This window comes from Acidovorax sp. Leaf191 (genome assembly GCF_001424425.1).
In the GTDB taxonomy this organism is placed as follows: Bacteria; Pseudomonadota; Gammaproteobacteria; order Burkholderiales; family Burkholderiaceae_C; genus Acidovorax.
Window position 1 is genome coordinate 768,550 of the sequence record NZ_LMPT01000019.1, and the last position, 225,535, is coordinate 994,084.

214 protein-coding genes, 2 tRNA genes and 6 pseudogenes (2 of these 222 running past the window's edge) are annotated in these 225,535 nt (G+C 65.7%); 99 read left to right on the plus strand and 123 right to left on the minus strand.

Annotated elements, in window-relative coordinates:
• The 10 genes from ASG27_RS26855 to tolA all read left to right on the plus strand — a co-directional run.
• Positions 1–3,377 carry the 3' portion of a hypothetical protein gene (locus ASG27_RS26855; RefSeq protein ID WP_156371531.1) on the plus strand. 133 nt of this gene lie to the left of the window's left edge, so 3,377 of the gene's 3,510 nt are visible here — the last part of the coding sequence; the start codon falls outside the window, past its left edge; it ends in the stop codon at positions 3,375–3,377.
• Positions 3,374–3,820, plus strand: a complete 447-nt coding sequence (locus tag ASG27_RS26030; protein WP_082493214.1) for a response regulator — start codon at positions 3,374–3,376, stop codon at positions 3,818–3,820. The genes ASG27_RS26855 and ASG27_RS26030 overlap by 4 nt, the downstream gene beginning before the upstream one ends.
• On the plus strand, positions 3,817–5,058 hold the full coding sequence (locus ASG27_RS26035; RefSeq protein ID WP_082493217.1) for a phosphorylase family protein: 1,242 nt from the start codon (positions 3,817–3,819) through the stop codon (positions 5,056–5,058). The genes ASG27_RS26030 and ASG27_RS26035 overlap by 4 nt, the downstream gene beginning before the upstream one ends.
• Positions 5,059–6,385: 1,327 nt before the next feature.
• The gene (locus ASG27_RS26860; protein ID WP_156371532.1) at positions 6,386–7,297 is read left to right on the plus strand and encodes a hypothetical protein; all 912 of its coding nucleotides are present in this window, start codon (positions 6,386–6,388) and stop codon (positions 7,295–7,297) included.
• Positions 7,298–7,364: 67 nt separating this feature from the next.
• Positions 7,365–9,398, plus strand: a complete 2,034-nt coding sequence (locus ASG27_RS26865) for a hypothetical protein (RefSeq protein ID WP_156371533.1) — start codon at positions 7,365–7,367, stop codon at positions 9,396–9,398.
• Entirely contained in the window at positions 9,376–9,855 is a 480-nt protein-coding gene (locus ASG27_RS26040) for a hypothetical protein (RefSeq protein WP_082493228.1), read from the plus strand. Before ASG27_RS26865 ends, ASG27_RS26040 begins: the two co-directional genes overlap by 23 nt.
• A 20-nt stretch (positions 9,856–9,875) precedes the next feature.
• Positions 9,876–10,337 carry a YbgC/FadM family acyl-CoA thioesterase gene (locus ASG27_RS17545; protein ID WP_235504071.1) on the plus strand — a complete coding sequence of 154 codons (462 nt, stop codon included), beginning with the start codon at positions 9,876–9,878 and terminating at the stop codon, positions 10,335–10,337.
• Positions 10,334–11,050 (plus strand): protein TolQ, encoded by a 717-nt coding sequence (tolQ, locus tag ASG27_RS17550; protein WP_056170148.1) that lies wholly within the window; start codon positions 10,334–10,336, stop codon positions 11,048–11,050. Before ASG27_RS17545 ends, tolQ begins: the two co-directional genes overlap by 4 nt.
• 4 nt (positions 11,051–11,054) lie before the next feature.
• Positions 11,055–11,483: an ExbD/TolR family protein gene (locus tag ASG27_RS17555; RefSeq protein ID WP_056418982.1), complete on the plus strand. Its 429-nt coding sequence runs from the start codon at positions 11,055–11,057 to the stop codon at positions 11,481–11,483.
• Between the two features lie 34 nt (positions 11,484–11,517).
• Positions 11,518–12,501 (plus strand): cell envelope integrity protein TolA, encoded by a 984-nt coding sequence (tolA, locus tag ASG27_RS17560; protein WP_056418985.1) that lies wholly within the window; start codon positions 11,518–11,520, stop codon positions 12,499–12,501.
• A 250-nt stretch (positions 12,502–12,751) separates the two neighbouring features.
• Here the strand turns inward: tolA and ASG27_RS17565 are convergent, their stop codons facing one another.
• Positions 12,752–14,092 (minus strand): MFS transporter, encoded by a 1,341-nt coding sequence (locus tag ASG27_RS17565; RefSeq protein ID WP_056418988.1) that lies wholly within the window; start codon positions 14,090–14,092, stop codon positions 12,752–12,754.
• Positions 14,093–14,342: 250 nt separating this feature from the next.
• Between ASG27_RS17565 and cyoA the strand changes: the two genes are divergently transcribed.
• The 7 genes from cyoA (at position 14,343) to ASG27_RS17600 (ending at position 21,541) form a co-directional block, all read left to right on the plus strand.
• Entirely contained in the window at positions 14,343–15,407 is a 1,065-nt protein-coding gene (gene cyoA / locus ASG27_RS17570; protein WP_056418991.1) for a ubiquinol oxidase subunit II, read from the plus strand.
• A 93-nt stretch (positions 15,408–15,500) separates the two neighbouring features.
• Positions 15,501–17,441, plus strand: a complete 1,941-nt coding sequence (gene cyoB / locus ASG27_RS17575) for a cytochrome o ubiquinol oxidase subunit I (protein WP_056418994.1) — start codon at positions 15,501–15,503, stop codon at positions 17,439–17,441.
• A complete protein-coding gene (cyoC, locus tag ASG27_RS17580; protein ID WP_056418999.1) occupies positions 17,434–18,078 on the plus strand; it encodes a cytochrome o ubiquinol oxidase subunit III in 645 nt (214 codons plus the stop codon). Before cyoB ends, cyoC begins: the two co-directional genes overlap by 8 nt.
• The gene (gene cyoD / locus ASG27_RS17585) at positions 18,079–18,525 is read left to right on the plus strand and encodes a cytochrome o ubiquinol oxidase subunit IV (protein ID WP_056419000.1); all 447 of its coding nucleotides are present in this window, start codon (positions 18,079–18,081) and stop codon (positions 18,523–18,525) included.
• On the plus strand, positions 18,522–19,406 hold the full coding sequence (locus ASG27_RS17590) for an SURF1 family protein (protein ID WP_442854096.1): 885 nt from the start codon (positions 18,522–18,524) through the stop codon (positions 19,404–19,406). The genes cyoD and ASG27_RS17590 overlap by 4 nt, the downstream gene beginning before the upstream one ends.
• Before the next feature lie 12 nt (positions 19,407–19,418).
• Complete coding sequence (locus ASG27_RS17595) at positions 19,419–20,768, plus strand: ATP-binding protein (protein ID WP_056419001.1); 1,350 nt, start codon at positions 19,419–19,421, stop codon at positions 20,766–20,768.
• Between the two features lie 170 nt (positions 20,769–20,938).
• Positions 20,939–21,541, plus strand: a complete 603-nt coding sequence (locus tag ASG27_RS17600; RefSeq protein WP_235504072.1) for a response regulator transcription factor — start codon at positions 20,939–20,941, stop codon at positions 21,539–21,541.
• A 115-nt stretch (positions 21,542–21,656) separates the two neighbouring features.
• Here the strand turns inward: ASG27_RS17600 and ASG27_RS17605 are convergent, their stop codons facing one another.
• Positions 21,657–22,733: a purine-nucleoside phosphorylase gene (locus ASG27_RS17605; protein ID WP_056419225.1), complete on the minus strand. Its 1,077-nt coding sequence runs from the start codon at positions 22,731–22,733 to the stop codon at positions 21,657–21,659.
• Between the two features lie 162 nt (positions 22,734–22,895).
• Positions 22,896–23,339, minus strand: a complete 444-nt coding sequence (locus ASG27_RS17610; protein WP_162240452.1) for an ankyrin repeat domain-containing protein — start codon at positions 23,337–23,339, stop codon at positions 22,896–22,898.
• A gap of 93 nt (positions 23,340–23,432) precedes the next feature.
• Here ASG27_RS17610 and ASG27_RS17615 point away from each other — a divergent pair, with 93 nt between their 5' ends.
• From ASG27_RS17615 to ASG27_RS17630, 4 genes are all read left to right on the plus strand, one after another.
• Positions 23,433–24,113: a TetR family transcriptional regulator gene (locus ASG27_RS17615; RefSeq protein ID WP_056419004.1), complete on the plus strand. Its 681-nt coding sequence runs from the start codon at positions 23,433–23,435 to the stop codon at positions 24,111–24,113.
• 206 nt (positions 24,114–24,319) lie between these two features.
• On the plus strand, positions 24,320–26,209 hold the full coding sequence (locus ASG27_RS17620) for a hypothetical protein (RefSeq protein WP_056419005.1): 1,890 nt from the start codon (positions 24,320–24,322) through the stop codon (positions 26,207–26,209).
• Entirely contained in the window at positions 26,209–27,576 is a 1,368-nt protein-coding gene (locus ASG27_RS17625; RefSeq protein WP_056419006.1) for an alpha/beta hydrolase, read from the plus strand. Before ASG27_RS17620 ends, ASG27_RS17625 begins: the two co-directional genes overlap by 1 nt.
• A gap of 91 nt (positions 27,577–27,667) precedes the next feature.
• Positions 27,668–29,797 (plus strand): UvrD-helicase domain-containing protein, encoded by a 2,130-nt coding sequence (locus ASG27_RS17630; protein WP_056419009.1) that lies wholly within the window; start codon positions 27,668–27,670, stop codon positions 29,795–29,797.
• A 177-nt stretch (positions 29,798–29,974) separates the two neighbouring features.
• Here the strand turns inward: ASG27_RS17630 and ASG27_RS17635 are convergent, their stop codons facing one another.
• Positions 29,975–30,760: a sulfite exporter TauE/SafE family protein gene (locus tag ASG27_RS17635; protein ID WP_056419011.1), complete on the minus strand. Its 786-nt coding sequence runs from the start codon at positions 30,758–30,760 to the stop codon at positions 29,975–29,977.
• Positions 30,761–30,979: 219 nt separating this feature from the next.
• Between ASG27_RS17635 and ASG27_RS17645 the strand changes: the two genes are divergently transcribed.
• A complete protein-coding gene (locus tag ASG27_RS17645) occupies positions 30,980–31,885 on the plus strand; it encodes a LysR family transcriptional regulator (RefSeq protein WP_056419016.1) in 906 nt (301 codons plus the stop codon).
• A 157-nt stretch (positions 31,886–32,042) separates the two neighbouring features.
• Here ASG27_RS17645 and sbmA read toward each other — a convergent pair whose 3' ends face one another.
• The 6 genes from sbmA to ASG27_RS17675 all read right to left on the minus strand — a co-directional run bounded on the left by sbmA (position 32,043) and on the right by ASG27_RS17675 (position 41,451).
• Entirely contained in the window at positions 32,043–33,038 is a 996-nt protein-coding gene (gene sbmA / locus ASG27_RS17650) for a peptide antibiotic transporter SbmA (protein ID WP_056419018.1), read from the minus strand.
• 191 nt (positions 33,039–33,229) lie between these two features.
• Positions 33,230–35,764 (minus strand): ankyrin repeat domain-containing protein, encoded by a 2,535-nt coding sequence (locus tag ASG27_RS17655; protein WP_056419019.1) that lies wholly within the window; start codon positions 35,762–35,764, stop codon positions 33,230–33,232.
• Positions 35,765–35,951: 187 nt separating this feature from the next.
• Positions 35,952–38,561 carry a bifunctional aconitate hydratase 2/2-methylisocitrate dehydratase gene (gene acnB, locus ASG27_RS17660; RefSeq protein ID WP_056419228.1) on the minus strand — a complete coding sequence of 870 codons (2,610 nt, stop codon included), beginning with the start codon at positions 38,559–38,561 and terminating at the stop codon, positions 35,952–35,954.
• A 158-nt stretch (positions 38,562–38,719) separates the two neighbouring features.
• Positions 38,720–39,349 (minus strand): hypothetical protein, encoded by a 630-nt coding sequence (locus tag ASG27_RS17665; protein ID WP_056170200.1) that lies wholly within the window; start codon positions 39,347–39,349, stop codon positions 38,720–38,722.
• A 39-nt stretch (positions 39,350–39,388) separates the two neighbouring features.
• Positions 39,389–40,450: an HpcH/HpaI aldolase/citrate lyase family protein gene (locus ASG27_RS17670; protein ID WP_082486034.1), complete on the minus strand. Its 1,062-nt coding sequence runs from the start codon at positions 40,448–40,450 to the stop codon at positions 39,389–39,391.
• 14 nt (positions 40,451–40,464) lie between these two features.
• Positions 40,465–41,451, minus strand: a complete 987-nt coding sequence (locus ASG27_RS17675; protein WP_056419023.1) for a malate dehydrogenase — start codon at positions 41,449–41,451, stop codon at positions 40,465–40,467.
• A gap of 215 nt (positions 41,452–41,666) precedes the next feature.
• Between ASG27_RS17675 and ASG27_RS17680 the strand changes: the two genes are divergently transcribed.
• The 8 genes from ASG27_RS17680 to ASG27_RS17715 all read left to right on the plus strand — a co-directional run bounded on the left by ASG27_RS17680 (position 41,667) and on the right by ASG27_RS17715 (position 48,348).
• Entirely contained in the window at positions 41,667–42,455 is a 789-nt protein-coding gene (locus tag ASG27_RS17680; RefSeq protein WP_056419024.1) for a GntR family transcriptional regulator, read from the plus strand.
• Positions 42,456–42,589: 134 nt separating this feature from the next.
• The gene (gene sdhC / locus ASG27_RS17685; protein ID WP_056170211.1) at positions 42,590–43,024 is read left to right on the plus strand and encodes a succinate dehydrogenase, cytochrome b556 subunit; all 435 of its coding nucleotides are present in this window, start codon (positions 42,590–42,592) and stop codon (positions 43,022–43,024) included.
• A gap of 80 nt (positions 43,025–43,104) precedes the next feature.
• A complete protein-coding gene (sdhD, locus tag ASG27_RS17690) occupies positions 43,105–43,470 on the plus strand; it encodes a succinate dehydrogenase, hydrophobic membrane anchor protein (protein WP_056170214.1) in 366 nt (121 codons plus the stop codon).
• Between the two features lie 32 nt (positions 43,471–43,502).
• Complete coding sequence (sdhA, locus tag ASG27_RS17695) at positions 43,503–45,308, plus strand: succinate dehydrogenase flavoprotein subunit (protein ID WP_056419025.1); 1,806 nt, start codon at positions 43,503–43,505, stop codon at positions 45,306–45,308.
• Positions 45,309–45,336: 28 nt separating this feature from the next.
• Complete coding sequence (locus tag ASG27_RS17700) at positions 45,337–46,038, plus strand: succinate dehydrogenase iron-sulfur subunit (protein ID WP_056170220.1); 702 nt, start codon at positions 45,337–45,339, stop codon at positions 46,036–46,038.
• Positions 46,039–46,060: 22 nt separating this feature from the next.
• A complete protein-coding gene (locus tag ASG27_RS17705; RefSeq protein ID WP_056419026.1) occupies positions 46,061–46,381 on the plus strand; it encodes an FAD assembly factor SdhE in 321 nt (106 codons plus the stop codon).
• Positions 46,382–46,447: 66 nt separating this feature from the next.
• On the plus strand, positions 46,448–47,758 hold the full coding sequence (locus ASG27_RS17710; protein ID WP_056419029.1) for a citrate synthase: 1,311 nt from the start codon (positions 46,448–46,450) through the stop codon (positions 47,756–47,758).
• Between the two features lie 188 nt (positions 47,759–47,946).
• Positions 47,947–48,348, plus strand: a complete 402-nt coding sequence (locus tag ASG27_RS17715) for a hypothetical protein (protein WP_056419030.1) — start codon at positions 47,947–47,949, stop codon at positions 48,346–48,348.
• Positions 48,349–48,369: 21 nt separating this feature from the next.
• On the opposite strand, the gene ASG27_RS17720 is transcribed toward ASG27_RS17715, so the two are convergent.
• Positions 48,370–49,413 (minus strand): GlxA family transcriptional regulator, encoded by a 1,044-nt coding sequence (locus ASG27_RS17720; RefSeq protein WP_056419033.1) that lies wholly within the window; start codon positions 49,411–49,413, stop codon positions 48,370–48,372.
• A 219-nt stretch (positions 49,414–49,632) separates the two neighbouring features.
• On the opposite strand from ASG27_RS17720, the gene ASG27_RS17725 reads away from it, so the two are divergent.
• The 3 genes from ASG27_RS17725 (at position 49,633) to ASG27_RS17735 (ending at position 53,736) form a co-directional block, all read left to right on the plus strand.
• Positions 49,633–50,748 (plus strand): S-(hydroxymethyl)glutathione dehydrogenase/class III alcohol dehydrogenase, encoded by a 1,116-nt coding sequence (locus ASG27_RS17725; protein ID WP_056419230.1) that lies wholly within the window; start codon positions 49,633–49,635, stop codon positions 50,746–50,748.
• 329 nt (positions 50,749–51,077) lie between these two features.
• Positions 51,078–51,944 carry an S-formylglutathione hydrolase gene (gene fghA, locus ASG27_RS17730; RefSeq protein ID WP_056419038.1) on the plus strand — a complete coding sequence of 289 codons (867 nt, stop codon included), beginning with the start codon at positions 51,078–51,080 and terminating at the stop codon, positions 51,942–51,944.
• Between the two features lie 34 nt (positions 51,945–51,978).
• Positions 51,979–53,736, plus strand: coding sequence for a phosphoethanolamine transferase (locus ASG27_RS17735; protein WP_056419041.1), 1,758 nt, complete (start codon positions 51,979–51,981; stop codon positions 53,734–53,736).
• 472 nt (positions 53,737–54,208) lie between these two features.
• Here the strand turns inward: ASG27_RS17735 and ASG27_RS17740 are convergent, their stop codons facing one another.
• The 7 genes from ASG27_RS17740 to ASG27_RS17770 form a co-directional block, all read right to left on the minus strand.
• A complete protein-coding gene (locus ASG27_RS17740; RefSeq protein WP_056419043.1) occupies positions 54,209–55,843 on the minus strand; it encodes an ABC transporter ATP-binding protein in 1,635 nt (544 codons plus the stop codon).
• A gap of 1 nt (position 55,844) precedes the next feature.
• Complete coding sequence (locus ASG27_RS17745; protein ID WP_056419045.1) at positions 55,845–56,732, minus strand: ABC transporter permease; 888 nt, start codon at positions 56,730–56,732, stop codon at positions 55,845–55,847.
• 24 nt (positions 56,733–56,756) lie between these two features.
• Complete coding sequence (locus ASG27_RS17750) at positions 56,757–57,713, minus strand: ABC transporter permease (RefSeq protein ID WP_056419047.1); 957 nt, start codon at positions 57,711–57,713, stop codon at positions 56,757–56,759.
• Between the two features lie 36 nt (positions 57,714–57,749).
• Entirely contained in the window at positions 57,750–59,369 is a 1,620-nt protein-coding gene (locus ASG27_RS17755) for an ABC transporter substrate-binding protein (RefSeq protein ID WP_056419049.1), read from the minus strand.
• A 77-nt stretch (positions 59,370–59,446) separates the two neighbouring features.
• Entirely contained in the window at positions 59,447–60,739 is a 1,293-nt protein-coding gene (locus ASG27_RS17760; RefSeq protein ID WP_056419052.1) for an NAD(P)/FAD-dependent oxidoreductase, read from the minus strand.
• Between the two features lie 55 nt (positions 60,740–60,794).
• Entirely contained in the window at positions 60,795–61,460 is a 666-nt protein-coding gene (locus tag ASG27_RS17765) for a haloacid dehalogenase type II (RefSeq protein ID WP_056419054.1), read from the minus strand.
• Positions 61,461–61,701: 241 nt separating this feature from the next.
• The gene (locus ASG27_RS17770; RefSeq protein ID WP_056419056.1) at positions 61,702–63,183 is read right to left on the minus strand and encodes an aldehyde dehydrogenase family protein; all 1,482 of its coding nucleotides are present in this window, start codon (positions 63,181–63,183) and stop codon (positions 61,702–61,704) included.
• Between the two features lie 230 nt (positions 63,184–63,413).
• On the opposite strand from ASG27_RS17770, the gene ASG27_RS17775 reads away from it, so the two are divergent.
• The 8 genes and pseudogenes from ASG27_RS17775 (at position 63,414) to ASG27_RS17805 (ending at position 71,257) form a co-directional block, all read left to right on the plus strand.
• Positions 63,414–64,310: a GNAT family N-acetyltransferase gene (locus ASG27_RS17775; protein ID WP_056419059.1), complete on the plus strand. Its 897-nt coding sequence runs from the start codon at positions 63,414–63,416 to the stop codon at positions 64,308–64,310.
• 71 nt (positions 64,311–64,381) lie between these two features.
• Entirely contained in the window at positions 64,382–65,335 is a 954-nt protein-coding gene (locus ASG27_RS17780; protein WP_056419233.1) for a 2-hydroxyacid dehydrogenase, read from the plus strand.
• Between the two features lie 215 nt (positions 65,336–65,550).
• Complete coding sequence (locus ASG27_RS17785) at positions 65,551–66,954, plus strand: aminotransferase class III-fold pyridoxal phosphate-dependent enzyme (RefSeq protein WP_056419061.1); 1,404 nt, start codon at positions 65,551–65,553, stop codon at positions 66,952–66,954.
• Positions 66,955–67,012: 58 nt separating this feature from the next.
• Complete coding sequence (locus tag ASG27_RS17790; protein ID WP_056419236.1) at positions 67,013–67,507, plus strand: Lrp/AsnC family transcriptional regulator; 495 nt, start codon at positions 67,013–67,015, stop codon at positions 67,505–67,507.
• A gap of 27 nt (positions 67,508–67,534) precedes the next feature.
• Positions 67,535–67,888, plus strand: a pseudogene (locus ASG27_RS26050) ((2Fe-2S)-binding protein); the annotation flags it as partial.
• 116 nt (positions 67,889–68,004) lie between these two features.
• Positions 68,005–69,453, plus strand: coding sequence for an FAD/NAD(P)-dependent oxidoreductase (locus ASG27_RS17795; RefSeq protein ID WP_082486035.1), 1,449 nt, complete (start codon positions 68,005–68,007; stop codon positions 69,451–69,453).
• Positions 69,450–70,616 carry an NAD(P)/FAD-dependent oxidoreductase gene (locus ASG27_RS17800; protein WP_056419064.1) on the plus strand — a complete coding sequence of 389 codons (1,167 nt, stop codon included), beginning with the start codon at positions 69,450–69,452 and terminating at the stop codon, positions 70,614–70,616. Before ASG27_RS17795 ends, ASG27_RS17800 begins: the two co-directional genes overlap by 4 nt.
• A gap of 287 nt (positions 70,617–70,903) precedes the next feature.
• Positions 70,904–71,257 (plus strand): cupin domain-containing protein, encoded by a 354-nt coding sequence (locus tag ASG27_RS17805; protein WP_056419067.1) that lies wholly within the window; start codon positions 70,904–70,906, stop codon positions 71,255–71,257.
• Between the two features lie 254 nt (positions 71,258–71,511).
• On the opposite strand, the gene ASG27_RS17810 is transcribed toward ASG27_RS17805, so the two are convergent.
• A complete protein-coding gene (locus tag ASG27_RS17810) occupies positions 71,512–72,687 on the minus strand; it encodes a PA0069 family radical SAM protein (protein WP_056419070.1) in 1,176 nt (391 codons plus the stop codon).
• Between the two features lie 101 nt (positions 72,688–72,788).
• Positions 72,789–73,688, minus strand: coding sequence for a LysR family transcriptional regulator (locus ASG27_RS17815; RefSeq protein ID WP_200912445.1), 900 nt, complete (start codon positions 73,686–73,688; stop codon positions 72,789–72,791).
• Positions 73,689–73,754: 66 nt separating this feature from the next.
• On the opposite strand from ASG27_RS17815, the gene mdlC reads away from it, so the two are divergent.
• The 4 genes from mdlC to ASG27_RS17835 all read left to right on the plus strand — a co-directional run bounded on the left by mdlC (position 73,755) and on the right by ASG27_RS17835 (position 77,483).
• Positions 73,755–75,350, plus strand: a complete 1,596-nt coding sequence (gene mdlC, locus ASG27_RS17820) for a benzoylformate decarboxylase (RefSeq protein WP_156370816.1) — start codon at positions 73,755–73,757, stop codon at positions 75,348–75,350.
• Positions 75,351–75,440: 90 nt separating this feature from the next.
• The gene (locus tag ASG27_RS17825; RefSeq protein WP_056419078.1) at positions 75,441–76,439 is read left to right on the plus strand and encodes a Bug family tripartite tricarboxylate transporter substrate binding protein; all 999 of its coding nucleotides are present in this window, start codon (positions 75,441–75,443) and stop codon (positions 76,437–76,439) included.
• A gap of 106 nt (positions 76,440–76,545) precedes the next feature.
• The gene (gene rnk / locus ASG27_RS17830; protein ID WP_056419082.1) at positions 76,546–76,959 is read left to right on the plus strand and encodes a nucleoside diphosphate kinase regulator; all 414 of its coding nucleotides are present in this window, start codon (positions 76,546–76,548) and stop codon (positions 76,957–76,959) included.
• A 95-nt stretch (positions 76,960–77,054) separates the two neighbouring features.
• The gene (locus ASG27_RS17835; RefSeq protein WP_056419241.1) at positions 77,055–77,483 is read left to right on the plus strand and encodes a hypothetical protein; all 429 of its coding nucleotides are present in this window, start codon (positions 77,055–77,057) and stop codon (positions 77,481–77,483) included.
• Between the two features lie 16 nt (positions 77,484–77,499).
• Here ASG27_RS17835 and ASG27_RS17840 read toward each other — a convergent pair whose 3' ends face one another.
• On the minus strand, positions 77,500–78,618 hold the full coding sequence (locus tag ASG27_RS17840) for an acyltransferase family protein (protein WP_056419085.1): 1,119 nt from the start codon (positions 78,616–78,618) through the stop codon (positions 77,500–77,502).
• Between the two features lie 234 nt (positions 78,619–78,852).
• On the opposite strand from ASG27_RS17840, the gene ASG27_RS17845 reads away from it, so the two are divergent.
• Genes ASG27_RS17845 through ASG27_RS17855 form a run of 3 tightly spaced genes read left to right on the plus strand, consistent with a single transcriptional unit; the run spans position 78,853 to position 81,839 of the window.
• A complete protein-coding gene (locus tag ASG27_RS17845; RefSeq protein WP_056419244.1) occupies positions 78,853–79,437 on the plus strand; it encodes a GbsR/MarR family transcriptional regulator in 585 nt (194 codons plus the stop codon).
• 4 nt (positions 79,438–79,441) lie between these two features.
• Positions 79,442–80,821, plus strand: coding sequence for a cytochrome ubiquinol oxidase subunit I (locus ASG27_RS17850; RefSeq protein ID WP_056419088.1), 1,380 nt, complete (start codon positions 79,442–79,444; stop codon positions 80,819–80,821).
• Between the two features lie 16 nt (positions 80,822–80,837).
• Positions 80,838–81,839: a cytochrome d ubiquinol oxidase subunit II gene (locus ASG27_RS17855; protein WP_396504135.1), complete on the plus strand. Its 1,002-nt coding sequence runs from the start codon at positions 80,838–80,840 to the stop codon at positions 81,837–81,839.
• Positions 81,840–82,009: 170 nt separating this feature from the next.
• On the opposite strand, the gene ASG27_RS17860 is transcribed toward ASG27_RS17855, so the two are convergent.
• The 15 genes and pseudogenes from ASG27_RS17860 to ASG27_RS17905 all read right to left on the minus strand — a co-directional run bounded on the left by ASG27_RS17860 (position 82,010) and on the right by ASG27_RS17905 (position 93,125).
• Positions 82,010–83,146 (minus strand): ABC transporter substrate-binding protein, encoded by a 1,137-nt coding sequence (locus ASG27_RS17860; protein WP_056419094.1) that lies wholly within the window; start codon positions 83,144–83,146, stop codon positions 82,010–82,012.
• Between the two features lie 244 nt (positions 83,147–83,390).
• Positions 83,391–84,344 carry an NAD(P)H-dependent flavin oxidoreductase gene (locus ASG27_RS17865; protein ID WP_056419097.1) on the minus strand — a complete coding sequence of 318 codons (954 nt, stop codon included), beginning with the start codon at positions 84,342–84,344 and terminating at the stop codon, positions 83,391–83,393.
• 158 nt (positions 84,345–84,502) lie between these two features.
• Positions 84,503–86,293 carry an acyl-CoA dehydrogenase gene (locus tag ASG27_RS17870; protein WP_056419100.1) on the minus strand — a complete coding sequence of 597 codons (1,791 nt, stop codon included), beginning with the start codon at positions 86,291–86,293 and terminating at the stop codon, positions 84,503–84,505.
• A gap of 210 nt (positions 86,294–86,503) precedes the next feature.
• A pseudogene (locus ASG27_RS27665) lies at positions 86,504–87,013 on the minus strand (electron transfer flavoprotein subunit alpha/FixB family protein); the annotation flags it as partial.
• 1 nt (position 87,014) lies between these two features.
• Positions 87,015–87,544, minus strand: a pseudogene (locus tag ASG27_RS27670) (electron transfer flavoprotein subunit alpha/FixB family protein); the annotation flags it as partial.
• On the minus strand, positions 87,537–87,710 hold the full coding sequence (locus ASG27_RS26055; protein WP_082508993.1) for a hypothetical protein: 174 nt from the start codon (positions 87,708–87,710) through the stop codon (positions 87,537–87,539). The pseudogene ASG27_RS27670 and the gene ASG27_RS26055, both read right to left, overlap by 8 nt.
• A gap of 12 nt (positions 87,711–87,722) precedes the next feature.
• Positions 87,723–87,899: a hypothetical protein gene (locus ASG27_RS26060; RefSeq protein ID WP_442854369.1), complete on the minus strand. Its 177-nt coding sequence runs from the start codon at positions 87,897–87,899 to the stop codon at positions 87,723–87,725.
• Positions 87,900–87,922: 23 nt separating this feature from the next.
• Positions 87,923–88,033: pseudogene (locus tag ASG27_RS26870) on the minus strand (electron transfer flavoprotein subunit alpha/FixB family protein); the annotation flags it as partial.
• Positions 88,034–88,185: 152 nt separating this feature from the next.
• A partial coding sequence (locus ASG27_RS17880) for an electron transfer flavoprotein subunit beta/FixA family protein (RefSeq protein WP_235508469.1) occupies positions 88,186–88,821 on the minus strand: 636 nt, incomplete at its 5' end.
• Between the two features lies 1 nt (position 88,822).
• Positions 88,823–88,997 (minus strand): annotated as a pseudogene (locus tag ASG27_RS28010) (electron transfer flavoprotein subunit beta/FixA family protein); the annotation flags it as partial.
• A pseudogene (locus ASG27_RS28015) lies at positions 88,998–89,093 on the minus strand (electron transfer flavoprotein subunit beta/FixA family protein); the annotation flags it as partial. It lies immediately after the preceding pseudogene.
• 145 nt (positions 89,094–89,238) lie between these two features.
• Positions 89,239–90,345, minus strand: a complete 1,107-nt coding sequence (locus tag ASG27_RS17890) for a porin (protein WP_056413842.1) — start codon at positions 90,343–90,345, stop codon at positions 89,239–89,241.
• 134 nt (positions 90,346–90,479) lie between these two features.
• Positions 90,480–91,583: an amidohydrolase family protein gene (locus ASG27_RS17895; protein WP_082485823.1), complete on the minus strand. Its 1,104-nt coding sequence runs from the start codon at positions 91,581–91,583 to the stop codon at positions 90,480–90,482.
• Positions 91,570–92,328 carry an SDR family NAD(P)-dependent oxidoreductase gene (locus ASG27_RS17900; protein WP_056413839.1) on the minus strand — a complete coding sequence of 253 codons (759 nt, stop codon included), beginning with the start codon at positions 92,326–92,328 and terminating at the stop codon, positions 91,570–91,572. Before ASG27_RS17900 ends, ASG27_RS17895 begins: the two co-directional genes overlap by 14 nt.
• A gap of 71 nt (positions 92,329–92,399) precedes the next feature.
• Entirely contained in the window at positions 92,400–93,125 is a 726-nt protein-coding gene (locus ASG27_RS17905; protein ID WP_056413835.1) for a TetR/AcrR family transcriptional regulator, read from the minus strand.
• A 222-nt stretch (positions 93,126–93,347) separates the two neighbouring features.
• On the opposite strand from ASG27_RS17905, the gene ASG27_RS17910 reads away from it, so the two are divergent.
• The 8 genes from ASG27_RS17910 to ASG27_RS17945 are packed head-to-tail and all read left to right on the plus strand — an operon-like array spanning position 93,348 to position 101,625.
• The gene (locus ASG27_RS17910) at positions 93,348–94,532 is read left to right on the plus strand and encodes an acyl-CoA dehydrogenase family protein (RefSeq protein ID WP_056413832.1); all 1,185 of its coding nucleotides are present in this window, start codon (positions 93,348–93,350) and stop codon (positions 94,530–94,532) included.
• 3 nt (positions 94,533–94,535) lie between these two features.
• Positions 94,536–95,726 (plus strand): acyl-CoA dehydrogenase family protein, encoded by a 1,191-nt coding sequence (locus ASG27_RS17915; RefSeq protein WP_082485821.1) that lies wholly within the window; start codon positions 94,536–94,538, stop codon positions 95,724–95,726.
• The gene (locus ASG27_RS17920; RefSeq protein WP_056413829.1) at positions 95,723–97,345 is read left to right on the plus strand and encodes an AMP-binding protein; all 1,623 of its coding nucleotides are present in this window, start codon (positions 95,723–95,725) and stop codon (positions 97,343–97,345) included. The genes ASG27_RS17915 and ASG27_RS17920 overlap by 4 nt, the downstream gene beginning before the upstream one ends.
• Positions 97,342–98,334 carry a Bug family tripartite tricarboxylate transporter substrate binding protein gene (locus ASG27_RS17925; RefSeq protein WP_082485820.1) on the plus strand — a complete coding sequence of 331 codons (993 nt, stop codon included), beginning with the start codon at positions 97,342–97,344 and terminating at the stop codon, positions 98,332–98,334. The genes ASG27_RS17920 and ASG27_RS17925 overlap by 4 nt, the downstream gene beginning before the upstream one ends.
• A gap of 54 nt (positions 98,335–98,388) precedes the next feature.
• Entirely contained in the window at positions 98,389–99,390 is a 1,002-nt protein-coding gene (locus ASG27_RS17930; protein ID WP_082485819.1) for a Bug family tripartite tricarboxylate transporter substrate binding protein, read from the plus strand.
• Between the two features lie 2 nt (positions 99,391–99,392).
• Complete coding sequence (locus ASG27_RS17935; protein ID WP_056413881.1) at positions 99,393–100,148, plus strand: SDR family NAD(P)-dependent oxidoreductase; 756 nt, start codon at positions 99,393–99,395, stop codon at positions 100,146–100,148.
• 29 nt (positions 100,149–100,177) lie between these two features.
• The gene (locus ASG27_RS17940; RefSeq protein ID WP_056413819.1) at positions 100,178–100,825 is read left to right on the plus strand and encodes an SDR family NAD(P)-dependent oxidoreductase; all 648 of its coding nucleotides are present in this window, start codon (positions 100,178–100,180) and stop codon (positions 100,823–100,825) included.
• 32 nt (positions 100,826–100,857) lie between these two features.
• Positions 100,858–101,625, plus strand: coding sequence for an enoyl-CoA hydratase/isomerase family protein (locus ASG27_RS17945; RefSeq protein ID WP_056413818.1), 768 nt, complete (start codon positions 100,858–100,860; stop codon positions 101,623–101,625).
• 112 nt (positions 101,626–101,737) lie between these two features.
• On the opposite strand, the gene ASG27_RS17950 is transcribed toward ASG27_RS17945, so the two are convergent.
• The 16 genes from ASG27_RS17950 to ASG27_RS18025 all read right to left on the minus strand — a co-directional run bounded on the left by ASG27_RS17950 (position 101,738) and on the right by ASG27_RS18025 (position 119,826).
• Positions 101,738–102,511: an SDR family NAD(P)-dependent oxidoreductase gene (locus tag ASG27_RS17950; RefSeq protein ID WP_056413813.1), complete on the minus strand. Its 774-nt coding sequence runs from the start codon at positions 102,509–102,511 to the stop codon at positions 101,738–101,740.
• 13 nt (positions 102,512–102,524) lie between these two features.
• Positions 102,525–103,493: a branched-chain amino acid ABC transporter permease gene (locus tag ASG27_RS17955; RefSeq protein WP_200912396.1), complete on the minus strand. Its 969-nt coding sequence runs from the start codon at positions 103,491–103,493 to the stop codon at positions 102,525–102,527.
• Between the two features lie 17 nt (positions 103,494–103,510).
• On the minus strand, positions 103,511–104,395 hold the full coding sequence (locus tag ASG27_RS17960; protein WP_056413806.1) for a branched-chain amino acid ABC transporter permease: 885 nt from the start codon (positions 104,393–104,395) through the stop codon (positions 103,511–103,513).
• Positions 104,396–104,441: 46 nt separating this feature from the next.
• Positions 104,442–105,158: an ABC transporter ATP-binding protein gene (locus tag ASG27_RS17965; RefSeq protein WP_056413801.1), complete on the minus strand. Its 717-nt coding sequence runs from the start codon at positions 105,156–105,158 to the stop codon at positions 104,442–104,444.
• Positions 105,151–105,861 carry an ABC transporter ATP-binding protein gene (locus ASG27_RS17970; protein ID WP_082485826.1) on the minus strand — a complete coding sequence of 237 codons (711 nt, stop codon included), beginning with the start codon at positions 105,859–105,861 and terminating at the stop codon, positions 105,151–105,153. Before ASG27_RS17970 ends, ASG27_RS17965 begins: the two co-directional genes overlap by 8 nt.
• Positions 105,862–105,932: 71 nt before the next feature.
• Positions 105,933–106,823, minus strand: coding sequence for an SMP-30/gluconolactonase/LRE family protein (locus ASG27_RS17975; RefSeq protein WP_056413797.1), 891 nt, complete (start codon positions 106,821–106,823; stop codon positions 105,933–105,935).
• A complete protein-coding gene (locus ASG27_RS17980) occupies positions 106,820–107,971 on the minus strand; it encodes an NADH:flavin oxidoreductase/NADH oxidase (protein WP_056413796.1) in 1,152 nt (383 codons plus the stop codon). The genes ASG27_RS17975 and ASG27_RS17980 overlap by 4 nt, the downstream gene beginning before the upstream one ends.
• Before the next feature lie 18 nt (positions 107,972–107,989).
• The gene (locus ASG27_RS17985; protein WP_056413793.1) at positions 107,990–109,228 is read right to left on the minus strand and encodes an ABC transporter substrate-binding protein; all 1,239 of its coding nucleotides are present in this window, start codon (positions 109,226–109,228) and stop codon (positions 107,990–107,992) included.
• 32 nt (positions 109,229–109,260) lie between these two features.
• A complete protein-coding gene (locus ASG27_RS17990; protein ID WP_056413791.1) occupies positions 109,261–110,496 on the minus strand; it encodes an ABC transporter substrate-binding protein in 1,236 nt (411 codons plus the stop codon).
• Positions 110,497–110,557: 61 nt separating this feature from the next.
• On the minus strand, positions 110,558–112,897 hold the full coding sequence (locus tag ASG27_RS17995; RefSeq protein WP_056413789.1) for an acyl-CoA dehydrogenase: 2,340 nt from the start codon (positions 112,895–112,897) through the stop codon (positions 110,558–110,560).
• 36 nt (positions 112,898–112,933) lie between these two features.
• Entirely contained in the window at positions 112,934–114,580 is a 1,647-nt protein-coding gene (locus ASG27_RS18000) for a 3-(methylthio)propionyl-CoA ligase (protein WP_056413786.1), read from the minus strand.
• A gap of 43 nt (positions 114,581–114,623) precedes the next feature.
• Complete coding sequence (locus tag ASG27_RS18005) at positions 114,624–115,406, minus strand: SDR family NAD(P)-dependent oxidoreductase (RefSeq protein WP_056413783.1); 783 nt, start codon at positions 115,404–115,406, stop codon at positions 114,624–114,626.
• Between the two features lie 85 nt (positions 115,407–115,491).
• A complete protein-coding gene (locus ASG27_RS18010; protein WP_056434622.1) occupies positions 115,492–116,124 on the minus strand; it encodes a TetR/AcrR family transcriptional regulator in 633 nt (210 codons plus the stop codon).
• A 24-nt stretch (positions 116,125–116,148) separates the two neighbouring features.
• Positions 116,149–116,922 (minus strand): enoyl-CoA hydratase/isomerase family protein, encoded by a 774-nt coding sequence (locus tag ASG27_RS18015; protein ID WP_056413778.1) that lies wholly within the window; start codon positions 116,920–116,922, stop codon positions 116,149–116,151.
• A 20-nt stretch (positions 116,923–116,942) separates the two neighbouring features.
• Positions 116,943–119,030 carry an acetate--CoA ligase family protein gene (locus ASG27_RS18020; RefSeq protein WP_056413775.1) on the minus strand — a complete coding sequence of 696 codons (2,088 nt, stop codon included), beginning with the start codon at positions 119,028–119,030 and terminating at the stop codon, positions 116,943–116,945.
• 37 nt (positions 119,031–119,067) lie between these two features.
• Positions 119,068–119,826 carry an SDR family NAD(P)-dependent oxidoreductase gene (locus ASG27_RS18025; protein ID WP_056413772.1) on the minus strand — a complete coding sequence of 253 codons (759 nt, stop codon included), beginning with the start codon at positions 119,824–119,826 and terminating at the stop codon, positions 119,068–119,070.
• 80 nt (positions 119,827–119,906) lie between these two features.
• On the opposite strand from ASG27_RS18025, the gene ASG27_RS18030 reads away from it, so the two are divergent.
• Both ASG27_RS18030 and ASG27_RS18035 read left to right on the plus strand, forming a co-directional pair.
• On the plus strand, positions 119,907–120,452 hold the full coding sequence (locus tag ASG27_RS18030; protein ID WP_056413770.1) for a nuclear transport factor 2 family protein: 546 nt from the start codon (positions 119,907–119,909) through the stop codon (positions 120,450–120,452).
• A 17-nt stretch (positions 120,453–120,469) separates the two neighbouring features.
• Complete coding sequence (locus ASG27_RS18035; RefSeq protein WP_056413767.1) at positions 120,470–121,240, plus strand: IclR family transcriptional regulator; 771 nt, start codon at positions 120,470–120,472, stop codon at positions 121,238–121,240.
• A gap of 65 nt (positions 121,241–121,305) precedes the next feature.
• Here ASG27_RS18035 and ASG27_RS18040 read toward each other — a convergent pair whose 3' ends face one another.
• Together ASG27_RS18040 and ASG27_RS18045 are read right to left on the minus strand one after the other, a co-directional pair.
• A complete protein-coding gene (locus ASG27_RS18040; RefSeq protein ID WP_056413766.1) occupies positions 121,306–122,985 on the minus strand; it encodes a flavin-containing monooxygenase in 1,680 nt (559 codons plus the stop codon).
• 349 nt (positions 122,986–123,334) lie between these two features.
• Positions 123,335–124,060 carry an AraC family transcriptional regulator gene (locus ASG27_RS18045; RefSeq protein WP_162240423.1) on the minus strand — a complete coding sequence of 242 codons (726 nt, stop codon included), beginning with the start codon at positions 124,058–124,060 and terminating at the stop codon, positions 123,335–123,337.
• Between the two features lie 411 nt (positions 124,061–124,471).
• Between ASG27_RS18045 and ASG27_RS18050 the strand changes: the two genes are divergently transcribed.
• Positions 124,472–125,137, plus strand: a complete 666-nt coding sequence (locus tag ASG27_RS18050; RefSeq protein WP_056413878.1) for an MSMEG_1061 family FMN-dependent PPOX-type flavoprotein — start codon at positions 124,472–124,474, stop codon at positions 125,135–125,137.
• Positions 125,124–125,855, plus strand: a complete 732-nt coding sequence (locus ASG27_RS18055) for a siderophore-interacting protein (protein ID WP_156370494.1) — start codon at positions 125,124–125,126, stop codon at positions 125,853–125,855. Before ASG27_RS18050 ends, ASG27_RS18055 begins: the two co-directional genes overlap by 14 nt.
• 98 nt (positions 125,856–125,953) lie before the next feature.
• Here ASG27_RS18055 and putA read toward each other — a convergent pair whose 3' ends face one another.
• A complete protein-coding gene (putA, locus tag ASG27_RS18060; RefSeq protein WP_056413757.1) occupies positions 125,954–129,727 on the minus strand; it encodes a trifunctional transcriptional regulator/proline dehydrogenase/L-glutamate gamma-semialdehyde dehydrogenase in 3,774 nt (1,257 codons plus the stop codon).
• Positions 129,728–129,854: 127 nt separating this feature from the next.
• On the opposite strand from putA, the gene ASG27_RS18065 reads away from it, so the two are divergent.
• The 3 genes from ASG27_RS18065 to rlmD all read left to right on the plus strand — a co-directional run bounded on the left by ASG27_RS18065 (position 129,855) and on the right by rlmD (position 132,272).
• Positions 129,855–130,334, plus strand: a complete 480-nt coding sequence (locus tag ASG27_RS18065; protein WP_056171968.1) for an Lrp/AsnC ligand binding domain-containing protein — start codon at positions 129,855–129,857, stop codon at positions 130,332–130,334.
• 122 nt (positions 130,335–130,456) lie between these two features.
• On the plus strand, positions 130,457–130,756 hold the full coding sequence (locus ASG27_RS18070; protein ID WP_056171966.1) for a hypothetical protein: 300 nt from the start codon (positions 130,457–130,459) through the stop codon (positions 130,754–130,756).
• 55 nt (positions 130,757–130,811) lie between these two features.
• Positions 130,812–132,272, plus strand: a complete 1,461-nt coding sequence (rlmD, locus tag ASG27_RS18075; RefSeq protein WP_056413755.1) for a 23S rRNA (uracil(1939)-C(5))-methyltransferase RlmD — start codon at positions 130,812–130,814, stop codon at positions 132,270–132,272.
• A 124-nt stretch (positions 132,273–132,396) separates the two neighbouring features.
• On the opposite strand, the gene ASG27_RS18080 is transcribed toward rlmD, so the two are convergent.
• The gene (locus ASG27_RS18080; protein WP_056413752.1) at positions 132,397–132,777 is read right to left on the minus strand and encodes a hypothetical protein; all 381 of its coding nucleotides are present in this window, start codon (positions 132,775–132,777) and stop codon (positions 132,397–132,399) included.
• Between the two features lie 218 nt (positions 132,778–132,995).
• On the minus strand, positions 132,996–133,691 hold the full coding sequence (locus ASG27_RS18085; protein WP_056413876.1) for a Bax inhibitor-1/YccA family protein: 696 nt from the start codon (positions 133,689–133,691) through the stop codon (positions 132,996–132,998).
• Positions 133,692–133,934: 243 nt separating this feature from the next.
• Between ASG27_RS18085 and ASG27_RS18090 the strand changes: the two genes are divergently transcribed.
• Positions 133,935–134,342, plus strand: a complete 408-nt coding sequence (locus ASG27_RS18090; protein ID WP_056413748.1) for a GlcG/HbpS family heme-binding protein — start codon at positions 133,935–133,937, stop codon at positions 134,340–134,342.
• 327 nt (positions 134,343–134,669) lie between these two features.
• Here the strand turns inward: ASG27_RS18090 and hemP are convergent, their stop codons facing one another.
• Entirely contained in the window at positions 134,670–134,891 is a 222-nt protein-coding gene (hemP, locus tag ASG27_RS18095; protein WP_056413745.1) for a hemin uptake protein HemP, read from the minus strand.
• Positions 134,892–135,036: 145 nt separating this feature from the next.
• Here hemP and ASG27_RS18100 point away from each other — a divergent pair, with 145 nt between their 5' ends.
• Both ASG27_RS18100 and ASG27_RS27160 read left to right on the plus strand, forming a co-directional pair.
• Positions 135,037–135,447 (plus strand): GFA family protein, encoded by a 411-nt coding sequence (locus ASG27_RS18100; protein WP_235503957.1) that lies wholly within the window; start codon positions 135,037–135,039, stop codon positions 135,445–135,447.
• A gap of 294 nt (positions 135,448–135,741) precedes the next feature.
• Positions 135,742–135,975: a hypothetical protein gene (locus ASG27_RS27160; RefSeq protein ID WP_235508470.1), complete on the plus strand. Its 234-nt coding sequence runs from the start codon at positions 135,742–135,744 to the stop codon at positions 135,973–135,975.
• 147 nt (positions 135,976–136,122) lie between these two features.
• Here ASG27_RS27160 and ASG27_RS18105 read toward each other — a convergent pair whose 3' ends face one another.
• The 8 genes from ASG27_RS18105 to ASG27_RS18140 all read right to left on the minus strand — a co-directional run bounded on the left by ASG27_RS18105 (position 136,123) and on the right by ASG27_RS18140 (position 143,378).
• The gene (locus ASG27_RS18105) at positions 136,123–136,533 is read right to left on the minus strand and encodes an ExbD/TolR family protein (RefSeq protein WP_056171957.1); all 411 of its coding nucleotides are present in this window, start codon (positions 136,531–136,533) and stop codon (positions 136,123–136,125) included.
• 3 nt (positions 136,534–136,536) lie between these two features.
• Complete coding sequence (locus tag ASG27_RS18110) at positions 136,537–137,256, minus strand: MotA/TolQ/ExbB proton channel family protein (RefSeq protein WP_056171955.1); 720 nt, start codon at positions 137,254–137,256, stop codon at positions 136,537–136,539.
• Positions 137,257–137,321: 65 nt separating this feature from the next.
• Positions 137,322–138,008 carry an energy transducer TonB gene (locus ASG27_RS18115; RefSeq protein ID WP_056171953.1) on the minus strand — a complete coding sequence of 229 codons (687 nt, stop codon included), beginning with the start codon at positions 138,006–138,008 and terminating at the stop codon, positions 137,322–137,324.
• 98 nt (positions 138,009–138,106) lie between these two features.
• Positions 138,107–138,379, minus strand: a complete 273-nt coding sequence (locus tag ASG27_RS18120; protein ID WP_056171951.1) for a (2Fe-2S)-binding protein — start codon at positions 138,377–138,379, stop codon at positions 138,107–138,109.
• 111 nt (positions 138,380–138,490) lie between these two features.
• Positions 138,491–139,618, minus strand: a complete 1,128-nt coding sequence (locus tag ASG27_RS18125) for an alpha-hydroxy acid oxidase (RefSeq protein ID WP_056413742.1) — start codon at positions 139,616–139,618, stop codon at positions 138,491–138,493.
• A gap of 148 nt (positions 139,619–139,766) precedes the next feature.
• Positions 139,767–140,459, minus strand: a complete 693-nt coding sequence (locus ASG27_RS18130; RefSeq protein WP_056413739.1) for a Fe2+-dependent dioxygenase — start codon at positions 140,457–140,459, stop codon at positions 139,767–139,769.
• A 108-nt stretch (positions 140,460–140,567) separates the two neighbouring features.
• The gene (locus tag ASG27_RS18135) at positions 140,568–142,691 is read right to left on the minus strand and encodes a TonB-dependent receptor (RefSeq protein WP_442854079.1); all 2,124 of its coding nucleotides are present in this window, start codon (positions 142,689–142,691) and stop codon (positions 140,568–140,570) included.
• Between the two features lie 351 nt (positions 142,692–143,042).
• Positions 143,043–143,378, minus strand: coding sequence for an SWIB/MDM2 domain-containing protein (locus tag ASG27_RS18140; RefSeq protein WP_056171946.1), 336 nt, complete (start codon positions 143,376–143,378; stop codon positions 143,043–143,045).
• Between the two features lie 410 nt (positions 143,379–143,788).
• Here ASG27_RS18140 and rraA point away from each other — a divergent pair, with 410 nt between their 5' ends.
• Positions 143,789–144,301: a ribonuclease E activity regulator RraA gene (gene rraA, locus ASG27_RS18145; RefSeq protein ID WP_056171945.1), complete on the plus strand. Its 513-nt coding sequence runs from the start codon at positions 143,789–143,791 to the stop codon at positions 144,299–144,301.
• A gap of 45 nt (positions 144,302–144,346) precedes the next feature.
• On the opposite strand, the gene ASG27_RS18150 is transcribed toward rraA, so the two are convergent.
• Positions 144,347–145,294, minus strand: coding sequence for a DMT family transporter (locus ASG27_RS18150; protein WP_156370492.1), 948 nt, complete (start codon positions 145,292–145,294; stop codon positions 144,347–144,349).
• Between the two features lie 38 nt (positions 145,295–145,332).
• Here ASG27_RS18150 and ASG27_RS18155 point away from each other — a divergent pair, with 38 nt between their 5' ends.
• The 12 genes from ASG27_RS18155 (at position 145,333) to ASG27_RS18210 (ending at position 157,236) form a co-directional block, all read left to right on the plus strand.
• Positions 145,333–145,737: a gamma-glutamylcyclotransferase family protein gene (locus ASG27_RS18155; protein ID WP_056413868.1), complete on the plus strand. Its 405-nt coding sequence runs from the start codon at positions 145,333–145,335 to the stop codon at positions 145,735–145,737.
• A gap of 348 nt (positions 145,738–146,085) precedes the next feature.
• Positions 146,086–147,417, plus strand: a complete 1,332-nt coding sequence (gene aceA / locus ASG27_RS18160) for an isocitrate lyase (RefSeq protein WP_056171944.1) — start codon at positions 146,086–146,088, stop codon at positions 147,415–147,417.
• Between the two features lie 350 nt (positions 147,418–147,767).
• The gene (thrS, locus tag ASG27_RS18165) at positions 147,768–149,705 is read left to right on the plus strand and encodes a threonine--tRNA ligase (protein ID WP_056413735.1); all 1,938 of its coding nucleotides are present in this window, start codon (positions 147,768–147,770) and stop codon (positions 149,703–149,705) included.
• A gap of 80 nt (positions 149,706–149,785) precedes the next feature.
• On the plus strand, positions 149,786–150,391 hold the full coding sequence (gene infC / locus ASG27_RS18170) for a translation initiation factor IF-3 (protein ID WP_082485817.1): 606 nt from the start codon (positions 149,786–149,788) through the stop codon (positions 150,389–150,391).
• Between the two features lie 204 nt (positions 150,392–150,595).
• A complete protein-coding gene (rpmI, locus tag ASG27_RS18175) occupies positions 150,596–150,799 on the plus strand; it encodes a 50S ribosomal protein L35 (protein ID WP_056413729.1) in 204 nt (67 codons plus the stop codon).
• A gap of 25 nt (positions 150,800–150,824) precedes the next feature.
• Positions 150,825–151,184 carry a 50S ribosomal protein L20 gene (gene rplT, locus ASG27_RS18180; RefSeq protein WP_056171937.1) on the plus strand — a complete coding sequence of 120 codons (360 nt, stop codon included), beginning with the start codon at positions 150,825–150,827 and terminating at the stop codon, positions 151,182–151,184.
• A 101-nt stretch (positions 151,185–151,285) separates the two neighbouring features.
• Positions 151,286–152,338 carry a phenylalanine--tRNA ligase subunit alpha gene (gene pheS / locus ASG27_RS18185; RefSeq protein ID WP_056413726.1) on the plus strand — a complete coding sequence of 351 codons (1,053 nt, stop codon included), beginning with the start codon at positions 151,286–151,288 and terminating at the stop codon, positions 152,336–152,338.
• A gap of 78 nt (positions 152,339–152,416) precedes the next feature.
• Positions 152,417–154,864 (plus strand): phenylalanine--tRNA ligase subunit beta, encoded by a 2,448-nt coding sequence (gene pheT / locus ASG27_RS18190; RefSeq protein ID WP_056413723.1) that lies wholly within the window; start codon positions 152,417–152,419, stop codon positions 154,862–154,864.
• 34 nt (positions 154,865–154,898) lie between these two features.
• A complete protein-coding gene (locus ASG27_RS18195) occupies positions 154,899–155,228 on the plus strand; it encodes an integration host factor subunit alpha (RefSeq protein ID WP_056413865.1) in 330 nt (109 codons plus the stop codon).
• A 102-nt stretch (positions 155,229–155,330) separates the two neighbouring features.
• Entirely contained in the window at positions 155,331–155,765 is a 435-nt protein-coding gene (locus tag ASG27_RS18200) for a MerR family transcriptional regulator (protein WP_056171931.1), read from the plus strand.
• 30 nt (positions 155,766–155,795) lie between these two features.
• A tRNA-Pro gene (locus ASG27_RS18205) sits at positions 155,796–155,872 on the plus strand.
• A gap of 164 nt (positions 155,873–156,036) precedes the next feature.
• A complete protein-coding gene (locus ASG27_RS18210; RefSeq protein ID WP_056413721.1) occupies positions 156,037–157,236 on the plus strand; it encodes a tyrosine-type recombinase/integrase in 1,200 nt (399 codons plus the stop codon).
• Positions 157,237–157,276: 40 nt separating this feature from the next.
• Here ASG27_RS18210 and ASG27_RS18215 read toward each other — a convergent pair whose 3' ends face one another.
• From ASG27_RS18215 to ASG27_RS18270, 14 genes are all read right to left on the minus strand, one after another.
• Positions 157,277–157,918, minus strand: coding sequence for a hypothetical protein (locus tag ASG27_RS18215; RefSeq protein WP_056413718.1), 642 nt, complete (start codon positions 157,916–157,918; stop codon positions 157,277–157,279).
• An 82-nt stretch (positions 157,919–158,000) separates the two neighbouring features.
• The gene (locus tag ASG27_RS18220; RefSeq protein ID WP_056413713.1) at positions 158,001–158,258 is read right to left on the minus strand and encodes a helix-turn-helix transcriptional regulator; all 258 of its coding nucleotides are present in this window, start codon (positions 158,256–158,258) and stop codon (positions 158,001–158,003) included.
• On the minus strand, positions 158,245–158,466 hold the full coding sequence (locus ASG27_RS18225; RefSeq protein ID WP_235503956.1) for a hypothetical protein: 222 nt from the start codon (positions 158,464–158,466) through the stop codon (positions 158,245–158,247). The genes ASG27_RS18220 and ASG27_RS18225 overlap by 14 nt, the downstream gene beginning before the upstream one ends.
• 10 nt (positions 158,467–158,476) lie before the next feature.
• Entirely contained in the window at positions 158,477–160,366 is a 1,890-nt protein-coding gene (locus ASG27_RS18230) for a DNA cytosine methyltransferase (protein WP_056413709.1), read from the minus strand.
• Positions 160,363–161,130, minus strand: a complete 768-nt coding sequence (locus ASG27_RS18235) for a hypothetical protein (protein WP_056413706.1) — start codon at positions 161,128–161,130, stop codon at positions 160,363–160,365. Before ASG27_RS18235 ends, ASG27_RS18230 begins: the two co-directional genes overlap by 4 nt.
• A 22-nt stretch (positions 161,131–161,152) precedes the next feature.
• Positions 161,153–161,416, minus strand: coding sequence for a hypothetical protein (locus ASG27_RS18240; protein WP_056413704.1), 264 nt, complete (start codon positions 161,414–161,416; stop codon positions 161,153–161,155).
• Entirely contained in the window at positions 161,413–161,628 is a 216-nt protein-coding gene (locus ASG27_RS18245) for a hypothetical protein (RefSeq protein WP_056413702.1), read from the minus strand. Before ASG27_RS18245 ends, ASG27_RS18240 begins: the two co-directional genes overlap by 4 nt.
• Complete coding sequence (locus ASG27_RS18250; protein ID WP_156371504.1) at positions 161,625–161,846, minus strand: hypothetical protein; 222 nt, start codon at positions 161,844–161,846, stop codon at positions 161,625–161,627. The genes ASG27_RS18245 and ASG27_RS18250 overlap by 4 nt, the downstream gene beginning before the upstream one ends.
• A gap of 21 nt (positions 161,847–161,867) precedes the next feature.
• The gene (locus ASG27_RS18255) at positions 161,868–163,739 is read right to left on the minus strand and encodes a replication endonuclease (RefSeq protein WP_056413697.1); all 1,872 of its coding nucleotides are present in this window, start codon (positions 163,737–163,739) and stop codon (positions 161,868–161,870) included.
• Complete coding sequence (locus ASG27_RS18260) at positions 163,739–164,077, minus strand: hypothetical protein (protein ID WP_056413694.1); 339 nt, start codon at positions 164,075–164,077, stop codon at positions 163,739–163,741. Before ASG27_RS18260 ends, ASG27_RS18255 begins: the two co-directional genes overlap by 1 nt.
• Positions 164,078–164,079: 2 nt before the next feature.
• Entirely contained in the window at positions 164,080–164,244 is a 165-nt protein-coding gene (locus ASG27_RS26880) for a hypothetical protein (protein WP_156371503.1), read from the minus strand.
• Complete coding sequence (locus tag ASG27_RS26885; protein ID WP_156371502.1) at positions 164,241–164,396, minus strand: hypothetical protein; 156 nt, start codon at positions 164,394–164,396, stop codon at positions 164,241–164,243. Before ASG27_RS26885 ends, ASG27_RS26880 begins: the two co-directional genes overlap by 4 nt.
• Before the next feature lie 92 nt (positions 164,397–164,488).
• Positions 164,489–164,806, minus strand: a complete 318-nt coding sequence (locus tag ASG27_RS18265) for an ogr/Delta-like zinc finger family protein (protein ID WP_056171915.1) — start codon at positions 164,804–164,806, stop codon at positions 164,489–164,491.
• A gap of 187 nt (positions 164,807–164,993) precedes the next feature.
• Positions 164,994–165,221, minus strand: coding sequence for a hypothetical protein (locus tag ASG27_RS18270; RefSeq protein ID WP_056413689.1), 228 nt, complete (start codon positions 165,219–165,221; stop codon positions 164,994–164,996).
• A gap of 76 nt (positions 165,222–165,297) precedes the next feature.
• Between ASG27_RS18270 and ASG27_RS18275 the strand changes: the two genes are divergently transcribed.
• Positions 165,298–165,747: a helix-turn-helix domain-containing protein gene (locus ASG27_RS18275; RefSeq protein WP_056413687.1), complete on the plus strand. Its 450-nt coding sequence runs from the start codon at positions 165,298–165,300 to the stop codon at positions 165,745–165,747.
• A 561-nt stretch (positions 165,748–166,308) separates the two neighbouring features.
• A complete protein-coding gene (locus ASG27_RS26890) occupies positions 166,309–167,553 on the plus strand; it encodes an IPTL-CTERM sorting domain-containing protein (RefSeq protein ID WP_156371501.1) in 1,245 nt (414 codons plus the stop codon).
• 672 nt (positions 167,554–168,225) lie between these two features.
• Here ASG27_RS26890 and ASG27_RS18280 read toward each other — a convergent pair.
• The 28 genes from ASG27_RS18280 to ASG27_RS18405 all read right to left on the minus strand — a co-directional run bounded on the left by ASG27_RS18280 (position 168,226) and on the right by ASG27_RS18405 (position 190,054).
• Entirely contained in the window at positions 168,226–169,251 is a 1,026-nt protein-coding gene (locus ASG27_RS18280) for a phage late control D family protein (RefSeq protein ID WP_056413684.1), read from the minus strand.
• On the minus strand, positions 169,248–169,694 hold the full coding sequence (locus tag ASG27_RS18285) for a phage tail protein (protein ID WP_056413682.1): 447 nt from the start codon (positions 169,692–169,694) through the stop codon (positions 169,248–169,250). Before ASG27_RS18285 ends, ASG27_RS18280 begins: the two co-directional genes overlap by 4 nt.
• Positions 169,695–169,706: 12 nt before the next feature.
• Positions 169,707–172,283 carry a phage tail tape measure protein gene (locus tag ASG27_RS18290; RefSeq protein WP_056413679.1) on the minus strand — a complete coding sequence of 859 codons (2,577 nt, stop codon included), beginning with the start codon at positions 172,281–172,283 and terminating at the stop codon, positions 169,707–169,709.
• 45 nt (positions 172,284–172,328) lie between these two features.
• A complete protein-coding gene (locus tag ASG27_RS26895) occupies positions 172,329–172,481 on the minus strand; it encodes a hypothetical protein (RefSeq protein WP_156371500.1) in 153 nt (50 codons plus the stop codon).
• 31 nt (positions 172,482–172,512) lie between these two features.
• A complete protein-coding gene (locus ASG27_RS26075; protein WP_082493144.1) occupies positions 172,513–172,629 on the minus strand; it encodes a GpE family phage tail protein in 117 nt (38 codons plus the stop codon).
• 8 nt (positions 172,630–172,637) lie between these two features.
• A complete protein-coding gene (locus ASG27_RS18295; RefSeq protein ID WP_056413676.1) occupies positions 172,638–172,988 on the minus strand; it encodes a phage tail assembly protein in 351 nt (116 codons plus the stop codon).
• Between the two features lie 80 nt (positions 172,989–173,068).
• Positions 173,069–173,578, minus strand: a complete 510-nt coding sequence (locus ASG27_RS18300) for a phage major tail tube protein (protein ID WP_056413673.1) — start codon at positions 173,576–173,578, stop codon at positions 173,069–173,071.
• Between the two features lie 36 nt (positions 173,579–173,614).
• Positions 173,615–174,811, minus strand: a complete 1,197-nt coding sequence (locus tag ASG27_RS18305) for a phage tail sheath protein (protein WP_056413670.1) — start codon at positions 174,809–174,811, stop codon at positions 173,615–173,617.
• A 196-nt stretch (positions 174,812–175,007) separates the two neighbouring features.
• Complete coding sequence (locus ASG27_RS18310; RefSeq protein WP_056413666.1) at positions 175,008–175,415, minus strand: TipAS antibiotic-recognition domain-containing protein; 408 nt, start codon at positions 175,413–175,415, stop codon at positions 175,008–175,010.
• Positions 175,416–175,630: 215 nt separating this feature from the next.
• On the minus strand, positions 175,631–176,116 hold the full coding sequence (locus ASG27_RS18315; protein WP_056434625.1) for a hypothetical protein: 486 nt from the start codon (positions 176,114–176,116) through the stop codon (positions 175,631–175,633).
• Entirely contained in the window at positions 176,106–177,224 is a 1,119-nt protein-coding gene (locus ASG27_RS18320; RefSeq protein WP_056413660.1) for a hypothetical protein, read from the minus strand. The genes ASG27_RS18315 and ASG27_RS18320 overlap by 11 nt, the downstream gene beginning before the upstream one ends.
• Positions 177,221–177,754 carry a hypothetical protein gene (locus ASG27_RS18325; RefSeq protein WP_056413657.1) on the minus strand — a complete coding sequence of 178 codons (534 nt, stop codon included), beginning with the start codon at positions 177,752–177,754 and terminating at the stop codon, positions 177,221–177,223. Before ASG27_RS18325 ends, ASG27_RS18320 begins: the two co-directional genes overlap by 4 nt.
• Entirely contained in the window at positions 177,754–180,888 is a 3,135-nt protein-coding gene (locus ASG27_RS18330; protein ID WP_056413656.1) for a DUF4815 domain-containing protein, read from the minus strand. Before ASG27_RS18330 ends, ASG27_RS18325 begins: the two co-directional genes overlap by 1 nt.
• 2 nt (positions 180,889–180,890) lie before the next feature.
• Complete coding sequence (locus tag ASG27_RS18335) at positions 180,891–181,376, minus strand: hypothetical protein (protein WP_056413655.1); 486 nt, start codon at positions 181,374–181,376, stop codon at positions 180,891–180,893.
• Entirely contained in the window at positions 181,376–182,329 is a 954-nt protein-coding gene (locus ASG27_RS18340; RefSeq protein WP_056413654.1) for a phage tail protein, read from the minus strand. The genes ASG27_RS18335 and ASG27_RS18340 overlap by 1 nt, the downstream gene beginning before the upstream one ends.
• Positions 182,326–183,171 (minus strand): baseplate J/gp47 family protein, encoded by an 846-nt coding sequence (locus ASG27_RS18345; RefSeq protein ID WP_056413653.1) that lies wholly within the window; start codon positions 183,169–183,171, stop codon positions 182,326–182,328. Before ASG27_RS18345 ends, ASG27_RS18340 begins: the two co-directional genes overlap by 4 nt.
• The gene (locus ASG27_RS18350; RefSeq protein ID WP_056171880.1) at positions 183,168–183,530 is read right to left on the minus strand and encodes a GPW/gp25 family protein; all 363 of its coding nucleotides are present in this window, start codon (positions 183,528–183,530) and stop codon (positions 183,168–183,170) included. Before ASG27_RS18350 ends, ASG27_RS18345 begins: the two co-directional genes overlap by 4 nt.
• Positions 183,527–184,123 carry a phage baseplate assembly protein V gene (locus tag ASG27_RS18355; protein WP_056413862.1) on the minus strand — a complete coding sequence of 199 codons (597 nt, stop codon included), beginning with the start codon at positions 184,121–184,123 and terminating at the stop codon, positions 183,527–183,529. Before ASG27_RS18355 ends, ASG27_RS18350 begins: the two co-directional genes overlap by 4 nt.
• Before the next feature lie 90 nt (positions 184,124–184,213).
• A complete protein-coding gene (locus ASG27_RS18360; RefSeq protein WP_056413650.1) occupies positions 184,214–184,681 on the minus strand; it encodes a phage virion morphogenesis protein in 468 nt (155 codons plus the stop codon).
• A gap of 3 nt (positions 184,682–184,684) precedes the next feature.
• Positions 184,685–185,179 (minus strand): phage tail protein, encoded by a 495-nt coding sequence (locus ASG27_RS18365; protein ID WP_056413647.1) that lies wholly within the window; start codon positions 185,177–185,179, stop codon positions 184,685–184,687.
• On the minus strand, positions 185,163–185,702 hold the full coding sequence (locus tag ASG27_RS18370) for a hypothetical protein (RefSeq protein ID WP_056413644.1): 540 nt from the start codon (positions 185,700–185,702) through the stop codon (positions 185,163–185,165). The genes ASG27_RS18365 and ASG27_RS18370 overlap by 17 nt, the downstream gene beginning before the upstream one ends.
• 117 nt (positions 185,703–185,819) lie before the next feature.
• Entirely contained in the window at positions 185,820–186,383 is a 564-nt protein-coding gene (locus ASG27_RS18375) for a glycoside hydrolase family protein (protein ID WP_056413641.1), read from the minus strand.
• Positions 186,380–186,598 carry a hypothetical protein gene (locus tag ASG27_RS18380; RefSeq protein ID WP_056413638.1) on the minus strand — a complete coding sequence of 73 codons (219 nt, stop codon included), beginning with the start codon at positions 186,596–186,598 and terminating at the stop codon, positions 186,380–186,382. The genes ASG27_RS18375 and ASG27_RS18380 overlap by 4 nt, the downstream gene beginning before the upstream one ends.
• Positions 186,599–186,604: 6 nt before the next feature.
• On the minus strand, positions 186,605–186,811 hold the full coding sequence (locus ASG27_RS18385) for a tail protein X (protein WP_056413635.1): 207 nt from the start codon (positions 186,809–186,811) through the stop codon (positions 186,605–186,607).
• On the minus strand, positions 186,811–187,293 hold the full coding sequence (locus ASG27_RS18390) for a head completion/stabilization protein (RefSeq protein ID WP_056171867.1): 483 nt from the start codon (positions 187,291–187,293) through the stop codon (positions 186,811–186,813). The genes ASG27_RS18385 and ASG27_RS18390 overlap by 1 nt, the downstream gene beginning before the upstream one ends.
• Before the next feature lie 113 nt (positions 187,294–187,406).
• Positions 187,407–188,006 carry a phage terminase small subunit gene (gene gpM / locus ASG27_RS18395; protein WP_235503954.1) on the minus strand — a complete coding sequence of 200 codons (600 nt, stop codon included), beginning with the start codon at positions 188,004–188,006 and terminating at the stop codon, positions 187,407–187,409.
• Between the two features lie 112 nt (positions 188,007–188,118).
• On the minus strand, positions 188,119–189,129 hold the full coding sequence (locus tag ASG27_RS18400) for a phage major capsid protein, P2 family (protein WP_056413625.1): 1,011 nt from the start codon (positions 189,127–189,129) through the stop codon (positions 188,119–188,121).
• Positions 189,130–189,187: 58 nt separating this feature from the next.
• Positions 189,188–190,054, minus strand: coding sequence for a GPO family capsid scaffolding protein (locus ASG27_RS18405; RefSeq protein ID WP_056413623.1), 867 nt, complete (start codon positions 190,052–190,054; stop codon positions 189,188–189,190).
• Positions 190,055–190,222: 168 nt separating this feature from the next.
• Between ASG27_RS18405 and ASG27_RS18410 the strand changes: the two genes are divergently transcribed.
• The 4 genes from ASG27_RS18410 to ASG27_RS18420 all read left to right on the plus strand — a co-directional run bounded on the left by ASG27_RS18410 (position 190,223) and on the right by ASG27_RS18420 (position 194,204).
• Positions 190,223–192,022 (plus strand): terminase large subunit domain-containing protein, encoded by a 1,800-nt coding sequence (locus ASG27_RS18410; protein ID WP_235503953.1) that lies wholly within the window; start codon positions 190,223–190,225, stop codon positions 192,020–192,022.
• Positions 192,022–193,068, plus strand: coding sequence for a phage portal protein (locus tag ASG27_RS18415; RefSeq protein WP_056171860.1), 1,047 nt, complete (start codon positions 192,022–192,024; stop codon positions 193,066–193,068). The genes ASG27_RS18410 and ASG27_RS18415 overlap by 1 nt, the downstream gene beginning before the upstream one ends.
• A gap of 178 nt (positions 193,069–193,246) precedes the next feature.
• On the plus strand, positions 193,247–193,489 hold the full coding sequence (locus ASG27_RS26080) for a Com family DNA-binding transcriptional regulator (protein ID WP_082493154.1): 243 nt from the start codon (positions 193,247–193,249) through the stop codon (positions 193,487–193,489).
• Complete coding sequence (locus ASG27_RS18420; protein ID WP_056413620.1) at positions 193,404–194,204, plus strand: DNA-methyltransferase; 801 nt, start codon at positions 193,404–193,406, stop codon at positions 194,202–194,204. The genes ASG27_RS26080 and ASG27_RS18420 overlap by 86 nt, the downstream gene beginning before the upstream one ends.
• Before the next feature lie 632 nt (positions 194,205–194,836).
• Here ASG27_RS18420 and ASG27_RS26900 read toward each other — a convergent pair.
• The 3 genes from ASG27_RS26900 to ASG27_RS18435 form a co-directional block, all read right to left on the minus strand.
• Positions 194,837–195,418, minus strand: coding sequence for a hypothetical protein (locus tag ASG27_RS26900; protein WP_156371498.1), 582 nt, complete (start codon positions 195,416–195,418; stop codon positions 194,837–194,839).
• Positions 195,419–195,661: 243 nt separating this feature from the next.
• The gene (locus ASG27_RS18430) at positions 195,662–196,963 is read right to left on the minus strand and encodes a Y-family DNA polymerase (protein ID WP_056413615.1); all 1,302 of its coding nucleotides are present in this window, start codon (positions 196,961–196,963) and stop codon (positions 195,662–195,664) included.
• Between the two features lie 26 nt (positions 196,964–196,989).
• A complete protein-coding gene (locus ASG27_RS18435; RefSeq protein WP_056413613.1) occupies positions 196,990–197,439 on the minus strand; it encodes a LexA family protein in 450 nt (149 codons plus the stop codon).
• A 37-nt stretch (positions 197,440–197,476) separates the two neighbouring features.
• Between ASG27_RS18435 and ASG27_RS18440 the strand changes: the two genes are divergently transcribed.
• The 3 genes from ASG27_RS18440 to ASG27_RS18450 all read left to right on the plus strand — a co-directional run bounded on the left by ASG27_RS18440 (position 197,477) and on the right by ASG27_RS18450 (position 199,133).
• Positions 197,477–198,187 carry an SOS response-associated peptidase family protein gene (locus ASG27_RS18440; RefSeq protein ID WP_056413610.1) on the plus strand — a complete coding sequence of 237 codons (711 nt, stop codon included), beginning with the start codon at positions 197,477–197,479 and terminating at the stop codon, positions 198,185–198,187.
• A gap of 5 nt (positions 198,188–198,192) precedes the next feature.
• Positions 198,193–198,492, plus strand: coding sequence for a hypothetical protein (locus tag ASG27_RS18445; RefSeq protein WP_056413607.1), 300 nt, complete (start codon positions 198,193–198,195; stop codon positions 198,490–198,492).
• A gap of 335 nt (positions 198,493–198,827) precedes the next feature.
• Positions 198,828–199,133, plus strand: a complete 306-nt coding sequence (locus ASG27_RS18450) for a single-stranded DNA-binding protein (RefSeq protein ID WP_056413605.1) — start codon at positions 198,828–198,830, stop codon at positions 199,131–199,133.
• A 52-nt stretch (positions 199,134–199,185) separates the two neighbouring features.
• Here ASG27_RS18450 and ASG27_RS18455 read toward each other — a convergent pair whose 3' ends face one another.
• Positions 199,186–199,386, minus strand: coding sequence for a hypothetical protein (locus ASG27_RS18455; protein ID WP_056413602.1), 201 nt, complete (start codon positions 199,384–199,386; stop codon positions 199,186–199,188).
• 650 nt (positions 199,387–200,036) lie between these two features.
• On the opposite strand from ASG27_RS18455, the gene nirB reads away from it, so the two are divergent.
• The 5 genes from nirB (at position 200,037) to ASG27_RS18480 (ending at position 207,407) form a co-directional block, all read left to right on the plus strand.
• Positions 200,037–202,580 (plus strand): nitrite reductase large subunit NirB, encoded by a 2,544-nt coding sequence (gene nirB, locus ASG27_RS18460; RefSeq protein ID WP_056413599.1) that lies wholly within the window; start codon positions 200,037–200,039, stop codon positions 202,578–202,580.
• Between the two features lie 77 nt (positions 202,581–202,657).
• Complete coding sequence (gene nirD, locus ASG27_RS18465; protein WP_056413597.1) at positions 202,658–203,014, plus strand: nitrite reductase small subunit NirD; 357 nt, start codon at positions 202,658–202,660, stop codon at positions 203,012–203,014.
• Positions 203,015–203,085: 71 nt separating this feature from the next.
• Positions 203,086–204,405, plus strand: a complete 1,320-nt coding sequence (locus ASG27_RS18470) for a nitrate- and nitrite sensing domain-containing protein (protein WP_056413594.1) — start codon at positions 203,086–203,088, stop codon at positions 204,403–204,405.
• 372 nt (positions 204,406–204,777) lie between these two features.
• On the plus strand, positions 204,778–205,590 hold the full coding sequence (locus tag ASG27_RS18475) for a formate/nitrite transporter family protein (RefSeq protein ID WP_056413592.1): 813 nt from the start codon (positions 204,778–204,780) through the stop codon (positions 205,588–205,590).
• A 71-nt stretch (positions 205,591–205,661) separates the two neighbouring features.
• Entirely contained in the window at positions 205,662–207,407 is a 1,746-nt protein-coding gene (locus ASG27_RS18480) for a bifunctional protein-serine/threonine kinase/phosphatase (RefSeq protein ID WP_056413589.1), read from the plus strand.
• A 42-nt stretch (positions 207,408–207,449) separates the two neighbouring features.
• Here ASG27_RS18480 and ASG27_RS18485 read toward each other — a convergent pair whose 3' ends face one another.
• Positions 207,450–207,830: a hypothetical protein gene (locus ASG27_RS18485; RefSeq protein WP_056413586.1), complete on the minus strand. Its 381-nt coding sequence runs from the start codon at positions 207,828–207,830 to the stop codon at positions 207,450–207,452.
• A gap of 455 nt (positions 207,831–208,285) precedes the next feature.
• On the opposite strand from ASG27_RS18485, the gene ASG27_RS18490 reads away from it, so the two are divergent.
• The 5 genes from ASG27_RS18490 to ASG27_RS18510 all read left to right on the plus strand — a co-directional run bounded on the left by ASG27_RS18490 (position 208,286) and on the right by ASG27_RS18510 (position 214,316).
• Positions 208,286–209,230, plus strand: a complete 945-nt coding sequence (locus ASG27_RS18490; RefSeq protein ID WP_156370491.1) for a LysR family transcriptional regulator — start codon at positions 208,286–208,288, stop codon at positions 209,228–209,230.
• Between the two features lie 124 nt (positions 209,231–209,354).
• Entirely contained in the window at positions 209,355–209,981 is a 627-nt protein-coding gene (locus ASG27_RS18495) for a LysE family translocator (protein WP_056413585.1), read from the plus strand.
• 146 nt (positions 209,982–210,127) lie between these two features.
• Complete coding sequence (locus ASG27_RS18500; RefSeq protein WP_056413584.1) at positions 210,128–210,685, plus strand: RNA polymerase sigma factor; 558 nt, start codon at positions 210,128–210,130, stop codon at positions 210,683–210,685.
• 87 nt (positions 210,686–210,772) lie between these two features.
• Positions 210,773–211,825, plus strand: coding sequence for a FecR family protein (locus tag ASG27_RS18505; RefSeq protein ID WP_056413583.1), 1,053 nt, complete (start codon positions 210,773–210,775; stop codon positions 211,823–211,825).
• Between the two features lie 100 nt (positions 211,826–211,925).
• Positions 211,926–214,316 (plus strand): TonB-dependent siderophore receptor, encoded by a 2,391-nt coding sequence (locus ASG27_RS18510; RefSeq protein ID WP_056413582.1) that lies wholly within the window; start codon positions 211,926–211,928, stop codon positions 214,314–214,316.
• A 194-nt stretch (positions 214,317–214,510) separates the two neighbouring features.
• On the opposite strand, the gene ASG27_RS18515 is transcribed toward ASG27_RS18510, so the two are convergent.
• The 7 genes from ASG27_RS18515 to ASG27_RS18545 form a co-directional block, all read right to left on the minus strand.
• Positions 214,511–214,586: transfer RNA gene (locus ASG27_RS18515), tRNA-Thr, on the minus strand.
• 12 nt (positions 214,587–214,598) lie between these two features.
• Entirely contained in the window at positions 214,599–215,606 is a 1,008-nt protein-coding gene (locus ASG27_RS18520; RefSeq protein WP_056413581.1) for a class 1 fructose-bisphosphatase, read from the minus strand.
• A 43-nt stretch (positions 215,607–215,649) separates the two neighbouring features.
• Entirely contained in the window at positions 215,650–216,501 is an 852-nt protein-coding gene (locus ASG27_RS18525) for a tetratricopeptide repeat protein (protein ID WP_056413579.1), read from the minus strand.
• Positions 216,502–216,515: 14 nt separating this feature from the next.
• A complete protein-coding gene (gene pepN / locus ASG27_RS18530; protein ID WP_056413576.1) occupies positions 216,516–219,314 on the minus strand; it encodes an aminopeptidase N in 2,799 nt (932 codons plus the stop codon).
• Complete coding sequence (locus tag ASG27_RS18535; protein ID WP_056413573.1) at positions 219,298–220,011, minus strand: HAD family hydrolase; 714 nt, start codon at positions 220,009–220,011, stop codon at positions 219,298–219,300. Before ASG27_RS18535 ends, pepN begins: the two co-directional genes overlap by 17 nt.
• A 3-nt stretch (positions 220,012–220,014) precedes the next feature.
• Positions 220,015–221,119, minus strand: a protein-coding gene (prfB, locus tag ASG27_RS18540) for a peptide chain release factor 2 (protein ID WP_156370489.1) whose coding sequence is annotated in 2 segments (ribosomal slippage) — positions 220,015–221,037 and positions 221,039–221,119 — 1,104 coding nt in all. Because the reading frame shifts where the segments join, the coding sequence is not laid out codon by codon here.
• Between the two features lie 203 nt (positions 221,120–221,322).
• Complete coding sequence (locus ASG27_RS18545; RefSeq protein WP_056171824.1) at positions 221,323–222,231, minus strand: alpha/beta fold hydrolase; 909 nt, start codon at positions 222,229–222,231, stop codon at positions 221,323–221,325.
• Positions 222,232–222,472: 241 nt separating this feature from the next.
• Between ASG27_RS18545 and ASG27_RS18550 the strand changes: the two genes are divergently transcribed.
• Entirely contained in the window at positions 222,473–223,534 is a 1,062-nt protein-coding gene (locus ASG27_RS18550; protein ID WP_056413572.1) for an aldo/keto reductase, read from the plus strand.
• Between the two features lie 237 nt (positions 223,535–223,771).
• Here the strand turns inward: ASG27_RS18550 and ASG27_RS18555 are convergent, their stop codons facing one another.
• Together ASG27_RS18555 and ASG27_RS18560 are read right to left on the minus strand one after the other, a co-directional pair.
• Positions 223,772–225,196: a M20 family metallopeptidase gene (locus tag ASG27_RS18555; protein WP_056413571.1), complete on the minus strand. Its 1,425-nt coding sequence runs from the start codon at positions 225,194–225,196 to the stop codon at positions 223,772–223,774.
• A 38-nt stretch (positions 225,197–225,234) separates the two neighbouring features.
• A protein-coding gene (locus ASG27_RS18560; RefSeq protein ID WP_056413570.1) for a Bug family tripartite tricarboxylate transporter substrate binding protein crosses the window boundary here: on the minus strand, positions 225,235–225,535 show its 3' portion. It continues 710 nt past the right edge of the window; 301 of the gene's 1,011 nt are visible here — the last part of the coding sequence; its start codon lies beyond the right edge, outside the window — the gene reads right to left on this strand; it ends in the stop codon at positions 225,235–225,237.

A 225,535-nucleotide genomic window follows, 5' to 3' on the forward strand; every position in this document is an offset into this window, starting at 1 on the left:
CCATTGAAACTGCAAAGGAAAAGGCTAACAGAAGTTTGTTGGAAGTAATTTCGCGTATGGGCAGGACTAGCCCACTCTTCGATCTCGTAATCCCGGCTGCCAGAACAAAGCTACAAATGACTGCACTGCAAAGTAGACCCGCGCTTAAGCCAGGCTCATTGGAGATCGAACTACGTTGGGCGCTAGATATTGTAAACAATCAGTATACTGCTATTAACGATTTTATTAGAATCAAAAAGCAGTATGAACGCTCCGTGATGCTTGGCGACCACGAGAACGCGGCATCGCAACTTAATGAAATCAGGTCAATGTGTGGGGCCACGCTCTGGGAGATCGAGAGCAACATTGCATATCTCGCTGCATTCCAAGGTTTCGATTCTCAAAAGTCATATATAACAACACTGACCAGTGAAAATAAAAAAACCTTCGCCGCATTTTTTGCCTCGAATATTGGAGAGAGAAACGAGGCTCGGGTTTCCATGGAAGGATATCAACGCCGACTACTTGAAAAAATTGAAAAATGGAACATATCAAAGTCGTTCGGCACATACATCTATTACCGCCTTACCGGCAATATAGTCGACATTGAAAGCATTCCGATCATCCTAGCGCAAGAGGCCGCAAGCTCGCCTTACGACCTTTGGGAGACCATAGTAAAGGTTTCTATTTACATCATTTCGAGTGATAACAAATCAGCGATTAGCACACTGCGGAATGTATTTCGTACAGACGGTCTCAATTTAACAGATAGTAGATTGAATCGAATAAATATTGCACTCGGGAATGCATCACTAGCTCCAGTTTTAAACCCTGCTTACGAAGCCCTCTTAGCGGGGCTTCACAAAGAAAGTTTAGAAAAAGCAAGCAAGCAGATATTAGAAGACCCTTTCGATGTAACAACTTTTCTCGTTATTTGTCGCTTGCTTACGCTAGACGAAATATATGAGACAAATGAAAAATCCATGCTTGGCAAAGCTATAGATGCTTTTAAGAGCCTATCAACATACAGCAACGGATCGGCAGTCGATATTATTGAGCGGCTGACCATGAATTTCGGAAATTTTGGTTACGCAGCCGCCATAAGCGACATTGCCAAGACTACCAGCACTTCGATACTAGGCGATATTAGCATCGGTGCACAGATATTATCTACCGGTTGTGATGCCACCGCCGCAAAGACTTTATTACATTCAAATAATTGCCCAACCAAAGATTACCACAATCATCTTGCAGTTACGTATGAATATGCTACTGAGGCTGGAGCAGCTGAAGGATCTATGCTCTCTCCAATTGCCGAAGCGTATTCAAAATTGGAGCATAGCGCTAACACCCTTGAATATAGTTTAGCTCTTGGCGCACTAAATTATTTGGACAGCTGCTCATACCCCAGCTTGCAGATTGAAGCATGCATTATAAAACCCTGGCTAATGCTCAATGCAGGGTTGCGTGACGACTGTATTGTATCGAGCGTCCAGGCAGTTGTAAAAAGACCTGAGCTGCTGCATGCTCTACCAATTAAAGATGCCGTCTCAGATATGGGATACAGAGAACTGAGTCACCTGGATAAAAGAATTGAACTTCCGATATTATTTTATCTTTATGGAATTGTCGCTGGTGATGGCTCGAAAGATATTTCTCTTAAAGTTGCATTCAAGCAGTTTTTGAAAGTCCACAAAATTATTTTCCCGAGCGAGATAGGAGATGAAAAACATCCAATTGACAAGAGTTTAAAAGTTTTCTTTCTGCGCAATGTTTGCACACAGGAAACAATGGACCTGTGTGGCACGTTCGATTCAGTTCAAAAATTGGACACTGAGCGAATGCATATTTGCAAAACCTTGATCAACTTGGATCCCGTTTCGGCCGAAACATACGAAGAAGAATTGATTGAACTAACTAGAAGACTTTCGATAGAGGAGGCTGTTCAGCAGGTCGAAAGTTCACGGATTTATGCGGATACAAGCGGATTGGCTCGTATTTGTCGCTCAACGTACAAAGACCTTTTTTTGCGCTATTTAGATTATCGTGGTGCAGGGCTCGTGGCAGAGGGAATCGTGCTTGAGCGAGAGGTTGAGGGTGTCCTCCGAACTCGTGATGCAAAGCTCGTGCAAAATTATCTCGATAGCTATGATATTAGTGCGGACACCTTATTAGTGGAATTAGTTGAAGGGCTTGCAAACACCTTCATGACTTCGCCACGCTGCGGAATCGATTCATTCATCGGATCGCGCATACGTCATGGATCATTCGAAGGAGCTTTCAGGGATCCAATAGAAGCGCTGAAACTTATCACCAAAATAGATTCCCGTAGCGGTGAATATGAAAGCAATAATCATTGGCTTGCAAATATTGGCGACGCTGGCGATAGGACTGCGATCGACAGTGCGCTAAAAGGATTCTCTAAAAATATTGATGGCATATTAGATGACGCAGTGAGGCGTCTTCTCTTTGTGTGCGACGCGGAGCATCCTGCAGGCATTGTCTCTCTATGGCCTGATGCCGAATCTAAGCACAAAATGATCAAGTACTGGGTTATTGAGTTGAGAGGGTCATTAAAACCAGATTCAACCATAGAGCAGTTGCTTTATCATTGCTTGGAGCAACATTTCTTCCCCGCCTTGGAGGTCGCAGTAAAACAATCTGCACTGTTTATTGAACATGTTATCTATACCAAAATTGTTCAAGAAGTTGACAGACTTCTTCTGCAGGTATCCAAAAAATGCAGGGGTGTTGAATTAGCGGGAATGATTGCTACCATATCGGTGCTGAGGGAAGATCTTGAAAAGGCAAAAAATAAAGTTGTCAAATGGTTCACCGTCTCCGCGAATGATGGGGCAGAGAGATCATTTACATTGCAAACCGCCATCGAAATCGGATTTAAATCTGTGCAAAATTTACACAGTCGATTCAATGGATCATTGCGTTGGGATATCGATGACCGTGCTAATGTGGTCCTTCACCCTCAAGCATTTCAAATGATCAATGATGTCTCGTACCTCATTTTTGGGAACATTTTCGAGCACTCTGGTTTTTACTCACTGACTTCACGTCGAACGGATGCCCCGCCATCTGATGTCAAGATTGAAGCGATTGGTGACAGTAAAATCCGTGTGCAAATCATAAGCGCAATATCTCCTGGCGAAAATAGAGATACGATTGAAGAGAACTGTCTTGCTGCTCGGCTTAAAATAGATTCCTCGGCTTACATGGAGGTGGTTCAGCAGAAGAAAAAGACGGGGCTAGTCAGACTGGCTTCCCGAATTGAGCATGAAGGCAATGGGCCGGAGAGTTTAAATTTTGGCGTCATTGATGGCAGCTTTTTTGAAGTGAGCTTTGCGTTGCCGGATTACCTTCTTACAGCGAAAGGAGTCACATGAGAGTTTTGTTGGTAGAAGATGATGAACCGAAGCGTCGTCAAATCGTAGATCTCTTTTCTAGCAATGAAAAAATCACCCTTACCTGCGCAGCGTCGCTGAACGAAGCAGTCAAGCACGTGGATGAGCAGAGTTTTGAAAAGATTATTCTCGATATGTCTTTGCCAACGCTGAATTCCGGAAATAGAGCGAATGCGAGTGGTCAACAACAAGATCTAGGCGGGCGGCAATTTTTGACCTACCTTTGGGAGCTATCGATAAATACCGAAGTATTCTTAGTCACGCAACTAAATAGTTTTAAGAGCGAAAATGGCAAGATTATTAGCTTGCAGCAGTTAGATAAGATGCTGCAAAAGGAATTTCCCGGTATTTATAAGGGCCATTCTTACTTTCATCACAGCACCGATGACTGGGCTGAAAAACTAAAAAACTTCATTTCACCATGACAAAAATTTTAATAGTAGATGATAAGCCAGAAAGATATCGGGAATTTATTGAAATAGCATTCCAGAAAGGGATGCAAAAAAACGACTTTGTTTTCATTCGCGATGTAGCAGGCGCAACAGATCTATTGAGGGCCGAACATTACGATGTATTGGTCGTAGATATGTGCCTTCCGCAGAACGCTTGGGATCATCCAACTTCTTCAGGCGGGCCAACTCTTTTTAAAATTATTCGCGAAGATCCAGAAATTAAGTTCCCTCGATACATCATAGGCATTACGGCGGAAACAGAGAAAAATACCGAGATCGACGAAATATTTGAGAAAAATCCCTGGGTGCTTATGCGAACTCAGCTAGGCGTTGCATGGGAAAGTATCTTATATAATTTGGTAGAGCATTCCGTGAAGGCGGCTCTGGTGGAGATTCAGGCGGGCTTTGGTGTAGATGTATGTTTCATCTCAGCATTGAAAGACCCCGAATTCACAGCATTGCAAAGTCAATGCCCAGACCTTAAAGCCCCAGAACCGATAGACGCCTCTGCTACCTGCTACAGAGGTAGCCTCAAGTTAGCTGATGGATCAGATGCCTCCATTGTTGGTGCCTATTGTCTCCGAATGGGTGCTGTAGAGGCGGCCCTCCTCTCTGCTAAATTAATAGCGAAATATCGCCCCAGAATAATTATTATGGTTGGTATTTGTGCAGGTCGTGAGGATAAGGTTGCCTACGGCGACATCATAGTCGGAAGCCCAGTTTGGGACTATACATTGAATTCTAAAATTATTGGCGAACCAGGGAAGGACAAAAAAACTTTGCCTGGCCCTGATTACATTAGCATTGACAGAGGACTACTATCAAAAATCGATATTTTTGCCAATGCTAAAAATTTCTTCGATATGATTCACTCGAATTGGCAGGGTGAAAAACCTCGACATGCCCCATCATTTGTTACTGCACCGTCTGCAACTGGTCCTGCTGTAGTGGCTGACCCTGATGTTTTCAAGCAGATTAAGGAGCTGTCTCATCGGGATGTCAAGGGAATAGAAATGGAGGCTTACGGAGTCTATGCTGCAGCAAGGATGGCGGCCAACCCAAAGCCGCTGTTTTTAAGCATTAAATCTGTATGCGACTATGGCGACTTCCTTAAAGATGATAAATATCAAAAGTACGCAGCTTATACTAGCGCCTCTTCAGCTGTTGAGTTCATCAAAATACATTATCCATCGATAAAAAATGATCGATGATTTTTAGCGAAAAAAAATGTCACGTTATTTACCCTCGCAGGTAAAAGCGTTTTTCATTATAACTGGCCGAGCACTTTGTACCTTTCGCAAAAAAAGCCGCTGAATCTTGCTACAAGCTAATACTCTGGCTTAAGAGGTGGATAAATACTATCAAGTCCATCCTGTGCTATTGCGATCTCTACCACAAGGTAGCCCGCGACTGACGGCATAAGACTGGCTCCATCCCCAATTGAAACACTTGGGTTGGAGCCGGTTCGAGTTGATCAGATCCGCCCAAATTTACCCATTACGTTCGAACTACTAAATACCGGCTTACAACTGTCAGCAGCATTGCGTTTGGGACAGACATCCAATGGTCAGTGCTGGGTCGGCACACATGATCAATTTCAATCGCCCTCGGACTGAACTCCCTCCATAAAGAGGCTGAAACTGACACATATGTGACCTTTTCTAGTTCGGGAATATCTGCTGCCATCTATAAACAACAGTCGCACTGATTGTTGGGCCGGACCAGGAGTTAAAAATGGCTGCGATCCCTACTGATGCTTGACATACATCTTCTCGATCTCACTTTTCCTGGGGTGAGCTTTGGGCCCAAGGAGACACCTTGGAACTTGCGGCACTGGCTCTACCGAGGCGGGGCGAAGGTGCCAACTAGAGAAGTGGCCGCGATGATAGCTACCTTCAAGCTCGGTCGGCCTTTGATTGAGCGCATCCAACTTGTGCGGCTGATTCGTGAATCCCTAATGAACTACCTGGAGGGCGGTGGACGGAGGGAAACGGTCCGGAGCTGCCTGGACACGCTTAAGAAATGGCGTTGAGCCTCGCCACAGTAGAGCAGATCTACCGGCGTTGGTGCGACGCACTCTTGCACAGGGTCCGGGTAGGGCGTGATCTCAGGGAAGCAACCGCCCATAGTTACGGCGCACGAGTTGGCTGGGTGCTTGATCGGGTTTTGGAACGAGACAGCCCCCTCATTAAATCCACCCGACTCAGAAAGCCCAAGACTAGCCCCAGAGCCGTCAGCCCCAATGCTGACAAGCAGAATTTGGAGGTGACTTTCGCGTTTGGCCACTTCCTGCTAGATCTGGCCGATGGCCTCTCAGTTGATGCTATTTGGGGGTCGCTTCCACTGCACATTCCCTTGCGGAACGGGAAGACGCTCAAAGAATGGTCAGGACTCAAGCGATCAGAGCCCTTGCAGCCACCGAACCCCAAGTGGCCTGCAAGAGCGCGACAAGCTACAAAGCTAGCGGCTCAGAAACGCGCTGATTGGGAATCCGAGAGGTCCTACCGCACGCGCTACCCACTCATCAACCTGCGCATCATGGCCGAGATGTTCATTTTGATGGGACAGCCAGGGGTTAACCTTGCCCAAGCACATCAACTGCGCATGGACCAGTGGCGATTCAAGCCCTCCAATCAAGGCTATGAGATCCGCACCTACAAGCACCGTCGTTGGGGCCCGGTTGTCTTTGAAATCTACAGCGGATACCGAGCGGTTTTTGAGCGCTACCTTCACTGGCGCAAAGCCATCTTTCCCAACGACACTGATGGGCTGCTATTCCCTTTGCTAGGCAAAGGTGGCAAGCCAACGGAGCGTCGCTTTGATCAACACCCCGAAGACAAATTGCTTCGCGCAGCGTGCATACGTGCTGGGGTTCCATTTGTCGGTCCGCAAGCGCTGCGCAACACAGGTGTGAACTGGATGCTGCGTCGAACGGGCGACCCTGACCTAACCGCAAATGAGAAACAGCATGCAAAGCAGACGCTCTTGGGCGTGTATGAGAAGCCCAGCCTGCAGCGAGCCATGGTGCAAACGCTTGTGTTTTGGGCTAAGCATGACCCCGCCTTGGCGCCGCCCGGCCCCGGCTCTTGCGCAGGCAAAGCCCCTGACCCGGTGGCAGACGCACCGCTCTCAGCCACCCGGCCGGACTGCATTACGCCTACTGGCTGCCTATATTGCGCCCACCAGCGAGATATCGACAGCTTTGACCATGTGTGGTCTTTGGCAAGCTTCAGGCTTCTAAAGTCTTTTGAGTTACGGGCTTGGGGCCAGGCTGCAGCAAAGAAGGCGGTCACACAACCAGCTGACCTGGCCATCGAGCGAATTACGGCGAAGTTGGACTTCATCCAAGCAAGTAGTTCGGTGCGCGCTCAGTGGGTGAAGGAAGCCCAGCTTTGGCTGGAAGAGGGGCGCTACCACCCAGCTTGGGCTGGGCTCATTGAGAGCCTTTAACCAAGACCGGTTCTACGAAACATTAAACGACAGCATCGACAAACAGAATTCAGGGAGTTGCTACACCATGAAATTTGACCTGCTGGGCTTGCAGATTGACAGCCCATACGTGCATCCGCAAGTCGAAAACTTCCGGCCGCCAAGCTGGCCCCCGCCGCCTGACTGGGCTCCCATCCTCGATGCCGAAGGCAATCCGGTGTGCCGTTATAGCGATTCCATCTGGCCACTGGATGTGTGGGCAGGGAAGCCGCTCAAGCTGAATTTCGGGGACGGCAAGACGAGGAAGGGCAGCACCCAAATTGACCCCGCCAATGCCAATATATTGCGCCAGTGTGTAGCCTGGTTCATGTACGGAACCCGGGGTTGCCGAACAGCTGCATCGCTCGACGACAAACTGACAACCATAAAACCTCTGTTTGCTGTTTGCTCTCGGGAGCGCATCTTGGCTAGCGACCTGATGCGCTTTGATGCGGTGATCGACCAAGTGGCAGCTCAGCTCCCGCCGTCGAGCTTCTACAAAGCCGTTTCGATTCTGCATGACCTTCTGAATGCCAGAGATTATTTGGGTTTTTGTCTGCTGAACCAAGACGGCCTGGCGCGGCTGGCCAAACTGCGGCCCGATCACGAGAAGGAACAAACATCCTACATTCCCCCGCGCATCTGGGTCTATCAACTCAAGCGCCTGCGCGAGTGCCTCTTGGACTACGCTCAGTATCAAGAGCGTGTTGAGGACTGCTTTCGGTTCTGCGTGAGCGCTTACGCCCGCAACGCGGGTTCGCTTAACGCCGCCCTCACGTTGCGTGACGGTGAATATGAAACCCCTTTTCGAAACAAGAAGACCACCCGTTCCGTCACCTATCACGGCCCGTTCAAACTGACGGCCGATCGTTTTGGAATCACTGAACTGCTGGAGCGATGGACAGGGCCTTTTTCGGGTGACGCAGGTGAGAAGCAGATTCGCAAGCTCTCTCAGTATCTGGATCTTGTCTCCAAGGTGGGCCTAGCCTACCTTCTAAATTTCTCGCTCATGCGTGTAAGCGAGGGGTTCAGCTTGCGTTCCGATTGCCTCCTGATCGAGCACGACCAGAAGTTTGGCGACATCCCTATGTTGGTGGGAGAGACGACCAAGACCGACCCTGACGCCCATGCGCGCTGGCCAGTGTCCAAAAGTGCGCAATTGGCCATCGACGCTATGAAGCACATAGCCGCCTTGCGCATGTTCTGCGCCAGGGAGCGAGGCAGCCTTGGCATCACTGAAAAAGACGAGAACAATCCCTATCTTGTTTCTTACCAGTACGAGCCCTGGAGCAACAGCAAGCACAAGCCCTATGGAACGAGGCCAGCGGAATGGAGTTACAAGAATGTGCTTTCATCTTTTCCTCTACTGCTGGACAGTGCGCAGCTCACCATCACGGCAGAGGATTTACGGATTGCACGGCTGATCACACCAACCTTGGATCAGGAGATTTTCAAAATTGGGGCCGTTTGGCCCTTCGCCTGGCATCAGCTTCGCCGCACGGGTGCGGTCAACATGCAGAACTCAGGCCTGGTGGATGACTCATCGCTACAGCTGCAGCTCAAACATCACAGCCGAGCCATGACTCTTTACTACGGCCGCAATCACTCGCGCCTGGCACTCAATGAAGAAACGCGAACGCTCTATCTAAAGACAATGTACCAAGAGCAAGCTCGCGCTTTGAGCGCCGTTTCAGCTCCTCATTTTGTCAGTCCCTTGGGTGAAGCACGCAAGGCAGCCATCGTGAATTTGATAAGCGCGAAGGACGCCACAGCCCTCATCAAGTCCATCAAGCGCGGCGAAGTCAGCGCCCGCAGCATCCGCACAGGGTTTTGCTTCAATGCACGGCCCTGCCCCTATGGCGGCATTGATTCAATCACGCACTGCCTAGGTGGCGAAGATGGCAAAGGCTGCCCCGACCTGCTGCTGGACGTGTCTAGGGCTGGCGACATCACTTGGTACGAGAAGGCCGTCGATGCTCAACTCGCAGTCGTTCATCGGGACTCACCACGCTTCCGCGCGCTCCAGTCCGAGAAGCATTCCATAGAGAAATACTATGCCCATGTCCAAGCCAAAAACTGCTGAAACTAACTTCCGCGAGGCCTTCGAGCGCCTGAAGGCTGGCGTGCCCAAGGTCTTGCCAGCCGGAACCTTGGTAAGCCAAAACAACGTAGCCAAGGAGGCCGGATGCGATCCGTCCGCATTGCGAAAGGCACGCTTCCCGGGTCTTGTCGAAGAGATCCAGGCCTACCTTGCCACCCACGGCCAGGAGCGGCCAACATCAGAGCGACAACGCCTTCTCAAGGCCCGTCAAGTCTCACGCGGCAAGTCCGACACAATCGCAAGCCTGAAGCAGCAACGCGACTATGCAGCCTCACGGCTGGTCGAAGCAGACGAACTGATCAGCACGCTCACCCGTCGTGTGCGGGACTTGGAGGCAAAGCTTGACGACCTCCAACCACGCGCCAGCGTTGTCCGTATCAAACCCGCCGCCAAGCCCAAAGCGAACCAACGATCCATGGACATCAGCGGCCCTCAGTAGGCGACAATCGCGTTCACGCTATGGACATTCAATCAATCACAAAAAAACATTTGTTTTCAAGCCTTTCTGGGTATGTCCATGCCATAGCAGCACGCCGGTCCATTGTTGCAGGCGGCATCGTGTTCTATGCCAACTACCTCAAGTTCTTCGAGCGCGCCCGCACCGAGTGGCTGCGCTCGCTGGGCGTGGGCCAGCAGCTTCTTCGGGAACAAACCGGCGGCATGTTTGTCGTAACCGATGCGCAGTTGCGCTACCACCGCCCCGCACGGCTGGACGATGAACTCATTGTTACCGCCGGCCTACAGGCCGCAGGCCGGGCATCGTTGACAATAGTGCAGCGCGCGCTCCTGAAACCAGAGCAGATGACAGACCCGAGCACCACCTTGCTGACCGAAGGCACCATCCGCATCGGATGGGTGGATGCTGCCACCCTGCGCCCTGCAAGAATACCGAGCACCCTTCTGGAACAACTCACACCATGAACTCCCAAAACATGTCCATCATCTCCCTGGTGCTCCACGCCAGCTGGGTGGTGCAACTCGTCATGCTGCTGCTGCTGGGCGTGTCGGTGGCCAGCTGGGCGGCCATCTTCCGCAAGCTGTTTTCCTTGAAGCGCGTGAAGACGCTCAACGACGACTTCGAGCGCGAGTTCTGGTCGGGCACCAGCCTCAACGACCTGTACGCCAGCGCGGCCCAGAACGCCAAGCAGGCCGGCCCCATGGAACGCATCTTTGCCAGCGGCATGCGCGAATACCAAAAGCTGCGCGAGCGCCGCATCGTGGACCCCGGCACCCTGCTCGACGGCGCACGCCGCGCCATGCGCGCGAGCTTCCAGCGCGAGATGGACGTGGTCGAATCGAGCCTCTCCTTCCTGGCATCGGTCGGTTCCGTGTCGCCGTATGTCGGCCTGTTCGGCACGGTGTGGGGCATCATGCATGCGTTCACCGGCTTTGCCGGCATGGAGCAGGTGACGCTGGCCACGGTGGCACCCGGCATCGCCGAAGCCCTGGTGGCCACCGCCATCGGCCTGTTCGCCGCCATCCCCGCCGTGATCGCCTACAACCGCTTCGCCCGCGACATCGACCGCGTGGCCACGCACCAGGAAACCTTCATCGAAGAGTTCTCCAACATCCTGCAGCGCAACCTGGGCGCCCAGCCAGCGCCCACCACCGGCCACACGGCCTCGGGGCACTGACACCATGCCCGCCATGGCATCCCGCGGCCGAGGCCGCCGCACCATCAACGAGATCAACATGGTGCCCTTCATCGACGTGATGCTGGTGCTGCTCATCATCTTCATGGTGACGGCGCCCATGCTCACGCCCGGTGTGGTCGACGTGCCCAGCGTCGGCAAGGGCAAGAACATGCCCAAGGTGGTGGCCCAGGTGATCGTGAACAAGGACGGATCGCTCCAGTTCAAGACCCCCGAGGCCACGCGCAGCCTGAGCCAGCGCGAGATCGGCGATGCCGCCAGCCGCTGGCAAAAGGCCCAGGGCACCGACAGCGCCAGCGCGGTGGTCATCAGCGCCGACAAGGGCGTGCAGTACGAAAACGTGGTGAAAGCGATGGACGCCCTGCAGAAGGCCGGCGTGCAACGCGTGGGCCTGTCCGTCAAGCAGGGCGGTTGAACCGAACCCGCTCCAGACGCTCTCACCTACGCCCATGCAAGCCCACAACGACCGCGACCAGTTTGCCCCGCCGCGCCCGCCCGCGCGGCTGCGCGCCATCACGCTGGCGGTGCTCGTGCATGCGGCGCTGATTGGCGCCCTCACCTGGGGCGTGAACTGGAAGAACACCGCAGACCAGCCGGCGGTGGAAGCCGAAATCTGGGCTAACGTGCCCGTGCAGGCTGCGCCCCGCGCCGTGGAGCCCCCACCGCCGCCCCCTGCACCGCCCGAAGTCCGCCCGCCAGCCCCGCCGCCACCACCTGCCCCTCCGCCACCGCGGGCGGTAGAGCCGCCCGACACGCGCGAGGCCGACATCGCCATCGAACGCGAGAAGAAACGCCTGGAGCAGGAGAAGAAGGCCCGCGAACAGCAGCAGGAGCGCGACAAGCGCGAACGCGAGCGCAAGGAAGAAGAACGCAAGGACCGCCTGGAGCAGGAGAAGAAGGACCGCCTGCAGAAAGAAAAAGAACGCGAGAAGGAAAAGGAACAGCGCGAGAAGCAGTTGGCCGAGCAGAAGAAGGCCGAGCAGGACAAGCAAAAGAAGCTGGCCGAGGACAAGCGCAAGGCGGACGAAGCGGCCAAGCGAAAGGCCGAGGCGGAAGACAAGCAACTGGCCAAATTGCGCGAAGACAACCTGCGCCGCATACAAGGCATGGCGGGCGCTACCGGCGGTGAAACCGCCACCGGCACCGCTCAGCGCAGCGCAGGCCCGTCGGGCAGCTACGGCGGCAAGGTCGCGGCCAAGGTCAAGCCCAACATCGTGTACCCCGATGCCATATCGGGCAACCCGCGTGCCGAGGTGGAAGTGCGCCTGTCGCCCGACGGCACCATCGTGGGCAAGCGGCTGGTGCAATCGAGCGGCAACAAGGCCTGGGACGACGCGGTGCTGCGCGCCCTGGACAAGACCGAGACGCTGCCGCGCGATGTGGACGGTCGGGTGCCCTCGTCCCTCACGATCGGTTTCCGGCCCCAGGACTGACGCCTGGAACTGAGAGCAAGGGTCCAATCAAGCCCGCGGCTTGATCGGACTACCGCTTGTCCTCTGCGTGCCACCCGTGCCAGCCGTGCCAGCGTACCGACTGCGGCGGCGCCATGGACCGCCGGGCCACGCAAACGCATAGCGCCCCATGCCAAGCAAAAAACCCGGTGGCTGCGCAGGCAGCCACCGGGTTTTTGTTGTGCATCAGGTGGGCAGAGCGCAGGTCGCGCACCACCTGCCCACAGGTCGCCTACCGGTCCCGCCGCTCCATGCGGCGGTTCAGGTTCAGCGCCCCCAGCGTACAGGCCACACCCGAGAGCAGGTACACCGTCAGGGCCAGCAGCCCGAACTGCGACGACAGGTACAAGGCCACCAGGGGCGCGAACGCGGCGCCGATGATCCAGGCCAGGTCGGCCGACAGCGCAGCGCCCGTGTAGCGGTACTGCGGCGAGAAGTTGGCCGTTACCGTGCCCGAAGCCTGGCCGTACGACAGGCCGAGCAGCACAAAGCCCAGCAGCAGGAACATGGTGCTGCCCACTTCGCCCGAGTTGAGCAGCACGGGCGCCATGAAGCTGAACACACCGATCAGCACCGCCATGCCGCCCAGCAGCTTGCGGCGGCCCAGGTGGTCCGACAGCCAGCCCGACACCATGATGGCACCAGCGGCCAGGAAGGCGCCGACGATCTGCACGCCCAGGATCTGCGTCACGGGCTGGTCCGAGTACAGCGTGATCCACGACAGGGGAAACACGGTGACCAGGTGGAACAGCGCAAAACTGGCCAGTGCCGCAAACGCACCCAGCAGCACGTTGCTGCCCTCGTCGCGCATCACGCGGCTCACGGGCACGGGCTGCAATTCACGCTCCTGCAGCAGCTCGGCGTAAGACTGGCCCACCACCAGGCGCAGGCGGGCGAACAGCGCCACCACGTTGATGGCAAACGCCACGAAGAACGGATAGCGCCAGCCCCAGGCCAGGAATTCCTGCACCGAGAGGTTGCTGTACAGGTAAGTGAACAGGCCGGCCGCCAGCACGAACCCGAGCGGTGCGCCCAGCTGGCCGATCATGGCATACCAGCCGCGGCGGTCCTTGGGGGCCGACATCGCCAGCAGCGACGGCAGGCCGTCCCACGAACCGCCCAGCGCCAAGCCCTGACCGATGCGCAGGATCAGCAGAGCGACGATGGCCACCACGCCGGCATCCTTGTAACCCGGCAAGAAGGCCATGCCGACGGTGCACACGCCCAACAGGAACAGGGCGATGGTGAGCTTGGTGCCACGCCCCCAGCGACGCTGGATGGCCATCGAGATGGCGGTGCCGATCGGGCGGACCACGAAGGCCACCGCCAGCAGCGCAAACGCCATCAGGGTGCCGTCCAGGCGCGACAGGAAGGGGAACAGAAACGACGGGAAGACGAGAACGCAGGCGATCCCGAAAACGAAGAAGTCGAAATACTCGGACGAGCGTCCGATGATCACACCCACAGCGATTTCGCTGGGGGTGACATCCTCATGCGTATCAGCCCGCGAGAGAGAGGCGGCGCTTTCTTCAAAGCCGGCCGCAGGGAAAGTGGCAGTGGCGGGGCTGCTCATGAACAGGGCTCCTTCGTTGTGTGAATAAGACAGCCTTGTTCTACACCCAAGTTCGGCTGCCGACAAGTGCGGTTTCACTATGACGGATGCAGGACAAAGCCGTAACCATGTGCTTTTGCACCAGGTTGGGGCAAAATTTTTTGACCTTGGACAAAATGTCCAATGTACAAAAAAGCTAGAGCTATTACATTCGACGGCACTCCGTTATCCGCGTTTACCCTTAAACAAACGCCCCGATTGCGCTCATCCCATGCCCAAAATCCCTCTGACCCGCGTGCCTGTCTGGCTCGCCGCGCTGGCTGCCGTGGGCAGCCTGGCCGGCTGCAGCAAGGCGGTCGTCCTCAACCCTGCCGGTGACATCGCCGCGCAGCAAGGCCACATGGTCATCCAGGCCACGCTGCTGATGCTGATCATCATCGTGCCGGTCATTGCGCTGACACTGTGGTTCGCCTGGAAGTACCGGCACAACAATGCCGCCAACACCGAAGACGACTACGACCCCGACTGGCACCATTCCACTACGCTGGAGCTGGTCATCTGGACGGTGCCGCTAATCATCATCATCGCCCTGGGCGCGCTGACCTGGATCGGCACGCACAAGCTCGACCCCTACCGTCCGCTGGACCGCATCTCGTCGTCCAAGCCGCTTGATGCGCAATCGACGCCGCTGGAGGTGCAGGTGGTGGCCATGGACTGGAAGTGGCTGTTCTTCTACCCTGAACTGGGCATCGCCACGGTGAACGAACTGGCAGCGCCGGTGGACCGCCCCATCCTCTTCAAGCTCACCGCCACGTCCACGATGAACGCGTTCTACGTGCCTGATCTGGCGGGCATGATCTACGCGATGCCTGGCATGCAGACCGAGCTGAACGCCGTGATCAACCAGCCCGGCGTGTACAAGGGCATGTCCTCGCACTACAGCGGTTCGGGCTTCTCGGGCATGACGTTCAAGTTCCATGGCCTGAGCCAGGGCGACTTCGACCAGTGGGTTGCCAAGAACAAGTCCGAAGGCAAGCCGCTCACGCGCCAGACCTACCTGGACCTGGTCAAGCCCAGCGAGCGCGACCCCGTGCAGCGCTTCGCCAGCGTGGAAGACGGCCTGTACGACAAGGTGCTGAACCGCTGCGTCGAGGACGGCAAGATGTGCATGCACCACATGATGTCCATCGACGAGCGCGGTGGCGAGGCCTTCATGAAGGCCCAGGGCCTGAACCTGCCCCAGGACGTCTGCACCGTGGGCAACGCCGCCCAGGTGGTGGCCGCCCTCGAAGCGCGCCACGCCGCGGTCTACGACCGCACCCTCTCCCGCCAATGATCCGCGCATAAGAGACCGACGAACATGTCCACCTCACCCGTTGTAACCGAACCGCACTGGGCCCTGGGCCGAATCACCTGGGACTCCGTGCCCATGGCGCACGAGCCCATCGTGCTGTGGACCTTCATCGCCACCATGCTGGGCGGCCTGGCCGTGATGGCCGGCATCACCAAATTCCGGCTCTGGGGCCCGCTCTGGCGCGACTGGATCTGCAGCATCGACCACAAGCGCATCGGCATCATGTACATGATCCTGGGCCTGGTGATGCTGCTGCGCGGCTTTGCCGACGCCGTGATGATGCGCCTGCAGCAGGCCATGGCCTTCGGCGACAACCTGGGCTACCTGCCACCGCACCACTACGACCAGATCTTCACGGCCCACGGCGTGATCATGATCTTCTTCGTGGCGATGCCGCTGGTCACGGGCCTGATGAACTACCTGGTGCCGCTGCAGATCGGCGCGCGCGACGTGTCGTTCCCGTTCCTGAACAACTTCAGCTTCTGGATGACCACGGCCGGTGCCGTGCTGGTCATGGTGTCGCTGTTCCTGGGCGAGTTCTCCACCGCCGGCTGGCTGGCGCTGTCCAACCTGGGGGCGCAGAACCCGGGGGTGGGGCTGGACTACTACATCTGGGCGCTGCAGATCGCGGGGGTGGGCACGACGCTGTCGGGCATCAACTTGATCGTCACCATCATCAAGATGCGCGCCCCCGGCATGAACCTGATGCGCATGCCCGTCTTCACCTGGACGGCCCTGTGCACCAACGCGCTGATCGTGGCGTCGTTCCCCGTGCTGACGGCAGCCCTGGTGCTGATGTCGCTCGACCGCTATGCGGGCACCAACTTCTTCACGAACGACCTGGGCGGCAACCCCATGCTCTACGTGAACCTGATCTGGATCTGGGGCCACCCCGAGGTCTACATCCTGATCCTGCCCTGCTTCGGCATCTTCTCCGAAGTGGTGGCCACGTTCTGCAAGAAGCGCCTGTTCGGCTACACCTCCATGGTGTACGCCACGGTCGTGATCACCATCCTGTCTTACCTGGTGTGGCTGCACCACTTCTTCACGATGGGCTCGGGCGCCAGCGTGAACACCTTCTTCGGCATCACGACGATGATCATCTCGATCCCGACGGGCGCGAAGATCTTCAACTGGCTGTTCACCATGTACAAGGGCCGCATCCGCTTCGAGCTGCCCATGATGTGGACCGTGGCCTTCATGGTGACGTTCGCCATCGGCGGCATGACCGGCGTGCTGCTGGCCGTGCCACCGGCCGACTTCGTGCTGCACAACAGCCTGTTCCTGATCGCGCACTTCCACAACGTGATCATCGGCGGCGTGCTGTTCGGCCTGTTCGCCGGCATCAACTACTGGTACCCCAAGGCGTTTGGCTACAAGCTCGACCGCACCTGGGGCGTGCGCTCCTTCTGGCTGTGGGTGGTGGGCTTCTGGGTGGCCTTCGGCCCGCTGTACGTGCTGGGCCTGATGGGCGTCACGCGCCGTGCCAACCACTTCGAGGACGCATCCCTGCAGCCCTACTTCGTGGTGGCCGCCTTCGGCGCCGCGATGATCGCCGCCGGCATCGCCTGCTTCCTGATCCAGATCGTGGTCAGCTACCTCAAGCGCGAAGAGCTGCGCGACGTGACCGGCGACCCCTGGGATGCCCGCACGCTGGAGTGGGCCACGTCCTCGCCCCCACCCAACTACAACTTCGCCTTCACGCCCGTGGTGCATGAGATCGATGCCTGGTGGGACATGAAGAAGCACGGCTACCAGCGCCCTTTGAGCGGCTACGCGCCCATCCACATGCCGGCCAACACCGGCTCGGGTGCGGTGATCTCCGCACTGTCGCTGGTGCTGGGCTTCGCGTTGATCTGGCACATGTGGCTGCTGGCCGGCGCATCGTTCGCGGCCGTGATCCTGGTGGCCATCATCCACACGTTCAACTACAAGCGCGACTTCTACATACCCGCCTCTGAAGTGACGGAGACGGAACACCTTCGCACCCAACAACTGCGCGCCAGCCATGTCTGATATCCGTACCACCCCCGGCGCAGCAGGCGCCGCGACCGCAGCGCTCGCGCTGCGCCAGTACCATCCCGCGCACGAGCCGCATCCCGAAAACGGCACGGCCCTGGGCTTCTGGCTCTATCTGATGAGCGACTGCCTCATCTTCGCCGCCCTGTTCGCCACCTACGGCGTGCTGGGCCGCAGCTACGCGGCGGGCCCCACGGGCGCGCAGTTGTTCGACCTGACGCTGGTGGCCATCAACACGGCCTTCCTGCTGCTGTCGTCCATCACCTTCGGCTTTGCCATGCTGCGCAAGCAGGCGGGTGATGTGAAGGGCACGCTGCTGTGGCTGGCCGTCACGGGCTTCTTCGGCCTGTGCTTCCTGGGCCTGGAGCTGTATGAGTTCCACCACCTGATCCACCAGGGCGCCACGCCCCAGCGCAGCGCCTTCCTGTCGGCCTTCTTCACGCTGGTGGGCACGCACGGCCTGCACGTCACCTTCGGCCTGATCTGGCTGGTGGTGCTGATGGTGCAGATTGGCAAGCACGGCCTGATCCACGCAAACCGCCGCCGCCTGATGTGCCTGTCGATGTTCTGGCACTTCCTGGACGTGGTCTGGATCGGCGTCTTTACCTTTGTGTACCTGATGGGAGTGCTGTAAATGAGCGCACAACACACACACGCACAAGCAACTGCACACCCTGCGCACGGCGACCATGGCCACGGCCATGACGACCACCATGGCGATGTGGGCCCCCACAGCAGCCTGCGCGAATACGCGATCGGCTTCGTGCTGTCGGTCATCCTCACCGCCATCCCCTTCTGGCTGGTCATGGCCAAGGTGATCGCCGACCGTAACACCGCCGTGCTGGTGCTGGGCGCCTTCGCGGTGGTGCAGATCCTGGTGCACATGGTGTACTTCCTGCACATGAACGGCAAGGTCGAAGGCGGCTGGACGCTGCTGTCCACCATCTTCACCGTGGTGTTCGTCGCCATCGCGATCAGCGGCACGTTGTGGGTCATGTTCCACATGAACAGCAACATGATGCCCGACCACCCCACGCCCACGCCGCCCAAGCACGAGGCGACCGGGCACAACACGCCTTGACGACCGCCGCGCCGCCCGCCACCGCACGCCCCGCCGCCCACCGCGCGCTGCGCCGGGCCGTGCTGCTGGTGGTCGGCATCGCGCTGTTCGTCGGCTTTGTGTCCCTGGGGACGTGGCAGGTACAGCGGCGGGTGTGGAAGCTCGATCTCATCGAGCGCGTGGACCAGCGGGTCCATGCCGCACCGGTGCCCCTGCCCCCGGCAAGCGAATGGCCCGGCATCGACGCTGCGCGCCATGAGTACCTTCCGGTCACCGTCCGCGGCCAATGGCTGCCTGGCAAGACCGTGCTCACCCAGGCCGTGACGGCCCTGGGGTCCGGCTTCTGGGTCGTCAGCGCCCTGCAGCAGGACGACGGCACCGCGGTGCTGGTGAACCGCGGCTTCATACCGCAAGAGCAGCGCGCCGAGTGGGCCCCGCCTGCCCCCGCGGCGCCGACCACAACCCCTTTTGCGCCGCCCTCCCGCGTCACCGTGCAGGGCTTGATCCGCATGACCGAGCCCAAGGGCGGCTTCCTGCGCACCAACGACCCGGCACAGCAACGCTGGTTCTCCCGCGATGTGGCGGCCATTGCGCAGGCCCTGCAGCTGAACCACGCGGCACCCTTTTTCATCGATGCCGGCCTGCCCACCGCCGGCACGCGAGCGCTGACCGCCGAGGCCGTCGAGGTGGCAGGCGCCGCTGCAACGGCCAGCACCCCATGGCCCCGCGCAGGCATGACCACCATCCGCTTTCCGAACAGCCACCTGGTCTACGCCATCACCTGGTACGGCCTGGCCCTGATGGTCGTGGGCGCGGCCTGGCTGGTGGTGCGCTACGAGCGCCGTGCAGGCCTGAACGGCGGCGGCCCCGCCCACGCAGGCCTGGGCGGCACAGGCCGGTAGACTCCGCCCACCATGCCCCTGCAACGCATCGCGAAAAGCGGTGGACTCCTGCGCAGCAGCCCGCGCGCTGCCGATGCCGCCGCTGGCATCAAGAACCTGCAGCAGCTCATCCAGCTGCGCTGGATGGCCGTCATCGGCCAGATCTTCACCATCGAGGTGGCGCACCACAGCCTGCGGCTGAGCATTCCGCTGGTGCCGATGCTGCTGGTGGTGGCCTGCCTGGCCGTGTTCAACGTGGTCAGCCTGCTGCGGCTGCGCATGGGCGTGCAGGTGCGCAATGTGGAGGTGTTCCTCGCGCTGCTGGTGGACGTGGCCGTGCTCACCACCCAGCTGTACCTGAGCGGCGGTACCAGCAACCCGTTCGTCTTCTTGTACCTGCTGCAGATCGCCCTGGGCGCCATCCTGCTGCGCGGCGCCTACATCTGGACCATGGTGGCGATCACGGCCGTGTGCTTTGGCGCGCTGGCCACCTACCACCTGCCGCTGGAGCTGCCGCAGGACCTGCACCAGGGCCTGTCCAGCCTGTACGTCATCGGGCTGCTGGTGTGCTTCGTGCTCAACGCCACACTGGTCGTGGTGTTCATCACCCGCATCAACCTGAACCTGCGCGAGCGCGACGCCCGCCTGGCCGCCGCGCGCCGCCGCCGCGTGGAAGAAGAACACATCGTGCGCATGGGCCTGCTGGCCTCCGGCGCCGCGCACGAGCTGGGCACGCCCCTGTCCACGCTGGCCGTGATCCTGGGCGACTGGCAGCACGACGCAGAACTCATGGCCGACCCGGTGCTGCGCGAAGACATCGACGAGATGCGCACCCAGGTGCAGCGCTGCAAGGGCATCGTCAGCGGCATCCTGCTGTCGGCCGGCGAGGCGCGCGGCGAGCATTCGGAGCAGACCACCGTGTGCAAGTTCGTGGACGCGCTGGCCGAAGAATGGCGCACCACGCGCTCCATCCCCGCGTTCTCGTACCGCAACGACTTCGGCGACGACACGCCCATGGTGTCGGACACCACGTTGAAGCAGATGGTTTTCAATGTGCTGGACAATGCACGGGACGCCTCGCCCCAGTGGGTGGAACTGCTCATCACCCGCGACGACGCAGCGGAAGCGCCCGCGCTGTGCATCACCGTCAACGACGCAGGCCCCGGCTTTGCACCCGGCATGCTGGACCACCTGGGCGAGCCCTACCAGTCCACCAAGCAGCGGCCGGGCAGTGGCCTCGGCCTGTACCTGGTGATGAACGTGGCCCGCACGCTCGGCGGCAGCGTAGCGGCCCGCAACCGCACGGCTGTGGGCGGCGCGCAGGTGAGCATCCGCCTGCCCCTGGCAGCCATCGCGCTGCCCAAGGCGCACCGCCCCGCCTGAGCGGCAAACACGCCTGCGGCCAGCAGCCACTGCGGCGCGGGAGGACAATGGCGGCTGCACCAGCCAACGCCTCCAGAGCCCGCCCAGACAAGACCGCAGAGACGCAGACAGACACCACAAAGAAACAAAGAAACAAAGAAAAGAGAGGAAGGACCACCCGGACCACCGCCATGGACACCAGCAGCCCCCGCAACACCCCCAGCGCCCCCGCCGCCCCACCCGGCGCCAACGCCCAGGCCGCCGACAAGCCCCTGCTGTTGATCGTGGAAGACGACGAGGCCTTTGCGCGCACGCTGGCCCGCTCCTTCGAGCGGCGCGGCTACCGCGTCCTGCAGGCCGCCAGCCTGCCCGAGGTCGAGGCCGTGCTGACCCAGCACACGCCGGGCTACGCCGTGGTGGACCTGAAACTCAAGGGAGACGCGTCAGGCCTGGCCTGCGTGCAGAAGCTGCATGCCGCCAGCGCAGGCATGCTCATCGTCGTGCTCACCGGCTTTGCCAGCATCGCCACCGCCGTGGAAGCCGTGAAGCTGGGCGCCTGCCACTACCTGGCCAAACCCTCGAACACCGACGACATCGAGGCCGCCTTCGGCTTGAAGGCGGGCGACACCGAGGTGGATGTGACCAACCGCTCCAGTTCGCTCAAGACGCTGGAGTGGGAGCGGATTCACGAAGTGCTGGCCGAGACGGGGTTCAATATCTCGGAGACCGCGCGGCGGTTGGGGATGCACCGCCGCACGCTGGCGCGCAAGCTGGAGAAGCAGCAGGTAAGCTGAACAAGACGTCTACAGTTTCCCGGTCCGTTCTGTCGCCGCGCCGGAACATTGATCAAGGGAGGCCGCGCGGTCATCGCCCGCCCTCCAAGCTGGTGGAGAACATACGGCACGGGCCTTACCGCGCCGGCACCCCACCCTGCCACTGCCCCCAATTCCGCACGATGTGGTCCACCACCCGCGTGCCCACCAGCGCGACGTTCTCCACTGTCTCGGCAAAGCCCCCTGCCGTCTCCCCCGGCGCAGGGTCCAGGTGCTGCAGCGTGGTCTCGTTCGGGTTGCCCTGGTCAAAATTGACCGCCCCGCGCAGGCTCATGATCCGGTCGGTGCCATGGGTGCGCTTGACCACCAGGGCAATGGCGGCGGCCTCCATCTCGGTGATCACATAGTCATCGGCGCCGTAGAGCTTGGCGATGTACTGGGCTTGCTTGGACATGCCGGGGCCGTGGAAGAACGTGTCGCCCGTCATGTGGGTGCCGCTGGTCACGGCGGGGCTGCGGCGGGCCGCTGCGTCGGGGTAGCGCAGGCGGTAGGTGCGGGCGCTGTCCGAGTCCTGGAGGGGCATGTCCACCGTGAGGTTCATGGCCCAGTCCACCAGCAGTGGGTTCAGCTGAAAGCGGCGGTATTCCTCGTAGCCCTTGCGCGGCATGAAGGTGGGGGCGCCGGGGGTGTTCTCTTCAGGCGCCCAGCGGTGGCCCAGGTCGTAGTCCACGAGCCAGGTGCCCCAGCTCACATCGGCGATGGTGCCGCGCTGCGGCGGTGTGCCGGCCACGCCGGAGATCACGTAGTACGACTGCGCGAAGTCGAACTTCGGGTTCAGCAGGATGGCCTGCATGGACGATGACGAGTTGACCTTGCCCATGCCCAGCACGGCACCGCACACGCCGTCGGCATTGCAGTACACGGGACCCAGCGCGCCGGGCACGGTGATGGGGGTGGCGTCCTTCCAGTACCGCTCGTACCAGTGCTGGAACTCGCCCGCGCGGTCGCCGGTGTTCTTGCCGATCTCGAACATGGCGGCGACGAAGACCTTCACGCGGATGGGGGCGCTCCCCGCATGGGCGCCGGTGGTGGCAGACGAAGGGGGCGCGCTTGCGCAGCCTGCCAGGGTGGTAGCGGCCAGAACCGACACCAGCCAGCGCGTGGGCTGGAAAGATAGGCGGGAGGAGAGCGAGAACAGGGAGAAGGAGCGCATCGAAGACACCTTGGCAAGAAAAAAGAACGTTGCCGCGCCGGGTTCGGCACGCACATGGATGCTGCAAGCAAGCAATCAACAAAGCAGGCCACCCGGCAGCGCAAGAAATGCGCCATTGTGCGCCGCGATGCGACGGCATTGCCGTGCTGGTGCAGTGTGTGATCAGCGGGGCCGGTAGCGCTGGAGCAGGGCTGCAATCGCCTTGCCGTCTTCGTCCTGGCGGCGCTCTGCACGCATGCGGGCGGTGTGGCCCATCCAACCCGTGATGTCGGGGTCGGCACCATGGGCGAGCAGCAGTTCCACCATTTCGGGGTATCCGCGCCGCACCGCCAGGCACAGCGGGGTCTCGCCAATCGTGGGCTCGTCGTTGGCATTGACAACCGCGCCCTGCTGGATCAGCCACTCTGCCGCGCGGTAGTGGTCGCCCTCCACCGCGTAGTGCAGCGGGGTGCGGCCCAGGTCGTCGAAGGTGTGCAGCGCATGGCCGTCTGCGGCGACAAGGCGGCGCATTTCGTCGCAGTTGCCTTCGGCGGCGGCGCGGTGCAGGCGTTCGCGCTCGAACCAGGCGTCGTCTTGGTCGTGGTCGTTGTGGTTCAGGTGGCCCATGGTGAAGCGTACCGGGTGAACGGGGGTGTGCTGGCACTCCATTGAGGGCAAGCCCTAATGCATGTGAATTAATTCAAATGCATTATCCACCCCATGAACTCCGTCCTTGTCTCGGCTGTTACCGATCTGCCAGCCCCATCCGCCACCGACCCGCAAGCCACCCGCACCCGCCTGATCGAAGAGGCCCTGCAGCTCATGGCGCGCGAGGGGATGAATGCGGTGTCGCTGCGGCGCATCGTGATCGCGGCGGGGGCGCAGAACCCTTCGGCGCTGCACTACCACTTTGGTGGGCGTGATGAGTTGGTGGCGGCCATTGCCAGCTATCTGCAGCAGTGGCTGGAACCCCGGGCCTGTGCGCGGCTGCAGGCCCTGGAGGGCCAGGCGCAGCCCTACACCGTGCGCGATGTGGTGGAGGCCGCCTTCGGCCCTGTGATCGCCATGCTGAGCGCGCCCGCGCTGGGGCGCGATGCGGTCAACTTCATCGGGCGGCTGGGGTGGGACTATGGCGAGAAGGGGCAGGAGATCTCGGCCGCCCTGCACCGCCGCACGCTGGAGCTGACGCTGGCGCTGCTGCAAACGCTGATGCCCGCCGTGGGGCGCGAGACGATCCAGTTCCGCCTGCTGCTGACCATGAACGCCGTGTACTACGGCATCTCGTACCGCAGCTACATGCGGCGATCGCCCTTTGGTGCCATGGACCTGTCGATGCCCGGCAGCGAGGCGCGCGAGCAAGAAGAATTCCTCGACTACCTGGTGGCGGGGTTGAGCGGCTAACAAAACCTCCCTGGCGCCGTTGCGCTGCCCTGCAGTACGGGCAGCACTGTCTGCGGCACAAGCGCCTGGCCAGAGAGGCTTTCTTACCGCTTTGACCCCCCTGTGATGAACCACGCGTGTGCGTTGCCTGGGCAACGCACCTGCAGCGCCAGCCTGCGCCCATTTTTTTCTTGCCAGTTTCAACCACCACCACGGAGACAGCAACGATGACAAAGAACCAATGCAACAGCACCACCCCTGCCCGGCCCGGCATGCCCGCGCGCCGCACCCTGCTGGGCTTGGCCCTGGCCACCGCCCTCACCGCCCTCACCGCCTGCGGCGGTGGCGGGCAGGCGCTGGTGAATGGCGGTGTCACCACCACGGGTGATTTCACCATCAGCACGCACGAGCTGGCCAGCCGCGCCAAGGCGGCGCACACACCCGGCACGGCAGGCGTCACGGTAGCACCGGGCAGCAAGCTGGCCACGCAGTTCGGCGCGGCGGGGCCGGACCTCAACCGGGTGCGCTACACGCGCTACGGGCTGGCGGCCAATGCCGGCAAGCCGGTGGATGCGGTGCTGGTGGCCATGCCGGGCACCCTGGCCGCGTCGCACAGCTACCTCATCCTGGCCGAGAACCTGGTGCGCCGCATGTGGGCCGACCACCAGGCGGTGGTAGAGGTGTGGGGCGTGGACCGCCGGTCCGTGGCGCTGCAGGACATGGAAGGCCTGCAGACAGCAGAGCGCGAGCGCGATGCGGCGCTGGGCCTGAATTTTCTGTACGGTGGCGAGCTAGGGCTGCCGCTGCCGGCCCAACTGGCGCGGCGCGCGGTGTTCCATGAAAGCCGCGAGATCCCCTTCCTCGCGGACTGGACGCCGCAGGTGCATTCGCTGGACCTGGACGCGGTGGTGACGCAGGCGCACACGGTGGCGCGCCATGGCAATGTCTTCTTGGGCGGGCATTCGGCGGGCACGGGCTTTGTGGCGCGCTATGCGGCCACGGACTTCAACCTCACGGGCACGGGGCCAGCGCAACCGGGCTACGCCAAGCTCCGGGGGCTGGTGCTGTTCGAGGGGCCGGGCGGTGCGCTGGCAACGAGCGCGCCCACGGCGGCGCAGCTCGATGCAGTGGTGCGCGCGGCCGATGGCGGGCTGTATGCAGCGGTGGCCTCGGGCGCCGAGCCTGGCTTTGTCTCGCGCCCCGGCCTCACGCCGCGCGTGAGCGCATCGACCGAGATCGCGGGCATGCAGATGGCCTTCGAAGGCACCATCAACGGCACGCAGGCGCTGCTGCAGGCAGACCAGGGGGGCCTGGCCGGCAACAACGTCTACAACCGCGTGGCGGACTTCACCAAGCGCGACTTCCCGGTCACGGCGGGTGCGGCCATCGGCACCTTCATGGACGACGACAACCTGCAGCGCACAGTGTTCTATTCGGTGTCGATGGGCGCCCTGGGCCCGGCGCGCGCTGATGGCCTGCGCACCTGGCTGGACAATACCGACCCACTGCCACCCGCAGCGTTCCGCGACTTCGGCCCGCAGCCGGCCACGCTGGTGGCCAACCCACCCGCCTGGGGCAAGGAGGTGGAGCCCACCAACCTCCAACGCCTGTCGCGCGCGCTGTACCTGGGCAACACCACCTACAGCGACTGGTACTACCCCAGCTCAGGCCTACTGCTCGCCAATGCCGAGGGCAGCGGAGGCGCCAACCTGGGGCTGGACACCAGCGCGCTGTCGCTGCCCGTGGCCCAGGGCGGACGCGGCCGCGCCGACATCGTGAACCAGACGCAGGCCAGGAAGATCGACATCCCCGTCATCGCCTTCGGCGGCACGAATGGCCTCACGCCCGTGGCCGGCATATGGCGCGGCTTTGCCGAGGCCATTGCGCCCTGCGCCGCAGCCAGTTGCAAGGCCGGCATGGCGCGCACGCCCGCCGGCCAGCCCACGCTGGTCGCCAACCGCCAGTACGGCGGGGTGGAGGGCGGCTTCGAGGTGCACATGAGCGAGGGCTATTCGCACGTGGACATCGTGACGGGCGACGACAATGCGACGAACAACGTGATCCGGCCGCTGGCGGCGTTCCTGCAGCGCAACGCGAGCGCCGGGGGTGCCAAGTGATGCGCAGCAGTTGCCTTGCCGCCGCAGCGCTGCTGGCCCTGGGCAGCCTGGGCGCCACGGCCCATGCGGCAGAGCCCGCGCCGCTGGACTGCCTGGGCCCGGTGCAGCACGAATTGCCCGCACCCGGCTCGGCCGAGTGGCAGCAGCGCGATGCCGACAACATGGCCTGCGCGCGCCAGCGCATCGACGACTTTGCGCAGCAGCCCGCCGCGCTGTTCACAACCGGCAAGACGCCCGCGCTCGACGCCTACCGCAACCCGGCCAGCCATGCCAACACACGCTTTCGGTACACCGAGGCGAGCACGCCCTCCGCATCGGGCAAGCCGATTGCGGTGGAGATCTACCGGCCCTGCGCTGCGGGCACCTGCACCGGCATGCCGGCCGGGCTCAAGACCTTCGAGCCGCCCTACCCTGCGGTGGTGATCGTGCACGGGGGCTACAGCTCCAAGCGGCTGCACCGCTCGGCCGCGCAGGTGCTGGCCGAGGCCGGCTACATGACGATTGCGCTGGAGACCACGGCCCCCATGGGCACGCACGGGCCCGATGCGCAGAGCGTGGTGGACTGGGTGTTTGCCACGCCCAAGGCGCCGGTAGCAGTCGCCAACTTGTTCCCGCACTGGGAGCAGCTCGACACGCGCATGGTGGGCATTGCCGGCCACTCGCAGGGCGGCAGCACGGCCAGCCTGATCGGCCAGGCGGACAAACGCATCCGCGCCATCGTGGCCTGGGACAACCTCACCGCGCTGAAGACCGGCTGGGTGGACAAGATCGGCATGGACCCACCGGCCGACCTGGCCCTGCGCACGCCGGCGCTGGGCATTGGGGCGGACTATTACTTCAAGGTGGTGCCCACCACCGAAGCGCCCGAGCCCGCCAAGGCCAACACCCAGGGAGGCCGGGGCCGCGGCGCCGAGCCCCACCCCAAGGACCCGGGCTACCAGGAGCTGAAGGCCGCCGGAGTGGACACCATGCTGGTGGTGCTGCGCGCAGGCACGCACCTGGACTTCTCGCTCTTCGGCGGGCCGGCCAGCCGGTATGGCGAGAGTGTCATCAACTACTACACCCTGGCCTGGTTCGACCGCTACCTGAAGGGAGCGCACGACCCGGCGCTGGCGGCCGATGCGTTCCGGCGCCTCACGGCCCCAACCTTCGACGACTCGGCCGACCGGCACAACATCAGCCAGGGGCTGTACGACAAGGCCGCCGCGGGCGATTCGGTCTTGAAGGGCAACCGGCCCTACCTGGTGGCCGGCACGCCGGTGCGTGACCGGCTGTCGTTCTATTTCCAGTCGCGCTGCGCTATCACCCGGCCGGGCAGCACGGTGCGGGTGGGGTCGGAGGACATGCGGGCGACGGGCTGCCGGTGACCGGTGCGGCGGGCCTGCAGCGCTGCAGGGGCTTGCGGCGCAGCTTGCCGCCAGTCAGGGACAATGGCACCCCGCCCCGCTCACCGACTCCATGCCCGCTCCACGCTCTCCCGCCTCCGCCTCGCCTGCCGCACGCAGCTGGGCCCACACCCGGATCACGGCCACCGCGGAGCAGCGGCGGGTGCTGGACTCCCAGGCCACGGCGTCCATCATCAGCGCGCTGGCGGGCACGGGCAAGACGACCACGCTGTGCATGAAGGCCTGCAACCTGCTGGCCACGCTGGGGGACCAGAAGAATGCCGCGGCGCGCATCCTGGTGCTGGCGTACTCCCGGGCCGGCGTCACGGCCATCCGCGACCGCATGCTGCAACTTCACGGCGCCGTGCCGCGCAGCCTGGAGATCCTCACCATGGAGCAGCTGTGCGAGCAACTGCTGCGTGAGCAGGGCGACCCGGTGGAGATGCTGGACGACCCCGTACGCCGGCGCTTTCTGATCCTGCAGGCCCAACAGGCGCTGCGCCAGGAGCTCGAGCGCAGCGCGGGCAGCGATGGCCTGGACGACGAACTGTTCTCGCACAGCGTGGACGTCGACGCGTTCCTGGCCTTCGAGGCGCTGGCCAAGAAGAAGCTCCTGGACCAGGAGGCGCAGGCCTCGGGGCTGTCGCTGCGCGCGTTTTGTGAAGACCGGGACATCGACCACGCTCTGTACCGCCTGTACGGCCAGTACGAGCGCATGCGCGTGGGCATGAACCATGAACCGCGCTTCTACGCCGAGGGCGACTGCACCTTCGAGCTGTGCCGCCAGTTGGGCGAGCTGGACTGGGACCAGCCCTTCGAAGGGCTGCAGGGGCGCTACAGCGCCGTGCTGTTCGACGAGCTGCACGATCTGGACGAAGGCGCGCTCACCGTGCTGCGCGCGCTGGTGCGGGGCGACAACGGTTTCTTCGTGGGCGCCGGGGACTTCAACCAGCACATCCACGAAGGCTCGTTCTCGGTGTTCGGCGGTGGCATGCAGCACATCCTGGCCTGCCTGCCCGCGGGCACCGAGGTGTTCAACATCCACACCACGCGCCGCTTCGGCGCCGACATCTGCGCGGCGCTCAACCCCTTGTTCGGCGTGGAGTTCGCGCCGGTGGCGGGCAGCTCCGACGCCTTCCTGCACCTGGCCTATGACAGCGACGAACATTGCGCCCAGCAACTGGTGGAGCTGCACGCGCAGATCGTGAACGGCTGGGGCGCGCTGCAGGAGCAGAAAGGACAAGCAGGCGGGCAAGGTCAGGCGGGGCCCAAGAGCGCACAGCACAGCTCGCTCAACGTGGTGCTGCGCAACCCGCAGGACAGCATCCTGCTGGAATGGGTGTTCGGCCACGAAGGCGTGCACTACGGCACCCAGGGCCTGAGCCCGTTCTACCTGCGGCGCGAGGTGGCGCTGGCGCTGGCGCTGATGTGGGCGCTGCACGGCAGCGAGGGCGACCATCCCCATGCCGACGCAGGGGAGCGCCATCTCACCCCCGGCATCGTGGGCGCCGCCATCGAGGGGCTGCTGCACTACGGCCGCCGCGCGCCCCGCACCGATGCGGTGGACACCGACCTGCTGGCGCAGGGCCAGTTCGACACCGCGGTCTGGGCAGGCCTGCCCGGTGCCGACGAAGGCCAGAAGCTGGCCGCCACGCTGCACAGCAGCAGCGCCCGCATGCGGCGCTTCATTGCGCATGGAGCGTTGGCCCCCACGGCGCCGGAGCTGACCGATGCCTGCGCGCGCATCATGGCGCTGGAGCCCACGGACAAGGCGGCCGTGCTGGCCGATGCGGGCGCGTTCTGCCAGCACCCACTGGTGCAGCGCATCTTTGCCGATGCGCCCATCCAGGACCGCGAGCGGCGCGCCTGCCTGGCCAGCCTGGAAAGCCTGGGCCGGCTGGCGCGGCAGATCCCGGTGGCGGAGTTTCTGGGCCGCCTCACGCTGATCGCCACCGCCAGCATCGCCATGCACGAGCAGGGCGAACCCGTGAGCCTGCGCCTGCTGACCGTGGAGGCCTGCAAGGGCCGCGAGTTCACCTTCGTGGCCGTGCCCTTTGTGGAGCGCGGCCGCTTCCCGGGCCCGGCGCCCCAGCAGGAGGCCTACCGTGAGCGCAACATGCTGTACGTGGCCACCACCCGGGCCCGCGCCGCGCTGTGGGTGCTGGAGAGCGCGGCCAAGCCGGTGTTGCCCGGCCCGGTCTGAGACGCGTTGGCAGCCAGACCCGGAGCCTCTCCAGGTTCCGCAACGACGCCAGTCCTGAGCCCTTCCAGCGGCTGGCAAAACTCAGCGCAGCGGTCCTGGCCAGGCGTTGGGTTGCAGACAGTACTGCAAGGACGGCAAGACCCGACAACGAGGCCAGGAGAGCCTTGGCAGCCGCCGTCACCGAGATGCAAAGCCGTGCCAGGCCACCACATCCGCCACCATGTACACCCCCAGGGCCAGCAGCCCCACCATCAGGCAGCGCCTGAACCACACGGCCGACATGCGCTGGCGGATGCGCGTGCCCAGGGCCATGCCCAGCAGTGCGGGCACCAGCATCCACGCGGACAACACCAGGGTCGAGGCCGGGTAGCTCGCGTTGAGCGCCAGCCCACCCGCCAGCGCCAGGGTGGACACGGTAAAGCACAGGCCCATCGCCTGCACCAGCGCATCCCGGTGCAGGCCCAGGGCCTGCAGGTAGGGCACGGCGGGCACCACGAACACGCCGGTGGCGGCCGTGACCCCGCCCGTGGCCAGGCCCACCAGGGGCGACAGCCAGGCCTCCGCCCGGGGCGGTACATGCAGGCGCGCCCCCAGCAGTCCCCACACCGCGTAGGCGATGAGCGCCACGCCCAGCAAGGCGCGCGACCAGGCCCCGGCTGGCGCCCCCAGCAGCCAGGCGCCCAGCCAAGTGCCCGCGCAGATGCCCCACTGCAGGCCACCCAGGCGGCGCAGCAGCGGCCACAGCGTGGCCCAGGGGCGCAGCTGCCAGAGGTTGGTGACCAGCGACGGCACGATGAGCAGCGCCGCCGCCTCGGCCGGCACCACCAGCAACGCCAGCAAAGCCATCGACACGGTGGGCAACCCCAGGCCCACCACGCCCTTGATGCAGCCCGCCAGCAAGAACACGGCAGCCATCGCCACCAGCCACATTCCGCCGTGGGCGCCCAGGCCGAGGCCTGTCATGGGTGCAGATCCGCCTGCATGCGCCGGGCCTCGCGCGCCGCTCGCCGGTATCCAGGATGTTTCTTCTGATGCATTGCCAGCGCTCCACTGCCCGCACCATGCGGCGGGCCGTGGGCGCATTCTTCGCAACTCCGGCGCGCCTGAAAATGCGGAAGCTGCGCAGCCAGCCTCAGGCACAGCCGAAGCTCGCTGCGGGAGGGGTGTGGTAGTTTTGCGCCCATGCGTTTTGACCTGACCGACCTGCGGCTCTTCGTGCACGTGCACGAGGCGGGCACCATCACCGGCGGCGCCGAGCGCAGCCACATGGCGCTGGCATCGGCCAGCGAGCGCATTCGCGGCATGGAAGATGCGCTGGGCGTGCCGCTGCTGGTGCGCGCCCAGCGGGGCGTGCAGCCCACGCCGGCGGGCCACACGCTGCTGCACCACGCCCGGCTGGTGCTGCGCCAGATGGAGCACCTGCGCGGCGACCTGGGCGACTACGGCAACGGCCTGGCGGGCCACGTGCGCCTGCGCTGCAACTCGTCGGCCCTGAGCGAATTTCTGCCGGCGGCGATGGCGGGCTTTCTGCAGCAGCACCCGCGCATCTCCATCGATGTGCAGGAAGCCCCGAGCGAAGACGTGGCAGATGCCGTGCGCTCGGGCCTGTGCGACATGGGCGTGGCGTCGGATGCGGCGGACCTGCAAGGGCTTGCCACCTGGGCGCTGCGGCCGGACCCGCTGGTGCTGGTCGTACCGCGCCACCATGCCCTGGCCAGCGCGCCGCGGCTGGCGCTGGCCGACGCGGCGCACCTGGACTTCATCGGCCTGGCCGAAGGCAGCGCACTGCAAAGCCATGTGGCGCGGCACGCCCAGCGCATGGGCCAGCGGCTGCGCTTTCGGGTGCGGCTGCGGCACTTCGAGGCCGTCTGCCAACTGGTGGGGCTGGGCGCCGGAGTGGGCATCGTGCCCCTGGCCGCCGCCCAACGGCACCGCCGTGCGCACGGCATCAAGGCTCTGCGGCTGACCGACGGGTGGGCCCATCGCAGCCTGGTGCTGTGCACCCGCAGCCCCGGCGAGCTGCCGCAGCATGCGCTGCAACTGCTGCAGCACCTGGTGGCGGGCGCGACGGCCATTGCACGCGAATGACCAGTGGGCGCTGCTGCAGCCCGAATATCGAATAAAAAATGGCGCTACCGCGCTCTAGACAAGCGCCAGCAGCTATTAAAAATATAGCAATTCACTGCCAGGCCAACGAATGGCCCGCGGTGCAGGTACCAGCCGGCGCGCGCCCTGCTCTGCCGCCTCAGCCCGCCAGCCCCTCTGCCATCGGCGCCGTCATCTGCCGCTCGAAGGCGCGCAGGCGCTTGTAGACCGAGATCTGCTCCACCACCGTGCTCCAGTTCAGCACCAGGAACTGGAACGACTCGAGCACCTTGTCGAACGCCCGCGCGATCTGCTGCATCACCCCCAGCGTGATGGCCCCGGCCACCAGCGTGGGCCCGAGCGCCACCAGCGGCACGAGCACGCTCACCTGCAGGTAGGACCATTTCACGACGTCGAAATACAGGTAGTGGAAGAACAGCCGGAAGTAGTTGCGCCGCACGTCCTGGAACAACGCGGCGGCAGTGGGCGGGGATGCGCGGGCCGCGTCGTCCTCGCCCAGCACCAGTTCCTTGCGGTAGGCCGCCTCCACGCGCTGGTTCTGGAATTCGAGCCCCGGCAGCTTCACGCCCACCAGCGCCAGCAGCAGCGTGCCTCCCAGCGACCACAGCAGCGCCACCCAGACCAGCGAGTGCGGCACGGCACCCAGCACCGGCAGCGCCGTGACCTTGTCCGAGAGCGTCCACAGGATGGGCAAAAACGCGGCCAGCGTCATCAGGCTGCGCATGAAGCTCAGCCCCAGGTCTTCCATGATGCGGGCGAAGCGCATCGTGTCCTCCTGCACCCGCTGCGCCGCGCCTTCGATGTGGCGCAGCCGGGGCCAGGCGGCCATGTAGTGCTCGTTCATGGCCTGTCGCCAGCGAAAGATGTAGTGCTTGGAGAAAAAGTCCACCAGCACCGCCGTGGTCACATACAGCATGGCCACGTGCGTGAAGGTGGACAGCTGGCGCCAGAACTCCTCCATGGTGATGCTGCCCGGCTGGCTCAGGCCCTTTTGCACCAGGTCGTAGAAGCTGCCGAACCAGTCGTTGATCTGCACGTCGAGCTCGACGCGGTACCAGGTGGCCAGCAGGATAACGATGGAGCCCAGGATCGACCAGGCCCACCACCGGCGGGAGAAAAAGAAGGACTTGAACATCGTGGATGCCGAGTTGTTATGGTTCTGCGGAATGTGATCGCGGCGTCGCGCGAACGTTCCGTGGCTGGCTCACGGTTCTTTCTGGCCGATGTCCGTGTCGTGGCCTCGCTGCCTGCACCTTCTCTCAGCCCGCATTTCCATCACGGCGCCCCACTCTCGCGTCGCGCCGCATCGAGCCGCAGGAAGCCGCGTCAGCGCTGGCGCTCCAGGAGCCAGCGCTCGGCGTCGGCCTGCTGGCCGAAGCGTGCCCAGTCCAGGGCCGTCTTGCCGTGCGGGTCGCGGCGCCACAGGTCGATGCCGCGGCCCTCCAGCCACTGCAGCACCGCCACCCGGCCTTTGGCGGCCGCCAGCATGGCGGGCGTCTCGCCGCGGCTGGCGGGTGCGGGTTCGTCCAGCGGCTGGCCCTGGTCGGCCAGCCATTGCAGGCACGGCACGCACCCGCTTTGCGCAGCCATGTGCACGGGGCCCCAGTCCCAGCGGTTGCGGGCTTGCAGGCTGGCACCGGCCTGCACCAGCCGCTGCGCCACGGCCAGATGGCCGCCCCAAAAAGCGCGCAGCAGCGCGGTGTCGCCCCGCTCGCTGTCTTTCTGCGTCTGGCGCAGGTCCGGCTGCGCGCCCGCCTTGAGCAGCAGCTCCACGTGGGCCATCTGCCCCCGGTGCGCCGCCAGCATCAACATGGAAGACCCGTTGTCCGCCAGCAGGTTCGGGTTGGCGCCATCGCGCAGGGCCTGCTCCAGCGCAGCGGCATCGCCCGCGTTCTGCGCATCCATCAGCCGGCCGTCCGGGCCCGACCAGGTCCGGTGCGACGCGGCACCGCCGGCTGCGTTGATGGTGGCGACGCCCACGGGACTGCGTGGCGCCCACCACAGGGCCACAACCACTGCGCCGATGAACAACCAGCCCCAGGCGGGGCGCGACACGTCCTGGCGCTGCGAACGCCGTGCGCCCGGCGTGAAGCGGCCGCGGCGGTCCTGCCAGGCCTTGGCAATGGCCCGGCCCACGCCGGCCGCAGCATCGGGCCCGTTCAGCGCCGGCGTGAGCTGCACCAGCGTGCCCTGCGCGTTGCGGCCATACACCGCATGGTGGTTGTTCTGTGCGCTGCCGCTGCCCGTGGCATACACGACCTTGTGCACCAGCGATTGGCTGGCATCGCCCGCCACCGATCTCACGGTGGTCCACATCCAGGAGCTGCAGCGCGCCACCACGCCATCGTCCTGCACCCGGGTCACCCAATTGCGCGTTGCCGCGTGCAGCGACACGGCCAGCAGCCCCGCCGTCACGGCCAGCCCGCCCCACGACCGGGGCAGCACCACGCCATGCAGGCCGATGCGGTCATTGACGAGCCATTCCATGGCCAGCGCCGCCAGCGCGATGCCGGCTCCCCAGCGCCAGGCCTGCTGCTCAAAGCTGATCTGCACGCCCTGCGGCAACTCCTGCAGGACAGCGCCTGCAGGCCACGCGGGGATGGTGCCCGCAATCTGCGCGGCCTCTGGCGGGGCAATGGGCTCCTCGCGCTTCCACACTGCGCGGGGGTCGAAGCGGTCCTCGGGCACCGAATCGCCAAAGCCCACGGGGGCGGCCTTGACGGGCAGGTCGTAGGACAGCTCCACCGAACCATCGGCCCCCAGCAGTTCAACCCTCCAGTCGACCCGCTCCCGGCCCCGCTGCGCACCGTGGGCGGGTGCGTCTGGCGGCACCTCGAAGCGTGCGACCAGCCGCAGGCCGCCGTCGGGCGTAGGCTGCAGCGAAGCCGGGGCGTCCACCGCTTCGACCTGCCGCTCGGGCGAGCCGGAGCTCGATTCATCCACCCGGTACTGCGCCAGGCGCAGGCGCAGGGCCTGGGCGCCGGGCTGTGCAGCAGCACGGTGCGGCAACCGCAGCGTGACCTCCACCAAGCGGCCCGCCTGGGGCTGCTCGGGCAACGAGGTGAACGCCGAGCCCCGGTAGCGCCACACCATGCGGGTCTGGCGGATGGCCAGGCCCAGCATCAGCACACCGACCAGCACGAAGACGCCGATGAACCCCTGGGCCCAGCCCGACGCATTGCGGTCGGACCAGAGCAGCGCGGCCATGGGGAACGACAGGCCGCACCACAGCAGGCTGAAAATCCAGGCCCCGACCGCCGTGCCGTGCAGTGAATTGCGCGGGGCCGGCCCGCTGGCTGGCAGCTCGCCCTGCGCGGGCTGCGCCAGGCCCATCGACTCGCCGCGACCGATGAGCAGCAGCACAAAGACACAAGCCGCCACCACCCCCACCGCGGTGAAGATCAGAGCAAACGGCAAGCGAAAGATCTGCAGCCGCCACCGGATGGAAGGGTCGATCAGCGACTGGGCAGGGTTGTCCGGATTCACCCGTACCGTGATGGGCTGGTCGCGGGCCTGCGCCTGCTGCAGCCGGCCGTGCCACTGCTGGTGCCAGTCGCCGATGTTGTCGGACCCGCTCTGCGCATCGAGCCCCACCCGTGTTCCCTCGTGGCGCGCGCCGTTGAACTCGTAGCGGTAGCGGGCCTGCACTTCGTACGTCGTGCCGCCCTTGCTGCCCGGGTGCCGCTTCAGCTCGGCGCTGATCACCTGCGCAGGTACCTGCTGCCACTGCCCCACCTGCCAGGCGGTCCACAGTGTCTGAGCCAGAGGCTTCAAACCGAAGAAGTAGCCCCCCAGGCCGAAGGCGACGGCAAAAATCGCGCTGAACACCAGCGCCCCTGCGCGCCCCATTGTGTTTTTCATGAATCCCTCCCTTGTCGTGGTGGTTGTTGTTATGCCGCGAGCTTAGCTGCCAACATGTGACAAATCGGTGACTGTCATGTTGCCGACAAACCACTGTCACGAGCCCCCCTCCCACAACGCGGGCACCCATAAAAAAAGCGGCCCCGAAGGGCCGCTTGGCAGGCACGGTCTGGCCGCCGCCGCGGGATCAGCAGGCCACGGCCGCCGACGCAGGCGCAGCCTTGGCGGCCTCCGCGTACTCTTCGATCTGATCGAAGTTCATGTAGCGGTACACGCTCGCCTTGTCGGCATCGATGACGCCCATTTCCTTGAGGTACTCTTCCTTGGAAGGCAGGTAGCCCAGGCGCGAGGCGATGGCGGCGAGTTCGGCCGAGCCGAGGAACACGTTGGTGTTCTTGCCCAGGCGGTTGGGGAAGTTGCGGGTCGAGGTGGAGATCACCGTCGCGCCTTCACGCACCTGCGCCTGGTTGCCCATGCACAGCGAGCAGCCGGGCATTTCGGTGCGCGCACCGGCCGTGCCGAACGCAGCGTAGTGGCCTTCCTTGATCAGCTCGCTCTCGTCCATCTTGGTGGGCGGTGCCACCCACAGCTTGACGGGGATGTCGCGCTGGCCGCCCAGCAGCTTGGCAGCTGCGCGGAAGTGGCCGATGTTGGTCATGCACGAGCCGATGAAGGCTTCATCGATCTTGGTGCCGGACACTTCGGACAGGAACTTGGCGTCGTCCGGATCGTTGGGGCAGCAGACGATGGGTTCCTTGATGTCGGCCAGGTCGATCTCGATCACGGCGGCGTACTCGGCGTCCTTGTCGGCTTCGAGCAGGTCGGGCTTGGCCAGCCAGGCTTCGACCTTCTCGATGCGGCGCTGCAGCGTCTTGGCGTCGGCATAACCGTCGGCGATCATGTTCTTCATCAGAACGATGTTGGACGTCAGGTATTCCTTGATCGGCTCGGGGTTGAGCTTGATCGTGCAGCCGGCGGCGGAGCGCTCGGCGGACGCGTCGGACAGTTCGAAGGCTTGCTCGACCTTGAGGTCCGGCAGGCCTTCGATCTCGAGCACGCGGCCCGAGAAGGCGTTGATCTTGCCGGCCTTGGCCACCGTCAGCAGGCCCTGCTTGATGGCGTACAGGGGAATCGCGTGCACCAGGTCGCGCAGGGTCACGCCGGGCTGCATTTCGCCCTTGAAGCGCACCAGGATGGACTCAGGCATGTCCAGCGGCATCACGCCGGTGGCAGCGCCGAAGGCCACGAGGCCGGAGCCTGCCGGGAACGAGATGCCGATGGGGAAACGCGTGTGCGAGTCGCCGCCGGTGCCCACGGTGTCGGGCAGCAGCAGGCGGTTGAGCCAGCTGTGGATCACGCCGTCGCCAGGACGCAGGGCCACGCCGCCGCGGTTGGAGATGAACGCTGGCAGTTCGCGGTGGGTCTTCACGTCCACGGGCTTGGGGTAGGCGGCCGTGTGGCAGAAGGACTGCATCACGAGGTCGGCCGAGAAGCCCAGGCAGGCCAGGTCCTTGAGCTCGTCGCGCGTCATCGGGCCGGTGGTGTCTTGCGAGCCCACGGTGGTCATCTTGGGTTCGCAGTAGGTACCGGGGCGCACGCCCTGGCCTTCGGGCAGGCCGACAGCGCGGCCGACCATCTTCTGCGCCAGCGTGAAGCCGGCCTGCGTGGCCACGGGTGGCGTCGGCAGGCGGAACACGGTGGAGGCTGGCAGGCCCAGGAATTCGCGGGCCTTGCTCGTCAGCGAGCGGCCGATGATGAGGTTGATACGGCCGCCGGCGCGCACTTCGTCGAACAGCACGTCGCTCTTGAGCTGGAACTCCACCACGGTGGCGCCGTCCTTGACGATCTTGCCGTCGTAGGGCATCACGTCGATGACGTCACCCATCTCCAGCTTGGACACGTCCACTTCGATCGGCAGCGAGCCCGAGTCTTCCTGCGTGTTGAAGAAAATGGGGGCGATCTTGCCACCCAGCGTGACACCGCCGAAGCGCTTGTTCGGCACGAACGGGATGTCCTGGCCGGTGGCCCAGACGATGGAGTTGGTGGCCGACTTGCGCGACGAGCCGGTGCCCACCACGTCGCCCACGTAGGCAACCAGGTGGCCCTTCTTCTTCAGGTCGTCGATGAACTGCATCGGGCCGCGCTTGCCGTCTTCTTCGGGCTTGAACACTGCGTCGGGACGGGTGTTCTTGAGCATGGCCAGGTAATGCAGAGGGATGTCGGGGCGGCTCCAGGCATCGGGTGCGGGCGACAGGTCGTCGGTGTTGGTTTCGCCAGGCACCTTGAACACGGTGACGGTGATCTTCTTGGCGACTTCAGGGCGCGACGTGAACCACTCGGCGTTGGCCCAGCTTTGCATGACTTCCTGCGCCTTGGCGTTGCCGGCCTTGGCCTTGGTCGCCACGTCATTGAAGAAGTCGAACATCAGCAGCGTCTTCTTGAGCGCATCGGCTGCAACGCCCGCCACTTCAGCGTCGTCCAGCAGTTCGATCAGGGGGTGCACGTTGTAGCCGCCCACCATGGTGCCCAGCAGCTCGGTGGCCTTGGACTTGGAGACCAGGCCCACCTGGATGTCACCGTGCGCCACGGCGGCCAGGAAGCTGGCCTTGACCTTGGCGGCGTCGTCCACGCCTGGGGGCACGCGGTGCGTGAGCAGGTCCAGCAGGAAGGCGTCTTCGCCAGCGGGCGGGTTCTTGATCAGCTCGATCAGTTCGGCCACTTGCTTGGCTTCCAGCGGCAGCGGCGGGATGCCCAGGGCGGCGCGCTCGGCCACGTGGTCACGGTAGGCTTTCAACATCATTTTTCTCCGGTTGCGTTCTAAAGTGGGGCGGCATGCAGCGGGCTGGCGCCGTCATCGCGACGGCACAGCCGGGCTGCACGCAGTTCGGTCTGTCTGTCTGTGTTGTTATGTGGTTGTTATGCGGGCAGCCTCTGGCGGCTTCGGCCTGGCAGGGCTTACTTGACCGTCATCGGCTCCAGCACGCTGACGGGCGGGTTCTTCTTGATGGCCTCGGCCACCAGTTGCTGCTCGGGGCTCATGCATTCGTCGGCCAGGCGCTGGCCGACCTTCTGGTTCATCAGCATGGACTTGTTGCCGATCTGCAGCCAGACCGCGCCGCCCTTCTGGTCTTCCAGGCGCACGGTGCCGGTGGTGGTGGCCACGGGCGACATGAAGTACTTGAAGCCCTTGCCTTCCACGTGGAAGTGGCCAGGCGATGCAGGCTCGGCAGTCACCGTCACGAAGGCGCCCAGCTCGCAGGGGATGCGGCCGGTGTGCACGCGATCGGCAATGGCCAGCTCGGCAGGCGACAGCGCAGCTTCAGCGGCAATGATGCCGGCGGCCACCTGGTTGGTCGCGCTCTTGAGCTGCGTGCGGCTGCTGGTGGGTTCGCTCTTGGCCACGGCCTTCTTGGGGGCCGCCTTCTCGGAGGACTTGGCAGACTTGGCTTCGGACTTCGCCGCCGGCTTGGCGGCAGGCTTGGCAGCGGCCTTGGTTTCAGACTTGGCCGCAGGCTTGGCGTCCGTTTGCGCCAGGGCGAGGGCTGGGGCCAGCAGCATCAAGGCAGAGGCGATAAGGAATTTCATGGAGGGTCCTGCGTGGGGGTGTGGGCGGGTATCTACAACTCAAGCGAAAGCCGGCGCGTCAAACCAATGGCGCACCGCCTGGGGAAGCGCGCGCCCGGTGCTGTGGGCGCGCTCGATGACCTGCCAGAAGAAACGGTAGCTGGCACGGTCGTGCAGCGTGCCGTCCATGCTGATCGGAGCCCAATCAGCATCGGCGGCAGCCGCTATTATTTTGGAAGCACTTTCGATATCGTCCTGCTGCGGCGCGAACGCTTGCAGGATGGGGCGGATCTGCGCCGGGTGGATGCTCCACATGCGGGTGTAGCCCAGCTCGTGGGCCGCCTGGCTGGCCGCACGTTGCATGGCCGCCGTGTCGGCGAACTCCGTCACCACACAATGGGACGGCACCTTGCCGTGCGCGTGGCAGGCCGCGGCGATCTCCAGCTTGGCGCGCACCACCAGCGGGTGCGTGAACTGCCCGGCCGACGTCATGCCATGGGCCGGGATCGCACCGGCATGGGCCGACACGAAGTCCATGAGCCCGAAGCTCAGGCTCTGCACGCGGGGATGGGCGGCGATCTCGAAGGCACGGTGCACAGCCGCCGGGGATTCGATCAGCACATGGATGGGCAGCTGCGAGGGCGACGCGCGGTCGATGGCGCGCTCGGCCAGCAGGACATCGTCCACCGACTCGACCTTGGGCACCATGATGTGGCACAGCCTGTGGCCCGCCTCGCCGGCGATCACGGCCACGTCGTTGGCGAATGCGGGGTGGTCCACCGCATGCACCCGGGCGGCCACGCGGGCGCCGGGGGCTGCGGCAACGGCCAGTGCAGCCACCAGCCGCGCGTGCTCGGACTCCAGACCGACGGGCGCTCCGTCCTCGCAATCGAGGGTGACATCAAAGACGCAGGTTCCGAACTCTTGCGTCATCTCGGCCTGCAATTGCAGGCTTTTGCGCATGCGCGCTTCCACGCCGCTGTAGTGGTCGCACACCGGCAAGAAGCCGGTCTGCGCCTGGGCGCCCAGCAGCACATCGCGCGGATGGGGTTGCGCAGCGCCCTGCCCCTGGTCAGGGGTTGGGGCGGCCCGAAGGCCCGATGCCTGTGGCGTCGGCTGCATGGTGTGCGCTGGTTTTACAGCAGGTGCTTGACGCCGTCTTGCTCGCCTTGGAGCTCGGCCAGGGTCTTGTTGATGGCTTCTTGCGAGAACGCATCGATCTCCAGGCCTTCGACGATCTTGTACTCACCGTTTTCGGTGGTCACAGGGAAGCCGAACACGATGCCGGCAGGAATGCCGTATTCGCCGTTCGATGGCACACCCATCGTGACCCACTCGCCATTGGAGCCCAGGGCCCAGTCGCGGATGTGGTCGATGGCAGCGTTGGCAGCCGAAGCGGCCGACGACAGGCCGCGGGCGGCGATGATGGCCGCGCCGCGCTTGCCCACGGTGGGCAGGAAGGTGTCGGCGTTCCAGACCTGGTCGTTGACCAGGTCCTTGATCGACTTGCCGTTGGTGGTGGCAAAGCGGTAGTCGGCGTACATGGTGGGCGAGTGGTTGCCCCACACGGTCAGCTTGCGGATATCGCCCACCTTGGTGCCGGTCTTGGCCGCCAGTTGCGAGGCAGCGCGGTTGTGGTCCAGGCGCAGCATGGCGGTGAAGTTCTTCGCTGGCAGGTCGGGGGCCGACTTCATGGCGATGTAGGCGTTGGTGTTGGCGGGGTTGCCCACCACCAGCACCTTGACGTTGCGCGAAGCCACTGCGTTCAGGGCCTTGCCCTGGGCGGTGAAGATCTGGGCGTTGGCGGCCAGCAGGTCGGCGCGCTCCATGCCGGGGCCGCGAGGACGGGCACCCACCAGCAGAGCGTAGTCGGTGTCCTTGAAGGCCTGCAGCGGGTCGCTGTGGGCTTCGATGCCGGCCAGCAGCGGGAATGCGCAGTCTTCCAGCTCCATGATCACGCCCTTCAGGGCGTTCTGGGCCTTCTCGTCGGGGATTTCGAGCAGTTGAAGAATGACGGGCTGGTCCTTGCCCAGCATTTCGCCGGAGGCGATGCGAAACAGCAGGGCGTAACCGATTTGGCCAGCGGCGCCGGTAACGGCCACGCGAACAGGCTTCTTGCTCATGGTGAAAACTCCAGGAAGTGAAAAAACAGAAGGTGATGCAAACAAGCACCAGCGTCTGTTACCAGCAGCCCGTGCCCCGCAAAACAGCCTTGGAGTGTACCGCTGATTGGACACCCCGGTCAATTTGTCTTATGTCTTATATAAGATATGATTGGGGCCTCTTCGTCGTCCGCAAATCCCTGCCGCAACGCAGGGCTCCACCGCGCCCGCCTGCCATGTCCTCGCTTCCTTTCGCCGCCGACAACCCTGCTGCGCCACCGGGCACCGCGGGCGGTGCCACGCCGGCGTTCAGCCCGCTGTACCAGCAGATCAAGGGACTGATCCTGCAGAGCCTGCAACAGGGCGAATGGAAGCCTGGCGAAGCCATTCCGAGCGAGATGGAGCTGGCCGCGCGCTTTCGGGTCAGCCAGGGCACGGTGCGCAAGGCGATCGACGAACTGGCGGCCGAGAATCTGGTCATGCGCCGCCAGGGCAAGGGCACGTTCGTGGCCACACATGCCGAGCAGCATGTGCAGTACCGCTTTCTGAAATTGCTGCCCGACACCGGCGACGCCCGCGTCGAGGGCCCCGCCCAGCGCCGCGTGATCGACTGCCGCCGCGTGCGGGCCAATGCCGAAGTGGCGCGGGCGCTGGCCTTGCGCAGCGGCGATGCCGTCATGCAGGCCCGGCGCATCCTCGCCTTTGCAGGCGTGCCCACCATCCTGGAAGACATCTGGCTGCCCGGCCAGGCTTTCAAAGGGCTGACGGCAGACCAGCTGGCCAGCTACCAGGGCCCGACGTACGCGATGTTCGAACTCGATTTCGGCGTGCGCATGGTGCGGGCCGAAGAAAAAATCCGGGCCGTGCTGCCAGACGCGGAGCAGGCCGGCCTGCTGGGCATTGCGTCCACCACGCCGCTGCTGAGCGTGGAGCGCATTGCCTACACCTACAACGATGTTCCGATGGAGTTACGGCGTGGCCTGTACCTGACCGACACCCACCACTACCGTAACGAATTGAGCTGACTTCAAGCTGGCACCCGAGTATTAACCTCGAATATTGCGACCCGCTTGAAACCCCGGTTGTTGCGTTGCAATAGAATTTTGCGTTCTTTGCATCTCCGAATTACAAAGAAGTTACATCCACGAAAGCACTCAACATGACCGAGCTCGCCAAAAAACGGCCTGAATTTCGCAACATCAACGCGTTCAAGGACCTGACCACCTACCGCATGACGCCTGCAGCGTGGGTGTCGATCCTGCACCGCGGCAGCGGGCTGATCATGTTCCTGCTGCTGCCTTTCATCATCTGGATGTTCGACACCTCGGTGTCGTCCGAATTCTCGTTCGCCCGGTTCACCGCGGCGTTCAGCATCGGCATCGGCTTCGTGCCTGGCTGGTTCATCAAGCTTGTGGCCCTGGCCCTGATCTGGTCGTACCTGCACCATTTCAGCGCCGGCCTGCGCCACCTGTGGATGGACGTGAGCCACAGCGCCGTGAACAAGGAATTCGGCAAGACCTCGTCCATCGCAGTCTTCGTGGTCAGCATCACGCTGACCCTCGCGCTGGGCGCCAAGCTCTTCGGCCTGTACTGATCGATCCACCACCCCCGATAAAAAAAGCGGTGACTGCTGCCATTCCGCAGCCAACACCGCCGCACCAGAGGAAAGCAGCGATGTCTGTCAATTACGGTTCCAAACGCGTCGTCGTCGGCGCTCACTACGGCCTGCGCGACTGGCTCAGCCAGCGCGTCACCGCCATCCTGATGGCCCTGTTCACGCTGGCCCTGCTGGCCCAGGTGATCTTCTCCAAAGGCCCTCTGGGCTATGACAAATGGGCGGGCATCTTCTCGGCCCAGTGGATGAAGGTGCTGACCTTCACCGTGATCATCTCGCTGGCATGGCACGCGTGGATCGGCATGCGCGAAATCCTGATGGACTACGTCAAGCCCGTGGGCATCCGCCTGGCACTGCAGGTTTTCACCATCGTCTGGCTCGTCGGCTGCGCCGGCTGGGGCATCCAGGTTCTGTGGCGTCTCTGATACCGATCCCCCGCGACTGAAGGCAAACAACAATGAGCTACACCAAAGCTAACATCACCAAGCGCAAGTTCGACGTCGTCATCGTCGGCGCCGGCGGCTCCGGCATGCGCGCATCGCTGGAACTGTCCCGCGCAGGCCTGAACGTGGCCTGCCTGTCCAAGGTGTTCCCCACCCGCTCGCACACCGTGGCGGCGCAGGGCGGCGTGTCCGCATCGCTGGGCAACATGAGCGAGGACAACTGGCACTACCACTTCTACGACACCATCAAGGGTTCGGACTGGCTGGGCGACCAGGACGCCATCGAGTTCATGTGCCGCGAAGCACCCAACGTGGTGATCGAGCTCGAACACTTCGGCATGCCGTTCGACCGCAACCCCGACGGCACCATCTACCAGCGCCCCTTCGGCGGCCACACCGCCAACTACGGTGAAAAGCCCGTGCAGCGCGCTTGCGCCGCCGCTGACCGCACCGGCCACGCCATGCTGCACACGCTGTACCAGCAGAACGTGAAGTCCAAGACCAACTTCTTCGTGGAGTGGATGGCGCTGGACCTGATCCGCAACACCCAGGGCGACGTGGTCGGCGTGACCGCGCTGGAGCTGGAAACCGGCGACCTGTACGAACTGCACGCCAAGGCCGTGCTGCTGGCCACCGGCGGCGCGGGCCGCATCTTCGCGGCATCGACCAACGCCTTCATCAACACCGGCGACGGCCTGGGCATGGCGGCACGCGCCGGCATCCCGCTGCAGGACATGGAGTTCTGGCAGTTCCACCCCACCGGCGTGGCCGGCGCGGGCGTGCTGCTGACCGAAGGCTGCCGTGGCGAAGGCGCCATCCTGCTCAACAGCAATGGCGAACGCTTCATGGAGCGCTACGCGCCCACCCTGAAGGACCTGGCACCCCGCGACTTCGTGTCGCGCTCGATGGACCAGGAAATCAAGGAAGGCCGTGGCTGCGGTCCGAACAAGGACTACATCCTGATGAAGCTCGACCACCTGGGCGCGGACACCATCAGGAAGCGCCTGCCATCGGTGGAAGAGATCGGCCACAACTTCGCCAACGTGGACATCACCAAGGAACCGATCCCCGTGGTGCCCACCATCCACTACCAGATGGGTGGCATCCCCACCAACATCAACGGCCAGGTGGTCGTGCACGACGGCCAGCAGAACCACATCGTCAACGGCCTGTACGCGGTGGGCGAATGCTCCTGCGTGTCGGTGCACGGCGCCAACCGCCTGGGCACCAACTCGCTGCTGGACCTGCTGGTCTTCGGCAAGTCGGCCGGCAAGCACATCGTCAACTTCGTCAAGGGCTCCGGCGAACACCAGCCCGTGCCCGCCGACGGCGCGGAGCGCACCCTGGCCCGCCTGAACCAGCTGCAGGACTCGAACGAAGGCATCTACGCGCAGGACGTGGCCAACGACATCCGCGCCGGCATGCAGCTGCACGCCGGTGTGTTCCGCACGCAGGCCAGCATGGACGAAGGCACGGTCAAGATCAACGCCATCCGTGAACGCGTGAGCGGCGTGACCCTGAAGGACAAGTCCAAGGTCTGGAACACGGCCCGCATGGAAGCGCTGGAAGTCGACAACCTGATCGAAGTGGCCCAGGCCACGATGACCTCGGCCGCAGCCCGCAAGGAATGCCGTGGCGCACACACCGTGTACGACTACGAACACCCTGCCGACCACGCCGAGTTCCCGCTGGGCCGCAACGACAAGGAGTGGATGAAGCACACCCTGTGGCACAGCGCCGACAACAGCCTGACCTACAAGCCCGTCAACCTCAAGCCCCTGACGGTGGACAGCGTGCCTCCCAAGGTCCGTACGTTCTGAAGATCCAGCAGCCTCACGAAAGAACAACATGAAGCGCACCTTTCAAATCTACCGCTACGACCCGGACAAGGACGCCAAGCCCTACATGCAGACCATCGAGATCGAACTCGACGGCCACGAACGCATGCTGCTCGACGCCCTGGTCAAGCTCAAGGAGCAAGACCCCTCGCTGTCGTTCCGCCGCTCGTGCCGCGAAGGCGTGTGCGGCTCCGACGCGATGAACATCAACGGCAAGAACGGCCTGGCCTGCCTGACGAACATGAACACCCTCAAGGGCACCATCGTTCTGAAGCCCCTGCCCGGCCTGCCGGTGATCCGCGACCTGATCGTGGACATGACGCAGTTCTTCAAGCAGTACAACTCGATCAAGCCGTACCTCATCACCGAGGACCTGGCCCCCGAGAAGGAACGCCTGCAGAGCCCCGAAGAGCGCGAAGAGCTCAACGGCCTGTACGAGTGCATCCTGTGCGCCAGCTGCTCCACCAGCTGCCCCAGCTTCTGGTGGAATCCCGACAAGTTCGTGGGCCCCGCCGGCCTGCTGCAGGCCTACCGCTTCATCGCCGACAGCCGCGACGAAGCCACGGGTGCGCGCCTGGATAACCTGGAAGACCCGTACCGCCTGTTCCGCTGCCACACCATCATGAACTGCGTGGACGTATGCCCCAAGGGCCTGAACCCCACGAAGGCCATCGGCAAGATCAAGGAACTGATGGTGCGCCGCGCCGTCTGACCTTGTCCAGAGCATCCATTTCATGTCCGATACCCCGAATCCCGTCCTGCCGTCGCCCTCCGATGTGCTGGACGACCGCGAACGCGCCAAGCTGCACTGGCGCTGCCGGCGCGGCCTGCTGGAGAACGATCTCTACATCGAGAACTTCTTCGCCAAGCACGGGGCGGGCCTGACCTGGCGCCAGGCCTACGGCATGAACACGCTCATGGACCTGGCGGACAACGACCTCCTGGACCTGGTGCTCGCCCGGCGCGAGCCCGAAGGTGAACTGGATACAGAAGAAGTGCGTGAAGTACTCGGCATGCTGCGGCTCAGTGGTGGCGCAGTACGGCCACGGCCCTGAACCATAGAGACCTGAGACAAGGCCTGAACCCCCGGATTACCGGCAACCTACCCAAGGAAAGTAACAATGAAGCTAGCTGACAACAAAGCCACCCTGTCGTTCAGTAACGGCAGCCCCAGCGTGGACCTGCCGGTCTACCAGGGCAGCATTGGCCCGGACGTCATCGACATCCGCAAGCTGTATGCGCAAACGGGCATGTTCACCTATGACCCGGGCTTCCTGTCGACCGCAGCCACCCAGTCGGCCATCACGTACATCGATGGCGACAAGGGCGAGCTGCTGTACCGCGGCTACCCCATTGAGCAGTTGGCGCAGAACTGCGACTTCCTGGAAACCTGCCACCTGCTGCTGTACGGTGACTTGCCCAACGAAGCCCAGAAGACCGACTTCACCAGCCGCGTGACCAACCACACCATGGTCAACGAGCAGATGCAGTTCTTCCTGCGTGGCTTCCGCCGTGACGCGCACCCCATGGCCGTGCTGACCGGTCTGGTGGGCGCCCTGTCGGCCTTCTACCACGACAGCACCGACATCAACAACCCGCAGCACCGCGAGATCGCTGCCATCCGCCTGATCGCCAAGATGCCGACGCTGGTGTCCATGGCATACAAGTACGGCGTGGGCCAGCCTTACATGTACCCGCAGAACAACCTGTCCTACGCAGGCAACTTCCTGCGCATGATGTTCGGCACGCCCTGCGAAGAGTACAAGGTCAACCCCGTGCTGGAACGCGCACTGGACCGCATCTTCATCCTGCACGCAGACCACGAGCAGAACGCATCGACCTCCACCGTGCGCCTGTGCGGCTCGTCGGGCACCAACCCGTTCGCGGCCATCGCCGCCGGTGTGGCGTGCCTGTGGGGCCCTGCCCACGGCGGTGCCAACGAAGCAGCCCTGAACATGCTGTACGACATCCAGGCCCAAGGCGGCGTGGAGAAGATCGGCGACTTCATCAAGCAGGTCAAGGACAAGAACTCCGGCGTCAAGCTCATGGGCTTTGGCCACCGCGTGTACAAGAACTACGACCCGCGCGCCAAGCTCATGCAAGAGACTTGCAATGAAGTGCTGGCCGAACTGGGCCTGGAAAACGACCCGCTGTTCAAGCTGGCCAAGGAGCTGGAAAAGATCGCCCTGGAAGACGACTACTTCGTGCAGCGCAAGCTCTACCCGAACGTGGACTTCTACTCCGGCATCGTGCAGCGCGCCATCGGCATCCCCGTGAACCTGTTCACCGGCATCTTCAGCCTGGCCCGCACCGTGGGCTGGATCGCCCAGCTGAACGAAATGATCGGCGACCCCGAGTACAAGATCGGCCGCCCCCGCCAGCTGTTCACGGGCTCCGTGCGCCGTGATGTGCCGCCCATCGGCAAGCGTTGATTGGCAGCCTGGTTCCTTGAAGTCTCCGGTCTTCGAGGTACCTGCTCTGGAAAGCCCGCTTCGGCGGGCTTTTTTCATGGTGTACCGCGCCTGCCCATGCGCAAAGCAGCCGGCGACCCGCTAGGATGGCGCAGAGGACGGCGCCGCGGCTCCGGCCGATCGGTACCCATGAGCGACGGAGCCCACCCATGCATCCCCTCAAGCGCATCAATCACCTGGGCTCGGCGGTCCTGCTGGTCCTCGCCGTGCTGCTGGCCTTCGTCCTCATGCTGCCCGAGCTGGGCATCGCGGCAGGTTGGAAGCCCAAGACCACGCCCTACCGGCTGGTCGACAACCCGTTCATCGGCTGGTCCCTGGTGGTTGCACTCGGCGCTGGCCTGGTGCTGATCCGCGCGGGATCGGAGCTTTCCCAGTGCATGAGCGCGCTGGTGCTTGTCGGCCTGGTCTTCGGCCTGGCCATCGTCAGCGGGCTTTTCTGGGACCCTTGGCTGTGCCCCGCCCTGGTGGCAGCCGTGCTACCGATCCAGAAGGCGGCGATCCAAAGGCTCCAGACGCTGGCACACCATCGGCCTGCCGTTTCGCGGGGATAGCGAGGGCGGCATCACAGCCCGTCAACGCCGCCCTTGCCCACCGAAACGCTCCCGATATGCCTGCGGCGCAATCCCCAAATGCCGCACGAACAGCTGCCGCAGCGCCTGCTCCGACCCCATGCCCACGCGCGCGGCCACGGTCTTGAGCGGTAGCGTGGACTGCGACTCGAGCAGCCGCCGCGCGCCTTCGAGCCGCGCGGCATCCACAAACGCCGAAGGCGTCTGCCCTGTCTCCTGCACGAACACCCGCCGAAAGTGACGCTCGCTCATGGCAGCGCGGTCGGCCAGCGCTGCCAGGGACATGGGCTCCTGCAAGTTCTCCAGCACCCAGGTCTGCACGGCCTGGATGTCGCGGTGGGCGGTGCCCTGGCTGGCCAGTTGCACGCTGAACTGCGACTGGCCACCGGGGCGCTTGAGGTACATGACCAGATCGCGCGCCACCTCCAGCGCCAGGGCGTGGCCAAAGTCGTCTTCCACCAGGGCCAGCGCCAGATCGATGCCGGCCGTCACACCGGCCGACGTCCACAGCGGGCCGTCGCGCACGTAGATGGCATCAGGGTCCACGTCGATGGCAGGGTAGCGCTGGCGCAGCAGGGCGGCCACGCTCCAGTGGGTGGCGGCGCGGCGGCCGTCGAGCAAACCGGCCGCGGCCAGGAAGAAGCTGCCCGAGCACAGGGCGATCATGCGGTCCACGCGCGGCGCGACGCGGGCGGCCCAGGCCACCAGGTCGGGCGAGGCCGCGAGCACCTGCTCGATGTTGCGGGAGCCGACCAGCACCACGGTACAGCCGGGGCCGTCACCATGCCCCTGCTGCTGCTCCAGCTCGGCCAGGGTGTGCGTGGCCGTGAGGGCCATCAGGGTGTCGGACTGCACGGCCCCGGCCTGGGCTGCGACCACGCGCACGGCGTAGCCGTCGGGCCGGCCGTGCTGCCGCAGGTGCACGTTGGCATAGTCGAACACGGACATGGGGCCCACGGCCTCCAGCGCCTTGAAGCCGGGGTAGACGACGAGGTCGATGCGGTGGGGCTGGCCGGCGGGGTGATGGTGCGGAGGGTGGTGGTCCATGGGCGAACGGGTGCAGGAGAAAGGCGATGGACTATACGGGAGGTGATGTCCGCCAAGGGCATGAACGATGGAATTCGGCCATACCCCCAAGGTCTGCGGCCATGGGTTTCTGCATGCGCCGCACATGGCCTACAGTCATGCGGTCGATCCGTGCCCGGAGGTCGCAGAACCTCTGGCCCCCTCCCCCCCTTGACCAACCCATCCCCCAACACCATGACCATCAAATCCAAAGCCGCCGTGGCCTTCAAGGCCGGAGAACCCCTGCAGATCGTCGAGATCGACGTGGCACCGCCGAAAAAGGGCGAGGTGCTGATCCGCATCACCGACACCGGTGTGTGCCACACCGATGCGTTCACCCTGAGCGGCGACGACCCCGAAGGCCTGTTCCCCGTGGTGCTGGGCCATGAGGGCGCGGGCATAGTGGTGGAGGTGGGCGAAGGCGTGACCAGCGTGAAGCCCGGCGACCATGTGATCCCGCTGTACACCGCCGAATGCGGCGAGTGCCTGTTCTGCAAGAGCGGCAAGACCAACCTGTGCGTGTCGGTGCGCGCCACGCAGGGCAAAGGCGTGATGCCCGACGGCACCACGCGTTTCAGCTACAACGGCCAGCCAATCTACCACTACATGGGCTGCTCGACTTTTAGCGAATACACCGTGGTGGCCGAGGTGTCGCTGGCCAAGATCAACCCCAAGGCCAACCCCGAGCAGGTGTGCCTGCTGGGCTGCGGCGTGACAACCGGCCTGGGCGCGGTGAAGAACACTGCGAAGGTACAGGAAGGCGATACGGTGGCCGTGTTCGGCCTGGGCGGCATCGGCCTGGCGGTGATCCAGGGCGCCAAGCTGGCCAAAGCGGGCCGCATCATCGCCGTGGACACGAACCCCTCCAAGTTCGACCTGGCCCGCACCTTCGGCGCCACGGACTGCATCAACCCCAAGGACTTCGACAAGCCGATCCAGCAGGTGATCGTGGAGATGACGACCTGGGGCGTGGACCACAGCTTCGAGTGCATCGGCAACGTGAACGTGATGCGTGCGGCGCTGGAATGCGCGCACCGCGGCTGGGGCCAGTCGGTGATCATCGGCGTGGCGGGTGCGGGGCAGGAGATTTCCACCCGCCCCTTCCAGCTGGTCACGGGCCGCAAGTGGATGGGCACGGCGTTTGGCGGCGTGAAGGGCCGCAGCGAGCTGCCCGGCATGGTGGAAGACGCCATGGCCGGCAAGATCCAGCTGGAGCCGTTCGTGACGCACACGATGGGCCTCAAGGACATCAACGAGGCGTTCGACTTGATGCATGAGGGCAAGTCGATCCGCTCGGTGGTCAAGTACGCTGCCTGATCGATCGGGTGAACAAGGGGGTGGCGGAAGCAGGTGCCGGGCGTCGGTCTTAGTGCACATGCCCCAGCTCGCGTGCCAGCACGCGTGCAACGATGCGCGGACGCCTTCCTCCGCCCTTTCGGGTCGAGCTTGGCGACGCCTCGCCGTGTGGCCTGACGAGCCCGCAACCCGTTCGGGCTGAGCCTGTCGAAGCCTCGCGCTACGCATCGACAAGGCTCAGCGTGACCGGGGTTCTCGTTCTTGACTGTGCAGCGGCCTGACTTCAGATAAAAACAGCCCCTACCGCTTGCCTATCAAGCGCCACCAGCTATATTTTTGAGAGCAAAAACATGACAACCTCCCTGGACCTGCTCAGCAGCCATGCCTGCTTTGGCGGCGAGCAGCGCTTCTACCAGCACGGCTCCACCGAGATCGGTCTGCCGATGAAGTTCTCGGTCTTTCTGCCGCCCGCGGCGCAGCAGGGGCCCGTGCCGGCCCTGCTGTACCTGGCGGGGCTGACCTGTACCGAAGAAACCTTCATGGTCAAGGCCGGAGCCCAGCGCCTGGCGGCCGAACTGGGGCTGGCGCTCATAGCGCCCGACACCAGCCCGCGTGGCGCCAACGTGCCGGGCGAGGCCGAGAGCTGGGACTTTGGCGTGGGTGCGGGGTTCTACCTCGACGCCACCGCAGAGCCCTGGGCGCGCCACTGGCGCATGGAAAGCTATCTGATGAAGGAACTGCTGCCCCAGGTGGTGGCGCAGTTGCCGGTCGATGGTAAACGGCTGGGTATCTTCGGCCATTCGATGGGCGGGCATGGCGCGCTGACGCTGGCCCTGCGCCATCCGGGGCGGTTCAAGAGCCTGTCGGCGTTTGCGCCCATCTGCGCGCCCACGCAGTGCCCCTGGGGAGAAAAGGCCTTCGCCGGGTACCTGGGCGCGGACCGCACGGGCTGGATCGAGCACGATGCCACCGTGCTGATGCAGCACCAGCCGGTGGCGCCCTACCCCTCGGGCATTCTCATCGACCAGGGGCTGGCCGATAAATTCTTGGCCACGCAGCTGCACCCCCACCTGTTCGACGCCGCCTGCCAGGCCATCGGCCAGCCGCTGACCTTGCGCCAGCACGCCGGCTACGACCACGGCTACTACTTCATCCAGACCTTCATGGACGACCACCTGAAACACCACGCCGCTCACTTGCAGCTCATTCCACGTTAATGCGGCCTTAAGTCTCGGGCGCCACAGTGCGCCCATGCCTTTGATCCTGCAGCGCCTGCTGCTCTCCCCCGCGGCCCTGGGCGTTGCCCCCCGGCCTGGCGCTGCCGCCGCGCCCCGTGCCTTGCACCCTGCCTGGGTGGTGGTGTTCATCAGCGTCTGGCTGGCCGCGGCGTGCAATGTGCCGCTGTGGCGCGAAGTGGCCCAGTTGCCCGGCCATGGCAGCCTGCGCGGCTGGTTGTTTGCGGCGGCATTCTTCGTCATCGTGGCGGCGGGCAATGCAGCGCTGCTCAGCCTGCTGGCGTGGCGCCTCACGCTCAAGCCTGCCGCTGCGGTGCTGGTGGTCATGGCGGCCTTCGGCGCGTATTTCATGCTGGCCTACGGCATCACCATCGACGCGAGCATGCTGGTCAACGTGCTTCAGACCGACGCCCATGAGGCCGCCGACCTGCTCAGCTGGCGCATGGCCGGCACTGTGTTCGCGCTGCTGGCGCCGCCCCTGGTGTGGCTGTACCGCACGCCGGTGCGGCGCTTGAGCACGGTGCGGCAGGTGGCGCACAACGGCGCGCTGCTGCTGGGTGCCATCGCCGTCATCGTGGTGTGCCTGCTGATGGTGTTCCAGGACTTTGCCTCCACCATGCGCAACCACACCAAGCTGCGCTACCTCATCAACCCGCTCAACACCGTGTATGCGCTGGGCAACATCGCCACCCGGCCCTTGCGCATCGACGGCAGCAAGCTGCTGCCGCTGGGCCGCGATGCGCAGCTGGGCGCGAGCTACGTGGGCCAGAAAGCACCGCCCCTGCTGGTGCTGGTGCTGGGCGAAACCGGCCGCAGCGGCAACTTCGGGCTCAACGGCTACGAGCGCGACACCACCCCGCTGCTGTCGGCGCGCACCGACCTGGTCAGCGCGCGCAACGCCTGGTCCTGCGGCACCAGTACCGCAGCCTCCGTGCCGTGCATGTTCTCGCACCTGGGGCGCACCGGCTACGAGGCGCGCGCCGCCAATTTCGAGAGCCTGATCGACGTGCTGCACCATGCCGGCCTGGCCGTGCTGTGGGTGGACAACCAGTCGGGCTGCAAGGGTGTGTGCGACCGGGTGAGCAACGACATCAATACCTCGTCCCTGAAAGACACCACGCTGTGCGCAACCCGCGGCGAATGCCTGGACCGCATCATGCTCCAGGACCTGGACGCGCACATCGCTGCGCTGCCTGCAGAGCAGCGCCAACGCGGCACGGTGGTGGTGCTGCACCAGTTGGGCAGCCACGGCCCCGCGTACTCCAAGCGCTCCTCGCCCGAGCTCAAGAAGTTCTTGCCCGAATGCGCATCGACCGCGCTGCAGGAATGCGAACGCCAGCAGGTGGTGAACGCCTACGACAACAGCATCCGGGAGACGGATGTGTTCCTCGACTCGGTGCTGAAATGGCTTTCAACGCGCTCCGGGCAAGCGCAAGCAGCTATGATTTACGTAGCAGACCATGGGGAATCGCTGGGCGAGAACAATATCTACCTGCACGGCCTGCCCTACGCCATCGCGCCCGATGTGCAAAAGCACGTGCCCTGGGTGACCTGGCTGTCGCCTGCCATGCAGTCCCGCACCAGCCTGCCCACAGGCTGCCTGCAGCAGGACCTGGCGCAGCGGCGCATCACGCACGACAACTACTTCCACTCGGTGCTGGGCCTGATGGATGTGAAGACGGGTGCCTACAACCAGGACCTGGACATGTTCACGACATGCCGGCAGAAAGCGCAGTCGGTGGCTGCTGCGGGTACCGCCGGCAGCCGGCCGTAGGCTGCGCTCCGGCGGCGCCATCGGAATCGGTCGATGCCCAGGTTGCCGCAGCGCAGCCAGCGGGCCCAGGGTCGGGCTATCGGGCTGTCGGGCTGTCGGGCTGTCGGGCTGTCGGGCTGTCGGGCTCGAAACGTAGCGCGCCTGCAGAGGGTCGAGTCCTCCAGCCGGCCAATACCGCCCCTCGCATCGACAGCCCGATCGTTGGCGCCACCGAACTGCACGACCTCGCCAGAATGGCGCACGCCACCCCCGATAGAGCCCACTTAGGTTGGGCCGCCGTGCGGTCGGGGCAAGCGGGTGGAAGGTCTGGAACGAGCCATTGCCGGCATCCCGGGACGGTCACCAGATCACCCATTGGAATGAAATTGGCCCCTGCCGCTGGTGTATAGAGCGCGAACAGCTATAAAAACAGGAGCACGCGGGCGATCGCCGGACGCCGGCATTCGCGGCCCTGCGCCAACCCCCGGGGCTGTCAGCCAGGGGCCACCGCCGCGCCGCGTGCGGCATCCTGCTCGTCCAGCCATCCCTGGCGCAGCTCTGGCACCGACCGCGCGAGCAGCTCGAAGTAGGGGTGGTGCGGCCGTCGGTCGAAGTCGGCACGGGCCACCTGGTCCAGCTTGCAGCCGTGCTGCATCACGATGATCTCGTCGCACACGGCGCGCACCGTGTGCAGGTCGTGGCTGATGAACAGATAGGACACCCCCAGCTCGCGCCGCAGGTCGGCCATCAGGTCCAGCACGGCAGCCCCCACCACCGTGTCCAGCGCCGACGTCACCTCGTCGCACAGGATCAAATCGGGCTCGGCGGCCAGGGCGCGCGCCAGGTTGACCCGCTGCTTCTGGCCGCCCGACAGCCCGCCCGGCAAACGCTGCGCCACCGAATGCGGCAGGCGCACCAGGTCGAGCAGCTCATGGATGCGGTGCTTGAGCGCATCGCCGTGCAAGCCTTGGTAGAACTGCAGCGGGCGCGCCAGGATGCGCTCGATGGTCTGCGACGGGTTCAGGGCGGTGTCGGCCATCTGGAACACGATCTGGATGCGCCGCAGTTCGTCCTTGCTGCGCTGGCGCAATTCGGGCTGGAGCTCGCGCTGGTGGAACAGCACGCTTCCCCGGCACGGTGCCATCAGCCCTGCGATGGCACGGGCGAGCGTGGTCTTGCCCGAGCCGGACTCGCCGATCACGCCGATGGCCTGGCCCCGGTGCAGCTGGAAGCTGATGTCCTTGAGCACCAGCGTGGCGGGCTGGCCTTGTGTATCCAGCGGGCCGTAGCCGGCCGACAGGCACCGCACATCGAGCAGCAGTTCGCCCTCGCCCTTGCAGTGCCCGGCCACGCGGGGTGCGGGCCGGGCGGCCGCCAGCAGGCTTTGCGTGTACGCGTGCGCAGGTGACTGCAGGATGCGCGCCGTGGTGTTCACCTCCTGCGTCTGCCCGCCGCGCAGCACCAGGATGTGGTCGGCCATTTGCGCCACCACGGCCAGGTCGTGGCTCACGTAGACCGCGGTGGTCCGCCGCTCCCGCACCACACGGCGAAACGCGCGCAGCACCTCGATCTGGGTGGTCACATCCAGCGCGGTGGTGGGCTCGTCCAGGATGACCACCTCAGGGTCGGTGATGAGTGCCATGGCGGCCATCAGGCGCTGCAGCTGGCCGCCCGAAACCTGGTGCGGATAGCGCTGGCCTATGGTGTCAGGGCTCGGCAGGGCCAGCTCCTTGAAAAGCTGCACGGCCTTGGCTTCGGCCTCGCCGCGGCGCAGGGTGCCGTGGATGCGGGTGGGCTCCACCACCTGGTCGAGAATGGTGCGCGACGGGTTGAACGACGCCGCGGCGCTCTGCGCGATGTACGACACGGTGCGCCCTCGCAGCGCCCTTTGGCCTGCAGGCGACAGGTGGAGCACATCGGTATCGCCGATGTGCACGCTGCCCCCCGCGATGGTGCAGCCGTACCGGGCATAGCCCATCAAGGCGAGCGCCGTGGTGGTCTTGCCCGAGCCGGACTCGCCGATCAGCGCCAGCACCTCGCCCGGCTCGATGGCAAAGCTGAGCCGGTCCACCAGCGTCTGGCCACCGGCGGTGATGTGCAGGTCCTTGACCACTACAGAAGCGCCCATGTCAGCACCTTCCCCGCGAACGGGCAGACCGGCCGGGCAGGTTGTCGATCACCAGGTTGACGGCGATGGTCAGGCTGGCGATGGCCAGCGCCGGCGCGATCACCGACGCGCCCGCATCTGGCAGGGCGCCGATGTTCTCCCGCACCAGCGAGCCCCAGTCGGCGGCGGGCGGCTGAATGCCCAGCCCCAGAAAGCTCAGGCTGGCCAGCAGCAGCACCACATAGACGAAGCGCAGCCCCAGGTCGGCCAGCATGGGGCCCAGGATGTTGGGCAGTATCTCGCGCAGCATGATGTAGAGCGTGCCCTCGCCCCGCGCGCGGGCCACGGTGACATAGTCGAGCTCATTGATGTTGACGGCCAGCGACCGCGCGATGCGGTAGGCGCCCGGCACGTAGATGAGCGCAGCCGTGAACACCAGCATCCCGACCGAGGACCCGAACCCGGCCACCAGCACCAGCGCGAACATCTTGCTGGGGATGGACGTGAGCGTATCGAGCAGGCGGCTGAGCACGCTGTCCACTACCGTACCGCTGGCAGCTGCGAACAAGGCCAGCACTGTGCCCGTGGCGCTGGCCAGCAGCGTGGCGACCAGCGCCACACCCACGGTGTAGCGGGCCCCCTGCACCACGCGCACGAGCATATCCCGGCCCAGGTAGTCGGTGCCCAGCCAGTGGGTCGCGTTGATGGGGCCGTACACCACCGACGCCTGCAGGTCCACCAGATGGCGCGGCAGCAGCCAGGGGCCCGCCAGCGCGGCCACCAGCCAGAACAGCAGGAGCAGCAGCCCCAGCGAGCCCGCCCAGCCGAAGCTGCCCAGCCGGCGCAGCAGCCCGTTGCGGTGGCGGTCGGCGGTGGCCTCGGGCGTGGCGGCGGGGGGACAGGTCTGCATGGTGCGATCCTCGCTCGACAGGTTTCAGCGGTGGCGCAAGCGCGGGTTGGCGACGATGCCGCACACATCGGCCAGCGTGACCAGCAGCAGGTAGCCGGTGCAGAAGATCATGGAGCAGGTCTGCACCAGCGGCATGTCGCGCTGGGTCACGCCATCGACCATCAGCTTGGCAATGCCCGGGTAGTTGAAAATGGTCTCGATCACGATGACGCCGCCCAGCAGGTACGACAGCGACAGCGCCACCGCATTGGCGATCGGGCCCACCGCGTTGGGCAGCGCGTGGACCATCACCATGCGCAGCGACGATGCGCCCTTGAGCCGCACCATCTCGATGTAGGGCGCCTGCAGTTGGTCGATGACGGCCGCGCGGGTCATGCGCATCATCATGGCCACGATCACGCAGCACAGGCTGAGCACCGGCATGGCAAAAGCGCGCAGCAACTGCCCCACGGATTCGATATCGTTCACGTACGACAGGGCGGGCAGCCAGCGCAGCTGCACGGCAAACACCAGCACCGCCAGCGTGGCCACCAGAAACTCAGGCACCGACACCACCGCCACGGACAGGTTGGAGGCAATCCGGTCCAGCCAGGACCCCCGCCACACGGCCGATGCAATGCCCAGCGCCAGCGCGATCGGCACGGAAAAAAGTGCGGTCACTGCCGCGAGCAGCAGCGAGTTGGGCAGCCTGCTGGCCACCAGGTCGCCCACGGGCATCTGGGTGGTGGCCGATTGCCCCAGGTCGCCGCGTACCACGCCCCACAGCCAACGCAGGTAGCGCGCGGGCGCGGGCACATCAAGGCCCATCTGGGCGCGCAGCGCGGCCAGTGCGTCGGGCGTGGCGTCCTGACCGAGCTGCTCCTGCGCGGCATCGCCCGGCAGCACCGCCGTGATCGCGAACACGATGACCGACACCGCCAGCAGCGACAGGATCGCGAGCAGCAGGCGCTTGGCCAACAGCGAAAGGATCACATGGTTCATGCGAAGGCTGGGATGACGATTGCCGGGCGCGGCGCCTCAGGCGTCGAGCCAGACGTGCTCGGCGAAAGAGTAGCCCATCAGCCCGCCCAAGGGAATCGGCGACAAACCCTTGAGCTTGCTGGAATGCCCGTCGATGCTGGCCAGGAACAGGGGAATGCCGATGCCCGCCTCGCCATGGATCATGGTCTGCATGTCGGCATACATCTGCTTGCGCCTGGCCAGATCGGTTTCGGCGCGCGATGCGAGCAGCAGCTGGTCGAACTGCGCGCTCTTCCAGCGCGATTCGTTCCAGGCCGCATCCGACTTGAAGAACTGAGTGAGGATGGTGTCGGCACTCGGACGGGGGTTGACGTTGCCGAACCCGACCGGGCTGTTGAGCCAGTGGTTGGACCAGTAGCCGTCCGCCGGCATGCGCTTGATGTCGAGGTCGAGCCCGACGCGCTGGGCCGACTGCTGCAGCAGCAGCGCGATTTCGACCGAATACATGGCAGCAGGGGACACCACCACCGGGATCTTGCCCGTCACGCCGGACTTCTGCAGGTGGAACTTGGCCTTGTCCAGGTCGTACGCGCGCTGCGGCAGGCCTTTGAAGTGAAAGCGGTTGGTGGGGTCGATGGGCTGGTCGTTGCCCAGCACCGCGTAGTCCAGCGCGATCGTCTTCTTCATCTGCTCGCGGTCGAACAGGTATTTCATGCCGAGCGCGAAGTCGGGGCTCATGCCCGGCCCCACATCCTTGCGCATGATGAGGTCGGAGTACTGGCCCGACTGGGTGATGAAGACGGCGTAGCCGGGCGTGCCGCTCACGCGCGCCACCGCCCGCGGGTTGATCGAGGCCACCAGGTCCATGCCGCCCGACAGCAGCGCATTGACCCGCGCACTCTCGTCGCTGATGCCCACGAACTCGATCTCGTCGAGGTAGGGCTTGCCGGGCTTCCAGTACGCATCGTTGCGCACCACCAGGGAGCGCACCCCCGGCTTGAACTCCTTGAGCTTGTAGGGGCCGGTGCCGATGCCCGCATTGAAGTCGGTCGTGCCGTCCTTGACGATGTGGAAATGGAAGGTCCCCAGGATGACCGGCAGGTCCGAATTCGGCGCCGACAGCACGATGGTGACTTCCTTCGGTCCGCTAGCGCGCACCGTCTCGATCTGCTCTGCCAGCACCTTGGCCTTGGAGGCCGTGGCCGGGTCCTTGTGGCGCTGGATGGAGAACACCACGTCGGCCGGCGTCAGCGCCTTGCCATCGTGGAACACCACGCCCTTGCGCAGGGCGAAAACCCAGGTCTTGGCGTCCTGCGAGGCAAAGGACTCGGCCAGGGCGGGCTGGGGCGTGAGCGAGCCATCCAGCGCCGTGAGCCCGTTGTACAGCATGGTCCCGCGCGAGTAGTCGGTCTGGTTCGACTGCTTGGCGGGGTCCAGGGTGTCGGTGGCCGCCGCCGTCGCCCCGGCCACACGGATGCGACCACCGCGCCTGGGTGTCTGCGCGTGCGCCGTCATGGCCAGCCCGGCGACGCTGCCGGCCACCGTGGCTTGCATGCCGCACGCCGCCAGCATGGTCAGCACATCGCGGCGCGAGGCGCCGCGTCGCAGCGCGTTCATCACGCGGAGGCTGTCACGGGAACCGACTAATTGCTCGAACAGTGGATGGTTGTCGCTCATGGTGCAGCTCCTGGTTGAAAAGCACGGGGGGAGTTGATCGAATGGAAAGCTTCGTCGCTGGCAGGTCGCCCTGGGCCTCAGGTCAGCCGGTCTTTCAGACGGTAGTACAGGCCCACGGCCGGCAGAAACCACGGCGGGCCGAAGTGGCCGGCAATGGCCGGCCAATCCCGGCCCTGCCACGGATTGGCACTGGCATTGCCGGCCATCACAGCGGCCATGCACTGGCCCATGTGCACGGACATCTGGGTGCCGTGGCCGCTGTAGCCCATGGAATAGAACAGGCCGTCGCGCTCACCCGCGTGGGGCAGACGGTCCCGCGTCATGTCCACCAGGCCACCCCAGCAATAGTCGATCCCCACAGGCCCCAGCTTGGGAAAGGTTTCGGCCAGCCCGGCCCGCAGGATCTCGCCGCTGGCGGCGTCCGACTGAGGGCTCGACACCGCAAAGCGGGCGCGCCCTCCGAAGACCAGCCGGTGGTCCGCGGTGAGACGGAAGTAATGGTGGATGTTGGCAATGGTCGTGTAGGTGCGGCGTGCGGCGAGCAGTGCGTTGGCGCGGTCGGCACCCAGGGGCTCGGTCACCACGATGAAGCTACCGATGGGAACGATGCGCCGCCGCAGCCAGCCGAAGCTGCCGTAGCCCCCGTGGCGCGATGCGCCCGTGGCCAGCAGCACCTGACCAGCCTTGACCACACCGTGGGCCGTGTGCAGCTTGTGCGTGCGCCCCTGCACCCGCTCCAGCCGGTCCACCAGCGCGCCGGTATGGATTTCGGCGCCCCTGCGCTGGGCGGCGCGCGCCAGTCCGAGCGCAAAGCGGCCCATGTGCATCTGCGCACTGCGCTTGTACAGCAGCCCGCCGTGGAATCGATCGCTCTGCACCTCGCTGCGCACGCTGGCGGCACTGAGGACTTCCACGTCGGTGTCGACACCATCGTCCGCCAGCCGCTGCGCACTGCGGTGCAGCGCCTCCATCTGCTGGGGCCGCGTGGCGAGCTTGAGCTTGCCGTGGCGCAGGAAGTCGCAGTCGATCGACTCCTCCCGCACCAGCCTGGCGACGGTGTCCACGGCGTCGTCGTAGGCGTGGTACCAGGCCCGGGCCTGCTGCACGCCCACGCGCGCCGCAACATCGGCGTAGTCGACGGCCAGCCCGTTGTTGACATGCCCTCCGTTGCGGCCCGAGGCCTCCGGCGCGACCGTCGGGCCGGCTTCCAGCACGGCCACGGTGGCCCCCTTGCGGGCCAGCTCCAGCGCTGCGGACAAGCCCGTGAATCCGGCACCGACGATGGCCACATCCACCTGGGCGGGCAGGCTGCGCCGCGTCCCTGTCGGCCACACGGGCAGGGCGTCGTTCCAGTAGGAGTCGAGCTTCATATCAGGCGGGGTGTCGTGGCGGCGATGGAAAAGCTCGGTGGCGGGGGGCGATGGCTCAGAGCCCGACCACGCTGGGCAGTCCGCCGATGTCCTGGATCTCGGTGTAGCGGTACGCGGGGTTGCCCGGGCCATGGCCGCGGTTGACGAACACCTTGTGGACGATGCCGATGTCGTCGGCGGACATGAGGTCATAGCGCAGGCTGGACGAGACGTGCAGCACATCCTGCGGGTTGCAGCCCAGCGAGTCCAGCATGTACTCGAAGGCCTTGAGGCGCGGCTTGTAGGCCTGGGCCTGCTGGGCGGTGTACACCCGGTGGAACGGCGCGCCCAACATGGCGACGTTCTTCTGGATCTGATCGTCGGATGCATTCGACAGGATCACGAGCGGAATCTCTTTGGCCACCTTGGCCAGGCCTGCGGGGACGTCGGCATGGGCGTCCCAGGTGGGGACGGCGTCATAAATCTTCTGTCCGTCAGCGTCCAGGTACTGGATCTTCCACTTCTTGCACAGCCGGCGCACCGCATTCTTCAACACCACCTCATACGGCTGCCAGTCACCCAGCACTTCGTCAAAGCGATAGGCGGTGAAGTCGGCAATGAACTGGTCCATGCGCTCGGCCGGAATCCGGTCGGCGAACAGTTCACGCGTCATTTCGCCCATGCGAAACCTCGTCAGCGTGCCGTAGCAGTCGAAAGTCACGTACTTGGGACGAAAAGTCATGGTGTGTGTCCTTGGGGTCTTGCGGTCACAGCCCCGGGGTGGGACGCCTGCCTGTGCGGGGTTTGCGACAGTGTCGTTACGAAATGGGGTGAAGCAATTGAAGCATGCAGCTTCGACCGACTCGTAGGGAAATGCGGGCACACAGCACGAGAATGCCCCGTTTGACGGCACCACCGCAGCATGCAATGCGGTCTGCACCGTCCCCGTGCACCCGCGCACCGAGAGAACGCACGAACTGCCGCTACAGAGCCGCAGAAAAATCTATCAACACGCTCTTGAAACGCAGGTTGGCTTCCACCGCCTGGCGCCCCAGGTCCTTGCCGATGCCCGATTGGTGGTAACCGCCGGTCGGAATGACGAAATCTGCGCTGCGCCCATACCGGTTGACCCAGACGGTGCCGGCAGAAATACCGCGCATCGCGCGCAGGGCGCGACCGAGGTCTGCCGTATGAACCCCCGCCGCCAAGCCGTACTGCCCGTGTCCGGCGAGCGCCAGTCCCTCCGCTTCGTCATCGAAGGTCTGCACCGTGAGCACCGGGCCGAAGATCTCCTCCCGTACCGCGGGGTTATCTGCTGCCACGCCTTCAATGATGGTCGGCTGAAAATACGCTCCGCCCGGGCCGTCGTCAAAAAGCCCCCCTCCACACCGCATCTGCCCGCCCGCGTCGCGTGAACGCTCCACGATGTCGAGGATGCGTGCCGCCTGTGGCGACGAGATGATGGGCGGCAGCGTGGCGTCGGCATCCCAGGTGGCGCCGGGCCGCAGCGCGGCAAACCGCGCTGCGATGCGCTCCACCAGCGCTTCGCCGATACCGCGCTGCACGATGAGCCGCGAGCCCGCCACGCAGACCTGGCCCGCATTGCCCGCGATGGCGCCGGCAATGATGCCGGCTAGCCGGTCAAGGTCTGGCGCATCGTTGAACACGAGTTGCGGACTTTTGCCGCCCAGCTCCAGGGTCACGGGCTTCGGGCCCTGCAGGGCGCAGGTGGCCATGATCGCCGCGCCCGTACGTGTCGAGCCGGTGAAGGTCATCTTGGCGATCAACGGATGGCGCGTCAGCGCATCCCCCGTGACACGCCCGTCGCCCTGCACCACATTGAACAGCCCGGGCGGCACGCCCGCCTCGACCGCCAGTTGCGCGAGCCGCACCGCAGAAAATGGCGTCAACTCCGACGGCTTGAGCACCACCGCATTGCCTGCTGCCAGCGCCGCCCCCACCTTCCAGGACACCATCACCAGCGGAAAATTCCACGGTGTGATCGCACCCACCACGCCGTAGGGCTCGGCCACCACCATGCCCAGATGATCATGCCGTGTTGCGGCCACCTCGCCACCCAGTTTGTCAGCATATTCTGCGAAGAACCGCAGCCCCTCTGCCGTGAAGGGCACGTCCCACGACAGGGCATCGCGCAGAGGGCGGGTAGAGCACACGGCTTCCATTGTTGCCAGCAATGGCGCATCGGCCTCCACCAGGTCGGCCCACCGCCGCAGCACGCGGGCACGGTCCCGCGGGGCACGGCGAGCCCAGTCCGAATGGCGCCAGGCCCGCGAAGCACTTGAGACCGCGGCATCCACCGTGCCCGTATCTGCCACGGGCAGTTCGGCGTGGGTCTGACCGTCGGAGGGACGCAGTACTGTCCGGCGGGGAGCGTCGGAAACAAGCCGGCCATCGATGAAATGGCCGAAGGGAACAGCGACGGCATGGGGGTCGAAAACAGGCATGGTCGGGAACGCGGGGGATGACCCCGCAACGGTGGACGGTTGCCTGATGCTAGGCAGTAAGCCCCAGCATTTGTGCCCGTAAGAGTGGAATATGCCGCAGCGAATTGCAAAACCCTGGTGCTACACAGATGATGCTTGCAAGTTGCGCGCAGACCTCGATTCAAGCTGGTAGACAAAGGCGATGTCGTCCAAGATGGGCGCCAATTTCCATTGACACGAGGTTGATTTTCATGTCTTCGACGCACCCCACTACCCTGCCTCCCGGCACTTTCACTGCCGACGACGGCGTTGTGCTGCGCGCCATGACACCGGAAGATCTGCCAGCAGCGCATGCCCTGTCGGCCGAACTGCGCTGGCCCCATCGCGCCTCTGACTGGGAGCAGACGTTCGCGCACGCAGAGGGCATGGTGGCAGTGCGCGACGGGCACATCGTCGCCACGGCCCTGCGCTGGCTGTGGGGCGATGGCCACGCCACCATTGGCCTGGTCATCGTGTCCCCTGCCTGCCAGGGCCGCCGCATCGGCCACCGCCTCATGAGCGCGCTGCTGCAGGACCTGGAAGGCCGTACCGTGCTGCTGCATGCCACCGCCGAGGGGCGTGGTCTGTATGAAAGGCTGGGCTTTGTGCGCACCGGAGAAGTCCGCCAGCACCAGGGCATGGCTTTGCCGACGCCGCTGATCGCGCTGGCACGGGGCTGCCGCCTGCGCCCCGCGGGGCTCAACGAGTCGCAGGCGCTGCACCGACTGGACGCCCAGGCGCGCGGCATGCCGCGCCCCGCCTTGATCGACGACCTGCTCAAGCAGTCCGAAGCCTGCGTGGTGCTCGACTGCGAGGGCGAACAGCTGGGCTTTGCCATGCTGCGCCGATTCGGCCGCGGCCATGCCATCGGCCCGGTGATCGCACCTGATGTAGAGGGCGCCAAGGCGCTGATCGCCCATCTGGCAGGCATGAATGCCGGCCGCTTCACGCGCATCGACGTGGACTTCGACAGCGGCATGACCGAATGGCTGGAGAGCATCGGCCTGCTGCGGGTGGATGCGCCCACCACCATGGTGCGTGGCGAGCCCCTGCAGCACCCAGCTGGTGCCTCCAGGCTCTACGCCCTGGTCACACAGGCTGTGGGCTAGCAAGTTGCGCCGACCGAGGCTGCCGCTTGCCGACCCGGCCACGCCGCACACCGCAGTACCGGATGGCGCCCATGAATGGCCCCGCCGCCCCCTCCCTGGCCACCTTCGTCTACAAGGCAGACCCCGTCCGCGGGCAGCAGTGGGCGGAAGTTTTCCGCGAGCATGCGCCGGACATCGAATTTCGCATCTGGCCCGACATCGGCGCCGCTGCCAACGTGCGCTTTCTGGCGGCGTGGGAGCCTCCCGATCGCATCGGCGAACGGTTCCCTCAGCTGGAGGTACTGTTTTCTTCCGGCGCCGGGGTGGACCAATTCGACCTGCAGGCCCTGCCCGCCCATCTGCCCGTGGTCCGCATGGTGGAGCCCGGCATCGTCCAAGGGATGGTCGAGTACGTGACCCGCGCCGTGCTCGACCTGCACCGCGACATGCCCCAATACCGGCGCCAGCAGCAGCAGGGTGTATGGCGCCCGCTGCCGGTACGCCCCGCCAACCAGCGCCGTGTCGGCGTGCTGGGCCTGGGCTCGCTGGGCCAGGCGGTTCTGCGGCAGTTGCAGGGCCTGGGGTTCGCCTGTGCGGGGTGGAGCCGTTCCCGGCACACGCTGGCAGGCGTGGATTGTTTTGCCGGCCCGGGTGGTTTGAGCCAATGTCTCGCGCACCTCGACATCCTGGTGTGCCTGCTGCCGCTGACGGACGCCACGCGAGGACTTCTGAACGCCGATCTCTTCCGCCAGTTGCCCAGAGGTGCGTCTTTGGTGCACACGGGCCGCGGACCGCAACTGGCCACGGACGATCTGCTCGCGGCGCTGGACAGCGGCCAGCTGGCCGAGGCGGTGCTGGACGTGACCGACCCCGAGCCCCTGCCTGGCGCCCATGCGCTGTGGCGCCATCCAAAAGTCCAGGTGACGCCCCATATCGCCAGCATGACCCAGGCCCACAGCGCGGCGCTCGCCACCATCGACAACGTGCGCCGATTCCAGGCTGGCCAACCCATGACCGGGCGGGTGGACCGACGCCGCGGCTACTGAGGCGGCCCGTCCGCAATGGCCCGCCTGCGGCCTGCCCGGCGCACCACAGCAGAACGATGTGCCGTCCAACCCCAAACAACCGCAGCCTGCCGCACACAAACGCACCAAAGCAGCACAACCTTGTCAAGAGTGACGTGTAACCTTGGCGTCATGAGCGGTCGATGGAAAGGCCTCTTGCCACCACCCTTTGTGCCTCGCTTTCACGGATAGCCGCCATGACCCACGCCGAAGCCCTGCCCCACATCGCCGCCCTGGATGCCATTGACCGCGCCCACCTGATCCACCCGGTAGCTGCATGGCGCACCCACGAGCACAGGGGCCCCACCATCCTGTCCTCCGCGCAGGGCGCCTGGCTGACCGATGCCAAGGGCCATCGCCTGCTGGACGCCTTTGCCGGCCTGTGGTGCGTGAATGCCGGCTACGGGCAGGAGAGCGTGGTGCAAGCGGCCGCCGACCAGATGCGCAAGCTGCCTTACGCCACGGGCTACTTTCACTTCAGCAGCGAGCCAGCCATCCGGCTGGCAGAAAAGCTGGTGCAGATCACGCCAGCGCCATTGCAGCATGTCTACTTCACCCTCGGCGGGTCCGATTCCATTGACGCGGCGGTGCGTTTCATCGTCCAGTACTGCAACGCCATCGGCAAACCCGACAAGAAGCACTTCATCACGCTGGAGCGCGGCTACCACGGCTCGTCGTCCACCGGCGCGGGCCTGACGGCGCTGCCGGTGTTCCACCGGGGGTTCGACCTGCCGCTGGCCACGCAGCACTACATCCCTTCGCCCCACCCTTACCGCGCGCCGGACCCGCAAGACGGAGCAGCCATCATTGCCGCATCGGTGACTGCGCTGCGCGCCAAGGTGGCCGAGCTGGGAGCCGACCGGGTCGCGGCCTTCTTCTGCGAACCCGTCCAGGGCTCCGGCGGGGTCATCGTGCCGCCCAAAGGCTGGCTCAAGGCCATGTGCGATACCGCGCACGAACTGGGCATCCTCTTCGTGGTCGATGAGGTCATCACCGGATTCGGCCGCACCGGCCCGATGTTCGCGTGCGACGCCGAGGGTGCGGAGCCCGACCTCATGACCGTTGCCAAAGGCCTGACGTCCGGCTACGTACCCATGGGCGCCACCCTCATGTCGGATACGGTCTATGCCGCTATTGCCGATGCGGCCCCCGCTGGCGCCGCTATCGGTCATGGCGCCACCTACTCGGCCCACCCCGTCAGCGCCGCCGTGGCGCTGGAGGTGCTGCGGCTCTACGAAGAAGGCGGCATTCTGGTCAATGGCCGGCGCATGGCCGGCACCTTCGCCCACGGGCTCGACGCGTTGCTGGACCACCCGCTGGTTGGGGACTCACGCCATCTCGGCCTGCTGGGAGCCCTTGAGCTGGTGAGCGACAAACGCACCAAGACCGGCTTCGCGCCAGCATTGGGGCTGCCAGACCGCATCGCCGCCGCCAGCTACCGCCAAGGCGTTGTCTTCAGGGCTTTTGGCGACAACATCCTGGGGTTTGCGCCAGCGCTCACTTACACACGGGATGACTTCGCACTCCTTTTCGAGCGGGTGCGCGCCACATTGGACGAGGTGCTGGCCGCGCCCGACGTGCGCGCCGCCCTCAAAGATTGACCTCAACCGCCCGCCGCCGAGCAAAATCGACGCACTCTCTCCTCGCTTGCATACCATGATGAACGAAGCTTTCAAGATCGACCGCCTGGATTTGCGCATTCTGGCGCAGCTTCAAAAAAACGGCCGCATGACCAATGTGGACCTGGCAGATGCCGTGGGCCTCTCGCCCAGCCCTTGCCTCATCCGCGTCAAGCGCCTGGAGCAGGCGGGGTACATCGCAGGCTATGGCGCACATCTGCGGCTGGAAAAGCTGGGCGATACGCTCACCGTGTTCACCGAAATCACGCTGGCCGACCACCGCCGCGAAGATTTCACGCGGTTTGAAACGACCTTGCGCGAAGTGGACGAAGTCCTCGAATGCCATCTGGTCAGCGGCGGCTACGACTACCTGCTGCGCTTTGTCACCCGCGGGGTGAACCACTACCAGGAAATCATCGAAGACCTGCTGGAGCGCAACCTCGGCATCGCCAAGTACTTCAGCTACATCGTCATCAAGTCGCCGTTCATCAAGACGCACTGCCCCATCGAGCGGCTCTTCCCCAATCAGCGCTGACGCCCTCACACCCGCCCGATGGCCCGCATGCACGCCCCAGCCTCCATGCCACCAGCGCGCTTTGTGCGGCTGGCTGAAACCGACCGCTCGACCATCCCGCTCACTGTTGACGGCGCACCCTGCTGGGCCTTGGAAGGCGACACGCTGCTGGTGGCATTGATGTGCCACGGGCGCAGGGTGCGCGACAGCGAGTTTGGCAACGGGCCCCGCGCCGGCTTGTGCCTGATGGGGGCCTGCCAGGACTGCTGGGTGTGGACGCCAGCAGGCGAGCGGCTGCGTGCATGCTCTACTCCGGTGCAGGCTGGCATGGTGGTGCTGACCCGCCCTCCAGCGCAATACTGGCCGGTCACTCCCGACCTGCAGGAGTCTCTGGCACGGCACACTCGGGCAATTTCCGGGACAGTCGCCGATGACGCCGCAGATGGCGCCGCCGCTGCGGCCGCATTGGGCGTTGAGCGCGCGGCCGCCACACCCGCAGAACCTGCCAGAGGTTCTGCATGAGCACGCTGGCTGCGCGTACGCCTGGGCGGCCTACCCCTTCCCCTGACTCGGCACCAGATGCAGCGCCGCGCATCGTTATCGTCGGTGCGGGCCCCGCAGGCGTGCGCGCAGCCCAGGCGGTGGTGAGTGCGGGGCTGCGACCCACGGTGGTGGACGAAGGCCAGCGCGATGGCGGCCAGATCTACCGCCGCCAGCCCGAAGGATTCCAACGCCCCTACGCCAAGCTGTATGGCGCCGAGGCAACCAAGGCGGAGTCCCTGCACAAAGACTTTGCCGCCCTGCGCGCGCATATCGACTACCGCCCCGACACCCTGGCCTGGAACGTGACCGCCGGCGAGTTGCACATGGTGCGCGCGGGCGAGCCCGACACCTTGCCCTACGACGCCCTGCTGCTGTGCCCAGGCGCCACCGACCGGCTCATGCCGGTGCCCGGTTGGCAACACGCGGGCTGCTACAGCCTCGGCGGTGCGCAGATCGCGCTGAAGGCACAAGCCTGTGCCATCGGTTCGCAGGTGGTCTTTCTGGGCAGCGGCCCGCTGCTGTACCTGGTGGCTTCTCAGTATGTGCAGGCCGGCGCGCGCGTGGCCGCGGTGCTTGACACCGCGCCGACCGTCAAGTCATGGAAAGCGCTGTCTGGAATGCTCGCCCGGCCCCTGTTGGCCCTCCGGGGCCTGGGCCTCATCCGCAGCTTGCGCGCTGCCGGGGTACCGGTGCTGCAGGGCGTGACCCCTTTGAACATCGAGGGCGACAGCGTGCAGGGCGTGCAGGCGGCGACCGTGCGCACCGACCGGGGCCTGGAGCGCCGCTTCGAATGCGATGCCGTCGGCCTGGGCTGGCATCTGCGCGCCGAGACACAATTGGCCGATCTGGCACGGTGCGATTTCTACTTCGAGCCCATCACACGGCAGTGGCTGCCCCGCATCGATGCCGACGGACGCAGCAGCACGCGGGGCGTGTACCTGGCGGGCGACGGCACACGCATCCTGGGTGCAGACGGTGCCGAAGCCGCAGGCCGGCTTGCGGCACTGGCTGCGCTGGCAGACCTGCACCATGCGGCGGGTAAGGCCGCGCACCTCCAGCAGGCGCCTGCACTGCGCGGCCAGCTGGCACGCCTGGACCGCTTTAGACAGGGCCTGGCGCACGCCTTTCCATGGCCCCACGCACAGGCCGCAGCACTGCCCGACACAGCCGTGGTGTGCCGCTGTGAATCCGTCACGGTGGGTGAATTGCGGCGCTGCGTGACCGAACTGGACAGCCAGGAACTCAACCGCGCCAAGGCCTTCAGCCGCGTGGGCATGGGCCGGTGCCAGGGGCGGTTTTGCGGGCATGCAGCCGCAGAGATCGTGGCGCAGGCCTGCGGCATTCCGGTGGAACAGGTGGGCCGCCTGCGCTCGCAAGCCCCGGTCAAACCCCTGATGATGAACACGCGCGAGGTGCAGCCATGACCGCGCCCCCCACCACGACCCACGGGGCCGACGTGCTGGTGCTGGGTGGGGGCCTGATGGGCGCCACCACTGCTTTCTTCCTGCGCCAGCACGGCCTGTCGGTGACGCTGTTGGAACGTGAACTGGTAGGCCGGCAGGCCAGCGGCACCAACTTTGGCAATGTGCGTCGCCAGGGGCGCGAGCTGCACCAGATGCCGCTGGCCAACCGCGCCCGTGCCGTGTGGGGCCGCATCCGCGAACTGCTGGGCGAGGACGCCGAATTCGTGCCCTACGGCCACCTGCGGGTGTGCTACACCGAAAAGCAGGCCGCCGCACTGGAAAAGCACGCGCACGATGCAAAGCCGCTGGGGCTGGATCTGGAGCTGTACACCGCGGCGCAATTGCATCGGCGCTGGGGCATCTTTGCGCCAGGGGTCGTGGCGGGCTCGTACTCCCCGCAAGATGGCCACGCCAACCCCCGCCTTGCCGGACCGGCGTTCGCGCGGGCGGCGAAGCGCGCAGGGGCGCAGATCATCGAGCACGCCGAAGTCCTGCAGGTGGAGCACGATGGCCGCGGCTTCACAGCCCACACGGCCGACGGCAGGCGCTTTCATGCACCGCAGATGCTGGTTGCCTGTGGGGCCTGGTCCCACCATATGGCCGAGCAGTTTGGCGAACGTGTGCCGCTGGAGGCCCGGGGCCCCCAGATGGGCGTGACCGAGCCGCTGCCGTATGCCCTCGGGCCGTCCATCGGGCTGTCGTCACCCGTGGAGCATGAGGGGCTGTACTTTCGCCAGATCGCGCGCGGCAACATTGTCTTCGGCGGTGGACTCAAGGGCCCGGCGCACGCCGACCACGTGCGCGCCTACGTCAAGCCTGACAACGTGCTGCGCCAGATGCGCGAGCTGCGACGTTTCGTGCCGGCCTTCGGCAACGTGCAGCTGATCCGCGTGTGGAGCGGCATCGAGGGGTACACCCCGGACTGGCAGCCCGTGATGGGCCAGAGCGCCAAGGTGCCGGGGCTGCACTATGCGTTCGGCTTCAACGGGGAAGGCTTCGCCATCAGCCCCGGAGTGGGTGAGACCATGGCCGAGCTGATGGCCACCGGCACGACCAGCATCCCGCTGGAGCACTACGCGATCGGAAGGTTTGCCACGCACAACCGCCTGTCCACAGAGTCTTGAGCCAGGCGCCCTGCCAGTGCCACGAGCGCTACCCGCGCAACCCGCACTACCATCGCCCCCGGCCGTCCCTGGCAGATCAACCATGCAGCCCGACACGGATTCCCCCACCACCCCACAAATCCAGACCGCCAGCGACAGCGTCGATGCACAGCAGCCAGCCGCCCGGTTGTTGATGCCGACCGAGCGTTCATGGGATGGCACCCGCTGACGCAGCTGCACAGGCATCCCAGCCACTGCCCCTGCGCCCCTTGTCACCAGCCTCTACCCCTCAAAACAAAGGTCTTCCCATGACACGCCATCTCGTCACCTTCAACTTGCACGACCTGGGCGAGCCCCGTGAGTACCGCCCGCCGGCTGACCGCGTGATCGACGGGGACATCGTCGTGCGCAACTGGGATGTGGACAGCGCCAAGGAAGGCACCGTGCGCGCCGGTGTGTTCGAGTCCACGCCCGGCACCAACCGCTCCATCAAGGGCGAGACCTGGGAGTTCTGCTACATCCTCTCCGGCGAGGCAGAAATCACCGAAGACGGCTACGCACCGATCACGTTCCGGGCAGGGGACTGTTTCATCATGAAGCCGGGCTACACCGGGACGTGGCGCACCGTGCAAACCGTCCGCAAGGTGTGGGTGGTTGCGTAGCCAGCCCAACGCGTGCGGGCGCTGCCCTGAGGTCTTGGCGCCCACACGGGACACGGGACACGGGAAACGGGGCGCGGCGCGCGGCACACGGGGCGCGGGCAGCCGTGCAACACAACGCGGGCCCTGTAGCACTGCATCGTGCCATCGGCACATTTTTTCGCCACCCCCTTGGCGGTCCCAGCCGGGCAGAGGGCGAACGGCATCCACCCGCACCGCGAACTCGGCCCGCATCCCGTGGCCGTGCATGCGCAGCCTCAGAACAGACTGCCCTGCCCCCGCGCCAGTCCAGGCCTGAACTGCGACAGGTCCAGCTCGACCCGTGCGCGGTTGAGCCCCAGCCGCCGGCACGCGCCCGCAAAACGCTGGCGCAACAAATCCGCCCAGAGCCCGCTGCCCTTCATGCGGGTCGCAAAGTTGCTGTCGTAGCTCTTGCCCGCACTGCGCTGGGTGGGGTCGATGCTGTGCAGGTCCTGCACACGCGCCATCACCCGCGCCGCGCGCTGCGGGTAATGCACTTCCAGCCACTCCCGAAAGACGGCGTCCAGTTCCCAGGGCAGGCGCAGCACCGTGTAGAACGCGCTCTGTGCGCCGGCATCGCGCGCTGCTTCCAGCACCTGCTCCATGTCCTCGGTGATGAACGGGATCTGCGGGGCCACGCTCACGCCCACCGGGATGCCGGCCTCGGCCAGCGTGCGCAGGGTGCGCAGGCGTCGGTGGGGCGCGGCAGCGCGGGGCTCCATGCGGCGGGCCAGCACGGGGTCCAGCGTGGTGATGGTCACGTACACGGCCGTGAGCTGCTGCGCGGCCAGCGGCGCGAGCAGGTCCAGGTCACGCTCCACACCACTCGACTTGGTGATCAGCGAGAACGGGTGGCGCGCATCCCGCATGACTTCGATCAGGCTGCGGGTGAGCTTGAGCTCGCGCTCCACGGGCTGGTAGCAGTCGGTGGCCGAGCCGATGTTGAGCAGGCGCGGCACATAGCGCGGCTGCGCCAGCTCGTGGCGCAGCACCTCTGCGATGTTCTGCTTGGCCACGATCTGGGTTTCGAAGTCGAGCCCGGGCGAAAAGTTGAGGTAGCTGTGCGTGGGCCGCGCGTAGCAGTAGATGCAGCCATGCTCGCAGCCCCGGTAGGGGTTCACCGACAACTCGAAAAATATGTCGGGCGAGTCGTTGGCGCAGATGGCGCTGCGCGCGGTCTCCAGGTGCACGGTGGTGGAGGGTGCCGATGCGCCGCCCTCCCCGTCGTCTCCCCACCCTTCGCCGCTCTCGCCGATAGGCCCCCAGCCATCGTCCGCCACCTCCCGCACATCGCGCGTGAACCGGTGCGGCATGGCGGTGGCGGCACCCCGGCCGCGAATGGCCTGGATGGGGACGCGCACCTCCACCGGTCCCTCGGGCAGGTCGGGGTCGAAGTCGGGTTTCAGCGTCATAACTGTACAAATATACAGTTATTCGAAGCACCCTGCACGCAGTGATGTGCCCAGGCACTCAAGGCCCGCAAAACCACCGGCCACCGGATCGCCCTGCCAACCTATTCCCTGAAGAGGGTCTCGATCTGTCCGCGCAGCCACTGGTTGCCAGGGTCGCTTTCGAACCGGCGGCTCCAATGCAGCGACACGGTGAAGTCGCGCAGAGGAAAGGGCGGCTCGATGAGGGCGTAGCCCCCGTCGGCAGCAAAGGTGCGCGCGATGTTGCGCGGCATGACCACCGCAAGGTCGGTCGCCCGCACGATGGCAGGCAGCACCATGAAGTGCTCGGTGGTCAGCCGCAGCCGGTCTTGCAGCTGCAGCATCTCCAGGATGCGCAGCGTGTCCGAATGCGTGCGCACGCCCACGAACTCCAGTTGCCGCAAATCCTTGAGCAAGGCCGGCCCGCTGCGCCTGCGTGCCGCAAAGGGGTGGCCCGCGCGCAGCAGCACCACGTAGCGATCCTTGATGAGCTGCACGCGCTGCGTGTCCTTCACCGTGGGCAAGAAGCCAAACGCAAAGTCGATGCGGCCGCTGTCCAGCCGCTGCGCGATCTCGCTGCGTGGCACGGGCAGCGTCTCCAGCCGCACACCGGGAGCCTCCCGCCGCAGCGCCACCATCAGGTCCGGCAGAAAGCGGCCTTCGCCGATGTCGCTCATGTGGATGCGGAACACCTTGCGCGATTCGTGGGGGTTGAACAGCGCGGACTCGTTGAGGGCTTCCTCCAGCAGGCCGAGCGCGCTGCGCACCGCATCGGCCAGCCGGTCGGCCTTGGGCGTGGGCTCCACGCCGCCGCCTGCGCGCACGAACAGCGGGTCCTTGATCAGCAGGCGCAGGCGCGTCAGCGCCTGGCTGGCCGCAGGCTGCGTCAGGTCCAGCAGCTCGGCAGCGCGGCTGACGTTGCGCGTGCGGTAGACGGCATCGAACAGGCGCAGCAGGTTGAGGTCGATGTCCTTGATATGCATTGGATGAATACCGCTTAGTCACTTCATTGTATTGATGGATGAACAATGCACGCAGAAGATCGGGGGATGCCTTCAGAAAACTTGCTCCCCACCGTGCGCGAGGCCGTGCTCGACCTGCTGCGCGGCCTTCGCATCGACACCATCTTCGGCAACCCGGGCTCGACCGAGCTGCCTCTGTTCCTCGACTTCCCTGCGGACTTCCGCTACATCCTGGGCCTGCAGGAATCGGTGGTGGTGGGCATGGCCGACGGTTATGCCCAGGCCACGCACAACGCAGCCTTCGTGAACCTGCACTCCGCCGCTGGCGTGGGCCACGCCATGGGCAACATCTTCACGGCGCACAAGAACCGCACGCCCATGGTCATCACAGCCGGGCAGCAGGCGCGGTCCATCCTGCCGTTCGACCCGTTCCTGTTTTCGGGCCAGGCCACCGAGCTGCCCAAGCCCTATGTGAAGTGGAGCATCGAGCCCGCCCGTGCCGAAGACGTGCCCTTGGCCATCGCGCGGGCCTACTACATCGCGATGCAGCAGCCGCGCGGGCCGGTGCTGGTGTCCATTCCTGCGGACGACTGGGACAAGCCCTGCGAGCCGCTGCAGGCGCGCACCGTGAGCACCGAGACGCGCCCCGAGCCGCGCGTGCTGCAGGCCATCGGCGACGCACTCGACGCCGCGCAGCGCCCGGTCTTCGTGGTCGGCGCCGCCGTGGACCGCGACCGCGCCTGGGACGATGTGCTGGCCCTGGCCGAGCGGCACAACGCCGCCGTGTGGATCGCACCCATGTCCGGCCGCTGCGGCTTTCCGCAAGACCACCGCCTGTTTACAGGCGTGCTGCCCGCCATGCGCGAGAAGATCGTGGCGCTGCTGGGCGGACACGACCTGGTGTTTGCGCTCGGTGCTGCGGCCTTCACGTACCACGTGGAAGGTTTTGGACCCCACGTGCCGCCGGGCGCGCAACTGGTGCAGCTCATCGACGACCCGGGCACCGCCGCCTGGACGCCCGAGGGCACCTCGGCCGTGGGCAGCGTGCGCCTGGGCGTGCAGGACCTGCTGGCACGGCCCGCCCCCGCAGCGCGTGCCCTGCCCCCGCACCGCGCAGCCCGCCCGCGTTCCGAGCCGTCGGCACCGGGCGCGCTGATGAGCGTGCCCTACGTGATGCAGACCCTGGCCGAGGTGCGCCATGCAGCCTCCATCGTCGTGGAAGAGGCGCCCAGCTCCCGCGCCGCCATGCATGCCCACCTGCCCATCCTGCAGAGCGAAACCTTCTACACCATGTGCAGCGGCGGCCTGGGCTACGGCCTGCCAGCCGCAGTTGGCGTGGCGCTGGCAAAGCCCGACCGCAAGGTCATCGGGCTCATCGGCGACGGCTCGGCGATGTACTCCATCCAGGCGCTGTGGAGCGCGGCGCAACTCAAACTCCCCATCACCTTCATCATCCTGAAGAACCGGCGCTATGCAGCGCTGCAGGAATTCGCACCCACCTTCGGCTTCCACGAAAACGACAAGCTCGAAGGCACCGACCTGCCCGACCTGGACTTCCTCGCGTTGGCACGGGGACAGGGCTGCGACGCCGTGCGCGTGAGCGATGCGGCCCAGTTGGCGCATGCGCTGCGGCAAGCCCTGTCCCATCCCCGCCCGATCCTCGTGGAGGTGGACGTGGCCTGACGACACCCACCCCGGCACGGCATAAACCGTGCGGCTTTCTGGATACCTCGCACAAGACCCGGAACACCTGGGCACCCACCGGAGACAAACATGCATTCCTTTCCCCTTCGCACCACCCGCCGGCTGCTGGGCACGCTGGCACTGGCCGGCACCGCAGCGGGCCTGCTGCTGCCCGCCACGGCACTGGCCGAGACCTGGCCGGCAAAGCCGATCAAGGTCATCGTGAACTTCCCGGCGGGCGGCGCCGCGGACCAGATCGCCCGCGCGGTGACGGTGCCGCTGCAGGCGGCCCTCGGCCAGCCCGTCGTGGTCGAGAACCGCGGCGGCGCTGGCGGCAACATCGGCGGCGAGGCCGTGGCCAAGTCGCCGGCAGACGGCTATACGCTGCTCATGAGCTCGGGCGGCATGGTGTCGGTCAACCCGCACCTGTACCCCAAGATGCCGTTCGACCCGACCAAGGACCTGGTGCCCGTGGCCGCCGCCGCGCGGGTGCTGGTGTTCCTCGAGGTTCGGCCCACACTGCCGGTGAACAACATCGAGGAGTTCATGAAGTACATCAAGGCCAATCCGGGCAAGCTGAGCTTCGGCACGCCGGGCAACGGCAGCTCGCCGCACCTGGCCGCCGAGATGCTCAAGGCCCAGGCCAACGTGTTCGCGGTGCACGTGCCGTACCGCGGCGCCGCCCCCGCCATGCAGGACCTGCTGGGCGGGCAGGTGGACTTCATGTTCGACCCGGGCATCGGACTGCAGCATGTGAAGGCGGGCAAGCTCAAGCTGCTGGCCGTGGGCAGCTCCCGGCGTTCACCGCTGTTCCCCGATGTGCCGACGCTGGAAGAGGTGGGCCTCAAGGGCTTCGATGCCGACACGTGGTTCGGCTTCTACGCCCCTGCAGGCACACCGCCCGACGTGGTGAGCCGGCTGAACCGCGAGATCAACAAGGTGCTGGCCACGCCGGCGGTGAAGGAGCGCATCCACGCGCTGGGCGGCGTGCCCGCGCCCATGTCGCCGGCCGACTTCAATGCCCGCGCCGCCATCGACAGTACGCGCTTTGGTGCGCTGATCAAGGCGCGCAACATCACGGGCGATTGACGGTGTGCGCCGCGGCGCACGCTCTCGTTGAATGTCCGCGCGCGGCAGTGCGAGATTGCGGATGGTCTACAGTCCCGCGCTTTGCCACAACCCCAGAGGTACCGCCATGGCGCGCAAGCCCCAGATCATCCTGTCGTCGCTCGACGTTGACCGCATCGAGGCCTTGCTGGCCGTGATTCCGGCCAGCGTCTTTCCGGGCAAGGCCGAGCTGCAGGCAGAGCTTGACCGGGCGGACGTGGTGGCGCCCGAAGACATGCCGCCGAACGTGGTGACCATGAACTCCACCGTGCAGTTCTCCATCCTGGAGACAGGCAAGGAGTTCTGCCTGACGCTGGTCTACCCGCGCGATACCGATGGCAGCGCCGACCGGCTGTCGATCTTCGCCCCCGTGGGCAGTGCCTTGCTGGGCCTGTCGGTGGGCGACGAGCTCGCCTGGCCGGGCCCCGGCGGCAAGTCCATGACGGTGCGGGTGAAGGACCTGCTGTACCAGCCCGAAAGCGCTGGCGAACTGCACCGCTGAGGCACCGCGGCTGCGCGGATGGTGCCCCGCCCCCGGGCGCCGGCGCCACACCCGGCTTGGCGCTTGCCGTGCGAGCAGTGACAATGGCACCCGCCATGACCACGCCGCCCCAGCAGCCCCGGCCGCCCGCGCCGCCACCTACACGGCCCACGCCGCGCCCTCCGGACACGCCCCCGTCCATCGACGCGTTCGATCCGGACTCGACCCTCGCATTCCAGCGCCGCATGGAGCGCGCGCCCGAGTGGTTCTGCTCGTTCCTGGCCGGCAACAGCCGCGAGAAGAGCCGTCTAAAACGCGAGATGGCGACGATGCGGGGATCGGTGGTGTGGCTGGTGCAGCAGCGCCGCCAGGGCAACTGGACGGCCGACGAGCGCACGCACCTGCGCGACGTGATGCGCTCGGCCTCGTCCGTGAGCCCCTATCTTTTCATCTGGGTCATTCCCGGATCGATGCTGATCCTGCCCTTCATGGCCTGGTTTCTGGACCGGCAACGCAAGCGCCGGGAACGCCTGCCGCCCGCCTGAGGGGCCACGCCCCGCGCTAGGCCCAGTTGCTGGACACCGCCACCAGCATGCCCGCCCCCACCAGCCCCACCTGCCAGCGCAGGGCCGTGGTCCACGAAGGGACATGGCGCTCCACATGCAGATACAGCTGCCGGCCCGCGGCCAGCGACAGCGCGAACGCGAGCAGCATGCCCAGGGCATTGAGCACCGGCGACTCCGGCCACAGGCGGCTGATCACCGCATTGACCAGCAGGCACACCGCAAAGTGCACCAGGAACACCGAGTACGACATTTGCCCCAGTTGCACCAGCGGCGCCACGCCCCGCCACGACCGAACGCTGTCGGAGCGCAAGGCGGCCACCAGGCACAACGCAGTGGCCAGCGCCACCAGGATGCGGCCACGGTGGTCGATGGCCAGGGCAACGCCCCCCAGCACCACCATCAGGGCCACCCAGCCCTGCGCACGCGGCGCCTGCACCGCCCAGTAGGCCAGCATGCCCAGACCGTAAGAGCCAAAGAAGTACACCGCCCACATGTCGAGCTCGGGCATGCGGTTCAGAACCCACAGCGACGCCGCCATGCCGGCCACGATGGCGCTCTTGGCCAGCAGCGCCGCATGCTGCTGTGCCCGGGCGCCCGGAAACGCGCGCGCGCCGGCCCACACCAGCACACTCAGGGCGAACAGCTGAAAGTCGATGGCCACGTACCAGACGCCAGCCGACAAGGCACTCTCGCCCACGATGTCCTGCAGCAGCAGCGCATTGGCCAGCAGCTGCGCCAGCGTCGGTTCGTCCGGCACGGAGGCGTGGTCCAGGCCGGGCCGTACCAGCGCGGCGACGATCACCGTCAGCAGCAGCGCCACCGCATAAGGCACCACCAGCCGCACGAAGCGTTTGGCGATGGCGTGGCCCGCGTGGTCAAAACGCGGCACACCCTGCGGCGCCAGGCTGGCGGCAGCCAGATAGCCGCCCAGCACCAGAAACACCTGCACCGCCATGCGGCCGTAGTCGTACAGCCAGGCGATGAGTGCGGGGGCCAGGGGCTGGGCGATGTCCGACATCGGCCCGTAGAACGCGAGGTGGTGCCACACGATGGCGATGCACGCCAGGCCTTTGGCCATATCGATGACTGGCGTGCGGGATGTGGGTGGAGACATGGTGTTTGGAGGGCGCAGGGTAAAGGTGCCGCAGGCCCCGCACCGACAAGTGCACAGGCCAAAAACCTTCTATTGTCTCCTGACGCAGTACAAATGCTCGTCACCTAGGTGTCTGCAGCCCACCCGCACACCCCATCGCACAGGGACCACCGATAACCCCGCACGCAACTCCAGCATATTCTGAATTTTCAGTAAATACTGAAAATTCAGAAATTACAGGCACAATGCATGGCCATGACGTACATCAGCCATCTGCCCCCCCTCAACCGCCAGTTCGTCGCCCACTTCGGCGAGATGGGCAGCCGATGGGGCATCAACCGCACGGTGGGGCAGATGTATGCGCTCATCTTCCTGTCGCCCCGCCCGCTCAATGCCGACGAGATAGCCGAGACGCTGGAGTTCTCGCGCTCCAATGTGAGCATGGGCTTGAAAGAGCTGCAGGCCTGGCGCCTGGTCAAGCTCAGCCACCAGCCCGGCGACCGGCGCGAGTATTTCGAGGCGCCCAAGGACGTGTGGGAGATCTTCCGCGTGCTGGCCGAGGAGCGCCGCCGCCGCGAGATCGAGCCCACGCTGTCGATGCTGCGCATGGCGCTGCTCGAAGACCCCGGGACCGACGCGGAGCGCCACGCCCAGGAGCGCATGCGCGAGATGCACGAGCTCATCGACCGGCTCATGACCTGGTTCGACGACGTGCAGCGCCTGGCGCCCGAGACCGCGATGCAGCTCATGGGCATGGGCACTGCGGTGACCCGGGTGCTGGAGTTCAAGGACCGGCTGACGGGCAAGGGCTCGCCGGCCAAGGACAACAAGGGGGCCTGAGGCCATGGACACCTTCATGCTGTCGCGCATCCAGTTCGCGGCCAACATCAGCTTTCACATCCTGTTCCCGACCATCACCATCGCGCTGTGCTGGTTCCTGGTGTTCTTTCGCCTGCGGTACACCGCCACGCGCGGCACGCCGGCGGCCAAGGGCTGGGAGCAGGCCTATTACCTGTGGACCAAGGTGTTCGCGCTCACCTTCGCGCTGGGCGTGGTCTCGGGCATCACGATGAGCTTTCAGTTCGGCACCAACTGGCCGGGCTTCATGGAACACGTGGGCAACATCGCCGGGCCGCTGCTGGGCTACGAGGTGCTCACGGCCTTCTTCCTGGAGGCCACCTTCCTCGGGATCATGCTGTTCGGCCGGGGCCGCGTGTCCGAGCGGGTGCACCTGGTCGCCACGCTGATGGTGGCGTTCGGCACCACGCTGTCGGCGTTCTGGATCTTGAGCCTGAACTCCTGGATGCAGACACCGCAAGGCTACGAGATCATCGACGGCAAGTTCCACGCGGTGGACTGGCTCGCCATCGTGTTCAACCCCTCGTTCCCCTACCGCCTGGGGCACAAGCTGCTGGCCTCGGCACTGACGGCGGGCTTCCTCATCGCAGGCGTCAGCGCGTGGCAGTTGATCAAAGGGGCGGCCAACGAGGGCACGCGCAAGGCGCTGCGCACCGCGGTCACGGCCGTGGCCATCGCCATCCCGCTGCAGATCCTCATGGGCGACATGCACGGCCTGAACACGCTGCAGCACCAGCCCGCCAAGATCGCGGCCATCGAGGGCATCTGGCACACCGAGAAAGGCGCGCCCCTCACGCTGTTCGGCCTGCCCAACGAAAAGGAAGGCCGCACCGACTACGCGCTGCAGATCCCCAAGGCCGCCAGCCTGATCCTGGCACACGACATCGACGCCGAGCTCAAGGGGCTGAACGAGTTTCCGGGTGCTCACCCGCCGGTGGCACCGGTGTTCTGGGCCTTCCGCGTGATGGTGGGCATGGGCATGCTCATGCTGGCGGTGGCGTGGGCCAGCGCCTGGGTGCTGTACCGCCGCCGCAGGCAGGCAACCGCCGCCCTGCCCCGCGTGCTGCTGTTCACGCTGGTGGGCATGACATTCTCGGGCTGGGTGGCCACGCTGGCCGGCTGGTACGTGACGGAGATCGGCCGCCAGCCGTACCTGGTCTACGGCCTGTTCAAGACCGCGGACGCCGTGGCCACGCACCCGCCGGGCATGGTGGCGGCCACGCTGGCGGCCTACCTCACGGTCTATGTGCTGCTGCTCGTGGCCTACATCGGCGTGATCAAGTACATGTCCGAGCACCCGGCCATGCCCGTACCGGCCGTGCCGCCGCCGGCGCAGGCGCCGCTGCCCACACCCCCTGCCGCTTAAGGAGAACACCATGGAAATGACCTTGGCCCATACGCTGCCCCTGGTGTTCATGGCCGTCATGGGGCTGGCGCTGCTGGCCTACGTGATCCTGGACGGCTACGACCTGGGCGTGGGCATCCTGCTGCCCCTGGCCACCGATGCCGAAAAGGATGTGATGGTCTCCAGCATCGGTCCCTTCTGGGACGCCAACGAAACCTGGCTCGTGCTGGGCGTGGGCGTGCTGCTGATCTGCTTTCCGATGGCGCACAGCGTGGTGCTGTCGGCGCTGTACCTGCCCGTGGCCGCCATGCTGCTGGGGCTGACCCTGCGCGGCGTGGCGTTCGACTTTCGGGTCAAGGCCCGCGATGCGCACAAGGCCACCTGGAACAAGCTGTTTGCCGGTGGGTCGCTGGTCACCACGCTGGCGCAGGGCTGGATGCTGGGCGCGTACGTCACCGGTTTCCAGAACGACGCCTGGGGCCTGCTGTTCTCGGCGGGCATCGCGCTCACGCTGCCAGCGGCGTACGCCATGCTGGGCGTGGGCTGGCTGCTGATGAAGACCGATGGCGACCTGCAGACCAAGGCCGCCAAGTGGGGCCAGCGCGTGCTGTGGCCCATGGGCCTGGCGCTGCTGGGCATCTCGCTGGCCACACCGCTGGTCAGCCACACGGTGTTCGCCAAATGGTTCGTGCTGCCCGAGCTGTTCGCGCTGCTGCCGATTCCGCTGGCGTGCGTGGCGGCGTTCTTCGCCATCCGCCACGTGCTGGGCACGCCGCGCGTGGTGCAGGCAGGCTACGGCTGGATCGTGTTCGTGGCCACGGTGCTGATCTTCATGCTGGCGTTCCTGGGCCTGGCTTACAGCATCTACCCGTACATCGTGATCGACCGCCTCACGGTGTGGGACGCTGCCAGCGCACCGGAGTCGCTGGTCGTGATCGGCATCGGCATGGCCATCACGCTGCCGGCGATCATCGTGTACACGGTGTTCATGTACCGGGTGTTCTGGGGCAAGGCGCGGGAACTGACGTATGGGTTGTGAAGGGTCAGCGATGCAGGCCGCACACCACCAGCGCCGTTCGGGCTGAGCCCGTCGAAGCGCTGCGCAGGGCTTCGACAGGCTCAGCCCGAACGGATGGAGGCTGCAGCAGCTGCTCCATCTCGCTACCTCATAGACTCGCCCAACACCCCACCGCTGCAGCCAGCTCAATATCAATACCGCAAGCTCCCCTCCGCATCCACGATGGCCAGCTCCACATAGGTAGACCCGTTGTGGCTCCTGGGCGAGTACTTCACGTTGAAGCGCCCGAACGAGATCTCGCCCGCGTCTTCCATGGTCTTGGTGAACGACTCGGTGGTCAGGTTGCGGCCGGTGCGGCGCAGGCCCTCCACCAGCAGCCGGGCGTGCACGAAGCCCTCGAACTGCGAGGCCGACGGCTGGGCGTTGGGCGACTTGGCGCGCAGCAGGGCCAGGTACTCGGCCACCACCGGCACGGTGGTGTTGCGCAGCGACGGCATGATCTGCGCCAGGATGATGCCGCGCGCCTTGTCCTTGAGCTCGCGCTGGATCACGTCCATGCTGGCCACCGAAAATCCGTAGTACGCCGGCCTCGCCGCCGTGCCCTGCACGGCCTTGACGAAGCTGGTGAACGTGGTGCCCGCCGTGGCCACGATGACGGCCTGGGGCTGCGCCTTCTCGGTGGCCTGCGCGGCGGCCGCGAAGTCGGGTTGCTTGGGGTCGACCTTGATCTCGGCGGCGAAGGCGAGCTTTTCTTCGTCAGAGGCTTTTTTCAGCTCGGCCAACAGCGTCTTGCCCAGGCCGTCGTCCTGGTAGAAAACCGCCACGCGGCTGATGCCCTGCTGGCGCAGTTGGGACACGATCTTGGTGGCCTCGCTGGCGTAACCTGCGCGCACGTGGAAGACCAGCGGGTTCAGCGTCTCACGGAACGCGGATGCCCCCGTGACCGGGCCGAACAGCAGCGTGCGGTGCTCCTTGATCAGCGGCAGGATGGCAGCGGTCTGCGCCGTACCGGTGCTGTTGTAGATCATGAAGACCTTGTCGGACTCCAGCAGCTGGCGCGTGTTCTCCACGGCCTTGGCGGTGTCGAAGGCGTCGTCCAGCGTGGTGTAGCGGATCATGCGGCCATGCACGCCGCCCTGCGCGTTCACGGCGTCGAACATCAGCCGCGAGCCTTCGCCGTATTGCGCCGTCTGCGGGCCCAGGGGGCCGGAGAGCACGGCCGAGGCGCCCAGGCGGATCTCGTCGTTCGTCACGCCCTCATTGCGGGCGTGCGCGCCCTGGCTGGCACCCAAGGCCATCAGCAGCCCCAGCAAACACGAACGAAGCATGGCATGTCCCCTCACGGCGATGACGACCAGCGCTGCAGCATGCTGCGCTGATCTGGTTATTTATCATCATCATTCACCACGCCACGCAGCGCCGTCTATTGGGGGTTTGCCCTGTCGCGACCGGCCCACACACCTCCTGCCAGGGCGTGGCGCGAACGACAACGCCCGCAGCGCGTGACACGCTGCGGGCGCAAGACAGAGATCAACAGGCCGACCCCACAGCTGGCCAGCAGGGATGCAGAACTCAGAGCTTGAGGCGGGCGCGGGCGGCCTGGTACTCGGTGCGCAGGCGTGCCACCAGGTCGGCGGTGCTGGTCACGGCGTCGATGGCACCGATGCCCTGGCCGCAGCCCCAGATGTCCTTCCAGGCCTTCTTGGCGTCGCCGCCGAAGTTCATCTTGCTCGGGTCGGACTCGGGCAGGTTGTCGGGGTCCATGCCAGCGGCGCGGATGGACGGCGCCAGGTAGTTGCCGTGCACGCCGGTGAAGAGATTGCTGTAGACGATGTCGTCGGAGTTGCCGGCCACGATGGCCTGCTTGTACTCGTCGCTGGCACGCGCCTCGTGCGTGGCGATGAAGGCCGAGCCGATGTAGCCGAAATCCGCGCCCATGGCCTGCGCGGCCAGCACCGCATCACCGCTGGCGATGGAGCCGCTGAGCGCGACAGGGCCGTCGAACCACTGGCGGATTTCCTGGATCAGCGCGAACGGACTCTTCACGCCCGCATGGCCGCCCGCACCGGCCGCCACGGCGATCAGGCCGTCGGCGCCCTTCTCGATGGCCTTGTGCGCGAACTTGTTGTTGATGATGTCGTGCAGCACCACGCCACCCCAGGCGTGCACGGCCTGGTTCACGTCCTCGCGGGCGCCCAGGCTGGTGATGATGATCGGCACCTTGTACTTGGCACAGACCTGCATGTCGTGCTCGAGCCGGTCATTGCTCTTGTGCACGATCTGGTTGATGGCGAAGGGCGCAGCGGGTTTGTCCGGATTCGCCTTGTTGTAGGCGGCCAGCGTCTCGGTGATCTCGGCCAGCCATTCGTCGAGCAACTCGGCCGGGCGCGCATTGAGCGCGGGCATGGAACCCACCACACCCGCCTTGCACTGCTCGATCACGAGCTTGGGGTTGCTGATGATGAACAGCGGCGACCCGATGACGGGGAGCGAGAGGTTCTGCAAAACAGGAGGCAGTGTGGACATGGCAGCGACTTCCAGGACAAAGAATTTGATTCAAAACAGCCCCTACCGCTTGATAGACAAGCGCTAGCAGCTATTATTTTTATAGCAATCGCCTTGAGTCATCACCCAAGGCGAGTCTCCTCACCATCGACGGCAGGGCCCGGGTGGGCCGGTGCCGATCAGAACGCGTCGAGCGCCAGTTCGGTCACGCTGGCTGCACCTTCAACAATGCTGTCGCGCAGGCCGGGTGCCTTGACCAGGATGTGCTCCGCGTAGAACTGCGCTGTCGTGATTTTTGCCTGCATGAAGGCGGTGTCCTGTCCCTTGTGCAACAGCTCCTGGGCCACCAGCAGGCTGCGCGCCAGCTGCCAGCCCGCTACGACGTTGCCTGCCAGCATCAGGTAGGGCACGCTGCCCGCGAACACGGCGTTGGGCTGGGTCTTGGTGCCGCCCGCCACGAAGTCGATCACGTCGAGCAGCGCCTTGCGCGCCGCCGTGAGGCGCTTGGCCACGGCCAGGGCGGCCGGGGTGCCGCTGGCCAGCAGCTCGCCTTCGGTGGTCTCGATCTGCGCAGCAATGCCCTTGGCCACCTGGCCGCCATCGCGCGCCGTCTTGCGGCCCACGAGGTCGTTGGCCTGGATGGCGGTGGTGCCTTCGTAGATGGTCAGGATCTTGGCGTCGCGGTAGTACTGCGCGGCGCCGGTTTCTTCGATGAAGCCCATGCCGCCGTGCACCTGCACGCCCAGGCTGGTCACTTCCAGGCTGGTCTCGGTGCTGTAGCCCTTGACCAGCGGCACCATGAATTCGTAGAACGCCTGGTTCTGCTTGCGCGTGTCGGCATCCGGGTGGTGGTGCGCGGCGTCGAACGCGGCCGCCGCAACGGTGGCCATGGCGCGGCAGCCTTCCACCGTGGCGCGCATGGTCATGAGCATGCGCTTCACATCGGGGTGGTGAATGATGGGGGCGCTGGCGGCCATGGAGCCGTCCACCGGACGGCTCTGCACGCGGTCCTTGGCGTACTGCACGGCCTTCTGGTAGGCGCGCTCGGAGATCGCGATGCCCTGCATGCCCACCGCGTAGCGGGCGGCGTTCATCATGATGAACATGTATTCGAGGCCGCGGTTTTCTTCGCCGACCAGGTAGCCCACCGCACCACCGTGGTCGCCGAACTGCAGCACCGCCGTGGGCGATGCCTTGATGCCCAGCTTGTGCTCGATGCTCACGCAGTGCGCGTCGTTGCGCGCGCCCGGCGTGCCGTCCTGGTTGACCATGAATTTGGGCACCACGAACAGGCTGATACCCTTCACGCCTTCGGGCGCGCCCGCCACCCGTGCCAACACCAGGTGGACGATGTTCTCGGCCATGTCGTGTTCGCCGTAGGTGATGAAGATCTTGGTGCCGAAGACCTTGTAGCTGCCATCGGCTTGGGGCTCAGCGCGTGTGCGCACCAGGGCCAGGTCCGAGCCCGCCTGGGGTTCGGTCAGGTTCATGGTGCCGGTCCACTCGCCGGTCACCAGCTTTTCAAGGTAGGTGGCCTTGAGCTCGTCGCTGCCGGCCGTGAGCAGCGCCTCGATGGCGCCGTCGGTCAGCAGCGGACACAGCGCAAAGCTCATGTTGGCGCTGTTGGTCATCTCGATGCAGGCCGCGCCGATGGTCTTGGGCAGGCCCTGGCCGCCGAAGTCGGCCGGGTGCTGCAGGCCCTGCCAGCCGCCCTCGGCGTACTGGCGGAACGCGCCCTTGAAACCGGGGGTGGTGGTGACCACGCCGTCTTTCCAGCTCGACGGGTTCTTGTCGCCCTCGAAGTTCAATGGCGCCAGCACGCCCTCGTTGAACTTGGCGCATTCTTCCAGCACGGCCTGCGCGGTGTCGAGCCCCGCGTCTTCAAAACCGGGGATCTGCGCGATCTGTTCAATGCGGGCCAGGTGCTCGATGGCGAACAGCATGTCCTTGACGGGGGCGATGTAACTCATGAAAGTCTCCGAGATAGCGGAAAAAACTCAAAAAAAAGGCACCGCAAGCGATGCCTTTTTGCGGGCCAGCGGCGTGCTCAGAGCGCCTTGACCAATTCAGGCACGGCCGTGAACAGGTCGGCCTCCAGGCCGTAGTCGGCCACGCTGAAGATCGGCGCTTCCGGGTCCTTGTTGATCGCAACGATCACCTTGGAGTCCTTCATGCCGGCNAGGCGCGCGGCCACGGCCACGGCGCCAGATAGCCTTGACCAGTTCGGGCACAGCCGCGAACAGGTCGGCCTCCAGGCCGTAGTCGGCCACGCTGAAGATCGGCGCTTCCGGGTCCTTGTTGATCGCAACGATCACCTTGGAGTCCTTCATGCCGGCCAAGTGCTGGATCGCCCCCGAGATGCCGGCAGCCACATACAGCTGCGGCGCCACGATCTTGCCCGTCTGGCCCACCTGCAGGTCGTTCGGTGCGTAGCCCGCATCCACCGCGGCGCGCGATGCGCCGATGGCCGCGCCCAGCTTGTCGGCCAGGGGCGTGATGACTTCGTCGAACTTTTCCTTGCTGCCCAGCGCGCGGCCGCCGGAGACGATGATCTTGGCGGCGGTCAGCTCGGGGCGGTCGTTCTTGGCGATCTCGCTGCCCAGGAAGGTGCTCTTGCCGGCGTCGGCCGTTGCAGCTGCGGTTTCCACCGCTGCGGAGCCACCGGTGGCGGCCGCAGCGTCAAAGCCCGTNTCGCTGCCCAGGAAGGTGCTCTTGCCGGCGTCGGCCGTTGCAGCTGCGGTTTCCACCGCTGCGGAGCCACCGGTGGCGGCCGCAGCGTCAAAGCCCGTAGTGCGCACGGTGATGACCTTCACGCTGTCGGCGCTTTGCACCGTGGCGACGGCGTTGCCGGCGTAGATGGGGCGCTCGAAGGTGTCGGCAGCGACCACCTTGGTGATGTCGCTGATCTGCGCCACATCGAGTTTGGCGGCCACGCGGGGTGCCACGTTCTTGCCGCTGGCGGTGGACGCGAACAGGATGTGGCTGTAGCTCGACGCGATGGCCAGCACCTGGGCGGCCACGTTTTCTGCCAAGCCGTGCTCCAGGCCCGGGGCATCGGCATGGATGACCTTGGCAACGCCGGCGATCTGGCCCGCAGCGGCTGCGGCGGCGCCTGCGTTGTGGCCAGCCACCAGCACGTGCACGTCGCCGCCACACGCCACAGCGGCGGTCACGGTGTTGAGGGTTGCGCCCTTGATGGACGCGTTGTCGTGTTCAGCAATAACGAGGCCGGGCCTTCGCCCGCCGCCACGATGATGTCGGCGCTGCGTTGTGGCCGGCCACCAGCACGTGCACGTCGCCGCCACACGCCACAGCGGCGGTCACGGTGTTGAGGGTTGCGCCCTTGATGGACGCGTTGTCGTGTTCAGCAATAACGAGTACGGTCATTTCTTGTTCTCCTTAGATGACTTTTGCTTCGTTCTTGAGCTTGTCGACCARRGCGGCCACATCGGCCACCTTGACGCCYGCRCCGCGCTTGGCGGGCTCGGTCACCTTCAGGGTCTTCAGGCGCGGCGCCACGTCCACGCCGAGGTCTTCGGGCTTGACGGTATCGAGCTGCTTCTTCTTGGCCTTCATATGCGGCCCACGACTGCAGGGTCAGCCACCAGCACGTGCACGTCGCCGCCACACGCCACAGCGGCGGTCACGGTGTTGAGGGTTGCGCCCTTGATGGACGCGTTGTCGTGTTCAGCAATAACGAGAGTTGTCATGACAGTCGTCTTTCTCTTGGTTCTTTTGAGATGCCGGTTTCGCCCGTGGACCTCGGAGAGCGCGCGGCCGATGCGCGGGACACCGAGGAAGGGCCGCCCCGCACCGAAGGTGTCGTCCCCCTGTGGGGGAAGACGCGAAGCGGCTCAGGGGGTCAGATAACTTTCGCTTCGTTCTTGAGCTTGTCGACCAGGGCGGCCACATCGCCGCGCTTGGCGGGCTCGGTCACCTTCAGGGTCTTCAGGCGCGGCGCCACGTCCACGCCGAGGTCTTCGGGCTTGACGGTATCGAGCTGCTTCTTCTTGGCCTTCATGATGTTGGGCAAGGTGACGTAGCGGGGCTCGTTCAGGCGCAGGTCGGTGGTGATGACCGCTGGCAGCGTGAGGGACAGCGTCTCGGCGCCGCCATCGACTTCGCGGGTCACGCTGACCTTGTCGGCGGCGAGGTCCACCTTGCTGGCGAAGGTGGCTTGCGGCAGGTCGGCCAGGGCCGCCAGCATCTGGCCGGTCTGGTTGGCATCGTCGTCGATGGCCTGCTTGCCCAGGATGATGAGGCCGGGCTGTTCCTTGTCGAYCAGGGCCTTGAGCAGCTTGGCCACGGCCAGGGGCTGCAGCTCGGCATCGGTCTCGACCAGGATGGCGCGGTCGGCGCCGATGGCCATSGCGGTGCGCAGGGTTTCCTGGCACTGGGCCACGCCGCAGGACACAGCGATGACTTCGGTCACCAGGCCCTTTTCTTTCAGGCGCACGGCCTCTTCGACGGCGATCTCGTCAAAGGGGTTCATGCTCATNCGGCATCGGTCTCGACCAGGATGGCGCGGTCGGCGCCGATGGCCATCGCGGTGCGCAGGGTTTCCTGGCACTGGGCCACGCCGCAGGACACAGCGATGACTTCGGTCACCAGGCCCTTTTCTTTCAGGCGCACGGCCTCTTCGACGGCGATCTCGTCAAAGGGGTTCATGCTCATTTTCACGTTGGCGATGTCCACACCGCACAAGTCCGATTTGACGCGGACCTTCACGTTGTAGTCCACCACGCGCTTGACGGGAACGAGAATTTTCACGTGTCTACCTTTCATGCTGTCGCTGCTGTGACCCGGCCTGGGGCCGGCCGGTCGGAATGGATGTGCCAGAGCACGACCACCATCGTGCTCTGGCACGAGCGCCTCCTCTCGCCAGGAGGCGCTTCAAGCCTTGGAGCCAGTGCCCTCAGAAGCTGTGCCGGACGCCGAAGGACAGGGCCTTCGCATTGGCGCCCATGGCGGCGGGGGCTACGGCGACGGTGCTTCCCACCAGCACCGTGTTGCTGGTGCTGTTGTTCTTGACCAGGCCACCAGACACGTAGAGCGCCGTGCGCTTGGATAGGAAGTACTCATAGGTCGCGCCATAGATCGTGGCTTGCCCATCCGCGATGCCAGGCATTCTTTCGGTCTTGTTCCTGATGACTTGCAGGAGGATCTGGCTCTGGTTCAGAGGAATGGTTGCGCCGACCCAGGCAGACTCGCTCTTCAGGAGGCTCGTGGCCGCCAGCACCTTGTTCTTCTCGGAAGGGTTGAAGGTGTAGTACCCCGTGGCCAGGCGCACAGGTCCGAAGTTGTAGGAGCCTGCCGCGGTCCACTCGGACTGCCAGGCCGCGGCGGCTCCCGTGGGGATGTCCTTCGCATACTGGCGGAAACGCGCGTAGCCTGCGGTACCGAGCCAGGGGCCGTCGGCGTAGGTCAGGCTTCCTCCGTGGAAATTGCCGGCGTCGCTGGAGGCCGCCTCGCCCGGGGCCACCATGAAGCGGGCAGTCACGGGGCCGCCTTTCCACGATCCGAAGATCGAGTTGTTGATGCGGGCCGTGGATTGGTGGCCAGGGTCGCCTGCCACGGAGGCCGGGCTCTGCAGGCTGCCAATGCCCGTCTGCTGCAGGTTGCCCCAGTAGTTGCCCACACCGGGGTCCACGGCCAGCAGCGACAGCGCCACGGGCGAGAGCTGCCTGCCGGCACGGACTTCCCAGTTGGTGCCGCTCAACCCCACCCAGGAGGCCCGGCCGAAGGCGGCACCGCCTTGCTGCAGGACGCCGGTGCTGCCGTCAAAACCCTGTTCGAGCACGAAGTTGGCCTTGAGCCCGCCGCCCAGGTCTTCCGTGCCGCGAAAGCCCAGGCGAGAGGCCCAGCCCGCCCCGGAGTCGAGCCGCATGGTGCTGCCGGCACCGTTGTCCACCCAGGTCAGTGACGCATCGAGCACGCCATAGATGGTCACCGAGGATTGCGCATAGGCCAACGGGGAGCCCAGCAGGGCCAGCACCGCAGTGGATGAGATGAGTTTGTTCACGTTGTCTCCGTTCAATGTTTGTCATGCACGGCGGAGGGGCACGCCGACCGCCGGTTCGAAATGTAGCGTAACTTACCGGTCGGCAGGTAATTTAATTGAACGATGTTTGGCGTGATTGCGACAGCCGTACCGGCTCAGGACGCAGGTTGCAAAGACAGATCGATGCCGTAGGTGCGCGCCGCGGTGCCGCTGAATAGCTGCGTTCGCTCCGAGGGGCTGCAGGCCTTCGTGGCGTGCTTGAAAGCGTTCCAGAGCACCGGGTAGCTGCAGCCCACCTTGTCGACCGGAAAGTTGCTCTCGAACATGCACCGGTCTGCGCCGAATGCCTCGATGCACACCTCGAAATACGGAGACCAGGCGTTCGCGATCACTTCCGAGAGTGCGGGCCGGTCGGCCAGGTCCAGGCCGAAGCCCATGCGGTGCATGGCCAGGCCCCCCAGCTTGAGCCGCAGGTTCGGCCGCTGGGCCAGTGCGCGGATGTGCCCGCGCCATGCGTCGAACACCTGCGCGCGCTGGCCGGCATAGGGGCCGATGCCCAGGGGCCCTCCGCAGTGGTTGAGCACCATGGGCGTGTCCGGGCACTGGTCGGCGAGGAAGGCCACGTCCGGCAGTTGCGTGTGGTAGACCCACAGGTCGAGCGACAGGCCCATGGCGCCAAGGCGCCGGGTGGCTTCTTGCCGGGCTGTGTCATCCCGAAGGATGCCCTCGCGGCCCTCTGTGGCTGGATGGACAGCCGGGTCTCTGTGCCAGGTGGGGCGCGCGCGGATGCCCCTGAAGCGCCCCTGTCCTGCTTCGATGTGCCTCTCCAGCACGGGTTCGATGCCGTCACCCAGCGCCAGGTCGGCCCACCCGACGATGGCGGCGCAGATCTGCGTGCGCGATCCCGTCTGTGCGAAGGCCAGCGCCTGTGCGGCTGCGAACGCGGTTTCCCCCACCGGCCGGAGCGCCTCCGGGCCATCGGCCAGATAGTGCGAATGGCAGTCCACGAACACGGTGGCGCGTATGTCGTGCCCGGTGCGAAGGTCCTGGCCCAGGTCGGCCTGCAGATAGCTTGCGCCGGGCAGCACCCACAGGTGGTGGTGGGCATCCACGATGGGCAGGTCCGGCTCGATGGCGTCTTCGTGGTGCAGGGCCAGCCAATCGGCCCGGGGCAGGGCGATGCTGGCATGCGCAGCCACGGTGGGCTGAACGGCGGGGGCGGGGGCGTTGTGGCCCGGGCTGTGGTCAGAGGAGGGCATGCGTGACTCCCCCGTCCACCAGCATGGATTCCCCCGTCATGAAGCTGCTCTCGTCCGATGCGAGGAAGCAGGCTGCCGCCGCGATGTCGTCCACGTGCCCCAGGCGCCCCAGCGGGGTGCGCGCGATGCGCCGCGCCGCCACGGACTCGTCCATGTTTATGCGCACGCCTTCGGTGGGCACCGTGCCGGGTGCGATGGCGTTCACGCGGATCTTGCGAGCACCCAGTTCGACGGCTGCGGAGCGCGTGAGGCCCAGGGCCGCAGCCTTCACTCCGCAGTAGACCAGCGCGCCGGGAATGCCCAGAAAGCCCGCGGCCGAGGCGATGTTGATGATGGAGCCGCCGCCGCTGCGGCCCATGGCAGGTGCTGCCGCCTGGATGCCCCAGACGATGGAGTGAAAGCCGGTGGCTGTCATGCGATCGAGCATCTCGGGCGTGATGTCCTGGGTCGGGCCATAGCGCACCCAGATCGCGTTGTTCACCAAGATGTCGAACCGGCCATGCTGCGTCTCCAGCGCGTCCACGGCCTGCGTGAACGTCTCGCGCAATGCGACATTGCCGCCGAAGCCCTGGGCCCGACCTCCGCCTTGCCGGATCTCATCGGCAGCCTTTCGTGCCAGGTCTTCGCGGATGTCGAGCACCCCGACGATGGCCCCTTGGTCGGCAAAGGCCTGGGCGATCGCCCGTCCTATGCCTTGTGCACCGCCGGTGACCAGTGCCACCCTGTTGTCAAGCCTTTGGTTCATGCATGTCTCCTGAAAAATTACTTGTCGACCGGTAATCCAGCAAGGCAAAAAAAGGGCCCCCCAGGTACCCGTCAGGCCCGGGGCGTTGCCTTCTTGCGTGCGGTGCTGGAGGGCGTCTTCGCGGCCGGTGGTGGCGCGTCCGTGGGCGCCGCAGCGGCGCTGGATGCGGCAGGCTCGCGCACCGTCATGCCCAGCAGGGCCATGTCGACGTACTGGCCCATGACATCCTTCACGCTCAGCTTTCCCTTGGGGGAGTGCCAGCGCGTGACGTAGTTCAGCCCGGACAGCAGAAAACGGGTGGTCATGGCGGCATCTGCGTCGCGGAATTCGCCCGAATCGATCCCTTCCTGGACACAGCGCCGAAGCAGCTTCTCGTAGGTGTCTCTCAAGTGCAGCGCCACGCCCCTCTGCTCGGTGTGGCCTGCTTCGCGAAAAGCGTTGGCGCCGGCCAGCCAGTGGTCGCGATGTTCGTCGAGAAAGTGCGCCGATGAGCGCATGAACGCGCGAACCCGCTCGGTCGGGGTGTTGGCGCGCGCCACGTCGGCGCCGACCATCTGGACCAGGGCATCGAGCGACTGGATCACCACCCGCTCATAGAGATCGTCCTTGTTCGGGAAGTGGTAGTACAGCGCGGCTTTGGTGATCTTGGCCTCTTCGGCAATGTCCCGCAGCGAGGTGGCGTGAAAGCCTCTGTGCGCGAACAGCCGGCGAGCGATGTCCAGCAGTTGGTCTTCGCGGTTGCCGCTGGCCAGGGAGGGATCGGTGGGGGCTTTTTTCGTGCCAGCGCGGGGAGCCATAGCGGGTGCTTTCTTGGTGGGGAAATCGTGGAGATTAACCCGCATTGGCCTGAGGGCATCGGCTGGATCGGGTTATCCACGAGACACAGACCTTGTGGGCCTGAAGGATTTCGAAGTATTATTAACCAGTCGGCAGGTAAATTTTGCCGAGAAGGCGAGAACTTTCATATGGGCAGTGGGCCAAACTGCAATCCATAACTTACCGAACGGCAGGTAAATTTCATGAGACTTGATCAAAACGAAGCGGACCGCGCATTCCGGCACGAGGTGCGGCGCTTTTGCGAGCAGAACGTACCCAATGCCTTGCGCGAACGCGTGCGCTCAGGCATGCGGGCCACGCCCGACGGCTTTCGCCAATGGCAGAACATCCTGTTCCGCCAGGGATGGGGGGCACCCACCTGGCCGCGCGAGCACGGCGGTACCGGCTGGTCGCCGGTGCAGATCCACATCTTCGAGCAGGAGACTGCGGCCGCGGACGCGCCGCCGCAATTCCACCAGGGCCTGGAGCTCATCGGTCCCATCATCTTCACCTATGGCACGGCCGAGCAGAAGGCACGGTACCTGCCGCGCATCCTGTCGGGCGAAGACTGGTGGTGCCAGGGCTATTCGGAGCCCCAGGCCGGGTCCGACCTGGCCGGCCTGCGCACCCGCGCCGTGCGCGACGGCGACCACTATGTGGTCACCGGCCAGAAGCTGTGGACGAGCTATGCCCATGCGGCCAACCGCATGTTCTGCCTGGTGCGCACCAGCGATGAGACGCGCAAGCAGGATGGCATCTCGCTGCTGCTGATGGACATGGACGCGCCCGGCATCACCGTGCGCCCGTTCCACACGCTCGACGAGCAGTCCCACGTCACGGAAGTGTTTTTGGATGCCGTGCGGGTGCCGGCCAGCCAGCTGCTGGGCGAGGAAGGCCGCGGCTGGAGCTATGGCAAGGTGCTCCTGGACCGCGAGCGCGCCTTGACGGCAACGTTGGGCGTGCGGCTGGCAAGGCAGCTCGAACAGGTGAAGGAGCTGGCACGCAAGACGCCAGACGCAGGGTCCAGCCTTTACCTGAACCCTGGCTTTCGCTCCAAGCTGGCGCAACTGGAGATCGAGGTGCAGGCGATCGAGCAGATGGGCCTGCGCATGCTGGCCGACAACGTGGCGGGTGTGGACACCGGGCCGCGCGGCTCCATGCTCAAGCTGCGCTGGTCAGAGCTGCTGCAGCGTGCCACGGAGCTGTGGGTGGAGACCCTGGGCTATGACGGCACGCGCTTTGCGTCCGCAGGGGGCGCGCCGGGTACCGTTCCCCTGGAGCAGTCGGGCCCGATGACGGCCTACCTCCACAGCCGCGTCACCAGCATCTATGGTGGTTCCAACGAAATCCAGCGCAACATCATCGCGCGCCGTGCACTCGGCCTTTAAGACATGCACAACCATTACACACCCGAACAGAAGATGCTGGCGGACGGCGTGGAGCGCTTCGTGCGTGAGCACGGACGTTTCGAGCAGTGGCGCAAGCTCACGGCGGCCGGGGCTGCCTACGACGAAGACAACTGGCGCCGCATGGCCGACATGGGATGGCTGGCGCTGGCCATCCCGGAAGAGCACGGGGGCTTCGGTGCCTCTGCGGCCGACACCATGATCGTGGCCGAGGGCATCGGGCGGGGCCTGTTGCGCGAGCCTTTCGTCAGCACCAGTGTGATGGCGGCGCGCCTGCTCGCCAGGGCGGGTACCGCCGAGCAGTGCAAGCTGTTCGAGGGCATGGCGGATGGCAGCGTCCGCATCGCCGTCGCACTGGGCGAAGCCGCTGGGCGCTTTCACCTGAACAGCGTGCGCACGCGTGCCATGCCCTCGGGGGCGGGCTTTCGGCTGAGCGGCGAGAAGTCCTGGGTGCCCGATGCCAGCACGGCGCACTGGCTCATCGTGCCTGCCCGCACCCGCGGCTCGGAAGGGGATGCGTCGAGCATCTCCCTGTTCCTGGTTCCGGCAGATTCGCCCGGGCTGCGGCGCACCGACTTTCGCAGTCCCGATCACCAGTACATCAGCCAGCTGCAGATGGATGGGCTGGACCTTCCCGAATCGGCGCTGCTGGGGCCCCTGCATGAAGGTCTGGCGCTGCTGGAATATGCGGTGGACCATGCGATCGCAGCACGCCTGGCCGAGGCCTGCGGCGCGATGGATGCGGTGAGCGAAATGACGCTCGACTACCTCAAGGTGCGCAAGCAGTTCGGCACGACCATCGGCAGCTTCCAGGCGCTGCAGCACCGCATGGTCGACATGAGCATTGCCTGCGAAGAGTCCCGCTCGATGCTGCAGCTGGCGCTGGACGGCCTGGACGCCCCGCCTGCCCAGCGCAGGAGGTCCATCGCCGCTGCCAAGGCGCGAATCGGCCAGTGCGGCCTGTACGTGGGCTACCAGGCGGTGCAATTGCACGGCGGCGTGGGAACCAGCGATGAACTGGCCGTGAGCCACTACCTCAAGCGTCTGGCCATGATCGACACCGCCTACGGCAACGCCGACTTCCAGCGCGATCGCTTCATCGCGCTGTCGGACGCGGTGCCCGCCGCAGTGTCGCAAGACGCTGCTTCCACCGCAAAGCAGGAGCAGATGGCATGAGCGAACCGGCCGCATCCCGCTGGAACCTGGCCGACATCTTCGATGGTGTGGCTGCGCGTGTTCCCGCAGACCGACCTGCTATCGTGCAGGGAGACAAGGTGGTGAGCTGGGGCGAGCTCGACGCACGCAGCAACCGCGTGGCACGGGCCCTGCTTGCCGCCGGGCATGGCGCTGGCGAAAGGGTGGGGTTCCTGTCGAGGAACCATCCAGGCTACATCGAGGGCTTTGTGGCCTGCCTCAAGTCGCGCTTGATCCATGTGAACCTCAACTACCGGTACACGGTGGATGAAGTCGCAGGCGTTCTGGAAGACGCGGGTGCCACGGCCTTGCTCTACCAGCAAGAGTTCGCCCCGCTGGTGGCCGAGCTGGCCACGCGCTTGCCGGCACTGCGCTCACGCATCTGCCTCGACGGAGAAAGCCTGGGCCATGAAGCCACGGCCAGCTTCCAGGCCTGGGCGGCGCAAGGCGACACCAGCCCGCTGGACATCGCGCGGGACGAGCGGGACCCGCTGCTGCTTTACACCGGCGGTACCACGGGCCGGCCCAAAGGCGTGATCTGGCCGGGCAACCACTACCGGGCATGCCAGCTGGAATCGCCCCTGGTGCAGCGGCGCCCTGCCAGCCTGCCCGAGCACCTGGACATGGTCGAAGCCAACGCGGCGCCCGGCCGTGTGCTGCCCGCATGCCCGCTGATGCACGGCGCAGGCATCAGCAGCACGCTGGCCGAGCTGCTCAATGGCGGCACGGCCTTGCTGCTCGCGCACCGCAGCTTCGATCCGCACGAGCTGTGGCAACTGGCGGAGCGTGGTCGCGCGACCCGTGTGCTGATCGTCGGCGATGTGTTCGCGCGCCCCATGCTGGCGGCGCTGGACGAAAAGCCCGGCCGCTACGACCTCTCTGCGCTCAAGGTCATCAGCTCCGCGGGCCTGATGTGGAGCGAGGAAATCAAGGCAGGCTTGCTGCGCCACCTTCCTTCGGTGGTGCTGGCCGACATCTACGGCGCGTCCGAGGCCGCGGGCCTGGGCTACGCCATCACCACGCGGGACAAGGCCACGCCCACGGGCCGGTTCGAGCCGGGTCCGCATACCGTCATGGTGGGCGACGACGGGCGCATCGTGCCGGCAGGGCAGGAGGGCGAAGGCTGGCTCGCCCGGGGTGAACCATTGCCCGAAGGCTACTTCGGGGACCCGCGCAAGACCGCGGAAGTGTTCCGCACCATCGACGGCCGGCGCTACGCCGTGCCGGGTGACCGCGTACGGCGCCATCCCGACGGCTCCATGCAACTGCTCGGGCGTGGCAGCCTGGTGATCAACTCCGGCGGGGAGAAGATCTACGTGGAGGAAGTCGAGGAAGCCCTCAAGCGGCTGCCGGGCGTGCGGGATGTGCTGGTGGTGGGCGTGCCCGACGAACGCTGGGGCAATGCCATTGTCGCTCTGCTCGATACCGGCGGCGTGCCTGCGAATGCCCAGGCCTTGCGCACGGGCCTGGCGCCGTACCTCGCAGGCTACAAGGTGCCCAAGCACTTCCTGGTGGTGGAGCAACTGCCCCGCGCCGACAGCGGCAAGGGCGACTACCGCGCCGCGCGCGAGCTTGCGCAGGCGCAACTGGAGGCCGCATGAGACGCAGCACATTCCTCAAAGCCCTGCCTGCAGTCTTGGCGGGACACCTGGCGGGTGCCAGCCTGCTGATCACGCCGCATGCCCGTGCTGCCGAGGACGCCTGGCCCAGCAAGCCGATCCGGCTCATCGTGCCTGCCGCGCCGGGTGGCGGATCGGACACGGTGGCGCGGATCGTGGCACAGGCCCTGGGTGAAAAACTGGGCCAGCCCGTGGTGGTGGACAACCGCGCGGGCGCAGCGGGCACGCTGGGTGTGGCCGTGGGCCTTCAGGCGCCCGCCGATGGCTACACCTTCATCTGGTGCACGCCGTCGGCGCAGATCATGTCGCCAGGCAGCATCCGCTACGACCCGGTCAAGGACCTGGCCCCCGTCAGCATGCTGGTGTCTGCCTCCTACCTGCTGGTGGTGGGCAATCAGCAACCCTGGCGAACCGTGCGCGAGCTGGCCGATGCCGCGCGCGACAAGCCGGGCCAGCTGAACTACGGCACGGCGGGAACCGGCTCTTTCGGCCACTACATGGCCGCATCGTTCGGCCTGGCCGCCGGCGGCGAGCTGACGCAGGTGCCCTTCACCGGTGAAGGGCCCGCCATGGTGGCGTTGATGCGCGGTGATGTGCAGATGGCCTTCATCAGCGGCGCCGGTGCATTGCCGCACGTGAGCTCCGGCCGGGTGCGCGCATTGGGCGTCTCTGCAGCGCAGCCCATGGAAGGCATGCCGACGAACATTCCCGCGGTGGCTGCAAGCCTTCCGGGATTCGACCTGGTGGCCATCAACTACCTGGCCGCTCGCACTGGAACGCCGCAGCCCATTATCGACCGCATGAGCCAGGCCGTCCAGGCCGTGCTGTCCAACCCGTCCGTGCGGGAGCGGGTGCTGGGGCTGGGCGTGTCGCCCGTGGCCAGCACGCCCCAGGTGCTGGGCCAGCGCATCGCCATCGAGCGCAAGCGTGTTCAGGACACGCTGAAGCGCGCCGGCATCGTGCTGGAGTAGCCGGCCCTCCATTCCCCTGGACATGCACAGACCACAACAATAGAACGAGACAACATGAGCCACACCCATCCCCCAAGCCAGGGACTTCGCCGCCGCGACGCGCTCGCCGCTGCATTGGCCGGCATCGCAACGCCCCTTGCTGCACTGGCCTCGGGCCCTGAGTCCAACTGGCCCCACCGGCCCGTGCGCATGGTGGTGCCGTTTCCGCCCGGCGGCGGCTCCGACGCCGTGGCCCGCATCCTCTCGACCGTTCTTTCGGAAAAGCTGGGCCAGCCGGTGGTGCTGGACAACAAACCCGGCGGTGCCGGCACGGTCGGTGTGACCTACGCGCTGCAGCAACCAGCGGACGGCTACACCATCGTGTGGTGCACGCCCGCCGCGCAGTACCTGGCGCCCAAGTCGGTGCGCTACGACCCGGTGGCCGACTTCGCGCCGGTGAGCCAGACGGTGGCCGCCACCTACATTCTCGTGGTCGACCCGAAGCTGAACATCCATTCGGTGGCCGATCTCGTCGCGGCGGCCAAGGCCAAGCCGGGCAGCATCAACTACGCCACTGCGGGGATCGGAGGCCAGGGCCACCTCATGGGGGCGTATTTCAACCTGCTGGCCGGTACCGACATGACCATGGTGCCCTTCACCGGCGAGGCTCCGGCCATCACGGGCGTGATCGGCAGCCAGGTGCATGCCACGTTCGTGAGCAGTGCCGCCGCCATGCCGCAGGTCAAGGCGGGCAAGGTGCGGGCCATCGGCATGTCCGCGGCCAACCGCCTTCCCGGCATCCCCGCGGACATTCCTCCGATTGCCGCGACGCTGCCGGGCTACGACGTCACGGCGATCAACTACATCGCCATGCGCAGCGGCACCCCCAAAGCCATCGTGGACCGCCTGAGCAAGCTCATCAACGAAGCACTGGCGACCCCGTCCGTGCGCGACCGCATCGCGGCCGTGGGCGTGGTGCCCGTCGGCAGCACGCCGGAGGAGCTCGGGCAGCGCGTGGCCGCGGAGCGCACCAAGTGGACGGACGTGCTGCAGAAAACCAACATCGTTCTCGAATGACCATGGCGACTGAAAACTCCGCATCCGGCCATGCGCGTTGTGCGGTGGTGACCGGCGCGGCCCGCGGCATTGGGCTGGCCATCGCCGAACAACTGGCGCGCGACGGCCTTTCGGTCGTCGCCACCGACCGGGATGGCGAGCTGGCCCATGCCGAAGCCGAGCGTCTGCGTGCCCAGGGACTGGCCGTGCAAGGGGCCGCCCTGGATGTCCAGGACCGCGCGGCGGTCCGTGCGCTGTTCGCAACGCTGCCCGCCATCGACGTGGTCGTGAACAACGCGGGCATTGCCTCGACCATGATCCCCTTTCGCGAGCTGGACGCCGATCGGCTTCGCAGCATGATGGGCGTGAACCTGCTGGGCAGCTTCATCGTGGCCCAGGAGGCGGTGCGCCGCATGCCCGAGGGCGGGCGCGTAGTGCAGATCGCATCGCGCGGCTACCTCGGTGGGGCAGGGGCTGCGCACTACGTGGCCAGCAAGGCCGCCGTGGTGGGCATGGTGCGTGCCATGGCCATCGAGCTGCGCTGGCGCGGCATCACCGTCAATGCCGTGGCGCCGGGCATGGTCGACACCCGGATGCTGGAAGGCTACACGCCCGAGATGCGGCGTGCGCTGGAACAGCGCGAGCCCGCGGGCGCAGCCGCCAGCCCGCAGACCATTGCCGACGCCGTGTCCTTCCTGGCATCGCCCCGGGCGGGGCAGTGCAACGGCCAGGTGCTGTTCGTGGACGGCGGCAAGAGCGTGGGCATGCCTCCGCTGTGACCGTCCCGGTACTTCACTCATCCGATGCCATGTCCATGCCACCTTCCACCTCTACACACACCGCCAGCAAGCTGCTGCTCGTGGGCACGCAGGAGCCGCTGGCCCCGGCGATCCAGGCGCGCCTGGAACACGATGGCCACCAGGTGCTGGCCATCGCCAGCGAGGACCCTGCTGCGTTGCAAAGCGCCATCGCCGCCCTGGGAACGCTTGATGCGCTCGTGACGCTGACACCGACAACGCGCTCGAACCTGCAGTTCGACGAGATCGACGACGCTGCCTTCGAGACGGCGCTGGACGCCCAATTGCTGGCTCCGATCCGCGTGGCACAGGCGGCACTGCCGTATCTGGCAAAAGGCGCGCAGATCGTGCATGTCGGCTCGCGCGGCCACCAGGGCGCCTGGGGCGGCGTGCACCAGATGGCCGCGAGCGCAGGGCTGGTGGCCATGACCCGTTCCATGGCGCTCGAACTCCAGCCCGAAGGGCTCTGCGTCAACCTGGTCGCCAGCGAGTTCAGCAACGAGCGCCAGGACACCCCTGGCAACCGCGAGGCCGTCGCGCACGCGGTGAGCATGCTGGCCGCGCCGCACAACGGCATCACCGGCCAGTGCATCGTCGTCGACGGCCTGGCGTCGCTGCGGCTGAGCGAATCCCGCCGACCTTACGGTATCCATTCCTGAAATTCACTCACCCATCCATCCGAGGAGAACCTATGCAATTCCTGAAGCTCAACGTCGAGAACCATGTGGCCGTGATCACCATGGACGCGCCCCCCGTGAATGCCGTGTCCGCCGGCCTCATGGACGAGATGATCGCTGCGTTTGACCAGATGAGCGACCGCGACGACGTGCGCGTGGTCGTGCTCACCGGCGCCGGCAAGATCTTCTGCGCCGGGGCCGACATCAAGAGCCGCGCCAACAAGACCTTCGAGCCCGGTGAGCGCTGGGCGCATTCGCGCCGCGCGCGCGAGCTCAGCTATTCGATCATCGAATGCAAGAAGCCCGTGATCGCCGCCATCAACGGTGCGGCGCTCGGTGCCGGCCTGGGCATTGCCGTCTCTTGCGACATCCTGCTGTGCTCTGAAAATGCCTCCCTGGGCCTGCCCGAAGTGGACGTGGGCCTGATGGGGGGAGGGCGCCATGCCATGCGTGTGTGCGGCCACTCGCTCACGCGCCGCATGATGCTGACCGGCGACCGCATCAGCGGCCCGGAGCTGTACCGCCGTGGCATCGTGGAAGTGTGCGTGCCGCTGGAGGAGCTGATGCCGGCAGCGATGGAAATGGCCGCACGCATTGCCTCCAAGAGCCCGATCGCCAGCCGCACCGCCAAGAACTCGGCGGCCACCATTGAGAACATGACGCTGCGCGACGGCTACCGCTTCGAGCAGAACATGACTGCCGAGCTGGGCCAGACCGAAGACTCGCGCGAGGCCATGCGCGCATTTGCCGAGAAGCGTCCCCCGGTGTTCCAGGGCCGTTGAGACCCGCCGCCATGACAAAGGCCGCGCACCGCGCGGCCTTTTTGTTGGGTGACTGCCTTGGCCAGGGCCTGGGGTCGCAGGCCAGACGGGCGCTGGCTTGCGTTTGCTGGTTCTAGTTGGCCAGCATGCCGCCATCCACCGGCAGGGTCACGCCGTTGATGTAGCTGGCCATGGCCGATGCCAGGAACACCGCCGGTGCGGCAATCTCGTCGGGCTGGCCCATGCGGCCCTGCGGCGTGCGGCGCAAAAAGCCTTCGAGCCGGCGCGGGTCGGCACGGGTGGCCTCGGTCATCGCGGTCTCGATCACTCCCGGCGCGATGGCGTTGACCCGGATGCCATCGGCGCCCAGGTCCACGGCCATGCTCTGCGTGAACATCTTCACCGCACCCTTGGAGCTGGAATAGCCGATGCAGCCGCCCTGTGCAATGAAGGCTGCCCCCGAGGCGATGTTGATCACATTGCCGCGGGTCTGGCGCAGGGCTGGCAAGAACGCGTGCAACACGTTGAAGCCGCCCATGACGTTGACGTCGAACACCTGGCGCAGCTTGGCGTGCACTTCGGGCGCGTCGATCCCGGCGCGGATCAGGATGCCGGCGTTGTTGACCAGGATGTCCAGCGCGCCGATGTCGCGCCCCACCTGCTCCGCCAGGGCCGCGCATGCCGGCACGCTGGTGATGTCGAGCGCGAACGCCCACGCCTGCCCGCCGGAGCGGCGAATGTCCTCCACCGTCGCTGCGCAGTCTTCGGCGCGCAGATCCACCAGCACCACGCGGGCGCCGGCCCGGGCATAGTGCAGGGCGATGGCGCGGCCGATGCCCGCCGCCGCTCCGGTGACCAGCGCGAGGCGCCCTTCGAGCAGGCGAGCGGTTGTCGAATCGTTGTCCATGTCTTGTCCTGTGTCAGTGGGTTGCGTTGCCGGGGCGGCGGCGGGCCAGGTAGGCGTTGATCTCGCCGACGATGCCTCGGCGGAACAGCATCACCACCAGGACGAAGACGGTGCCTTGCACGATCAGCACCGCCTCTGCGATGGATGAGAGCGAGTTGGCCATGGTGACCACCACGATGGCACCTGCCACCGGGCCCAGCAGCGTCTGCAGGCCGCCCACGATGCCCATCAGCAGCGCCTCGCCCGAAGTGACCCAGCTCACGTCGTTGAGCGTGGCGATCTGGAACACGATGCTCTTCATGCCGCCTGCGAGCCCCGCCAACGCTGCAGACAGCGTGAAGGCCAGCAGCTTGTAGCGGTTCACGCGGTAGCCCAGTGAAATGGCCCGTGGCTCGTTGTCCCGGATGGCGGTCAGCACCTGGCCGAAAGGCGAGTACACGATGCGCCAGATCAGCCAGAAGGCTGCCACCACGGCCAGCATCACCACGTAGTACAAGGTGGTGTTGTTGGCCAGGTCGATGACACCGAAGAGATGGCCGCGTGGCACGCTCTGGATGCCGTCCTCCCCACCGGTGAACGGAGAGCACAGCGCGATGAAGTAGACCAGCTGTGCGCTGGCCAGGGTGATCATCGAGAACGCGATGCCCGCACGCCGGATGGCGAGCAGGCCGGTGATGGCGCCGATGGCGGCCGCCACGACGACGCCGAACGCCACGCCCAGCGCGGGGTCGAACCCCCACACCTTGACCGCGTGCGCGGTGCCATAGGCGGCCGAGCCGAAGAACATGGCATGCCCGAAGGACAGCAGGCCCACATAGCCCACCAGCAGGTTGAGCGAAGCGGCCAGCAGGGCGAAGCACAGCAGCTTCATCAGGAAGATCGGATAGGCCACGAAAGGAGCGGCCAGCAGCACCACGGCGCCGGCGATCAGCAGCGGGCGCTGGTAGCGCACCATGCGGGAGGAAGAGGAGGAGTCGTTCATCGCTGTCATCCTGGTTGTCACTTGGTACTGCCGAAAAGGCCGTTGGGGCGCACGGCGAGCGTGATCAGCATGATCACGAACACCACCATGCCGGCGCCGTCCGGGTAGACCACCTTGGTGATGCCCTCGATCACGCCGAGCGCGAAGCCTGCGACGATGGCGCCCACGATGGATCCCATGCCGCCGATCACCACCACCGCGAACACCACGATGATCAGTTGCGAGCCCATGAGCGGGTTGACCTGGTAGATCGGGGCGGCCATCACGCCGCTGAAACCGGCGAGAGCCACACCCAGGCCATAGGTCAGCATCAGCATGCGGGGAACCCGTATGCCAAAGGTGCGCACCAGGTTCGGGTTCTCCGTGGCTGCGCGCAGGTAGGACCCGAGCTTGGTGCGCTCGATCACGAACCAGGTCACGATGCACATGGTCAGCGAGGCCGCGATCACCCAGAGCCGGTACCAGGGGAAGAACGCCATGCTGGTGTCCAGCCCGCCCGCGATGGGGTTGGGATAAGGCTGGCCCGTGGCGCCGAACTTGTAGCGGAAGCTGCCCTCCAGGATCAGCGCGAAGCCGAAGGTCAGCAGCAGCGCGTACACGTGGTCGAGGTGGTAGAGCTTGCGCAGCAAAAAGCGCTCGAGCGCAATGCCCGTCGCACCCACGATCAGCGGGGCCAGCACCAGGGCCCACCAGTAGTTCAGGCCCAGGTACTCCAGCAGCCCCCAGGCCACGAAGGCGCCCAGCATGTACTGCGCGCCGTGGGCGAAGTTCACCACGCGCAGCAGGCCGAAGATGATCGCCAGGCCCAGGCTCATCAGCGCGTAGAGCGAGCCGTTGATCATGCCGACCAGCAACTGCCCCGAGATGGCGGCCAGAGGGTATCCGAACAGGGAGTCGGGCATCGTTGATGTCTCCTGAGTGTTGTTCTTGTGTGCGGTGGGAAAGGGTTCAGACGCCCAGCAGCGCTTCGATGCGCGGGCGGTCTTCCACGATGGCCTGGCGGTCGAAGTGTTCGACCACGCGACCCTCCTCGATCACGTAGAACCGGTCGCCCACACCCGATGCGAAGCGGAAGTTCTGTTCCACCATCAAGATGGTGAAGCCGCGCTGCCGCAGCGTCGCAATGGCCTCGCCGATCTTGTCGATGATCACGGGCGCCAGGCCTTCGGTGCATTCGTCGAGCAGCAGCAGCTTGGCGCCGGTGCGCAGGATGCGACCGATCGCCAGCATCTGCTGCTCGCCGCCCGACAGGCGCGTGCCCGGACTGCGGCGGCGCAGTTTGAGGTTGGGGAACAGCGTGTAGATGTCTTCCACCGACATGCCGCCAGGCATCAGCACCGGCGGCAGCAGCAGGTTTTCCTCCACGTCCAGGCTGGCGAAGATGCCCCTTTCCTCGGGGCAGTAGGCCACCCCGAGGTGCGCGATGTCTTCGGGCACCATGCCCTGCGTGGACCGGCCGTTGACGGCGATGTGCCCCTGGCGCCTGGTCAGCAGCCCCACGATGGCGCGCAGCGTGGTGGTCTTGCCCGCGCCATTGCGGCCCAGCAGGCAGACCACTTCCCCTGGCTGCACCACGAAGTCGATGCCGTGCAGGGCCTGGGTCTCGCCGTAGTGGCCGGTGAGGCCGCGGACGTCCAGGCACGGCGGGTTTGGATTCTCAGGCATGGGCTCCCCCTCCCACATAGGCTTCCCGCACGCGCGGGTCGGTGGACACCTCTTCGTAGCTGCCTTCGGCCAGCACCTCGCCGGCCTGCAGGACCGTGATGCGATCGCACAGTTCAGCCACGACCTTCATGTTGTGCTCGACCATGAGCACGGTGCGCTGCCGGGCCACCTCGGCGATCAGCCGCGTGACCGGGCCGATGTCCTCGTGGCCCAGGCCGGCCATCGGCTCGTCGAGCAGGATCATTTCAGGCTCGAGCGCCAGCGTGGTCGCCAGCTCCAGCGCCCGTTTGCGGCCGTAGGACAGGTCGGCGGCCATCTCGCGCTCGTAGCGCTCCAGGTTCACCGAGGCCAGGAGTTCCCGCGCCCGGGGTGTGTGCCGGTCCAGCGCCTTGTCGCTGCGCCAGAAGGCGAAGGTGCCGCCAGAGCGGCGCTGCAGCGCCACGCGCACGTTGTCCAGCACGCTCATGGCGCCAAACACCGCCGAGATCTGGAACGAGCGCACCATGCCGCTGGCGGCCACGCTGGCCGGGTCACTGTGCGTGATGTCGCGGCCGTTGTAGTGGATCCGGCCCGCGCTCGCAGGAATGGAAGTGGTCAGAAGATTGAAGCAGGTGGTCTTGCCGGCACCATTGGGGCCGATGAGCGCATGCACGCTGTGGCGCCGGATGGCCAGCGACACGTTGCGCACGGCGTGAAAGCCCATGAACTGCTTGCTCAGTCCCTCGGTGCGCAGGATCACGTCCTCGCCCGCATGGTGTGGCTGTTTGGATGGGTTCACGCCAGGGCCTCGTCGTCAAACAGCACTTCGGGCAAACCCCGAACCCCCAGGCCGTGGATGGCGAAGACCGCCCCTGCATCCGGGTGGTCGCTCTTCATGAGATTGCCGCTGTTGCTGATGCTCGTGACGTAGAGCACGTCCAGATCGGGCCCGCCGAAGCAGGGGCAGGTGGGGTAGGGCGTCGGGACGTCCACCAGCCGCAGCAACTGCCCCTCGGGGGTGAAGCAGCCGACCTTGCCGGCCTGCACCAGCGCGACCCAGAGATTGCCCTCGGCATCCACCGTGGTGCCGTCGGGGGCCGAGCCGTGCACCCTGGTGTTAAACAGCGTGCGCGGCACGCCCACGGCGCCGGTCGCCGGGTCGTAGTCCACCGCGCTGACTTCGTCGCTGAAGCTGTCGGCGTGGTACAGGGTGCGCCCATCAGGGCTGAAGCAGGTGGCGTTGGCAAGCGCGATGCCACCGAAGAGCCGGGTGGCGCTGCCATCGCGCTCCAGCCGGTAATAGGCGCCGTCCTTGTCGTGGCGGCCCATGACCATGGAGCCGGCGACGAACCGTCCCTGGCGGTCGGTGCGGCCATCGTTCATGCGCATCGACGGGCCGCTGTGCACCACTTCGGCCAACCGGCGCGTGGTTCCCGTCACGGGGAAGAGCAGGTGGAAGCCGTCTTCGACCGACAGCACGAGCCGGCCGCGCCGGGTGAGCGCGATGGAGCCCACGTCGCTGGGCGTGGCCCACTCCATATGGCTGCCATCGCGCAGCCGGTGGACTTTGCGGGCCTTGGAGTCGATCCAGTACAGGGCTTGTTCGCGCGTGTCCCACAGCGGGCACTCACCCAGCCGGTCGCGGTGTGCGCCGAGGACTTCGACGCGGGGGGATGCCAGGGTCATGCGGTGCTCCTTGTCATGTCGGTGTTGCGCAGTGCATCGGCGGCCGCTGCGCGGCGCACCAGGTACATGCGGTATTGCTGCGGCCAGGTGGCATAGTCCTGATTGGCTCCCAGCGCCACCTCGGCATGCACAGGCCAGTTGGGGTTGTAGAGGGCCTCGCGCCCTACGGCGATCAGGTCGGCCTCTCGGGCCTGGAGATAGCCTTCCGCCGTCTGCGGGTCGATGACCAGGCCGACGCCCATGACCTGCAGGCCCGTGGCCTCCCGCAGGCGCCCGGCCAGTTCGGCCCGGAACGTCAGGCTGTTGGAGACCGACTTGCCCTGCGTGGGGTAGCTCGAGATGCCGCCGCCGGAGGAGCAGTCGACCACGTCCACACCGCGGTCCTTCAGGCTGCGCAGCAAATCGACCATCTCCTCGAACTCCAGCCCGCCATCCGCCACGTCGGCCAGCGATACCCGCCAGAACAGGGGCTTGTCGTCGGGCCACTCGCGCCGGACGGCTTCGGCAACATCGAGGGCAAAGCGCATGCGGTGCAGCCCGAAGCGGTCGGTGCGCTGGTTGGCGATGGGAGACAGGAATTGGTGGATCAGGTAGCCGTGGGCGCCGTGGACTTCCAGGGCCTCGAAGCCCGCTTCGCGCGCGCGGCGCGCCGCATCGCCCCAGGAGCGCACCAATGCCTCGACCTGCCCGGTGTCCGGCTCCTTCGGTGTGGGCCAGCCGGGACCGACGGGCAATGCGCTGGGGCCCACCGCCTTCCACGGTGCCTCGCCACGCGCAGCATCCGCTTCGGTCAATGGCCCGTGGCCGTGCCACCATTTCTGCATGCCCGCCTTGCGGCCGGTGTGCCCGAGCTGGATCGCGGGCACAGCACCGTCGCGCCGCAGTGCATCGGCGATGCGCGCCAATGGCGCGATCTGGTCATCGTTCCACAGGCCGATATCGCCGTGGGTATTGCGCCCGCGCGCCTCCACGGCCGTGGATTCGACGAAGACGATGCCCGCGCCGCCCATGGCGAACCGTGCGAGGTGGGCCAGGTGCCAGTCCGTGGCCATGCCGTCCACACCGGTGGACTGCTGCATCGGGGGAATGACCACGCGATTGCGCGCACGCATGCCGCGCAGTGTGTAGGGGGTGAAGAGTTGTGCCATCGCAAGTGCCCGTGGCAATCACTTCTTCGCCACGAAGTCGCAGCCGCCTTCCACCAGTGGGCGGAAGATCTGCTCGGCCGCAATGGGAGCGCCCACCTTGTAGAAGTCGTACTTGTACTTGGACTCGGCAGGTGCCTTGACCTCGATGGGGTAGACCGCGCGCATGACCTGGCCGTCTTCACGGATGGGCGCATTGAGCGTCATGAAGTCGTTGACGCGCGTGGCCTTCATCTTGGCGATCACGGCCGGGCCTGCGTCGGTGCCGCTCTCCTTCACCGCTCGCAGGTAGTGCGTCACCGCGCTGTACACCCCGGCGTTGGTGAACGTGGGTGGAACGCCGCCGTTGCTGCGTTCCATGAAGCGCTTGCTCCAGGCGCGCGTGGCCTCGTTCTGGTCCCAGTAGAAGGGCACGGTGATGTTCAGGCCCTGGGCCACGTCCAGGCCCATGGCGGTCACGCTGTTGATGGTCATGCCAAAGACACTGAGCGTCTGGCCGCCACGCGTGATGCGGAACTCGGCCGCCTGCTTGAGCGAGTTGGACAGGTCGAGGCCTGCGTTCAGGATCACGATGGCTTTGGCGCCGCTCGACTGCGCCTGCAGCAGATAGGACGAATAGTCGGTGGCGCCCAGCGGGTGCTTGACCGACCCCACGACGCGGCCGCCCGCCGCCTGCACGAAGCGCGTGGCCTCCGCCTGCATCGCGGCGCCGAAGGCGTAGTCCACGGTGATGAAGAAGAAGTCCTTGATGCCCTTGTTGATCAGCAGCTGCACGCCCGCCTTGGGCATGGCGTAGCTGTCGTTGAGGAACTGGATGCTCATGGGCGAGCAGAACTTGCCCGTGAAGTCGGAGGAGATCGATCCGGAGATCAGATAGGGCTTCTGCTTTTCCTTCATGAAGGTCTGCACGCCCAGTGCGATCGACGATGCCGAGCCGCCGACGATGGTGTCCACCTTGTCGGAATCGATCCACTTGCGTGCGGCTGCCAGGCCCACGTCGGGCTTGTTCTGGTCGTCCGTCGACACCAGTTCGATGGCCTTGCCGTTGACCTTGCCACCAAAGTCCTCGATGGCCATGCGCGCTGCCAGCACCGAGCCCGAGCCCCCCGCGCCAGAGTAGGGGCCGCTCACGTCGTTCATCACCCCGATGCGGACCACGTCGTCCGAAATCTGGGCATGGGCTGCACCTGCTGCGAGCAGGAGCGCCGCGGCAACGGCCGCTGCGGCCTGGGGAGGTTGGCGGGTGGCTTGTTGGTTCATGTCTGTCTCCGGTTTCATTGTTATGGGGTGATTCACTTCTTCACGAAGTCGCAGCCGCCTTCGCTCAGCGGCCTGAAGATCTGCTCCGCAGGGATGGCAGCGCCCACCTTGTAGAAGTCGTATTTGCCCTTGGACTCTGCGGGTGTCTTGACCTCCACCGGGTAGACGGCGCGCATGACCTGGCCGTCTTCGCGGATGGGGGCGTTCTGCGTCATGAAGTCATTGACGCGGGTGGCTTTCATCTGGGCGACCACCTTGGGGCCGTCGTCCGTGCCGGCGTCCTTCACCGCCTTCAGGTAGTGCTGAACGGCGCTGTAGACGCTGGCCTGGATGTAGGTGGGCACTGCGCCGCCGCTGCTGCGCTCCATGAAGCGCTTGCTCCAGGCGCGGGTCGCATCGGTCTGGTCCCAGTAGAAGGGTACGGTGATGTTCAGGCCCTGGGCCACGTCCAGGCCCATGGCGGTCACGCTGTTGATGGTCATGCCGAAGACGCTCAGGGCCTGGCCGCCGCGCGTGATGCGGAACTCGGCCGCCTGCTTGAGCGAGTTGGACAGGTCGAGGCCTGCGTTCAGGATCACGATGGCCTTGGCGCCGCTCGACTGGGCCTGCAGCAGATAGGACGAATAGTCAGTGGCGCCCAGCGGGTGCTTGACCGACCCGACCACCCGGCCGCCAGCCGCCTGGATGAAGCGCGTGGCTTCGGCTTGCAGGGCCGCGCCGAACGCATAGTCGACGGTGATGAAGTAGAAGTCCTTGATGCCCTTGTTGACCAGGAGCTGCACGCCCGCCTTGGGCAGCGCGTAGCTGTCGTTGAGGAACTGCACGCTCATCGGAGAGCAGAACTTGCCCGTGAAATCCGACGAGATCGTGCCTGCCAGCAGGTAGGGCTTTTGCTTTTCCTTCATCAGCGTCTGCACGCCGAAGGCGATGGACGTGGCCGAGCCTCCCACGATGGTGTCGACTTTCTCGGTGTCCAGCCACTTGCGCGCCGCGTTCAGTCCCACGTCGGGCTTGTTCTGGTCGTCCACGGTCACCAGCTCGATGGCCTTGCCGTTGACCTTGCCCCCGAAGTCCTCGATGGCCATGCGTGCGGCCAGCACCGATCCCGGGCCGCCGTTGCCGGAGTACGGGCCGCTCATGTCGTTCATGATGCCGATGCGCACCACGTCGTCCGAAATCTGGGCCTGGGCCGCGGCTGCGCCCAGGAGCAGTGCGGTGGCTGTGAAGCCGGCCCGCAGGCCGGTGGTGAAGGTCGCCTTGCTGGTCATGGTTGTCTCCGGTGTCGTTGGTGTTGGAAAAGGGGGGCGGAACGGGCTCGATGCGGGTACGTCAGGCCCTGGGGTTGCCGGAAGGCAGGGCCAGGATCTGCTTGGCGAGGATGTTTCGCTGTATTTCGTTGGAGCCGCCGAAGATCGCGGGCATGCGCGAGTCGAGGTACTGGCCCATCACGTCCGTGGCGATGCCGTCGATCACCACGTCGTCCATCTGTGCGCCCTGGTCCCCGGCCAGTTGCACCAGCTCGTCGGCGATGCGCTGGTAGGTCTCGGTGCCCCAGACCTTGAGGTAGGACACGTCCGGGCCCAGCTCTTCGCCGCCGCGCAGGCGACCCATGAAGAGCTCGAACGCGGATTTCAGGTCGCGCACGTCGAGCACCAGCTGGGCATAGCGGTCGCGGAAGTCGGCCTGCTCCAGCGCGTGAGTGGCTTCGGCCAGGCGGTCGAGCTGGGCCAGGGCCCCCTCGCACTGGCGCGGCGTGCCGAAGAAGATGCGCTCTTCGCGCAGGAACGAGTTGGCGACGTTCCAGCCGTCATCGATGCGGCCGACCACGTTGGCCACCGGCACGCGCACGTTGTCGAAGAACACCTCGCTGAATTCGCCCTCGCCCTTGAGGTTGACGATGGGGCGCACCTTCACGCCCGGTGTCTTGAGGTCGATCAGCAAGAACGTGATGCCGCGTTGCTTGGCGCTTTCGGAATTGCTGGTGCGCACCAGGGCGAACATCCAGTCTGCGCCGGGGCCCAGCGTGGTCCAGATCTTCTGGCCGTTGACGACGAGATCGTCGCCATCGCGGTCGGCGCGCGTGCGCAGGTTGGCCAGGTCCGATCCGGCGTTGGGCTCGGAGTAGCCCTGGCACCACATGGTTTCGCCGCTGAGCACGCGGGGCAGGTGGTGGCTGATCTGCTCCGGCGTGCCGTGCATCAGCAGCAGCTTGCCGATGGCCAGGCCGTGGTCGGGAATGCGCGCGCAGCCGTGGCGTGCCATCTCTTCGGCATAGATCACCTGCTTGGTGGGCGACAGGCCCATGCCGCCGTGCGACCGGGGCCAGGAAGGCGCGAGCCACCCTTTTTTGGACAGTGCCTGGTACCAGTCGGCAATGTCTGCGTAGTAGGCGCGCTTTTTCATGAAGCGCTTCTCGGGCGGGTAGTTGGCGGCGATCCAGTCGGCCAGCACGTGGCGGAATTGGTCGTCGGGCAGATCGTCCACGTCCGCGGCGTCCACCGTTGCCGTGCCCCCGTTGCCCGTGGCCGCGCGCGTGCGGCCTGTCGTTTGCAGCGCATCCAGGAACTGGCCCCGCTGCCACAGCGGATTGCCCAGCCATGCCGAGAGCGTGAGTGCGCGCTTGAGGCACAGGCCGATGTCGGTTTCGTCGGCGATGCCCATGCCGCCGTGCAGGTGGATGGCCGCCTTGCCCACCAGCAGGGCCGCGCTGCCGGCACGGGCCCGCGCGGCGCGCAGGGACTGCGTACGCAGCGCGGGATCGGTGGCCCGGTCCCAGTCGAGCAGGGCGTTCTCGGCCGACGCGCGCGCCAGCTGGCATTGGATCCACATGTCGACCATGCGGTGCTGCAGAGCCTGGAAGGAGGCGATGGGTTTGCCGAACTGGATCCGCTGGGAGGTGTAGGCGACGGTGTCCTTGAGCGCGCGCTCGGCCACGCCCACCAGTTCGAACGCCGATGCCAGGCGCGCCAGTTCAATCGCCTGGGCCACCGCGCTGCGCACGCCGTCGCCCGCCGCAACCAAGGCGTCCGCAGGCAGGGTTGCGTCTGCGAAGTCCAGCGCGCCGAAATCGGTCCCGTCCACGGTCCGGGTATTGAGCACGGAAAGCCCCTTGGTGCCCGACGCGATCCAGAACAGCGCTGGCGCGCCCTCATGCAGGGCGTAGACCAGAAAGCCATCGGCTGCGCCGGCCAGGGGAACGAAGCGCTTTTGCGCGCCCCGCAGCATCCACCCGTCGCCCTGGCGCTGCGCCAGCAGCTGGGTCGCGCCCAGGTCGGGGGCTCCGGCGGCCTCCTGCCAGGCCAGCGCACAGAGCGTTCTGCCGGCGCACACATGCTCCAGCAACTGCCGGGCGCGCGCGCAGTCCGGTGCCAGTGGAACGAGTGCCTGCACCACCAGCAATCCGCTGGCCACGAAGGGCTCCGGCACCAGGCCATGGCCCAGCTCCGCCGCGATGACCATGGCTTCGGCCGGGCCCAGGCCGTGGCCGCCCAGCGCCTCCGGCACGAGCACGCCGAGCCATCCTGCCTCGGCCATGTCCTGCCAGACGGCCCGGTCGAAGGGGACGGATTGCTCGCGCAGGCGGCGCACCCGCGCAGGCGCGGGCTTGCGCTTAAGGAAGTCTTGCACGCTGTCGCGCAGCATGCTCTGTGTTTCGTCGAAAGTGGTCATGGGGTCCAAAGTCGTTCCGGGGCTGGCCTTGTGTGCTCAGGCCTTGTCGGTGGGGAGGGTGTGGGCGCGGAACTGTTCGCGCAGCTTGAGTTTTTGCAGCTTGCCGGTGGCGGTGTGCGGCAGCGTGTCCACGAAGACCACGTCATCGGGCATCCACCACTTGGCGACCTTGCCGTCCATGAAGGCCAGGATGTCTTCGCGCGTACTGGTCTGCCCGGCCTTGGGAACGATCAGCAGCAGCGGCCGCTCCTGCCAGCGCGAGTGCGCCACGCCGATGACGGCGGCTTCCTGCACGGCCGGGTGGCCCATGGCCGCGTTCTCCAGATCGATGGACGAAATCCATTCGCCGCCGGACTTGATCACGTCCTTGGAGCGGTCCGTGATCTGCACGAAGCCATCGGCATCCAGCGTGGCCACGTCGCCCGTGGCGAACCAGCCGTCGGCGTCCAGCACGCTGCCGCCTTCCGCGCGGTAGTAGCCGCTGGCCACCCACGGACCCCGGGCCTTGAGGTCGCCGAAGGCCTTGCCGTCGTGCGGCAGGGGCTGGCCGTCTTCGCCGAAGATTTCCAGGTCGACGCCGTAGATGGCCCGGCCCTGCTTGGCCTGCAGGTCGAAGCGCTGCTCCAGGTCTATTGCGCGGTGCTTGTCGAGCAGCGTGCCGATGCTGGCCAGGGGGCTGGTCTCGGACATGCCCCAGGCGTGGATCACGAAGGCACCCAGCAGCCGCTCGAACTTCTCGATCATCGCGCGCGGGCAGGCCGAGCCGCCGACCACCACGCGCTGCAGGTGGACGTCGGACAGGTTCAGCGCGTCGCGGTGGCGCTCGATGTAGTCGAACAGGCCCAGCCACACCGTGGGGACACCGAGCGAGAAGTTGCAGCGCTCTTCGCGCAGCAGGCGGTAGATGTTCTCGCCCGCGAGGTGGGGGCCGGGCAGCACCAGCTTGGCGCCGCACATGGCGCCGGCGTAGGGGATGCCCCAGGCATTGACGTGGAACAACGGCACGACCAGCAGCACACTGTCGCGGGCCGACAGGCCCAGGCCGTCGGTGGTGCAGGCGGTGAAGGAGTGCAGCACCGTGGAGCGGTGGCTGTACAGCACGCCCTTGGGGTTGCCGGTGGTGCCCGAGGTGTAGCACAGCGAAGAGGCGGTGTTCTCATCGAAGCGCGGCCACGAGTAGTCGGGCGATGCGGCCTCGACCAGGTCCTCGTAGCACATCAGGTTCGGCAGGTTGACCGCGGGCATCTGGTCGCGCCGGCACATCGCGATGAAACCCTTGGCGTGCAGCAGTTGCGGCGCCAGGTCTGCGAGCAGCTGCGCGAGGCTGGTGTCGAAGAACACGTAGCCGTCCTCGGCGTGGTTCAGGATGTAGGCGATCTGCTCCGGGAACAGGCGGGGGTTGACCGTGTGCAGGATGGCCTGCATGCCCGAGACGCCGAAGTACAGCTCCACATGGCGGTGGGTGTTCCATGCCAGGGTGGCCACGCGGTCGCCTGCCGCCACGCCCAGGGCGGTGAGCGCGTTGGCCAGGCGCTTTGCGCGTTGCTGCACTTCGCGCCAGTTGCTGCGGTGGGTGCTGCCGTCCACGAGGTGCGAGACGATCTCGCGGTCGCCGTGGAACGCGGCTGCGTGGTCGAGCACCCCGGACAGCAGGAGTTGGTGTTGTTGCATCAGGCCTTGCATGGGCTTTCTCCTTGAGGCGCGGTGGTAGTGAGGACTGGGGCCATCAGTGGTAGCTGCGGCCACCGTCGACGGCGAGCACGATGCCGGTCACGAACGAGGATTCGGCGCTGCTCAGGTAGAGCGCCGCCATGGCGATTTCCTGCGGTTCGCCGATGCGCTCCAGCGCATAGCGCGGGCCCACCTGGGCGCGCAGTTCATCGGCGCTGTAGCCGCCGCGCACCATGGGCGTGTCGACGGCGCCCGGGCAGATGGTGTTCACGCGCACCAGCGGGGCCCATTCCATCGCGATGCTTTTGGAAAACGCGATCACCCCGGCTTTCGATGCGGCATAGGCGCTGCGCTGCTTGAACGGCTGCAGCCCCTGCCCGGAGGAAAGATTCACGATGGTGGCGGCGCCGGCCGCACGCAGCGCGGGCAGTGCAGCCCGGCAGACGTTGAAGGTGCCGGTGAGGTTGACGTCGATCACCCGCTTCCAGTCCTGCAGCGAGACGGCATCGGCCCAGTCGGTGTTGGCGATGCCGGCTGCGTTGACCAGGCCGTCGAGGCCGCCGAACTTGTCGGCGGCTTGCTGAACCGCGCGCTCCACGGCCTGCGGATCGGTGATGTCGGCCTCACAGGCCAGCCAGCGCGAGGCCTCTCCGGGCAAGTCGGCGGGGCGCTGCAGGTCGAGCGCCGCCACCTGCGCCCCAGCGCGCAGGAACAGTTCAGCGATCGCCCGCCCGATGCCGGACGCCGCTCCCGTCACTAGCACGCGCCGGCCTGCGAGGCGGCCAGACAGCTGTCCGTCAGCGGGGGTGAAGGGAGGATGGGAGGTGTTGGATGTCATGGAATGGTGGAATGCTGAAATGGGTTACCAGTCGGCAGGTAAATCGATGGGTTAAAAAAGGGGGTGAGGTTCTGCGCGCCGTGGGTTATGCCGAAGCGGCACCCTTGTCGATGACCAGCCCGTGCAAAAGCATGTCCACGAACTGCTGCATGACCTCGACCGCGCTGAGCTTGCCGTCGGGCCGGTGCCACCGTGGCATCTGGTTGAGCGCGGACAGCAGGAAGCGGCCGGCCATGGCGGGATCGACCGCGCGCATCTCGCCCGCGGCGATGCCCTCGGCGATGCATTGGCGCAGCAGGCCTTCGTAGGAGTCGCGCAGCTTGAGCGCCACCATGCGTTGACCGCCGGTGGCGGCCTGCCAGAAGGCGTTGGAGCCCGCGATCCACCGGTCGCGCCCATGGTCCTGCACATGGGCCGAGGCTTCCATGAAGGCCCGCACACGCGCCGTGGGCCCCTTGGCCTGGGCCACGGCGGCCGCGACCTGGTCGTGCAGCAGCTGGATCGACTCCAGCACGATGCGCTCGTACAGCGCATCCTTGTTCGGAAAGTAGTAGTACAGCGCAGCCTTGGTGATGCTGGCTGCCTCCGCGATGTCGCGCAGCGAGGTACGGTCGTAGCCGTGCTGCGCGAACAGGCGCCGCGCGATGGCCAGCAGCTGGGTCTCGCGCGAGTCCAGCGGATCGGGGGCTTGCGCGGTGGCGGCAGGTTTGGCTTGCATCATGGGCCTGAGCGTTGAGGTGGGTCAGCGGCCTTGGTAGACCGGCTGGCGTTTTTCCAGGAAGGCCATCTGGGCTTCGCGGGCGTCCTCGGTCTTGGACAGCGCCACGGTGTTGCCCTGTTCGTAGCGGTACGCTTCGCGCGCCGGCATGGCCAGGGTCATGCGGGCGGCCTCCTTGGCCAGGCGCAGTGCGACCGGGCTCTTGGCGGCGATCTCGCGGGCGATGCCCATGGCATAGGGCATGAGTTCGGCGGCGGGCAGGCAGGCCTCGATCAGGCCCAGCCGGTACAGCTCCTGCGCAGAGACCTGCATGCCGGTGTAGAACATGCGGCGTGCGCGCGACTGGCTGAAGTACCGCTGCAAAAAGGTCACGCCACCGGCCAGGCCGACGTTGATCTCGGGCATGGACACGTAGGCGTCTTCCGAGGCGACCCAGATGTCGGCCCCCATCACCAGGCCGAATCCCGCGCCCAGGGCGGGGCCGTTGATGGCGGCGATGATGGGCTTGGCGCATTCGACCATGGCGTAGTGGCATTCCCGCGTGAGGCGGTTGTGGCGGCCGTAGGCGCCAGGCGTGCCTGCGAGGTGGGGGCGCTCGCGGATGTCGGCGCCGGCGGAGAACGCCTTGCCTGCACCCCTGATCACGATGCACGCCACCTCGGCCATGTCGCTCAGCGTGTCGAAGCACTCGATGATCTCGGCCCGCAACTCGGCATTCTGGGCGTTGACCGGTGGACGGTTCAGCGTGACGACGGCGATGGCGTCCTCGATCTGCAGTTGCAGGTGCTGGAATTGCATGGTGGGGATTCCTTTCACGTTCAGCGCGTGGAGATCAGCGCATCGAGGCAGACGCCGCCCTGGGTCTGCGCGACGAAGGGGTTGATGTCGATGCCGGCGAGCTGGTCGGCGTGCTGCACCGCGAACTCCGACAGCTTGCTCAAGGCCTGCGCCAGGGCCTGCAGGTCGTAGGCCGGACCACCGCGCCAGCCCTTGAGCAGGGCCGATGCGCGCACGGAGTCCACCAGGGCCAGGCCCTGGTCAGGGGTGAGGGGCGCAGAGGCGAACGCCACGTCCTTGTAAAGCTCCACCGCCGTACCACCCAGCCCGAACATCACCATCGGGCCGAACACCGGGTCCATGTGGATGCCGATGATGGTCTCCACGCCGCCGCGCACCATGGGCGCGATCAGCACGCCGTCGATGCGCGCCTGGGGGGCGCGCTCGGCAGCGCGGCTTTGCAAGGTGCCGTACGCGGCGGCCACCGCATCGGCATTCTGCAGGCCCACCATCACGCCGCCGATTTCGGTCTTGTGCGGGATGTCGGCCGAAACGATCTTGGCCACCACGGGGTAGCCCATCGCGTCCGCTGCCGCCACCGCATCGCCAGCGCTGGTGCAGGTGGTCTCCGGCAGCACGGGAATGCCTGCAGCGCCGAGCAGGGCCTTGGCCTGCGTCTCTGTGGCGGCGGCGGGCAGCTGATGTGCGGCGGGCATCGCCGGCGTGTCTGCGGTGCGCATGCCGCGGCGCAGCCGGGCCATGCGCGCGGCGCCGGCCACGGCCCGCACCGCACGGGTGGGGTCGGCAAACACCGCCACGCCCGCGGCTTCCAGGCGGCGGGTCACGTTCTCTTCCGACAGCATCACCACCACCAGCGCCTGCTCGGGGTGGGCGCGGTGGATGGCGATCAGGCGGTCTTCGGTGGCCTGAAAGCGCTGGGGCGACAGGCCCACGTGCGCGAGGTAGGCAAACAGGCTGCCGTAGGGCGCGCCGGGGCGCAGCATGGTCTCTATGGTGCGTGCGATGCCGTCGGGCACGGCCGTGACCTGGGCCGTGGTGTCAAACGGGTTGGCGGGCACGGCGTAGGGGAGCAGGTCACGCAGGCTGCTGGCGGCATCGTCGGTGAGCGGGGGAAGGCCCATGCCCAGTTCGGTCGCGTTGTCCGCCATCAGGATGCCGATGCCGCCCGAGCCGGTCATGATGCCGATGTCCTCGTTGGCGGGCAGGGTGCCGATCACCGCGCACAGGTGCGCGAGATCCAGCATTTCTTCCACGGACTGGGCGCGGTGCGCGCCGCATTCGGCAAACACCGCGTCGTAGACCGCGTCGTTGCCCGCCAGCGATCCGGTGTGGGTGGCAGCCGCCGCCGCACCCACGTCGGTGCTGCCGATCTTCATGATCACGACCGGCTTGCCTGCAGCTGCGGCCTTGCGCAGTGCCGCCCGCAGGCGGGCGCCATCCTTGCAGGCCTCGAGGGCCGCGCAGATCACGCGGGTGTCGGGGTCTTCCGCCAGGTAGTCGATGCATTCGGCGACATCCACGTCGGCTTCATTGCCTGTGGCGATCACGCGGGACAGCCCGATGCCGCGCAGCGTCGCCATGCCATAGGTGGCCGATCCGAAGGCGCCGCTTTGCGTCGCCAGGCCGATCACACCGTGCCTGGGCCGCAGGCCGTTGAGCGCGGTGGAGAACGTGGCGTAGAAGTTCTGGGATGGATTGAGCAGGCCCAGGGCATTGGGCCCCACCATGCGCATGCCCGCCTCGCGGCAGATGGCCACCAGGCGCGCCTGCAGCTCTGCGCCTGCGGCGTCCACCTCGGCAAAGCCGGCGGTGAAGACCTGGACCGCCTTCACGCCCTTGGCAGCGCACTCCTTGAGTGCCGCTTCCACGCCCGGCACGGGGACGGCGATGATGGCGTGGTCCACCGGGCCGGGTACATCGAGCAGGCTGGCATAGGCGGGCAGGCCCTGGATTTCAGCAGCGCCGCTGCGGTTGACGGGATGAATCCGGCCCTGGAAGCCCGCCTCCAGCAAAAAACGCAGCGGCCGGCCTCCAATGCGTTCGGGGTCGGACGATGCGCCGATCAAGGCGACGGAGCTGGGGAAGAAGAGGGGGTGCAGGGGATGCATGGCGTGGGGGATCGGGTCGTTTCGCATGGACTGTGCCTCACAGGAGTGCGTGGGTCACGCCGCCGTCGACCAGCAGCGATTCACCGGTCACGAAGCTGCTGTCGTCGCTGGCCAGGAAGCTGGCGGCGGCGGCGATGTCGCCGACCTGGCCCAGCCGGCCCAGGGGCGTGCGGGCGATGCGCTTGGCTTCCATGTCCGGGTTCACGTTGATGCGCACACCTTCGGTGACCACCGAGCCGGGGCAGATGGCGTTGACGCGGATGCCCTGGGGCCCCAGGTCCACCGCTGCCGAGCGCGTGAGCCCCAGCACGCCGGCCTTGACCCCGCAATAGACCAGGCCGGACGGAATGCCCAGGAAGCCGGCCGCCGAAGCGATGTTGACGATGGAGCCGCCGCCCGAGCGCGCCATGGCCGAGGCGCCCACCTGGGTGCCCCAGACGACCGAATGAAAGCCCGTGCCGGTCATGCGTGCCAGGGTCTCCGGGGTGATGGCATCGATGGGGCCGTAGCGCACCCAGATGGCGTTGTTCACCAGGATGTCGAAGCGGCCGAATTGCCGCTCCAGGTCTTCCACCGCGTTTTCGAAGGTGGCGCGTTGCGCGACGTCGCCGGCGTAGGCCACCGCCTGTGCGCCTTGGTCGCGCAGCGACCGGGCCGCCTGTTCGACGTTTTCGCCCTTGATGTCCAGCAGACCGACGGTGGCGCCTTCGGCGGCGAACCTTTCGCAGATGGCGCGTCCGATGCCTTGTGCACCACCTGTGACCAGGGCAACCTTGCCCTTCAAACGAGCTTGCATGTCGTGTGTCTCCGTTGTTCAATTAATTCTACCGGCCGGTTAGTAAAAAGGTATAGTGCAAAAAACTAAGGAGATACCCTATGCAAGACCAGGAACTGAGCCGCCAAGTGGCTGAACTGATGGACCGCGAAGCGATCCGTGAATGCATGAACCGCTACTGCCGGGGCATTGACCGCCAGGACGAGGCCGCCCTGCGCGGTGCCTACTGGCCCGACGCTACGGACCGCCACGGCCCCTACCAGGGCAGCGCCACCGGGTTCATCGACTGGGCGCTGAAGAAGCTTGCGGCGGACAGCGAGCGGTCGATCCACAACATCACCAACATGTCGATCACGCTGGCCGGCACGCAGGCGGGCGTGGAAACCTATTTCCTGGCGCTGCAGCGCGACCGCGACCCGCAAGGCATCGCACGCGAGGTCTTTCTGGCCGGCCGCTACGTGGACCGCTTCGAAAAGCGGGGCGGCGAATGGCGCATCGCCGCGCGCACCGTGGTGTACGACTGGCTGCGCCATCTGGGGGCCCCGGGTGTCACCGAGGCAGAGCATTTCGGCACGGTGCGCCAGCCGCTGGGGTCCCTGTACGGCAGCGATCCGGTCTATGCGCTGCTGGCGTCGTTGAAGTCCTGAACTCACCTGACCTGGCCATGGCCCTCGCGCCAGCGACCGTCAAATCTGCTGCGCGCGCACTGGCGCTGCTGGAGTACTTCCGCAGCGAGCGCGCGCCGCGTTCGCTCAAGGCTATCGTCGAGGCGCTTGGCTATCCCCAGTCCAGCACGACGGCACTGCTCAAGAGCCTGACGACGGAGGGCTACCTGAACTACGACCGCGTTCACCGCTTGTACTTTCCGACGCTGCGCGTGGTGGCGCTGGGTGACTGGATAGAGCCTGTGCTGATGGGCGGCAACGGCCAACTGCTCGAAGCCATGCGGGATGTCCACAACGCCACCGGAGAGACCGTCTCGCTGGGCCTGCTCAACGATGTCTACCTGCAGCATGTGCGCATCATCCAGTCGGTGCATGCGATGCGCTTCCATACTGAAGAAGGGACCATGCGACCGGCGGTCAGGTCGTCCCTGGGCTGGCTGCTGTTGTCCACGCACACGCCGGAGCAAATCGAGCGCCTGGTGCGCCGCGCGAACATCGCGATCAACAAGCCTGCAGAGCGCGTGGATGTGGACGCCATGGTCGCGCACATCCTGTCGATCAAGGGGCAATCACAGATCTACGTGGAAGGCATGCCGTTTGCGGACGGCGCGACGATGTGCGCCCTGCTGCCGGTGGCCATCAACGGGCAGCCCGTGGTGCTGGGGCTTGGCGGCAGCCTGGAACGCATGCGTGCCCATCAGAAGGCCTACGCGGCGGCCTTGCGGCGTGCCGTGGCCTCCATATCACCTTGTGGCAAGGCCCCTGGCTGAACTGAATGCACGAGGCGGCAGGCGGCAGGCGGTAGCGCCGCCCGCCGCACTCTCTCGTTCACCCGTCAGGCAGCGATGGCCTGGTCCTGCTTGCGCGCAGGCTCGATGTGGTGGCCGGCGTAGCCGTTGGCCGCGGCGGCCGCGCAGTGCTCGCGGTACATCTTGAAGCCGCCGATGAACTGGGTCAGGCCCTGGGGCTTGCCTTCCACGTTGGCGCCTACCCACCAGGTCTTGGCCTTGTTGATCAGCGAATGCCGTGCCAGTGTGTACACCAGCTCCATCCAGTTGTCTTCGGTCTTGCGGGTGGGCTCGATGCTGCCCATGCCGTTCTTGCGCAGGTACAGGATGGCGTCGGCGATCCAATCCACGTCGTTCTCGCTCATGCGGATGATGTTGGCGAGCGCCGCGGGGCCGTTGGGGCCGGTGGTCATGAACAGGTTGGGAAAGCCTTCGAGCATGATGCCCAGATGCGAGCGGGGGCCGTTCTGCCATTTCTCCTGCACCGTGCGCCCGTCGCGCCCCACCACGTCAAAGGCCAGCAATGCGCCGGTCAGGCCGTCGTAGCCGGTGGCCAGGATCAGAATGTCGAGCTCCGTTTCTCCTGCCGCGGTGCGGATGCCCTTTTCGGTGGCTTCGAGAATGGGGTCCGTGATGCAGTCCATCAGGTGGACGTTTGGCAGGTTGTAGGTTTCGTAGTAGCCGGTGTCCAGGCAGGGGCGGCGTGCAAAGATCGGGTAACCCTGGGGCTTGAGCTTGTCTGCCGTGGCCGGGTCGGTCACGACTTCGGCGATCTTGCCGCGCACGAAGTTGGCCACGTGCTCATTGGCCTCTTCGTTGATCATCAGATCGCCGAACGTGCCCAGCATGGCCAGGCCGCCCTGTTTCCACGAGTCTTCCAGCAGGGCCTGGCGCTGCGCCGGCGTGACGGTGAAGAATGCCCGCGTGGACAAGGGGCGTGCGCCACCGATCACGCTGTTGCGGGCCACCTCGCGGATGCCCGCATAGTGGCGCTTGACCTCCGCCATGTACTCAGGTTCGATCGGTACGTTGCGCATGGGCATGGTGAAGCTGGGGGTGCGCTGGAATACGAAGAGCTCGCCCGCCTGGCGGCCCACTTCCTGCACGATCTGGATGCCCGTCGAGCCCGTGCCGATCACGCCCACACGCTTGCCCGTGAAGTCGACGGGTTCGTGCGGCCAGCGGGCGGCATGCAACAGGCGGCCTTTGAAGCGCTCCAGCCCGTCGATCTCCGGCTTCTTGGGAACCGACAGCGGCCCCGTCGCCATGATGCAGTAGGGAGCTTCCCAGGTGGCGCCGCTCTCGGTCGTCACCGTCCATACCTGGCGCGCTTCATCCCATACCGCCTGATTGATGCGGGTGTTGAACTGGTAGTGGCGGCGCAGGTCGAGCCGCGTGGCCACGAAGTCGATGTAGCGCAGCAGCTCGGGCTGGGCCGCGTACTGCTCGGACCAGGTCCACTCCTGTTCGATCTCGGGCGAGAAGGAGTAGCTGTAGTCGATGCTGGGCAGGTCCACGCGAGCGCCGGGATAGCGGTTCCAGTACCAGACACCGCCCACGTCGCCCCCGGCCTCGAAAGCCTGGAGCGAGAGCCCGAGCTGGTTGAACTTGTGGACGGCGTACATGCCCCCGAATCCGCCGCCGACGATGATTACGTCGACCCGCTGGGGTGTGGTGCTGTTGTTGGTGGAGGAATGCTGGGCAGGTGCTGAGGAAGTTGATGGCATGAATGTCTCCTGTGATCGTTCTTGAAGGGCGCAGTGTCCCCAGGCTGTGAAGGGCACCGAAACCTCTGGCAGTCATGATGCCAATTAACTGGCCGGCCGGCAAGTAGAACGGCAATGCCATGACGAACAATCACATGTGTGAATTTGATAGGTTTGGGGGTGGACCTGCGAGGCACGCCCGGCGACATGACGGGCTGCGATGCGAAGCGGCTGTGCCCCTGGTCTCACGCCAGCAGGCTTTCGACTGGTGGTTGCTGGTGTGGCAGGGGGCACGCAATGCCCTCGGGCCGACACGCCCGCGCCCCGTCACTGGCCCGAACACGCATCGAGCCCACCTGTTGAGCCACCTTCACAGCCGCTGCCGGTAGGCGGCGGGCGTCTCCCCGAAGGTGCGCTTGAACACGGTGATGAAAGCGCTGGCCGTGGCATAGCCCAGATCCAGCGCGATGCTGTTGACCGGCACATTGGCGGCCAGCATCTCCAGCGAGCGCATGAGCCGTGCGCGTTGGCGCCATGCCGAGAAGTTGAAACCCGTTTCCTCGACGAAGCGCCGGCTCAGCGTGCGCGCGCTGAGGGCCGCCCACCGCGCCCACGCTGGAAGGTCCCGTCCGTCTGCCGGGTCGGCGATGAGCGCGCGGGCAATGCGCTGCAGGCGCGCGTCCCGGGGCAAGGGCAGGCCCAGGGGCTCGACCGGCAGCGTGCGGATCTCGTCCAGGATCACCCCGGCCACACGCAACTGGCCTGCATCCAGCGGGCCCTGAGGCCATTCAGCTGCGCGCAGCACCGCTTCGCGCAGCAGGCCCGAGGTGCGCAGCGTGCACGGCTTGGCGGGCAGCCCCTTGCAGGCGGCCGGCTCGACATACACGCTCCAGCCGTGGAAGGGGCCGTGCGACTGCGCCGCATGCAGGTGGTGCGGCGGCAGCCACACGGCATGGATGGCGGGTACGACCCACACCGCGTCCTCCACCTTGACGGAAATCAGCCCGCGCAGCGACCCGAAGAGCTGTCCGCGCGCGTGCTGGTGCGGCTCGGTCATGCGCTCGCCATCCTGCGTGCCGGCGAGGGCGATGACCATGGGGCCCTGCGGCGCATCGATGGCGGCGAGGGCGAGCTTCAAATCGTTCGAACCGTTCAGGTCAGGCATGCAGGATGGAGGCGTATCGAAATGGCGGATGAAAGCAATCAGTTGGCGATTTCAGTGTACAGCCGCCATGTGAATGCATCTTATTCTTGTTTGCATCGCATCAACAGGAGTCAGGCCATGCGCGCACAGGATGTTCTTCCGGACCATGTCAATGAAGTGGAGGTGGGCGGTATCACCGTCCGCAAGGGCTCGGTGGGGGCCTTCCTCGCCAATGCGCGGGTGTTGCAGGACCCCACTGCACCCGCCGCAGCGCGCGCTGCCGCAGCGGGCGATATACAGGCGTTGGCGCCTGCACTGCGCGCGCTGGGGCTGTTCGAGGTGCTGGAGGTCCGGGACCCGCACTTGCGGGCCCTGGTGGCGCCCCCTGCGGCCGGGCCGGGCAGGCCTGATGCTCCCGACCTCGATGCGCTGTACTCGCCGCCGTCCGAGATGATCCAGAAGGCGGTGCTCGACCGCCTCATCGGTTTTCATGAAAGCTACCTGAAGGCTGCGACGTTTTTCTGCCTGGCCACGGGCAGCGGCGAGGGGCTCGATGCCTCTGCGCGCGGCGGCCCGCCGGGCTTCGTGCACGTGCTGGATGCGCATACGGTGGCCTTTGCCGACTGGCCGGGCAACAACCGCATCGAATCGCTGCGCAACCTGGAGCGCGACGACCGCGTGGGCATGCTCTTCATCTTTCCGGGGCTGGAGGTGTTCCTGCGCATCAACGGCCACGGCAGGGTGTCCACCGCCCCCGAGCTGTTGGCCGAGTTGGCAGAACAGGGGCGCACACCCAAGGCCGCGACGGTGGTGGCCATCACCGAAGTGCTCATGCACTGCGGCAAGGCGGTGAACCGCGCCAGGCTGTGGGCCCCGGCGTCGCAGGTGGACCGCACTGCGCTGCCCACGGTGGGGCAGATGCTGGCAGAGCTGACGCGGCTGGGGGGTGCCACCGCACCGATCGGCGACGAGCAGGTGGGGCAGATCAACGCGCACTACGACCACGAGGTGCGGCATGCGCTTTACTGAAGATCGGGTGCCGGGCCTGCTGGAACGTGCGTTCGACAGGCTGCTGCTGCGCAGTGCACGGGTGGCTGCGGTGCAGAGGGTGTCGGATCGCTTTCGGCTCATCGATCTGGAAGGCGATGCCCTGAAGGGCGCGGCCTGGGCACCGGGGCACAAGCTGCAGGTCAAGGTGGCCGGGCCGTTCACGGCGCGCACGTTCACCCCCATCGTGTTCGATGCGGTGCGCGGGCATGTGCGCCTGCTGGGCTACGCGCATGGAGCCGGGCCTGGCAGCGACTGGCTGCGGCGTGTGCAGGCGGGCGATGCCTGCCAGGTGTTCGGCCCGCACCGCTCGCTGGCGCTGGGAGATCTGGCCGGGCCGGTGGTGTTGCATGGGGACGAGACGTCGTTCGGCCTGGCGGCTGCCGTTGCGGCGGCCATGGGCGCGAGGGCACAGCCCCGCTGCGTGTTCGAGGTGGAGTCCGTTGACGAAGCCACCTTGGCGTTGCAGGCCCTGGGCATTAACGCCGCCCTGCTGGTGGAGCGCCGCGACGAGGCTGGCCGGAAACAAGCCGCCAGCGGACTGTGGTCGCAGGGCAGCGGGGATGGCACGCTGTTCGTGCTCACGGGGCGCGCGCAGTCGATCCAGCAGGCACGCCAGGCACTCAAGGGGCACGGCGTGCCGGCATCGTGCATCGTGGCCAAGGCGTACTGGGCGCCCGGCAAGACCGGTATGGACTGAGCGCCCGTGGCCGGCGGCATGAGGTGCTGGCGCGCGATGCATGCCAGGGCGGGGGCTGGGTGCACCCCTCCCGACGTCCGCACGAGCGTCAGCGCGCTTTATCCGATCGTCATCAGGCTGGCATTGCCGCCCGCCGCCGCCGTGTTCACGCTCAGCGCACGCTCGATCACCAGGCGCTCCAGCGGCACCTCGGTACTGCCCGGGGGCATGCCCGTGACGGCGACGATGGGGCCGGGGCGGCGGGCAAGCTGTTCGCACACGTTGCGCAAATCCTCGGGCGTGCCATGGTGCAGCACCGCAGCCAAGTCGGTGGTGTCGTCGGCCAATGCGTTGGGCGCGATCGCGATGCGCGCCTGCAATTCGGCGGGCAGGGTGGTGCGCAGGGCGGTGTGTGCGTCGCTCCACACTGCCTTGCCGCCACTGGCCAGCACGGCGGCCAGTTGGGTCCACAGGTCTTCCTGCGCGGCAGCGATGCACAGCACGGTGGCACGCGGCAGCAGGCTGTAGACGTTGCGCTCGCCCGTGGGCCCGGGCAGGGTGCGCGCGGTGCCGGTTTGGGTCTCGGCGGCAAAGCGGCGGCAGGTGGCGGCCAGGGGGGCGTGCCCCGCCGCCTGCGCCCAGCGCTCCAGGGCGTGCAGGGGGCTCAGCAGTGTTTCGCGCGCGGCCATGTCTGGCGCGGCGATGCGGTCCGCGGCGGCGAATGTCTGCGCCAGTGCGGCGGCCGGGCGCTGGGCCAGCAGCCGCAGCAGGTACAGCGGGCCGCCAGCCTTGGGGCCCGTGCCCGACAGGCCTTCGCCGCCGAAGGGCTGCACGCCCACCACGGCACCCACCATGTTGCGGTTGACGTACACGTTGCCAGCGTGCGCGCGGTCGACCACGCGGGCGATGGTTTCGTCGATGCGGGTGTGCACGCCCTGGGTCAGGCCGTAGCCGGTGGCGTTGATTTGGTCGAGCAGCTGGTCCAGGTCCTTGCGTGCATAGCGCACCAGGTGCAGCACGGGGCCGAAGACCTCGCGCTGCAGCTCGCCGATGCTGTTCAGTTCGATGAGCGTGGGCGGCACGAAGGTGCCCTGTGCGGCCTCGGCGGCATCGCTGCGGCAGTGCTGGAACACGCGCTGGCCGCGGCTCTTGAAGGCGTCGATGTGTTGGGTGATACCCGCCTGGGCCTCGGCGTCGATCACCGGGCCCACGTCCACCGCCAGCGCTGCGGGGTTGCCCATGCGCAGCTCGCCCATGGCGCCCTGCAGCATCTCGACCACGCGGTCGGCGGCGTCGTCTTGCACGCACAGCACGCGCAGTGCGGAGCAGCGCTGGCCCGCGCTGTCGAAGGCTGACGAGACCGCGTCGGTGACCACCTGCTCCACCAGGGCGGACGAGTCCACGATCATCGCGTTTTGCCCGCCCGTTTCGGCGATCAGCGGGATGGGGCGGCCGGCGGCATCCAAGCGGCCGGCGATGGTGCGCTGCAGGATGCGCGCGACCTCGGTGGAGCCGGTGAACATGACGCCCATGACGCGGGAGTCGCCGATCAGGCGTGCGCCCACGGTCTCTCCCTGGCCGGGCAGCAATTGCACCGCACCGCGCGGCACCCCCGCCTGCCACAGCAGGCGCACGGCCTCGGCGGCGACGAGTGGCGTCTGCTCGGCGGGCTTGGCCAGCACGGGGTTGCCGGCGGCCAGCGCTGCGGCCACCTGGCCCATGAAAATGGCCAGCGGAAAGTTCCAGGGGCTGATGCAGGCCACGGGGCCCAGCGGGATGTGCGTGGCGTTGTCGAAGGTGCTCTCCACCTGCGCCGCGTAGTAGCGCAAGAAGTCCACCGCCTCGCGCACCTCGGCGATGGCGTTGCTGGCGCTCTTGCCGGCCTCGCGCATCAGCAGGCCCATCAGCGGCTGCAGGCGCGCTTGGAGCAGGTCGGCGGTGCGCTGCAGGGCGGCGGCGCGTTCGGCAGGGCCGGTGGCGGCCCAGGCCGGTGCGGCTTGCTGTGCGTTCTTCAGCGCCTGGTCCACGTCGCCGGCCGTGGCCTCCTGCACATGGCCGACCACGTCGCGCAGGTCGGCGGGGTTGCGCACGGGCGTGGCCGGGCCGGCGGGCACATCGGTGGCCAGCAGCGGGCCGGCAGTCCAGCCGTGCAGGGCGCTGGACTGCAGCGTGGCGGCGAGTTGCGCCAGTGTGGCATCGCTGGCGATGTCGAGCCCTTGCGAGTTGGTGCGGCCGCTGCCGTAGAGCGCCGCTGGCAGCGGAATACGCGGGTGGGGCAGGCCGGCCGTGCCTTCGCGGGCGGCCGCTTCGTCCACCACCTGCACGGGGCTGCGCACCAGATCGGCCAGGGCGATGGTCTCGTCGGCAATGCGGTTCACGAAGGAGGTGTTGGCACCGTTCTCCAGCAGGCGGCGCACCAGGTAGGCCAGCAGCGTCTCGTGCGTGCCCACCGGGGCGTAGATGCGGCACGGCCGGCCCAGGCCGGCCTTTCCTGTTTCTCGGCCGAGCTTGCCCGCACCGATGGCGCCCACCACCTGCTCGTACAGCGGCTCGCCCATGCCGTGCAGGCACTGAAACTCGTACTGCCCCGCGTAGTAGTTGCTGCCCGCCAGGTGGTAGATGGTGGCCAGGGTCTCGGCGTTGTGCGTGGCGAACTGTGGGTACACGGCCTCGGGTGCGGCCAGCAGCCTGCGCGCGCAGGCCACGTAGGAGACATCGGTGTGCACCTTGCGGGTGTAGACCGGGTAGTCGGCCAGGCCGTCGATCTGGGCGCGCTTGATCTCGCTGTCCCAGTAGGCGCCCTTGACCAGGCGCACCATGAGGCGGCGGCGGGAGCGGCGCGCCAGGTCGATGACGAAATCGATCACATACGGGCAGCGCTTTTGGTAGGCCTGGATCACGAAGCCGATGCCGTTCCAGCCCGCCAGGCTGGGCTCGTGGCACAGGCGCTCGAGCAGGTCGAGCGAGATTTCCAGGCGGTCGGCTTCTTCGGCGTCGATGTTGATGCCGATGTCGTAGCTCTTGGCCAACTCGGTCAGTCGCAGCACCAGGGGGTAGAGCTCGTCCATCACGCGGGCGAACTGCGCGCGGCTGTAGCGCGGGTGCAGGGCCGACAGCTTGATCGAGATGCCGGGGCCTTCATAAATGCCGCGCCCGGCCGATGCCTTGCCGATGGCGTGGATGGCCTGCTCGTACGAGGCGTAGTAGCGCTCGGCGTCGGCCATGGTCAGGGCCGCCTCGCCCAGCATGTCGTACGAGTAGCGAAAGCCTTCGGCCTCCATGCGGCGCGCGTTGGAAAGGGCCTCGGCAATGGTCTCGCCGGTGACGAACTGCTCGCCCATCATGCGCATGGCCATGTCCACGCCCTTGCGGATCAGGGGCTCGCCGCCCCGGCCGATGAGCCGGCCCAGCGATGCACCCAGGCTGCCTTCGCTGTGGGTGGCTACCAGTTTGCCGGTGATGAGCAGGCCCCAGGTGGCCGCGTTGACGAAGAGCGAGGGGCTCTTGCCCAGGTGGGGCTCCCACTGGCCATTGCTGATCTTGTCGCGGATGAGCGCGTCGCGCGTGGCCGCATCGGGGATGCGCAGCAGCGCCTCGGCCAGGCACATCAGGGCCACGCCCTCCTGGGACGAGAGCGAGAACTCCTGCAGCAGCCCCTGCACGATGCCCGCGCGGCCGCTGGCGGCCTTGCGCTGGCGCAGCGTGCCGGCGATGCGCAGCGCCAGTTGCTGCGACGCCGCGGCCAAGTCCTGCGGCACGCGGGCCTGTGCCAGCAGCGGTGCCAGGGCCTCGGGCTCGGGCCGGCGGCAGGCGGCGGTGATGGCGGCGCGCAGCGGGTTGGCCAGCGGGGTGCGCGGGGCGAAGTCTGCAAAGGCGGCGGCGGTCGTTGTCATGGCGGGTTCTCGAAGAGAAATGTTCGGGCCCGACGGCTGTCAGACCCACTGAAACGGATCATCTCTGGAGTCGCGATGAATAAATGGTCGAAAATTGGCTTATTAACCGAATGAATCACTAGTGCCAATGACCAACGACACCGATCTGGACCGTATCGACCGCAGAATTTTGTCGATCCTGCAGGAAGACGGGCGCATTGCCAACCTCAAGCTGGCGGAGGCCGTGGCCCTGTCGCCCACCGCGGTGCTGGCGCGTGTGCAGCGGCTCACGCGGGACGGCTTCATCCTCGGCTACGAGGCGCGGCTCAACCCGCTGCGGCTGGGCGCGGGCATGCTGGTGTTTGTGGAGGTGCTGCTCGACCGCACCACGCCCAACGTGTTCGACCAGTTCAAGGCCGCCGTGCAGGTGCACCCCGAGATCATGGAGTGCCACATGGTGGCGGGTGGCTTCGACTACCTGCTCAAGACCCGTTCGGCCGACATGAATGCGTACCGCGTGTTCGCCGGGGCCGTACTGTGGCAACTGCCCGGCGTGCGCGAGACGCGCACCTACGCCGTGATGGAAGAGGTCAAGCACACCAACCACCTCTTTCTCCATCTGTCGTGAAGCGCCGCGGCACCACAGCCGCGCCGTTGGCCCGCAGCGGCTTTCACGCGACAGCGGCGTTGGCTGGGCGGGGCAAAGCCAGCATAATGACCGGTAAATACGTCTGACTCAGGAGAAGAAACATGAAGGTCCTTCCATACGCTGCCGCAGCCCTGGTGGCTGCATTCTTCAGCCAGTCGGCCATGGCGTCGTGCTACGTGGTGTACGGCCCCGACAAGGACATCGTGTACCGCGCTCCGGAGCCACCGATCGATTTGTCCCGCCAGATCCACGAGACCTTGCCGGTGGTGGCGCCCAACTCGACGCTGGTGTTCACGCCCGACAATCACAATTGCGATCTCACCATCAACAAGCTGCCGCTCGCCTCCGCCTCCATGCGCGGTGCGCCGGGCATGCGCGCTGCACGCGCCGACCGCAGCTGAGGTATTCCTGTCACGGCTCGGACAGGCGCAGTCCCGGGCCTGAGACAATCGGGGGATGAGCGAACCGAAAGAACTATCCCCCTCGTTTGAACCCGCCGCACAAGACGGCGCAGACCTGCCTGACGGCTGGCTGCAGGTGCAGTCCATGGACCTGGACGCCCAGGGCGTGGCCCGCAAGCCCGATGGCAAGGTCGTCTTCATCGACGGCGCCCTGCCTTTCGAGCTGGTCACGGCCAACACCCACCGCAAGAAGAACAACTGGGAGCAAGCCAGCCTGACGGCGATCCACCGCGAGTCGTCGCAGCGCGTGCGCCCTGGCTGCCCGCACTTCGGCCTGCACGCCGGGGCCTGCGGCGGCTGCAAGATGCAGCACCTTCACGTGGGCGCGCAGGTGGCCGTCAAGCAGCGCGTGCTGGAAGACAACCTCTGGCACCTGGGCAAGGTCAAGGCCGAAACCGTCATGCGGCCCATCGAGGGGCCCGCCTGGGGCTACCGCTACCGCGCCCGCCTGTCCGTGCGCCATGTGATCAAGAAGGGCACGGTGCTGGTGGGCTTTCATGAGCGCAAGAGCCGCTACGTGGCGGACATGCAGACCTGCAGGATCCTGCCCCCGCACGTGGATGCGATGCTGATGCCGCTGCGTGCGCTGATCGCCGGAATGGACGCGCGCGACACCTGCCCGCAGATCGAGCTGGCCTGTGGCGACACGGTGACCGCCCTGGTGCTGCGGCACCTGGAGCCGCTGAGCGCCGACGACATCGCGCGGCTGCGTGCCTTTGCCGCCGAGCACGGCGTGCAATGGTGGCTGCAGCCCAAGGGCCCGGACACGGTGAAGCTGCTCGACGAGGGCGGCGAACAGCTGTCGTACGCGCTGCCGGACTTTGGCATCACCATGCCCTTCAAGCCCACCGACTTCACGCAGGTCAACCCGCACATCAACCGGGTGCTGGTCAGCCGGGCACTGCGCCTGCTGGATGTGCAGCCGCACGAGCGCGTCATCGACTGGTTCTGCGGCCTGGGCAACTTCACACTGCCCCTGGCCACGCAGGCGCGTGAGGTACTGGGCATCGAGGGCAGCGAGGCGCTGGTCGCCCGTTCGCGCGAAAACTATGCATTGAATCAGGCCCTGCCGCGCGGCAGTAAAGCGCTAGCAGCTACTGATTTTGTAGCACGCAATCTGTTCGAGATGACGCCCGCAATGCTGGTGGCCGATGGCTGGGCCGACAAGTGGCTGGTGGACCCGCCGCGCGAGGGCGCATTCGCGCTGGCCAAGGCGCTGGCAGACATCGAGCAGGCGCGCATCGGTGCCGAGGATGCCGGCCCGCTGCCCGCGGGCGCCGAAAGCTGGACACCCCCCCAGCGCATCGTCTACGTGAGCTGCAACCCCGCCACGCTGGCGCGGGATGCGGGCCTGCTGGTGCACAAGGCCGGTTACAAATGCACGGCTGCGGGCATGGTCAACATGTTCCCGCACACGGCGCACGTCGAGAGCATGGCGGTGTTCGAGCGGGTGTGACCGCCTGAAGGATGTCAGAGGCAGGAGGAGGGCGGCCAGGCGCGGTCCTGGCCCTTCCCGCTGCCAGTCGCCAGGACGTCAGGCGCGTGCACGCCCGGGGAAGGGCGCCCTGTCAGGGCAGATCTCAACTCCTGCTGCGGCTCGCGGCAGGGTCGCGCGTCTCGGTCTCGGTGTCGATGTCCGCACTGCCCTTGCGCTCGGGCTTCTTCACCTCGCCCAGCACCGACGGCGCGCCTTCGATCTTGTTCTCGCGCATGTAGGCGTCCATGTCCTTCCAGCCGGCGAAGACGGATGCCTTGGCGGCCTTGGGGTTGAGCGTGTAGCAATCCTCCAGGCCGCGCAGCGCATGGCGGCAGGCGCCGCCGATGGCCTTGGCCTCGGCATCGCGCTGCGCAACGCGCGGATCAGGGCCCAGGCCAGGGATCTTGTCGCAACCGGCCAGCAGCAGCGCGAGGGCGGCCACGGCCAGCAGGCGCAGCGGGGTGAAGGGCAGGTTGCGATACATGTACTTGCATTATCGGCAGGACTGCGCCGCTATTGAGGCTTGACCTTGGTGCGGGCTCAACAAAAAGAAAAAGGCTCCCGAAGGAGCCTTGTGGCGCACGCTGTGAAGCGGCGGTTGACACTGGCGCGGTAGCAGGCCAGTGCACCCGTGGAACCGGCTTCGCCGGACCACCGGGTGCGCCCCCCTTGGGGAAAGCCGCGCAGCCGTTCAGGGGACGCTTACTCGCGCTCTCCACCCATGATGCCCAGCAGGGCCAGCAGGCTCTGGAACACGTTGAACACGTCCAGGTACAGGGCCAGGGTCGCGCTGATGTAGTTGGTCTCGCCGCCGTCCAGGATCTGCTTGATGTCGTACAGCATGTAGGCGCTGAAGATGCCGATGGCCGCCATCGAGATCGCCATCATGCCCACGCTGGAGCCGACGAACACGTTGATGATGCCGCCCACCATGAGCACCATGGCGCCCACGAACAGCCACTTGCCCATGCCCGACAGGTCGCGCTTGATCACGCTGGCCAGGCTGGCCATCACGAAGAACACGCCGGCGGTGCCGGCAAAGGCCGTCATGATGAGGTCGGTGCCGTTCTTGAAGCCCAGCACCATGCCGATCAGGCGCGACAGCATCAGGCCCATGAAGAACGTGAAGGCCAGCAGCACCGGCACGCCCGCTGCAGAGCGCTTGGTCTTTTCGATCGCGAACATGAAGGCGAACGCGCCGCCCAGGAACACGATCAGGCCCACGCCGCCGCGCAGCGACTGGGTGATGCCGGTGGCCACGCCGACCCAGGCGCCGAGCACCGTGGGGATCATGCTCAGCGCGAGCAGCCAGTAGGTATTGCGAAGAACCCGGTGGCGGTCTTCCTGCGAGATGCCATAGCCCGCAGAGTGGCCCAGGGTGGTGACATGGTCATTCATCTTGTGTCTCTCCTTGTTGGCCTGCACAGCGCAGACATTGCAAATTCTAGGTGGAGACGGTTTTTGGCCTCGCAATGACCGCACCCGCTTACCTACTTTTGGTAAGGGTACTTTCACCCTGCGTAGGGGTGAGCGGCCCTGGCGATGCCGCTATGCTTGATGGTTCATTGCTCCGGCGGGCCCCTGCGGTTCGTCCGGGCGACCTTTCTTCGACTCTTTCTTTTCCTCCACCCGGACACATCCATGAAGACCAAGCACGAACTCGAACTCGCCGACGTCAAGGCCATTGCCGCCGCTGCCGAAGCCGAAGCCCTGAAGAACCAGTGGGCCGTGACCATCGCCATCGTGGACGACGGCGGCCACCTGCTGTGGCTGCAGCGCCTGGACGGCGCCGCCGCCGTGTCCTCGCACATCGCCCCTTCCAAGGCCCGCACGGCCGCCATGGGCCGCCGCGAGAGCAAGGTGTACGAGGACATCGTCAACGGTGGCCGCACTGCGTTCCTGAGCGCGCCCGGCATCGACGGCCTGCTCGAAGGCGGCGTGCCGATCCTCAAGGACGGCCAGTGCCTGGGCGCGGTGGGCGTGAGCGGCGTGAAGTCCACCGAGGACGCGCAGGTCGCGCGTGCCGGCATCGCTGCACTGGGTCTTTGAGATTGCTATCAAATAGATAGCTTCTCGCGCTTGCCTATCAAGCGCTGGAGGGCAAATTTATTTGAATCTACCGGGTGACGCTGTCGTCGCCCACAAAAAAACCGGCTCAAGGCCGGTTTTTTGTTGCGAGCGAAGAACCCTGGGGTACAAAAAAAGCCTGGCTACGCGGGGGTGAACCCGTTGGCTGGCAAAAACGACCCTTGCGAGCTTGTTGAAAGCCCGGGAGTCGCCCCACGATGAAACTGGGTGCCGCTGCCGGCGCTATGGGTGCAAAGACCGGTCAGGCGCGGGCTGCGGCGAATGTTGGTGATGGCTGAAACTGCCGCCTTATTTGGTCAGGATCAGCTTGCCGAGCTTGGTGGCCTGCAGGCGGTACACCGACCCGTTGTGGCTGATGGCCACGGCCTTCTGGCCCTGCAGCAGGGAGCTGCTGTCGACCGCAGCTGCGGTAGGTTCGGTGCGTTGGCTTGCTTGCCCGTCGGCGTGCGAGACCCCCTTGCTGGCAGAAGCGGGGCGCAGGATCGAAGCGGCGGTCAAAGTGGCTTGCATGGGTTTTTCCTGGTGCGTTTGATTGCGTTTTGCTAATGATAACGATTCGCAATTACAAGTCAAGCGACTGGAGTGTTTCTTTTTGTTCTTTTGCTCGCCGGGCAGAATCTGACCACAGCGGTCATTCAGATCAAGGATTCCGAACATGATGAAGATCGACGGTGCGTGCTACTGCGGTGCGATCGCCTACGAGGCCGAGGTGCAGCCGGGCACCATCACGGTCTGCCACTGCGATGATTGCCAGGGCCACTCAGGCTCTGCCTTCCGGGCCAACATCGCGGCTCCTGCGTCCAGCTTTCGGCTGACCCGGGGCACGCCCCGCACCTACATCAAGACTGCCGCCAGCGGCAACCAGCGCGCTCTGGCGTTCTGCGAGGTGTGCGGCAGCTCGCTCTATGCCTGCGCTGTGAGCGATCCCGCCACTTATTCACTGCGGATCGGCACGATCGAACAACGGCACGAGCTCGGCTCGCCGCAGCGGCAGATCTGGACATGTAGGCGACATGACTGGGTGGGGTTGCCGGAAGGCACGGCGTCGTTTGAGGAGCAGCCGTAACTGCGAGCGATAGCGGACTTCGAGGGGTCGTTCCGGGCCCGGAGCGCATGTTCCCTGGCTGGGTGGTGTAGGCCTGACTACAGGCGAGCAGCAAACCGCGACGATTCCTGGCTCAGCCCCATGTTTTCCGCCGCTAGCCGCACTTCCGCCCAAAAAACCGGAGGCGAATGACAGAGTTCGCCCAGGGACTCTGCTTCATGAAGCGCCAAGCCGAGTTCGTTGTGACTTAGGAACTCATCCATCTGACGAAGAATTTCCACTGCTCCGCTGGGGAGTGGAGACGGAAGGTAGTTTTTGCTTGCAATCAGATGGCCGGAAGTGATTGCCCACGAAGACGGTAAATCCTGGGTCACCATTTTTATCGACCTCCATTCGCTATGCCTGCTTCTTGCCGGGGGCCATCATCGTATCAATAGCCGAATCCAGCAAAAGAGACGACGGAATCCCGGAAAGCTCCGCCAAGGCGATGCTGAATATGTTCGCCTGTTTGATTTTTTCTGGGTGGCTGAGCTATGGATGCTTGATTGAAGCCTGTAGCGGATGAGCCCCATCGAAGAAAGCCAAAAGCAAAAGCGAAACCCCAAAAACAAACCCAGCGCGCCCTCTGCAGGCAAAGCGTGCAGCGGGCGGGCCGGGTGGCGAGGGGGGGTTAGAGGCTGACTCGCAGCCTCAGAATCAAGGCGCTGGGTCCGTCACAAACCCGATCTTGCGCACGCCCGCCCGCTGTGCCGCCGCCATGGCCTGGGCCACGCGTTCGTAGCGCACTTCCTTGTCGCCGCGGATGTGCAGGTCGGGCTGGGGCTGCTTGGCGGCCTCGGCCTGCAGGCGGGGGAAGAGTTCTTCTTCCGTGACCTGCGTTTCGTTCCAGAAGTACTTGCCGTCGGCCGACACCGACAGGCGCACGGTTTCGGGCTTGACGTCCTCGGGCTGGTTGGTGGCGCGGGGCAGGTCCACGTTGACCGAGTGCTTCATCACCGGCACGGTGATGATGAAGATGATGAGCAGCACCAGCATGACGTCCACCAGGGGCGTCATGTTGATTTCGTTCATCACGTCATCGGCATCGTCTTGGGTTCCGAAGGCCATGGCTTACGCGCCTTTCTTGAGGGGCAGGACCTTGGCCTGTTCGCCGCCGGCGTTCACGCGGGCACCGGTCACGAAGTAGGCGTGCAGGTCGTGGGCAAAGCTGTTGAGGCCGCCCAGGATGGACTTGTTGCCGCGCACCAGGGCGTTGTAGCCCAGCACGGCGGGGATGGCCACGGCCAGGCCCAGGGCCGTCATGATCAGTGCTTCGCCGATGGGGCCGGCCACTTTGTCGATGGTGGACTGGCCCGACGTGCCGATGGCCACCAGTGCGTGGTAGATGCCCCAGACGGTGCCGAACAGGCCGATGAACGGGGCGGTGGAGCCGACCGAGGCCAGGATGGCCAGGCCCGACTGCAGGCGTGCGGTGAACTCGTCGATGCAGTTGCGCAGGCAGCGCGTGACCCAGTCGCTGACGTCCAGGCTGTCGTGCAGGTGGGCCTTGGTGTTGCGGTGGTGGGCGGTGGCTTCGCGGCCTTCCAGGGCCAGGTGGCGGAAGGGGTTGGTGTTGTCGCTGCCCAGCTTGGTCAGGCCTGCGGCAAAGTCCTCGCTGTGCCAGAAGTCCTGCGCAGCGCGGGTGTGCTTCTTGAACTTGATGATGTCCAGGGCCTTGATGAAGATGACGATCCACGAGGCCAGCGACATGGCCAGCAGGATGATGGCGACCGCGCGGGTGACGAAGTCACCCTGGATCCATACGTTGGCGATGCCGAATTGCGATTCCATGAAAAACTCCCTGAAGCTGATCTAAAGCGTTGATTGACCGATTGATCGATTGACTGATTGACTGATTATTCGAGCACGAAGTTGACAGGGACCAGGTTCCACATGGTCGTGGGCACGCCGTCGCGTTTGCCGGGCACGAAGCGCCAGCGCATGACGGCCTCCTGGGCCTGCTTGTCCAGCCGGTCGAAACCGCTGGACTTGTTGATTTCCACCTGCTGCGGCGTGCCGTCGGTGCCGATCAGCACGCGCAGCACGACCTTGCCCTGCTCGCCCATGCGCTTGCTGATGGCAGGGTAGCTGGGCTTGGGGTTGTTCAGGTAGGCCGCGTCGCTCGACGGCAGCTCGATCTTGGGCGGGGCCGGCGGCGCTGGCGGGGCGGGCGGCGCCGGGGGGGCTACCGGGGCTTCGATGGGAGGGGCGGGCGGTTGGGGCGTGGTGATGCCGACAGGCGCGTTGGGCGCCGGCGTGGGGTCCGGGATGGCCACCGGCATGGGCGCCGGGCGCGGTGCCACCTTGGGGGCGGGGCGCGGTGGTGGTGGCGGGGCCGGCGGCGGCGGGGTGACCTTCGGGGGAGCCGGCGGCGCGATGAATTCGCTCAGCAGCTCTGCCGGCACGATGACTTCGGCCGCGCGGCGCAGCAGACCCGATTGCAGGGCCCAGATGCCCGCAACGTGCAGTGCAATGACGGAGCCCACGATCACGGTGTTGCGGCTGACACCCCCGGGAGGAGCGAAACGATCAGGGTGAGACATAAAAATGATAGCTGCTAGCGCTTGTGTACCAAGCGCTAGAGCTCTAAAAGACCTTTGTTATTTGCGAAAGATCCACCAGGCCGAGCCTGCGACGAGGATCAGACTGCCAGCGAGCGTTGAGAGGAGTTCCATGACTTGCTTTCCAAAATGGAGCTGGCAAGCTGGATCGTTTGCGGCGCTGCATCGTTGTGCAGTGCGGCCACCGGGTTCGACGCACTGCACTGCGCGACCACATCGCGGGCGCAGCTTTCGCAGCATCCGCATTGGGTGGCGACGCCCAGCTCGAACTGGATCTCGTCAAAGCTCATTCCGGCACGTGCGTGGCGGGCGATCTCACGGTCCGATATCCGGCGGCAAACACAGACGATCATGGCGGCAGGCAGTGTGGCTGGCTGTTGAAGGTGTCGCTATTATAAATAAGAATCTATCGCATTTGCAATAAACCATTTCTGCCAAGAGGGAGAAACCGGCGCAAAGGCGCGTCAATCGGGGCTGTCTGCCGTCAGCAAGGCTGGCGTGGCGTCCGCCAGCGTGGCGCAACCGGTCAGGGCCATGGCGATCTCCAGCTCGTCGCGCAGCAGCCGCAGCACATGGGCGACGCCGGTGGCCCCGGCGTTGGCCAGCCCCCAGACGGCCGGGCGCCCCACCAGCACGGCGGACGCCCCCAGCGCCATCGCCTTGAGCACGTCGGTGCCGCGCCGGATGCCGCCATCGACCAGCACCGGCACGGCGCCGCCCACGGCCTGCACCACGCGCGGCAGGGCGGTGGCCGTGGCCGGGGCGGTGTCCAGTGTGCGGCCGCCGTGGTTGGACACGATGACGCCCGCAACGCCGGCCGCCACGGCCTGGCGCGCATCGGACGGGTGCAGCACGCCTTTGAGCAGCACGGGCAGGCGGGTGATGGACTGCAGCCACGCCACGTCGTCCCAGGTGGGGGCGTGGTGCAGCAGTCCGTCGAACAGCGCGCTCTGGTCGGCGCCGAGGGCGGGGGCGGGCGGCGCCTGCATGCCCGCCAGGTTGACGGGCGCGATGCCCGGCGGCAGGCGAAAGCCCGCCCGGCGCTCCCGGTCGCGGGCGCCGCTCGTGGGCGCGTCCACCGTGAGCACCAGGGCTTCGTACCCCGCGGCCTCGGCGCGCTGGACCAGGGCGCGTGTGAAGCCGCGGTCCGGCTGCAGGTACAGCTGAAACCACAGCGGGCCGCGGCCGGGGTCGGGCAGCACCGCCTGGGCGATGGCCTCCAGCGGCATGCTCGCCTGGGTGCTCAGCACCACGCCGGCGCCCAGTGCCGCGGCCGCATAGGCCATCGCCACTTCGCCGTCGGCATGGGCCAGGCGCTGAAAGGCCACGGGTGCCAGCAGGATGGGGTGCGCCAGCGTGCGGCCCAGCAGCTCAATGCGGGTGTGCCCGCCAGCCAGCGGCCGCAGCACGCGGGGCCACAGGGGCAGGGCGTCCCACGCGCTGCGGTTGCTGCGCAGGCTGATCTCGTCGGCCGCGCCGCCGCTGAAGTAGGCCCAGGCGTTGTCGTCCAGGTGTTGCCGGGCCTGCTGCTCATGGTCGGCCAGGCTGGCGAGGCCGGGAGGGAGCTGTTGGCGTGCTGGGACGTGGGTCATGGCAATGAAAAAAGCACCTGCCGCGCATTCAGCAAGCGCGAGGTGCTATCAATAAATGAGCAAATTGGTTGGCATGGCCGCCGGGGGCTGGATGTGGGGCAAGACCTGGGGCCGGGCCTGCGGCTGTAGCGGGTCCGCCAGGCGCCTGTCACACGTCGGCCCACATGCGCAGCAGGTTGTGGTACGTGCCCGACAGAGCGATGACCGACGGGTCGGTCTCGCCCACGCTCTGGCGCAGGCGCAGCAGGGCCATGTCCATGTCGAACAAGAGCTGGCGCTGCTCCAGCCCGCGCACCATGCTCTCGACCCAGAAGAAGCTGCTGATGCGGTGGCCGCGGGTGACCGGCGACACCTGGTGCACGGTGCTGCTGGGGTACAGGATCATGTCGCCGGCCGGCAGCTTGATGCGCTTGTCGCCCCAGGCTTCGGTGGCGACCAGTTCGCCGCCGTCGTATTCGTCCGGCGGCGTGAGGAACAGCGTGCACGACAGGTCGCTGCGCACCCAGGCGTTGTCTGCCTTGGAGTGCATGACGGCGCTGTCCACGTGGCGGCCATAGAAGTTGGCGCCGCCGCCGTAGCGGTTGAACAGCGGGTTGTAGATGCGCCGGGGCAGGGCGGCCGAAAAAAAGAGCGCATTGCGGGCCAGCGCGGCCTTGACGATGCCCTGCAGCTGGGCCGACAGCTCGCTGCCCTGGGCGAGCTGCTGGTTGTTCTTCTGGTGCACGGCCTGGCTGCCTGCGCTGCGGGCGCCGTCCACCCAGGGGGTGTCGGTCGCCCAGAGCTTTTGCCGGAACAGGGCCACCTCGTCGGCCGTCAGTACGTCTTTGATGTGCAGGAACATGGGGTCCGATTGTGACTCCGCCCCAATGAAGGGGCGGAGTCGTTTCGTCAGAACATCAACGCATCAACGCATCAACGTCGACATGTCGATGCATCAGCGCATCGAAGGTCAGAAGCGCGTCTTCAGCGACACCTGCACGGAACGTGCCGTGCCCGGCGTGTAGAAGCCGCGGTACAGGCCGTCCGCATAGGTGCGGTCGAACAGGTTGTTGACGTTGAGCTTGAGCGTCGTCTTGTCGTCGAACGCGTACTCGACCATGGCGTCCATCACCGCGAAGCCGCTGGCGTACACGGCACGCGAGCCTTCGGGGTTTTGCTTGCCGCGGTAGGTCACGCCCGCGCCCACGCGGATCTTGGAAGTGACGGCGTAGGTCGTCCACACGCTGCCGCTGTGCTTGGGCGTGAGGCCGGGGCGGTCGCCCTGCGCCTGGGCGCCACCGCCGTTGGCGGGCACCACCACATTGCTGTGGTCGATCTTGGCCGAGGGGATCCAGGTGTGGTTGGCGAACAGTTCCCACTGGGGCGTCAGGCGGCCGGCCAGGTTGAATTCCATGCCGGTGGCGTGGCGCTTGCCGGACAGCAGCTCTTGCTGGGCTGCGGTGTCGGGGTCGGTGTTGCGCTCGTTGTACTTCTGGCTGTAGAAGGCGGCCACACCCAGCAGGGCGCGGCGCTCGAACAGCTCGAACTTGCTGCCGATCTCGAAGTTGCGGCTCTTTTCGGGGTCGGTGTTGGCCGTGCGCGCCGTGGTCGTGCCGGGGTTGCCGAACTGGTAGGTGTCGCCCGAGGTGTTGTACGAAGTGCCGTACGACACGTAGTACGAGGTCAGCTCGGTGGGCTGGAACAGCAGGCCCACGCGGGGGCTGACCAGGCTGTCGGAGCGGGAGTTGCTCAGCGCGCCGGTGGCGTTCTTGTACGAAGCCTTGAAGTTGTCGTAGCGCAGGCCGCCCACCAGCTTCAGGGTGTCGTTGATCGCGACGGTGTCCTGGAAGTACAGGCCCAGGTTGCGCGACGTGAAGGTGTTCCACTGCACCGGTGCGCGGCCGTCGGCCACCCAGGCGCCGTCATTGGGCGAGCCCACGGTGGTGTTGGGGCGCGGCGTGGTGTTGGCGTAGTTCTGGTTGCGCTTGGCATCGTCGTCGTAGTAGTCGACGCCGGCCAGCACCGTGTGCTTGCGGCCGCCCCAGTTGAAGGTGTTGTTGTAGTCGCTTTGCACCTGCAGGACATCGCTTTCGCCCAGGCGGCCCTTGGAGCCACGGGTCAGCACGGTGTTGCCGTTGATCTGACCCAGCGTGATGTTGCCGTTCTGAAAGCCGATGGTGCTGGCCAGCAGGTCGCGCTCGTACTGGCCGTAGCGCAGGCGGGTGGTCAGCTCGCCGTTGTCGTCGAAACGGTGGATGTGGCCCAGCGTGACGTACTGCGACGAGGTGTTGTTGTGGTCGCTGGCCAGGCCGTAGTAGTTGCGGGCTTCGAGCGGCGTGTTGATCTTGCCGTCGACCACGCGCCAGGGGTGGTTGTACAGCGGGCGGCCCTTGGATTCGAGGTAGTACAGCCCGATCGAGAACTCGTCGCGCGTGCCGATGCCCCAGGCGAAGGTGGGCGCAATGCCGCGCTTGTCCTGCTTGGCGCCGTAGTTGTCGTACTCCTGCACCATGGCGTTCAGGCGGAAGGCCGCGTTCTCGCCGGTCTTCCAGTTGAAGTCGCCCGTGGCGCGGTGGAACTGGCCGGTGCCGAAGGTGTAGCTGGCTTCGTGCTGGTCGATCAGCAGCGGGTACTTGTTGACCTGGTTGACGATGCCGCCGGTCGAGCCCTTGCCGAACAGCATGGAGGCCGAGCCCTTGAGCACTTCGATGCGGTCGTTGTTGAACGTGTCGCGCTCGATCAGCGGAGCGTCCTTCATGCCGTCCACATAGATGTCACCGGCCAGGCCCAGCGAGAAGCCGCGCATGCGCACGTCTTCTTCGCCCGTTTCGCCCGACTGGAAGGTCACGCCCGCCGTGGTGCGCAGCACCTCGCGGAAGTCGTCCTGGTTGCGGTCGTTCATCAGCTTTTCGGTGAACACCGTCACGGACTGGGGGATGTCCTTGATGTCCTGGTTGCCCTTGCCGACGGTGGTCTTCTTGAGCAGCAGGGTGTCCTTGCCTTGCACTTCGGCCGCTTCCTGCACCGTCACGGTGGACATCGTGGCTTCCGGTGTGCCGGACTGGGCCATGGCGCCCATGGAGGCGGCCAGCATCAGGGCGCCCAGGGGCAGCAGCGCCAAATCGGAAGATGCGCCGGCGGGGGCGGAAACAGGGGATGCGGTTTGACGCAGCGCGGTGCTGCGGCGCTGAGCGCGTGATTTAGCCAAGATGGACTCCGTCGATGGGGGATGTGCAGGTCGGCGCCCGATGTGCGCCGCAAGCGAGTCGGATGCAATGACGCTTGTGAGAAAAACTTCACAAAGTCATGCTTCGTCGTGCATCTTTATGTTACATCGAATGAGGGTCATTCTCATTTGCATTGACGTCTGCACGCCACACTTTGGCGGGGTCCCAACGAAAAAAAGCCGGCAGGGCCGGCTTTTTCTCAGGGCGCGGAGCGCTTCTTACTTGACGTGCTTGCCGATCAGGCCAGCCAGTTCGAACATCGACACCTGGGGCTTGCCGAACAGCTCCTTGAGCTTGGCGTCGGCGTTGATGTTGCGCTTGTTGGTGGCGTCCTGCAGGTTGTTGGCCTTGATGTAGACCCACAGCTTGCTGATGATCTCCGTGCGTGGCAGCGGTGCCGAGCCGACCACGGCAGCCAGCGCGGGGCTGGGCGTGAGGGCCTTCATGAAGGCTGCGTTGGGCGTGCGCTTCTTGGCGGGGGCGGCGGTCTTGGTGGCGGGAGCCTTCTTGGCCGCAGGGGCTGTTTTTGCCGGAGCTTTTTTTGCAGTTGCCATGTTGGGTTTTCCTAGTTGGACGTCAATCTTCACCAGCGAAAGCAAGGCTGTCCCACTGGCAGGCCGATGCTACTGGGAAAAAAACGCGTTTCCAAGGGAGAAACCGCTTTTTTTGCCTCGATTTGTAGCTGTGGTGCCCTCTGGCGGCTGGAAAGTCGGTGCTTTGGCCCGCCTTTCCTGGTCCTGCAGGGTGTGCAGCGCGCATTTTGGGCGGCCCGCGGCTGACATTTCGGGTGGCGTCGGGTGCGCTTGGAAGCGCATTCTTTGGCCACCCGCGAGCCCCGCCCAGCGTTGGCTGCGCAACAATGGCCATCCGTGCGCAGGCCAGGCCGCCGCGCTGCCGACGGCAGGCTTCCAGCCAGCGCCCAACCCCGTCTCAACCCCTTCAACGACATGAAAGGTCTCTGCCCATGACGACAGCTTCTGCCGCCGCCTTCAGCACCTGCGATTTCTGCGACGTCCACAAAGCCGACACCAGCGGCGCCTTTCGGGTGCTCCCGCCTGCGTTCCAGGCCTTCGGCGGCGTGGCGCATTTCAGCGGGCCGGTGAGCACCGTCAAATGCCACGAGGACAACACCCAGGTCAAGGCCGCTGTCGAATCGCCGGGCGAAGGGCGGGTGCTGGTGGTCGACGGCGGCGGCTCGCTGCGCCGTGCGCTGGTGGGCGGCAACCTGGCGGCGGCTGCGGCGCGCAACGGCTGGGCCGGGCTGGTGGTGGACGGCTGCGTGCGCGATGTCGCCGAGCTGAACGCAGCGGCCGTGGGCATCCGCGCGCTGGCGCTCATCCCGCTGCCCACCGAGCGGCGCGGGGAGGGCCAGCGTGACGTGCCGGTGCAGGTGCAGGGCGTGTGGGTGCGCCCGGGCGACTGGCTGTATGCCGACGCCGACGGCATCGTCGTCAGCGCCACGGCCCTGCACGCCTGACCCCCTTACCGGCTGGCCGACCGACCCGCCGACCTCCTGGCCGCGTCAGCCGCGCCGGCCCAGCCGCAAGGCCGCCCGTGAGGGCAGGGTGGCCAGCAGCACGCTGGCGAGCGCAATCACAAACGCCACCAGTTGCAGGCCTGTGAGCGATTCGCCCAGCGCCAGCACGCCCACCAGGGCGGCGCTGACCGGCAGCAGCACCGAGAACACCCCGCCTTGTGCGGCGGGCACGGCCTTGAGACCGGTCATCCACAGCCACACCGTCCACATGCACGCAGCCAGCGCATAGAACACCAGCAGCGCCCAGGTGGTCCAGCCGACGGCGGCAAAGTCGAAGCGCAGCGCCATGTACAAACCCGACGGCGTGGTCAGCACAAAGCCCCACAGGTTGATGAGCGAGGTGATGCGCTTGGGCCCCAGGCTGCCCGTGAGCTTCTTGCCGATGACGGTGTATGCGGCCTCGCACAGTACCGCGCCCACCAGCAGCAACTGGCCCAGCCACACCAGGTTGTGGCTGTTTTTGCCGTCTACCGCTTGCCCAGCGTGCGCTGCAAGCTCTGGTTTTGATAGCGCGAACAGCGCAATACCGAACACCGCACACACCACCGCCGCCCAGGTGCGCGGCGCCACGCGCTCTTTCAGGAAGGCCCAGCCCATCACGGCCACCGCGGCCGGAATGGCCGCCAGCGTCACGCCGGCAGAGATCGCATCGGTCAGGGTCACCCCGTACAGCATGCAGATGGTGAACATGAAGTTGCCCAGAAACGATTCCAGGAACAACAGGCGCTTGGTTTGCGGGGTGAGCGGAGGCTCGTTGGCCGGCTTGCGCAGCCAGTGCACCATGGCAAGGCCGCCGATGCCGAACCGCATCCAGGCCAGCAGAAACACCGGCAGCACCGCGGCCAGCGGTTTGGACAGCGCCACATAGCTGCCCACCAGCGCCATGCTCAGGGCCAGGCACAGGTAGGCGAAGGGGCGGCTGGGAGTGGTCACTAAACTGCGGGCTGTTCAACAAAAAAAGAGTGCGCATCATGCCCGACGAAACCAGCCCCCTGCCGCCGTCCCGCTGGGTTTTTGTATACGGCACCCTGCGCCAGGGTTGCAGCAACGACATCACCCGCCTGGAGCCGCCGCCCCTGTTCGTGGGGCGCGGACGCATCGCCGGCGTTCTGTACCACCTGGGCGCGTACCCGGGCGTCACGCTCGGCGGGGCGGAGTGGGTGCATGGCGAGGTCTACGCCATCGAACCCGCGCTGGAAGACGTGCTGGACGAGATCGAATCGCTGGGCGAGAACCCCACCGACGAGTACATCAAGCGCGAGATCGAGGTCGAAGTGAACGGCCAGCCGCTGCCCTGCTTGGTGTACGAGATCAACCCCCGCTACGTGCTGTCGGCCGCGCGCATCCCGCAAGGGGATTGGGTGAAGTTCTTGTGACCGCCTGGGAGTGCACAGGGCACGGAAGGGGTTCAGCACAGGGTGATGCGACAGCAGACACACGGCATTCCTACGATCAGTCGATCCGGGCCATGCAATTTTGCGATACGGAATTTTGATTCCACATGGCAAAACGTGATAGATGTTGCATTGCCGCAATTTTTCTCGATATGAGAAATCAATTTCTGTATTGAGAAATTGCGTGTTTAAGCTGTTGTTTTGCAAGGAAAAAATTTATCTCTTGTATAAGACATAAGAGCTTGCTCAAGTCTTATAGAAGACTTAAAGTTGTCTCCAAGGGCGGCACCAGCAGCCCGGCGTTTTCAACCAACCTTCTGGAGTGATCCCATGCCCCAATCCCTCAACGAACAACTGAGCCGCGAACAGCAAATTGCCGCCCTGGAAAAAGACTGGGCCCAGAACCCCCGCTGGAAGGGCGTCAAGCGCGGCTACTCCGCCGCCGACGTGGTGCGCCTGCGCGGCTCGCTGCCCATCGAGCACACGCTGGCCAAGCGCGGCGCTGAAAAGCTGTGGGACAAGATCAACGGCGGCGCCAAGAAGGGCTACGTGAACGCGTTCGGCGCCATCTCCGCCGGCCAGGCCATGCAACAGGCCAAGGCGGGCCTCGAAGCCGTGTACCTGTCGGGCTGGCAAGTGGCCGCCGACGGCAACACGTCCGAGACCATGTACCCCGACCAGTCGCTGTACGCCTACGACTCGGTGCCGACCATGGTCCGCCGCATCAACAACACCTTCAAGCGCGCTGACGAAATCCAGTGGGGCCGCGGCATCAACCCCGGCGACAAGGAATTCATCGACTACTTCCTGCCCATCGTGGCCGACGCGGAAGCCGGTTTCGGCGGCGTGCTGAACGCCTTCGAACTCATGAAGAACATGATCCAGTCGGGCGCTGCAGGCGTTCACTTCGAAGACCAGCTCGCCGCTGTCAAGAAGTGCGGCCACATGGGCGGCAAGGTGCTGGTGCCCACGCAGGAAGCCTGCGAAAAGCTGATCTCCGCCCGCTTTGCCGCTGACGTGATGGGCGTGTCCACCATCGTGCTGGCACGCACCGACGCAGAAGCCGCCAACCTGATCACGTCCGACCACGACGCCAACGACAAGCCCTTCCTGACCGGCGAGCGCACCCAAGAAGGCTTCTACCGCGTGAAGAACGGCCTGGAGCAAGCCATCAGCCGCGGCGTGGCCTACGCCCCCTACGCCGACCTGGTGTGGTGCGAAACCGGCGTGCCGGACATCGGCTTTGCCCGCGAATTCGCCCAGGCCGTGCACGCCGCCTGCCCCGGCAAGCTGCTGTCGTACAACTGCTCGCCATCGTTCAACTGGAAGAAGAACCTCAACGACAGCCAGATCGCGTCCTTCCAGGAAGACCTGTCGGCCCTGGGCTACAAGTACCAGTTCATCACGCTGGCCGGCATCCACATCAACTGGTTCAACACCTTCCAGTTTGCCCACGCCTACGCCAACGGCGAAGGCATGAAGCACTACGTGAACATGGTGCAAGAGCCAGAATTCGCTGCACGCGACAAGGGCTACACCTTCGTGTCGCACCAGCAGGAAGTGGGCGCAGGTTACTTCGACGACGTGACCACGGTGATCCAAGGTGGTTCGTCCAGCGTGAAGGCCCTGACGGGTTCGACGGAAGAAGAGCAGTTCCACTGATCAGCGGGGTGGACGGGGGTCTTGCGCCGCCGCGGTGTGGCGCAAAACCCATCAAAACCCGCCAGTCTGTGAAGCCCGGAGCACCCGCTTCGGGCTTTTTGCTTTGCGCAGGGTTAAAATGGCGGGAAATTCACTGCACAAGAGCGAGAAAGGCAATCTGGTTATGACACCGCGAACTACATCGGAGATGTCGACCGGCCGTTAAGGCTGGCTGTTCGCGCCTGCACGAGATTGCACACCCCTCCAAAAGCGCGGACCTGTTCCGCGCTTTTTTGTTTTTGGGCCTGGCGCGTGCCCGCACCCACCCTCACACCTTTTCGTACTGATTCCAAAGAAAGAGCAGTCGTCCCATGATTCACATCACCCTTCCCGATGGTTCGCAGCGCGAGTTTCCCGGCCCGGTCACGGTCGCTGAAGTGGCCGCGTCGATTGGCACCGGCCTGGCCAAGGCCGCCCTGGCCGGCAAGATCCCTGCCGAAGGTGGTGAAGGCTTCAAGGTCGTGGACACCAGCTACCAGATCACGGCCGACAGCCCGCTGTCCATCGTGACGGCCAAGGATGCCGACGGGCTGGACGTGATCCGCCACTCCACCGCCCACTTGCTGGCCTACGCCGTCAAGGACCTGTTCCCGGAAGCCCAGGTGACCATCGGCCCGGTGATCGAGAACGGTTTCTTCTACGACTTTGCGTACAAGCGCCCCTTCACGCCCGAAGACCTGGTCGCCATCGAAAAGCGCATGACCGAGCTGGCCGCCAAGGACGAGCCCGTGTCGCGCCGCGTACTGCCGCGCGACGAGGCGGTGGCGTACTTCAAGGGCCTGGGCGAGAACTACAAGGCCGAGATCATCGCCAGCATCCCCAGCAACGAGGATGTGAGCCTGTACCGCGAAGGCGCGTTCGAAGACCTGTGCCGCGGCCCCCACGTGCCCAGCACCGGCAAGCTCAAGTTCTTCAAGCTGATGAAGGTGGCTGGCGCCTACTGGCGTGGCGACCACCGCAACGAGATGCTCCAGCGCATCTATGGCACGGCCTGGGCCACGAAGGACGAGCTGCAGCAGTACCTCACCATGCTGGAGGAGGCCGAAAAGCGCGACCACCGCAAGCTGGGCCGCGAGCTCGACCTGTTCCACATGGACGAGCATTCGCCCGGCACCGTGTTCTGGCACCCCAAGGGCTGGGCGTTGTGGCAGGAGGTGGAGCAGTACATGCGCCGCGTGTACCGCAACAACGGCTACCAGGAGGTCAAGGGCCCGCAGATCCTGGACAAGCAGCTGTGGGAGAAGACCGGCCACTGGGACAAGTACCACGAGAACATGTTCACGACCGAGTCGGAAAAGCGCGAGTACGCGCTCAAGCCGATGAACTGCCCCGGCCACATCCTGATCTACAAGCAGGGCATCAAGAGCTACCGCGACCTGCCGCTGCGGTACGGCGAATTCGGTGCCTGCCACCGCAACGAGCCCACCGGCGGCCTGCACGGCATCATGCGCGTGCGCGGCTTCACGCAGGACGACGGCCACATCTTCTGCACCGAAGAGCAGGTGCTGGAAGAGTGCGCCAACTACACGGCGTTGGTGCAGAAGGTCTACAAGGACTTCGGCTTCACCAACATCATCTACAAGGTGGCCACGCGGCCGGCCGCACGCATCGGCACCGATGAGTCGTGGGACCGCGCCGAAAAGGCGTTGATGGACGGTCTGCGCCATTCGGGCTGCGAGTTCGAGATCGCCGAAGGCGAGGGCGCCTTCTACGGCCCCAAGATCGAGTACACGCTGAAAGACGCGCTGGGCCGCCAGTGGCAATGCGGCACGATGCAGATCGACCCCAACCTGCCCGAGCGCCTGGACGCCGAATACGTGGCCGAAGACGGCACCCGCAAGCGCCCGCTGATGCTGCACCGCGCCACCGTGGGCAGCATGGAGCGTTTCATCGGCATGCTGATCGAGCACTACGCTGGCGCCTTCCCTCTGTGGCTGGCTCCGGTGCAGGTGGCGGTGCTCAATATCACCGACGCGCAGGCCGATTACTGTCGCGAAATTGCCGCAAAGCTTGAAAAAGCGCTGCCGAATCAAGAACTTAGGGTGGCGGTAGATCTGCGCAACGAGAAGATTACGTATAAAATACGGGAGCATTCGTTGCAAAAGCTGCCGTACATCCTCGTCGCGGGCGACAAGGAAAAGGCCGCAGGCGCCGTCGCAGTGCGCGCCCGGGGTAATCGTGACCTCGGAGTGATGTCCATTGAAGCGTTCGCTGAGTTGATCGCCCAGGACATCGCCACCAAAGCCTGAGTTTGATTCAAAACATGCTTTGTCGCATGCCAGCTGCGCGGTTGTAGCTACATTTTTTGTAGTAATTTGATTGAAGGAAGATAGCCATCGCTACTGAATTTCGTGATCGTCGCCACCGTGAAGAGCGCAAGCACCGCCTGAACCGTGAAATCATGGCCCCGGAAGTCCGTCTGTCCGGGCCAGAGAACGAGCCTTTGGGCGTGGTCAGCCTCATGGAAGCCCTGCGCATGGCAGGCGAGCTGGATGTGGATCTGGTGGAAATCGCTGCCACAGCGAATCCGCCGGTGTGCCGCCTGATGGACTACGGCAAGTTCAAGTACCAGGAGCAAAAGCGCGCTGCCGAGGCCAAGGCCAAGCAGACGGTCATCGAGATCAAGGAAGTCAAATTCCGTCCGGGTACGGACGATGGCGACTACAACATCAAGATGCGCAACATCCGCCGCTTCCTGGCAGAGGGTGACAAATGCAAGATCACGCTGCGTTTTCGCGGCCGTGAAATCACGCACCAGGAACTGGGGCTGGCACTGCTCAACCGCATTCGCGATGAGCTGGCCGATTCCATCGTCATCGAGCAGTTTCCCAAGCTGGAAGGCCGCCAGATGATCATGATGATCGCACCAGGCAAGAAAAAGCCTGCACCGGTCAAGCCCGCCGCCGAAGGCACGCCTTCGGGCAGCGCCGCCTGAGGCGGCGAAGCCGCCGCCGCAGCAGCAGAGACAAAGAGACAGAATTTGCCAGGCTTGCTCCGCAAGGGGTACGCCGGGCAATAGGCAGCGTTCACGCGCTGCCATGCAGCTGGTGCAAACCGGCTGAAAAAGTGGCTCGGGGCCAACAAGTTTGCAGATCGGTTTGCAAACGCCTCGCGAGCACAATGAAAAAGGAGCATTCACATGCCCAAAATGAAGACCAAGAGCAGCGCGAAAAAACGTTTCCGCGTTCGTCCCGGTGGCACCGTCAAGCGCGGTCAAGCCTTCAAGCGTCACATCTTGACCAAGAAGACCACCAAGAACAAGCGCCAGTTGCGTGGTGCAGTGGCTGTGCATGAGACCAATATGGGTCACATTGCGCAAATGCTGCCCGGCATGGGCGTTTAATTAACGACGAACAAGGAGTACATACATGCCTCGCGTCAAACGTGGTGTAACGGCCCGTGCCCGTCACAAGAAAGTTCTCGCCCTTGCCAAGGGTTTCCGTGGTCGCCGCGGTAATGTCTACCGTATCGCCAAACAGGCGGTAATGAAGGCTGGGCAATATGCCTACCGTGACCGCCGCAACAAGAAGCGCGTGTTCCGCCAGCTGTGGATCGCCCGTATCAACGCCGCTTCGCGCGAACTGGGCCTGACTTACAGCCAGTTCACCAACGGCCTGAAGAAGGCATCCATCGAGATCGACCGCAAGATGCTGGCCGACCTCGCAGTGCACGACAAGGCTGCCTTTGGCAGCATCGTAAGCCAAGTCAAGGCCAAGCTGGCTGCTTGAGTTCACGATGGGCGGCTATCTTTTTGATAGCTGCCTGCGCAATAACAACAAGGGCTAGGGCTTGAAAGAGCGCTAGCCCTTGTTCATTTTCAAGAGTCGATATGAACGAGTTGGATTCCCTGGTCGAAAGCGCGACGCAACTGTTTGCCCAAAGCGCCACCCCTGCTGATCTGGAAAACGCCAAGGCGCAGTTTCTGGGCAAGTCGGGTCGCGTGACCGAGCTCATGAAGGGCATGGCGCAGCTGTCCGTCGAGGAAAAGAAATCCCGCGGCGCCGCCATCAACGTTGCCAAGCAGGCCATCGAAGCCGCTCTCACGGCGCGGCGCCAGGCGCTGGCCGATGCCGAGCTGCAGGTGCAGCTCAAGGCCGAAGCGCTGGACGTGAGCCTGCCGGGCCGCCAGCGCGGACAGGGCGGGCTGCACCCGGTGTCGCTCACGCTCGAGCGCATCGAGGGCATCTTCGGCTCCATGGGGTTCGACGTGGCCCAGGGCCCCGAGATCGAGACCGACTGGTTCAACTTCACCGCACTGAACACGCCGGAAGACCACCCTGCGCGCTCCATGCACGACACCTTCTACGTGGAGGGCGGCACTGACACCGCCCCCAACCTGCTGCGCACCCACACCAGCCCCATGCAGATCCGCCACGCGGTGCAGCATGTGAAAAAGCACCGTGCACTGCTGGATGCCGGCCAGGCCATGCCCGAGATCCGCGTGATCGCGCCCGGCCGCACCTACCGCGTGGACAGCGACGCCACGCACTCGCCCATGTTCCACCAGTGCGAAGGCCTGTGGATCGGCGAGAACGTGAGCTTCAAGGACCTGAAGGTCATCTTCACGGCGTTCTGCCGCACCTTCTTCGAAAGCGACGATCTGGTGTTGCGCTTTCGCCCGAGCTTCTTTCCCTTCACCGAACCCAGCGCCGAGATCGACATCCAGTTCCAGACCGGCCCGCTGGCCGGCCGCTGGCTGGAAGTGGCGGGCTCCGGCCAGGTGCACCCGAACGTGGTGCGCAACATGGGCCTCGATCCGGAAAAGTACATCGGCTTTGCCTTCGGAATGGGCCCCGACCGCCTGACCATGCTGCGCTACGGCGTGAACGACCTGCGCTTGTTCTTTGACGGCGACATCCGCTTCCTGTCGCAGTTCCAGTAAAGCCCGCCGATTGAGTGACGCACGCGCGCATGAACGCCCGGCGGCAGCGCGCCGATCCTTTAGAACAAGAGTCCGACTATGCAATTTCCTGAATCCTGGTTGCGCGAATTCTGCAACCCACCCCTTTCGACGGCCGAGCTGGCCGAGACGCTGACCATGGCCGGCCTGGAGGTGGAAGAGCTGCGCCCCGTGGCGCCTCCCTTCACCAAGATCGTGGTGGGCGAGATCAAAGAAGCCGTGCAGCACCCTGATGCCGACCGCCTGCGCGTCTGCCAGGTGGATGTGGGGCAGGGCGTCTTGCTGAACATCGTGTGCGGTGCGCCCAACGCCCGCGTGGGCATCAAGGTGCCTTGCGCGCTGGTGGGCGCCGAACTGCCGCCTGGCGACGACGGCAAGCCGTTCCTTATCAAGGTCGGCAAGCTGCGCGGCGTGGAGAGCCAGGGCATGCTGTGCTCGGCCCGCGAACTCAAGCTGTCCGAGGACCATGGCGGTCTGCTCGAGCTCGATGCCGCAGCGCCCGTGGGCCAGGACATCCGCACCCATCTGAACCTGGACGACACGCTGTTCACGCTCAAGCTCACGCCCAACCTGGCGCACTGCCTCAGCGTGTACGGCATTGCGCGCGAAGTGTCGGCCCTTACTGGCGTGCCGCTGCAGCAGCCTTCGTTCCCTGCCGTGGCTGCAAAGCTGTCCGACAAGCTCGCCGTCAAGGTGAGCGCGCCCGACCTGTGCGGCCGCTTCTCCGGCCGCATCGTGCGCAATGTGAACACGCGCGCCGCCACGCCCCAGTGGATGCTGGACCGCCTGGCGCGCTGCGGCCAGCGCGGCGTGTCGCCGCTGGTGGACATCTCCAACTACGTGATGTTCGAACTGGGCCGGCCGTCGCACATTTTCGACCTGGACAAGATCCACGGCGGCCTGGACGTGCGCTGGGGCAGGCCGGGCGAGCAGCTCAAGCTGCTCAACGGCAACACCATCACCGTGGACGACAAGGTCGGCGTGATCGCTGACGAGCAGCAGGTCGAGTCGCTCGCCGGCATCATGGGCGGCGACGCCACCGCCGTGTCCGACGACACGAAGCACATCTACATCGAGGCCGCCTTCTGGTGGCCCAAGGCCGTGGCCGGGCGCTCGCGCCGCTTCAACTTCTCCACCGATGCCGGCCACCGGTTCGAGCGCGGCGTGGACCCGAGCCTCACGGTCGAGCACATCGAGCGCATCACCCAGCTGGTCATCGACATCTGCGGCACCCCGGACACCGCCTGCGGCCCCATGGACGACCAGTCCGTGAACCTGCCGGTGCCCCAGCCCGTCACGCTGCGCGTGGCGCGCGCTTCCAAGGTCATCGGCATGCCCCTGACCCAGGCGCAGTGCGCCGACGTGCTGGCCCGCCTGGGCCTGCCGGTGGTGCAGGGCGAAGGCACGCTCACCGTCACGCCGCCCGCGTACCGCTTCGACATCACCATCGAAGAAGACCTGATCGAAGAAGTGGCGCGCATGGTGGGCTACAACAACCTGCCCACCACGCCGCCCCTGGCGCCCATCACGCCCAAGCTGCCGGCCGAGGCCACGCGCAGCCCGTTTGCCGTGCGCCGCTCGCTGGCCGGGCTGGGTTACCAGGAGACCATCAACTTCAGCTTTGTCGAAGAGCGCTGGGAGCATGAGCTGGCCGCGAACGCGCAGCCCATCAAGCTGCTCAACCCCATCGCCAGCCAGATGAGCGTGATGCGCTCGACGCTGCTGGGTTCGCTGCTGCAGGTGCTGAAGTTCAACCTGGACCGCAAGGCCCAGCGCGTGCGCGTGTTCGAACTGGGACGCGTGTTCCTGCGCGACGCCTCCGTGCGCAACACCGACACCACCGTCGAAGGCTTCAACCAGCCCATGCGCGTGTCCGGCCTGGCCTACGGCCCGAACGACGCGCTGCAGTGGGGCCGCAAGGAACAGGCCATCGACTTCTTCGACGTGAAGGGCGACGTGGAGGCCTTGCTGGCCCCGCTGCAGGCCAGCTTCGAGCCCGCCACGCACCCTGCCATGCACCCCGGCCGCTGCGCACGCGTGCTGGTTGACGGCCGCGCCATCGGCTTCGTGGGCGAGCTGCACCCGCAGTGGCGCCAGTCCTGGGACCTGCCGCTGGCTCCGGTGATGTTCGAGCTCGAACTCGACGCCGTGCTGCAGCGCGTGGTGCCCCAGTTCAAGGCCGTGGCCAAGCACCAGGCGGTCGAGCGTGACAAGGCCGTGGTGGTCGCCGAACGGGTGACGCACGACGAAATCATTTCGGCGGTTCAGCAGGCTCTGCCAGGTGGCATGTTGCGCTCGGCGGTGCTGTATGACGTGTACCGTCCCAAGCCGCTGCGCGAAGGGGAGGAATCACCCGCTGGTGGCCTTGCTCAGGGCGAGAAGAGCGTTACCGTGCGCCTGACGTTGGCTCGTGACGAAGCCACACTGACCGAGGCGGAGATCGAGGCTGCGGTTCAAGCCGTCGCTGACAGTCTGGTGCAGCGCACAGGTGCGCGCCTGCGTGTTTGATGACAACGAAATTGCCCAAGAGGGGAGTGATGCCATGATCGAATTTGCCGTCGAAAGCCTGGAGACACCGGCACTGACCAAGGCGCAGCTGGCCGATCTGCTGTTCGATCAGATCGGCCTGAACAAGCGCGAGTCCAAGGACATGATCGATGCGTTCTTCGATCTGATCGCGCAAAGCCTGGTCGAGGGCAAGGACGTCAAGCTCTCGGGCTTTGGCAACTTTCAGATCCGCACCAAGGCACCGCGCCCCGGCCGCAACCCGCGCACCGGGGAGGCGATCCCGATCAAGGCGCGCCGCGTGGTGACGTTTCACGCCAGCAGCAAGCTCAAGGAGCAAATTCAGACCGCGGCCGTGGCGTCCTGAGTGAATTTGTGCCGTCTTTGTGACCGGAATGTGGCTGGTCACTGGCGGTCTTTGCGTCTGTGCAGTACGCTACGCGGCTCCCTGGTCTGAAACGCTTTCTCGATGGGCACACCTCTTCCTTCCATACCCGCCAAACGCTACTTCACCATCGGTGAGGTGGCGGAGCTGTGCGGCGTAAAACCCCACGTGCTGCGGTACTGGGAGCAGGAGTTCACGCAGTTGCGGCCCATGAAGCGGCGCGGCAACCGCCGCTACTACCAGCACCACGAAGTGCTCATGATCCGCCGCATCCGGGACCTGCTGTACGACCAGGGCTTCACCATCAGTGGCGCCCGCAATCGTCTGCAAGAACTCGCGCATCCGGCCCGCGATGAGGCCGGTGCAGAAGGCGATGCCGCGGACGGCGGCACCGAGCTGCCCAGCATGCTGATCGATAGCGCGCAGAGCTTGTCCATCGATGCGGTGGGCTATTCGCTGGACTCGAACGCGGTGCGCAAAGAATTATTTGAGATTCGTGCGCTACTTTCTCTGACCTAGAGTTTTTTCTGCATATAATCTAAGTCTTGTCGGCGTGTAGCGCAGCCTGGTAGCGCACTTGCATGGGGTGCAAGGGGTCGCGAGTTCGAATCCCGCCACGCCGACCATTTATTCATCCGCCAGTGTTCGTAGAGATACGGACCTGGCGGATTTCCTTTTTGTGGCGCGGCTTTCCGTGTCCTGCATCGTCCGGTAGTGTCCGGGTGCAGCCGCCTATACTTTGGGGCAACTTTTGGGGCAGCAATTGCCCCACTTCCCGGAGTTGCCCCACATGCCCCTCACCGACACCGCCATCAAGGCGGCGAAACCTGCTGAAAAGCCGCGCAAGCTGTACGACGCGGACGGCCTTTACCTTGAAGTTGCCCCCTCGGGGGGCAAGTGGTGGCGGTTCAAGTACCGGATGGACGGAAAGGAAAAGCGCCTGAGCTTGGGCGTTTACCCTGATGTGTCGCTGCTGCAGGCCCGAAAGTCTCGTGACGATGCGCGGCGCCAGGTGCTTGACGGTTCGGACCCATCTGCAAAGCGCCAGGCCCAAAAACGGGCAAACGCTGTGGCCGCCGATAGCTCTTTCGAGACCGTTGCCAGGGCGTGGCACGCCAGTTGGGCGCGCACACGCTCGAAGAAACACGCTGACCAGGTGCTGCGCCGCATGGAGCTGGATGCGTTTCCACAGATTGGCGCACTGCCAATCTTCAACATCAAGGCCCCGCAAATCGTGGCCATGGCCAAGAAGGTGGAACAGCGTGGTGCTCACGACCTGGCGCGGCGGGCCATCCAGATTTCGGGGCAGGTGTTCCGGTACGCCATTGGTCACGGCCTGGCAGAGCACAACCCGTGCGGCGATGTTCAGCCGGCTGATGTGCTAGCGCCGGTGCGAGAGCAAAACTATGCGCGGGTGGAAGTTGCGAAGCTGCCGCAGCTGCTGCGCGATGTGGACGACTACCGGGGGCACGTGCGCACGCGCCTGGCCATTCACCTGATGGCGCTGACGTTCGTGCGCACCAACGAGCTGATAAAGGCTGAATGGTCGGAATTCAACTTGGCGGCGTCACAGTGGCGCATACCCGCCGGCCGCATGAAGATGAAATCCGAACACATCGTGCCGCTGTCCACCCAGGCGGTGGCAGTGCTGCAGGCCCTGCAACGGGTTGGAACAGGCAATGACTTGCTATTCCCAGGTGGGCACGATCATGAAAAGCCGATGAGCAACAACGCGATTTTGTTTGCGCTGTACCGCATGGGCTACAAGGGGGAAATGACGGGCCACGGGTTCCGTGGCATCGCTTCGACGGTGCTGCATGAACTTGGCCAGGATCACGCCGTCATCGAACTGCAGCTGGCTCACCAAGAGCGGGACCGTGTGAGCGCCGCGTACAACCACGCCACGTATCTGCCCCAGCGCACCGCGTTGATGCAGCTGTGGGCAGATCACCTTGACGCGCTGCGCGGTCGTGAGATTTCACTTCCTTGACGGGTGGAGTCGGCGGAATCAGGCCGGATGTGTCAAACAGCTAGCCCTTGTGCGCTTGCGCGGCAACCGATTTGGCATGTGCAACAGCCTTGCGAAATGAGGTCGCGAGTTCGGTCATTTTGTAGAAAATCATGCCGCTTTCCGCCCATGCTCCGCCACCGCTAGGTGCTACCAGTCCGGTTCCGAGCATTCGCATTTTCCACACCAGGCCCTCCCTGTCAGAGTAGTTATCTGGTACCTCCAGCAGCAATTCGATATCGTCGAAATACGCCTGATCGATTGCTGCGGCCAATCGCCTGAACGTTGCCAGGTCGATGACCTCATCTAAGTAGCCTACAAACACTTGAGCAAGAAGGGCTGGTTTGCGCATATCAGCAAGTTTTTCAAGGGTCAGGAACAAGGCCTCGCCCACTTCCTCGGCCACCCCCTCTTTCGTGTGCAGCGAGACTGCAAAGCTGGCTTTGCTCTGTGCCGATTGCAGTGAAGGTTCCATCACAAACTTGTAAATCTTTGCCGCGAACGCCTTGTTTCGGAGATCGTCATAGCCCTTGCATAGTTTGATGGCGGTCCCGAGGATCGGGATAGCTTTCACAGCCTCATTCTCTGTAGCTGCATCAAGCAGCACTTCCACGTTGTCCAGCGCGGCTTCGAGAAAATTTCTGTCCGAGGGTTTTTGCGGCATGTCTACTTCCTTTTTTCGCTGTTCGCGTTAAGTGTATTCAGCCTCGGCTCTAACCTTGCGCGGGCGCCTGAACCGAGCTGAGCTATGTCACGACCCTTCGTGCCAAGACCAAGCGAGACACCAGCGCCTTGATTTCGTCGGCGCCGCTGCCCCTGATGATGGCGTCATTGCACGCTTGCACCTCATTCGCTGGCCAAGCCGAGGCACGGGCGCCCAGCTTGATCGGCGGCGTGAACGTGCCATCCTTGATTCGTTCGTAAAGGGTGGTCCGACCCACACCGGTGGCATGCAGCACGCTGGGCAGGCGCAACAAGGGAACCACTTTTTCAACGGCTTGCATTTTTTTCCCCCTTCGATAAAGCGTGTGCGGTGTGGCGGGCGTAGGTAGCCACGGCCCGCCAGTACGCAGCCATCGGCCCCTTCTTGCGGCGCCATGCGTTCTCGGCCTCGGTGTTCGCTTGTTCGCGCAGCTCGCGCATCACGCCTTCGATGCGCAACCGATCAGCGGGGGGCAACGCAAGCAGCGCACGCCCGGCAGGCAGTTTCAACAGCGGGTTTTCATACCCCATGTTCGACCCCCGCGCCAGCTACGCTGACCGCCACTGCAAGCGGCCGCACCCATATCGGCGTGCTGCCAAGAACGAACGTCTCGCCTGCGCGAGCCAGCAGGATGGTTTGACCCATCACCTGGCCGATCGCCTTCGCCGCCTTGCGCGGCACGGCGTTTCCAATGCCCTCGCGCCAGCGCTGGTCGCTCGCCCCGTCCAACACGAACTGCTGGCCACGGCCGCCCGGCCCGTCCGGTGCAAACCATTCTTCGGGATCAATCAGGCTTTGCAGCGCGGCCAGCTCAAGCGTTGTAAAGGGGCGATGCCAAGTGCCATCCATCGACGTGATGCGACACACCATCTTGTCGTTTTGCGCTGGCATGGCCGGTGCATCGTCGCTCAGCTGCCCGCCCTCGCGAGGGTCGGCAACACTCCAGTTTCCGTTGTCGTGGCAGGCGGAAGCACTCACCGCGCCAGAGCTCGCAGCCCATGGCACAACCCCATAGTGACCGCCCGTAAGGTAGTGGTCGCCCTTCACGCGCGTCATGTTCGTGCGCGGGTCTGCAACCGACAGCCAGCCGCCTTGCACACCCTTCCCCCCTGCGATGATTGCGCCTGTGTTGGCGGCCCAGTCCTGCACTCGCAGGTTGCCGCTGTGGCGGTTGTCCCACCCGGGGCGAGGGTCAGCCACGGCCTGGCCGGTCCCGTGGGCGCTTGTCACCGCACGGGCGGTGCGGTCCCAAGCCACGATGGCGAATTCGTTGGAGTGCTTCGCTGTGCCGTGGTGGCGAGGGTCGGCCACGCTGTAGGCACCCTGCAGCGGCCCCGTTTGGCCAGGCACAGTGCCGGTGTGCTGGCCCCACTGGCGCACGCCCAGCGCTTGGCCATCTTTCCACTTCGCAGACTGGTCAAAGCGCGGATCTGCGACGGCGAAGTTTCCATTGTTCGGGAGTCCGCGACTTGTAACGGTGCCCACGTGGTGGCCCCACTCATTTACACCCAGCACGCCAGCGTGCATCTGGGGGGTAATGATGTAGTCGCGCAGCTGCCCGTCCTCGATCGCCAGGCGGTTGAGGCTGCGCCAGTCGCTGCCGGCTTCAACGAACGCCAGGCGCACCCAAGTTTTCCACTGCAAGGCTGGCACGCGATGCATTGGGCCAGCCGCTTCATCACCCGGCAACGGCATGTGGCGCAGCACATCGCCAACGGCATGCAGCCGGCGCTTGGTCGGTTCGTACAGGAACGGCGGCACCTTCTTGACGTGGCGGAAGACCTTGAGCATGCGCCGCCGGCTTTGTGCCAGGCCCTCGCCCAGCTCGCCGCAGTCGTGCACGGTTTCCGCGCCCACGTAGCCGTAGTGCCCCATTACCTTGTCCACCAGGTCAAGCAGCGGGCGCCCGCGCGAGGCCACACGCGGCACGTTCTCAAAGATGAACAGGCCTGGCGGGTTGTCCGCGAAAGCCTCCATCGTCAGCATCACGCCACGCGGAACAAGTTCGTTCAACGCGGCGTATTTGTCGGTGGCCGCCCGGTGCGCGCTCAGCAGCCCAGAGAACCCTTTGCAGGGCATCGACGTGAACACCAGATCAGGGAAATGTCCGTGGGCCGCATCGCGGAAATCCTGAGGCGTTGCCTCCCGCCAGCCAGCCGGTGGCAAGCGGCCGTGAAATCGCTGGTACATGCCCACTGTGAACAGGTCGATGCAGGCCTGGTGCACGCCGGTCAGTGTCTGGAAGTCCCTGCAGGCTCGCGGGTCCACGTCCACACCGCCCACACACACCATTTCCCCGCGCACGGGGCCTATGCTCGGGTCGGCATCGTTGAAGCCAGCTGCGCCGCTGCCAAGGCCGCCGCAAACGTGGAAGTGGGTGACCTTCTCGGTGATGTGATTCAGGTTCATTTTTGTCCTTCGGCCGCAGCTGCGGCGTAAACGGCCCTCGCGCGCAGCAGTGCTTCATGGAACGCCGGGCGGTCGCCCGAGTGAGCTGGCCACAGCAGCCCGTCCTGCCAACCCTCACGCGCCGTGGTTAGACATGGTGCGATCACCAGCACCCCCAGAAAGTCGATGCACTCCATAACGGCCGTAGCCAGGCCTTCCAGCGAACCAGAGTTTTCAATGTCCGCGTGAGACTTGATGGATGACGAGGCCGAGCTGTCGGTCGGCTGCTCGGGCGCCACGGACAGGTCGATGCGGTGCACGCGCACCACCTTGGCGCCCAGGCGGCGCAGCATGGTTTCCTGCGTCGCTGTGGCCAGGTCGTGCACGACGATGCGGGACCAGCCACAACCCACCAACCGCCCGATCTGGCGTTCAATCTGGCGGCAGTAGAAATCAGGGATGAACCGGCAGCGGAACTCGGCCCACCGCTGGATGACCCAGGCTGGCGAGCGAGGGGGTGGCAGCTGCTCGCCGCCATCGGTCAGCCACAACATGAACGCGGGGTCGCTGCACATGCCGGCGGCCAGCGAATTCAAGGGGACGTGCTGCAAGCCAGGGTCAGAGAGCAAGCGCACGTCCAGGCGCCAGGCCTGCGCAGCGTCGCGGCGCACGGCGTCGGCGAACGACACGGCCGCGAAGCCCTGGCCAGGGGCCAGCATTGATGCAATGGTTTTTTTGCCGCTCGCCGGCTTGCCGGTGAGGGCAACGATCAGGGGTTGTTTCATAGGTTTCCTTGGGGTAGGTAAATCAGTCGTCGCGGTCGCCAGCTGCGGCGCGCTTGTGGTCAAAACAGGGAGGTCGCTTGTTCAGATCCGAGGTCTTCGGCGGCGAGCGGGCGGCCGCCTTCTCGGCAGCAACGCGCGTCAGGAACGTGGCCTGCAGCCGGACCAGACGCATGCGCACCGGGTCGGCCATCACCGCGTCGAATTCGGCGGGCCACTCGCGGCAGGCCGGCAGGTGGACCATGGATGCCAGCGCGGCGTGCATGGCCGCAGTGGTGGGCGCTGTCATGCTGTTGCGCCCCAGGCATCCATGTGCATGTGCGCGGCGCCAGGTCCGCAGGCCTCTACACAGCCGCGCGCTGCGGCTACCGGCTGCACGCCGAAGACCTGGCGCACGGCCGGCGCGTAGCAAAAGCGCACGCCGTCGCGTTCCATGGCGTGGGCGCACAGCGCGCAGCCGCGCAGCGGTGGCACCAACTGGGCCAGGGCCTGCAGGTTCATGCCGCACCCCGCACGCGCTGGGGCATGGCAACGACCACGGCGCTGGCCTCGGGTTCCAGCTCCAGCGCTTGCTGTGCGCTGTCCGTGTCGCGCTTCGCCTTGTTCATCGCACGGCGGGCGCGCTTGAACGTCTCGGTGATGTCGGTGCTGCTGGAATTGCGGTACCGGAAGCGCGGATTGGTGAGGCCCAGCGTGGGCATGGTCAGTTTTGCGGGCACGGTCATACCTCCTGCAGTGGTTCAGGGTTGAAAAAACTCGGGGGAAGGGGGCGCAGCGGGCCGGGTTGGCGGCTGCTGGGGTTCGGGCTGCGGGGTCCAGTCCTCGATTTCGTGACGGCCCCGGCCTAAAAACGCTCTGCGGAGTTCGCCGGTAAGGCGCGCTCTACAGTTATTGAAACAAGTCCAAGGCGCCGCCTTCGCGGCGCGGGCGCCGGGGTCCTGGCGGCCATCGGCTACCCGGTTCCACCCCTGGCGGCGCGATATCAGCCACCGGCCCGACTGCAGCACCAGGCCGACAGCCACCTTCTTATCGACGGTTTCGCCGTAGCGGTTCTTCGTCTCGGTTTCGCGGTGCGCCACCGACATGGCCCACTCGCCGCGCTTGCGGCAGGGGCCGCCCATCAGCTCCATAAAGCGGCGCCAGTCGGCTTTGACGGAGCCCACTTTGTGCACGGCGCCATAGATGCGCCAGGCAATGGTGTCGCCCTCGATGCGCGCTTGCTCGACTTGATCGTGCGTGACCCGGCGCATCTCGCGCCAGGCCACCACGCTGGGCTGGCCGATGGGCTGAAACTGCCGAATGCCCCAGGTCGCGGCCCAGGCGTCCACACGCACATAGCCGGGCACGTCGCCCGAGTCCACGTCGAACAGTTGGCCCTGCGCATGGCCTTCGCCCTGGCCGTCGAGGTGGTTGATCTGGTACGACCCGCCCACGTTCTTGGCCACGTACTTGGCGATGTACGCGGCAGCGCCGCCGGCGTCGAGCCACTTCACGTTGACCCGGTTTTTGCGGGCGCCTGGCTGGCGTGTCTGCAGGTGCGCGCGGGTCTTCTTGCACGTCACCTCGGGGAACTCGTCGGCCTCGGGCTTCAACCAGTGCTGCCGGATGATCTGGGATGCAAGGCGCGCTTCCTCGCGTGACTGAAACCAGAACAGCGAATGCCAGTGTGGGCACCCATCGTGGTGCGGCTCGGCCACCCGGAAGCCGTAGAACCGAATGCCGGCCTTGTCCAGCGCTGTGCGCGCCTCGGCCCAGCGCTTGCGCAACCAGGCCTGCCCCTCGCGTGGGCTGGAGCCGTCATATTTCGGGTTCTTGCGCGATGGCAGGCGCGAGCCCTTGGGCGGCGCCAGCATGGCGTGAAACCGGCTGGGCAGGGTCTGCGTGAAGAACAGGCCAACATGGCCCGCTGCATCGGCGTATTCCTCGCAGCCGCGAATGCGCACCATCAGCTCGCCGCGGCGCACATCACGGTCGGACACACCCAGCTTTGCCAGCTCTCCCAGGCGGTACACCTGGCCGGCCTCATTGCGTACCAGCGTGTTTTCCATCATGGCCGCGGCGCGGGCCAGCTGCTGCTGGCGGTTGTCCACCGCGGCATTGCTGCAGTAGCCGCCCTTCTGGTGGTTCACCACGCCCAGCTTGATGGCGCCCAGCTCGCGCACCCGGGCCACCTTCTGGCGCAGGCGCTTGCGCCAAAACGCTGCATCCTGGCCCTTGCCAATCGCGCCCTTGCGCGTCTCAGCCTCGGGCGGGTCCACGTCCAGCAGCGCGCACGACGCCAGCACCAGCGCCTTTTGTTCGGCCTCGGTCAGCGGCTCAGGCCACAGGTCCATCAAACGCGCGACGCCTTCGGCCACAGCGGTGGCGCGCTCGCACACGTCCGAGTCGCTCATGCTCCACTGCAGCGCGTCGCCGTGCTCGGCCTTGAAGGCGTGTAGGCGCTCCAGCCAGGCACTGTTGCGCTGCCATGCTGGCGTGCCCGGCTCATTCGCCCGCAGCCCTGCCACACCCTCGGCCCATTGCTTGGGCAACGTGGCCATGAGCTTGGCGGCCAGCGTGTTGGCCTGCCACCGCTCAACGGTGCCCCAGTCTTGGTATTGGTGTTTGGCCATCACCACCGCCCCGTGAGTGCATGCAGCCGCGAGAACTCGCGCCGCGCAAATCGTGCCTCTGCCTTCAAGGCGATGCGCTCGGGCTCAGGCAGCTCGCGCCAGTGGCGCTGCGCCAACACGCCCAGGTCGCCGTCCACGCCGGCCAGCAACATCAACGCCATGCGGTGTGTTTCAGCCATGCGCGCCCACTCGCGTGACTCAGCGTCCGACCACTGCATCTTGGTGGCGGCCTTCACGAACTCATCGCGGAGGGAGCCCGTGCCCACGCCGAACAGGCGCGTGTAGTGCTCCAGCGCTCGCGCTGACGGCAGGGGGTGGAATTCCGAGGTGTCCGACATGCTCAACTGCCCTTGCCCTCGCACACAGCGGCCACATACCAGCCATCGCCATACAGCTGCACCACCCAGGCCATTGCCCGGTCGCGGGTGACAGCCTGCACGCGCATGCGACGGCGGCAGCGCTGCGCGTCGATGTGCGTCACGCGGAAATAGGCCGGGACGTTCATGGCTCCATCCCCGTGAGTGCTGCCACGATGGCCGCCACGCTGATGACCATCCAGGCGCCAGCGATCCACACCAGGGGAGGGGAACTCAGAGCAACCGCCAGGGCCACCAGCGCGATGGCCAATAGAGATATGCGCAGGGCAATCAAACACATGGGCAATTCCAAAAAATCAAGGCGAACGAATCCCCGCGGGGCCCTAAAAAGGGCACCGTCAGGCGTGTGAAAAAGGGGAGGGAGCGGTGGCGCTACCCGGCGGCGGGCATCGCTCCGAACAGGTCGCCGGTCATGAAGCCGGCATTGCGTGGCCGGTAGTCGGCCGATGGCATGGACTGCAGCTGCTGCTGCAGCAACGCACGCTGGATGTGCGTGGACATGGGAAGCACCACCGTTGGATCAGGCGTGGCGCTGGGGGAGATGGTGCGATTGATTTCCGTCACCGTAGAGAACACGTGCCCGCACTCCCAGTTGCGGCACTGGAAGATGGTCTCGCGGCTGGTGTTAGTCAGCTGCCCACTGTGGCGCGTGTAGGCGTTCTGTTTGCAGTGCGGGCACATCATGCGCATGGGGGACGATCCTCGATAACGGCCGCGGGCGTGAAGTAGTTCTCACAATCGGCGCCAGGCTTGGCACCCTCATGCGCGACGGGTAGCACAATGGTTTTAACGACAGCGCTGCACAGCGCGGATGCGGCAGCCATTGAGGCTTGGGCCGGGCGCAAGGTGATTCCGTAGGGATGCACTGGGAGCGTTCTCAAGCGTGGGCCGACATGGCTGCGCGGCGGCGCTTGTGCTCCACCAGCCCGATCCGGTAGATGTGCAACGCAAGGTTGCTGGCGCTGCGGCTTTCTTCGCCGGCCAGTTTGAAGGCCTCGTCTCGCTCGCTTTGCGTGAGGCGCAGAGGGATGGGCTTGTCATGCACGATGCGCTCGGAAACTGCGCCGCCACGGGTCGGGAAGTGCATTTGCTGCGAGGTGGTCATGTACTATTTGGATTGGTTACAACGTAATAGCATTGTGGTGGTCATCTGACCACATGTCAATAATTTTGGTGGTCAATTGTCGGATTTATTTACTCGCCTTAAATCGGAGCGAAAGCGGCTCGGCCTCAGCCAATCTGAACTGGGGCAAGCCGGCGGCGTGTCCAAAGATGCGCAATTGAATTACGAGAGTGGCGCGCGCAGTCCGAGCGCGGACTATTTGCAGAACGTGGCAGCTGCTGGCGTTGATGTCCTGTTTGTCCTGACCGGCGCACGGCAGTCAAAGAGCGGCCTTCCCGCCGAGCTGGAAGACCTTGCACGTGCCTACGACAGCGCCGATGCGGAAGGGCGCGCGACGTTGCATGGCGTAGCTATGCTGGCCGTGAAGGCATACGCAACGCAAGGTGGTAACGTGAGTTCCCCCGGTGGTCATACGGTAGTTGTCGGCGGCGACATAGGCCAGCACATCGTCGGCGACCAGACAATCACCGCGCCCGTAACGTTCACCGTGGGCGGCAAGCGCAAGTAGGCGCTGTGCGCCCGCTCAATCTGTCAAATGCAACTAACTGTTAGATTCGGCCCACAAGCAGAACAAGTGCAAGGGACCGGATGTGAGCGGCAAGGTGTGGGTGCGCAGGGACGCTGGCCAGGTGGTGGCCGGCGACTCGGTGATACATGGCGATTCGGTGGTGAACATAGACAAGTACGTCAACGCGCCCCGAAACAGCGTCTACTTTTTGGTTTTTTTTTCTGCTCGATAAGCCTTATCAGCATCGTTGGCGCTATGCAAGGCCGGCCGGCCTGCTATTACGAAGGCAAGTCCTATTCGCCCGGCGCCGTGGCCAACATGGCCGATCAGACACACATGACATGCACCCTTACTGACGGTGACCCTCACTGGGTGCGCGTCAGGGCTAATGGGGGAATGCCTGCCGCGGGATAGCATGTACAGAGCGCTGGAGTGCTGCCCTTGCGCGCCGAGCCTGTCTTCGGCTGTGTGTCTGGAAGATTCGCGGTGATGGCACTTTAAGCTATGCGCGCTTTTCTACGCAGCATTAGACTTCTTGCTTTCCAAGAGTGAGGGAAGCCAGTGCGGAATCGAAAAATACTCTTCTGCGTATGCACGTTTGTGCTGTGCATCTTCGTTGTCAATGCTCATGCCGCCACATTGACGGTGACGAATCTCAACGATGCAGGCGTGGGATCGCTTCGCGACCAGATAGTGTCAGCCACGCCAGGAGATACCGTTGTTTTTGATGCGGGCCTCACAGGCACCATCGCGTTGGCCTCCACCTTGGACGTTGCCCAAAACCTCACCATTCAAGGCCCTGGCGCAGGCAACCTCACGATCAGTGGTCAGGGCGCAGTCCGTGTTTTTAACGTTACTGCCGGCGCGCTGACTGTGTCGGGTGTGACAGTAGCCAACGGCTTTTTCAATGGGCTTGGCGGTGCCTTTAGCGTTACTACCAGTTTGACTCTTCGCAATAGTGTTTTGACTGGCAACACCGGCACCAACGGGGGGGCGATATTTATAGCCACTGGTGGCACGTTGACAGTCAGCGACTCTACTTTTGCGAGCAACACCGCAACGTCAGTCGGTGGGGGCGCAGTAATAACTTCCGGCACTGCGACGTTGACTGGAAATACCTTCGTCGGCAACACAGGGCCGACAAACGGCGGGGCAATCAATGTCCAACCAGGCGCGGTCGTGACACTTACAAACAACACCTTCCGTGCGAACAGCAGCACCCTTGGAGGTGCTATGTCCAATCTTGGCACCATGACTGCCATTAACAACACGTTCTCCGCGAATCAGTCCAGCGGTGCTGGCGCCGTCATAGCTACGGGCAACACCAATGCGACCATGCACAACAACGTGTTTGCCGACCAAGTGGCCGGCGCTGCTCCTGCTGCACTTTCGCCGGCGGCCGATTTTGCGACGTCAAGCAACAACGTGTTTTACAACAACCGTGCTGGTGGCGTGGCGGATGACCTGACCGGCTACGGAACATCTAACTTCGTATGGACTGGAACACAGCCTCTCGGGCCGCTCGCTAACAACGGCGGGCTCACACAGACGATGCTCCCCGTTTCAGGCGGAGCTGCGACGTGTGCCGGTGCTGTGGCGCTACTGCCAGGTGGCGTCACAACGGATCAGCGTGGTAGCCCTCGCACATCGGGTGCCTGTCTCGATGCAGGCTCGGTGCAGCGCAGCCTTGTAGCTGCGACGCCATCGCAACCGGCACCGATCCCAACGTTATCGACTTGGGCGCTGCTGGTGTTGGCAAGCCTTATGACAATGTTTGCCATTTACCGTATTAAAGGTCGCCATTGAACAATTGAGTTATGTCACTTCATGGGCAACACTACAGTGTTGTGAAATGCTTGATTGAGAAAGACTTCGTACTGACGGTGTTTGTCTCTATGCTTGGAAGCATCTTGTCTTACAAGTTTTCAGATGGGTAATATTTACGGTTTGAGGCTAACTAGGAAAGTCTCAAATGGTCACATCAAACCGTCCTCAGCAAAACGATCCTGCTCGCCAGGTCAACAAGAGCACAAACCCAGCTCAGAACAGAAATGCTTTTTACATCGCAATTGCGGGAGCAGTGATCGCTCTTATCGCGGTGATTGGCTTCAACGTGATGGCGCCTAAGGGCCGCTTGGACTCGCCCGGGGCAACCTCAAGCACCCCAGCTTCTGGTAGCACGGTGCCGGGTGGTACTCCTGCCCAACAGGCGACTCCACAGCGCGGTGACACACCCACAGCACCCGGCCGCGAAGCTATGGGCGCGCCCGTGGGAGCCGTACCAGCGCCCGCCTCGCCTGCGTCGAACTGAAATGGGTGTGGGCAATGGAACACACTCATTTCCACGCGCAAAAAGGTGAACCCACAGCTCACAACACTTTTGCAACCAGGACCGCAACCGTTTTGTACATTGCGATCGTTGCTCTGCTATTGATAGCAATTTGGTTGCCCGCATTTTTCGCAGATCGCGTTTGAAATCTAGGTGGTCTGCTGGCTGGCACCTTGGGTTTCCAGCTCAATACGGGTGGTCATTCCGCCATCGCTCAGCGAGTGGGTGAGCTTCACCACTAGCCATTGCGTGGCATCAATCTGCGGTTTAAAACCGCTCAGCGTCACAGGTGTCTGCGGCATCAGGCCTGGCTGGCCCATGGCTAGGGTTAGTTCCAGCGTGGCTTTGCCGCGCTCCACTCGGCCTTGCTCGGCGCGGGCGGCGGCCAGGGCGTCGGCCTCGCTCCCGTAGGTGTCCTTCAAGCGCTTTTCGTTGTCTTCGGTGCCCACCAGTACAGAGCGCTTTTCAGCGCGGTCTTTGTCGTGCCAGTACGCGCGCACGCCGCTGTAGCTGTGGCGGTCGGCCGTGTGGTATCGGTGGCTGTCGCCGGCCGCGCGGGTCAGCGTGATGGCTTCCAGTTCTTCACCCGAGCTGCTGCGGGTGCCGTTGATGGGCAGGAACACCAGGCGGCCCTTTTTGACCGTGGCGACGGCGTCATGCTTCTTGGCCAGGCGGGTCAAAAAGTGCAGGTCGCTTTCGTTCGTCTGGTCGATGTGCGCCACCTTGGCATCGGCCAGAGCTGCGTCTACGCGTGCCGTGAGTTTGTTGCGCCGCGCTATGTCGCCCACGATGGCGCCCAGCGTGGTGTCGTGCCAGCTGCGTTCGTTGCGGGTGCGCAGCTGCCGGCGCATCTCGGCCGACCTGGCGCGAATGCTGATGCGGTCGGGTGCGCCCGAGTGCTCGATTTCGTCCACCTCGAACAGCCCTTTGTCCACCAGCCGGAAGTTTCGCCAGCCCAGCTGCAAGGCAATCTCTGCGCCCTTGGGCGGCAGGTTCATCTGACCGTCTGTGTCGTCCAGCTCGATGTCGAGTTGGTCGGCCTCGTCGCCGCGGGACTCGGTCAGAGTCAGCGACATCAAGCGCGTCCGTACGTTGGCGGTGATGTCGCGGCCGTCCACGGTGAGCGCGTAGACGGGCGCGTCGTACAGTTGCGCCGTCTGCAGGTGGTCTTTCATAGCCACCACTCCCAGTAGTCATCAATGGGGCCAGGGTCCACACCGCCGCCGGGTTCGGCCTTGATGTCGTCAACGCGCTTGAGCTGCAAGTCAAATTCCACGCGCCGCGGTACGCCCTGGCCGGTGTGGAGCGTGCCGGTCTCGTTCACGTTCTCGATGACGTAGGCCCCGAAGGACTCGCCCGCGCCGGACACCAGCGCAAAGGCCTTGCCGCTGTCGCCCATGTCGCGCAGCTGGTCGAGGTACATGCGTTTGCCGGCGAACTCGGGCACCAGCAGGCCCGACAGTCCAATGGTGTCGTCACCCGGCCCCAGCGACTGGGATGCGGGGCGCGCGCCCACGCGCGAGTTTGTGGGGTGGCGCCAGCTGGTCTGCCGCTTGAAGTCGTTGAACGACAGGGTAGGCAGGCTGAACAGGAATTGCCCGAGGGCCATCATGTGCATGGGGTGCTCCGGTCAGTCGATGTCATGCAGGGATGACAGGGTGCGCGAGCGGCCCGCACGCTCGCGGCGGTCCAGCTCGGCCGCCACTGCCCGCGCAATGGCCTGCACGTCTGCGCCTGGCCCCGGGTTGATGGTGATGGTGTACACGTTGCCCCCACCGCCGCCCGCCGGCGCCGTGGCGCCAGCTGCAGACAGTGGCGCTCGGGTGTCGATGCGCAGCGCGGCAGCATCGGCCGCCAGCGGCAGGGTGGCGGTTGCTGCTGTGGCCATGGCCAGCGCCGCAGAGCGCACCGCGCCCTGGCCACCGGCAATGCCCAGTGCGGCGCCCTCGCTGATCCAGCCGCCGTATTGCATGAACACCTTGGACGGTGAGGCAATGCCCAGCTTTTCACGGAACCAGCCGCCCACGGCATCGGCTGCGCCCACCACCGCCTCGCGCACGGCCGCCAGGCGGCTGGTGATGCCGTTCACAAGGCCGGACATCAGGTCAGCACCTGCGGAGAAAAACTGGTCTTTCAGCGCCACCAAGTCTTGCCACAGGGCAGCGGCGCCGGCCGAAGTGCTGGCCCACCAGGCAGACACGGCGGCCGACAGCTGCTGCCAGATGGCCAGGAGCCCTCCCTTGATGCCGTCCCAGTTGCGCCACACCATGTAGGCGGCCGTGGCCATCAGCGCGAGGGCGGCCACGATAGGGTTTGCCACAAGGAACACCGCCAGCGCGCGCAGCGCTGCGAGCAGCCACACGGCGCCCGCCTGCAGCAGGGTCAGCGCTCTGGCTGCAAGCGCGGCCACGCGTGAAAGCCCGCCCATGGCGGCGCTGGCGATGGTAGACCCCAGCCGCAGACCTGCGAGGCCCAGGCCCATGCGCGACATCACAACCCGAACAATCAACATCGGCCCCAGCACGGACGCTATCGCAAGGCCCAGCGTACCCAGGACGGTGACGACGAGTGCGAGCCCGCCCACGACGCGAAGGGTCCATTTCACCAGGGCTTGGTTTTCGCGCGTCCAGGCACCGATGCTGCTGGCCATGTTGCCCAGGGCGTTGAGCATCTTCACAAGGTCGGGGGCAACGGTGGCGCCCATGTCCTTGAGCATGTTGGTAAAGCTGCCCTGCGCGGCTTCGGCCGCGGCGCTTACGGTCTTCAGCGACGCATCCACCCGCATGCGCAGATGGGCCTGCGCCTGCATCTTGTCAACCACCTCGCGGTAGCCGTCAATGCCTTTTTCCATCAAGGTATTGAGCACTTGATGGGTTTCCGCGTCGTCGCCGAACAGCTTTTTCAGGGCGGCGATTCGTAGCTCATCGTTGTCCACGGCCTTGAGCTTTTGCAGCTGGTCGAACAGGTTGTCCATGCCGGCGAACTTGCCGCCAGCGGTAGAGAAATTCAGCTTCACGCCCTGGCCGGCGAGCAGCTTGTTTGCCTTGCCCACTTTCTCGCGGTCCAGGGAAAGCTGAACCACCTTGCGGATTGCGTTGCCTGCAGCCTCGCCGGCCATGCCGGTTTGATCCATCATCACCAGCAGCGGCGCGAGCATGCTGCTGGCTTCGAGTCCCTTCTTCCCAAGAATGGGCATCACCGCGCTGATTTTGGTGAAGCCCTGCAGCATGTTGGTAGGGTCCACGCCGAGGTAGTAGGCCCGCTGGATCACGTCCATCAAACCCATCATGTCTTTTTCGGCCGTCTGCGTGGCGTCCTGCATCTTGGCGGCGAACTCGGCCGCACTTGTGACTGGCATGCGCAGTTGGATGCCCAGGTATGCAGCCGACTCGCCCAGGCCGCCCAGGATGGCCTGCGATGTCATGCCCTGTCGGCGCAGCATGGTCATCATCTCGATAAAGTCTGCGGTGGTGCCCGGCAGCTTGTCGCCCAGTCGCGTGGCCAGGTCGAGCACCTGCTTGAACTCGGGCGCCACCGCGCCCGTTTTCGTCATCATCGACGCGCCGAGCTGGGTTTCTGCATTCTCGGCAGGGATGAAAGCATCCACCACGGAGCGCAAGGGCGCCGCGATCTTGTTGCCGCCGGCCACCATCGCCGCGCTCGCACCTGCAGCCATCCCGGTGTGCAGGACGGCCTTTGCATGCTTGTCTCGCAGTTCCTGAATTTTGCGCTGCTGTGCCGACAGGCGCGCCAGTTCGGCGCGCTGCTTGGACATGGCGGCCGTGGTGCCGTCGATATCGTTTTTCAGCCTGGCCTGCGCGGCGGCGAGGTTGCCTGTCACCCCCATGGCGTTGAGGGCCGCCCTGGCCTTCACGGCCGCTGACTTCTGCAGCTCCAGGGCTTCGGCGATCTTGCGCACCCCGCTTTCCTCGCGCTTGAGCTGCGCGGCTGTGGCCGTGCCGCTGACCCGCATGCCGTCGAGCAGAGCCTGTTTCACCTTGAGCGCATTGTTCAGCCGTGCCAGCTCGGCCGCCTGCTTTTGCACGTTGCCCACGGCGGCCTGTTGGTCGTTCAGTTCCTTGAGGCGATCGCGGGCGGCTTTGAGGGCGCGGGCGGTTTCGCCGCTGGCGCCGCTGATGCGCTTCATGGGCGCGAGCACGCGCTCTGCCAGGTCAAGCACGACGCGCAGGCGCAGTTGGTCAGCCATTAAGCACCTCCGGCGCTGAAAAGCCGTGAGGCGCGGCACAGTCCTTCAACGCCGCTTGGTCACGCCTTTCCCCAATTCTTTGACCCAGCGTTTCAAGCGCTTGGCATTGAGGGATAACAAGAGGCCAAATATTGCCACGATGCCGCCAGCCACGGCGATACCAAAGATTATGAAGAGCAGCCCGTCTGACCATTGCATGAAGCATATTGTCCCCGCAAAAAAGGTGGTGTTAGTCCTGTGGCTCATGGCGGGCGCGGGCTCGCTCGCGCCACTCCATCAGCTCTTGCAGGGTGAAATCGGCCATGTCGGCCGGCGTCCAGTGAAAGACCATGGCCAGGTCGGCCATGGCGTTCTCTACGCGGTCAGGAAGTCCGTTTTCTGTTCCTTCGTGAGCAAAAAACCGATCACCACGCCCCCCAGCGTCACTAGGTCGGCCGGGTCCATGTTGGCCATGTCCTGCTTATGCAGCATGGGCGAGCTGATGCGGGGCACCACGGCCTGAATGGCCTCTACCTTGAGCTGCAGCAGCTCGGTAAGCGCGATGCCGCGCAGCTCGCCGGCCTTGGGCTTGCGCAGGGTTACGGCGTTGATGATCTGGTCGCCGCGGCGCACGGGTGTGTCGAGCATCACGGTGTTGGGGTCGGCCTTGTCGGCCACGTCGGTGGCGGTGTTGGTGGTGTCTGCGGGTTGGGCTTGTGTCGTCATGGTTCAGTCTCGGGAATGGGGGATGGGGAGGGGGAGGGGAGACGCGGCCCGCGTGGGGCCGCGTGGTCAATGGCTGGGCGTCAGAGGCCCAGCGCCTGGCGGACTTCGGCCAGGCGGTCCACGCCGCCCACCATCTCCACCATGTTCACGGCGTCAATCTCGATCAGGGTTTCGCCGTTCATGGTCAGCTTGTAGTAGCTGATGGCGCTTTTGATCTTGATGGCCGTGCCTTCGCCGGCCTTGGCGGCGCCGGGGTCGATCTCGGAATGGCGGCCGCGCACCACCACCTCCAGGCTGTCCACGCCCTCGCTGTCGTCGGCCTGCAGCGCGCCCGCAAAGCGCAGCAGCACCCCGTCATGGCGCAGCGTGCCCCACTGGGTGAACAGCTCTTTCATGTAGCCGGCGGCGGTCCATTCCATCTCCATGGCTTCCATGCCGTAGTCGAGCTTCACGGGGGCGTTCATGCCGCCGCTGCGGTAGTCCTCCATCTTGCGCGTGAGCTTGGGCAAGTTGACTTCTGGCACTTCGCCAGCGTGCGAGGTGCCATCGTTGAACAGCACAAAATTCTTGAGTTTGCTGGGCAGGCCCATGTTTGTTTCTCCGGTTGATGTGGGGGTGGGCCGTGCTTACTGGCCGGTGCCAACGCGCAGTGCGAAGTCGGCGAAGTAGCGATCGGTGATGCGCTGGCGGAAAGAGAGGTCTTCCAGCGGTGGCACGGGCGTGAAGTCGTAGTCGATGGTCAGCTTCCCGGTCTTGAGCGTGGCGGTTTCGTTGATGTCCTCGTCGTACCAGGCCTTCCCGTCGAGGATGTAGCCCTGTGCCTTCAGCTCGCGAAACTTGGCGTTGATGCCTTCGAGGATGTCTTTCACCAGCGAGGGGTGCAGCGGCTTGTCCACCGCCCACATGTGGCCCTCTGCCATGGTGTCGGCCAGGATTTGCGCGGTGCGCGTGGCCGTCTCGAAGAAAAACAGGCCGTTCTTCTCGGTGGTACGGTTGCCCCAGAAGCGGTGCCCGGTGGACTGAATCAGCGTGGTGATGCCGCCATCGTTGAGCAGGCCCGCGTCGGTGTCGGCGCTCTGCAGATCCCAGAACACATCTTTCGACAGGCCCAGCACGCCATTCACAGGCACGTTCGACAGGGACTTGTGCCAACCCTGCTCGGTGTCGATGCGGGCGCGCAGACCCAGCGCGTAGGCGGCGGCGTGCACTTCCACCACGCCTTCGCCGGTCTTGAGCGCCTTCCAGTTGGGCCACAACAGCATCAGCTCGCGGGCGCCGAAGTGGTCGCGGTAGGCGAGTGCTTCGCTCAGGGTGCCGCCCTGCGCGGCGGCGTACACCATTGCCCGCAGCTTCTGCGCCACGGCCACCAGGCCATCGGTGACCGCCTGGCTGTCCAGGCCCGGGGCACCCAGGATGCGCGGCTTCACGCCCAGCTCGGCCTGCGCCGACAGCAGCGCCTGCAGGCCGGTCTTTTTGCCGGCGGCTGTGGTGGTGCCGATGACCTTGGCGGCTTGGTCTGTGGCCTTCTCGTCGGCATCCGCGCCCACGCCGTCTGCAACGCGCACGATCACCAACACAGGGCGGGCCTGTTCCTTGATGGCGTTGAGCGAGGCCGCCAGCGTGCCCAGCGTGCCGGCCTTGCCGATGATGTTGTCGATCTTGGTAACGAGCACTGGGGTATCGAGCGGGAAGGCGGCCGGGTCGGCGTCCGACGCCGTGGCCACCAGGCCAATCACGGCCGTGGACACGATGCGGATGGGGTTCACGCCGTCATTAATTTCTGTGACGCGCACGCCGTGGTGAAAGTTGGCGATGGTGGCCATGGGTTCTCCGGTTGGGGAAGGAAAAAGGGGATGTGCAGATCGTCTTTCCTTCCCTCGCGCAAGGCCACCACAACGGCATGTGTGCACCGCGTGCACATGAAAAAGCCCGCCGGGCATATGCCGGGCGGGCTTCATTTACGCGGCGCACAAGGGGGTGCGCCCTACAGGGTGGTTCTCCCTGGCATGTCAGCTGGGGTTACAACCTTGCCAACGCGAACACGCAAATTGCATCCTTCAAATATTCGGCCAACCGCGGGTGGTAGCTGTCATGAAACTCCCGCATTGAGGGGTCTTCTTGGTAGAAGAGTCCCAGACCGATATAGCCTTCGCGGCTCGGTTCATAGAACCGCGAAATGATGGCGTGGTGCCTGGCCACCAAAGCTTGGACTTCGGCGGAATCAGCCAGTGCACCTGACGCAATCAGTGGGACCAACTCTTTGTAGAGAACGTCCCAATCTGCGTGCACCTGCGCCTTGTCTACGTGGGCCCAGTTGTTGGATGCAGCAAGCGATTCCGACTGCTCCCGTTCGCGTGAACTCTTGCAAAGGGACAGGTAGTCTGACGTGAATTCGGATGCGTGTGTGTAGGTTGTGTTTGTAGTCATGGATGGTCCTTGGCCCGGCCATCCGCTGGGGTAGCTGCGGTGCCTAGTTGGCGGGCCGGGAAATACGTTGAATGAATCTGAAAGACTGAGTGTCAAAACGTTGAGCGACAGACATAACCTAACCTCGATTCTGTTGGATGAATGGAAAGATGCGGATCATAGTGCCAGCAGCACGGTTATCCGCCCGGGTACAGCGATACCAGGAATGACCGCATTCACGGCAGCTCTTCGGGCTGGATGGGGGCAGTAAAAATTTCAGTGGCTCGGCCGGCCGCCAGGATGCCCAGCGCTTCAAGGCCCTGCACCCCCCGCACGGTGGCCGGGTCTTCAAGGTCGATGAACTGGGCGGCGGCTTGGTCGGCGAGCGTTGCGCGCAGCGAGGCGGCCTGCATGCGCGCCGCCTCAGGCTGCTCGGGACGGTCCACGGCGGCCCACTCGATGGCGGCTTTTTCTTCGGGCGTGAACCGGCGGCGGAACCCCAGCACCGACACGATCCGCGGTGCGGCCGCGGCCGGCGCTTCGGGCTCGGGTGGCGGTGCCGCGTAGGGCCGCATCACCCAGGCCACGCCGGACCAGTTAGCGCGCGGCTCGCCCTCTGTGGTGGTGGTCGATTGGGAAGGCGGTGCACCCGGCACCGTGCGCAGGCCGGCCGCGGCCACGCCGCCCGCAAACCATCCGTGCAAGTCGAATTCAAACGGCAAAGTACACCTCCAGGGCGTCGGGGTTGGATTCGTAGCGGGCTGCAGGGGGCATGCCCACCTGGCCGGAGCCGTTAAACACCAGGCCGCCACCACCAACGCGGGTGCGGATGGTGGGCAGCGCCTCAGACCCACGCCAGAACGTCGGCAACCATTTGAACTTCGTGCCGTCAGCTGTCGCTACCAGGGCGTTCCAGTAGCTGGTGCCGTCAGTGAGCTTCACGGGGATGTAGAGCACCCCGCCCATTTCCGCAGCGCTCTCGCCTAGCTGCGTCACGCGCAGCCCGGTGGGCTCGATATCGCCCACGGCCCCCACGCTCCAGGCGCTCGCATCGTCGGAATAAATGGCCGACAGTGAGCCCTCCGCCATGGTCACCACCAAGAACCGACCGCCAAGCGTGTAGCCACGGCGCGTGCCGTTCGGCGTGCTGGCCAGCGCTGCGGCCAGGCCCGCCGAACTGGCCCAGCCGTCCAGACCGTTGGCGCTCCACTCGCCCACGTTGCACGTGTCGTTCAAAGCCAGCCAGCGCGCGCCGTTGTGCAGCACCTTGCGCCAGTTCTGCGCCGTGGCGAAGTTGCGCGCGGTCCCGGCAGGGTTGGCGGGGGTGTGTGTCCTAAACGCCGTCTGGAAACCGATGCCCAGCACATAGCCAATGCCGCCCGCAGAACACACGGCATCCCCGGTGTTCACGCTTTGCTGGTAGACCCAGGCCACGCCGTTGTCTACCGAAGTCCGCAGGGCACCGCTTCCCGTGTAGGAAGTCATGGCGATCAGCAAGGACCCAACAGCCACCATCTTGCCGGGGTTGAGTACCGACGATACATCTACCTGGCGCGCCGTCCAGGTTTTGAGGTCGGTAGACGTGTAGAGGTTGATGCTGCTGCCGCCTTCGGCGCAGTACACCGTCCCGTTGTGCACGATGTTCTCGTACAGCAACTCGGGCGAGTTCACGCCGCGCAAGCGGTACGGGTTCGCGTAGCGCACAGGCACGCCACTGAACCGGCCGGCGCCGCTCCACAGTGGCCGGCTACGCAGCTGCACGCCCAGCGCGGCGCGCGTGGCCTCGCCCTGGCGCTGGGTCTCGGCAAGGGATGCAATATCAATCGTCATGGGGTGGTTTCCTCCACGGCAGACAGGCCCGCCAGAACGCCGGCTGTGTAGTTCAGGGTTTCGGTTCGAGTGCGCCCGTCATAGATGGTGGTGACGCCGGCCAGCCGGCCGTCGCCGTCATAGGCCAGGGTCTGCAGCGCCACCTGGCCGCCCACGGTGGTGGACAGCGTGGCGACGCGGCCCAGGCCGTCGCGGGTGATGGTCTGCAGGCTGGGGCCGTTGGCAGGCCCCAGGCCCAGGTGCGAGGGTTTGAGCGTGACGGCCGGTCCGGTCTGGCCGTTGACCACGCCCACTTTGCTGGCGGTCAGGAATGTGACGGTGGTATTCAGGTTGCCGATGCTGCCCTGCAGCGCAGCCACGGCGGCGGCCAGCTCGGCGTCTGTCACGCGGCTCTCGATCAGTGCGGCCAGCGTGTCGCAGGCACTGTCCACCGATGCGAACGCAGCGCGCAGGCGCAGCACGTCCTGCTCCAGCAGGTTTTGCGGGTGCGGCAGCTGCAGCCCGAGCGCGGGGGTGCGGTCGTCGGTCATCACAGCACCACCGCGCGCAGGTTGGTCGCCCAGGGCCTGGCGTTGAAGCCGCCGTGCACCGTGACGCGCAGGCGCAACCGCTCGGCCGCGAAGTCCTGCAGCTGGTAGGTCAGCTCCATGACGCCGGCCGTCATCGCGCTGGATGACAGGTAGGGCACCTCCACCCAGGCGGCGCCGGGGGCGTCGGCCTTGGCATGCACCTGCAGCGAGGTGCCGGCCGGCAGATACGCTTCCAGCGTGGCGCGCACGTCAGCCACGCCGCCCGCGCCCAGCATCGGGCTGATGTAGTCGCCCTCATTCTGCAGCGAGCCCACGACCAACTGCATGCCGGGCTCGAGCACCGCGGCAAAGTTGGCATCACCGCGCAGGCGGGCTTTCACACTCACGGGGCCGGTGTAGCGGCTGGGCAGCTCCACCACCTGGCCGGGGGCGGCCTGCACCGTGTGGGCAATGCCGGTGGCGGCAATGTCGAACACGCACGCGGCGGCGGTGCTGGGCTGGTGGGCATAGGCCTGCACGCACAGGTCGGTGGCGTCCACAACGTTGACGGTGCCCAGGTCGATCACCCGTTCGGCTTCGTTGTAGTTCGCGGCCAGCAGCGCAAAGGTCAGGTCTTGGTCTTGGTGCGCCGTCCACGTGCTCGCGTTGGAGCTGGAAAGCATCACGCCGACCTGATACGGCTGGCTGGTGACCCAGCGCAGCGCGTTGGCGTCCCAGCCGCCCAGCTGCGCCAGGCTCAGGGCCGTGGTGTCGTCGTCGCTCAGCACCACCAGGGCGTATTCACGCTGGGCCTGCAACACAACCGGGCTCCACTCCGCCCGCGTGGGCGTGCCGTCCGTCTTGATGGCGGCGGGGAGCAGGCGCGTTTCGGTCAGGATGCGCGCCGTGGGGAAGCCGTTTTCAGCCTCGCGCACCTGCACCAGCGCACCCGTGGTGCCCTTGGCCGTAAACCACAGGTCCACACCGGTGTTGTGCACGGGTGCGTCCAGCATGAAGGTCTGCGCCAGCGGGTCCACGGGCGTGACGCGGAAGTAGATGATTTGCGACATTTCGCGGTCGGTGCGCTCGCCCTGGCCGGTGAACAGGGCAGACGCGGCGCTGCCGCCCGTGCCCCGGAAGTCCACAGCCTTTGTGCCCGCGGGCACGTTGGCGGGGATGGGGAAGGTTCCCGACAGCACGCCCTGTGCGTTCGCCACCAGGGTGCCGCCCGGCAGCGGCTCGGGCACCACGGCCACGCCGTCGAAGGTGACCGACTGCAGGGTTTCACCCGGGCCAAAGTTCAGATCAAAGCGCACATCGATCTGGCGCAGGTATTCCAGCGGCGATGTGGTCTGGCTGCGCACCTTGGCTTCGTCCATGCCAGTGGTCGATGCAAACCAGTTGATGGCCACGGACGTGGGCAGGCCCCAGGTGTCGTAAACGTCCGTCCAGCGGTCCACCGCTGGGGTGAGCGTCACAGGGCGGGGCAGCGGGTCGAACGCGCTGTATGGGTTGACCAACATGGAACCCGTGCGCGCCAGCTGCGACAGGGCCGCGCGCTGGGCATAGGCCGGGCTCTGGCGCGTCTTGATGGCCGTGCCGATCTGGTGCACCGTGAAGTTGATTGGCAGGCGCAAGGCGCTGGCCGCGATCAGCGCCGTTTGCGGCTGGCCCGCGTCGCGCATGGCGTTGTTCAGCATCGGGTCCGCGAACAGCCCTTTCTTAATGCCCGAGTACCGCCCGGAGATATCCACGGCCAGGCGCAATTCGGCTTGGTCCAGCAGGATGCGCGAGATCATGGCGCGGTAGTCAGCAATCTCGGACATGGGCACCATCCGCACGCCGTCGAGGGTCACGCGGCGCTGCGCGTCCCAGGTCTGGTACACCGATGCGATGGTGAGCACGTTGCCGGGCACCTGCGGCGCAATGGGAATCCAGGGGGCGGGCACGCCGCGCACCCAGGCGATATCACCATCGGCCGACAGCGTGAGGCGGTCGATGCGGCGCAACGCGAAGTTGTACGACAGCAGCACCGTGGTGCCGGCCACGGCGCCCGTTACGGTGAGGCCGCGCGAGTCCACCGCCGTGGGAGCCACCACCGCGATGTAGAGGTACGTCACTTGGTAGGTGCTGCCCGGCGCGGGCTCTGCGCCGCCTGCGGCCCAGTCCACCTGGCCTGAGGTCAATTTGAAGTCTGCGGGCGAGTGGAACACCGTCGCCCCCTGCTGGATGGCTTCGATCTGCTGCACGCTGTTGTCAGGCAGCGGGTCGGCCGCGCCCACAAAGCCACCGTGCACCACGTCCACCGTGCGGCGCTTTATGACGCGCACCTGCGGCTCGCCCACCATGGGCCAGCGGTCGAAGTCGATGCGCTGCGCGTCGTTGGTGGCCGACAGATGCGGCTCGCTGTCGATCCACTGCAGATCGGGCGTCCCGTTGAACACCACGCGCCGGCCGCTGGGTAGCTCCAGGGCGGCGCCGTTGATGCGCGCGGCGCCTTCGCCCAGGTTGTAGACCTGCTCCCCGGTGGGCAGATCGGCCGCCATGCGCAGCTCCATGCCGCGCACGATGTAGGTGCCGCCCGTGCTGGCCACGTCATAGGCTTTGATGGCGGTGGTGACGGCGTCGATGTTGGGCGGCGCCTCCTTCGGCCGCACCCAGCCGTCTTCGACCGTCCACACCGGAAAGAACTCGCCGGCCTGGCCGGAACCCTGCACGCCCCAGGCCAGCTGCACGCGCTCGCGGGCGGCGCCGGGCTCGCGGAAGCCGTCTGTTCCTTGGGCCGGGTTCAACAGCTCGGGGTCTTCCAGCTCGGTGATGATGTCGCGTACCAGGTACACGCCGACGAATACCACGCCCACAGGGGCGACCACCAGCGCGGCCGGTGGCACGCCGCGCACGGCGCCCGCCACGTAGATGGCCCCGCTCTCGCAGGTGGTGGCGCCCGTGTCGTGGTTCACGATGATGCCCGCGCCGCTGATGATGGAGCCCTCTTTCATGAGGATGCCCGCGATACCCGCAATTCGGGCGTGCAGGGCGCGCTGCGATTCGTTCAGCTCGGCGCTTTGCAGCACGCGGTCCGCGCGGAACAGGTGGCGGTCGTAGTTCTTGGCCGGGTCAAACCGGTCATAGATTGCGTTTGGATTTGCGGCCATGGTCAGAAGGGCAGGACGTATTCGAAGGTCTGGCGCACGGCGCCATTGCGGGTGAAGGCGGGCACACGCTCCAGGGTGTAGAGGCGGCCGGGCTGGGCGATCTGCGCGGGCGTGAAGTAGCGCTGGCCCGCAGGCAGGCCGGCCACGGGCGCGGCGCCGAAGGTGATGCCGATTTCTCGGATGGTTTCGCCGTCCGCGTCCTCGAAGTTGAAGACCACGCGCACGTACAGCCACCGGGTGGGGCCGGCCACCACCGCGTATTTGCTGCCGCTGGGCAGCTCGATTTCTCCGGCCGGGTTGGGCTCCACGTAGCCCACGAACGTAGCCAGGCGCCGGCCCACCTCGTCCACCAGGGCGCTGGCGTTGCTGGGCTCGGGCTCGGCCACAGCGTCCCAGGCGGGCAGGCCACGGCCCCAGGCCAAATGCACGGGCTGTGCGGCCATGGCCATGGCCAGGGCAATGCGCCCATCGTCTTGCAGGGTTGCCATCAGTTGCTCTCCGTTGATTTCGATTCGATGAAGACCGGGCGCCAGCGCAGGGCGCCCCAGGTGCCGGACCATCCCTGCGGTTGCGGCAGGGCTGGCGGCAGTTCGTCCATGGCGTCCGCGGTGCCTGCCGGCTCGGCAGGTGGCGCGCTCCATAGGGTTACGTCCTGCGTGGCAGTGCCTGGCACGCCGCGTTCGCCCTGCACGCGCACATAGGTCGGCACCTCGCCTCGCATCAGCTCGCCGATGCCGCCGAACTCATTGGCCAGCAGGCGCGAGTCCAGGCGCCAGCAGTCGAGCACCGCTTTGTCATTGCGGGTGAGCTTGGCGACGTAGGCGGCGGTGGCGGTTGCCAGCGGCTGGCCCGCGGTGCTGGTGGTGGTGCCGGTATGGCGGATGCCGAAGCTGGCCTTTACCGGCTCGCCGGTTTCCACGCTGACCCACACGCCCGAAGATCCATCAAGCTGCGCGGTTTCCAGCGGCTGGCCGCCGTCCAGGCGTAGCGGCCGGCGGTCATGGCCCCAAAACACGCGCCAGAAGCGCACGTGCACTGGCACGGACTCGCGCACCACGTGGGCAATCCGCGCAATCTCGGCTGCGGTGGCGGGGCGGCCGAGGTTGATGTGCAGCAGCGCGCCGCGTTCGTCCACCCGCGCGTCGGGAAAACCGACCCAGCCCAGCACGCGGTGCACGCTGGCCGCGGTGCCGCGCTCGAAAAGCCAGGGTTTGCCGGCGGCCATCAGCGCATCGACCGATGCAAAGTAGCGCGCGAAGGGGGAGAGGCCCCACTCTGCGGCCAGCCAGGGCGCGAACGCATCGGGCGTGCCAGTGCTGGGCGACCCGATCGCGGCGGCCAGGGCGTCCCACTGGGGGGCGCTTTGGTCAATGGCGCGTTCCAGCGGCGTGGCCTGCGGGGGTAGCAGGTGCCGGCGCGACGGGGGGGCGGTGGTGGTCACTGCATGCCCTCATCAATCAGCAGTAGGGCGCCCAGCACGGGGTATTCATCGTCCGCCATGGGGGTGATGTCTGCCGGTGCGGACGGGTCCGGGTAGCGCACGGCCACGACGCCTTCCACATGCAGGCGCGTGGTCACCCAGCTGCGCGATACGGCGCGGCCCAGGCGCGCATAGCTGGCCAGGGCGGCGGGCAGGGCGGCCTGCAGCTGCGCCAGCAGGGTGGTGGGTGCGCCGGCCTCGCGCACCAGGCCTGCCGTGATGTTGATAGCCCGTGGCCGGGCGAGCGACACGGACACGGGCACACCCAGGGGGCGGGCGTCGTCGGCGTTCAGCGCGGCGAGCACGGCGGCCTGTGTGGCATCCGCCGTGCTGGTGTCGTGCAGCCACAGTTGAACGCGGACGGAACCCGGCCAGGGTTGTGTGGCGATGGCATCGCGCACGTTCTGCGATGCGGTCATGGCCGTGAGTTCGTAGTGTTCTCTGGTGCCGTTGCCGGCCAGAGCGCGAATACGCAGCTGGATGCGCACCCGGTAGCGGGCATCCGCCTCGCCCAGCAGGCGGGGCACGCCGTAGAAGGCGCCCTTGTGGTCGAGGTCGGCGCCTGTGGCGAAGGCGAGCAGGTAGGCGCGGGCCGCGTCGTTCACGCGCTGGCGGTACAGCAGCTCGCGGTAGGCATGGGCCTGCAGCAGCTTGGCAAGCGGCTCGGACTCCAGCGCGACGACTTCAGCGGCGGCCGGGTAGCGCACCAGCAGTTCGTCGCGGTGGGCTTCGTAGATGGTTTCAAAGTCCAGCGGTTCCACCACGGTGGGCGCCGGCAGCTTGTTCAGGTCGGGAATTGTCATGCAGCACCGCCACGGCGTCCGGTCACAGTGAGCTGCAGGGACAGCGGCTGCTGGCGGCGGTATTCGTTCAGGTGGGTGCCTTCCAGCGTCAGCTGCAGGCGGCCCGGTTTGTCGGCCTCGCGCGCCACGAGGATGCGCGACAGGCGCATGCGCGGCTCCCAGCGCATCAGGGCGCTTGCGATGGCAGAAAACAGGCGTATCTGCGTGGTCTGCGTATCTGGATGGTCGATCAGCTCGGGCACCAGGGAGCCGTAGTCCCGGCGCATGACGCGTGAGCCGATAGGCGTGGTGAGGATGTCGCCCACGGACTGGCGCAGGTGCTCCAGGCCGGTGATGGAGTGGCCGGTGTAGCGGTTCATTTGGGGCCTTCGGTGTCGTCATCGCCCTGCTTGACGCCGCCGTGCACGTGCTTGCGCAGGCTGATGCCGCCCGCCAGGACGTCCGGCGAGCCGGTGGCGCCCTCAGCGTCGATCACCAGAGATCCGCCACCGGCAGACAGGACGATGCGATCCCGGCGTAGCTCTATGAAGGCTTGGCCCACGCGCAGGGTGATGCCTTGTTCGCAGGTGATGGTGAGCATTCCGGCGCCCGCGTCGTGCTCCATGCCTTCGGTTTCGCTCCAGTCGAGGCGGTAGGCGTTGGGGTTCTCGCTGCCCTGCGGCGCCCTGTCGCTGTAGACACCGGGCAGCACTACGGCGTTGAGCAGGTCGCCGCCGGGCGCCATCACCATGCACTGCTCGCCGACCTTCGGCGGCCACCACTGGCGGCGAGACGGACCGCCCGCGCTGCCGCTGGTCCAGGGTAGCCAGTCGGTGAGCAATTCACCGCTGCGCACGCGGCAGCGTGCGGGCTTGCCGTGGCGCACTTCGGCCACGGTTCCCGCGCGCAAGATGTTCTCTAAGCGGCGGCCAATTTCGAGGGGTGATTCAGATTGAGCAACGGGCCGTTCCATGCAATCGATGGTGCCCGCGTGCGCGCGAAAACGCACCCGATTGCGCCTGTGTGCACCCCGTGCACATGCAGCTGTGTCGCAGGTGTGGCGCTACCGGGAAAGGTGCGACAGCACCAGTTCCTGAATCCGCGCCATCTGGGCTTCGGTGATGCCCAGCAGGGGCCGCGCTGGGTAGCGGTATGTCGGCCCGCCTGGCTTCACGCGGTCTTCCAGCCCGAAGTGGTGGACACGGGCGATGCGGTCAGCTCGGCCCACGAACTGAAGCACCGCTTCGTCGGTCAGGCCCTGTGCCTTGAGGTGCTTTGCGGCGCGCAGCTTCTGGAACATTGGCGCAGACTTCTTTGCATTGCGACGAACGGCGCCGCGCTGTTCGCGCAGGGCATTGGGCTTGCGGGGTTCCCACGGTGTGCCGTCCGGAGCCTGCTGCGCGCGCATGGTGGCCACATTGCCCGCGCGCAGGTCGCGCGCCACCTCGCGCGCCAGGCCCCGGCGCTCGGCTTCGGTGAGTTTGGCCAGCAGTGGAGAAAGCCACGCTTCCAAGCGCTGCAGATCGTCCATGGCTTAACGGGGGTCGTGGTCCCACTGGGCCAGCAGCTCGCCGTGCATCCACAGTGTCCAGTGCTCTGGCTTATCGATGTGGACCGGGTGCGGCGGCTCGGCCACGTGATGCAGCTCCACGGCGCCGGCCGGCGCCCCGGCGCGCGGGCGCACCAGCACGCGTTCGGTCAGGTCGATTTCAAAGCCGATGTCGGTGGTGATGTCGGTCAGAAACTCGACGTTGAACCGCAGGGCCTTTTCTCGCTTGTCGGGGTTGTCCAGCAGCTCGGGCTGGTTGCGGGAAATCCACTCCAGCATCGGCACCACCAGCGCATCGGCGTGGCCGGCGTAGCCCAGCGCCACCACCTGCAGGGTGTAGGCGTACTCAAACGACAGCGTGCCGGTGCCCGTGGTGATGATGCGGCCCGCGTTGATGAACAACGTCAGGTTCTCGGGGTTCTGCGCGAACCAGGGCACTGCGGCCGTGAGCTGGTCGCGCAGGCTACTGGGCTTGAGCATCGGGCGTGCCTTCCAACAGCTGCCGGTCGGCGTCGATGACGGAGCGCAGCAGGACTACTTCGGCGTCTCGCTTGTCAACAACCGCTCTGAGTTCTCCGACCACTTGGACGCCTTCGACAATGTGGCGGTCGAGGGTTTCAAGTCGATCCGCAAGACCGCGGCGGGCAGCGTCGTCGGCTTGGGCTTGCGCGCGATAGGTGGCGGCTCGGCGCTCGGCATCGACGCGCAGCCGCTCAGCGCGAGACAGATCGAGGCGCAGAGCATCGTCGCGCGCCGGCTGGCCTTGGGTGAAAACATCGGATGCCTCCAGGGTGTGGGTTGCGTGGGTGGACTCATTCGTGGCGGTGGCGCGTTCATCGGTGAGCACAGCGTCCGTGCGCGCTTTGGATGCGCGGGCGGTGCTGGCGATCAGATCGCGGTGGGCCAGTTGCTCGGAGTGCAGGCGAAAGGTTTGCGCGATCAACAGTGCGCCCAGCGCCAGTGCGCCGGCCTGCCAGGCGTAGGCTTTGATGGTGCTCAGCATGTCAGCAGATCCCGTGCGGATGGCCACCGCAAAACGTGATGTAGGCAGTGGCCAGGGCCGCCGCAGCGAGCAGCACCAGCACCAGCGCGGTGATGGCCAGAGCTTTGAGAGCTTTTTTCATTGCAGCGCCATGCAGTCCGCATGCCTCTTTTGTTGGCGGGTCCACACGCCCTTGCAGCCCTGCGGCCCCCAGTTCTCGCGCAGGCGGCAGTCTCGCCCGGCCTGAAAACGCCACTGCAGCAGCGCGTGGCAGGCGCCCACGTAGTCCCCCCGAAGCAGCCAGGTGCGCGGCGACTGCGGCTTGCGCCAATTGCCGCTGCCGAACTGGCCGACCCAGTCTTGATACAGGTCGAACTCGCCGGGATACAGGAGCACGTCCGGCAGACTGGCCTTGAACCGCAATTCATCGGCGCTGTGCAGGTTGCGCGCCAACTGCTCGGCCAGCTGGCGGGTGATGGGCGTGTCGGAAAGACTGACTCGCGTTCCGTCTTCGTAGCGTGTGGAACCGTGGCCGATGGTGGGCACGTCGCCGGCCGTGGGCACGTAGGGGTGGTGCACCACCGCGCCATCGGCCCGCACGCTGGTGGGGCCGTCGCCCTCGCTGGCCTTCCATGTGGCGAAGCCCGCGGCAGACAGTGACAGTAGCGCGACGGCGATACGCTGGCGTGTGCTGCCGCTCATGGCTGCACCGCATCGCGCCTGGCGTTGCGGTCCTCGCGTTCGTTCTGCCATTTCCACACCAAGTAGGCGATCTGCAGCGTCAGGTAGAGGCACGTCAGGGTGGTGATTGGGCTCAGGGTGAAGAAGCCGCCTTGCTGGTTGGCGGCGACGGTGACGGGCGGGGAGGCCTTTGCAACCTCCACGCCCACGGCTTTGGCAATGCTTGTGCTGTCCATGGTGGATCAATCCCACAGGTTGATGGTTGGTCGGGTGGTGGTGGTGGGCGCGTCGGGCAGCTGCACGGCATCGCCGGCCGCCAGGTGCACGCCCTTGGCGGCCAGGCCGGGATTCAGGTTCAGCGCGGCCTCGACCGTGCCGCGCGTGGTCCCGAGAGTGCGCAGGCAAATTTGGTCGAGTGTTTCGTGGTCGCGGGCGATGGCTTGCGGCATCAGATCAGCTCCACGGTGGTGCGGCCGATGCCCAGGATGTCGGAGATAGCCCAGCGCATGGCCTGGCGGTGGGAGTCGGCCCGGCTCTCGATCTTTTCTTTGATGCGGTCGCCCTTGCCGTCGCTCGATGGCGTGGTGCTGATGTCGCGGTACGCCTCGGCCAGGTCGGCCTGCACGTGGGAATAGACGGCCAGGAGATAGCGCGCTTCGTTCTCGCTCGCGCCGTCCAGTTCATCGCAAGGCACGGCCGACAGCGAGGCATAGCCCATGGCTTGGTGCGCATCGCGCCAGGCGCGCAGCTCGCCGTTTACGCTGCGCAGGGCCGCCACCAGCGCCAGGCGCAAGCGGTCGGGCGTGACTGTGCCATCCAGGCGGCAGGCCAGGCGCAGGCGGTCGGGCGAGATGGCGGGAAACCACGGGTGGTTTTGCACGGGCAGCTCTGCGCCGACAACGGGGGGTTTGGCTGTGGCTACGAAACTCACGGGGTAGGCCTCGGGGTGGTGAATAAGGTGGCGGTGGTCCGGGTGCGTTGACCGCCGGGCTTACGCCCTTGGGTCGCGGCACCCGGAGCCGCCAGGGTGCGGGGTACGCTCGGTCAGGAGGCTGGCGCTGCGTTCTTCAAACGTCGCTCCAAACGCTCCATGTCTTTTTTCACGCCGACTTGCGCGAACAATTCGTTTGCGCGGACAAACTGCGCCATGGCCGCGCGGGCCTTGGTTTCGTCCACCGTTGTGTAGTCGGGCGTATTCGTCGGGGTGCGGCCCACCACGGCATAGCCGATGGCCTTGAACAGCTTGGCGCGGGCTTGGTCGGGCGCGTCGTGGGCTTCGGTCAGCTGCGCGACTTCTGCGAGCACGCGCACTGCCTCATCACCACACAGCTTTCCATCCAGCGCCGCGGTGGCGGCCATGTCGATCAAGATCACGGCGGGTGTGCGCGAGTAGTCGGCCGGCATCGCCAGGCCGTTGGCGATCACATAGCGGGCCAGCTCCAGGGCGCGAACCCAGGAACCGGCATCCATGTGCCACACCATCAGCGTGACCAGCACCATGTCGTGCGCGCCCTGGCCGCCCGCGAGCGCGCCGACCAGGTATTCGTCGTACACGGCCAGCAGCTCGCGCTTTGCCTCGATCTTCCGTTCCACAGACTGGATGCTTCTGAGCAGCCGTTTGTGTTCGGCGAGCTGGCGCAGCATCAGTTCGTAGGCGGTGCCCCGGACCTCTTGGCCGTGGGGCGCGGCCCTGGACGATAGCTCGGCCAGCACGCGCAGTTTGTGGGCTCGGGCGGGGGATGTCATGGCGCCCCGCTCAGGCCAGCTCGATGTTTTCCAGCAGCACCGCTTTGCCCAGGTTTTCCACCACGTAGGCTTCGTTCACGCTCTCGTAGTTCTCGTAGCGGTCGCGCTTGGCGTTGTCGGTGAACATGCGGCGGCGGGTTTCCTCCTGCCAGTAGATGGACAGGTTGTCCCAGCTGGTGATGAGGATGGATGCGCCCGGGAAGAAGGGCACGGCCGCCGCCGTGACGTTGCCGATAGCCTTCTGGCCCATGATGACCTGCGCGGCCAGTTGCTCGGTGGGCGCCTGTTTCACGTTGACCATCGGGAAATACTTGTCGTGCAGCAGGTCGCGGCCGACCATCGCCACCAGGCTGGTGTCGTTGTGAAACCAGGGGTCCAGCAGGTTGAGGGCGTCCATCACCAGCGCGTCGAGGTTCTTGTAATGCGCGCCTGCAGCATCGCCCACCTTGATGGCGCCAGCGCCCGCCGCACCTTCGTCCATCACGCGCTCGGGCGCCGTCTCGCGCAGCTGCTGCAGCCAGCCCTTGTTGACGTCCTGCAGCATGGGGTTTGCCGTGATGTCGGTTTCAGCAGCTGCGGCGACACCGTTAAAACCGATCATGGTGCGGTCGAGGGCCTGGCGAATGACGAGGGCATCGCGCACACGGGTTTGAAAGTCTTTGAACTTCGCCCACATGTCGAGCTTCGCGTAGTCCAGATGGGTGTCGAAGTTTGTCTGGAAGCAGTGGTACTGGGTACCGTCCAGCGTAGACAGATCGCGCGTGGCGCGGTCTTTGAGCTTCGTGTTCGTGCGGCTGGCTGCAGGGCCGCCGATGCCCAGGCCCAGCTTTGCGCCCTGTTGCTCGCGTACGGGCACGATGTTGATGCGCTTGAGCACGTCTGCGGACTCCTGAATTTTGGTTTCCAGGGTCTGCGCCACGGTGGGGGCGACGGTGAACTTCTCGGCCGCGCTGGGAACGGAGTTCAGGGTGGCGAGTTGGGATGCATAGGCCGATACGGCCTGGCGGGTGATGGCGTGCATGTCGGTATTCCAGGGTGAGGGATTGGGGCTTGATTGGGGTGGTTTGGGCGCTTGGGGATCAGCAGTCGGTCTTGGGTGCGCCGTCGCCGCCGCTCGCTGGTGGACGGGCGGTGAAGCCCGACTCGGGGGTTTCTTCCAGGCGTTTCACCAGGGCGTCGTGCTTGCCCGACAGCTCGGTGAAGGTCTTGGCCAGGGCGGCGTGCTCTGCCTTCAAGTCGTCGTGCGCCTTCTCTTGCGCTTCGGCGTAGGTGCCGAAGGCTTCAAAACCTTTGAGCACTTCGGCAAAGCGGGCGTCGTCGTCTTTCGTCTTACCGGTGAAGCGCTTCACCAGGCCATCCAGCACAGTGGAGAACTTGGACGCCTTGGGCTCGGCCTCGGGTGTCTCGTCTTCCTCAAAAATCAGCTCGGTGTGCACCGCTTCGCTGAACAGCGCGCCGGCCTCGCTCTTGCGCTTGGTGAACGGGCTGGCTTCGGGCTTTTGCGCCGCGAATGTCAGCACCTCGGTGCCCAGGCTGGCCGGGCTGTCGGTGACGCCCAGGCCCGTGAGGTACGCCTCGCCCGAGTCGGCGAATTTGGGGTGCACCTCGATGCTGGTGTAGATCTTCTGGCCGGCCTTGTTCATGGCCACCAGCTCGGGCAGCGGCTTGATTTGCGCGAACAGTGCGCGCTTGCCGTCTTCGACGTCGCGGGCTTCGACTGCGAGCACGTCGCCGTGCGCTCGGAACGGGCTGTCGGCGTACAGGCCGCGCATGTGCTCCACCCACACCCGGGCGCCGTACTTCGCCGGGTCGAAGTTCTTCGCCATCTGGTTGATCTGGTCGCGGGTGATGGCGCGGCCGTCAGTGGTGGCGCCTTCGGTGGCCACGCGGAAGAACTTGGATTTCAGCGACTTCTGCGCTGCTGTCTCAGGGGTCTTGGATGCCATGGTGATGGGGTTCCTCGGTTGCGTTGAGTGCGATGGTTTGCAGTGGTTGCCATCGTCTCGCCGTCGCGCGAAGCCATCAATCAATGCCGCATGTGCAGCGTTCAGGCACATGCAGTAGGGCAGGTGAGCGTGTGCTTTTTCACGGGTTGGCGGCCCAAACTTGGCGCCATGTCTGCAGACGCCATCGCCAAAGCCTTGCCCTTTTCCACGCTGCCCGGTCCCGGCCTGGCGGCCGATAAGCGCCGCGCGGCGCGGCACCTGTTCTGGCAGGGGTGGGCGATCACGACCATTGCGGCTTACATCGAAGAACCGCGCTCCACCGTGCAGGGGTGGAAGGATGCCGAACAGTGGGAGAAGGCGCAACCCGTGGACCGCGTTGAGGCGGTGATTGAAACCCGCATGGCGCAGCTGGTCATGAAGGACAACAAGACCGGCGGCGACTACAAGGAAATCGACCTGCTCGGCCGTCAGATGGAGCGCCTGGCCCGAGTGCACAAGTACGAGAAAACGGGCAAGGAAGCGGACCTGAACCCCGCCATCAACCGTCGCAACGACAAGCCCAAGAAGCAGCCCGAGCGCAACCACTTCGATGAGAACGAGCACCAGCAGCTGCTGGACTGTTTCGCGGGCTCTCTGTTCGGGTATCAGAAGACCTGGCGCGCCGCGCACGATCAGCGCACGCGCTTCATCCTGAAGTCACGGCAGATCGGCGCGACGTGGTACTTCGCCCGGGAGGCGCTGGCCGATGCGTTGGAGACCGGGCGCAATCAGATTTTCCTGTCGGCATCCAAGGCCCAGGCGCACATCTTCAAGCAGTACATCATTGCCTTTGCCAAAGAGGCCTGCGGCGTGGAGCTGTCGGGCGATCCCATTGTGTTGAGCAATGGCGCCACGCTGTATTTCTTGGGGACCAATGCGCTGACGGCGCAGGGTTACCACGGCAATTTTTACTTTGACGAGTGCTTCTGGACGCGCAAGTTTGACGAGTTGAACAAGGTGGCGTCGGGCATGGCCATGCACAAGCATTGGCGCAAGACCTACTTCTCCACGCCATCCAGCATCCAGCACCCCGCCTATGCGCTGTGGAGCGGCGACCGCTACAACAGGAAGCGCGCCAAGTCCGACCGCGTCAAGCTCGATCTGTCTCACACGCACCTGGCCGGCGGCTTCACGGGCGAGGACAAGATTTGGCGCCAGATCGTCACGATCTTGGACGCCATGCACGGCGGGTGCAACCTGTTCGATATCGAGGAACTGCGCCACGAGTACAGCCCCGAGGAATTCGCCAATCTGCTGATGTGCGGGTTCATGGACGACACGTTCAGCATCTTCCCGCTGTCGGAGCTGCAGGCCTGCATGGTCGACAGCTGGGTGGAGTGGAGTGACGTGCACCAGCTGACCCTGCGGCCGTTCGGCTACCGGCCGGTGTGGGTGGGCTATGACCCTTCGCGCACTGGCGATTCGGCCGGGCTCGTGGTGCTGGCGCCCCCTGCAAAGCCCGGCGGCAAATTCCGGGTGCTGGAAACCCAGCAGTTCCGCGGGCTGGACTACGAAGCACAGGCCGATGCCATCAAGAAGATCACGGAGCGCTACAACGTCGCGCACATCGGCATCGACACCACCGGCATGGGCCGCGGCGTGTTCGAGCTGGTCAGCAAGTTCTACCCGGCGGCCAAGGCCATCAACTACTCGGTGGAAGTCAAAACCATGCTGGTGCTGAAAGCCAAAAGCATCATCAGCAAAGGCCGGCTGGAGTTCGACAACGGCGCCGTGGGCATTGACCTGGCGCAGGCCTTCATGTCGATCAAGCGCACCTTGACCGCCAGCGGTAGCCAGGCCACCTACACCGCCGGCCGCACCGAACAAACCGGGCACGCGGATCTGGCATGGGCGTGCATGCACGCACTCGACAACGAGCCGCTGGAAGGTAGCTCCAGCGCCAATCAATCACTCATGGAGATTTTCTAATGACAGCTGGCACCAGCCAGGCCGATACGGCCGCCACCACCACGCCAGCAACAGGCGAGCGCTCGCAGATCGAGGCCTTCACCTTCGGCGAGCCCGCACCAGTGATGCAGGGGGAAATGCTGGACTACGTGGAAAGCTGGATCAACGGCAAGTGGTACGAGCCGCCATTGAGCTGGGACGGCCTGGCCAAGTCGTTTCGCGCGAGCCCGCACCATGCGAGTGCGCTCTACGTGAAACGCAATGTGCTGGCCAGCACTTTCAAGCCGCACAAGCTGCTGGACCGCGCGACGTTCAGCAAGTATGCGCTGGACTTTTTAACCTTCGGCAATGCCTACCTTGAGCGGCCGCGCAACCGGTTGGGCGGCTCGCTGCCCCTGCGCCACACGCTGGCCAAGTACATGCGGCGCGGCTCGGAGTTGGATAACTATTTTTTCGTGCAAGGCTACAGGACCGAACACGAATTCAAGCGCGGGGCGGTGTTCCACCTGATGGAGCCGGATGTGAATCAGGAGGTGTACGGCCTGCCCGAGTACCTGGCCGCGCTGCAGTCGGCCTGGCTCAACGAATCCGCAACCCTATTCCGCCGGAAGTATTACAACAACGGCTCGCACGCCGGATTCATCCTGTACCTGTCGGATGCAGCCCAGCAGCAGGGCGACGTCGATGCGCTACGCGACGCCCTCAAGAAGAGCAAGGGGCCGGGCAACTTCAAAAACCTGTTTATGCACGCGCCCAACGGCAAGAAGGACGGCATCCAGGTGATCCCCCTGTCCGAGGTGGCCGCAAAGGACGAGTTTTTCAACATCAAGAACGTGAGCCGCGACGACCTGCTGGCGGCCCACCGCATCCCGCCTCAGCTCATGGGCGTGGTGCCCAGCAATACCGGCGGCTTCGGTGCCGTGCGGCCGGCCGCCGAAGTCTTCGCCCGCAATGAGATCGTGCCGCTACAGGCGCGGTTCAGCGAGCTGAATGCTTGGCTGGGCGAGGAAGTCGTTCGCTTTGAGCCCTACACCGTGGGCGACGGGGAGGGTGATGCTACGAAATAAATAGCTGCTTACGCTTGCACCGCAATGGCTTGCGGTTGATCCTCGAAAAAAGATAGGGCGAATGTGAAGGGTGCTGTAACACCCAGCGCAAACCCCTCCGCCGTGATTGCCCACGGCATTGGCCCGCGGCCCCATCACCTGTGCACAGGCGGGACGCATCTTAGGCGATGCCGACACCATGGAAGAAATCCGTTGCGGCCACTGCGCGCGAAAGCTCGCAGAGGCTGCGTTTGTAGAAATTGCGATCAAGTGCCCGCGCTGCGGGACGATGAACCACCTGCGGGCCGTGAGCCCCACACCAGAGCGCCAGCGAGTGCCACCACCCATGAAAGACCATGAACAGCACTCGCTCGGCCACACTGGCCACACAACCCCTCGAATGCCGCCAGATCGGCGGCGCCACTATCTACCGCGGCGATAGCATGCAAGTTCTGCAGCAGCTCGGCCTGCAGGTTGATGCCCTCATCACCGACCCTCCGTACAGCAGCGGCGGGATGATGCGCGGGGACCGCATGCAGTCCCCGGCCGCAAAGTACGTGCAGGGCGGCCCGGCCGAAGGGGCCGGCCACAACCTCAACTTCTCCGGTGACAACCGCGACGGCCGCAGCTGGGCGTTCTGGGTGAGCTGCTGGGTGTCGCTGGTGCGCCAGGCGCTGCGCCCTGGCGGATATGCCATGGTTTTCACTGACTGGCGGCAGCTGCCTACGCTCACGGATGCATTCCAGTCGGGCGGCTTGGTGTGGCGCGGGCTGGTGCCGTGGGACAAGACCGAATCCTCCCGCGCACCACACAAGGGCTATTTCCGTCACCAGGCGGAATACGTCGTATGGGGATCAAACGGCCCGCTCGCACCGGCAGTGCATGGCGGCCCATGGCCTGGCGTGGTTCGCGAGCGGGTAGACCACCGCAAGAAATTCCACATGACTGGTAAGCCTGTGGACCTGATGCGCCAGCTGTGCCAAGCTGTGCCCCCTGGCGGTGTCATCTTGGACCCGTTCATGGGGTCCGGGTCCACGGGCGTGGCCGCGCTCGAGCTGGGCTATCAGTTCATCGGCATTGAGCAGGACCAGCACTACTTCGACATCGCGGCCCAGCGTCTTGCGAGTGCGGCGTCGGAGCAAGAGCACGCGGTCTGACCATCTCAGACCAATCACGGGCCACCCTTCACGGTGGCCTTTTTTACGCCCATAGACGAGCTGGCGCCCTGACGGCGCCCGACCCCCCCTGCCGTACCGGCCTTGGCGCCTTGTCGGCCCCGCCATGGCCCCGCGCGCCGGCCGGTGGCAGGGGGGCGACTCAGTCCAGGACGGGGATGGCCTGAGCATCCCGGCGCGCAGTCGAGACCCCGCCGCGCCTACCCTCTTGATAGGCCGTTTTTGCTGACCCTGCCGACCCCAGGCCGCGCCAGGGCTGGTGCGGTCTCGCGGCCCGATTCTGGGCTAGTTCAGATGACGGGGTTTGCTGGCTTTTGAAGTTCTTGCACTGATTTCATCGGCGCTTTGAGTTAAGTGACAGCTAACCCCTGTCACAACGTAGGGCGCCGCGGTCCAGATGCCGTTGCTCGCCCCACTGGTGTGACGTATGTGACCGTCGCTGAACCCTCTTCACCGGGATTTGGGAGGCTCGCCTCGACTAACTCGGCTGCAACAAGAACGCGTATCTTGTCGATTGACGCTTCGTCGTGGAATGTCTGAGGCAACTCCATATTGACAATCTGCTTTAAGAAGTCTTGAGGCACGCTTTGTCTCCGTGTATATGTTGTCGTGTTTCAAGCTTCAAGTTGAGCCTGCGCCCCGGTGAGGAATTGCTCCCGGATCTGCTGAAACATCGCCGGGTCCGACGCCAGAGCATTCAACTCGCCATTGCTGCTGATCCTGAAATGTGCACTGTTGAGTTGAGCCACTTGCAAGAACGCACCAAAGCATTCGGAAGGCAGAGACATAGTGCCCAGGGCACGAGCTTCGTCCAGGTAGAACATGGGCGGGGGCAACTGTTCTGCGCTGGAAAAACCGATCACAAGTTCGGTTCGGACAGCGCCCTCTCGGTGTCCCATCAACTCCAACACACCGGTAGCTTCGCGAAGGACATAGTCACCGTCCTGATAAATCTGTGCGCCCGATAGAGCCGCTACTCGCACGGAGCGGACTTTAGATACCACCCCGGTAGTCCATTTGGCCGAAAGGTCAAGTGGCTGGAAGATAGGGTCTCTGTTGGTAATAGGTTGTAGGTTGCGTTGCATTCCAATACTGTTACCAATGCAGATTTCCCACTGTGTCAGACGTATTTGATGTTGCAATATTTTGCAAATTGTGGGTATTTGTTGCGGGCGCTCTCTATAGAGTGAGTTCATGGATGCAAACCCACTCGTTGAGGCTCATGTCTCAGCAACTTCAACCGGAGCAGATCTGGTCTTGGAGTGCCTGAAGTGTGGGGCAAGTGAAATCGTGATTGGCTACGCTGGTGGACGTGTCCCTTACTCTTTTTTGTGGATGCCCAAATCCGTCACCGGCTTGGCTCGCGTGACCTGTTTTTCCTGTGGAGCAGAGTCACTTCGACAGGTGAACGGTGGTGAGCGAGTGCTCGGCAGCTGAGCCTAAGCGCGCGCGACGGGCACATCCTCCCACCGCGTCGTGTACTGCGGCGTGCGCCTCTCCTGCCTCATCCCCCAGCCCTTCGTCGCTTTGCTGCTGCCCCCTGTAGCGGCAGAGTGCACGGTCCCCTTGCCGTACCGCGTGTTGAGCGCGTCGATCGCCTTCATCAACTCGCTGCGGTCGCGGTGGTCCTCGTCTTCAAGATCCAGCTCGCACTGCAGCACGCTGCCCGGCATCAGGTCCAGCAGCATCACCCCAGCCTTTGCCATTCGATAGCCTGGCTCGTACATGCGTCGCATGCCGGCGGCCGCGGCCCACACCAGTTTCCCCGTGTCCGCCGTGGGCCTGCGCAGCGGCACGACCACCGACTTGTTGAACCTCGGGCCGTCGCGGAACGGCGAGGTGTGACAGAACACCAGCAACTGGCTGGCCAGGCTGTCCTGCTTGCGCAGCTTTTCCGCGGCCCGACTCGCAAACTCACTCACGGCCTCGATCAGCGGGGGGAGGTCCGTCACGGTGCTGCCAAATGACCTGGTGCACGCGATCTCTTTCTTGGGGTCCGGCGCATCGTCCAGTTGCATGCATTGCATGCCCTGCAGCTCGCGCACGGTTCGCTCCAGCACGACGCTCCAGCGCCGGCGCACCGTGGCCGGGTCCATGCGAACAAGGTCCAGCACTGTGTGGATGCCGCCTTCGTGCAGCTGCGCGCCGATCTTGCGGCCCACCCCCCAGACTTCTTCTACAAGAGTCGCCGCCAGCACGTCGTCAAAGTCCTGAGCGGGCAGGGCGGCCAGATTGCAGACCTGAGCCAATTCGCTGGGGTAGCTGCCCGGCTTGCGCTCAGCCGTCTTGGCGATGTGGTTTGCCAGCTTGGCCAGCGTCATCGTGGGCGCAATGCCGACCCCGCACGGGATGCCCACCCAGCGGTCGATGCGCTCGCGTATGGCCCGGCTGCGCTTCGTCAGGTCGCCGCGCATGCCATGCAGCCCGACAAAGCTCTCGTCAATCGAGTAGATCTCCTGCGTCGGCCCCAGGCCGGCGGCCAGGCTCATCATCCTGTTGCTCATGTCGCCGTACAGGGTGAAATTCGCGCTCAGCGCTACGAGGCCGTGCGTGTCCTCCATGTGCTGGATCTGGAACCAGGGCGCACCCATCTTGATGCCCAGGGCCTTGGCTTCGTTACTGCGGGCAATGGCGCAGCCATCGTTGTTGCTCAGCACAACCACGGGCCGGCCGTTCAGGGACGGCCGGAACACCCGTTCACACGAGACGTAGAAGTTGTTCCCATCGACCAAGGCATACATGGCAGTGCACTCTCTGGCGCCCTTGGTTAGCTGGTCGGGAAAATCTTCACGCACCCGCGCACGACGCCCCAGACCTCAATGGTCTGGCTGTCGCGCGGCACGATATCCGGGTACGTGGGGTTGGCCGCGCGCAATTTGATGCGGCCGGCGCGCTGGTGCAAGTACTTCACAGTGCACTCGCCGTCCACGATTGCCACCACGATGCATCCATGCTTTGGGCGCACTGCCTTGTCCACCGCAATGATGCTGCCGTCCTCGATGCCGGCATCGCGCATGGAATCGCCTTTGACCCGCCAGAAGTAGGTGGCCTGCGGGTGCACCACAAGCAGCTGCATGATGTCCAGCCGCTCCACCACAAAATCATCTGCCGGCGACGGAAACCCCGCGCGCACGCTCACGCCGCAGATCGGCAGAGCGAGCGACTGCACGGCCACGTCGTAGGGCACCGGCAGCGGGGAATCCAAAATACTGTACATATTTACAGTGTATCCGATGCGCGGCAGAATGTGCTGCATGTGCACCTTCTACGAAGTTCCGGGCCGGGAGCAGCTTGTTCTCCACTTCGGTGATCTGCCAGAGGAGGAGTGGCGCGACAAGATGAGCCCGCTCTACCGTGGGCCGTTCTTGCGGGGCGCTGGGCAGGCCGCGGAGCTTGTTGTGGGCCAGTGGGGCATGATCCCGCCGGACTCGCAAACCAGCATTCCCAAGGGCAAGGACGGCAAGCGGTTGTCGACCGTCAACGCAAGGCGCGAGGGGATGGTCAAATCGTGGACCTACGGCGGCCCGTGGCGCCGTGGTCAGCGCTGCATCATCCCTGCGCAGAGCTACGTCGAGCCGTATTGGCAGGACGGCGTACACACCGCGTGGCAGTTCTCCCGGGCCGATGGCGAGCAATGGGGCCTGGCCGGCCTGTGGAACGAGTGGACTGACCCGTCCACGGGCGAGGTGTTGCTCAACTTCACCATGGTCACGCAGAACTGCGACGCGCATCCACTGCTGAGGCTGATGCACCGGCCAGACCCGAAGCGCCCGCAGCACATGCAGGACAAGCGCACCGTGGTGCCGCTTGAAAAGGGTGACTGGCACGCCTGGCTGCACGGCACGATCGAGCAGGCCGAGGCCCTGATTCAGCTGCCGCCGGTCGCGCTGTTCAAGCACGGCCCCCAAGATCCGACAAAAGAGGTGCAACTCGTCATCGTGAGCGACCTCGATCCGCAGGAGTAAGAGCGATGGAAGTGATATTTCGAAAGAGCGCGGGCGGGGAGGTCACCCCGGACCAGCACGCCCGGGCGTCGGCCGCTGTGGACCGCGTGCTCGAAGGCAGTCGGCACAGCGTGTGGGACGCCCTTACAGCGATGGACTACCTGACGGCGTGGGATGATTGCCCGCCGGAGCAGCGCGCGGAGTTGGGGCAGGCCGCTGCAAATCTCGATGAACGGCTGGAGCTCTTCAATCGCCTGCAGGATGCGTCCAGCAAGGCCGCGGGGGAGCTAGTATGGCTTTCACTCCGCCCCTCGGTCGATTCGTAATGTGTGATGCGACGCGGCGGTACGCGTCTGTGTGAGAATCGCGGCAGCTTGGTGCGTGGGGCAACTTTAGGGGCAACTCCGGCGCGTCAGGTGGCTTTTGCTAGTATTTGCAAGGTATGTAGGGTGTTCTTTGAATCCCGCCACGCCGACCATTGATAGCAAAAGCCCAGAACCGAAAGGTTCTGGGCTTTTTTGCTGGCGCCGCCCAATGCGGGCTCGTCATCTCTGCGGTGCTTCGGCTGCGGCGCCACCCAGGGCCCGCTTCAGGTGCCCCACAAACCAACTGCCCCCGCTGTCACGTGCCCCCCGGTGCGTCCCCGGGGCCAAGGATTCGCATGATCGATGGATTGGTGTCAGGGCGCCTGTACGGCGATGCCGAGCAGCGGACCGACAAGACCGGCAAGCTCTTCACCGTGGCCAAGGTGCGTGCCAGCACTTCCGATGGCGAGACGCTGTTCGTGAACGTGATTGCGTTCGACAGCGATGTGCGTGCGTCGCTGCACCACCTGCGCGATGGCGATGCGCTGGCCCTTGCCGGCAGCCTGGTGCCCAAGGTCTGGACCGACAAGCAGGGCATCACGCGGCCCGCGCTGGACATGGTGGCGCACCGGGTGCTCACGGTGGCCGACAACGGGCATTGATGGGCTCTGGCCGCGCCGGCTGGCGCCGAGGTTGCGCGTGCGGCGGCCCGGATCAGCCGGGTTTTGGGGAGCCCGGCCCGCCTTGCTGGAACCCCAGGGCACGAAGTTCTTCGTCGCTCAGGTGCAGCTCGGTCAGTTCGGGTTGCCGCGCCTCGATCGTGCGCCGCCGTTCGTAGTGGGTGGGAGGGCCTTGTTCCTCCTGCCGGCGGTCGGTGCCGCTGCGCCTGTCGCTGGTGGATCTGCGTTCTGTCATGGTGGTGTCTTTGTGGCTGCGGTGAGAGAAGGTCTCCCCGAGGGCGATGGCTTCCCGCGGAAGTTTGCATCCGGATCGCGGGTTTGAACACCAAAAAATGGCCGCGCACGGCCGGCCGGACCCGAAGCGGCAGCAGGGTTCGGGCGAAGTGATCAGGCATCGGCATTCCACGCCGCGTGTCTGCGGCGTTGCGTACGCCCAGCCCCTCACCTGAGCCCGTGTGCCGGGGGGCCGTGGTCCCTGGGCCCTGTGCCTGCCTGGCACGGCCCGCTGCAGACGCCCTCCCGCCCTATGTTGGGGCTGCCTTGCACCGCATTGATGCGCCATGCCACGGCACGTGCAGGCAGCGTGGCGCGCCATCGCTCAAAAGGCCCTGCGGGCCGGTTTCTCCGCGCCATCACACCCCGGCATGGATATTGCAGCTGGGTAAATACCCGCCGGTGAAGCTGCCTGCGGGCCGACGACACCCCTCCGCTAATGATGGCGGAACCCAGGCGGGCCTTGGCCTCGTTGCCTTTCGCCTGGTTGTTCCAAACCACACCCGTGCTACCGCGGAGGGTGAGGGAGCGGCGCCGACCCACGGTCCGGCAACGCATGCCCATCCTGCTTCGAGCTCTCCAGGTCAGCCGGGTCATTGCAGGACCACGATCATGAAAATTGTTCTCATCGGCCACGGAATGGTGGGCCACAAGTTCCTCGAAAGCCTGGCGGAAACCGGCATGACCGGCGTGGAAGTCACCGTGCTGTGCGAGGAGCCCCGCGCTGCCTACGACCGGGTGCATCTCTCCGCCTTCTTCAGCGGCACCTCAGCCGAACAACTCTCCCTGGTGGAGCCGGGCTTCTTCGAGCGCACCGGCTTCACCCTGCGGCTGGCCGCACGGGCCGCGTCGGTAGACCGCCGCATCCGCACCGTGACCACGGCCGATGGCGAAGTGCTCACCTACGACAAGCTGGTGCTGGCCACCGGCTCCAACCCCTTCGTGCCGCAGGTGGCCGGGCGCGACCGTGAGCACTGCTTCGTCTACCGCACCATCGAAGACCTGGAGGCCATGCAGGCCTCGGGCGCCAAGTCCAAGACCGGTGTGGTCGTGGGCGGCGGCCTGCTGGGCCTCGAATGCGCGAAGGCGCTGAGCGACATGGGCCTGGAAACGCACGTGGTCGAGTTCGCTCCGCGCCTCATGGCCGTGCAGGTGGACGAGGGCGGCGGCCGCGTGCTGCGCGCCAAGATCGAGGAGCTGGGCGTGCAGGTGCACACCGGCCGCAACACGCAGGAGATCACCGACGGCGCCCGCGCACGCCACCGCATGGTGTTTGCCGACGGCACCTACTTGGAGACCGACATGATCGTGTTCTCCGCCGGCATCCGCCCGCGCGACGAACTGGCCCGCCAGAGCCTGCTGGCCATCGGCCCGCGCGGTGGCGTGGCCATCGACAGCGCCTGCCGCACCAGCGACCATGACGTCTATGCCATCGGCGAATGCGCCTCGTGGAACGAACAGACCTTCGGCCTCGTGGCCCCGGGCTACGACATGGCCCGCGTGGCGGCCCGCCACATTGCGGGCGATGCCGACGCCGCGTTTGTCGGCGCCGACATGAGCACCAAGCTCAAGCTCATGGGCGTGGACGTGGCCAGCATCGGCGACGCGCATGGAAAGACTCCGCACAGCCGCACCTGCCAGTATGTGGACGAGCGCCGCCAGGTCTACAAGAAGATCGTCATCAGCGAAGACGGCAAGCAGCTGCTGGGCGCCGTGCTGATCGGCGACGCGACCGAATACGGCACGCTGCTGCAGATGGCCCTGAACGGCATCGCGCTGCCCGAAGACCCCGAGTTCCTGATCTTCCCGTCCAGCGACGGCAAGGCCAAGCCCGGCCTGGGCGTGGATGCCTTGCCCGACACGGCGCAGATCTGCTCGTGCAACAACGTCACCAAGGGCGGCATCTGCGAGGCCGTGGGCAATGGCGTCTGCACCATCGCCGAGATGAAGGCCTGCACCAAGGCCGGCGCCACCTGCGGCGGCTGCGTGCCCCTGGTCACCCAGGTCATGAAGGCCGAGATGGCGCGCCGCGGCATGGCCGTCAACAACCACATCTGCGAGCATTTCGCGTACTCGCGCCAGGAGATCTACCACCTGGTGCGCGTGGGCCAGATCAAGAGCTTCGACGACCTGCTGGCCAAGCACGGCAAGGGCCTGGGCTGCGACATCTGCAAGCCGGTGGCGGCCAGCGTCTTCGCATCGTGCTGGAACGAGTTCGTGCTCAAGAAAGAGCTGGCGGGCCTGCAGGACAGCAACGACTACTACCTGGGCAACATCCAAAAGGACGGCACCTATTCGGTCGTGCCGCGCATGCCCGGGGGCGAGGTCACGCCCGACGGCCTGATCGCCGTGGGCCAGGTGGCCAAGAAGTACGGCCTGTACACCAAGGTCACGGGCGGTGCCCGGGTGGACATGTTCGGCGCACGCCTGGAGCAGTTGCCCTTGATCTGGGAAGAGCTGATCACCGCCGGCTTCGAGTCGGGCCACGCGTACGGCAAGTCGCTGCGCACGGTCAAGAGCTGCGTGGGCTCGACCTGGTGCCGCTATGGCGTGGGTGACAGCGTCGGCCTGGCCGTGGAGCTGGAGAACCGCTACAAGGGCCTGCGCGCCCCGCACAAGATCAAGTTCGGCGTCTCGGGCTGCACGCGCGAATGCGCCGAGGCGCAGGGCAAGGACATCGGCATCATCGCCACCGAAAAGGGCTGGAACCTGTACATCTGCGGCAACGGCGGCATGAAGCCGCGCCACGCCGAGCTGTTCGCGTCCGACCTGAACAAGGACGAGCTGGTGCGCATGATCGACCGGGTGCTGATGTTCTATGTGCGCACGGCCGACCGGCTGCAGCGCACCAGCACCTGGCGCGAGAACCTCGAAGGCGGCCTCGACTACCTCAAGGACGTGCTGCAAAAGGACAGCCTGGGCCTGTGCGCCGAGCTGGAAGCGCAGATGCAGAGCGTGGTCGACACCTACCAGTGCGAATGGAAGACCGCCGTGACCGACCCCGAAACGCGCAAGCGCTTCCGCTCGTTCGTGAACAGCGACAAGGGCGACGAGAACGTGCTGTTCGTACAGGAGCGCGGCCAGATCCGGCCTGCCACCGCCGATGAACGCGTGCGCGGTGCAGCCAAGGTCATCCCCATCGCCCAGGCAGCCTGAGCGTGGAGCGCGCAGCCGTCCATCTGGCCGGCTGTGCCTCCACCGCATGCGCAACCCACTTTTGAAAGCATCACGCCATGAGCGCACTTCCCCAAAGCACTGAAGACACACTCGCCTGGACCGACATCTGCGCGGTCGACGACATCCTGCCCAGCACCGGCGTGTGCGCACTGGTGGCCGACCGGCATGTGGCGGTGTTTCGCCTCGGCGCCGACCGCTTCTTCGCCATCGACAACGTGGACCCGAAGTCCGGCGCCAGCGTGCTGTCGCGCGGGCTGATCGGTAACATCGGTGACCGCGTGGTGGTGGCGTCGCCGATGTACAAAAACCATTTCGATCTGCTCACCGGTGAATGCATCGAAACGCCGGAGCAGTCGGTACGGGCTCACAATGTGCGGGTGGATGGCGGCCGGGTCAGCGTGGCCGTCGCCTGACTCTCCACGACCCAACGACTGCGCACCGCAACGCGCAGTCGTCCTTGAACCAACGAACCCAGGAAACCTGCATGCTTGACCCGGTGGCGACCTTGTCCGTCTCGAACCTTGTCCTGCGGTCCAAGCAACTGGAGATCGATGCGGTGCGGCACCTGGCCCGCCGCGCAGAGCTGGTGGATGTGATCGGGCAACTGATCCAGGGCCTGCAGCGAGAGCGCGGTGCATCCGGCGTGTACCTGGCATCCCGCGGGCAGCGCTTTGCCGACGTGCGCCGCAAGATGGTGGACGAGGTGGTGCTGCTCGAGACGCGGCTGCGCGAGGTGTTTGCCGAACATGTCGAGCCTGCCCAGGGTGCCACGGCCAAGGCGCTGTCACTGATGGCGTGGGCCCTTTTGGGCATGGAGTCGCTGCCCGCGCTGCGCACCCAGGTCGAGCGGCAGGCGATGTCGGCCCATGACTCCGTGGCCGCCTATAGCCACCTGATCGCAGGCTTGATCGAGCTGGTCTTCCACGTGGCCGACGCGGCGGGCCTGCCCAGCGTGTCGCGCCTGCTGGTAGGCCTGCTGCACCTGGTGCAGGCACAGGAAGAGGCTGGGCAGGAGCGGGCCCTGGGCGCGCTGCTGTACGCATCGGGCACCGGCAGCGAGGCGCACCAGCAGCGGGTGCTGCACCTCATCGACGCGCAGGAGCGCAGCCTGCGCATCTTTGCCGAGTTTGCCGACCCCGCTCTGCGCACCCGGTGGGACCAGCAGCAGCTGTCGCCCAGCGTGGCGCAGCTGGAGCGGCTGCGCCGCACGCTGTGCGTGGCCCGGCCGGGCGCGGTGCTCGACAGCGACCTGAGCGACGTCTGGTTCGATGTGTGCTCCGAGCGCATCGACGCGCTGTGGCATCTGCAGGTCGATCTGGTCAAGCAGCTGCGCGATGACTGCGCAGCCCGCATCCAGGAGGCGCAGCAGGACCTGCAGGATTCCAAGGGCCTGCTGCGCGGCCTGCGCGACAACCCGCCGCAGCGCACCCACGCGGTGGACCGATTCTTCGACATGGCACTGGCGCCCACCGCCGTGGCCGAGCAGCCCGGCAGTGCCTACGGCAACGAGGCCGCGTCGCTGCTGGACCTGCTGCAGGCCCAGTCGGCGCGCATGTCCACCATGGAGGCGGAGCTCGATGCCGCCCGCCGCACGCTGAACGAGCGCAAGGTCATCGAACGTGCCAAGGGCGTCTTGATGGCCCGGCTGGGCATGAACGAGGAAGTGGCCTTCCGGGTGCTGCAAAAGACCTCGATGGACCAGAACCGCCGCCTGCTCGATGTGGCCGAGGCCACGCTGTCGCTGCCGGATCTGGCGGTGGCGCTGCAGCAGGGCCTGCGCGCCCCAAAGACGCCCCCCGAATGATCCAACTTGGTGCCGGGCTGCACAGAAGCGAGGCGCGTGGACTGCTGCGGCTTCCAAAGCAATCTCGGAACGCGCGTTGCACGCCTTGGCGACCGCCCCGTTGACGGTACAGAACTTGCTCATACACAGCACAGTGCCGGGCTGACGAAGGCCCGCGCTGCCCGCCCTGCAGGCCACGATGTGGTCAGAGGGCTGCGGAAATCGCGCATCCAAGGATAACGGCGTCCCTGTGTGTCACCCGGTCAGACGGGTTGCATGCTGGACGCCGTTTTCCTTTGTTGCGCCCCCTCGTGCCGAGGGCTTGACGGGGCAGTCACTCACTCACTTACTCAGTCGGTCTGTCAGCCAGTCACCGCACCCCAAGGAAACTCCATGGCCTATCTCGCCCCTTCCGAATTCGTGACCAAGATGGTCGATTCCGGCGAATCCAAGCTGCTCATGTCCACCCGCGATACGCTGATCCGCTCCTTCATGGCCGGTGCCATGCTGGCGCTGGGCGCCGCCTTCGCCGTCACCGTCACGGTCAATACCGGTAACGCACTGCTGGGCGCCATGCTGTTCCCGGGCTGCTTCATCCTGCTGTACCTGCTGGGCTATGACCTGCTGACGGGCGTGTTCACCCTGGCACCGCTGGCCGTGCTCGACAAGCGCCCGGGCGCCACCTGGGGCGGCGTGTTCCGCAACTGGGCCCTGGTGTTCTGCGGCAACTTCGGCGGGGCTTTCATGGTGGCCGTGTTCATGGCCATCATCTTCACCTTCGGCTTCAGCGAGGCGCCCAACGCGGTCGGCGTGAAAATCGGCCACATCGGCGAAGGCCGCACGGTGGGCTATTCCGCGCACGGCGCAGCCGGCATGCTGACCCTGTTCATCCGCGGCGTGATGTGCAACTGGATGGTATCCACCGGCGTGGTGGCCGCGATGATGTCCACCTCGGTGTCGGGCAAGGCCATCGGCATGTGGATCCCCATCGCGCTGTTCTTCTACATGGGCTTCGAGCACAGCATCGTCAACATGTTCCTGTTTCCCTCGGGCCTGCTGCTGGGCGGCAACTTCACCGTCATGGACTACCTGGTCTGGAATGAAATCCCCACCGTGATCGGCAACCTGGTGGGCGGCCTGACCTTCGTGGGTGCCATGCTGTACTCCACCCACTACAAGACCGCGCCCAAGCGCAAGGTGGCCTGAAAGGCGCTGAACGAAATGCAGGCACTGCAGGGCCGGAGCGGTTCGGCCCTGCCTGCGATGACACCTGTGCCATGAGCGCAAAGAACCACACCCTGCGCGTCACGCTGGGCCAGCATTCGCGGGCGGGGCAGGGCGGCGTCAACCAGGACTTCCACGGCGCCGTGCTGCCGGCCGAGCCGCTGCGCAGCACCAAAGGCATTGCCGTGGCGCTGGCCGACGGCATCGGCTCCAGCGCGGTCAGCCAGGAGGCCAGTGCCGCTGCGGTGCGCAGCTTTCTGGACGACTACTACGCCACCTCCGACGCCTGGTCGGTGCGCCGGTCCGCGCAGCGTGTGCTGAGTGCCACCAATGCCTGGCTGCATGCCCAGACCATGCGCAGCCATGCGCGGTTCGACAAGGACCGGGGCTATGTCTGCACCTTCAGCGCGCTCATCCTCAAAGGCCGCGACATCCACCTGCTGCATGTGGGCGACTCGCGCATCTACCGGGTGCACGCGCAGTCGCTGGAGCCGCTGACGCAGGACCACCGCGTGCACCTGTCCTCTGTGGAGTCCTTCCTGGGCCGCGCGCTGGGCACGGGCCCCAACGTCGAGATCGACTACACCAGCCTGCCGGCGGACGTGGGCGCGATCTACCTTCTGGCCACCGACGGTGCATACCTGCACATCGACGCCGCGGCAGTGCACGAGGCACTGGCGCTGTATCCCGACGACTGGGACCACGCCGCGCAGGCGCTGGTGGACACCGCGCAGGCACGCGGTGCCGACGACGACCTGACGGTGCAACTGCTGCGGGTCGATGCGCTGCCCGAGGTGCCGCTGCGCGACCTGCAGACCCTGCGGGCCGACCTGGCCACCGCACCGCTGCTCCTGCCCAACGCACTGTTCGAAGGCTATCGCATCGTCCGCGAACTTCACGCCAGTGCCCGCAGCCATGTCTACCTGGCGGTCGATGGGGAGACGGGCGAGCAGGTGGTGATCAAGACGCCCTCCACCGACATGGCCGGCGATGCGCAGTACCTCGACCGTTTCCTGCTGGAGGAATGGGTGGCCCGGCGCATTCAGAGCCCGCACGTGCTGCGGCCCCATGTGCACGAGCGCCCCAGAAGGCACATGTACGTCGCCATGGAGTTCGTGGAGGGGCATACCCTGGCCCAGTGGATGATCGACCACCCCCACCCGGACCTCGACGCCGTGCGCGGCCTCATCGCCCAGGTCGGCAAGGGGCTGCACGCCTTTCACGTCAAGGAAATGCTGCACCAGGACCTGCGCCCGGACAACGTGATGATCGACCGCCAGGGCACCCTGCGCATCATCGACTTTGGATCGACGCATGTGGCGGGGCTGCAAGAGGGGCGGCAGGACCAGCGCGCGGACTTCATCGCCGGCACCCTGCAGTACACCGCGCCTGAATACTTCGTAGGGCACGAGGGCAGTGCGCAGTCCGACCTGTTCTCGCTGGCCGTGCTGGCCTACCAGATGCTGACCGCACAGCTGCCCTACGGCCTGCACGCCGCGCGCGTCCGGTCGGCGGCGGACATCAAGGCACTGCGGTATGTGCCGGTGCGCCATTTCAGGCCCGACCTTCCGGCGTGGCTGGACGGCGTGCTGCAAAAGGCCTTGAGCGCAGACCCGGCCCGCCGGCAGGAGGCGGTGTCGGAGTTTCTCTTCGACTTGCACTCGCCGGGTCGGCCCTTCCATGATCGCCCGTCGGTGCCGCTGGTGCAGCGCAACCCGGTGGCCTTCTGGCAGGCCGTCAGCCTGTTGCTGGGCCTGGTGGTGGCGGCCCTGATCGCCGCGCGCGTGTTCGGCTGGTAGGCACTGCACTCCGCATGCCGCCATGGCAGTCAAGGATCCTTTTCAAGACGCCTTCAGGAATGCGCTGCCTGCGGGCCTGAACAGAAAGAACACGATCACCGCGAACAACACCGCCCCTGGAATGAGCGCCGTCTTGACGGGCGACGTGGCGAACCCGATGAGCAGGCCCATGGTGCCCCAGCCGGTGTAGACCAGCCGGCCCCAGGGCCGCCCCCTGAGGATGGCGATGGCGCAAACCACCTGCACTGCGAGCCCGAAGTAGCCGATGCCGTACTGCAGCAGCAGAGGCAGCGGGTTTTGCCGCATCACGTCCTCGGCCAACGAGTTTCCATGCGAGGTGGCAAAGCCAGCCAGGGCCACCGCGCTGGACGCGATCAGGAGCCATGCAATGACAGTGAATGAAGTCGGGCGATTTTTGGGCATGGGGTATACGCAGGGTTGAAGGCAAAACGTTGAAGCGCTGGATGGTCTTGCATGGGCTCGCGAAGATAAAGAGGCGGCCTGTTATCGAAGCCATTAGCCATTCTTTGGACCCTGGCCGCCCATCGGCGCGTGAACTTTGCGAAGATCGGGGCCTGGCCCATCCAGGTCAACCCCGTGCACCCCTCACCCTGGGACCGCAGCGCGCAGGCCGGGCGCCATCACAAAATAAATGACGCCGCTGTATCCGGCAAACGCACTTCCCGTGCGTCTACGTACGGAACCCTCCTCCCGCATGGCCGACCAGGACGTGGCGGCCCCTTCGATTCAGTGCGCCCAGTGATGAGACTTCTGATGTGTGTTGTTGCCAGCATGGCCGCGGCGGTGCTGCGGTCTGACGGCCTGTGCGCCTCTTCGCCCGCCTGCTGTCGCCTGAAACCACCCACGTTGCCTTTGCCATGAGCTCCATGCACTCGAATACGGGCTCTTACTTCAGCGTGGAGCAACTGCGGCGGCTGGAGCTCGTCGTGCAGCTGGGCAGCTTTACCCTGGCGGCAGGGCAACTGGGGCTGACCCAGCCTGCGGTGAGCCAGCAGATACGGGTGCTCGAGCGGCAACTGGGCGTACGGCTGCTCGAGCGCTTCGGTCGGACGGTCGTTCCCACCTCGGCGGGTCTGGATCTGCTGAAGCACCTGCCGCACATCAATGCCGCGATGGAGTCGGCCTATGCCGCTGTGTCGGCCTACGCGGACGATGTGATGGGGACGATACGGATCGGGGCGGGTGCCACCAATTGCCTGTACCTGCTGCCCACCGTCCTGGGCAAACTGCGGCAGGTGTTTCCCAAGGTCCGGTTGATCATCAGCACCGGCAACACCGATGACCTGGTCCGGCGTGTGGAAGACAACGCCCTGGATATCGCGCTGGTCACGTTGCCGGTGTCCAGCCAACTGGTCAGCCCCAACATCATCCTGGAGGATGAAATCGTGGCGATCCGGCAGCGGAGTGCCGGGAGTTTTCCGGACAGGGTCGACGCCCCATCGCTCATCGGCATGCCTTTGATCATGCTCAGCGCTGGGACCTCCACCCGCGGATTGATCGATGCCTGGTTCGCCAGCCACGGCATGAAGCCCATCCCCGAAATGGAGCTCGACAGCGTCGAAGCCATCAAGGCGGTCGTCGCCTCCGGTGCCGGGTGCAGCCTGCTGCCGAGAATGGCGGTCATGGGCACCGGCCATCATCCGGACCTGGACGTCAGCCCCGTATTCCCGCCGCTGCACCGCACACAAGTGAGTGTGACCCGCCACGACAAGACCATGACCGCCGCTTTGCGCGTGGTGATGAACGCCATTGCAAGCGAAGGCAAGCGTTTGAGCGGCGCAGCCGCCGGGCCGGCGCAGTGAGCCCGCGTGCTTCGACGCCAGGCCTGGCCCGGTGGCTGCGCCTTGGGCCATCGGGTCAAACACCTTGCGGCGGCTGGCGAAGCAGCGCGCTCCGCTGGCGACATTTGTTATCTGCAGGATTCCCATGCCCACCAACGAACTGATTTTCCTGGCCAGCATTGCCGGTCTCTACCTGATGCTGGCCATCAGTCCCGGTCCCAATTTTCTGGTGATCACCGCCACGGCCATCGGCCAGTCACGGGCGCGTGCCGTGTGTGTGGGCCTGGGTGTTTCCACCGCGAGCGTGGCGTGGGCCAGCCTGGCGGCGGTGGGGCTGGGCGTGGTGGTGGCCCAGTACCAGTGGGTTCAGCAGGCATTGCGCATCGCCGGCGGGGTCTACCTGCTCTACATCGGCGCCCGGATGTTCTTTCAGGCCGGCCGGCCGTTGGCGGTGCGCGACGGCATGGCTGCAGGCAAGACAGCCTGGCAGGCCTACCGTTTCGGTCTGGCCACCAACCTTGCCAACCCCAAGTCGCTGGTTTTTTTCACCAGCGCATTCGCCACCTTGTTCACGCCGGACCTGTCCCTCTGGGCCAAGATCGCCGCGGTCCTGGTGGTGGGGGCCATCTCGCTCACGTTGAACGTGGTGATCGCAGGCCTGTTCTCTTCGGCCGTGGCCCGGCAAGGGTATGGCGCTGCGAAGCCCGCCATCGACCGGGTGACGGGCGGACTGATGGCCTTCTTCGGCATCAAGCTGCTGCTGGGCCGATAGGCCAGCGGCCCGCTGGGCCGCCAGGGTGCAGGCGCGGGCCCTGCCGGCTGCCGCGCAGATAATTCAGGCCATCTATTTTCAACTCGCTTGAGGCTGGCCACGCTGGAGCCAGCCTGTAGAGCCAACGTGCGGGCTACTCAGACACCGTGTTCGAGCGTTACTACCGCGAATTGCTGAATTTTCTGGCGCGCAAGGTGAGCGACCGCGACACCGCGGCCGACTTGACGCAGGAAAGCTTTGCACGGATCTACGCCGCGCAGCAGGCCGGCCAGGCGGTGCGCGAGCCCCGCGCATGGCTCTATGCCACTGCGCGCAACCTCCTGACGGACCACCACCGCCGCGCTGCGGTGCGCGAAACGGGCGCTGCAGACGGCGATGGAGACCGGGGTGATGCCGACGCCCATGTCGGCCCGCCATCCCTGGAGCCCGACGCCATCCTGTCCGGCCGCCAGCGCCTGGCCGCCATCGAGCAGGCGCTGCTGCAGCTGTCGCCACGCCCGCGCGAAGCCTTCGTGCTGTTCAAGCTGGAAGGCCTGAGCCGCAGCGAAGTGGCGCAGAAGATGGGCGTCAACGTCAAGACGGTGGAGACCCACCTGGAAGTCGCGATGGACGCCTGCATGCGCCAGCTGCAGGCGCTGGAGGGCGAAGTGGTGCCCCCGGCCGGCGGTCGCCGCCGCCGCCGTACAGGCAGTGCCCCACCGTGAACCACCCTGCCCGTGTGCGGGCTCCGCACCGAAGACTCCGGCTTTGAGGCCGCTCGTTCGTCTACAACCCGACACCTCCCGCGATCCATGATGCCCATAGAGCCCACGACCGATGAAGCCCGCCGACGCCAGGAAGTGGCGGGATGGTTTCTGCGCCGCGATGCCGGGGATGGTGCGTGGTCCGCAGCGGACGAGGCCGCTTTCACGCAGTGGCTCGGTCGCGATGCCGGCAACCGCCAGGCCTATGCGCGCTGGGCCACCGACTGGGCCTTGATCGACACGATGCCGCGCGACACCGCAGCCAGACTGCGCGCGCTGGTGGCCGCTGAGCGCGCGCCGGCCGCAGTGCCGGTGCCGCGGCGCCGTGCGATGGCGGGGTGGGCCCTGGCGGGCGTGGCTGCGGTGGCCGTCACGGGGGGCTGGTTTGGCTGGCAACACCTGGAGGCCCGCCCGGTGTACGAGCAGGCCTTCGGCACGCGGCGCGGCCAGCAGTCCCACGTGACGCTGCCCGATGGCTCCGAACTGCGGCTGGACACCTCCACCACACTCAAGGTGACGTTCTTTCGCGGCCGGCGCGAGGTGCAGCTTGTGCAGGGGCAGGCCCTGTTCACAGTGCGTGCCGACCCGGGCCGGCCCTTTCAGGTCACGGCGCAAGACGTGCGTGTGACGGTGGTCGGGACGCGCTTTACCGTGCGATCGACACCCGGCATTCCCTCGCGGGAAGGCGTTGAAGTCGCGGTGGAGCATGGCCGGGTGCGGGTGGCGAACGGCCTGGTGGCGGGCGGTGGTGCGGACGCTGCGGCGCATCAGGTGGAGCTCACGGCCGGCCAGCATCTGGTGCTGCAGGGGCACGGTGCGCAGCCGGTCGTGAAGGCGCTGCCCAGGGACGGCGCGGCGCCCTGGCACCAGGGTGCGCAGATCAGCTTCAGCAACGCCCCGCTGAAGACGGTGATGGCCGAGATGGGGCGCTACGCCGATCTGGGCCTGGTGGACGTGGACCCATCAGCGCTCGACCTTCGGCTCTCCGGCACCTTCGACCCGCGCGATGCGGCCACGGCGCGCCGCCTGCTCGCTGGCGCGCTGCAACTGCAGCTCGTGCCCCTGGGTGACGGCTACGCGCTGCGGCGGCAGGGTGGATGAGCAGCGATTTTTGAAAATGTTTGGCCCAGGTATCCGGCAAACGCCCTGCCGGTACGTCTACACGAACGAGAACCATTCGTATCTTGTTGGTGAAGTGACCATGAAAAAATCTCCATTGCCCTCTTCGGCGGCGCTTGCGCTGGCCATCCCTTTCGCCGTCGCGTCGGGTGCGTTCACCGCATCCGCCCGGGCGCAGGCGGTCGACAGCGCGCTGTCGTCCGCTGCCGAGCGCGACATCGCCATCGCCGCCCAACCGCTGGGCGATGCGATCAACGACTGGGCCAGGCAAGCCCGCATGCAGGTGGCGGTGCCACAGTCGCTCGTGGCCGGCAAGACGGCCCCGGCAGTCAGTGGCCGCATGACGCCCCGGCAGGCGCTGGACAGGCTGCTGGCCCACAGCGGCCTGATGGCGGTCAGCGAAGGCGCCTCCGTGCTGATCCGTGCCGTGCCGCCCCCGGGCTCTGCCGCGACGCTGCCCTCGGTCACAGTGAATGCCAGCGCCGAGCCAGAGACCGCCACTGGCCCCGTCCCGCGCTATGTGGCCCAGCGCAGCGCCACGGGCACCAAGACGGACAGCTCCATCCTGGAGGTTCCGCAGTCGCTGTCCGTGATCGGCCGCCAGGAGATGGAGGCGCGCGGCGCCCTGGATCTGATGGACGTCGTAGGCCAGACGCCGGGCGTGTCCGTCGCTGCCTACGGGCCCGACAACCGTGGCTGGGAATACCTGTCCCTGCGCGGCTTCCCGGGCAACAGCAGCAGCTTCCGCGACGGCCTGCCCCAAAGCCAGTTCGGCGTCATCTACCGCATGACGGAGACCTACGGCCTGGAGCGGGTGGAGGTGCTGCGGGGGCCCTCGTCGGTGCTGTACGGACAGGGCGATGCGGGCGGCATCGTCAACCGGGTGAGCAAGGCGCCGGGGCCGCAAGCCACGCGGGAGGTCGACGTGCAGGTGGGCAACTTCAACCGCAAGCAGCTGGGCGTGGACCTGGGGGGCTCGGTGGGGGAGGGCGGCGACCTGGCCTTCCGGCTGGTCGGTGTGGCCCTGGACAGCCAGGACCAGGACCGGTACGCGAACGGCGACCGCATCACCCGGCAGCGCGCTTACCTGGCACCGTCGCTGCGCTGGAGCCCGAGCGCGGCGACCTCGCTCACCGTGTTTGGAGAACTGCTCAACGACGAGTCCGGCGAGGACCCGTACTACGCCATCTTCACCGACCCCGGCGGTGTCCGCAGGCAGGTGAAGTATGGAGACCCTTCCTTCAGCCGTTTTCAGCAGGACCAGTACTCGGTGGGCTACCGGTTCGACCATGCGCTCGGCAATGGATGGAGCGTGCGGCAGAACGCGCGCTATACCGACATTTCGATGGCACGGCGGGCCTTGTGGGGCGACACGCTGCAGCCCGACGGCCACACCCTGTCGCGCATGACCCGGTCCTGGGACGACGCGCTCGAACAGGCATCGGTGGACACGCAACTGCAGGGCAGCCTGATCACCGGCACCACCCAGCACCAGTTGCTCTTCGGCGTGGACTGGAACCATCTGAAAGGCACCGCCTTGCGCTGGCGTGGCACCGGGCCTGACCTCGACCTGCTCAACCCGGTGTACGGCATGTCGGTGCCGCAACCCCGCCTGCCGTGGGCCGACTTCCGCCAGAGCGTGCAGCAGGTGGGGGTCTACGCCCAGGACCAGATCCGGTTCGGTGATCGCTGGATCGCGACGCTGGGCGGTCGCCACGACCATGTCAGGTCCACCATCGACAACCGCCTGAGCACCCGGTCCACGCAGAACGACCACGCCTTCAGCGGCCGGGCCGGGCTGAACTACCTGCTGGGCAATGGCTGGGCGCCGTATGCGAGCTATGCCCAGTCGTTCCTGCCGACCAGCGGTGTGGATGCCGCCAACAACCCGTTTCAGCCCAGCCGGGGCCGGCAGGTCGAGGTGGGCGTCAAGTACAGGCCGCACGATGGCGGGAGCCTTTTCACGGCGGCCTTGTTCGAGCTGCGCAAGACGAACATCGTGACCAACGACAGCATCACGTCGGAAGCGCGGCAGATCGGCCAACAGCGTTCCCGGGGGCTGGAGCTCGAAGCCAAGACCGACCTCACCCACCGCCTGAGCGCCACGGCCTCTGCCACCTGGATGAGCGTGAAGGTCCTTCAAAGCGCCAATGCGGCCGAGGTCCACAAGAGCCCCGCCGCAGTGCCCGGCAAGATGGCATCGGTCTGGCTCGACTACGCCGTGGGCGCGGGCCTGGGCGTGGGCGCAGGCGCCAGCTATGTGGGCCCACGGCAAAACGACGAGGCCAACACCTCGACCGAAGGCGGGTTCACGCTGCTCAATGCCGTGCTGCAGTACGACCAGGGCCCTTGGCGCTTTGCCCTGAACGTGACCAACCTTCTGAACAGGAAGTACAACTCCATCTGCTACCACGGCGAGTGCTACCTGGGCCGGGAGCGCACGGTGACGGCGTCGGCCAAGTACAGGTTCTGAGGGGACTGTTCGCGTGGTTTCAGACCGCCCCACCGGCCAAGTTGCCGGTGGGGCGGTGGCCGTTGCCTGGTGGTATCGGTTGGTGCGTGGTGCGTGGTGGACCTGGCATCGTGTCGTACCGTTGCCAACTGCGCTGCCGCCAAGGCCCCCCACAACAAAAAAGCCCTGACTCTTGCGAATCAGGGCTTTTCATTTGGTGCCGGAGAGATGAATCGAACACCCGACCTTCTCATTACGAATGAGCTGCTCTACCGACTGAGCTACACCGGCGTAAGCCTCAAATTATAGCGCGGAATGGTAGCTTGTCACGCGCTCGACCTCATTTTTGGAGCCGAGGATCACGCTGACGCGCTCGTGCAACTGGGTGGGCTGGATTTCCAGGATGCGCTGCTTGCCGTTGGTGGCGGCGCCGCCGGCCTGCTCGACCAGCCAGCCCATGGGGTTGGCCTCGTACATCAGGCGCAGCTTGCCCGGCTTGTTCGGCTCGCGCCTGTCCCAGGGGTACATGAAGATGCCGCCACGGGTCAGGATGCGGTGCACGTCGGCCACCATGGACGCGATCCAGCGCATGTTGAAGTCCTTGCCGCGGGGGCCATCCTTGCCCTGCAGGCATTCGTCGATGTAGCGCTTCACGGGCTCGTCCCAGTGGCGCATGTTGCTCATGTTGATGGCGAATTCCTTGGTGTCGTCGGGAATGCGCACGTTCTCTTCGGTCAGCACGAAGGAGCCTTGCTCGCGGTCCAGCGTGAACATGGCCACGCCGTCGCCCACGGTCAGCACCAGCGTGGTCTGCGGGCCGTAGATGCAGTAGCCTGCGGCCACTTGCGCGGTGCCGGGCTGCAGGAAGTCTCCAGCCTCCACGCCGCGGTCGTCGTCGGGCTTCTTGAGCACGCTGAAGATGGTGCCGATGCTCACGTTCACGTCGATGTTGGAAGAGCCATCGAGCGGGTCGAACAGCAGCAGGTATTCGCCCTGCGGATAGCGGTTGGGCACCAGATAGATGCCGTCCATTTCTTCGGACGCCATGGCCGCCAGGTGGCCGCCCCATTCGTTGGCTTCGATCAGCACTTCGTTGGCGATGATGTCCAGCTTCTTCTGGATCTCGCCCTGCACGTTCTCGCTGGAGGCCGTGCCCAGCACGCCGCCGAGCGCGCCCTTGTTGACGGCCTGGCTGATGCTCTTGCACGAGCGGGCCACCACTTCGAGCAGCAGGCGCAGCTGCGAGGGGATGAGCCCGTCGATGCGTTGCTGCTCGACCAGGTAGCGGGTGAGGGAGATGCGGGAGCTCATCGGTGGATCGTCCTTGAGGCTGTGGGTGGTGGTGTGAAAGGGGTCAGCGCGACTGCTCGCGCTCGGTCAGCTCTGCCAGGGTCGCCTCGGTTTCGGCCAGCAGGTCGTCGTCGCCGCTGGCATGGGCGATGGCCACGCGTTGCTGGAACAGGCTGCGGGCCAGCGCGGAGTCGCCGCCTTCGTGGGCGAGCACGCCTTGCTGGAAGAGGGTGTCCAGCACGATGCCGTCGTCGTGCAGCGCCTGGCCCAGGGCGAGGCGTTGCGCCAGGTACTGCCGTGCCTGGGCGTGGTCGCCCAGCTCGTAGGCGTTTTGCGCCAGGTTGTTGATCAGGCCCGACAGGCGCACGTCCTTGTCGGAGCCAAAGGCGCTCTGGGCATCGCTGAGCAGCTGCTGGTTGTGCGCCAGGGCCTCGGCAAAGCGGCCGGCTTCGTGCAGGGCGTAGCCGATCTCCTCGCGGATGCCCAGCTTCTGCTCGGGGCTCAGCACCGCGCCGTCCTGCTCGGCCCATTGCGCCGACTGGCGCAGGTGTTCGATGGCGGTGTCGTATTCCTCGGACTGCAGCGCCGATTCGCCGATGGCGTAGTGCTGCTGGTAGCGGTCGGTGGGCGTGAGCTGGCCCAGTGCCGCGCGGATGGCCAGCGCACGCAGGCCCAGGGGCAGGCCCTCGTCGTCCATCTGGCGTTTGGAATAGACCACGAACTGCAGCCACAGCAGCTCGGCCAGCTCGGGCGATTCGGCCCCCAGGCCCTCGGCCAGGGGGCGCAGCGCCGCCAGGTCGGCCGACATGGCCGAGCCGCTGAACATGGCGCCCTCGTCGTACACGGTGTCGCGCAGCGGGTTGAACCGCTGCGCGAACTGCTGCGCGGGGCTGGAGGTTCGGGAGAACAAGGCCATGCGTGCGGTCCGGCTCAGTCGGCCAGTGCGCGGGTGACCACCTCGCGCACGTCGTTGGACAGGTCGGGCTTGGCGGCCACGCGGGCGATGGCTTCGCGGGCGGCGGTGCGCCAGGGCTCGGCCAGCTTCTTCCAGCGGTCCAGCGCGCGCGCCAGGCGGGCAGCGACCTGCGGGTTGATGGCGTCGAGCTCGATCACCCGGTCGCTCCAGAACACGTAGCCCGCGGCATCCGCGCGGTGGAAGGCGCCCGGGTTGGCGCTGCAGTAGCTGAAGATCACGCTGCGCGCGCGGTTGGGGTTCTTCAGGCTGAAGTCCGGGTGCTGCATGAGCTGGCGCACGGCAGGCAGCACGTTGCCACCGCGGTCGGGGGCGCCCGCCTGCAGCGCGAACCACTTGTCGATGACGAGCGGCTCGTCCTTGAACATCGCATGAAAACGCGCCAGCGCTGGCCCGGCCAGTTCACTGCCGCTGGCCACCAGGGCGGTCAGGGCGTTGAAGCGGTCGGTCATGTTGCTCGCCACCTTGAAGCGCTGCAGCGCCTTGCCGGGCCAGACGGCGTCGCCAGTCTTTTGCGCGGCGATGCACAGCATGTGCAGCGCCAGGCCGCTCAGTGCGCGGCGGCCGGAGGAGACGGGGTCGGGGCTGTAGCCGCCGGTGTCCTGGTTGTGCTCCCAGACGGTCTCCCAGTCGGCTTGCAGCGACACGGCCAGTTGCTCGCGCATGGCTTCGCGCACCGCGTGGATGCGCTGCGGGTCGACCACGGCCAGTTGCTCGGCGATGTAGGTCTCGGACGGCAGGGTGAGCACCAGCTCCTTGAACGCGGCGTCCAGCAGCGGGTTGCGCAGCACGGCGCGCATGGCGTCCACGAACTCCGCTGGCAGGATTTGCGAGTCCGATGGGCCGCTACCGCTTGTTGGTTGTGCGCTACCAGCTATCGTATTGATAGCGGCGCAGGCAAAGCGCAGGGCCAGGCGCTGGCCGGCTTCCCAGCGGTTGAAGGCGTCGGTGTCGTTGGCCAGCAGGGCCAGCAGCTGGGCGTCGGTGTACTCGATGTCCAGCACCACGGGGGCGCTGAAGCCGCGCAGCACGGATGGCACGGGCTCGGCGTCCACGTTGGTGAAGGTGAGCGTCTGCGATGCCTCGGTGAGCACGACCACGCGCGACGTGGGCACGGCGGCGTCCGCAGCGTCGGTGGCAGCGCCTTCGCCCGACAGGTGCAGGGGCAGGGCGGCGCCGGTGGCCGCGTCGATGAGGCCCAGCTCCACCGGGATCACGAAGGGCAGCTTCTCGCTCTGGCCGGGCGTGGGGTCGCAGCTTTGCGCCAGGGTGAGCGCATAGCAGCGCGTGGCGGCGTCGTAGCGGCCCGTGGCGCGCACGCGGGGCGTGCCGGCCTGGCTGTACCAGCGCTTGAACTGGGGCAGGTGCTGCGCCAGGGGGCTGCCCGGGTTGGCATCGGCAATGGCCTGCACGAAGTCGTCGCAGGTCACGGCGTGGCCGTCGTGGCGTTCGAAGTACAGCTTCATGCCCTTGGCGAAGCCTTCGCGGCCCACCAGGTTGTGCTGCATGCGCACCACCTCCGCACCTTTTTCGTAGATGGTGACGGTGTAGAAGTTGTTGATCTCGACGTAGCTGTCGGGCCGCACCGGGTGCGCCATGGGGCCCGCGTCTTCGGGGAACTGGGCGGTGCGCAGCACGCGCACGTCCTCGATGCGCTTGACGGCGCGGGCCGACGGGCTGCCGGCCAGGTCCATGCTGAATTCCTGGTCGCGAAAGACGGTGAGGCCTTCTTTCAGCGACAGCTGGAACCAGTCGCGGCAGGTCACGCGGTTGCCGGTCCAGTTGTGGAAGTACTCGTGGCCGACCACGCTTTCGATGTTGGCGAAGTCCACATCGGTGGCCGTCGATTCGCTGGCCAGAACGTACTTCGTGTTGAAGATGTTCAGGCCCTTGTTCTCCATGGCGCCCATGTTGAAGTCGCTGGTGGCGACGATCATGAAGCGCTCCAGGTCCAGCGGCAGGCCGAAGCGGGCTTCGTCCCAGGCCACGCTGTACATCAGCGAGTTCATGGCGTGTTCGGTCTTGCCCAGGTCGCCGGGGCGCACGTACACCTGCAGCAGGTGGTCGGTGCCCGAGCGGCTCTTGATGTGCTGCTCGCGCGCCACCAGCTTGCCCGCCACCAGGGCGAACAGGTAGCAGGGCTTTTTGTGCGGGTCGACCCACTTGGCGAAGTGCCGGGCGCCGTTCGGGCCGTCTTCCAGCGGGCCGCTGTCCACCAGGTTGCCGTTGCTCAGCAGCACCGGGTACTGGGCCTTGTCGGCGCGCAGCGTGACGGTGTAGCTGGCCATCACGTCGGGCCGGTCCAGGAAGTAGGTGATGCGGCGAAAGCCCTCGGCCTCGCACTGCGTGAAGAATGTGCCCTGGCTCACGTACAGGCCCATGAGCTGGGTGTTCTTGGCGGGGCAGCAGGTGGTGAAGATCTCGAGTGTGAAGGGCTCGTTGCCGTTGTCTTCGATGGTGGGCAGGTTCTCCAGCACCAGGCGGGAGCCTTCCATCTTGAACGAGGTGCCCTGGCCGTTGACCAGCACGCGCGCCAGGTTCAGCTCGTCGCCGTCGAGCTTGAGCGGCTGCGCGGCCACGTCGGGGTTGCGGCGCAGCAGCATGCGGTTGAGCACGCGGGTCTTGGCGGGGTCCAGGTCGAAGGTCAGCTCGACGCTGTCGATCCAGTAGGCGGGGGCGGTGTAGTCCTCGCGGCGGATGGCGGCCGGGTGGGCCACTGCGTCTCCGCTTCCGTCTGCTTTATGCAGTTGCAACATGGATGCTCTCCAGAAAGTCGGTGTTCATGAGTTCGGTGTAGTCGCGCACGGCGGCCACCACGTGGGGGCCCGCCAGTTCGTCTGCACTGTGGGTGCTGCAAATGGCCACGGCGCGCATGCCGGCGCGCCGCGCGGCCTCGATGCCGAAGGGCGCGTCTTCAAACACGATGCAGTGCTCGGGCGCCACGCCGATGCGGCGCGCGGCCTCCAGAAAGATCGCCGGCTGCGGCTTGCCGGGCAGGCCCTCGTCGCCGCGCACGATGGCCAGCGGAGCGGGCTGCAGTGCGAGGTGGCCCAGCGCGAACTCCACGTTGCCGATGTCCCCCGCCGTGCCCACCGCCACCTTCAGGCCGCGCGCATGCACCTGCGCCGCGAACGCGCGAAAGCCGGCCACTTCGGCAAAGCGTGGCGCGAACAGCTCGCGGTAGATGGTTTCCTTTTCGTGCGTGAGCGCGTCGGCTTCTTCCTGCGACACCGCGCGGCCCAGCAGCTCCACGATGCACTCGGTGCCATTTTTGCCCGTGGTGCGGGCCATGAGGTCGGGCACGTCGATGTGCATGCCGCGGCGGCGCGTGAACTCGACCCAGGCCTGGGCGTGCCAGGGCATGGAGTGGATCATGGTGCCGTCCATGTCGAAGATGATGGCTTCGGTGTGCGCGGGCGCACCTGCAGTGCGCAGCGATGGGGTGGCGGACATGGATTACACGCCCTGCTTGAGCGAGGCTTCGATGAACGCGTCCAGGTCGCCGTCCAGCACCTTTTGCGTGGCCGAGATTTCGACGTTGGTGCGCAGGTCCTTGATGCGGCTGTTGTCCAGCACGTACGAGCGGATCTGGTGGCCCCAGCCCACGTCGGTCTTGGTGTCTTCCAGCTTCTGGGCTTCTTCCTGGCGCTTGCGCATCTCGAAGTCGTACAGCTTGGAGCGCAGGCGCTGCCACGCGATGTCGCGGTTGCCGTGCTGGCTGCGGCCGTCCTGGCACTGCACCACGATGCCGGTGGGGATGTGGGTCAGGCGCACGGCCGAGTCGGTCTTGTTGATGTGCTGCCCGCCCGCGCCGGATGCGCGGTAGGTGTCGGTGCGCACGTCGGCCGGGTTGATGTTGATCTCGATGGAGTCGTCGATCTCCGGGTAGACGAACAGCGACGCGAACGAGGTGTGGCGGCCGCCCGAACTGTCGAACGGGCTCTTGCGCACCAGGCGGTGCACGCCGGTTTCGGTGCGCAGCAGGCCGTAGGCGTACTCGCCCTCGACCTTGATCGTCGCGCTCTTGATGCCGGCCACGTCGCCCGGGGTTTCTTCTTCGACCGTGGTCTTGAAGCCCTTGCGCTCGGCGTACTTCAGGTACTGGCGCAGCAGCATGCTGGCCCAGTCGCACGCCTCGGTGCCGCCCGCGCCGGCCTGGATGTCGACGAAGCAGTTGAGCGGGTCGGCCTCGTTGCGGAACATGCGGCGGAACTCCAGCTCTTCGATGAGCGGGCGCAGCTTGGCGGTCTCGGCCTCGATGGTGAGCAGGCCGGGCTCGTCGCCTTCTTCCTTGCTCATGTCATAGAGCTCGGTGTTGTCGGCCAGCTCGCGCGTGAGCTTGTCGAGCGTGACGACCACGCCCGAGAGCGACTTTTGTTCCTTGCCCAGTTCCTGGGCCTTCTTCGGGTCGTTCCAGACCGAAGGGTCTTCCAGCGATGCGTTTACCGTGCGCAGGCGTTCGAATTTGGCATCGAAGTCAAAGATACCTCCGTAACTCTTGCGTTCGCAGAGCCAGGTCGCCGAGGGTGGTGCCGATGAGGTTGATGCGTTCTGCGTCCATGATTCTTGTCCTGGGTGTTCTGTGGAATAACCCGCGATTTTCTCATGGGACGGCCTCTTGCCCCGGCAAAGCCCTCAGGAGCGCTGCCCGCCGGGCCGCAGTGGGGCAGCGGCACCGCTGTCAGTGAATGAAAATGTCAAAAATGATAGCTGCTGGCGCTTGCTGGTCAAGCGGTAGCGAGCATTTTGATGGTGCTAGGCGCTTCAGGCGGCGGCCAGGAACGTTTCGATCAGCTGCGCCACCTGCCCGGGCTGGTCGTGGTGCAGCATGTGCCCGGCGTCCTGCACGACGGCGGTCCGCACGTCGCGCACATGGGTCAGGCGCTGGTGGTATTCCTCCAGGCTGTACCTGCCCTTCCACCACTGGCCCAGGCTGTCGTCGCTGGCTTCCACCGCCAGCACGGGGGCGGCGATGCGGTCGTACAGCGCCAGCGCCTCGTCCAGCCGGTAGAGCTGCGCGCTGGTGATCTTGTGGGCCGGGTCGCCCAAAATTTCCCACTGGCCCTGGGCGTTGGGCCGGGCCCAGTGGCCGGCCAGCCAGCGGGCCTTGTCCTCGGACAGGCGCGGGTTGGTCTTCATCAGCCGGCGGGCCACGCCGTCCTGGCTGTCGTAGGTCTTGAGGGCCAGCTCGCCGCTGCGCAGTTGCTTGAGCTCGTCGATCCACTGCGCATAGCGCTTGGGCGCCTGCTCGGGCTTGGAGGCGGGCATGCCGAAGCCCTCCAGGTTGACCAGGCGGCGGATGCGCTCGGGCCGCACGCCCGCATACATCATGGCGATGTTGCCGCCCATGCTGTGGCCCACCAGGTCGATGGCTTCGCCGGGGGCGTAGTGGTCCAGCAGCATGTCCAGGTCGGCCAGGTAGTCGGCAAAGAAGTAGTGGTCGGCCTGCGCGGTGGAGGTAAGGCCGAAGCCGCGCCAGTCGGGCGCGATGATGCGGCGCTCCTGCTGCAGCGCATCCACCGTGAACTGGTAGGACGCACCCACGTCCATCCAGCCGTGCAGCAGCACCAGCGTGGGCAGCGGGCTGTGTTCCGGGCCCCAGTGGCGGACGTGGTAGGTCAGGTGGCGCAGAGGCAGCGTGCTGCTGCGGGAGGGCTTGAGCGGGGTGTACATGGGCGGCGGCGCGAAGTGGGGCAGCAGGAAGGTCCCGCAAAGCGCAGGGCCTGCGGGTGTCCCTGGATGGTAATGGGGCCGCCCGCTGCACCGCCGCCAGCGGTGTCGCCTGCGCGGCTGGTGGGGCGGCGGGTGGCGCGGGGGTGAGGCAGGCTCTGCAGGCCGCCCTGCGGCGGCCTGCAGAGCGCAGCGAAATCCATTATTCTGCGCAGTCCTTCGTTTGCCCGTACTCCTTCTTTCCATGCAAAAAATCCAACTCGGCACCAGCGATCTGCAGGTCACTCCCATCTGCCTGGGCACCATGACTTTTGGCGAGCAGGTGGCAGAGGCCGATTCGCACGCCATTCTCACGCGCTCGCTCGACCGGGGTGTGAACTTCATCGACACGGCCGAGATGTACTCGGTGCCGGCCAAGGCCGAGACCTTTGGCGCCACCGAGACCATCATCGGCCACTGGTTCGCCAAGAACCCCGGCGCGCGCCAGAAGCTGGTGGTGGCCACCAAGGTCGCAGGCCCCTCGCGCGGCATGCCCTGGGTGCGTGAAGGCAAGGGCATGACGCAGGCCGACATTGTGGCCTCGTGCGACGCCAGCCTGCGCCGCCTGCAGACCGACGTGATCGACCTCTACCAGATCCACTGGCCCGAGCGCCACGTGCCCGCCTTCGGCAACCTGTACTACGACCCCGCCAAGGAAACGTCGCAGACCCCCATCCACGAACAGCTGCAAGCCCTGGCCGGCCTGGTCAAGGCCGGCAAGGTGCGCCACATCGGCCTGTCCAACGAGAGCCCTTACGGCGTGCACGAATTCGTGCGGCTGGCGGAGCAGCACGGCCTGCCGCGCGTGGCCACGGTGCAAAACCCGTATTGCCTGATCAACCGCACCTGGGAAAACGGCCTGGACGAAACCTGCCACCGCCTGAACGTGTCGCTGCTGGCGTACTCCCCGCTGGGCTTCGGTTTGTTGACCGGCAAGTACGACGACAGCGGCCTCACCGGCCCGGGCGCGCCGCAGGGCGCGCGCATCGCCACCTACGAGTCGGTGCGCAAGCAGCGCTGGGGCCGCCCCGAGGCGCTGGCCGCATCGCGCCGCTACAACCAGCTGGCCCGCGACAACGGCCTCACGCCCACGCAACTGGCCCTGGCTTTCTGCTACACCAAGTGGCAGGTGGCCAGCACCATCATCGGCGTGACGTCGGTGGCGCAACTGGATGAGGACCTGAACGCCTGGGACACGAAGCTCTCGCCCGAGGTGCTGCAGGCGATCGACGCGATCCGCTGGGAAATCCGCGACCCTGCACTTTGACGTTCCCCCCTGAGTCGCCTGCGGCGCCTCGAAGCAGCTAGACACCACCACCACCGTTCACGCTGAGCCTGTCGAAGCGCCGCGCAGCGTTTCGACTTTTCTGCGGTGGTGTGGGCGTTCGGCAGGCTCCACACCGCTGTTGCGTCGGTGATGGAGTGCGCTCCGTGATGGGGCTTGAGGATCGCTGACCTCTTCGTGCACCGCCAGTGCACCTTTGCACTGGCGAGCGTGCCTTCATCAGGCTGCTGCGGCCTCTGCCGTCAGCGCGCCATCCTTCCACGGCACGCCGTGGGCCTCGCCCAAATCCCAGAACAAGCCGGCCATCACCGCCAGCCCTTCGCGCGCCACCGACGCCAGCAGATGCTCGTTGGGTGCGTGCTGCGCGCAGGCCGGGTACGAATGCGGCACCCACAGCGTGGGCAGGCCCAACTGGTCGGCAAAGATGTCGTTGGGCAGCGAGCCTGCGAGGTTGGGCAGCAGCGTGGCGGCCTGGCCGGCGCTGGACTGCAGCGAGGCCAGCGTCCAGTCCACCCAGGGGTTGTGCAGGTCCAGCCGCGTGGCGCCGCACACCATGCCCATGGTGATCTCCACGTCAGCGAAACCATGGGCGTCCAGATGCTCGCGCAGGGTGCGCTCCACGTTGCGCCAGTCGGTGCCCACCACGAAGCGCAGCTGGCAGTGCGCCACCGCGCTGGACGGAATGGCATTGATCGGACGTTGTGCATTGCCGGAGCCCAGCGCCAGCACCTCCAGCGTGTTCCAGCCCACCAGCTGCTCGGCGGGCGTGAGGCCCGGCTCGCCCCAGCCGGGCGTGAGCGCGGGGTCGTCCGCACCGGCGCCGATCACCACGTCTTTCAGCGCGGTGCGCAGCTTGTCGGGCACCGAGGGCGGCAGCAGGCCTTTGACGAGGATGCGGCCCTGGGCATCCACCAGCGTTGCCAGCGCATGCGTGACCACCGTGGCCGGGTTGGCCAGCACGCCGCCCCAGTTGCCCGAGTGGTAGGCCTTGTCGCGGCTGCGCACGGTGAGCGAGAAGTTGATCGCGCCGCGCGACCCGAGAAAGAGGGTGGGGTGGCCCGCATTCACGCGGGGGCCGTCGCTGGCGACGAAGAGGTCGGCCTTCAGCGCATCGCTGTGCTGCTCGCAGAACGCCGCCAGGCCGGGCGAGCCGGCTTCCTCGCCCATCTCCATGATCAGGGTCACGTTGTAGCCCAGGCGGCCGCCGCGCGCTTCGATGGCGTGGGCCAGAGCTGCCAGGCTCACCGTGTGCTGGCCCTTGTTGTCCGCCGTGCCGCGGCCGTACCAGCGGTTGCCTTCGATGGTCATCTCCCAGGGAGAGAGGCCCTCGCGCCAGTTGCTCTCCTGCCCGTTGACCACGTCGCCGTGGCCGTAGGTGAGCACGGTGGGCAGGGCCGGGTCTTCCACGCGCCGCGCGATGAGGAACGGCCCACCCTGGGGCGAGGGGTTGTCCAGCACCTGGCATTCGAAGCCCAGGGGCGCGAGCCACGGCACCATTTCATCGGTGAGGTACAGGCGCAGTTCGGGCGGCACCTTGCCGGTGTCGCTCTCGGTGCGCCAGGCCACGCGGCGGCGCAGGTCGCCCTCGAAGCGGCCGTCGTCGAAGTAGCGCTGGACGCTGTCTATCAGTTGTTCGCGGGTCATCGTGCGGGTCCTTCCGGAGGTTGTCGTCTCTGCATTCATCAGTCCACCACGATCTTGGCGCGGTGGGCCAGCGCGCGGTAGCGGCCGATCTCGTTGTCCATGGCGGTGTGCATGGCTTTGGGGCCGATGAACACCGGCTCCATGCCCTGGGCGCGGATTTGCTCCTGCAACTGCGGGTCGCGCAGGGCGGCTTCCACTTCCTTGAGCAGCTTGTCCACGATGGGCGCCGGCGTGCGCGCGGGCGCTGCCACGGCGTACCAGCCATCAAAGGCCGCGTCGGGCAGCTTGAGCTCCTGCACGGTGGGCACCGTGGGCAGGGCGCGGGCGCGTTCGTTGCCG

Coding starts and splice junctions, on each gene's coding strand:
- ASG27_RS26030 (WP_082493214.1), top strand. CDS start 3,374: ATGAGAGTTTTGTTGGTAGAAGATGATGAACCGAAGCGTCGTCAAATC.
- ASG27_RS26035 (WP_082493217.1), top strand. CDS start 3,817: ATGACAAAAATTTTAATAGTAGATGATAAGCCAGAAAGATATCGGGAA.
- ASG27_RS26860 (WP_156371532.1), top strand. CDS start 6,386: ATGGCCGAGATGTTCATTTTGATGGGACAGCCAGGGGTTAACCTTGCC.
- ASG27_RS26865 (WP_156371533.1), top strand. CDS start 7,365: ATGAAATTTGACCTGCTGGGCTTGCAGATTGACAGCCCATACGTGCAT.
- ASG27_RS26040 (WP_082493228.1), top strand. CDS start 9,376: ATGTCCAAGCCAAAAACTGCTGAAACTAACTTCCGCGAGGCCTTCGAG.
- ASG27_RS17545 (WP_235504071.1), top strand. CDS start 9,876: ATGGACATTCAATCAATCACAAAAAAACATTTGTTTTCAAGCCTTTCT.
- tolQ (WP_056170148.1), top strand. CDS start 10,334: ATGAACTCCCAAAACATGTCCATCATCTCCCTGGTGCTCCACGCCAGC.
- ASG27_RS17555 (WP_056418982.1), top strand. CDS start 11,055: ATGCCCGCCATGGCATCCCGCGGCCGAGGCCGCCGCACCATCAACGAG.
- tolA (WP_056418985.1), top strand. CDS start 11,518: ATGCAAGCCCACAACGACCGCGACCAGTTTGCCCCGCCGCGCCCGCCC.
- ASG27_RS17565 (WP_056418988.1), bottom strand. CDS start 14,092: ATGAGCAGCCCCGCCACTGCCACTTTCCCTGCGGCCGGCTTTGAAGAA.
- cyoA (WP_056418991.1), top strand. CDS start 14,343: ATGCCCAAAATCCCTCTGACCCGCGTGCCTGTCTGGCTCGCCGCGCTG.
- cyoB (WP_056418994.1), top strand. CDS start 15,501: ATGGCGCACGAGCCCATCGTGCTGTGGACCTTCATCGCCACCATGCTG.
- cyoC (WP_056418999.1), top strand. CDS start 17,434: ATGTCTGATATCCGTACCACCCCCGGCGCAGCAGGCGCCGCGACCGCA.
- cyoD (WP_056419000.1), top strand. CDS start 18,079: ATGAGCGCACAACACACACACGCACAAGCAACTGCACACCCTGCGCAC.
- ASG27_RS17595 (WP_056419001.1), top strand. CDS start 19,419: ATGCCCCTGCAACGCATCGCGAAAAGCGGTGGACTCCTGCGCAGCAGC.
- ASG27_RS17600 (WP_235504072.1), top strand. CDS start 20,939: ATGGACACCAGCAGCCCCCGCAACACCCCCAGCGCCCCCGCCGCCCCA.
- ASG27_RS17605 (WP_056419225.1), bottom strand. CDS start 22,733: ATGCGCTCCTTCTCCCTGTTCTCGCTCTCCTCCCGCCTATCTTTCCAG.
- ASG27_RS17610 (WP_162240452.1), bottom strand. CDS start 23,339: ATGGGCCACCTGAACCACAACGACCACGACCAAGACGACGCCTGGTTC.
- ASG27_RS17615 (WP_056419004.1), top strand. CDS start 23,433: ATGAACTCCGTCCTTGTCTCGGCTGTTACCGATCTGCCAGCCCCATCC.
- ASG27_RS17620 (WP_056419005.1), top strand. CDS start 24,320: ATGACAAAGAACCAATGCAACAGCACCACCCCTGCCCGGCCCGGCATG.
- ASG27_RS17625 (WP_056419006.1), top strand. CDS start 26,209: ATGCGCAGCAGTTGCCTTGCCGCCGCAGCGCTGCTGGCCCTGGGCAGC.
- ASG27_RS17630 (WP_056419009.1), top strand. CDS start 27,668: ATGCCCGCTCCACGCTCTCCCGCCTCCGCCTCGCCTGCCGCACGCAGC.
- ASG27_RS17635 (WP_056419011.1), bottom strand. CDS start 30,760: ATGACAGGCCTCGGCCTGGGCGCCCACGGCGGAATGTGGCTGGTGGCG.
- ASG27_RS17645 (WP_056419016.1), top strand. CDS start 30,980: ATGCGTTTTGACCTGACCGACCTGCGGCTCTTCGTGCACGTGCACGAG.
- sbmA (WP_056419018.1), bottom strand. CDS start 33,038: ATGTTCAAGTCCTTCTTTTTCTCCCGCCGGTGGTGGGCCTGGTCGATC.
- ASG27_RS17655 (WP_056419019.1), bottom strand. CDS start 35,764: ATGAAAAACACAATGGGGCGCGCAGGGGCGCTGGTGTTCAGCGCGATT.
- acnB (WP_056419228.1), bottom strand. CDS start 38,561: ATGTTGAAAGCCTACCGTGACCACGTGGCCGAGCGCGCCGCCCTGGGC.
- ASG27_RS17665 (WP_056170200.1), bottom strand. CDS start 39,349: ATGAAATTCCTTATCGCCTCTGCCTTGATGCTGCTGGCCCCAGCCCTC.
- ASG27_RS17670 (WP_082486034.1), bottom strand. CDS start 40,450: ATGCAGCCGACGCCACAGGCATCGGGCCTTCGGGCCGCCCCAACCCCT.
- ASG27_RS17675 (WP_056419023.1), bottom strand. CDS start 41,451: ATGAGCAAGAAGCCTGTTCGCGTGGCCGTTACCGGCGCCGCTGGCCAA.
- ASG27_RS17680 (WP_056419024.1), top strand. CDS start 41,667: ATGTCCTCGCTTCCTTTCGCCGCCGACAACCCTGCTGCGCCACCGGGC.
- sdhC (WP_056170211.1), top strand. CDS start 42,590: ATGACCGAGCTCGCCAAAAAACGGCCTGAATTTCGCAACATCAACGCG.
- sdhD (WP_056170214.1), top strand. CDS start 43,105: ATGTCTGTCAATTACGGTTCCAAACGCGTCGTCGTCGGCGCTCACTAC.
- sdhA (WP_056419025.1), top strand. CDS start 43,503: ATGAGCTACACCAAAGCTAACATCACCAAGCGCAAGTTCGACGTCGTC.
- ASG27_RS17700 (WP_056170220.1), top strand. CDS start 45,337: ATGAAGCGCACCTTTCAAATCTACCGCTACGACCCGGACAAGGACGCC.
- ASG27_RS17705 (WP_056419026.1), top strand. CDS start 46,061: ATGTCCGATACCCCGAATCCCGTCCTGCCGTCGCCCTCCGATGTGCTG.
- ASG27_RS17710 (WP_056419029.1), top strand. CDS start 46,448: ATGAAGCTAGCTGACAACAAAGCCACCCTGTCGTTCAGTAACGGCAGC.
- ASG27_RS17715 (WP_056419030.1), top strand. CDS start 47,947: ATGCATCCCCTCAAGCGCATCAATCACCTGGGCTCGGCGGTCCTGCTG.
- ASG27_RS17720 (WP_056419033.1), bottom strand. CDS start 49,413: ATGGACCACCACCCTCCGCACCATCACCCCGCCGGCCAGCCCCACCGC.
- fghA (WP_056419038.1), top strand. CDS start 51,078: ATGACAACCTCCCTGGACCTGCTCAGCAGCCATGCCTGCTTTGGCGGC.
- ASG27_RS17735 (WP_056419041.1), top strand. CDS start 51,979: ATGCCTTTGATCCTGCAGCGCCTGCTGCTCTCCCCCGCGGCCCTGGGC.
- ASG27_RS17740 (WP_056419043.1), bottom strand. CDS start 55,843: ATGGGCGCTTCTGTAGTGGTCAAGGACCTGCACATCACCGCCGGTGGC.
- ASG27_RS17745 (WP_056419045.1), bottom strand. CDS start 56,732: ATGCAGACCTGTCCCCCCGCCGCCACGCCCGAGGCCACCGCCGACCGC.
- ASG27_RS17750 (WP_056419047.1), bottom strand. CDS start 57,713: ATGAACCATGTGATCCTTTCGCTGTTGGCCAAGCGCCTGCTGCTCGCG.
- ASG27_RS17755 (WP_056419049.1), bottom strand. CDS start 59,369: ATGAGCGACAACCATCCACTGTTCGAGCAATTAGTCGGTTCCCGTGAC.
- ASG27_RS17760 (WP_056419052.1), bottom strand. CDS start 60,739: ATGAAGCTCGACTCCTACTGGAACGACGCCCTGCCCGTGTGGCCGACA.
- ASG27_RS17765 (WP_056419054.1), bottom strand. CDS start 61,460: ATGACTTTTCGTCCCAAGTACGTGACTTTCGACTGCTACGGCACGCTG.
- ASG27_RS17770 (WP_056419056.1), bottom strand. CDS start 63,183: ATGCCTGTTTTCGACCCCCATGCCGTCGCTGTTCCCTTCGGCCATTTC.
- ASG27_RS17775 (WP_056419059.1), top strand. CDS start 63,414: ATGTCTTCGACGCACCCCACTACCCTGCCTCCCGGCACTTTCACTGCC.
- ASG27_RS17780 (WP_056419233.1), top strand. CDS start 64,382: ATGAATGGCCCCGCCGCCCCCTCCCTGGCCACCTTCGTCTACAAGGCA.
- ASG27_RS17785 (WP_056419061.1), top strand. CDS start 65,551: ATGACCCACGCCGAAGCCCTGCCCCACATCGCCGCCCTGGATGCCATT.
- ASG27_RS17790 (WP_056419236.1), top strand. CDS start 67,013: ATGAACGAAGCTTTCAAGATCGACCGCCTGGATTTGCGCATTCTGGCG.
- ASG27_RS17795 (WP_082486035.1), top strand. CDS start 68,005: ATGAGCACGCTGGCTGCGCGTACGCCTGGGCGGCCTACCCCTTCCCCT.
- ASG27_RS17800 (WP_056419064.1), top strand. CDS start 69,450: ATGACCGCGCCCCCCACCACGACCCACGGGGCCGACGTGCTGGTGCTG.
- ASG27_RS17805 (WP_056419067.1), top strand. CDS start 70,904: ATGACACGCCATCTCGTCACCTTCAACTTGCACGACCTGGGCGAGCCC.
- ASG27_RS17810 (WP_056419070.1), bottom strand. CDS start 72,687: ATGACGCTGAAACCCGACTTCGACCCCGACCTGCCCGAGGGACCGGTG.
- ASG27_RS17815 (WP_200912445.1), bottom strand. CDS start 73,688: ATGCATATCAAGGACATCGACCTCAACCTGCTGCGCCTGTTCGATGCC.
- mdlC (WP_156370816.1), top strand. CDS start 73,755: ATGCCTTCAGAAAACTTGCTCCCCACCGTGCGCGAGGCCGTGCTCGAC.
- ASG27_RS17825 (WP_056419078.1), top strand. CDS start 75,441: ATGCATTCCTTTCCCCTTCGCACCACCCGCCGGCTGCTGGGCACGCTG.
- rnk (WP_056419082.1), top strand. CDS start 76,546: ATGGCGCGCAAGCCCCAGATCATCCTGTCGTCGCTCGACGTTGACCGC.
- ASG27_RS17835 (WP_056419241.1), top strand. CDS start 77,055: ATGACCACGCCGCCCCAGCAGCCCCGGCCGCCCGCGCCGCCACCTACA.
- ASG27_RS17840 (WP_056419085.1), bottom strand. CDS start 78,618: ATGTCTCCACCCACATCCCGCACGCCAGTCATCGATATGGCCAAAGGC.
- ASG27_RS17845 (WP_056419244.1), top strand. CDS start 78,853: ATGACGTACATCAGCCATCTGCCCCCCCTCAACCGCCAGTTCGTCGCC.
- ASG27_RS17850 (WP_056419088.1), top strand. CDS start 79,442: ATGGACACCTTCATGCTGTCGCGCATCCAGTTCGCGGCCAACATCAGC.
- ASG27_RS17855 (WP_396504135.1), top strand. CDS start 80,838: ATGACCTTGGCCCATACGCTGCCCCTGGTGTTCATGGCCGTCATGGGG.
- ASG27_RS17860 (WP_056419094.1), bottom strand. CDS start 83,146: ATGCTTCGTTCGTGTTTGCTGGGGCTGCTGATGGCCTTGGGTGCCAGC.
- ASG27_RS17865 (WP_056419097.1), bottom strand. CDS start 84,344: ATGTCCACACTGCCTCCTGTTTTGCAGAACCTCTCGCTCCCCGTCATC.
- ASG27_RS17870 (WP_056419100.1), bottom strand. CDS start 86,293: ATGAGTTACATCGCCCCCGTCAAGGACATGCTGTTCGCCATCGAGCAC.
- ASG27_RS26055 (WP_082508993.1), bottom strand. CDS start 87,710: ATGACCGTACTCGTTATTGCTGAACACGACAACGCGTCCATCAAGGGC.
- ASG27_RS17895 (WP_082485823.1), bottom strand. CDS start 91,583: ATGCCCTCCTCTGACCACAGCCCGGGCCACAACGCCCCCGCCCCCGCC.
- ASG27_RS17900 (WP_056413839.1), bottom strand. CDS start 92,328: ATGAACCAAAGGCTTGACAACAGGGTGGCACTGGTCACCGGCGGTGCA.
- ASG27_RS17905 (WP_056413835.1), bottom strand. CDS start 93,125: ATGGCTCCCCGCGCTGGCACGAAAAAAGCCCCCACCGATCCCTCCCTG.
- ASG27_RS17910 (WP_056413832.1), top strand. CDS start 93,348: ATGAGACTTGATCAAAACGAAGCGGACCGCGCATTCCGGCACGAGGTG.
- ASG27_RS17915 (WP_082485821.1), top strand. CDS start 94,536: ATGCACAACCATTACACACCCGAACAGAAGATGCTGGCGGACGGCGTG.
- ASG27_RS17920 (WP_056413829.1), top strand. CDS start 95,723: ATGAGCGAACCGGCCGCATCCCGCTGGAACCTGGCCGACATCTTCGAT.
- ASG27_RS17925 (WP_082485820.1), top strand. CDS start 97,342: ATGAGACGCAGCACATTCCTCAAAGCCCTGCCTGCAGTCTTGGCGGGA.
- ASG27_RS17930 (WP_082485819.1), top strand. CDS start 98,389: ATGAGCCACACCCATCCCCCAAGCCAGGGACTTCGCCGCCGCGACGCG.
- ASG27_RS17935 (WP_056413881.1), top strand. CDS start 99,393: ATGGCGACTGAAAACTCCGCATCCGGCCATGCGCGTTGTGCGGTGGTG.
- ASG27_RS17940 (WP_056413819.1), top strand. CDS start 100,178: ATGTCCATGCCACCTTCCACCTCTACACACACCGCCAGCAAGCTGCTG.
- ASG27_RS17945 (WP_056413818.1), top strand. CDS start 100,858: ATGCAATTCCTGAAGCTCAACGTCGAGAACCATGTGGCCGTGATCACC.
- ASG27_RS17950 (WP_056413813.1), bottom strand. CDS start 102,511: ATGGACAACGATTCGACAACCGCTCGCCTGCTCGAAGGGCGCCTCGCG.
- ASG27_RS17955 (WP_200912396.1), bottom strand. CDS start 103,493: ATGAACGACTCCTCCTCTTCCTCCCGCATGGTGCGCTACCAGCGCCCG.
- ASG27_RS17960 (WP_056413806.1), bottom strand. CDS start 104,395: ATGCCCGACTCCCTGTTCGGATACCCTCTGGCCGCCATCTCGGGGCAG.
- ASG27_RS17965 (WP_056413801.1), bottom strand. CDS start 105,158: ATGCCTGAGAATCCAAACCCGCCGTGCCTGGACGTCCGCGGCCTCACC.
- ASG27_RS17970 (WP_082485826.1), bottom strand. CDS start 105,861: ATGGGCTTTCACGCCGTGCGCAACGTGTCGCTGGCCATCCGGCGCCAC.
- ASG27_RS17975 (WP_056413797.1), bottom strand. CDS start 106,823: ATGACCCTGGCATCCCCCCGCGTCGAAGTCCTCGGCGCACACCGCGAC.
- ASG27_RS17980 (WP_056413796.1), bottom strand. CDS start 107,971: ATGGCACAACTCTTCACCCCCTACACACTGCGCGGCATGCGTGCGCGC.
- ASG27_RS17985 (WP_056413793.1), bottom strand. CDS start 109,228: ATGAACCAACAAGCCACCCGCCAACCTCCCCAGGCCGCAGCGGCCGTT.
- ASG27_RS17990 (WP_056413791.1), bottom strand. CDS start 110,496: ATGACCAGCAAGGCGACCTTCACCACCGGCCTGCGGGCCGGCTTCACA.
- ASG27_RS17995 (WP_056413789.1), bottom strand. CDS start 112,897: ATGACCACTTTCGACGAAACACAGAGCATGCTGCGCGACAGCGTGCAA.
- ASG27_RS18000 (WP_056413786.1), bottom strand. CDS start 114,580: ATGCAAGGCCTGATGCAACAACACCAACTCCTGCTGTCCGGGGTGCTC.
- ASG27_RS18005 (WP_056413783.1), bottom strand. CDS start 115,406: ATGACATCCAACACCTCCCATCCTCCCTTCACCCCCGCTGACGGACAG.
- ASG27_RS18010 (WP_056434622.1), bottom strand. CDS start 116,124: ATGCAAGCCAAACCTGCCGCCACCGCGCAAGCCCCCGATCCGCTGGAC.
- ASG27_RS18015 (WP_056413778.1), bottom strand. CDS start 116,922: ATGCAATTCCAGCACCTGCAACTGCAGATCGAGGACGCCATCGCCGTC.
- ASG27_RS18020 (WP_056413775.1), bottom strand. CDS start 119,030: ATGCATCCCCTGCACCCCCTCTTCTTCCCCAGCTCCGTCGCCTTGATC.
- ASG27_RS18025 (WP_056413772.1), bottom strand. CDS start 119,826: ATGCAAGCTCGTTTGAAGGGCAAGGTTGCCCTGGTCACAGGTGGTGCA.
- ASG27_RS18030 (WP_056413770.1), top strand. CDS start 119,907: ATGCAAGACCAGGAACTGAGCCGCCAAGTGGCTGAACTGATGGACCGC.
- ASG27_RS18035 (WP_056413767.1), top strand. CDS start 120,470: ATGGCCCTCGCGCCAGCGACCGTCAAATCTGCTGCGCGCGCACTGGCG.
- ASG27_RS18040 (WP_056413766.1), bottom strand. CDS start 122,985: ATGCCATCAACTTCCTCAGCACCTGCCCAGCATTCCTCCACCAACAAC.
- ASG27_RS18045 (WP_162240423.1), bottom strand. CDS start 124,060: ATGGTCATCGCCCTCGCCGGCACGCAGGATGGCGAGCGCATGACCGAG.
- ASG27_RS18055 (WP_156370494.1), top strand. CDS start 125,124: ATGCGCTTTACTGAAGATCGGGTGCCGGGCCTGCTGGAACGTGCGTTC.
- putA (WP_056413757.1), bottom strand. CDS start 129,727: ATGACAACGACCGCCGCCGCCTTTGCAGACTTCGCCCCGCGCACCCCG.
- ASG27_RS18065 (WP_056171968.1), top strand. CDS start 129,855: ATGACCAACGACACCGATCTGGACCGTATCGACCGCAGAATTTTGTCG.
- ASG27_RS18070 (WP_056171966.1), top strand. CDS start 130,457: ATGAAGGTCCTTCCATACGCTGCCGCAGCCCTGGTGGCTGCATTCTTC.
- rlmD (WP_056413755.1), top strand. CDS start 130,812: ATGAGCGAACCGAAAGAACTATCCCCCTCGTTTGAACCCGCCGCACAA.
- ASG27_RS18080 (WP_056413752.1), bottom strand. CDS start 132,777: ATGTATCGCAACCTGCCCTTCACCCCGCTGCGCCTGCTGGCCGTGGCC.
- ASG27_RS18085 (WP_056413876.1), bottom strand. CDS start 133,691: ATGAATGACCATGTCACCACCCTGGGCCACTCTGCGGGCTATGGCATC.
- ASG27_RS18090 (WP_056413748.1), top strand. CDS start 133,935: ATGAAGACCAAGCACGAACTCGAACTCGCCGACGTCAAGGCCATTGCC.
- hemP (WP_056413745.1), bottom strand. CDS start 134,891: ATGCAAGCCACTTTGACCGCCGCTTCGATCCTGCGCCCCGCTTCTGCC.
- ASG27_RS18100 (WP_235503957.1), top strand. CDS start 135,037: ATGATGAAGATCGACGGTGCGTGCTACTGCGGTGCGATCGCCTACGAG.
- ASG27_RS18105 (WP_056171957.1), bottom strand. CDS start 136,533: ATGGCCTTCGGAACCCAAGACGATGCCGATGACGTGATGAACGAAATC.
- ASG27_RS18110 (WP_056171955.1), bottom strand. CDS start 137,256: ATGGAATCGCAATTCGGCATCGCCAACGTATGGATCCAGGGTGACTTC.
- ASG27_RS18115 (WP_056171953.1), bottom strand. CDS start 138,008: ATGTCTCACCCTGATCGTTTCGCTCCTCCCGGGGGTGTCAGCCGCAAC.
- ASG27_RS18120 (WP_056171951.1), bottom strand. CDS start 138,379: ATGATCGTCTGTGTTTGCCGCCGGATATCGGACCGTGAGATCGCCCGC.
- ASG27_RS18125 (WP_056413742.1), bottom strand. CDS start 139,618: ATGACCCACGTCCCAGCACGCCAACAGCTCCCTCCCGGCCTCGCCAGC.
- ASG27_RS18130 (WP_056413739.1), bottom strand. CDS start 140,459: ATGTTCCTGCACATCAAAGACGTACTGACGGCCGACGAGGTGGCCCTG.
- ASG27_RS18135 (WP_442854079.1), bottom strand. CDS start 142,691: ATGCTGGCCGCCTCCATGGGCGCCATGGCCCAGTCCGGCACACCGGAA.
- ASG27_RS18140 (WP_056171946.1), bottom strand. CDS start 143,378: ATGGCAACTGCAAAAAAAGCTCCGGCAAAAACAGCCCCTGCGGCCAAG.
- rraA (WP_056171945.1), top strand. CDS start 143,789: ATGACGACAGCTTCTGCCGCCGCCTTCAGCACCTGCGATTTCTGCGAC.
- ASG27_RS18155 (WP_056413868.1), top strand. CDS start 145,333: ATGCCCGACGAAACCAGCCCCCTGCCGCCGTCCCGCTGGGTTTTTGTA.
- aceA (WP_056171944.1), top strand. CDS start 146,086: ATGCCCCAATCCCTCAACGAACAACTGAGCCGCGAACAGCAAATTGCC.
- thrS (WP_056413735.1), top strand. CDS start 147,768: ATGATTCACATCACCCTTCCCGATGGTTCGCAGCGCGAGTTTCCCGGC.
- rpmI (WP_056413729.1), top strand. CDS start 150,596: ATGCCCAAAATGAAGACCAAGAGCAGCGCGAAAAAACGTTTCCGCGTT.
- rplT (WP_056171937.1), top strand. CDS start 150,825: ATGCCTCGCGTCAAACGTGGTGTAACGGCCCGTGCCCGTCACAAGAAA.
- pheS (WP_056413726.1), top strand. CDS start 151,286: ATGAACGAGTTGGATTCCCTGGTCGAAAGCGCGACGCAACTGTTTGCC.
- pheT (WP_056413723.1), top strand. CDS start 152,417: ATGCAATTTCCTGAATCCTGGTTGCGCGAATTCTGCAACCCACCCCTT.
- ASG27_RS18195 (WP_056413865.1), top strand. CDS start 154,899: ATGATCGAATTTGCCGTCGAAAGCCTGGAGACACCGGCACTGACCAAG.
- ASG27_RS18200 (WP_056171931.1), top strand. CDS start 155,331: ATGGGCACACCTCTTCCTTCCATACCCGCCAAACGCTACTTCACCATC.
- ASG27_RS18210 (WP_056413721.1), top strand. CDS start 156,037: ATGCCCCTCACCGACACCGCCATCAAGGCGGCGAAACCTGCTGAAAAG.
- ASG27_RS18215 (WP_056413718.1), bottom strand. CDS start 157,918: ATGCCGCAAAAACCCTCGGACAGAAATTTTCTCGAAGCCGCGCTGGAC.
- ASG27_RS18220 (WP_056413713.1), bottom strand. CDS start 158,258: ATGCAAGCCGTTGAAAAAGTGGTTCCCTTGTTGCGCCTGCCCAGCGTG.
- ASG27_RS18230 (WP_056413709.1), bottom strand. CDS start 160,366: ATGAACCTGAATCACATCACCGAGAAGGTCACCCACTTCCACGTTTGC.
- ASG27_RS18235 (WP_056413706.1), bottom strand. CDS start 161,130: ATGAAACAACCCCTGATCGTTGCCCTCACCGGCAAGCCGGCGAGCGGC.
- ASG27_RS18240 (WP_056413704.1), bottom strand. CDS start 161,416: ATGACAGCGCCCACCACTGCGGCCATGCACGCCGCGCTGGCATCCATG.
- ASG27_RS18245 (WP_056413702.1), bottom strand. CDS start 161,628: ATGAACCTGCAGGCCCTGGCCCAGTTGGTGCCACCGCTGCGCGGCTGC.
- ASG27_RS18255 (WP_056413697.1), bottom strand. CDS start 163,739: ATGGCCAAACACCAATACCAAGACTGGGGCACCGTTGAGCGGTGGCAG.
- ASG27_RS18260 (WP_056413694.1), bottom strand. CDS start 164,077: ATGTCGGACACCTCGGAATTCCACCCCCTGCCGTCAGCGCGAGCGCTG.
- ASG27_RS26880 (WP_156371503.1), bottom strand. CDS start 164,244: ATGAACGTCCCGGCCTATTTCCGCGTGACGCACATCGACGCGCAGCGC.
- ASG27_RS26885 (WP_156371502.1), bottom strand. CDS start 164,396: ATGTGTTTGATTGCCCTGCGCATATCTCTATTGGCCATCGCGCTGGTG.
- ASG27_RS18265 (WP_056171915.1), bottom strand. CDS start 164,806: ATGCGCATGATGTGCCCGCACTGCAAACAGAACGCCTACACGCGCCAC.
- ASG27_RS18270 (WP_056413689.1), bottom strand. CDS start 165,221: ATGACCACCTCGCAGCAAATGCACTTCCCGACCCGTGGCGGCGCAGTT.
- ASG27_RS18280 (WP_056413684.1), bottom strand. CDS start 169,251: ATGAAAGACCACCTGCAGACGGCGCAACTGTACGACGCGCCCGTCTAC.
- ASG27_RS18285 (WP_056413682.1), bottom strand. CDS start 169,694: ATGCACATGATGGCCCTCGGGCAATTCCTGTTCAGCCTGCCTACCCTG.
- ASG27_RS18290 (WP_056413679.1), bottom strand. CDS start 172,283: ATGGCTGACCAACTGCGCCTGCGCGTCGTGCTTGACCTGGCAGAGCGC.
- ASG27_RS26895 (WP_156371500.1), bottom strand. CDS start 172,481: ATGCAATGGTCAGACGGGCTGCTCTTCATAATCTTTGGTATCGCCGTG.
- ASG27_RS26075 (WP_082493144.1), bottom strand. CDS start 172,629: ATGGCCGACCTGGCCATGGTCTTTCACTGGACGCCGGCCGACATGGCC.
- ASG27_RS18295 (WP_056413676.1), bottom strand. CDS start 172,988: ATGACGACACAAGCCCAACCCGCAGACACCACCAACACCGCCACCGAC.
- ASG27_RS18300 (WP_056413673.1), bottom strand. CDS start 173,578: ATGGGCCTGCCCAGCAAACTCAAGAATTTTGTGCTGTTCAACGATGGC.
- ASG27_RS18305 (WP_056413670.1), bottom strand. CDS start 174,811: ATGGCCACCATCGCCAACTTTCACCACGGCGTGCGCGTCACAGAAATT.
- ASG27_RS18310 (WP_056413666.1), bottom strand. CDS start 175,415: ATGACTACAAACACAACCTACACACACGCATCCGAATTCACGTCAGAC.
- ASG27_RS18320 (WP_056413660.1), bottom strand. CDS start 177,224: ATGACGATTGATATTGCATCCCTTGCCGAGACCCAGCGCCAGGGCGAG.
- ASG27_RS18325 (WP_056413657.1), bottom strand. CDS start 177,754: ATGACCGACGACCGCACCCCCGCGCTCGGGCTGCAGCTGCCGCACCCG.
- ASG27_RS18330 (WP_056413656.1), bottom strand. CDS start 180,888: ATGGCCGCAAATCCAAACGCAATCTATGACCGGTTTGACCCGGCCAAG.
- ASG27_RS18335 (WP_056413655.1), bottom strand. CDS start 181,376: ATGGCAACCCTGCAAGACGATGGGCGCATTGCCCTGGCCATGGCCATG.
- ASG27_RS18345 (WP_056413653.1), bottom strand. CDS start 183,171: ATGACAATTCCCGACCTGAACAAGCTGCCGGCGCCCACCGTGGTGGAA.
- ASG27_RS18350 (WP_056171880.1), bottom strand. CDS start 183,530: ATGAACCGCTACACCGGCCACTCCATCACCGGCCTGGAGCACCTGCGC.
- ASG27_RS18355 (WP_056413862.1), bottom strand. CDS start 184,123: ATGGAACGGCCCGTTGCTCAATCTGAATCACCCCTCGAAATTGGCCGC.
- ASG27_RS18360 (WP_056413650.1), bottom strand. CDS start 184,681: ATGGACGATCTGCAGCGCTTGGAAGCGTGGCTTTCTCCACTGCTGGCC.
- ASG27_RS18365 (WP_056413647.1), bottom strand. CDS start 185,179: ATGCTCAAGCCCAGTAGCCTGCGCGACCAGCTCACGGCCGCAGTGCCC.
- ASG27_RS18370 (WP_056413644.1), bottom strand. CDS start 185,702: ATGCTGAGCACCATCAAAGCCTACGCCTGGCAGGCCGGCGCACTGGCG.
- ASG27_RS18375 (WP_056413641.1), bottom strand. CDS start 186,383: ATGAGCGGCAGCACACGCCAGCGTATCGCCGTCGCGCTACTGTCACTG.
- ASG27_RS18380 (WP_056413638.1), bottom strand. CDS start 186,598: ATGGACAGCACAAGCATTGCCAAAGCCGTGGGCGTGGAGGTTGCAAAG.
- ASG27_RS18385 (WP_056413635.1), bottom strand. CDS start 186,811: ATGCCGCAAGCCATCGCCCGCGACCACGAAACACTCGACCAAATTTGC.
- gpM (WP_235503954.1), bottom strand. CDS start 188,006: ATGCTGCGCCAGCTCGCCGAACACAAACGGCTGCTCAGAAGCATCCAG.
- ASG27_RS18400 (WP_056413625.1), bottom strand. CDS start 189,129: ATGCACGCCATCACCCGCCAGGCCGTATCGGCCTATGCATCCCAACTC.
- ASG27_RS18405 (WP_056413623.1), bottom strand. CDS start 190,054: ATGGCATCCAAGACCCCTGAGACAGCAGCGCAGAAGTCGCTGAAATCC.
- ASG27_RS18410 (WP_235503953.1), top strand. CDS start 190,223: ATGTCTGCAGACGCCATCGCCAAAGCCTTGCCCTTTTCCACGCTGCCC.
- ASG27_RS18415 (WP_056171860.1), top strand. CDS start 192,022: ATGACAGCTGGCACCAGCCAGGCCGATACGGCCGCCACCACCACGCCA.
- ASG27_RS26080 (WP_082493154.1), top strand. CDS start 193,247: ATGGAAGAAATCCGTTGCGGCCACTGCGCGCGAAAGCTCGCAGAGGCT.
- ASG27_RS18420 (WP_056413620.1), top strand. CDS start 193,404: ATGAACAGCACTCGCTCGGCCACACTGGCCACACAACCCCTCGAATGC.
- ASG27_RS26900 (WP_156371498.1), bottom strand. CDS start 195,418: ATGAACTCACTCTATAGAGAGCGCCCGCAACAAATACCCACAATTTGC.
- ASG27_RS18430 (WP_056413615.1), bottom strand. CDS start 196,963: ATGTATGCCTTGGTCGATGGGAACAACTTCTACGTCTCGTGTGAACGG.
- ASG27_RS18435 (WP_056413613.1), bottom strand. CDS start 197,439: ATGTACAGTATTTTGGATTCCCCGCTGCCGGTGCCCTACGACGTGGCC.
- ASG27_RS18440 (WP_056413610.1), top strand. CDS start 197,477: ATGTGCACCTTCTACGAAGTTCCGGGCCGGGAGCAGCTTGTTCTCCAC.
- ASG27_RS18445 (WP_056413607.1), top strand. CDS start 198,193: ATGGAAGTGATATTTCGAAAGAGCGCGGGCGGGGAGGTCACCCCGGAC.
- ASG27_RS18450 (WP_056413605.1), top strand. CDS start 198,828: ATGATCGATGGATTGGTGTCAGGGCGCCTGTACGGCGATGCCGAGCAG.
- ASG27_RS18455 (WP_056413602.1), bottom strand. CDS start 199,386: ATGACAGAACGCAGATCCACCAGCGACAGGCGCAGCGGCACCGACCGC.
- nirB (WP_056413599.1), top strand. CDS start 200,037: ATGAAAATTGTTCTCATCGGCCACGGAATGGTGGGCCACAAGTTCCTC.
- nirD (WP_056413597.1), top strand. CDS start 202,658: ATGAGCGCACTTCCCCAAAGCACTGAAGACACACTCGCCTGGACCGAC.
- ASG27_RS18470 (WP_056413594.1), top strand. CDS start 203,086: ATGCTTGACCCGGTGGCGACCTTGTCCGTCTCGAACCTTGTCCTGCGG.
- ASG27_RS18475 (WP_056413592.1), top strand. CDS start 204,778: ATGGCCTATCTCGCCCCTTCCGAATTCGTGACCAAGATGGTCGATTCC.
- ASG27_RS18480 (WP_056413589.1), top strand. CDS start 205,662: ATGAGCGCAAAGAACCACACCCTGCGCGTCACGCTGGGCCAGCATTCG.
- ASG27_RS18485 (WP_056413586.1), bottom strand. CDS start 207,830: ATGCCCAAAAATCGCCCGACTTCATTCACTGTCATTGCATGGCTCCTG.
- ASG27_RS18490 (WP_156370491.1), top strand. CDS start 208,286: ATGAGCTCCATGCACTCGAATACGGGCTCTTACTTCAGCGTGGAGCAA.
- ASG27_RS18495 (WP_056413585.1), top strand. CDS start 209,355: ATGCCCACCAACGAACTGATTTTCCTGGCCAGCATTGCCGGTCTCTAC.
- ASG27_RS18505 (WP_056413583.1), top strand. CDS start 210,773: ATGATGCCCATAGAGCCCACGACCGATGAAGCCCGCCGACGCCAGGAA.
- ASG27_RS18510 (WP_056413582.1), top strand. CDS start 211,926: ATGAAAAAATCTCCATTGCCCTCTTCGGCGGCGCTTGCGCTGGCCATC.
- ASG27_RS18520 (WP_056413581.1), bottom strand. CDS start 215,606: ATGAGCTCCCGCATCTCCCTCACCCGCTACCTGGTCGAGCAGCAACGC.
- ASG27_RS18525 (WP_056413579.1), bottom strand. CDS start 216,501: ATGGCCTTGTTCTCCCGAACCTCCAGCCCCGCGCAGCAGTTCGCGCAG.
- pepN (WP_056413576.1), bottom strand. CDS start 219,314: ATGTTGCAACTGCATAAAGCAGACGGAAGCGGAGACGCAGTGGCCCAC.
- ASG27_RS18535 (WP_056413573.1), bottom strand. CDS start 220,011: ATGTCCGCCACCCCATCGCTGCGCACTGCAGGTGCGCCCGCGCACACC.
- ASG27_RS18545 (WP_056171824.1), bottom strand. CDS start 222,231: ATGTACACCCCGCTCAAGCCCTCCCGCAGCAGCACGCTGCCTCTGCGC.
- ASG27_RS18550 (WP_056413572.1), top strand. CDS start 222,473: ATGCAAAAAATCCAACTCGGCACCAGCGATCTGCAGGTCACTCCCATC.
- ASG27_RS18555 (WP_056413571.1), bottom strand. CDS start 225,196: ATGACCCGCGAACAACTGATAGACAGCGTCCAGCGCTACTTCGACGAC.